This window comes from Pseudomonadota bacterium (assembly GCA_026388255.1).
Taxonomy (GTDB): Bacteria; Desulfobacterota; Syntrophorhabdia; order Syntrophorhabdales; family Syntrophorhabdaceae; genus JAPLKB01.
The window spans coordinates 1-230,686 of record JAPLKC010000089.1 but is presented as its reverse complement, the minus strand read 5'-3'; the positions used below and the strand labels follow the sequence as shown (position 1 = coordinate 230,686).

221 protein-coding genes, 3 tRNA genes, 4 pseudogenes and 1 riboswitch are annotated in these 230,686 nt (G+C 42.3%); of the genes and pseudogenes, 136 read left to right on the top strand and 92 right to left on the bottom strand.

The window, feature by feature from the left end; translation table 11 throughout:
* The first annotated feature begins 32 nt into the window (after positions 1–32).
* The 3 genes from NT178_13500 (at position 33) to NT178_13490 (ending at position 3,051) form a co-directional block, all read left to right on the top strand.
* Complete coding sequence (locus NT178_13500) at positions 33–788, top strand: ABC transporter ATP-binding protein (protein ID MCX5813540.1); 756 nt, start codon at positions 33–35, stop codon at positions 786–788.
* A complete protein-coding gene (locus NT178_13495; GenBank protein ID MCX5813539.1) occupies positions 776–2,002 on the top strand; it encodes a SufD family Fe-S cluster assembly protein in 1,227 nt (408 codons plus the stop codon). The genes NT178_13500 and NT178_13495 overlap by 13 nt, the downstream gene beginning before the upstream one ends.
* 185 nt (positions 2,003–2,187) lie before the next feature.
* The gene (locus tag NT178_13490) at positions 2,188–3,051 is read left to right on the top strand and encodes a carcinine hydrolase/isopenicillin-N N-acyltransferase family protein (GenBank protein ID MCX5813538.1); all 864 of its coding nucleotides are present in this window, start codon (positions 2,188–2,190) and stop codon (positions 3,049–3,051) included.
* Here the strand turns inward: NT178_13490 and NT178_13485 are convergent.
* The 3 genes from NT178_13485 to NT178_13475 all read right to left on the bottom strand — a co-directional run bounded on the left by NT178_13485 (position 2,952) and on the right by NT178_13475 (position 5,872).
* On the bottom strand, positions 2,952–4,031 hold the full coding sequence (locus NT178_13485; GenBank protein MCX5813537.1) for a L,D-transpeptidase family protein: 1,080 nt from the start codon (positions 4,029–4,031) through the stop codon (positions 2,952–2,954). The two genes, NT178_13490 and NT178_13485, sit on opposite strands and share 100 nt — an antisense overlap.
* 193 nt (positions 4,032–4,224) lie before the next feature.
* On the bottom strand, positions 4,225–4,470 hold the full coding sequence (locus NT178_13480; protein ID MCX5813536.1) for a hypothetical protein: 246 nt from the start codon (positions 4,468–4,470) through the stop codon (positions 4,225–4,227).
* Between the two features lie 214 nt (positions 4,471–4,684).
* Positions 4,685–5,872, bottom strand: a complete 1,188-nt coding sequence (locus tag NT178_13475; protein ID MCX5813535.1) for an HDOD domain-containing protein — start codon at positions 5,870–5,872, stop codon at positions 4,685–4,687.
* A gap of 280 nt (positions 5,873–6,152) precedes the next feature.
* Between NT178_13475 and NT178_13470 the strand changes: the two genes are divergently transcribed.
* The 3 genes from NT178_13470 (at position 6,153) to NT178_13460 (ending at position 8,774) form a co-directional block, all read left to right on the top strand.
* A complete protein-coding gene (locus tag NT178_13470) occupies positions 6,153–6,527 on the top strand; it encodes a response regulator (GenBank protein MCX5813534.1) in 375 nt (124 codons plus the stop codon).
* Between the two features lie 21 nt (positions 6,528–6,548).
* On the top strand, positions 6,549–7,031 hold the full coding sequence (locus NT178_13465) for a chemotaxis protein CheX (protein ID MCX5813533.1): 483 nt from the start codon (positions 6,549–6,551) through the stop codon (positions 7,029–7,031).
* Between the two features lie 90 nt (positions 7,032–7,121).
* The gene (locus NT178_13460) at positions 7,122–8,774 is read left to right on the top strand and encodes a PAS domain S-box protein (GenBank protein MCX5813532.1); all 1,653 of its coding nucleotides are present in this window, start codon (positions 7,122–7,124) and stop codon (positions 8,772–8,774) included.
* Between the two features lie 407 nt (positions 8,775–9,181).
* Here the strand turns inward: NT178_13460 and NT178_13455 are convergent, their stop codons facing one another.
* Positions 9,182–9,412 carry a hypothetical protein gene (locus NT178_13455; GenBank protein ID MCX5813531.1) on the bottom strand — a complete coding sequence of 77 codons (231 nt, stop codon included), beginning with the start codon at positions 9,410–9,412 and terminating at the stop codon, positions 9,182–9,184.
* Positions 9,413–9,541: 129 nt separating this feature from the next.
* On the opposite strand from NT178_13455, the gene NT178_13450 reads away from it, so the two are divergent.
* Entirely contained in the window at positions 9,542–11,695 is a 2,154-nt protein-coding gene (locus tag NT178_13450; GenBank protein MCX5813530.1) for a PAS domain S-box protein, read from the top strand.
* A 105-nt stretch (positions 11,696–11,800) separates the two neighbouring features.
* Here NT178_13450 and NT178_13445 read toward each other — a convergent pair whose 3' ends face one another.
* On the bottom strand, positions 11,801–12,520 hold the full coding sequence (locus NT178_13445) for a hypothetical protein (protein ID MCX5813529.1): 720 nt from the start codon (positions 12,518–12,520) through the stop codon (positions 11,801–11,803).
* 316 nt (positions 12,521–12,836) lie between these two features.
* Between NT178_13445 and NT178_13440 the strand changes: the two genes are divergently transcribed.
* The 3 genes from NT178_13440 to NT178_13430 all read left to right on the top strand — a co-directional run bounded on the left by NT178_13440 (position 12,837) and on the right by NT178_13430 (position 14,863).
* Positions 12,837–13,097: a hypothetical protein gene (locus NT178_13440; protein MCX5813528.1), complete on the top strand. Its 261-nt coding sequence runs from the start codon at positions 12,837–12,839 to the stop codon at positions 13,095–13,097.
* Positions 13,090–13,929, top strand: coding sequence for an HDOD domain-containing protein (locus NT178_13435; GenBank protein ID MCX5813527.1), 840 nt, complete (start codon positions 13,090–13,092; stop codon positions 13,927–13,929). Before NT178_13440 ends, NT178_13435 begins: the two co-directional genes overlap by 8 nt.
* Positions 13,930–14,239: 310 nt before the next feature.
* On the top strand, positions 14,240–14,863 hold the full coding sequence (locus tag NT178_13430) for a GGDEF domain-containing protein (protein MCX5813526.1): 624 nt from the start codon (positions 14,240–14,242) through the stop codon (positions 14,861–14,863).
* Positions 14,864–14,885: 22 nt separating this feature from the next.
* Here the strand turns inward: NT178_13430 and NT178_13425 are convergent, their stop codons facing one another.
* Positions 14,886–15,014 (bottom strand): hypothetical protein, encoded by a 129-nt coding sequence (locus NT178_13425; protein MCX5813525.1) that lies wholly within the window; start codon positions 15,012–15,014, stop codon positions 14,886–14,888.
* A 373-nt stretch (positions 15,015–15,387) separates the two neighbouring features.
* Between NT178_13425 and NT178_13420 the strand changes: the two genes are divergently transcribed.
* The 33 genes from NT178_13420 to NT178_13260 all read left to right on the top strand — a co-directional run bounded on the left by NT178_13420 (position 15,388) and on the right by NT178_13260 (position 46,670).
* Positions 15,388–16,530, top strand: a complete 1,143-nt coding sequence (locus NT178_13420) for a sigma-54 dependent transcriptional regulator (protein ID MCX5813524.1) — start codon at positions 15,388–15,390, stop codon at positions 16,528–16,530.
* Positions 16,520–16,822: a hypothetical protein gene (locus NT178_13415; GenBank protein ID MCX5813523.1), complete on the top strand. Its 303-nt coding sequence runs from the start codon at positions 16,520–16,522 to the stop codon at positions 16,820–16,822. Before NT178_13420 ends, NT178_13415 begins: the two co-directional genes overlap by 11 nt.
* A gap of 167 nt (positions 16,823–16,989) precedes the next feature.
* Entirely contained in the window at positions 16,990–18,084 is a 1,095-nt protein-coding gene (locus NT178_13410) for an ATP-binding protein (GenBank protein MCX5813522.1), read from the top strand.
* Positions 18,081–19,367: a sigma-54 dependent transcriptional regulator gene (locus NT178_13405; protein ID MCX5813521.1), complete on the top strand. Its 1,287-nt coding sequence runs from the start codon at positions 18,081–18,083 to the stop codon at positions 19,365–19,367. Before NT178_13410 ends, NT178_13405 begins: the two co-directional genes overlap by 4 nt.
* A 2-nt stretch (positions 19,368–19,369) precedes the next feature.
* On the top strand, positions 19,370–19,708 hold the full coding sequence (flgB, locus tag NT178_13400) for a flagellar basal body rod protein FlgB (protein ID MCX5813520.1): 339 nt from the start codon (positions 19,370–19,372) through the stop codon (positions 19,706–19,708).
* 101 nt (positions 19,709–19,809) lie between these two features.
* Positions 19,810–20,241, top strand: a complete 432-nt coding sequence (gene flgC, locus NT178_13395; GenBank protein ID MCX5813519.1) for a flagellar basal body rod protein FlgC — start codon at positions 19,810–19,812, stop codon at positions 20,239–20,241.
* Between the two features lie 9 nt (positions 20,242–20,250).
* Positions 20,251–20,538, top strand: a complete 288-nt coding sequence (gene fliE / locus NT178_13390) for a flagellar hook-basal body complex protein FliE (protein ID MCX5813518.1) — start codon at positions 20,251–20,253, stop codon at positions 20,536–20,538.
* A 2-nt stretch (positions 20,539–20,540) separates the two neighbouring features.
* Entirely contained in the window at positions 20,541–22,163 is a 1,623-nt protein-coding gene (gene fliF / locus NT178_13385) for a flagellar basal-body MS-ring/collar protein FliF (GenBank protein ID MCX5813517.1), read from the top strand.
* Between the two features lie 2 nt (positions 22,164–22,165).
* On the top strand, positions 22,166–23,161 hold the full coding sequence (gene fliG / locus NT178_13380; protein ID MCX5813516.1) for a flagellar motor switch protein FliG: 996 nt from the start codon (positions 22,166–22,168) through the stop codon (positions 23,159–23,161).
* A gap of 1 nt (position 23,162) precedes the next feature.
* Positions 23,163–23,783 carry a FliH/SctL family protein gene (locus NT178_13375; protein ID MCX5813515.1) on the top strand — a complete coding sequence of 207 codons (621 nt, stop codon included), beginning with the start codon at positions 23,163–23,165 and terminating at the stop codon, positions 23,781–23,783.
* Positions 23,764–25,092 (top strand): FliI/YscN family ATPase, encoded by a 1,329-nt coding sequence (locus tag NT178_13370; GenBank protein ID MCX5813514.1) that lies wholly within the window; start codon positions 23,764–23,766, stop codon positions 25,090–25,092. Before NT178_13375 ends, NT178_13370 begins: the two co-directional genes overlap by 20 nt.
* 140 nt (positions 25,093–25,232) lie before the next feature.
* Positions 25,233–25,610: a flagellar export protein FliJ gene (locus NT178_13365; protein MCX5813513.1), complete on the top strand. Its 378-nt coding sequence runs from the start codon at positions 25,233–25,235 to the stop codon at positions 25,608–25,610.
* A gap of 125 nt (positions 25,611–25,735) precedes the next feature.
* Entirely contained in the window at positions 25,736–27,382 is a 1,647-nt protein-coding gene (locus NT178_13360) for a hypothetical protein (GenBank protein ID MCX5813512.1), read from the top strand.
* Complete coding sequence (locus NT178_13355; GenBank protein MCX5813511.1) at positions 27,382–28,002, top strand: hypothetical protein; 621 nt, start codon at positions 27,382–27,384, stop codon at positions 28,000–28,002. The genes NT178_13360 and NT178_13355 overlap by 1 nt, the downstream gene beginning before the upstream one ends.
* 9 nt (positions 28,003–28,011) lie before the next feature.
* Positions 28,012–29,823, top strand: coding sequence for a flagellar hook protein FlgE (locus NT178_13350; GenBank protein MCX5813510.1), 1,812 nt, complete (start codon positions 28,012–28,014; stop codon positions 29,821–29,823).
* Positions 29,824–30,239: 416 nt separating this feature from the next.
* Positions 30,240–30,755: a flagellar basal body-associated FliL family protein gene (locus NT178_13345; protein ID MCX5813509.1), complete on the top strand. Its 516-nt coding sequence runs from the start codon at positions 30,240–30,242 to the stop codon at positions 30,753–30,755.
* Between the two features lie 9 nt (positions 30,756–30,764).
* Complete coding sequence (fliM, locus tag NT178_13340; protein ID MCX5813508.1) at positions 30,765–31,745, top strand: flagellar motor switch protein FliM; 981 nt, start codon at positions 30,765–30,767, stop codon at positions 31,743–31,745.
* Between the two features lie 103 nt (positions 31,746–31,848).
* Positions 31,849–32,160 (top strand): flagellar motor switch protein FliN, encoded by a 312-nt coding sequence (gene fliN, locus NT178_13335; protein ID MCX5813507.1) that lies wholly within the window; start codon positions 31,849–31,851, stop codon positions 32,158–32,160.
* Positions 32,160–32,432 carry a flagellar biosynthetic protein FliO gene (locus NT178_13330; protein ID MCX5813506.1) on the top strand — a complete coding sequence of 91 codons (273 nt, stop codon included), beginning with the start codon at positions 32,160–32,162 and terminating at the stop codon, positions 32,430–32,432. Before fliN ends, NT178_13330 begins: the two co-directional genes overlap by 1 nt.
* Positions 32,429–33,184, top strand: coding sequence for a flagellar type III secretion system pore protein FliP (fliP, locus tag NT178_13325; protein ID MCX5813505.1), 756 nt, complete (start codon positions 32,429–32,431; stop codon positions 33,182–33,184). The genes NT178_13330 and fliP overlap by 4 nt, the downstream gene beginning before the upstream one ends.
* A gap of 13 nt (positions 33,185–33,197) precedes the next feature.
* A complete protein-coding gene (gene fliQ / locus NT178_13320) occupies positions 33,198–33,467 on the top strand; it encodes a flagellar biosynthesis protein FliQ (protein MCX5813504.1) in 270 nt (89 codons plus the stop codon).
* Positions 33,468–34,238, top strand: coding sequence for a flagellar biosynthetic protein FliR (fliR, locus tag NT178_13315; protein MCX5813503.1), 771 nt, complete (start codon positions 33,468–33,470; stop codon positions 34,236–34,238).
* A gap of 3 nt (positions 34,239–34,241) precedes the next feature.
* The gene (gene flhB / locus NT178_13310) at positions 34,242–35,306 is read left to right on the top strand and encodes a flagellar biosynthesis protein FlhB (GenBank protein MCX5813502.1); all 1,065 of its coding nucleotides are present in this window, start codon (positions 34,242–34,244) and stop codon (positions 35,304–35,306) included.
* Positions 35,306–37,366 (top strand): flagellar biosynthesis protein FlhA, encoded by a 2,061-nt coding sequence (gene flhA, locus NT178_13305; protein MCX5813501.1) that lies wholly within the window; start codon positions 35,306–35,308, stop codon positions 37,364–37,366. Before flhB ends, flhA begins: the two co-directional genes overlap by 1 nt.
* On the top strand, positions 37,356–38,414 hold the full coding sequence (locus NT178_13300; protein ID MCX5813500.1) for a DUF87 domain-containing protein: 1,059 nt from the start codon (positions 37,356–37,358) through the stop codon (positions 38,412–38,414). Before flhA ends, NT178_13300 begins: the two co-directional genes overlap by 11 nt.
* Positions 38,381–39,124 (top strand): MinD/ParA family protein, encoded by a 744-nt coding sequence (locus NT178_13295; GenBank protein MCX5813499.1) that lies wholly within the window; start codon positions 38,381–38,383, stop codon positions 39,122–39,124. The genes NT178_13300 and NT178_13295 overlap by 34 nt, the downstream gene beginning before the upstream one ends.
* Before the next feature lies 1 nt (position 39,125).
* Positions 39,126–39,863, top strand: a complete 738-nt coding sequence (locus NT178_13290) for a FliA/WhiG family RNA polymerase sigma factor (protein ID MCX5813498.1) — start codon at positions 39,126–39,128, stop codon at positions 39,861–39,863.
* A 47-nt stretch (positions 39,864–39,910) separates the two neighbouring features.
* On the top strand, positions 39,911–40,786 hold the full coding sequence (locus NT178_13285) for an HDOD domain-containing protein (GenBank protein MCX5813497.1): 876 nt from the start codon (positions 39,911–39,913) through the stop codon (positions 40,784–40,786).
* A 4-nt stretch (positions 40,787–40,790) separates the two neighbouring features.
* Positions 40,791–41,837, top strand: a complete 1,047-nt coding sequence (locus NT178_13280) for a chemotaxis response regulator protein-glutamate methylesterase (GenBank protein ID MCX5813496.1) — start codon at positions 40,791–40,793, stop codon at positions 41,835–41,837.
* Between the two features lie 7 nt (positions 41,838–41,844).
* Positions 41,845–43,677 carry a HEAT repeat domain-containing protein gene (locus NT178_13275; protein ID MCX5813495.1) on the top strand — a complete coding sequence of 611 codons (1,833 nt, stop codon included), beginning with the start codon at positions 41,845–41,847 and terminating at the stop codon, positions 43,675–43,677.
* 15 nt (positions 43,678–43,692) lie between these two features.
* The gene (locus NT178_13270) at positions 43,693–44,517 is read left to right on the top strand and encodes a protein-glutamate O-methyltransferase CheR (GenBank protein ID MCX5813494.1); all 825 of its coding nucleotides are present in this window, start codon (positions 43,693–43,695) and stop codon (positions 44,515–44,517) included.
* A 3-nt stretch (positions 44,518–44,520) separates the two neighbouring features.
* A complete protein-coding gene (locus NT178_13265) occupies positions 44,521–44,892 on the top strand; it encodes a response regulator (protein MCX5813493.1) in 372 nt (123 codons plus the stop codon).
* Positions 44,892–46,670: a chemotaxis protein CheA gene (locus NT178_13260; protein ID MCX5813492.1), complete on the top strand. Its 1,779-nt coding sequence runs from the start codon at positions 44,892–44,894 to the stop codon at positions 46,668–46,670. The genes NT178_13265 and NT178_13260 overlap by 1 nt, the downstream gene beginning before the upstream one ends.
* A 115-nt stretch (positions 46,671–46,785) precedes the next feature.
* Here the strand turns inward: NT178_13260 and NT178_13255 are convergent, their stop codons facing one another.
* On the bottom strand, positions 46,786–48,006 hold the full coding sequence (locus NT178_13255) for an HDOD domain-containing protein (GenBank protein MCX5813491.1): 1,221 nt from the start codon (positions 48,004–48,006) through the stop codon (positions 46,786–46,788).
* A 216-nt stretch (positions 48,007–48,222) separates the two neighbouring features.
* Here NT178_13255 and NT178_13250 point away from each other — a divergent pair, with 216 nt between their 5' ends.
* The 40 genes from NT178_13250 to NT178_13055 all read left to right on the top strand — a co-directional run bounded on the left by NT178_13250 (position 48,223) and on the right by NT178_13055 (position 91,211).
* The gene (locus tag NT178_13250; protein ID MCX5813490.1) at positions 48,223–48,690 is read left to right on the top strand and encodes a chemotaxis protein CheW; all 468 of its coding nucleotides are present in this window, start codon (positions 48,223–48,225) and stop codon (positions 48,688–48,690) included.
* A 47-nt stretch (positions 48,691–48,737) separates the two neighbouring features.
* Positions 48,738–48,974 (top strand): hypothetical protein, encoded by a 237-nt coding sequence (locus NT178_13245; GenBank protein ID MCX5813489.1) that lies wholly within the window; start codon positions 48,738–48,740, stop codon positions 48,972–48,974.
* 266 nt (positions 48,975–49,240) lie between these two features.
* The gene (locus tag NT178_13240; GenBank protein ID MCX5813488.1) at positions 49,241–49,963 is read left to right on the top strand and encodes a flagellar hook-basal body protein; all 723 of its coding nucleotides are present in this window, start codon (positions 49,241–49,243) and stop codon (positions 49,961–49,963) included.
* 13 nt (positions 49,964–49,976) lie between these two features.
* Positions 49,977–50,765: a flagellar basal-body rod protein FlgG gene (gene flgG / locus NT178_13235; GenBank protein MCX5813487.1), complete on the top strand. Its 789-nt coding sequence runs from the start codon at positions 49,977–49,979 to the stop codon at positions 50,763–50,765.
* Positions 50,766–50,770: 5 nt separating this feature from the next.
* Positions 50,771–51,520, top strand: a complete 750-nt coding sequence (flgA, locus tag NT178_13230; protein MCX5813486.1) for a flagellar basal body P-ring formation chaperone FlgA — start codon at positions 50,771–50,773, stop codon at positions 51,518–51,520.
* 10 nt (positions 51,521–51,530) lie between these two features.
* The gene (locus NT178_13225; protein ID MCX5813485.1) at positions 51,531–52,316 is read left to right on the top strand and encodes a flagellar basal body L-ring protein FlgH; all 786 of its coding nucleotides are present in this window, start codon (positions 51,531–51,533) and stop codon (positions 52,314–52,316) included.
* Positions 52,317–52,325: 9 nt separating this feature from the next.
* Positions 52,326–53,507, top strand: coding sequence for a flagellar basal body P-ring protein FlgI (locus tag NT178_13220; protein MCX5813484.1), 1,182 nt, complete (start codon positions 52,326–52,328; stop codon positions 53,505–53,507).
* Positions 53,508–53,582: 75 nt separating this feature from the next.
* A complete protein-coding gene (locus NT178_13215) occupies positions 53,583–53,933 on the top strand; it encodes a hypothetical protein (protein MCX5813483.1) in 351 nt (116 codons plus the stop codon).
* Between the two features lie 15 nt (positions 53,934–53,948).
* A complete protein-coding gene (gene flgM, locus NT178_13210) occupies positions 53,949–54,254 on the top strand; it encodes a flagellar biosynthesis anti-sigma factor FlgM (protein MCX5813482.1) in 306 nt (101 codons plus the stop codon).
* Between the two features lie 2 nt (positions 54,255–54,256).
* Positions 54,257–54,688, top strand: coding sequence for a flagellar export chaperone FlgN (gene flgN / locus NT178_13205; protein MCX5813481.1), 432 nt, complete (start codon positions 54,257–54,259; stop codon positions 54,686–54,688).
* Positions 54,689–56,098: a flagellar hook-associated protein FlgK gene (gene flgK, locus NT178_13200; protein MCX5813480.1), complete on the top strand. Its 1,410-nt coding sequence runs from the start codon at positions 54,689–54,691 to the stop codon at positions 56,096–56,098. It begins immediately after the preceding gene.
* A gap of 1 nt (position 56,099) precedes the next feature.
* The gene (gene flgL / locus NT178_13195) at positions 56,100–56,993 is read left to right on the top strand and encodes a flagellar hook-associated protein FlgL (protein ID MCX5813479.1); all 894 of its coding nucleotides are present in this window, start codon (positions 56,100–56,102) and stop codon (positions 56,991–56,993) included.
* Positions 56,994–57,004: 11 nt separating this feature from the next.
* Positions 57,005–57,241 carry a carbon storage regulator gene (locus tag NT178_13190; GenBank protein MCX5813478.1) on the top strand — a complete coding sequence of 79 codons (237 nt, stop codon included), beginning with the start codon at positions 57,005–57,007 and terminating at the stop codon, positions 57,239–57,241.
* Entirely contained in the window at positions 57,234–57,620 is a 387-nt protein-coding gene (locus NT178_13185; GenBank protein MCX5813477.1) for a flagellar assembly protein FliW, read from the top strand. The genes NT178_13190 and NT178_13185 overlap by 8 nt, the downstream gene beginning before the upstream one ends.
* Positions 57,621–57,627: 7 nt before the next feature.
* Positions 57,628–59,304: a glycosyltransferase gene (locus NT178_13180; protein MCX5813476.1), complete on the top strand. Its 1,677-nt coding sequence runs from the start codon at positions 57,628–57,630 to the stop codon at positions 59,302–59,304.
* Between the two features lie 156 nt (positions 59,305–59,460).
* Positions 59,461–60,291, top strand: a complete 831-nt coding sequence (locus NT178_13175) for a flagellin (protein MCX5813475.1) — start codon at positions 59,461–59,463, stop codon at positions 60,289–60,291.
* Between the two features lie 61 nt (positions 60,292–60,352).
* Positions 60,353–60,670 carry a flagellar protein FlaG gene (locus tag NT178_13170; protein ID MCX5813474.1) on the top strand — a complete coding sequence of 106 codons (318 nt, stop codon included), beginning with the start codon at positions 60,353–60,355 and terminating at the stop codon, positions 60,668–60,670.
* Positions 60,671–60,674: 4 nt separating this feature from the next.
* Positions 60,675–62,492 (top strand): flagellar filament capping protein FliD, encoded by a 1,818-nt coding sequence (fliD, locus tag NT178_13165; protein MCX5813473.1) that lies wholly within the window; start codon positions 60,675–60,677, stop codon positions 62,490–62,492.
* An 18-nt stretch (positions 62,493–62,510) separates the two neighbouring features.
* Complete coding sequence (locus NT178_13160) at positions 62,511–62,933, top strand: flagellar protein FliS (protein ID MCX5813472.1); 423 nt, start codon at positions 62,511–62,513, stop codon at positions 62,931–62,933.
* A gap of 341 nt (positions 62,934–63,274) precedes the next feature.
* Complete coding sequence (gene rfbF, locus NT178_13155) at positions 63,275–64,051, top strand: glucose-1-phosphate cytidylyltransferase (GenBank protein MCX5813471.1); 777 nt, start codon at positions 63,275–63,277, stop codon at positions 64,049–64,051.
* A 13-nt stretch (positions 64,052–64,064) separates the two neighbouring features.
* The gene (gene rfbG / locus NT178_13150; GenBank protein MCX5813470.1) at positions 64,065–65,156 is read left to right on the top strand and encodes a CDP-glucose 4,6-dehydratase; all 1,092 of its coding nucleotides are present in this window, start codon (positions 64,065–64,067) and stop codon (positions 65,154–65,156) included.
* Entirely contained in the window at positions 65,153–65,689 is a 537-nt protein-coding gene (gene rfbC, locus NT178_13145) for a dTDP-4-dehydrorhamnose 3,5-epimerase (GenBank protein ID MCX5813469.1), read from the top strand. Before rfbG ends, rfbC begins: the two co-directional genes overlap by 4 nt.
* Positions 65,686–66,633, top strand: coding sequence for an NAD(P)-dependent oxidoreductase (locus tag NT178_13140; GenBank protein ID MCX5813468.1), 948 nt, complete (start codon positions 65,686–65,688; stop codon positions 66,631–66,633). The genes rfbC and NT178_13140 overlap by 4 nt, the downstream gene beginning before the upstream one ends.
* A 50-nt stretch (positions 66,634–66,683) precedes the next feature.
* Complete coding sequence (locus NT178_13135) at positions 66,684–67,964, top strand: hypothetical protein (protein ID MCX5813467.1); 1,281 nt, start codon at positions 66,684–66,686, stop codon at positions 67,962–67,964.
* 3 nt (positions 67,965–67,967) lie between these two features.
* On the top strand, positions 67,968–69,209 hold the full coding sequence (locus NT178_13130) for a hypothetical protein (GenBank protein MCX5813466.1): 1,242 nt from the start codon (positions 67,968–67,970) through the stop codon (positions 69,207–69,209).
* Complete coding sequence (locus NT178_13125) at positions 69,206–70,456, top strand: hypothetical protein (protein MCX5813465.1); 1,251 nt, start codon at positions 69,206–69,208, stop codon at positions 70,454–70,456. The genes NT178_13130 and NT178_13125 overlap by 4 nt, the downstream gene beginning before the upstream one ends.
* A complete protein-coding gene (locus tag NT178_13120) occupies positions 70,398–71,777 on the top strand; it encodes a glycosyltransferase family 4 protein (protein MCX5813464.1) in 1,380 nt (459 codons plus the stop codon). The genes NT178_13125 and NT178_13120 overlap by 59 nt, the downstream gene beginning before the upstream one ends.
* 4 nt (positions 71,778–71,781) lie before the next feature.
* Complete coding sequence (locus NT178_13115; GenBank protein ID MCX5813463.1) at positions 71,782–72,933, top strand: methyltransferase domain-containing protein; 1,152 nt, start codon at positions 71,782–71,784, stop codon at positions 72,931–72,933.
* Positions 72,934–72,952: 19 nt separating this feature from the next.
* Positions 72,953–74,278 carry a radical SAM protein gene (locus NT178_13110; GenBank protein MCX5813462.1) on the top strand — a complete coding sequence of 442 codons (1,326 nt, stop codon included), beginning with the start codon at positions 72,953–72,955 and terminating at the stop codon, positions 74,276–74,278.
* A gap of 114 nt (positions 74,279–74,392) precedes the next feature.
* Positions 74,393–76,198, top strand: coding sequence for a radical SAM protein (locus NT178_13105; GenBank protein MCX5813461.1), 1,806 nt, complete (start codon positions 74,393–74,395; stop codon positions 76,196–76,198).
* A gap of 68 nt (positions 76,199–76,266) precedes the next feature.
* On the top strand, positions 76,267–77,295 hold the full coding sequence (locus tag NT178_13100; GenBank protein MCX5813460.1) for a radical SAM protein: 1,029 nt from the start codon (positions 76,267–76,269) through the stop codon (positions 77,293–77,295).
* Between the two features lie 16 nt (positions 77,296–77,311).
* Positions 77,312–79,489 (top strand): haloacid dehalogenase, encoded by a 2,178-nt coding sequence (locus NT178_13095; protein MCX5813459.1) that lies wholly within the window; start codon positions 77,312–77,314, stop codon positions 79,487–79,489.
* A gap of 115 nt (positions 79,490–79,604) precedes the next feature.
* Positions 79,605–86,285 carry a glycosyltransferase gene (locus NT178_13090; GenBank protein ID MCX5813458.1) on the top strand — a complete coding sequence of 2,227 codons (6,681 nt, stop codon included), beginning with the start codon at positions 79,605–79,607 and terminating at the stop codon, positions 86,283–86,285.
* 202 nt (positions 86,286–86,487) lie between these two features.
* Entirely contained in the window at positions 86,488–86,805 is a 318-nt protein-coding gene (locus tag NT178_13085) for a hypothetical protein (GenBank protein ID MCX5813457.1), read from the top strand.
* A 50-nt stretch (positions 86,806–86,855) separates the two neighbouring features.
* Positions 86,856–87,062, top strand: a complete 207-nt coding sequence (locus NT178_13080; protein MCX5813456.1) for a hypothetical protein — start codon at positions 86,856–86,858, stop codon at positions 87,060–87,062.
* Positions 87,055–87,624, top strand: coding sequence for a response regulator (locus tag NT178_13075; protein MCX5813455.1), 570 nt, complete (start codon positions 87,055–87,057; stop codon positions 87,622–87,624). The genes NT178_13080 and NT178_13075 overlap by 8 nt, the downstream gene beginning before the upstream one ends.
* Positions 87,625–87,653: 29 nt before the next feature.
* On the top strand, positions 87,654–89,135 hold the full coding sequence (locus tag NT178_13070; protein ID MCX5813454.1) for a response regulator: 1,482 nt from the start codon (positions 87,654–87,656) through the stop codon (positions 89,133–89,135).
* Complete coding sequence (locus tag NT178_13065; GenBank protein MCX5813453.1) at positions 89,122–89,700, top strand: PilZ domain-containing protein; 579 nt, start codon at positions 89,122–89,124, stop codon at positions 89,698–89,700. Before NT178_13070 ends, NT178_13065 begins: the two co-directional genes overlap by 14 nt.
* A gap of 6 nt (positions 89,701–89,706) precedes the next feature.
* On the top strand, positions 89,707–90,474 hold the full coding sequence (locus NT178_13060) for a flagellar motor protein (GenBank protein MCX5813452.1): 768 nt from the start codon (positions 89,707–89,709) through the stop codon (positions 90,472–90,474).
* Entirely contained in the window at positions 90,471–91,211 is a 741-nt protein-coding gene (locus tag NT178_13055; protein ID MCX5813451.1) for a flagellar motor protein MotB, read from the top strand. The genes NT178_13060 and NT178_13055 overlap by 4 nt, the downstream gene beginning before the upstream one ends.
* A gap of 20 nt (positions 91,212–91,231) precedes the next feature.
* Here the strand turns inward: NT178_13055 and NT178_13050 are convergent, their stop codons facing one another.
* Positions 91,232–91,834: a lytic transglycosylase domain-containing protein gene (locus tag NT178_13050; GenBank protein MCX5813450.1), complete on the bottom strand. Its 603-nt coding sequence runs from the start codon at positions 91,832–91,834 to the stop codon at positions 91,232–91,234.
* A gap of 188 nt (positions 91,835–92,022) precedes the next feature.
* Here NT178_13050 and NT178_13045 point away from each other — a divergent pair, with 188 nt between their 5' ends.
* The 3 genes from NT178_13045 (at position 92,023) to NT178_13035 (ending at position 95,070) form a co-directional block, all read left to right on the top strand.
* On the top strand, positions 92,023–94,209 hold the full coding sequence (locus NT178_13045) for a heavy metal translocating P-type ATPase (GenBank protein ID MCX5813449.1): 2,187 nt from the start codon (positions 92,023–92,025) through the stop codon (positions 94,207–94,209).
* 111 nt (positions 94,210–94,320) lie between these two features.
* The gene (gene trxA, locus NT178_13040) at positions 94,321–94,647 is read left to right on the top strand and encodes a thioredoxin (protein ID MCX5813448.1); all 327 of its coding nucleotides are present in this window, start codon (positions 94,321–94,323) and stop codon (positions 94,645–94,647) included.
* 3 nt (positions 94,648–94,650) lie between these two features.
* The gene (locus NT178_13035; protein ID MCX5813447.1) at positions 94,651–95,070 is read left to right on the top strand and encodes a PaaI family thioesterase; all 420 of its coding nucleotides are present in this window, start codon (positions 94,651–94,653) and stop codon (positions 95,068–95,070) included.
* Between the two features lie 77 nt (positions 95,071–95,147).
* Here NT178_13035 and bamD read toward each other — a convergent pair whose 3' ends face one another.
* Positions 95,148–96,398 (bottom strand): outer membrane protein assembly factor BamD, encoded by a 1,251-nt coding sequence (bamD, locus tag NT178_13030; GenBank protein MCX5813446.1) that lies wholly within the window; start codon positions 96,396–96,398, stop codon positions 95,148–95,150.
* 28 nt (positions 96,399–96,426) lie between these two features.
* Here bamD and rsmG point away from each other — a divergent pair, with 28 nt between their 5' ends.
* Positions 96,427–97,107 (top strand): 16S rRNA (guanine(527)-N(7))-methyltransferase RsmG, encoded by a 681-nt coding sequence (gene rsmG / locus NT178_13025; protein ID MCX5813445.1) that lies wholly within the window; start codon positions 96,427–96,429, stop codon positions 97,105–97,107.
* A gap of 36 nt (positions 97,108–97,143) precedes the next feature.
* Here the strand turns inward: rsmG and NT178_13020 are convergent, their stop codons facing one another.
* A complete protein-coding gene (locus NT178_13020; GenBank protein MCX5813444.1) occupies positions 97,144–97,521 on the bottom strand; it encodes a hypothetical protein in 378 nt (125 codons plus the stop codon).
* A 203-nt stretch (positions 97,522–97,724) separates the two neighbouring features.
* Here NT178_13020 and NT178_13015 point away from each other — a divergent pair, with 203 nt between their 5' ends.
* On the top strand, positions 97,725–98,207 hold the full coding sequence (locus NT178_13015; protein ID MCX5813443.1) for a YfcE family phosphodiesterase: 483 nt from the start codon (positions 97,725–97,727) through the stop codon (positions 98,205–98,207).
* 70 nt (positions 98,208–98,277) lie between these two features.
* Positions 98,278–100,422, top strand: a complete 2,145-nt coding sequence (locus tag NT178_13010) for a glycoside hydrolase family 57 protein (GenBank protein MCX5813442.1) — start codon at positions 98,278–98,280, stop codon at positions 100,420–100,422.
* 88 nt (positions 100,423–100,510) lie between these two features.
* On the opposite strand, the gene NT178_13005 is transcribed toward NT178_13010, so the two are convergent.
* Both NT178_13005 and NT178_13000 read right to left on the bottom strand, forming a co-directional pair.
* A complete protein-coding gene (locus NT178_13005) occupies positions 100,511–101,149 on the bottom strand; it encodes a response regulator (protein ID MCX5813441.1) in 639 nt (212 codons plus the stop codon).
* The gene (locus NT178_13000; GenBank protein MCX5813440.1) at positions 101,146–102,132 is read right to left on the bottom strand and encodes an AAA family ATPase; all 987 of its coding nucleotides are present in this window, start codon (positions 102,130–102,132) and stop codon (positions 101,146–101,148) included. The genes NT178_13005 and NT178_13000 overlap by 4 nt, the downstream gene beginning before the upstream one ends.
* A 93-nt stretch (positions 102,133–102,225) precedes the next feature.
* On the opposite strand from NT178_13000, the gene NT178_12995 reads away from it, so the two are divergent.
* From NT178_12995 to NT178_12950, 10 genes are all read left to right on the top strand, one after another.
* Complete coding sequence (locus NT178_12995; protein ID MCX5813439.1) at positions 102,226–102,975, top strand: glycosyltransferase family 2 protein; 750 nt, start codon at positions 102,226–102,228, stop codon at positions 102,973–102,975.
* Positions 102,976–102,977: 2 nt separating this feature from the next.
* The gene (locus NT178_12990) at positions 102,978–103,529 is read left to right on the top strand and encodes a prepilin-type N-terminal cleavage/methylation domain-containing protein (protein MCX5813438.1); all 552 of its coding nucleotides are present in this window, start codon (positions 102,978–102,980) and stop codon (positions 103,527–103,529) included.
* Between the two features lie 17 nt (positions 103,530–103,546).
* Entirely contained in the window at positions 103,547–103,927 is a 381-nt protein-coding gene (locus NT178_12985; GenBank protein MCX5813437.1) for a hypothetical protein, read from the top strand.
* Complete coding sequence (locus tag NT178_12980; GenBank protein ID MCX5813436.1) at positions 103,884–104,501, top strand: prepilin-type N-terminal cleavage/methylation domain-containing protein; 618 nt, start codon at positions 103,884–103,886, stop codon at positions 104,499–104,501. Before NT178_12985 ends, NT178_12980 begins: the two co-directional genes overlap by 44 nt.
* Positions 104,482–105,399, top strand: coding sequence for a hypothetical protein (locus NT178_12975; GenBank protein ID MCX5813435.1), 918 nt, complete (start codon positions 104,482–104,484; stop codon positions 105,397–105,399). The genes NT178_12980 and NT178_12975 overlap by 20 nt, the downstream gene beginning before the upstream one ends.
* Before the next feature lie 315 nt (positions 105,400–105,714).
* Positions 105,715–106,509, top strand: coding sequence for a flavodoxin family protein (locus NT178_12970; GenBank protein ID MCX5813434.1), 795 nt, complete (start codon positions 105,715–105,717; stop codon positions 106,507–106,509).
* A 214-nt stretch (positions 106,510–106,723) separates the two neighbouring features.
* Positions 106,724–107,278, top strand: a complete 555-nt coding sequence (locus NT178_12965) for a hypothetical protein (protein ID MCX5813433.1) — start codon at positions 106,724–106,726, stop codon at positions 107,276–107,278.
* A gap of 168 nt (positions 107,279–107,446) precedes the next feature.
* Positions 107,447–109,387, top strand: a complete 1,941-nt coding sequence (locus tag NT178_12960; protein MCX5813432.1) for an FAD-dependent oxidoreductase — start codon at positions 107,447–107,449, stop codon at positions 109,385–109,387.
* Between the two features lie 2 nt (positions 109,388–109,389).
* On the top strand, positions 109,390–109,581 hold the full coding sequence (locus NT178_12955; GenBank protein ID MCX5813431.1) for a 4Fe-4S binding protein: 192 nt from the start codon (positions 109,390–109,392) through the stop codon (positions 109,579–109,581).
* A gap of 191 nt (positions 109,582–109,772) precedes the next feature.
* Positions 109,773–112,301 (top strand): ATP-binding protein, encoded by a 2,529-nt coding sequence (locus NT178_12950; GenBank protein ID MCX5813430.1) that lies wholly within the window; start codon positions 109,773–109,775, stop codon positions 112,299–112,301.
* A gap of 50 nt (positions 112,302–112,351) precedes the next feature.
* On the opposite strand, the gene pth is transcribed toward NT178_12950, so the two are convergent.
* The 12 genes and pseudogenes from pth to NT178_12890 all read right to left on the bottom strand — a co-directional run bounded on the left by pth (position 112,352) and on the right by NT178_12890 (position 123,253).
* Positions 112,352–112,909 carry an aminoacyl-tRNA hydrolase gene (pth, locus tag NT178_12945; protein MCX5813429.1) on the bottom strand — a complete coding sequence of 186 codons (558 nt, stop codon included), beginning with the start codon at positions 112,907–112,909 and terminating at the stop codon, positions 112,352–112,354.
* Positions 112,910–112,922: 13 nt separating this feature from the next.
* Positions 112,923–113,534 carry a 50S ribosomal protein L25 gene (locus tag NT178_12940; GenBank protein MCX5813428.1) on the bottom strand — a complete coding sequence of 204 codons (612 nt, stop codon included), beginning with the start codon at positions 113,532–113,534 and terminating at the stop codon, positions 112,923–112,925.
* An 83-nt stretch (positions 113,535–113,617) separates the two neighbouring features.
* On the bottom strand, positions 113,618–114,553 hold the full coding sequence (locus NT178_12935) for a ribose-phosphate pyrophosphokinase (GenBank protein ID MCX5813427.1): 936 nt from the start codon (positions 114,551–114,553) through the stop codon (positions 113,618–113,620).
* Positions 114,554–114,572: 19 nt separating this feature from the next.
* Positions 114,573–114,644: transfer RNA gene (locus tag NT178_12930), tRNA-Gln, on the bottom strand.
* Positions 114,645–114,658: 14 nt separating this feature from the next.
* Positions 114,659–114,928, bottom strand: coding sequence for a septation regulator SpoVG (gene spoVG, locus NT178_12925; GenBank protein ID MCX5813426.1), 270 nt, complete (start codon positions 114,926–114,928; stop codon positions 114,659–114,661).
* Entirely contained in the window at positions 114,879–115,862 is a 984-nt protein-coding gene (ispE, locus tag NT178_12920; protein MCX5813425.1) for a 4-(cytidine 5'-diphospho)-2-C-methyl-D-erythritol kinase, read from the bottom strand. The genes spoVG and ispE overlap by 50 nt, the downstream gene beginning before the upstream one ends.
* Positions 115,863–115,883: 21 nt before the next feature.
* On the bottom strand, positions 115,884–117,368 hold the full coding sequence (locus NT178_12915) for an Rne/Rng family ribonuclease (GenBank protein MCX5813424.1): 1,485 nt from the start codon (positions 117,366–117,368) through the stop codon (positions 115,884–115,886).
* Positions 117,358–119,697 carry a TIGR03960 family B12-binding radical SAM protein gene (locus NT178_12910; protein MCX5813423.1) on the bottom strand — a complete coding sequence of 780 codons (2,340 nt, stop codon included), beginning with the start codon at positions 119,695–119,697 and terminating at the stop codon, positions 117,358–117,360. The genes NT178_12915 and NT178_12910 overlap by 11 nt, the downstream gene beginning before the upstream one ends.
* Before the next feature lie 86 nt (positions 119,698–119,783).
* Entirely contained in the window at positions 119,784–121,139 is a 1,356-nt protein-coding gene (locus tag NT178_12905) for a phosphomannomutase/phosphoglucomutase (protein MCX5813422.1), read from the bottom strand.
* 34 nt (positions 121,140–121,173) lie between these two features.
* Positions 121,174–121,398 (bottom strand): annotated as a pseudogene (locus NT178_12900) (TIGR04076 family protein).
* Positions 121,399–121,496: 98 nt separating this feature from the next.
* Entirely contained in the window at positions 121,497–122,435 is a 939-nt protein-coding gene (locus tag NT178_12895) for an ROK family protein (GenBank protein MCX5813421.1), read from the bottom strand.
* Positions 122,436–122,476: 41 nt separating this feature from the next.
* Entirely contained in the window at positions 122,477–123,253 is a 777-nt protein-coding gene (locus NT178_12890) for a DUF72 domain-containing protein (protein ID MCX5813420.1), read from the bottom strand.
* A 142-nt stretch (positions 123,254–123,395) separates the two neighbouring features.
* On the opposite strand from NT178_12890, the gene NT178_12885 reads away from it, so the two are divergent.
* Both NT178_12885 and NT178_12880 read left to right on the top strand, forming a co-directional pair.
* The gene (locus NT178_12885) at positions 123,396–124,046 is read left to right on the top strand and encodes a TIGR00730 family Rossman fold protein (protein ID MCX5813419.1); all 651 of its coding nucleotides are present in this window, start codon (positions 123,396–123,398) and stop codon (positions 124,044–124,046) included.
* Positions 124,047–124,118: 72 nt separating this feature from the next.
* The gene (locus NT178_12880; protein MCX5813418.1) at positions 124,119–124,844 is read left to right on the top strand and encodes a flavodoxin family protein; all 726 of its coding nucleotides are present in this window, start codon (positions 124,119–124,121) and stop codon (positions 124,842–124,844) included.
* 115 nt (positions 124,845–124,959) lie between these two features.
* Here NT178_12880 and NT178_12875 read toward each other — a convergent pair whose 3' ends face one another.
* The 3 genes from NT178_12875 to NT178_12865 are packed head-to-tail and all read right to left on the bottom strand — an operon-like array spanning position 124,960 to position 127,450.
* Positions 124,960–125,871, bottom strand: a complete 912-nt coding sequence (locus NT178_12875; protein ID MCX5813417.1) for a phosphatidylglycerol lysyltransferase domain-containing protein — start codon at positions 125,869–125,871, stop codon at positions 124,960–124,962.
* Between the two features lies 1 nt (position 125,872).
* Complete coding sequence (locus NT178_12870; protein MCX5813416.1) at positions 125,873–126,151, bottom strand: 4Fe-4S dicluster domain-containing protein; 279 nt, start codon at positions 126,149–126,151, stop codon at positions 125,873–125,875.
* A 9-nt stretch (positions 126,152–126,160) separates the two neighbouring features.
* The gene (locus NT178_12865; protein ID MCX5813415.1) at positions 126,161–127,450 is read right to left on the bottom strand and encodes an FAD-dependent oxidoreductase; all 1,290 of its coding nucleotides are present in this window, start codon (positions 127,448–127,450) and stop codon (positions 126,161–126,163) included.
* A gap of 268 nt (positions 127,451–127,718) precedes the next feature.
* Here NT178_12865 and NT178_12860 point away from each other — a divergent pair, with 268 nt between their 5' ends.
* From NT178_12860 to NT178_12850, 3 genes are all read left to right on the top strand, one after another.
* Entirely contained in the window at positions 127,719–127,913 is a 195-nt protein-coding gene (locus NT178_12860; protein ID MCX5813414.1) for a hypothetical protein, read from the top strand.
* Positions 127,914–127,966: 53 nt separating this feature from the next.
* Positions 127,967–128,125: a hypothetical protein gene (locus tag NT178_12855; protein ID MCX5813413.1), complete on the top strand. Its 159-nt coding sequence runs from the start codon at positions 127,967–127,969 to the stop codon at positions 128,123–128,125.
* A gap of 110 nt (positions 128,126–128,235) precedes the next feature.
* Positions 128,236–128,451, top strand: a complete 216-nt coding sequence (locus tag NT178_12850) for a DUF2283 domain-containing protein (GenBank protein MCX5813412.1) — start codon at positions 128,236–128,238, stop codon at positions 128,449–128,451.
* 427 nt (positions 128,452–128,878) lie between these two features.
* On the opposite strand, the gene NT178_12845 is transcribed toward NT178_12850, so the two are convergent.
* The 9 genes and pseudogenes from NT178_12845 to rpsU all read right to left on the bottom strand — a co-directional run bounded on the left by NT178_12845 (position 128,879) and on the right by rpsU (position 138,263).
* On the bottom strand, positions 128,879–129,859 hold the full coding sequence (locus NT178_12845; protein ID MCX5813411.1) for an electron transfer flavoprotein subunit alpha/FixB family protein: 981 nt from the start codon (positions 129,857–129,859) through the stop codon (positions 128,879–128,881).
* Between the two features lie 13 nt (positions 129,860–129,872).
* A complete protein-coding gene (locus NT178_12840; protein ID MCX5813410.1) occupies positions 129,873–130,664 on the bottom strand; it encodes an electron transfer flavoprotein subunit beta/FixA family protein in 792 nt (263 codons plus the stop codon).
* A gap of 120 nt (positions 130,665–130,784) precedes the next feature.
* Positions 130,785–131,933, bottom strand: coding sequence for an acyl-CoA dehydrogenase family protein (locus tag NT178_12835; GenBank protein ID MCX5813409.1), 1,149 nt, complete (start codon positions 131,931–131,933; stop codon positions 130,785–130,787).
* An 84-nt stretch (positions 131,934–132,017) separates the two neighbouring features.
* Positions 132,018–132,938, bottom strand: a pseudogene (gene rpoD / locus NT178_12830) (RNA polymerase sigma factor RpoD).
* A 327-nt stretch (positions 132,939–133,265) separates the two neighbouring features.
* A pseudogene (locus NT178_12825) lies at positions 133,266–133,460 on the bottom strand (hypothetical protein).
* 122 nt (positions 133,461–133,582) lie between these two features.
* Positions 133,583–135,289: a DNA primase gene (gene dnaG, locus NT178_12820; GenBank protein ID MCX5813408.1), complete on the bottom strand. Its 1,707-nt coding sequence runs from the start codon at positions 135,287–135,289 to the stop codon at positions 133,583–133,585.
* On the bottom strand, positions 135,286–137,586 hold the full coding sequence (locus tag NT178_12815) for a Smr/MutS family protein (GenBank protein MCX5813407.1): 2,301 nt from the start codon (positions 137,584–137,586) through the stop codon (positions 135,286–135,288). The genes dnaG and NT178_12815 overlap by 4 nt, the downstream gene beginning before the upstream one ends.
* Positions 137,587–137,604: 18 nt before the next feature.
* Complete coding sequence (locus NT178_12810) at positions 137,605–138,054, bottom strand: GatB/YqeY domain-containing protein (GenBank protein MCX5813406.1); 450 nt, start codon at positions 138,052–138,054, stop codon at positions 137,605–137,607.
* Positions 138,054–138,263: a 30S ribosomal protein S21 gene (gene rpsU / locus NT178_12805; GenBank protein ID MCX5813405.1), complete on the bottom strand. Its 210-nt coding sequence runs from the start codon at positions 138,261–138,263 to the stop codon at positions 138,054–138,056. Before rpsU ends, NT178_12810 begins: the two co-directional genes overlap by 1 nt.
* 382 nt (positions 138,264–138,645) lie before the next feature.
* Here rpsU and NT178_12800 point away from each other — a divergent pair, with 382 nt between their 5' ends.
* From NT178_12800 to NT178_12775, 6 genes are all read left to right on the top strand, one after another.
* Positions 138,646–139,002, top strand: coding sequence for a DMT family protein (locus NT178_12800; GenBank protein MCX5813404.1), 357 nt, complete (start codon positions 138,646–138,648; stop codon positions 139,000–139,002).
* A gap of 72 nt (positions 139,003–139,074) precedes the next feature.
* The gene (locus NT178_12795; GenBank protein MCX5813403.1) at positions 139,075–139,428 is read left to right on the top strand and encodes a TfoX/Sxy family protein; all 354 of its coding nucleotides are present in this window, start codon (positions 139,075–139,077) and stop codon (positions 139,426–139,428) included.
* Between the two features lie 6 nt (positions 139,429–139,434).
* Positions 139,435–139,719, top strand: a complete 285-nt coding sequence (locus tag NT178_12790) for a hypothetical protein (protein ID MCX5813402.1) — start codon at positions 139,435–139,437, stop codon at positions 139,717–139,719.
* 87 nt (positions 139,720–139,806) lie between these two features.
* On the top strand, positions 139,807–141,027 hold the full coding sequence (locus NT178_12785; GenBank protein MCX5813401.1) for an STAS domain-containing protein: 1,221 nt from the start codon (positions 139,807–139,809) through the stop codon (positions 141,025–141,027).
* Positions 141,028–141,030: 3 nt separating this feature from the next.
* The gene (locus tag NT178_12780; protein MCX5813400.1) at positions 141,031–143,850 is read left to right on the top strand and encodes a substrate-binding domain-containing protein; all 2,820 of its coding nucleotides are present in this window, start codon (positions 141,031–141,033) and stop codon (positions 143,848–143,850) included.
* 3 nt (positions 143,851–143,853) lie between these two features.
* Complete coding sequence (locus NT178_12775; GenBank protein MCX5813399.1) at positions 143,854–144,666, top strand: ATP-binding cassette domain-containing protein; 813 nt, start codon at positions 143,854–143,856, stop codon at positions 144,664–144,666.
* Between the two features lie 13 nt (positions 144,667–144,679).
* On the opposite strand, the gene NT178_12770 is transcribed toward NT178_12775, so the two are convergent.
* The 3 genes from NT178_12770 to NT178_12760 all read right to left on the bottom strand — a co-directional run bounded on the left by NT178_12770 (position 144,680) and on the right by NT178_12760 (position 150,549).
* Entirely contained in the window at positions 144,680–147,244 is a 2,565-nt protein-coding gene (locus NT178_12770; GenBank protein ID MCX5813398.1) for a PAS domain S-box protein, read from the bottom strand.
* Positions 147,245–147,513: 269 nt separating this feature from the next.
* Complete coding sequence (locus NT178_12765; protein ID MCX5813397.1) at positions 147,514–148,341, bottom strand: amidohydrolase family protein; 828 nt, start codon at positions 148,339–148,341, stop codon at positions 147,514–147,516.
* A 66-nt stretch (positions 148,342–148,407) separates the two neighbouring features.
* Positions 148,408–150,549, bottom strand: a complete 2,142-nt coding sequence (locus NT178_12760; protein ID MCX5813396.1) for an acetate--CoA ligase family protein — start codon at positions 150,547–150,549, stop codon at positions 148,408–148,410.
* A 142-nt stretch (positions 150,550–150,691) separates the two neighbouring features.
* Here NT178_12760 and NT178_12755 point away from each other — a divergent pair, with 142 nt between their 5' ends.
* The 7 genes and pseudogenes from NT178_12755 to NT178_12725 all read left to right on the top strand — a co-directional run bounded on the left by NT178_12755 (position 150,692) and on the right by NT178_12725 (position 157,706).
* Positions 150,692–153,868, top strand: coding sequence for a PAS domain S-box protein (locus NT178_12755; GenBank protein MCX5813395.1), 3,177 nt, complete (start codon positions 150,692–150,694; stop codon positions 153,866–153,868).
* A gap of 239 nt (positions 153,869–154,107) precedes the next feature.
* Complete coding sequence (locus NT178_12750) at positions 154,108–154,791, top strand: hypothetical protein (GenBank protein ID MCX5813394.1); 684 nt, start codon at positions 154,108–154,110, stop codon at positions 154,789–154,791.
* Positions 154,769–155,386: an HAD family phosphatase gene (locus NT178_12745; protein MCX5813393.1), complete on the top strand. Its 618-nt coding sequence runs from the start codon at positions 154,769–154,771 to the stop codon at positions 155,384–155,386. The genes NT178_12750 and NT178_12745 overlap by 23 nt, the downstream gene beginning before the upstream one ends.
* Before the next feature lie 73 nt (positions 155,387–155,459).
* A complete protein-coding gene (lgt, locus tag NT178_12740) occupies positions 155,460–156,245 on the top strand; it encodes a prolipoprotein diacylglyceryl transferase (GenBank protein ID MCX5813392.1) in 786 nt (261 codons plus the stop codon).
* A gap of 565 nt (positions 156,246–156,810) precedes the next feature.
* Positions 156,811–157,011, top strand: coding sequence for a type II toxin-antitoxin system HicB family antitoxin (locus NT178_12735; protein MCX5813391.1), 201 nt, complete (start codon positions 156,811–156,813; stop codon positions 157,009–157,011).
* The gene (locus NT178_12730) at positions 157,011–157,232 is read left to right on the top strand and encodes a type II toxin-antitoxin system HicA family toxin (protein ID MCX5813390.1); all 222 of its coding nucleotides are present in this window, start codon (positions 157,011–157,013) and stop codon (positions 157,230–157,232) included. Before NT178_12735 ends, NT178_12730 begins: the two co-directional genes overlap by 1 nt.
* A 24-nt stretch (positions 157,233–157,256) precedes the next feature.
* Positions 157,257–157,706 (top strand): annotated as a pseudogene (locus NT178_12725) (type II toxin-antitoxin system MqsA family antitoxin).
* Positions 157,707–157,844: 138 nt separating this feature from the next.
* Here the strand turns inward: NT178_12725 and NT178_12720 are convergent.
* From NT178_12720 to NT178_12700, 5 genes are all read right to left on the bottom strand, one after another.
* Complete coding sequence (locus tag NT178_12720) at positions 157,845–158,627, bottom strand: type III pantothenate kinase (GenBank protein MCX5813389.1); 783 nt, start codon at positions 158,625–158,627, stop codon at positions 157,845–157,847.
* 74 nt (positions 158,628–158,701) lie between these two features.
* Positions 158,702–159,667, bottom strand: a complete 966-nt coding sequence (locus NT178_12715; GenBank protein MCX5813388.1) for a biotin--[acetyl-CoA-carboxylase] ligase — start codon at positions 159,665–159,667, stop codon at positions 158,702–158,704.
* The gene (gene fusA, locus NT178_12710; GenBank protein MCX5813387.1) at positions 159,660–161,702 is read right to left on the bottom strand and encodes an elongation factor G; all 2,043 of its coding nucleotides are present in this window, start codon (positions 161,700–161,702) and stop codon (positions 159,660–159,662) included. Before fusA ends, NT178_12715 begins: the two co-directional genes overlap by 8 nt.
* Before the next feature lie 428 nt (positions 161,703–162,130).
* Positions 162,131–163,027: a ParB/RepB/Spo0J family partition protein gene (locus tag NT178_12705; protein ID MCX5813386.1), complete on the bottom strand. Its 897-nt coding sequence runs from the start codon at positions 163,025–163,027 to the stop codon at positions 162,131–162,133.
* 312 nt (positions 163,028–163,339) lie between these two features.
* On the bottom strand, positions 163,340–163,933 hold the full coding sequence (locus NT178_12700) for a ParB/RepB/Spo0J family partition protein (GenBank protein ID MCX5813385.1): 594 nt from the start codon (positions 163,931–163,933) through the stop codon (positions 163,340–163,342).
* Between the two features lie 528 nt (positions 163,934–164,461).
* On the opposite strand from NT178_12700, the gene NT178_12695 reads away from it, so the two are divergent.
* Positions 164,462–164,905 carry a pentapeptide repeat-containing protein gene (locus NT178_12695; protein MCX5813384.1) on the top strand — a complete coding sequence of 148 codons (444 nt, stop codon included), beginning with the start codon at positions 164,462–164,464 and terminating at the stop codon, positions 164,903–164,905.
* 41 nt (positions 164,906–164,946) lie between these two features.
* A complete protein-coding gene (locus NT178_12690) occupies positions 164,947–167,400 on the top strand; it encodes a UvrD-helicase domain-containing protein (protein MCX5813383.1) in 2,454 nt (817 codons plus the stop codon).
* Between the two features lie 29 nt (positions 167,401–167,429).
* Here NT178_12690 and NT178_12685 read toward each other — a convergent pair whose 3' ends face one another.
* From NT178_12685 to NT178_12615, 15 genes are all read right to left on the bottom strand, one after another.
* Positions 167,430–167,612 carry a hypothetical protein gene (locus NT178_12685; GenBank protein MCX5813382.1) on the bottom strand — a complete coding sequence of 61 codons (183 nt, stop codon included), beginning with the start codon at positions 167,610–167,612 and terminating at the stop codon, positions 167,430–167,432.
* Positions 167,613–167,723: 111 nt separating this feature from the next.
* Complete coding sequence (locus NT178_12680) at positions 167,724–169,256, bottom strand: HEAT repeat domain-containing protein (protein ID MCX5813381.1); 1,533 nt, start codon at positions 169,254–169,256, stop codon at positions 167,724–167,726.
* A 298-nt stretch (positions 169,257–169,554) separates the two neighbouring features.
* A complete protein-coding gene (locus tag NT178_12675; GenBank protein ID MCX5813380.1) occupies positions 169,555–170,193 on the bottom strand; it encodes a V-type ATP synthase subunit D in 639 nt (212 codons plus the stop codon).
* 42 nt (positions 170,194–170,235) lie between these two features.
* Positions 170,236–171,651 carry a V-type ATP synthase subunit B gene (locus NT178_12670; GenBank protein MCX5813379.1) on the bottom strand — a complete coding sequence of 472 codons (1,416 nt, stop codon included), beginning with the start codon at positions 171,649–171,651 and terminating at the stop codon, positions 170,236–170,238.
* Entirely contained in the window at positions 171,630–173,441 is a 1,812-nt protein-coding gene (locus NT178_12665) for a V-type ATP synthase subunit A (GenBank protein MCX5813378.1), read from the bottom strand. Before NT178_12665 ends, NT178_12670 begins: the two co-directional genes overlap by 22 nt.
* Complete coding sequence (locus NT178_12660) at positions 173,438–173,728, bottom strand: hypothetical protein (GenBank protein ID MCX5813377.1); 291 nt, start codon at positions 173,726–173,728, stop codon at positions 173,438–173,440. The genes NT178_12665 and NT178_12660 overlap by 4 nt, the downstream gene beginning before the upstream one ends.
* A 29-nt stretch (positions 173,729–173,757) precedes the next feature.
* Positions 173,758–174,075 carry a hypothetical protein gene (locus tag NT178_12655; protein ID MCX5813376.1) on the bottom strand — a complete coding sequence of 106 codons (318 nt, stop codon included), beginning with the start codon at positions 174,073–174,075 and terminating at the stop codon, positions 173,758–173,760.
* Positions 174,076–174,087: 12 nt separating this feature from the next.
* Positions 174,088–174,396, bottom strand: coding sequence for a V-type ATP synthase subunit F (locus tag NT178_12650; protein MCX5813375.1), 309 nt, complete (start codon positions 174,394–174,396; stop codon positions 174,088–174,090).
* A gap of 11 nt (positions 174,397–174,407) precedes the next feature.
* Positions 174,408–174,752, bottom strand: a complete 345-nt coding sequence (locus tag NT178_12645) for an ATP synthase subunit C (GenBank protein ID MCX5813374.1) — start codon at positions 174,750–174,752, stop codon at positions 174,408–174,410.
* Positions 174,753–174,948: 196 nt separating this feature from the next.
* Entirely contained in the window at positions 174,949–176,967 is a 2,019-nt protein-coding gene (locus NT178_12640; protein ID MCX5813373.1) for a hypothetical protein, read from the bottom strand.
* Positions 176,960–178,066 (bottom strand): V-type ATPase subunit, encoded by a 1,107-nt coding sequence (locus tag NT178_12635; GenBank protein MCX5813372.1) that lies wholly within the window; start codon positions 178,064–178,066, stop codon positions 176,960–176,962. The genes NT178_12640 and NT178_12635 overlap by 8 nt, the downstream gene beginning before the upstream one ends.
* Complete coding sequence (locus NT178_12630; protein ID MCX5813371.1) at positions 178,051–178,365, bottom strand: hypothetical protein; 315 nt, start codon at positions 178,363–178,365, stop codon at positions 178,051–178,053. The genes NT178_12635 and NT178_12630 overlap by 16 nt, the downstream gene beginning before the upstream one ends.
* Before the next feature lie 31 nt (positions 178,366–178,396).
* A complete protein-coding gene (locus NT178_12625) occupies positions 178,397–179,164 on the bottom strand; it encodes a cytidylate kinase-like family protein (protein MCX5813370.1) in 768 nt (255 codons plus the stop codon).
* 404 nt (positions 179,165–179,568) lie between these two features.
* Positions 179,569–181,299: an MBL fold metallo-hydrolase gene (locus tag NT178_12620; GenBank protein MCX5813369.1), complete on the bottom strand. Its 1,731-nt coding sequence runs from the start codon at positions 181,297–181,299 to the stop codon at positions 179,569–179,571.
* Positions 181,300–181,349: 50 nt separating this feature from the next.
* The gene (locus tag NT178_12615) at positions 181,350–182,771 is read right to left on the bottom strand and encodes an MFS transporter (protein MCX5813368.1); all 1,422 of its coding nucleotides are present in this window, start codon (positions 182,769–182,771) and stop codon (positions 181,350–181,352) included.
* A gap of 166 nt (positions 182,772–182,937) precedes the next feature.
* Here NT178_12615 and NT178_12610 point away from each other — a divergent pair, with 166 nt between their 5' ends.
* Complete coding sequence (locus NT178_12610) at positions 182,938–184,443, top strand: GAF domain-containing protein (GenBank protein MCX5813367.1); 1,506 nt, start codon at positions 182,938–182,940, stop codon at positions 184,441–184,443.
* 46 nt (positions 184,444–184,489) lie between these two features.
* On the opposite strand, the gene NT178_12605 is transcribed toward NT178_12610, so the two are convergent.
* From NT178_12605 to NT178_12460, 30 genes are all read right to left on the bottom strand, one after another.
* Positions 184,490–184,831 carry a hypothetical protein gene (locus NT178_12605; GenBank protein ID MCX5813366.1) on the bottom strand — a complete coding sequence of 114 codons (342 nt, stop codon included), beginning with the start codon at positions 184,829–184,831 and terminating at the stop codon, positions 184,490–184,492.
* Between the two features lie 159 nt (positions 184,832–184,990).
* Positions 184,991–185,254 (bottom strand): hypothetical protein, encoded by a 264-nt coding sequence (locus NT178_12600; protein MCX5813365.1) that lies wholly within the window; start codon positions 185,252–185,254, stop codon positions 184,991–184,993.
* 245 nt (positions 185,255–185,499) lie between these two features.
* Complete coding sequence (locus NT178_12595; GenBank protein MCX5813364.1) at positions 185,500–185,763, bottom strand: type II toxin-antitoxin system RelE/ParE family toxin; 264 nt, start codon at positions 185,761–185,763, stop codon at positions 185,500–185,502.
* A complete protein-coding gene (locus tag NT178_12590; protein MCX5813363.1) occupies positions 185,753–185,962 on the bottom strand; it encodes a type II toxin-antitoxin system prevent-host-death family antitoxin in 210 nt (69 codons plus the stop codon). The genes NT178_12595 and NT178_12590 overlap by 11 nt, the downstream gene beginning before the upstream one ends.
* Before the next feature lie 172 nt (positions 185,963–186,134).
* Positions 186,135–186,206, bottom strand: a tRNA-Thr gene (locus NT178_12585).
* Positions 186,207–186,300: 94 nt separating this feature from the next.
* Entirely contained in the window at positions 186,301–186,921 is a 621-nt protein-coding gene (locus tag NT178_12580; protein MCX5813362.1) for a histidine phosphatase family protein, read from the bottom strand.
* The gene (gene cobD / locus NT178_12575) at positions 186,914–187,984 is read right to left on the bottom strand and encodes a threonine-phosphate decarboxylase CobD (protein MCX5813361.1); all 1,071 of its coding nucleotides are present in this window, start codon (positions 187,982–187,984) and stop codon (positions 186,914–186,916) included. The genes NT178_12580 and cobD overlap by 8 nt, the downstream gene beginning before the upstream one ends.
* A complete protein-coding gene (gene cbiB, locus NT178_12570; GenBank protein ID MCX5813360.1) occupies positions 187,981–188,979 on the bottom strand; it encodes an adenosylcobinamide-phosphate synthase CbiB in 999 nt (332 codons plus the stop codon). The genes cobD and cbiB overlap by 4 nt, the downstream gene beginning before the upstream one ends.
* Positions 188,970–189,785: an adenosylcobinamide-GDP ribazoletransferase gene (locus NT178_12565; protein ID MCX5813359.1), complete on the bottom strand. Its 816-nt coding sequence runs from the start codon at positions 189,783–189,785 to the stop codon at positions 188,970–188,972. Before NT178_12565 ends, cbiB begins: the two co-directional genes overlap by 10 nt.
* The gene (cobT, locus tag NT178_12560) at positions 189,782–190,828 is read right to left on the bottom strand and encodes a nicotinate-nucleotide--dimethylbenzimidazole phosphoribosyltransferase (GenBank protein MCX5813358.1); all 1,047 of its coding nucleotides are present in this window, start codon (positions 190,826–190,828) and stop codon (positions 189,782–189,784) included. The genes NT178_12565 and cobT overlap by 4 nt, the downstream gene beginning before the upstream one ends.
* 348 nt (positions 190,829–191,176) lie before the next feature.
* Positions 191,177–191,695, bottom strand: coding sequence for a bifunctional adenosylcobinamide kinase/adenosylcobinamide-phosphate guanylyltransferase (cobU, locus tag NT178_12555; GenBank protein MCX5813357.1), 519 nt, complete (start codon positions 191,693–191,695; stop codon positions 191,177–191,179).
* The gene (locus NT178_12550; protein ID MCX5813356.1) at positions 191,683–192,480 is read right to left on the bottom strand and encodes an ABC transporter ATP-binding protein; all 798 of its coding nucleotides are present in this window, start codon (positions 192,478–192,480) and stop codon (positions 191,683–191,685) included. Before NT178_12550 ends, cobU begins: the two co-directional genes overlap by 13 nt.
* Positions 192,477–193,481, bottom strand: a complete 1,005-nt coding sequence (locus NT178_12545; GenBank protein MCX5813355.1) for an iron ABC transporter permease — start codon at positions 193,479–193,481, stop codon at positions 192,477–192,479. Before NT178_12545 ends, NT178_12550 begins: the two co-directional genes overlap by 4 nt.
* A 3-nt stretch (positions 193,482–193,484) precedes the next feature.
* Positions 193,485–194,357, bottom strand: coding sequence for a helical backbone metal receptor (locus NT178_12540; protein ID MCX5813354.1), 873 nt, complete (start codon positions 194,355–194,357; stop codon positions 193,485–193,487).
* 11 nt (positions 194,358–194,368) lie between these two features.
* On the bottom strand, positions 194,369–195,028 hold the full coding sequence (locus NT178_12535) for a diphthine--ammonia ligase (GenBank protein MCX5813353.1): 660 nt from the start codon (positions 195,026–195,028) through the stop codon (positions 194,369–194,371).
* A 20-nt stretch (positions 195,029–195,048) separates the two neighbouring features.
* Positions 195,049–196,017: an asparagine synthase-related protein gene (locus NT178_12530; GenBank protein ID MCX5813352.1), complete on the bottom strand. Its 969-nt coding sequence runs from the start codon at positions 196,015–196,017 to the stop codon at positions 195,049–195,051.
* Between the two features lie 42 nt (positions 196,018–196,059).
* Positions 196,060–197,976: a TonB-dependent receptor gene (locus tag NT178_12525; protein ID MCX5813351.1), complete on the bottom strand. Its 1,917-nt coding sequence runs from the start codon at positions 197,974–197,976 to the stop codon at positions 196,060–196,062.
* A 30-nt stretch (positions 197,977–198,006) separates the two neighbouring features.
* Positions 198,007–198,200: riboswitch (cobalamin riboswitch) on the bottom strand.
* Between the two features lie 60 nt (positions 198,201–198,260).
* Positions 198,261–198,836, bottom strand: coding sequence for a rubrerythrin family protein (locus NT178_12520; GenBank protein ID MCX5813350.1), 576 nt, complete (start codon positions 198,834–198,836; stop codon positions 198,261–198,263).
* A gap of 288 nt (positions 198,837–199,124) precedes the next feature.
* Positions 199,125–199,331, bottom strand: a complete 207-nt coding sequence (locus tag NT178_12515) for a DUF2905 domain-containing protein (protein MCX5813349.1) — start codon at positions 199,329–199,331, stop codon at positions 199,125–199,127.
* 7 nt (positions 199,332–199,338) lie between these two features.
* The gene (locus NT178_12510; protein MCX5813348.1) at positions 199,339–199,536 is read right to left on the bottom strand and encodes a DUF3795 domain-containing protein; all 198 of its coding nucleotides are present in this window, start codon (positions 199,534–199,536) and stop codon (positions 199,339–199,341) included.
* A gap of 96 nt (positions 199,537–199,632) precedes the next feature.
* Entirely contained in the window at positions 199,633–199,929 is a 297-nt protein-coding gene (locus NT178_12505) for a type II toxin-antitoxin system RelE/ParE family toxin (GenBank protein MCX5813347.1), read from the bottom strand.
* Entirely contained in the window at positions 199,926–200,207 is a 282-nt protein-coding gene (locus NT178_12500) for a type II toxin-antitoxin system Phd/YefM family antitoxin (protein ID MCX5813346.1), read from the bottom strand. Before NT178_12500 ends, NT178_12505 begins: the two co-directional genes overlap by 4 nt.
* Positions 200,208–200,289: 82 nt before the next feature.
* Positions 200,290–200,652: a helix-turn-helix transcriptional regulator gene (locus NT178_12495; protein ID MCX5813345.1), complete on the bottom strand. Its 363-nt coding sequence runs from the start codon at positions 200,650–200,652 to the stop codon at positions 200,290–200,292.
* Complete coding sequence (locus NT178_12490; protein MCX5813344.1) at positions 200,645–200,971, bottom strand: type II toxin-antitoxin system RelE/ParE family toxin; 327 nt, start codon at positions 200,969–200,971, stop codon at positions 200,645–200,647. The genes NT178_12495 and NT178_12490 overlap by 8 nt, the downstream gene beginning before the upstream one ends.
* A gap of 241 nt (positions 200,972–201,212) precedes the next feature.
* The gene (locus NT178_12485; protein ID MCX5813343.1) at positions 201,213–201,950 is read right to left on the bottom strand and encodes an SDR family NAD(P)-dependent oxidoreductase; all 738 of its coding nucleotides are present in this window, start codon (positions 201,948–201,950) and stop codon (positions 201,213–201,215) included.
* 50 nt (positions 201,951–202,000) lie between these two features.
* Entirely contained in the window at positions 202,001–202,234 is a 234-nt protein-coding gene (locus NT178_12480) for a hypothetical protein (protein ID MCX5813342.1), read from the bottom strand.
* 84 nt (positions 202,235–202,318) lie between these two features.
* The gene (locus NT178_12475) at positions 202,319–202,909 is read right to left on the bottom strand and encodes a Crp/Fnr family transcriptional regulator (GenBank protein MCX5813341.1); all 591 of its coding nucleotides are present in this window, start codon (positions 202,907–202,909) and stop codon (positions 202,319–202,321) included.
* A gap of 520 nt (positions 202,910–203,429) precedes the next feature.
* The gene (locus NT178_12470) at positions 203,430–206,030 is read right to left on the bottom strand and encodes an AAA family ATPase (protein ID MCX5813340.1); all 2,601 of its coding nucleotides are present in this window, start codon (positions 206,028–206,030) and stop codon (positions 203,430–203,432) included.
* Between the two features lie 129 nt (positions 206,031–206,159).
* The gene (locus tag NT178_12465; protein MCX5813339.1) at positions 206,160–207,152 is read right to left on the bottom strand and encodes a hypothetical protein; all 993 of its coding nucleotides are present in this window, start codon (positions 207,150–207,152) and stop codon (positions 206,160–206,162) included.
* 111 nt (positions 207,153–207,263) lie between these two features.
* Positions 207,264–207,458 (bottom strand): hypothetical protein, encoded by a 195-nt coding sequence (locus NT178_12460; protein ID MCX5813338.1) that lies wholly within the window; start codon positions 207,456–207,458, stop codon positions 207,264–207,266.
* A 287-nt stretch (positions 207,459–207,745) separates the two neighbouring features.
* Here NT178_12460 and NT178_12455 point away from each other — a divergent pair, with 287 nt between their 5' ends.
* From NT178_12455 to NT178_12435, 5 genes are all read left to right on the top strand, one after another.
* Positions 207,746–209,083 (top strand): NADP-dependent malic enzyme, encoded by a 1,338-nt coding sequence (locus NT178_12455; GenBank protein MCX5813337.1) that lies wholly within the window; start codon positions 207,746–207,748, stop codon positions 209,081–209,083.
* A gap of 56 nt (positions 209,084–209,139) precedes the next feature.
* Positions 209,140–209,979 carry a fumarate hydratase gene (locus NT178_12450; GenBank protein MCX5813336.1) on the top strand — a complete coding sequence of 280 codons (840 nt, stop codon included), beginning with the start codon at positions 209,140–209,142 and terminating at the stop codon, positions 209,977–209,979.
* Between the two features lie 87 nt (positions 209,980–210,066).
* On the top strand, positions 210,067–210,618 hold the full coding sequence (locus tag NT178_12445) for a Fe-S-containing hydro-lyase (GenBank protein MCX5813335.1): 552 nt from the start codon (positions 210,067–210,069) through the stop codon (positions 210,616–210,618).
* 94 nt (positions 210,619–210,712) lie between these two features.
* Complete coding sequence (locus NT178_12440; protein MCX5813334.1) at positions 210,713–211,804, top strand: inositol-3-phosphate synthase; 1,092 nt, start codon at positions 210,713–210,715, stop codon at positions 211,802–211,804.
* Positions 211,805–211,813: 9 nt separating this feature from the next.
* Positions 211,814–212,389 carry a CDP-alcohol phosphatidyltransferase family protein gene (locus NT178_12435; protein ID MCX5813333.1) on the top strand — a complete coding sequence of 192 codons (576 nt, stop codon included), beginning with the start codon at positions 211,814–211,816 and terminating at the stop codon, positions 212,387–212,389.
* 3 nt (positions 212,390–212,392) lie between these two features.
* On the opposite strand, the gene NT178_12430 is transcribed toward NT178_12435, so the two are convergent.
* On the bottom strand, positions 212,393–213,376 hold the full coding sequence (locus NT178_12430) for a methyltransferase (GenBank protein ID MCX5813332.1): 984 nt from the start codon (positions 213,374–213,376) through the stop codon (positions 212,393–212,395).
* A gap of 308 nt (positions 213,377–213,684) precedes the next feature.
* Between NT178_12430 and NT178_12425 the strand changes: the two genes are divergently transcribed.
* The gene (locus tag NT178_12425) at positions 213,685–213,936 is read left to right on the top strand and encodes a hypothetical protein (protein MCX5813331.1); all 252 of its coding nucleotides are present in this window, start codon (positions 213,685–213,687) and stop codon (positions 213,934–213,936) included.
* A gap of 26 nt (positions 213,937–213,962) precedes the next feature.
* Here NT178_12425 and NT178_12420 read toward each other — a convergent pair.
* Both NT178_12420 and clpB read right to left on the bottom strand, forming a co-directional pair.
* Positions 213,963–214,037, bottom strand: a tRNA-Val gene (locus tag NT178_12420).
* 230 nt (positions 214,038–214,267) lie between these two features.
* Positions 214,268–216,850 carry an ATP-dependent chaperone ClpB gene (gene clpB / locus NT178_12415; GenBank protein MCX5813330.1) on the bottom strand — a complete coding sequence of 861 codons (2,583 nt, stop codon included), beginning with the start codon at positions 216,848–216,850 and terminating at the stop codon, positions 214,268–214,270.
* Positions 216,851–217,048: 198 nt separating this feature from the next.
* On the opposite strand from clpB, the gene NT178_12410 reads away from it, so the two are divergent.
* From NT178_12410 to NT178_12365, 10 genes are all read left to right on the top strand, one after another.
* On the top strand, positions 217,049–217,237 hold the full coding sequence (locus tag NT178_12410; GenBank protein MCX5813329.1) for a thiamine biosynthesis protein ThiS: 189 nt from the start codon (positions 217,049–217,051) through the stop codon (positions 217,235–217,237).
* Positions 217,234–218,304, top strand: coding sequence for a phosphoadenosine phosphosulfate reductase family protein (locus NT178_12405; GenBank protein ID MCX5813328.1), 1,071 nt, complete (start codon positions 217,234–217,236; stop codon positions 218,302–218,304). Before NT178_12410 ends, NT178_12405 begins: the two co-directional genes overlap by 4 nt.
* Positions 218,305–218,319: 15 nt before the next feature.
* The gene (locus NT178_12400) at positions 218,320–219,690 is read left to right on the top strand and encodes a diguanylate cyclase (protein ID MCX5813327.1); all 1,371 of its coding nucleotides are present in this window, start codon (positions 218,320–218,322) and stop codon (positions 219,688–219,690) included.
* Positions 219,691–219,716: 26 nt separating this feature from the next.
* Positions 219,717–220,751: a rod shape-determining protein gene (locus tag NT178_12395; protein MCX5813326.1), complete on the top strand. Its 1,035-nt coding sequence runs from the start codon at positions 219,717–219,719 to the stop codon at positions 220,749–220,751.
* A 53-nt stretch (positions 220,752–220,804) separates the two neighbouring features.
* A complete protein-coding gene (locus NT178_12390; GenBank protein ID MCX5813325.1) occupies positions 220,805–224,752 on the top strand; it encodes a PAS domain S-box protein in 3,948 nt (1,315 codons plus the stop codon).
* Positions 224,749–225,411 (top strand): response regulator transcription factor, encoded by a 663-nt coding sequence (locus tag NT178_12385; GenBank protein MCX5813324.1) that lies wholly within the window; start codon positions 224,749–224,751, stop codon positions 225,409–225,411. Before NT178_12390 ends, NT178_12385 begins: the two co-directional genes overlap by 4 nt.
* A 223-nt stretch (positions 225,412–225,634) precedes the next feature.
* Positions 225,635–227,074 carry an aldehyde dehydrogenase family protein gene (locus NT178_12380; protein MCX5813323.1) on the top strand — a complete coding sequence of 480 codons (1,440 nt, stop codon included), beginning with the start codon at positions 225,635–225,637 and terminating at the stop codon, positions 227,072–227,074.
* Positions 227,075–227,296: 222 nt separating this feature from the next.
* Positions 227,297–229,030 carry an aldehyde ferredoxin oxidoreductase gene (locus tag NT178_12375; GenBank protein MCX5813322.1) on the top strand — a complete coding sequence of 578 codons (1,734 nt, stop codon included), beginning with the start codon at positions 227,297–227,299 and terminating at the stop codon, positions 229,028–229,030.
* 37 nt (positions 229,031–229,067) lie between these two features.
* Positions 229,068–229,331, top strand: coding sequence for a MoaD/ThiS family protein (locus tag NT178_12370; GenBank protein ID MCX5813321.1), 264 nt, complete (start codon positions 229,068–229,070; stop codon positions 229,329–229,331).
* A gap of 143 nt (positions 229,332–229,474) precedes the next feature.
* The gene (locus NT178_12365; protein ID MCX5813320.1) at positions 229,475–230,569 is read left to right on the top strand and encodes an NAD(P)-dependent alcohol dehydrogenase; all 1,095 of its coding nucleotides are present in this window, start codon (positions 229,475–229,477) and stop codon (positions 230,567–230,569) included.
* The last annotated feature ends 117 nt before the right edge of the window (positions 230,570–230,686 follow it).

The following is a 230,686-nucleotide window of genomic DNA, read 5'->3' as shown; positions in this document are numbered from 1 at the left end:
TATGTATTTAAATAATGTAAAGGAGAGATTATATGCTGCTGATTGAAGATCTCCAAGTTGAACTTGGCGGTAAAATACTTTTAAAAGACATTAATCTTGAAATCAAACCAGGGGAGACGCATATCCTTTTTGGGCCGAACGGCTCAGGAAAAACATCTCTTTTGATGACCATCATGGGCTATCCGCAGTATGTGGTCAAGAAGGGCAAGATTGTATTCAAAGGGGTGGACATTACTTATGCGCCCATTAATGAACGTGCAGCACTGGGTATAGGCATGTCTTATCAAAGGCCTCCTACGATAAACGGCTTGAAGACCCGCCAGATGTTGACAATATGCGCCAAAAAAGGGACCGATATTGAAGAACTGGCAAGGTCTGTCAATTTCGAGGCCTTTCTTGAGAGAGATTTAAATGCAGGATTTTCCGGCGGCGAGATAAAACGTTCGGAATTGCTGCAATTGAAGGCTCAAAACCCGGATTTAATGCTGTTTGATGAACCTGAATCCGGTGTGGATATAGAAAATATGGCGCTTATAGGCAAAAATATCGCTGCATTATTGCAAAAAGATTCTACAAGCATTGACAATAAACCTATGGTGCAGACATGGCGGGAACGGACAAAGATGGGTCTTATTATTACCCATACAGGCTATATACTCGATTATGTTCCTGCCGATAAAGGCCAGGTCCTCTACAACGGTGTATTGGCTTGTGCCGGCAATCCCAGAGAAATATTTACTTGTATTGGCAAATCAGGATATGAGGAGTGTGTAAAATGTTCAATATAGAAGAATTAAAGGAAAAAGCCCTTCAGGCAGTTAATAAAAAGGCATTATTCGGTGAAGATGTCGATTTAAATACTTTTGACAGAACTTTTGTCCCCCATAAATATCTTGCTGAAACAGAATTATGCAATCTTCCGGATGATGAACAGTCCCGTCTTCTCATGTCGGGATTGGATGTTACCGGCAAGGGACGGGGGGGCACATACTTTCAGAAAGACACCGCCGTTGTCCACTGTAAAAGCATGGAAACAGGCATTGAGGTTATCCCTGTCAGAGAGGCCCTTGAGAAATATGACTGGGTCCGGGAATATTTCTGGAAGCTTGTCCCTGTGGACCAGGATAAATATACCGCTTCTGCTTTTCTTGATCTCCATGACGGTTATGTAATCAGAGCGCTGCCGGGGAGTAAAAGCGTGTATCCTATTCAGGCATGTCTCTACATTGACAAAGAAGGACTTCAACAGAACGTTCACAACCTGATTATTGCCGAGGAAGGTTCTGAACTCCATATTATTACGGGATGCGCTACATCTCCCGGTCTCAAGAGGGGTGTCCATGTAGGTATTTCCGAATTCTTTGTAAAGAAAAACGCAAAACTCAGCTTCACAATGATACACAACTGGGCGGAAGAAATGGCTGTCCGTCCCCGTTCGGTAGCTCGAGTTGAAGAAGGCGCGGTTTTTATAAATAATTATATCTGCATGAAACCTGTAAGTTCAATACAGATGTACCCGACAACACACCTTGTAGATGAGAATGCAACAGCCATGTTCTATAGTATTATCGTCGGCAGTCCGGGTTCAAATTTCGATATCGGGGGCAGGATTTTTCTTAAAAAGCCCGGTTGCCGTGCAGAGATTGTCCAGAGGGCAATAAGTAACGGCGGCCATATTATCAACAGGGGTCATCTTATCGGCGAAGCCCCGAATATTAAAGCGCACCTTGAATGCAAAGGACTTCTGCTTAAAGGCGGCATCATTGACTCCATACCGCAGCTCGAAGGACATGTTGAAGGTGTGGAAATGTCCCATGAAGCAGCAGTGGGAAAGATAGCGCAGGAAGAAATCTACTATCTTATGTCAAGAGGCTTGAGCGAACAACAGGCAACTTCTACGATTGTTCGCGGTTTTTTGAGTGTAGACATTAAGGGTCTGCCTCCACAATTGAAGGCAGAGATAGACCGTGCCGTTGATACGAGCAATAAGGATGTGATGTAAGAATATTGACAATCATGAGACTGTGTCTCCTGATTGTCAATATAAAAAGATTCTCAGCTTTAGCAAGTACAGCTTGCGAGAAGGAGAGGCTCCAAGTTAGCCTTTTAAACCGTTTGGAGTGGATGGGGCGATCATATACCGGCTTGTGGGTGTCCCGGTAATAGAAATGCAGGAGAATTGATAAATTGTTCAGGATAATTATATGGTGTGCTGCTTTTCTTGTTATTGCCGCCGCAATCCCCGGCCCTGTTGAAGCCTGCACGCTATGGGTCGCAACCGGACCTATAGTTAAAGATAATGGGACTCTTATCGCCAAGAATCGTGACAATAAACAGATCATTACGGAACTTAAGTTTATAACACGTGAAAAAGGATTCCGTTTCATAGGACTTTTTGATATTGAGGCTTATGGTTATGTTGTGTCGGGGATTAATGAAAAGGGGCTTGCAGTGATCAATGCCTCTGCGGTAAGCGTGCCGGAGGAAAAACGCAATGTGGCCAAAGAGGATCTTACCGAGAGGCTCCTGACATACTTCGACTCAGTTGACAGTCTGATAAAAGAGGAGGCAATGTTTGCGGCCAGCCACCCTGCCTTTTATATTATCGCAGATGCAGATAAAGTGGCTTTGGTTGAAGTTGCGCCCGGCAATAAGATTTCTATGAAGGCTTCCCGGGATGGCATTTTCACACATACAAACCATTACACGGAAGAAAAACTCCTTTCAGATAATGAGCTTGCCACCCCTGATAGCCGCAGGAGGCTTGATCGTGTTGATTACCTGATGAGTACAAGTCCTTTACCGTTGACCATTGAACAATTTATCGCTGTCAGCGAGGACAGAGGAAACAGCCCAAACGATAGTATTCTGAAAGTTTGCGACAAGTCAAAAAAGGTATGCACCCTGGCAAGTTGGGTTGTTTATGTGCCAAAGAAGGGTTTTCCGGACCTCTACGTTAAGATCATGAGACCGGAGCAACCGGATACGATATATAGATTTATCCTTGATGAAAGGTTCTGGACAGAGCGATTCAAGGTAAAGTTGCCCTGAAACCCGGAGGACTGTTTTTCACTTTTGGAACTTGGCTTGAAGAAATCAAAAAATCTCTGATATAAGGTTTTCATCATATGTGTAACCGGCCCCTCTTTAGGATAAAAAGTAATGTCTTCAGCAATGCCTGATTGATCCTTAATAATCTGTTCCACCTTGCTCACATCCACCTTGTCTCTGATACCCCGTTCATCAATCAGTTTCCATACCCGATCCTTGAGGGATGAAAATCTTCTATAGGTATCTGTACGGACTTCGAGATAAGACTTCCCCTCCTGGGTCAGCATAATTTTTACAGGCTCATAAATAATCTCACCCTTTGTGCCTTTTCCAACCTCTTCAAAAAAAATTTCCATATTCTCCGGCAGCATCCTGATGCATCCGTGGCTCTGGAATCGGTAAACACTCGCCGGCCAGATAGTTTCATGGATCAACACGCCGGGTATGGATGTCTGGACCGCATATCTCCCTAAGGGATTTTTAGGACCAGGGGGAACTGTCTCTTCCACCTCTTTGCCTTTGAATGCTGTCTCTAATTGGATTGAATCCGGCACAGACCATGTGGGGTTTTTTCTCTTGCCCACTATAACAAATTTGCCGGTGGGGGTGCGCCAGTCACCGAAATCATCTTCCCGGGCCAGGCCGACGCCTACAGGATAAGTTGTCAGTTTGCCCATTTTAAAATAATAGAGAGTCCTGTCTGCGATGTTAATGATTATGCCATCCTCTACAATGCGAGGAACGATCTTTCTTGTGATTACCTTTAGTACCTGACCAGCCACACAGGGTGCTTTTGGATCAAGATTGTTTTCTTTTGCAATATTTTTCCAGAACACCCCGAGTTTTGCGCCGATCAACTCAAGACGGTCGTCTTTCTGAACTGTATACTGTGTTATGCCTCCAATCATTATTTCGGCGCCAAAAACAACCGATGCAATAAAAAGAAAGCAGGAAAATATAAAAGTTATTACAGGTATCATAAGTTTAAGATGAAAAATGGGGGTCAGGCGAAAAATCAGTTTTTTTACCTACCCCCATATCATTTTGTTTAAATATTATCAAACTGTTAAGAGAGAGTCAAGGCATTAATACCCGGAAGGACATATGGCTGGTATAGGTTTATTAAATATAAACAGGGCGCTCGCTTTTTTATTTTTATCGGCAGACGATGAACTATTTCGGTTGAATCCATATGTTCTTATTTTTTAGCATTTCCCATGCATTTGCTTTATCCTCATCCTTTTTTTGATCATCTTTGGAATCTATGGTATAAACGGTTTTTTCTTTATCCCTTCTTACTTCAAGCTCCTCCTTGTCGGATGCTATGGCTGCCGAATGTAAAAAGAGGAGGAGTATAAAATTGATCAAGCATAAATATAAAAGTGAATGCCAACCTATAAATATTTTACTTTTTTGCATTGGAACCTCCTTAAAACCTTGATGTCTCTGTGGCCGCCTTATGTTTATGCAGTGGATGTGTATAGCAGACATGAACAACGGTTGCGAGTTATATATATAATCGTCAAAAAAACTATTTTATTAAATGGAAAAACATAACCGCCATTCTAATAATATATCTGACGGGTTGCTTCCCGACAACTAAAATGGTTTATGCAGAGAAAGAAACAATAAATTATGCCTTAAGGCCTTTTGTGGCTTCCTCCAACGCATGTTCGAGTCTTCTTGTCTCTCCCAGGATTATTTCAATATATTTCCATCCATCCGAAGAGGGGTCCATTGTTTTTGCAAGCCTTCTTGCAAACCCGCCCACTATTGTCAGCGGATTGCGGATTTCATGAGCGACTGCCTGAATGGCATAAGCTATATCCTCGCTCTTATCATCTCTTCCACGCAGGGAATCGAAGGATGGCAAGTCCCCGGTATCCTTTTGTTTCAATAATTGTTCCGAAATATTGCTTAAAGCCCTGTTTGCCTTTTCCATAAGTCCTGACAAGTCTTTATCAGATTCGACTGATACCTGGAGCGCTTTTGAGATTTCGTCAACCTCGTTCAATGCTGAAATGACGACTTCATATACCGTTTCATTGTCTAAGCCATAAGAAGATACAATTGTATGAAATATCTCATTGAAATCAATATGTTTGTAACATATGAGTGCCGACAATTTTCCTGCTATCCTACATATCCTGGGTAGCCCTGATAGTTCGATGTCATCCTCTTCCTGTCCGTAGTAACGCTGGCAGTTAATGATATTGTCAGGAAATTTCCAGTATTGAAGAGCAATTTCACCCATCTCCCTGTGGTTTATCCCATTTTTTTCTTGTTCAAGAATCAGAAGTGATTCTAAGGGGTATATGCCAAGATTGATGCAATCATCCTTACCTTTCAGAAACATATCAAAATATATAAGAAAACCGATCTCAAGCGTGAGTCCGCCAACAAAAGCCTCTTCAGGTTCGCATATCTTAAGCATGTTAGCCAGCGACTTTGCCAGGAGTCCGCGGTACAGAGAAACCCGCCAGAATTGTTCATAATTCATGTTCCCGACTTTGCCCATAGGAAAAGTGTCTTTCAGTGATAATGACAGGGCTAATATTCTCAAATGGTGAAAGCCGATTCTTATTACAGCATGTTTCACGTTTGTTATAGGGTAAATGGGCTTAAAAAAAGCACTGTTTGCAAGCTTAAGGACACGGACAGTCAGGGAAGGGTCTTTTTCTATCAAGTCTGCCAACTCGTCCATAGAGCTATTGTCGTCGGTTGCGAGTTCTATAAGTTTTACAGCAATTATTGAAAGCGACGGTAGGGCATAACCGGATATGAGTTTCTTTAAAATATCTTTTTTATTAATATTTTCCATAGCTGTGACGGTTTATTATAAATTAAAAGATTCAAAGGTTCAATCAATAGCTTCTTCGAAGCTCTGCTTCGGGGCAACCACATTCCCTCGCCCCTTGAGGGAGAAGGCAGGGTGAGGGGGAATAATCATGTTCCCCATTCCTCTGATACCTCGCAGCTCTGCTGCGGGGAGTTTCAATCAGCAAAAAAAATATTAAATAGTCTTAAGTTTATTTATTTTTTAACGATAATGATAGCAGATTGATATTAATATTCAACAAGTTTATTTAAGGAGGTTGCATATGAGGGTTCTTGTCGTTGATGATTTTGCTACAATGAGGAAGATAATAAAGAATGTTTTAAAACAAATAAATATTGACAATGTTATAGAAGCTGAAAACGGAAAACTTGCCCTTGATGTTTTAAAAAAAGAGGAGATTGACCTGATAATCAGTGACTGGATTATGCCTGAGATGACAGGAATAGATTTCCTTAAGGCATGCAAAGGGGATGACGGAATTAAAAACGTGCCCTTTCTTATGGTGACTGCCGAGGCACAGAAAGACTGTATAATGGAAGCCATCAAATCCGGTGTTGACAATTATATTGTAAAACCCTTTACACCTGAAAAGCTCCAGGGAGCAATTGACAAGGCAAGGGCAAGAATTGGAAAATAAACTCAAATTTTGGGGGATAAAATGGAAGTAAAGTATATTAATCCTTTTATATTGGCTACACAGACAGTATTTAAAACAATGCTCGGCATCACTGTAGAGCTTGGTAAGCCTGTTTTAAAAACCGTAAACAGCACATCCGGTGATGTTACGGGTATTATGGGACTTGTGGGCGATAAGAAAGGTATGGTTGCAATAAGTCTAAAGAATAATGGTGCTATATTTGTTTTTAAAACACTCGTAGGCGATGAATGCAACAGTATAAGCCCGGAAGTTGTTGATGCAATTGGCGAACTGACCAATATTATATCAGGTCAGGCGAGAAAAGAATTTGAAAAGGCAGGGATAAACTTAAAGGCCGCAATACCGATGGTTGTGGTAGGTAATGCGGTGGAACTGAATTTTATTACAAAAATCCCGATAATCTCACTCCCATTTTATTTTTCTATTAATAACGGAAACGGAGGGGATAAAGAGGTTATGTTTGTGGATTTTTCATTTGAATAATGGACTGGACGTTAATTCATATTTTATAGTTTAGTCATATTAATATCCTTATCTTGATCGGCATAAAGCTTACCTGTTATAATATGAGATATGCCAATAGAATTACAGCAAGATAAAAGCGAATCCAACCTTTCTGATTGCGAGGCTGACCAATTAATTTCCGAGTCTTTGTACCGGACTGTATTTGAAACCACAAGCACTGCATCCATAATTATCGAAGAAGACACAACAATATCACGTGTAAATAAGAAATTCGAAATCCTATCCGGTTATTCGAAGGAAGAAGCAGAGGGCAAGAAAGGCCTTGTAGATGTTATCGAAAAAGGTTGTCTGGAGAAAATGATGATGTACTACAATGCAGAAAGGACTGCCCCTGATAGTGCACCCGGAAGTTATGAATGTCAGTTTATTGACAGGAACGGTGATGTAAAGGATGTATATGCAACTTTTGCAATGATTCCGGGGACAAAAAAGAGCGTGGCATCATTCCTTGATATTACCGAGTTTTTAAAGGCTCAACATGCGTTACAGGAAAGCGAAACCAAATTCAGATTGTTATTTCAAAAATCTGTTGACCCTATTTTACTGCTTGATGGTAATCGGTTTGTCGACTGTAATGATGCTGCCTGCAAAATAATGCATTGTACTTCAAAAGAACAGTTGTTAGGGCTCCTTCCTTCGCAAATATCCCCCGATACACAGCCTGATGGCCGACTTTCCTGTGACAGGGAAAGAGAGATTCTGGATACGGCAGGAAAGGAGGGGAGTAGTTTTTTTGAATGGGTACACCTTAACCGAGATAATGAATTGTTTTGGGTAGAGGTATCGTTGACAGCGATCCCGATAGGAGGGAAGCATTATCTTTATACAGTGTGGAGAGACATTACAAAGCGCAAAGAGGCTGAGGAAGCATTGCAGGAATCTGAAGAGCGCTACAAAACCGCTATTGAAAATTCCAATGACGGTATTTTAATCGTAAAAGATGGAAGGTATGTTTCTGTCAACCGGAGGCTTGTAGAGATGCTCGGGTATGGCAGTGCCGCAGAGATTGAAGGAAAAGATATCGGGGTAATAATCCATCCGGATTATATCGATAAAGTTATGGACATTCACATAGGACAACACAGTGGAGAGCGCCTCCCTTCCATATATGAAATTAAACATATCAGAAAAGACGGAACATTCCTTGATACTGAAGCTTCGGCAACAAAGACAACATTAAAAGGAGAACCGGTATCTCTTGTATTCTTAAGAGATATTACCAAACGTAAACTTGCCGAAGAAGCGCTGAAAAAAAGAGAAAATGAGTTGGAGATAAAATCTATTAATCTTGAAGATGCCAACATTGCCTTAAAGGTATTACTAAGACACAGGGAGGAGGATAAAAAGGCCCTAAAAGATACAATTCTGGCCAATGTTCAGGAACTGGTGTTTCCATATGTTGAAAAGTTGAAAAACGGACACTTGAGCGACAACCAGATGGCATATCTGGGTATACTTGAAAAAAACTTGAGCGATATCATCTCGCCGTTTATTCAAAAGATGACTTCAAGTTATTCCTTTTTTACGCCAACTGAAATTCGGATTGCCAGTCTGGTCAAGAGTGGTAAAACAAGTAAGGAAATTGCAGAATTTATGAATGTATCCACAGGCACAATTGATACTCACAGAAACAATATCAGAAGCAAGCTTGATTTAAACAACAAAAAGATAAATCTGCGGACCTATTTGATGTCACTGTGAAAATATATAAAACATCTATATAATATATCTATAATAAATCAATAACAAATGATTTAACTTTTCAGGTATAATTTCAAAGTTAAACAATTGTCATGAGAGATAGATTTTATAAATGGTTTGATATTAAAAAAACTTACCAAGGTGAAGCCCCCGAAGGGTTAACTTCATAAAATATTGTTGTTGCATTTAAACGGTTGGCCCATGAAGGAGGGCAGTTTACTCCCCCCCCCCAAACACGTATTCTACCCTTCAGGGGGCTTTGCCTTTCCCCTCCCTTTATCAAAAGGAAATTGGTTACGCATCTTTTTAAGCTGTCGCAGATAATTTTTTCATTATCAAAAACCCTCTCCTGTTCTTAATGAGCTATATCCCTTTGAAATGTAAAAAAGCGATGTTTATTTACGCAGTTATGTTTTTATAAGCGAAGACGGTTCGTACAGCAAAGATATCGGGGTAACCATATTCCCTCGCCACTCGTGGGAGAGGATAGCGTGAGGAGGAACAATCATGATCCTCATTCCGCTGATACATTTCAGCTCTGCTGCGGGGTAGTTCATTAATATGAAGTCAGATATAAACAATATAATAAATGATCCCAGGAAGCTGCTTTCAAGACCGTTAAATGAAGATATTTTCATTAAAAAACGAGACTTTCAGATGTTATGGCAGATATTTTGCATATAGAACAGAAGGCCCTCCATGGCGGAAAGTATTCTTGAAAATTATGACAGATTAAAGGTATATAAGAATTTTTTGATAATTAAATAATGAAAGAAGACCAACGTAAGAAAAAACAACGGACTACCAGCCAATTGGGCGAATTACGCAAAAACATTGCAGAATTAAAACCAGGGCAATATACGGTAAACCAGCAGATTACTGATATTATCGAATTTTTACCTGACGCAACCTTTATTATTAACAATGATAAAAAGGTCATAGCCTGGAACAGGGCGATTGAGAAGATGACAGGTATAAAAAAGGCGGATATTATCGGAAAGGGGGATTATGCATATGCGATCCCTTTCTATGGTGAACGCAGACCGGTATTGGCAGATGTTTTTGGAGTGCTGCATAACGAAGATATTGAATCACGTTATCAAAACATAGAAAGGGATGGAGATGCAATATTTGCAGAAGTGCATATCCCTGTATTAGCTGAAAGGAAGGATGTATTTCTTTGGGTGAAGGCATCGCCGCTTTACAGCTATAGTGGAACACTGGTCGGAGCCATAGAATCGATACGCGATATTACCGCCAGGAGACGATCCCAAGAGATCTTGCAGAAGACTAAAGATGAACTTGAGGAGCGTGTAAACAAAAGGACGGCAGATCTTAAAGCAATCAATGAAGAACTCCGGCATGAGATTGAAGAACGTAAAAAGGCAGAAAAGGAGCTTAATGAATCAGTGAGGCGTTTTAATGATATCATCAATTTTCTTCCTGACGCTACTATGGTTATTGATGGGAAAGGGAAGGTGATAGCCTGGAACCATGCCATGGAGATAACAACCGGGATTAAAGCAGAGAATATGCTGGGCAAAGGAGATTATGAATATGCCATACCGTTTTACGGTGAGAGAAGACCGGTACTTTTAGACATATTCTTTCTTCCTGATCATGAGTTGGAGAGTCAGTATAAAAAACTTAAAAGGAATAAAGAGCAGCTTGCAGTTGAAGCACATGTGGAAAACCTGAACGGTCGTGAGGCGTATTTCATTGCAACAGCTTCGGCGTTTTATGATTCTAATGGAAATATCATAGGGGGTATTGAAACAATACATGATATTACAGACAGGAAAAGAACAGAAGAGGCTTTGAAACAAGCTGAGGCAAAATACAGAAATATCTTTGAGAATGCGGTGGAGGGCATTTTCCAGACAACGTTAGAGGGAACTTTTATTGATGTAAACCCGGCATTTGCCCGTATTTTTGGTTATAGTTCACCTGAAGTACTAATTGAAACGATTACAGATATCGGCAGGCAGATGTATGTTGACCCGGAGGCACGTTTACAGTTTATTGACATGATATTTAGGGAAGATAGAATGATTAATCATGAAGCACAGTGTTACCGGGCAGACGGAAGTGTTATATGGGTGTCGCAGAGCGCACGCGCTTTATGGGATGAAAACGGAACACTCCAGCGCTTAGAAGGTTTCCTTGAGGACATTACGGAGCAGAAAAAGACGGAGGAAGAGTCTTACAGGACTAAGAAGCTTGAATCCATAGGTATTCTTGCGGGAGGTATTGCTCATGATTTCAACAATATGCTCGGGGCAATCCTTGGCTACATGTCCTTTGCAAAGATGTTGATAGATCCTTTGAGTAAGCCGTTTAGTTTGCTCGATAAGGCTGAGATGGTATTAAAAAATGCAAGCGACCTGACGAAAAAATTAATCACCTTTTCAAAAGGTGGTACACCTTTGCTGCAACCCTTGTCTGTCGAAGGGCTTATCAGGAAGACAGCAAAGCATGTTCTGAAGGATTCTCCTGACATACAATGCAAGTATTATGTTCCCGAGGATGTGCCCCTCCTTATGGTGGATGAAAGCCAGATAAAACAGGTAATTTCCAATATCGTTGCCAATGCCAGGGAATCTATGCCTGATGGAGGAGATATTAACATATTTATCGAAAATGTTGCCCTTACATCAAAAGACAATGTCCCTCAGAAAGAGGGTAAGTACGTGAAGATTTCTATAGAGGATCATGGCGTAGGTATTGCAGCAGATGATATATTGAAGGTCTTCGATCCCTATTTTAGCACTAAAGAGATGGGATCGCAGAAGGGGATGGGCCTGGGGTTGGCAGTTTGTTACTCCATTGTAAAAAATCATGGCGGGTTTATAAATGTGGATTCTGAAGTAGGCAACGGCAGCACATTCAATATATTTTTGCCGTTATCTGAACCTGATTAGCATGATTTATTTTTGTGATGTCCGGAGAAACGAAAAGGTTATTATATGGGCAAAGTAACGGGAAAGTGTCTGTAAGAGAATGATCAGGAAGCTAAACATTGAATATTATATTTTTTTACTGATATATTCATTTTGTTTGTTGAAAGAGGTGCTTGCCAGGACCTTCAGATTCTTGACCCGGTTTGTCCATCCATTTAAGTATTTTCCATATCTTTCCGGTCTTAGTTGAGCCAGCCGGTTATAACGTTCAAGTCTCAATCCTAAGTATGCATTTACATTCCCGCCTGATTGTCGAAGAATTTTTCTAGCCATTGACGGGCTGTTTACATAGGTGTCAAAATGCACAACACTTAAGGGGTAAGGCAAAGACCCTGCACCGGACTTATCCCAGATTTTTCTGTAAATTGTTTCAGCGTCTGCCATTGTCATGCTCCTTATATTTCCTTTATAACCGTATTCTTTAGCTGTTGATTCGATAATGCCGTACTTTGAAGATTCTCTCCCTCCCCCATCTTCTTTTACAAGACTTGATCCTTCATGTTTGAAGACAGTTTTCAGGCCTTCTTTGAACTTTGCATTATCATCGAGGGTGAGTGTTTGTAAAGAATCTAAAACAGGTGTTGGTTCATTTGTAGTGCTCTTTGTGAAGTTGATATCTTTACTGTAAAGTTGCCTTAATGATGCAGTTAAGAGCTGTTCAAAATTGATATTATTGTAACTATGATTGTTCGATGTCTTGTTTTCATTATTTCCAATTATAATCGTCTGTAAAGGGAGCAATCCCTGTATGTTTTTAAAATTTGACATGCAATTATTTATATGCATTTCTCATGCCTAAAAATGATGCCGGGTTTTTAGCAGGAAAAGAGCACTGGTGTACCCCGCTTGTGTTGCTCTTGAGGCGGATGCCCAGGGGCAAATCCGTGAGTATATGCTATGTGTCATAAATTTAACATGGAATTTTCCATCAGATATGTGGTGTATTATAATATATTTAATTATATGTTGATTTTCCTTAAATTTTTGTTAGACTTACCGATATATTAATAAGAAGAATTCCACAGTATTGAAGGTTTCTTAAAATAAACATAACAGAGGAGTAAAATTGCCGAAGACCCCCTTAAATGAGCTTGAGCCTGGAATGAAGATTACAAGGCCGGTTCTTAATGAAAGCGGCATGGTTTTATTAAGCGAAGATACTGAGCTAACTGAGGCCACAATAGAGAAATTAAAAAATATGGATGTTGATGGTGTTTATGTGAAAGGCTTGTCAAAACCGGAAAAGCCAAAGGAAGAAGCGCTGTTGGAATTATATAAAAGATTTGAAAAAGTAGAACATGAGCCATATATGGATATGTTGAAAAGAGTGCTGAAGGAGCACATAGAAGGACTTTATGAATGAGCTTGATAAAAAACTGATTCGTTTTAAAGTTGAAAACATTGATACACTGCCGACAATTCCCGGAGCTTTAAAGAATCTTTTAAAAGTGCTTGAGAATCAAAAGGTATCCCTTAATGAGATTGGTAATTTTATATCAAATGACCCGGTTCTCACCACAAAGGTTTTAAAGATGGTAAATTCGCCGATATATGGTTTCCCCGGCAGAATATCGTCTGTAAGCCAGGCAGTAATCCTCCTTGGATTAAATGTCGTAAAGGGTTTATTGCTCGGCGTTTCTGTCTTTGAACTCATGCAGAAATCTATGGTTGGGCTCTGGGAACATTCCATGGGATGTGCTATTGCCTCCAGACTGATAGCAAAGAAAAAAGGCTTAAAAGAACCGGAGGAGGTTTCTATCGCAGGTTTGCTCCATGACATTGGCAAGGTTGTCCTAATCCTGCAATTCTATGAACATTATGAATATGCAACGAAGGAGGCTGAGGACAAGGGCATTGTTATTTCAGAGGCAGAGGAGAATGTTTTTGCCATTACACATGCAGATGCAGGAACCTGGATGACTCAGAAGTGGAGATTTCCAGGAAACCTTATAGAAGTGATTCGGTGCCACCATAAGCCTCATTTGTCAAGAATCGCTCCTGTCGAGACGGCTATAGTTTACCTCTCAGATATACTTGTCCGGGCAAGGGGTTTCGGTTTTGCAGGTGACAATATGGTTCCGGTTATTAACCCTGCTATATGGGAAAGCCTTAGCATGACCGAATCTGACTTGAAGGATATATTTAAAGAAATGGATGATTCAATAGAGGAAGTAGGCACATCAATTCTCGAATGATAATATGAAGATGAAAACGATTATTATAGTTTCCGGAGATACGGTACTGACAAATATTATTATCAAAAATCTGAATCCTTTATATAATGTGATCATATTCAAAGGAATTGCATCTGCGCTTGACTATATATATAATTCCATACCCGCTCTGGCCATTATTGAAATTGGCTCAAGTGATACTACGGCTATTGATATTTTAAGCAATTTGAAGGGGGATCCTATGTTCAGTCAATTACCTATTCTTGCTATTTTACCTGAAAATACAGATATCCCGAAATGGAACTCTTTTTTTGTTGAAGACTATGTAAGAATGTCAGATCTTGAAAGAGAAATCTTGCCGAGGGTTGAGCTTTGCATTATAAGGTCAGAGAGGGTTGTAGAAATCAACCCTTTGACAAGGCTTCCGGGAAATATTTCGATTAATAAGCAGATACAGGACAGGCTTGATGCAAATGAGATCTTCGCCCTTGCCTATCTGGATATTGATCACTTTAAACCTTTTAACGACAAATACGGATTCAGTCGGGGAGATGAGGTTATAAAAGTAGTGGGACGGCTGATCCTGAATATCGTGAAAAATAAACAAGCTCAAAATAGCTTTGTGGGACATATAGGCGGAGATGATTTCATATATATAATGAACGAAGATATTGTTGAAGAAACATCAGCAGAGATCGTTGGTGCCTTTAACAGAATAATTCAGACATTTTATGATCCGGAAGACAGAGAAAAAAGTTGTATCCAATCGAGAGACAGACAGGGCAATATTAAAATATTTTCCTTTATGACGGTTTCTATCGGCAGTGCAAGTAATAAATATGGACATTTTGTCCATTATGGAGAGATTACGGAAATTGCATCAAAGATGAAAACACAGGCAAAACGTTTAAAGGGTGGAGGCTTTAAAATGGATAGGAGAAACATATCCATATAAAGTGCAGGGCACTCAGGGCAATCTAAAAGGAAGGCGCAATATCAGAAAGTAGATATTTTACTAAATCATGTCTTTCTTTCAGATTCAGGGAAAAATAAAACCTGCTCTCCATTAAAGTTTTAACTATTTCTTTAACTATTTTTAAATCCATTTTCATACTCCTTAATTCCTTTATCGGTATTTTTAGAAAAAAGTTAATATGCTCTTGTTTATTAAAATGAAAACAGAGCAAGCGGGTGCCCGGTTGTCCCCTCCGTCAGCCAAGCTCGACCCGCAAGGGGGGTACCCCGGCCTCCACTTCTCCGCACGCTATGCGTGCCGGGCAGATTTCTATGCAGAGTAGCACGTTTGTAAACGCGGGTGAATGTTTCTGTTATTTATACAAACCGTGTGTGTTAACAACACCACGGGCAAGCCCGTGGAATTCTATTTTTTTTCAGGCATAAAAAGGTATATAATAAGAAAGGAAAACCTTATGTTTTAGTTTTTGAAATAAGTTTATTTTGGAAAAGTCAGGAAATAATATGGATAAAGGTAAAATAATTGTTGTAGAGGACGAAGAAAGCATCCTGTTGATGCTGACCGAGTTTTTACGAAGCAGCGATTATACCGTAGACCCTTTTTTAGAAAGTAAACAGGCATTATCTGCCCTGAAGAATAATAATTACCATGTTTTAATTACCGATCTTTCAATGCCTAAGATAGATGGGCTTCAGTTAATAAATTATATTCAGAAGGAATACCTCGATACTCTCGGTATCGTCATGACGGGTTACGGAAGCCTTGAGACTGCTATAAGCGCTATGAGATTAGGAGCTTTTGACTATATCCTGAAACCCTTTAATTTTGAAGATATTCTAACCACAGTCAATTCTGCCATCTATTATTATAAGCTTTTGAAGAATGAGAACATTCCGAAAGGACTGACTTTAAAGGCAAACCTTTTGAGACGATTCTCGGAAAGTAAAATAATACGGGAAAATACAATACTAAGGAGTTGTCTTAAAGACAAATACAAATTTGAAAATATTATAGGGATTAGCTTCGGGATGCAGAAGGTGTTTGAGCTTATAGAAAAAGTTGCAGATACAGGCGCAACCGTTATGGTTACCGGTGAAAGTGGCGTTGGGAAAGAGCTTGTTGCGAAGGCTATACACTATAATTCCTCCAAAAAGGATAACCCTCTTGTTGTTGTAAATTGCGGCGCCATACCGGAGACATTGCTTGAAAGCGAGCTTTTTGGATATGAAAAAGGTGCCTTTACAGGCGCTGTGAATACGAGATACGGGAGGTTTGAGCTTGCCCACGGAGGTTCCATTTTTCTCGATGAGATTGGTGACATGAGCTTCAATCTACAGGTAAAGTTGCTGCGGGTACTTCAGGAAAGAACATTTGAAAGAATAGGCGGTTCAAAAACAATTAAGGTTGATTTAAGGATTATTGCGGCTACCAACAGAAATTTGGAGGAGCTTGTGAAGGAAGGCAAGTTCCGGGAAGATCTGTATTATCGGTTGAGCGTTGTTCCTATACATATACCGCCTTTAAGGGAAAGGAGGCAGGACATACCTCTTTTGCTCAATTATTTTCTTGAAAAATCAAATATTATAAACTGTGCAGGTATTGAAGGATTTTCAGAAGAAGTATATGGATATTTTAATGAATTATGAATATCCCGGAAACGTGCGGGAGCTCCAAAATATCATTGAAAGGATTGTAGTCTTAAAAAAGAAAGGCTGCATAGACATAGAAGATCTACCGGAAAAATTTTGGAACATAAAAGGCGAGACCGTGCAGATGGATATTCAGAAAGGGTATGATACGCTTGTCTCCGAATTTGAGAAGGATATAATTGCGAAGGCACTCCAGGAAACAAAAGGGGTTAAAAGCAGGGCGGCCCAGATGCTCAGCATGAATAGAACCACCCTTATTGAAAAGATGAAACGTCTCAAGATGGAATAATTTTCCCACTTATGTCAAAATAATGACAAAAAGTGGTTCACTGTTCACAACTCATGTTTTAAGGTTAAATGTCCTGAATTAATATCATTTTTGCTATTCAGAATTTACAATACAATATCTACTGCTTATCATCCATCATTGGTACATATCTTGCATTCAAATAAGTCATGCCAGCGTTGGAAACGAACTTACTTCAAAATGCATTTCAAGAATTTTCAAAGGCATCCGATTCAATAATCAATTACTATAGTATGCTTGAAAGCCGGATAGGGCTTTTAAAACAGGAAGTAGAAGAGAAAAACAGGGAGTTGGAAAATGCAAAGGAATATCTCCACAATATCCTCGATTCACTGCCTGTTGGGGTTGTTGTAATTGATAGAAAGTCTGTATCTTTTTCGAACAGGAAAGCAGAAATGCTGGGTTCGGAGAAATTCTTATGTGGTTTGAACAATGGTGACCAAAAGGCCGGTGAAATAAAAAACGGTAAAGGTTATTACAGGTGGAAAAAAGAGGTATTAACGAATGGATTTGAAGGGAAAGAAGTCATTGTATTTGAAGACGTAACGGAGTTTGAAAAGATGAAAGAAAGGCTCGAAAGGGATGAAAGATTGCTGGCTATGGGTGAAATGGCCGCAAGGATTGCCCATGAGATAAAAAACCCTCTCGGAAGCATGGAACTGTTTCTTTCAATGCTCTCAAATGGAAAACTAAAAACAAAAGAAAGGAAGAAATATATAGATTATGTGCAGTTCGGGGTTAAAACGATTGACAGGATCATTAACAACATACTTTCCTATACAAGGCCAAAGACCCTTGTATTAAGGCCGGAAAAAATCAGCGAAATTGTTAAGGATACCCTTGATTTTATGAGTGTTTCCATTATGAGTCGGGATATAGGCGTTCATTTTAACGCATGTTATGAAGGCCTCTCATATTTTGATCCGGACATGATGAAACTCGTGATTATGAATTTTATCAGTAATGCCATAGAAGCTGTTACAGCAAAGGGTTTTATCAGGATAGAGATAAAGGAAGAGGGGAGATACGTTGTAGTCGTAATTAGCGATAACGGTATCGGGATGAGTGAAGAGATAAGAAAAAATATTTTTAACCCCTTTTTTACTACGAAAGATAAAGGCGTCGGTCTGGGATTATATATTGTCTATAACATTATAAAAGCCCATGGTGGTTATATTGAGGTGGAATCCACAGAGGGTTCCGGTGCATCTTTTTATATTTTTATCCCGAAGGATAAGACTTGAAGACGAACGTGCTTATTGTTGATGATGATTATCATATGAGGGTTGCCATGAAGGAATCCCTGTCAAAGGCAGGATATGCTGTTTCTTTTGCGGAAGATGGGATGAGGGCAATTGATGAAATCAAAAAACGCATTTTTGACATTATCATAACAGATGTAAAAATGCCGCATATGAATGGCATCGACCTTTTAAAACATATAAGAGAGGAGCACCCTCTACTGCCGGTGATACTTGTGACAGCATATGGGACGATCCAGGATGCTGTTAGCGTAATAAAAGAAGGCGCTTTTGATTACATCCAAAAGCCTTTTAATACTGAAACACTTTATAGCGTTGTAAAACGTGCGCTTGGCGTGAACGGTGGAAAGATTATATACTCTTCAAGGATAATGCGCGACGTTTTCCTTAAAGCAGAAAGGGTGGCAAAGTCCGATACCACTGTGTTTGTGCTTGGTGAAAGCGGTGTAGGAAAAGAACTTGTTGCCCGGTATATTCATGAAAACAGCGAAAGGTCAAAAAATGTTTTTGTGCCGGTCAATTGTGCGGCATTACCGGAAAACCTACTTGAGAGTGAGCTTTTTGGCTACGAAAAGGGGGCTTTTACCGGTGCTTTTTCAAAAAAAATGGGTAAATTTGAGATTGCGGATAAGGGAACGATATTGCTTGATGAGGTTACAGAAATGGATTTCAGGCTTCAGGCAAAATTATTAAGGGTTTTGCAGGAGAGAGAGATAGAGGTTGTCGGCTCAAAGTATCCCAAAAAAGTTGACGTGAAGGTTATTGCCACAACGAACAGAAATATAAATAAACTGGTCGAGGAAGGTAAGTTCCGGGAAGATCTTTATTACAGGCTTAATGTGTTTCCTATAGTCGTGCCGCCTCTTAGGGAAAGAAAAGAGGACATTCCGGAGCTTGTGGCATATTTCTTGCGTAAATATTCTAAGGGCATGGATATACGAATCAACGAGGAAGCGATGACATTTTTAATGGAGAATAACTGGAAGGGAAACGTGAGAGAGCTGGAAAACAATATTGCCAGGGCATGTATCCTCTCGAATTATTCTGTTATTAAATTGACACATTTGCAGGAAATGGCATTTATAAAAAACACCCCCCAAGGTTCTGTAAAGGAAATGGAGATGAATCTTATTCTTGATGCTCTAAAATCTTATAAAGGCAACAGGACAAAAGCTGCTTTAATGCTTGGTATAACAGTAAGGACATTGAGAAACAAAATAAAAGAGTACAGAGATATGGGATTTAATATCCCTGACAGGGAGTAACCATGGATGTCGTAAATCTTATTGAAAGAGCGCTGACAATCAGGTCTTATTATCACAAAGTTCTTGCAGGGAACATAGCAAATGCTGATACTCCGAATTATAAGGAAAAAGATATTGATTTTTTTGAGGAGATTCAAAAAAAGGCAATCAGCCAGAAAGATATTGAAGTTAAAGAAAAAGCAGGAGACGAAGGCATTAACGGCATGGACGGCAACACGGTGAATTTTGAAAATCAGATGGTAAAGATGACGGAAAACAGCATGATGTACAACTCTCTTGTTCAGGTTATTACAAAAAAGTTTTCAATGATGAGATATATGATTAATGAGGGAAGAAGGTAAAATGAAAACAAGTGTTGAGCTATATACAAGACAATTAACTTACTATACAATAAATCTCAGTTTTATTTTAACTCAGAACTGTCTTAGAGGAAGGGGGTAATATGGGTATTCTTGATATTTTAAAAATCAGTGCTTCAGGTTTGAAAGCCCAGAGGACAAGGATGGAGGTAATTGCTGCAAACCTTGCCAATATACATACAACCAGAACGGAGGAAGGTGGGCCTTATATGAAGAAGGAGGCCATATTCAGGGCAACTGAGGTTTCCGAAGCAAGAGAGTTTGACAAAATACTCTCAGAAAGGGTTAACGGGGTGAAGGTTGATGAAATTGCCACAAGTAATAAACCTTTTGAAAAGGTTTATGATCCCAGTCATCCCGATGCGGATAAAGAAGGGTATGTAACATTTCCCAACGTGAACCTTATGGAAGAAATGGCAGACATGATATCGGCTACGAGGGCATACGAAGCGAATATCAATGTTGTTAACACGACAAAAGAGATGTTCATAAAAACGCTTGAAATAGGTAAGTAGGAGGCATAAATGAAGATTGAAACGTTAAACCTACCCAGCTTTACCGAAAACACCGGTGCTACAAAGGTTAAAGGAACGGCATCATTTGTGGACGTTCTTAAAGATTCTATAAATAAAGTAGGTGAATTGGAAAAAGAAGCAGATAACGAAGTTCAAAAGCTTGCAAAAATGGAAACTCAGGATATTCACAATACAATGATTGCCTTCGAAAAGGCTGACCTGAACTTCCAGATGATGATGCAGATAAGAAATAAGATTATAAGTGCCTATGAAGAGATTATGAGAATGCAGGTTTAATCATGGCGGCGGCAGAGTTGCTTTTAAACAATGCGAAAAATTATATAAAAGCTACCCCGAAAAACAAGCTCTATATCTATTTATTTCTTTTTGTAGCTATGATCGGCGGTTCTGTTCTTGGGCTATCCTTAATTCAGAAAGAAAATTATCAGACCCTATTCTCAGGTCTTTCTACCGAAGATGCATCAATGATCGTAACAAAATTAAAAGAGCAGAAAGTTTCTTATAAACTGGGGCTTGGTGGAACAAGCATATATGTAGCGAAAGATAAGGTGTACGATGTGAGACTCTTGCTTTCATCACAGAATGCGCTGCCCGGAGGCAGCGGAATCGGATTTGAGCTCTTCGATAAGACAAACTACGGAATGACTGAATTTATGCAGAACATTAATTATAAAAGGGCGGTTCAGGGAGAGTTATCGAGAACGATCAATCAGATGCCTGAAGTGAAGGCATCGCGTGTTCACATTGCCATCCCGGAAAAGACGCTTTTTACCGACAGGGAGAAGGATGTTACTGCTTCGGTATTTTTAAAGCTTAAACCCGGAAAAATTCTATCAAAGGATCAAACCATGGGTATTGTTCAGCTTGTTGCAGGCAGTATTGAGAATCTCAAACCTGAAAATATTGCATTGATAGACTCTTCAGGAAAGATCCTTTATAAAGGCGGAGATGCAAGTTCTCCCTTTGTTGTCAGCACACAGCAGTATGAACTGCAAAAAAACCTGGAAAGAAAGGTTGAAGAATCCATACAGTCAATGCTCGACAAATTTTTATCTGCAAGCAAGTCTGTAGTAAGGGCAAGCGTGGAGCTTAACCTGAGAAAGGTGGAAAAGGTTGAAGAAGAGTATAACCCGGAAAAAACTGTTAGAACCGTAGAAAAGAAGAGCAGGGAAAAAATCGCCGGTAAATCGGCGAAGGCTGGTGGGGTGCCGGGGGTTGCATCAAACGTACAGAATTTGACAAAAAAAGACGCAGGCAAGGAAAAACAAGAAGCGCCCGTAAGGGAAAATGAATCGGAAAGAGAAGAGACACATACTACATTTGAAGTGAGTAAAACTATAAGCAAAATTATAGAACCCTTCGGCAATATCAAGAAGATGTCTCTTGCAATAGTGGTTGACGGTAAGTATGAAAGGGTGAAAGGGCAAAAAGGGGAAGAATTGAAATATATCCCCAGGTCACAGAAAGAATTGAATGATATAAAAAATCTTGTTGTTCGGGCAGTCGGTTACGATGAAGCGAGGGGTGATAAGATAGAGGTTTTAAATATGCCTTTTGAGGTAGAAGCCCTTGCCGATGAAAAGGGGCTTCTTGAGAAGGCCGAAAGAAAGGAATTGATGTATAATATAGGCAAATATGTCTTTTATATAGTCATCTTTATATCAATATTCTTTTTTGTGGTAAGGCCGGTTATCGGTTTATTAAGCAGGGGTGGATCAATACCGAAGAAGCAGGTCAAAGGCATAAAAGATGTGTATATAGGAGGCGGCGGAGGTGCAATAGCTGAAAACACGGAAGCAGTATTAGGTGCTGCCAAGCCACACCCTGCCCTTGTCAGCGCACTAAAGGACAAGGACCTTGTCAAATCTATCATTAAGGAATGGGTCAAGGAAGGGGCATAATTATGAACCTTGCCGACATAAACGGATTGAGGAAAGCAGCAATACTGCTTTTAACTATGGATGAAGAACTTTCACAAGAAGTAATTAAAGAACTTGATGAAGAGGAAATTTCAGCGATCGGGCAGGAAATAGCCAAATTGAAGTCTGTCCCGGACGATATTGTAAGACTGGTTCACGATGAGTTTATAAAAAAACTTGATAAAACCAGCGCGGTGGTGGACGGTGGGAAAAAGTTCAAGTCCCTTGTAAAGAAAAGCCTTGGTGATGAAAAAGCAGAAATGTATATTGAGTCCATGGAATCTAAAGGCGGAGTTCCCGGTGAATTTCTAAGAACCTGCGACCCCAGAGTACTTGCAAATACCATAAGAGGGGAGCACCCACAAACAGTTGCCCTTATTTTGTCAATATTGAATTCAAAGAAGGCATGTGAAGCGATAGCCGTACTTCCGGAAAAGATACAGAGCGAAGTTATGATGAGAATGGCACACCTGGAGAGAGTAGACAAGCAGGTTCTGCTTGAAATTGAAAGCGTTTTGCGGGAGCAATTAGAATCTGTGGGATTTGCAGAGGGGAGACAACTCGGTGGAGTAGATGTGGTGGCAAATATCCTCAATCAGATGGACAAGACGCTGGAAAGCGAGCTTCTGGGCAGGATTGAAGAATCGAACCCTGAACTTGCAGATAAAATCAAGCAATTAATGTTTACCTTTGAAGACCTTATTCAGCTTGATGACAAGGGTATTCAGTTTATTTTAAAAGAGATATCGTCGGAAGACCTGTCAATTGCCCTGAAAGGCGCATCCGATAACTTAAAGGAGAAAATATTTGTAAACATGTCTGAGAGGGCTGCCGCCATGCTGAAAGAAGATCTGGAGTCAATGGGGCCCGTAAGACTGTCGGATGTCGAGCAAGCACAAGTAAGGATTGCAATGACAGCTAAAAAGCTTGACGGTGAAGGAAAGATTGCAATATCCAGAGGGAACGAAAGGTTTGTATGAGATGGTTAAACCGTTTACCTTAAATAATTTTGTTGATGAATATGAAAGTAAAGATGGTAGCCACGAGTTCGTATCTTTTTTTAATACTCCTCTGTTATCAGATAATAAGACACGGATGGGTAATAAGGCTGCAGATGTAGAAAACGAGGCAAGGAAGGTGTTCGAAGATGCATATATTCAAGGGGAAAAAGCTGGGCATGAAATGGGTATGAAAAAGGTTGAGCCTCTTATAAAGAGACTTAATGGAGATATTGCTGCGCTGTCAGCGCTTAAGGAAGAGCTTTTTAGAAAAGCCGAAAAGCTGTCAGTTGAGTTGGCGCTTGTGTTTGCAGAGGCAATTGTTTTAAAAGAATGTGAAGAAAATAGGGATATTACTGTGAATATGGCAAAAAAAGCCTTGGAAATTTGTGAAGAAAAGAGTGGGATAACCATTAGAATGAGAAGGGAGGATGTTCAGTATATATCCGAAGATCGTATATATCCTTTAAAAGTTATACCGGATGATTCGTTAAAGGACCCAGGTTTTATTATTGAAACCAATTTTGGTGATATAGATGGAACAATTGCTACTCAAATAGACGAGCTGAAAAAAGAGTTTTGCAATGGATATGCAGATAGATGAAAAAATACTTTCTATTCAAGAAGCGCTCACAGATTTCTACCCTTATAAGGTGTATGGTAAAGTAAATCAGGTTGTGGGGCTTGTAATAGAAGGAAAAGGCCCCATATCATCGGTTGGGGATGCTGCGCTTATTTACCCGGTAGACGGAAACCCGCCTATTGATGCTGAGGTTGTAGGTTTTAAAGACGGGAAGACCCTGCTTATGCCTCTCGGCGACTTAAGAGGCGTAGGCATAGGTTCAAAGATACTTTCAAGGAAGCAGGCTGTAAACACATTGGCAGGCGAAGGGCTCCTCGGAAGGGTTATAGACGGTCTCGGGAACCCGATTGACGGTAAGGGCCCGATAAATTGTTCTGACGTGATTCCGATATACAGGGATACAGTTAACCCCATGAAGAAAAAAAGGATTACTGAACCGCTTGATCTTGGGATACGCAGCATGAACGGGCTTTTAACCTGCGGTAAGGGACAGAGGATTGGTATATTCGCCGGTTCAGGCGTGGGTAAAAGCGTTCTTCTCGGTATGATAGCGAGGCATACGGAGGCGGATGTCAATGTTATAGGGCTTATAGGAGAGCGAGGCAGGGAGGTGAGGGAATTTATAGAGAGAGACCTCGGGGAAGGGATAGAACGCTCTGTTATTATCGTAGCAACCTCAGATCAACCTCCTTTGATCAGGGTGAGAGGTGCCTTTTTAACGATTGCTATTGCGGAATATTTCAGGGATAAAAGTAACGACGTGCTTTTAATGATGGATTCCCTGACACGCTTTAGCATGGCGCAAAGGGAAGTAGGGCTTGCCATTGGTGAACCGCCGACATCAAAGGGCTATACGCCGAGCGTCTTTTCTCTTCTGGCGAAACTCCTTGAAAGAGCGGGAAATGGTGAGGAAGAAGACGGCACCATGACGGCAATATATACAGTTCTTGTTGAAGGCGATGACCTTGATGACCCGATTGCGGATTCATCAAGGGCCATTCTTGATGGCCACGTTGTTCTTTCGAGAAGGCTTTCGGATATAAATCACTATCCGCCTGTTGATATTTTAAAGAGTATCAGCAGAACAATGAAGGACATTGTGTCAAAAGAGCAGATAGAATATTCAAGCAAAATAGTTGAGATATTATCAGAATATGACAGGGCAGAGGATTTAATCAATATTGGAGCATACAACCCCGGAAACAACAAGAAAATTGACTATGCAATATCCATGATAGATAAGGCAAGAGCCTTCCTGACTCAGAGCGTGGATCAAAAAGTTACCCTGGAAGATGCATTTAACAGCATGAAGATATTATTTTATGTATAGAATCTCACAGTTGATCCATGCCTTGCATGACAATAGTCTGCGGCTAATCCCGGCTAAACACTATTCACTATTCACTATCTACCGCAGTTACTATGTCTAAACTCCGAATCGAAAGAATCATAGAAATAAAAGAAAATATAATGGATGATAAGAGAAATGAAATGAAGGTTGCTGCTGCTGAGATAGAAAGAATAACGAATGATATTAATGATATATACGGTAACATTGATATAAATTATAATAAATTAACTGTAAATTCATCAAATAGTAATGATATTTATGTATTAAAGGAATATATAATATTTCTTGAAAATAAAAAACTTGAGATGATCGGGCAAAGGGAAAAGTTAAGAGCTAAGATGGATATTATGAAGGCTGAACTCTTTGAGTTGATAAAAGAAATCAAAATGCTTGAAATACTAAAATCAAAGGAATTAAAAATCATCAAAAAATCACAAAACAGAAAAGAGCAGAAAATGCTGGATGAACTGGCATCAAGAATTGATGAGAGGAAATAGGAAATAATTTCCCTCCCGGGAATAATTTTCCCCCATATTTCCAATAAATAATCACTGCAAAATATACAACTTATCAAAATAATTATATTATTTTTAATGGCACGAAATTTGTTATATATATGGGTATGGAAAATTTACTCATCAATAACACGTTTATGGGATTTACGGGTTCAGTGAATATGTCTGACGAACAATCAGCCTGCCAGGAAGGAGACTCTAAGAATTTTTTGAGCATCCTCCATAACATTATGAATGCCGGTTTTTTAAAGGGTGATGAAATGGGTATGGGAAACGGAGTTGTTACTCAACAGCCTTGCATACAGGATATATACCCGTTAATTCTGGGTTTACTTCAGAATATTTCAAACGCAAATACCCAAAACGGGAAGGATGCGGGTGTTGTCAGCAGCGATCAGTCACAGCAGCAATCGGCCGGAAAAGAAGATAGCAGCACAGAGGATAATAATACTATTAAGATCGATCCTTCAGGAACTGATGCTGCTTCTATCAGTGTCATACTGCATCTTCTTAGCAGCATTTCCGAAGCTTTGAACAATCAGGAGACGGTTAAACTCGATATTACCGGGATTGTCTGTGAACTCGCAGCAAAAAATATGCTTATGGATAGTGATGCAGAGGAAGGTCTTACCGGTGATAAGATTTTGATCTCTATTGAGAACATGACTGAAAACACTAAAGAAGAGGGGAACAGTTATTCTTTGTCTAAGGAATTGACTGAAATAGTGGAAAAAGGAGATACCTTGAAGCCTTTGCCGCTGCAGTCAACGGGAAATGCTGCAGCAATACCGGTTATTAATAATATTTTTTTAAATCTCGAACAGTTTGTCGAGAATGAAACGAAGGGTGATGGCACTAATCCCGGACAGTTTGTCAATAATGAAGCGCAGGGTGATGGCACTAAAAAAGAAAGTCTTCCTACGGAATGTTTTATACCTGGGGCATCGAATAAAGAGAACAATACAAATACATATTCCATGCTATCGGGAAGTGCTCAAAAACAAACTTTGAACGATGTGGATAGTGATATAAACAACAATATTGAAATTTTAGCAAGAAAAATAGCCGATACCATAAAGCAGGGGGGAGGCTACAATAAAGAATCATCCAATACAGAACACCAACAATTTGGTTTGGATAACGAGAACGTTAATAGCAGACGAGGCGGCTTCCAGGTTTTATTCGCTCAGGGAGAAAAGTTGTTTGATGAATCTTTAATGAATCAAAAGAAGGAGGTTGTGGAGCCGCAGAGCAAGGACATAAAAATATCGTTTAAGGATAATGATTTTTTGTCCTATTCAAAACAGGATCATTTTGAAAATGCCCTTGTTCAAGAAACGCAGAGACACAATAGTGTAAAGGAAGCGTCGTTTACATCCGTTATGACGGAGAAAATTGAGAAAATTGTTGAGCAATACTCAGCCAAAGGCGCATCTATGGATATGATTGTCAGATTAAAAATTAATGATAAGGATACATTGCTGGTCGGGCTTAGAAACGAGGGACAAAGGGTTATAGTTGATATCAAGACTGCAAACGGAGGGCTGATAAATATATTGCAAACCAATAAAGACGATATTATGCGTAGCTTGGAGGAAAAGAATGTATATACAAATATTTTTGTTGACCCGGACGGGAATGGTAGTTTCGATAAAAGGGAAGCGAAACGGGAAAATCAGAGAAATCCCAAAGAAACGGCAAAGCAGAAAGATTTTGTAGAGTTCTTAGAAACATCAGTACAAGGAGGTGTGTAATGGCAGTACAGGCTGTGAATAGCGCAACAACAGCAACATCAACAACAGCAACAAATAATTCAACAAACTTTGTCAATAAAGACGCTTTTCTAAAAATTCTTATATCTCAGTTAAAATATCAGGACCCTTTAGACCCGATGAAAGCAGATCAGTTCCTCAGTCAACTTTCTCAGTTGACCCAGGTCGAGCAGTTGCAGAACATAGCAGGCTCACTGGATGCAATGAAAAAAACAGCGGAAAACGGTAATATGACCCAATGGATTTCGACAATCGGCAAGAAGATGAATGTAGACAGCAACGTTCTTTCAAAAGGAGATCAGGTTTATTTGACGCCGTCTGGTGATTTCGATGAGGTAGTCTTGACATTAAAAAGCGCAAGTGACGGGTCCACAAAAGAGGTGAGGATTAAAAAGGGAGAACCATTGGTATATACATATGATGGTGATGATGTTGTAACCATGGCAACTATGGGATTAAAAAACAATAAGCAGGTTGGATGTACGGCGAGTGCGTACAGGGTTGTAAAAGGGGTGGATATGACGACAAGTGGAACGCCACTTCTAATTGCCGGGACCGGGGAAAGTTTTTCTGTAGATAAAATCAGGCAAATTAAAGAATAGGAGGTATGTATGTTAGGTTCTATGTTCTCAGGGATCAGCGGTTTGATGTCAAACAGTCAGGCAATAAATGTGGTTGGAAATAATATTGCCAATGTGAATACCATTGGATTTAAGGGGAGCAGAGCCACCTTTTCGGACCTTTTATATCAATCCATAAACGGAACAGCGGGTGCAAGCCAGGTTGGCCGGGGTTCCACGCTGACTACGGTTGATACCCAGTTTGCCCAGGGTTCTTTTGAAAGCACAAGTGAGCCTACGGATCTTGCCATTGGTGGTAAAGGTTTTTTTGTTGTAAAAGCACCGGAAGGCAATATGACAGAATATTATACAAGGGCAGGACAATTCAGATTCGACAAGGATGGCAACCTTGCTAACCCTACAGGGCTTATTTTACAGGGCAAAGCGATAGACCAGACGACTCAGAAGGCAGTAGGCGTTGATACAGATATAATCATTTCACAAAAGCCGAGTGACCCCAAGATTACAACGGCGATCGATATGACGGTAAACCTACAGTCGAATGCTGAATGGAAGGGGGCTGTAGGCAGCCTTGGTGGAGCCGGGACAAGTGTGGCCACAGTAACCAATACGCTCGGAAAATGGCCGATTGCCGGTAGTTATACAGCCGTAACAGCACTTACAGCAGGATCAGGAGCAGACATATCATTTACCGCAGCAACAAAAACAATAGCCGATGCTCATGCTATTTTCGATGTATTCTCAGTAGGAGATACGTTTACGGTAACAGGGTCAGGGAGCAACAATACAACCTTCACTATCGCTTCAATATCCGCAGATTTTAAATCAATAGTGGTCAAAGAAGCGGTGACGGGTGAAGCAGCGGGTGCTCCGGTTGTTATTAATGCCCCTCTATTGACTGTTACGGTTCAGCGGGTCGGACCTGATGGAACGACCACTATAGGAACTCCAATCGTTGAAAGCAAAGTGATAACGGCAGGAGCCAGCATAGCCAACTTTGAGGGTTTGGGCTTAGATATTATTACCGCCTCAGCCCTTGCTGCTGGTTCCCAGACATTCGATATTTCGGGCTTTAACGTGGATAGCCCGACAGCCACTTCGAATTATTCTTCTTCCATAACTGTGTATGACTCCAATGGCCAGTCTCATGTCGTTACGACATATTTCAGAAAGTCTAATATTGATTCATCATTGAACAGTATATGGGAATGGGCGGCTGTTGTGGGAGCGGGCGATGCGTCTACGGGCGAAAATACTCTGGCTTCATCCGGCGACCTTACATTCAATGATTCGGGCGTACTGCAGGGCGAGGGCTCCAATCATCAGATCATGTTTGATTTTACTACACCTGCCAAGCAGAACCAACCAATTAATCTGTCCTTTGGGACACTTTCTTCTATTTCCGGTGGCACTACGAAAGATCCCATGACGCAATACCCCATAGACTCAGCAACCAATTACCAGGCACAGGACGGGTTCCCGCCTGGAACCCTCACCAGTGTTTCCGTAGATGCTGACGGCATCATCTCAGGCCATTATTCTAACGGACAGATTATTGACCAGTATCAGATAACCCTTGCAAATTTCGGTGACCCGGTGGGGCTCACAAAGGAAGGGAATAACCTTTTTTCTGCAAACAACAAAACAGGAGATGCATATAAGTATGCACCGGGTGTTTCGGGGACCGGGAAGATAAACCCCAATTCCCTTGAACAGTCAAACGTTGATCTTGCAACGGAATTCGTGAAGATGATCGTAGCTCAGAGAGGATTCCAGGCCAATTCCAGGGTTATTACCACATCGGACGAGATACTGCAGGAGCTTATGAACCTGAAGAGATAAGAATAGTTCCTTTAATATTTGTCACATAAAATATGCTATCCTGTGGTAAGCCGCAGGGTAGCATATTTTATGTTTCTTTCCATCAAAAAAATCACGACAGCCAATTCTTGGTCCATTGTTCAAATGCTTAAGCCCATCTTCCGTTGTTTGCCCCAGTTTTTTCTGAAAAATCCTTTAAAATATTATTTATCAAGAACTATCTGTTTTATGTCAATTGGATGACATGGGTGTATTTCTTTCCAACATTAAAACTGTCTCCTGAGATTCAAGGATTCTCAAAACACTATGCAATGCAGATAAAATCAATGGCTACATATCTGTAACATTCTGTTTTTACTCATAACTTATAACACATTACTTTTAAATGTTTCCTTTGGCATATATATTGCTTTTGCATAATGTTGAAGGAGGGGTGTATGGAAGAAGAAGAACAAATAGAGGAAGAAAATATTGAGCAACCGGAAGAAAAAAAGAAGGGAAAATTCAAGCTTATATTATTGATTGTTTTTCTGGCATTGATTATCGGTGCCGGTGGAACTTATTTCTTTTTTGGAGACAAGATAATACAGCAGTTTTCCGGCACACCCGAAGGGACAGTTGAACCTAAAAAAGAAAAGAAGGAAAAAGCAGTTGGTCCCATACTGTCCTTTGAGCCGTTCCTTTTTAATATATCAGGCAATAGCTCAAGATTTGCAAAGGTGTCCATAGGGATTGAACTGAAAGATGTCAAAGTTCTTGAAGAGGCAAAAAAGATGGTGCCCATAGTGAGAGACAGGGTGCTTTCAGTGCTTGGCACTAAAGGACCTGAGATGCTTATGGATGTGAACAATAGAAATGCTATTAAACAGGAATTATATAATGCTCTGAAAAACATGTTTAAAGATCAGGGTGATTTAACGGCAATATATATCACTGATATTATCATCCAGTGAGGGGAGCAAATGGAACAGATACTGTCGCAGGAAGAAATCGATGCTTTGATGAGCGGTTTGTCGGAAGGAGAAATAGAGCCTCAGAAGGAAGTCGAAGCTGAAATTGAGCAGAAAATAGAAGTTCAAACGTTTGATTTTGTTAAATATACAAAAAGCAAAAAAGAGAATTTGCCTGCTTTGCAATTTATATACGACAGATTTGCAAAATCTTTTAGATCAGCGCTCTCCCTTTTTGTTGAGAAAGATGTTGAGATGGAGCAAGGTCCTATGCAGTACATCGAATACAGAGAGTTTATAAAGACGTTGCCGCTTCCGACAAATATGAATATTGTTGTTACAGAAAATTTGAAAGGGTTTTTTATAGTCATTTTTGATGCAAAGCTGATTTTTTCAGTGCTGGAAACTATTTTCGGGAGTTCGAACGCATCGGTCACAAGGATAGAAGGAAGGGAATTTACGAAGATTGAAATAGGCGTAATAAAGAAGATGGTAGACATTGTTTCCGTAGAAATGGAAAAGGCGTGGACGCCTGTTTATGAGATAAAATGCAAATATTCCAGGTCTGAAATGAACCCTAACTATATTACCATGGTGTCTCCGGAAGAAACGGTAAGTCTTTGCGAGATTTCGGTAGAGATCGGTGATATTACGGGTTGGATTAAGATATGCATGCCCTACGGTATACTTGAATCTATCAAGAGTTATCTGATTTCAACCCCTTCCCGTGAGGATATGGATATGAGGGAAAAGTGGCTCAAAAAACTCATGGAAAGAACTTCGGATGTACCGCTTGAGATCAAGGCTGTCCTTGGAAGACGGAAAATGTCTCTCGAAGACTTCTTAAAGGTTACCGAAGACAATATAATAATGGTGGACAGATGTGTGGATGACCCGGTTGATATTTTAATAAACGATAAAATAAAATTTAAAGGTAAGTTGGGTATTTTAAAGGGAAGCAAGGCAGTTATGATAGAGGAAGGGATCAATTGAAAAGACAAGAGAATAAAAGGCAGAGCACAGATTTAAATTTGAATGCTATCAGCCTGCAAGGTGGTATCTTTTATGATACCTGTGAAAAAAAATGGGAGGCAAGATGGAAGAACTTTTAATTGAAAATCAGCAGACAGGTAATTCGAAGAAGTTTGAGTTGAACTTTGATAGCCTTCTGGATATACCGGTTGAAATCTCTGTTGAAATTGGGAGAACGAAGATGGCTATCGGAGAACTTCTTTCGCTTTCAAAAGGATCAATTATTGAATTAAATAAGGTTGCCGGTGAATCTGTCGATATTTATGTTAACGGAAAACTTCTCGGCAAGGGTGAGATAGTTGTTGTGAACGAACGTTTAGGCGTGAGGATTATGGATATTGTTACGCCTAAGGAAAGAGTTCAAAAGCTTGCATAATGGATATATATATTAATGTTATTAAAGTTGTTTTTATTCTTCTGGGGATTGTTTCCGGTATGGCGCTGTTATATAGATACGCCGGAAAATTCAAACGTAACCTGAGACAGGAAAAATCTGATTATAACCTGAAAAAACAGGATTCAATCTATCTGGGATACAAAAAATATGTTTCTGTAATAGAAGTTAATGAGTACGTATTGGTTGTTGGCGTTGGGGAGAAAGACCTGACACTTCTTGCAAAATGGAAAAAGGCGGACAAAGGCTCATGAAAATTTTATTGATCATCACTATTATCGTTTCCCTATTTTTTATACCTGTCCTCGTTCATGCAAAAGCAAATACTCAAGACAAAGCACAGGGGAAAAGCGACTTGTTGGGCATGCTCACCACGAGTGAGGGCAACAAAAATCTTATAAGTATTGTAACGGTTCTCACGATTTTAACCTTTGCCCCGGCAATTCTTTTGCTGATGAGTTCTTTTACCAGAATTGTTATTGTTTTGTCTATTCTGAGGCAGGCAATCGGAATGCCGCAACTCCCTCCGAACCAAATCATTGTGGGACTCTCACTGTTTTTAACCTTTTTTGTTATGGCCCCAACTTACGAAAAGGTGCATATGAATGCGCTATCTCCATATATGAGTAATAAAATAGGCTTTGATGAATTCCTTACGAGTGCATCGAAGGAGATGAGTATTTTTATGCTTAAATATACAAAAGAGAAGGATTTAGCGCTTTTTATAAATATTGCAGGCTTAAATAAGCCGAAAAGCCATAGCGAAATCCCTATGCGGGTGCTTGTGCCTGCATTTGCAATAAGTGAATTGAAAAGGGCTTTTCAGATAGGATTTCTTTTGTATATTCCCTTTCTTGTTATTGATATGGTAGTAGCGAGTGTGCTTCTGGCTGCCGGTATGATGATGCTGCCGCCGATATTTATATCTCTGCCTTTCAAGCTTATGCTCTTTGTGCTTGTAGACGGATGGAATCTACTTGTGGGTTCATTGATCAAAAGTTTTTAAAAGGAGGAAAAGGATGAGCCAGGATCTTATAGTTCAAATCTTCAGAGATGTTCTTAAAACAACGCTTATGGTAATGGCGCCGGCATTACTTGCTTCAATTGTTGTCGGTTTGCTGATCAGCATTTTTCAGGCAGCTACACAAATACATGAAATGACGCTGGTTTTTGTACCTAAGATACTTGTCATAGCGGCGTGTCTGATGGTTTTGTTCCCCTGGATGTTAAACGTTCTCACGACGTATACAATAAATCTTTTTTCAAATATCCCTGTTTATGTGAGATAGATGCCTATTGATATTAATATAAGCGGTCAAAAGTTTATACTGGTTTTTTTCAGGGTAGCCTCTATCCTGTGGCTTTTGCCTTTATTTTCATCAAGGGCCGTATCGGTTTCATTTAAAGCAGGACTATCCTTAGTCATATCCTTTTTGCTTTTTGACCTTGTGAGTGTGAATCAAACCCTTAGCAGCGATACATATTATATGCTGTTACTGATTCTTAAAGAGGTTTTTATTGGGTTGACAATTAGTATTTTTGTGAGGATTTTGTTTTCAACAGTTTATGCAGCCGGAGAGGTTTCAGCCTTTCAGACCGGGTTCGGTTTTGCCCGTTTTATGGATCCCGTCAGCATGACGCAGGTGTCTGTATTGGAGCAATTCATTAATATACTCACTATCATTGTTTTTTTTGCTATTGATGCCCACCATATTTTGATTAAAGGTATATTTCTCAGCTTTAAGGAACTTCCTATCGGTGCAGCTGTTCTGAATAATTCCCTGTTTTATCATATAGGCAACCTTACCAGCAGTATATTTTCAATAGGACTGAGGATAGGCGCACCGTTAATAGTAACACTTTTTATTGTTGATCTGGCATTTGGCTTACTTTCGAGGATGATTCCGCAGATTAATATATTTATCGAAGGGATGCCTATGAAGATATTAATAACATTTGTTGTACTCTCTCTTTCGCTGGGCATTATGACTACCTCTATAGTTAATATTTTCAGGGGTATGGATATGGGAGTTTTAAAAATCATGAGACTTATGGTGTAATGCATGGCTGATTCCTTTCAGGAAAAGACAGAGCAGCCGACCGATAAGCGGCTCGAAGATGCAAGAAACAAGGGCCAGGTTCCCCAGTCAAAGGAGTTGTCTTCATGTTTTGCAATCCTTTTCACTTCTATATTTTTGTACTTTTCGTTGTCCTATGGTTTTGGCGAGATGTTTAAGGTGTATACGAGTTACGTTAAAAATATCGATCTTGATGTAAATATTTCTAATATTTACAGCATATTATCTTTCGGTATATTTAAATGGCTGTGGCTTGTCCTGCCGATCTTTGCACTGCTTAGTGCAATCGCTGTATTGGGAAGCGTTTTGCAGTCCGGTTTTATGTGGAGCTCTGAATCCATAAAATTTGATTTTGAAAAACTTAACCCTGTTGAGGGAATAAAAAAGTTGTTTACAAAGAGATCTGCAGTAGAGATTTTAAAATCTCTTATAAAGATTGTTATACTTGTATATATATCATATTCGCTCATTATTAAGGAATTGCCGGATTTAATCTCTCTGCCTTCCAGGGACATAAAACTGATAATGGAATACCTTGGAAAAACATCTTTCCGTTTAGCCTTAAAGGTCAGTATTGTTTTATTGTTTCTTGCCGGACTGGATTATCTGTTTCAGAGATGGCAGCACAGGAAAGAACTGATGATGACGCAACAGGAGGTAAAGGAGGAATATAAGGACAGGGAGGGTAATCCTCTTATTAAATCGAGGATCAGGAGCCTCCAGAGGGAAATGTCGAGGAGGAGAATGATTGAGGATGTAAAAACCGCCGATGTAATTATTACAAACCCGACAACCTTTGCAGTAGCGCTTAAATATAATCCAAAAGAGATGCCCGCGCCAAAAGTAGTGGCAAAGGGTGCAGGATTTATTGCGCAAAGGATAAAAGAAGTAGCAATACAGCACGGTGTTCCATTGAGAGAAGACAAGCCGCTTGCCCAGGCGCTGTTCTATTCTGTTAAAGTTGGCAATAGCATACCGGAAAAATTTTATCTGATTGTAGCAGAGCTCCTTGCACAGATATATAGAAAGAAAAACAGGATAACACTATAGTGAATAGTAATTTTGTCAAATATGTAAGAGAGAAAAGCGATGTAGTAATAGCGGTAAGTATTGTTTTTGTTATACTTATCATGGTTGTTCCGCTAAACAGTTTTTTTATAGATATATTTTTAACATTAAGCATATCCATATCTTTACTTATTCTTTTTATAGGCATGTATATACACAGGCCGCTTGATTTTTCGGTTTTTCCCTCTATTTTGCTTATTACAACACTTTTCAGACTTTCTCTAAACATAGCATCCACGAGGTTGATTCTTGTTCATGGTGATGAAGGCTCGCATGCCGCAGGCCGTGTTATTCAAGCATTCGGCACGTTCATTGTCGGCGGGAATTATATCGTCGGCGCAGTTGTCTTCCTGATCCTTGTAATCATTAATTTTGTTGTTATAACAAAAGGTGCAGGCAGGGTTGCCGAGGTGGCGGCGCGATTCACACTTGATGCAATGCCGGGTAAGCAGATGAGCATAGATGCAGACCTGAGCGCCGGTCTTATGAATGATACGGAGGCGAGGCAAAGAAGGGAAAGAGTTGAGCTTGAGGCAGATTTTTATGGTGCAATGGACGGTGCAAGTAAATTTGTAAGAGGCGATGCGATTGCCGGCATTATTATAATTTTTGTAAATATAATAGGCGGCTTGCTAATTGGTGTTGCCCAAAAAGGCATGTCTTTTGATGATGCGTTGTCGGTGTATACCATAATGACTATTGGCGATGGTCTGGTTAGCCAGATACCTGCGCTTTTAACTTCAACTGCTGCAGGTATTATTGTCACAAGGGCTGCGAGCGATTCTAATCTTGGCAGGGATGTCTTCAACCAGATGTTGACTCAGCAGAAGGCAATGACCCTTGCATCCATTGTTATATTATCTCTCGGTATGGTTCCAGGAATTCCCCTTATGCCTTTTTTAATACTTTCTTCATGTACTTTCGGTATGGGCTACCTGGTAAAAAAACAGGAACAGGAAGAAGCGGCAGTTATACCGGAAGAGATCCGTGTAGAAGAAGAGAAAATGGAACTTATCCAGCCTCTTGAAATTATTGAATTGGAAATAGGTTATGGACTTATACCGATAGTAGACGCTGAACAAGGCGGAGAGCTCCTTGGTAAGATAAGGGCAATGAGAAAACAAATGGCTTTCGAGCTTGGCATAATGGTTCCGCCGATGAAACTCAGGGATAATCTTCAGTTAAAAGCCAGTGAATACATTATCCTTTTAAAAGGCATAGAAGTCGGCAGGGGAGAATTGCTTCTCGGGCATGTTCTGGCTATGGGATCCGAGGAGAGACAAAATGTTGTGGATGGTATACCCGCAAAGGAGCCGGTATTTAATCTTGATGCAATCTGGATTAAGGAAAAAGACAGGGATAAATGTATTACCGAGGGTTTCACGGTTGTAGATCATCCGACAGTCATTGCAACGCATTTGACGGAAATAGTACGAAATAATGCCCACGACCTTATGACAAGACAGGAGACGCAAAAGCTTGTTGAGACGATATCGTCTACACACCCGAAAGTTGTAGAGGAACTATCTCAAACCCAGATCAATATAGGGGTTATTCAAAAAGTTCTGCAGAATCTTCTCAGAGAACAGGTATCAATAAGAGATCTTGTAACGATACTCGAAGCCGTAGCTGATATATCTTCAAGCGTGAGGGATCCTGATCTGATAACCGAATATGTTAGACAGCGCATTTCCAGGAATATTTTAAAACCATACCTCACGGATGGAATATTGAATATTCTGATTTTTGAAAAGTCTCTTGAAGAAAAGATTATTAACAGTGTGCAGCCCTCTGATCAGGGAGGACTGTTTGCGTTTGACCTTACATTTAGTCAAAGATTGATCGAAAAAATAGGGGATGAGGCAAAAAAGGCGATGCTCCAGAATGTACAGCCGATTTTGCTTGTCCATCCTGTCGCAAGGGGGAAATTAAGAAGGTTTCTTGAAAGGTATATCCATGGTATTACAGTAATTTCACACAACGAAATCCCACCGCAGATCAGAATACAAACAAGCGGGGTCATAAAGATTAATGAAAATTAAAACATATATTTTTGAAGATATAAAGGAAGGAATAGAGAGGATAAAGGAGGAATATGGTGCGGATACCATAATTTTGGACATTAAAAATAACAGCAAAAGCTCAAGGAAAAGTTGTGAAATATCAATCGGGTTGGATGATGATCCTGAATTTGAAGAAGATAATACAGGAGCACTTAGAAAGAAGACAGAAGAAATATGGAGCCAAACCACAAAATTTTTAAGTGAAAAAATCACGGGTTTAGAATTGGAAATAGTAAGGGACAGAGTAAAACAATATCCGTTACCCCTAAAAGTTTTTTTTGAAAAGATGAGGAAAAATGGATTTGATATTCAACTTGCTGTTTCAATGATTTCTGAGATTTACGGCGAGATAGGCGTGCTTGCAAATGACAATGCCAAGGCCAATTTCTTTTTCAGGAATGCAATAGCAAAAAGGATAAAGATATATGATATAGTCAATTCAAATGAACATATTTTAATGCTGGGGCCTACTGGTGCAGGAAAAACACAGACAGCAAAAAAACTTTCCAAGTTGCTTTCAAATATGAAACAGGATGTTTCAGTATTGGTATATGATCCTGCAAGAAAAGGATGTTGGGATGAGCATATAATTTTTTCAGAAAGCAACGGCATACCCTTTTCTTTTGCTTCAAGCGAGGAAGATCTTTTTCTGAAAATTGCAAAAGACAGGACGAGAAAGATTATCGATATTTCAGGATACATTGATTTGCAAAAGAGGGTTGTAACAAGATTGAAAGATGTAAAAAAAATCATTCTTTTACCGGCTGGCGCAAGAGACGAAAAGATAAGGAATTACTGCAACCGGTTCAGCGATTCGAATATTGCCGGACTTATTTTTACAAAACTTGATGAGGAAGAAACTCTTGGCCATATTTGTCACAATCTTATTTTTTTAGAACAACCGGTTTGTTGTCTTACAACAGGTATGGGTATTGGTGATGTTTTAACGCCGAACCACGAAACATTTTATAAAATACTTTTAGAGGGAAACATATGGAAAACAGGCGAAAAAAGATTATTGCAGTAACGAGCGGAAAAGGCGGGGTCGGCAAATCGTCCATAGTTTCAAATATGGCTTATATACTTGGGTCAAATAATGAATCAACATACATCCTTGACGCTGACCTTTCCCTCGGGAATATAGATATCATGTTTGGTTTGGTTCCTAAATTCAATATAAAAGATTTGATTGAAGGGAAAAAGAGTATAGGGGAGATTATAGTTGAAGGTCAGGGCGGCGTCAGGCTTATCCCTGCCACATCCGGTATCAGCGAGTTTTCCAGCCTTACTGCAGAGGAAAAAAACATATTATTTTCTTCTTTCCAGGAATTGCCTGAATACGATTTCCTCATTATCGACACTTCTGCCGGTATATCCTCCAATGTTATCTATTTTAATTCAATCAGCAACGATATTATTATTATTGTTACACCCGACCCGGCAAGTATTACCGATTCCTATGCCGTTATTAAAGTTTTATATAAAAAGACAGGCAGGAGGGATTTTAATATTATAGTGAATATGGCAAAAGACGAGCAGGAGGGTCTTGAGATATACAGAAAACTTCTCTCTGTGACAGATAAATTCCTGGATGTTTACCTTGATTTTATCGGTTATATCCCGATGGATAGAAACATTAATATGGCCACGAAAAAACAGAAATTATGGGTTAAATATTTTCCCGATACGCAGGCAACAAAGGCGCTTTTAAAAATCTGCAACAGGCTGGTATCCTGATATGTGGAAAAGGGCATATGCTCAAAATATAGAGGATGAAAGGGAAAGAATTGTTGAAGAATTTATTCCTATTATTAAAAACCTTGCTTACAAGGTTTCAAAAGGTTTTGAAGAAAAAAATATGATAGAAGACCTTATATCTGCCGGCATTGTAGGGTTGCTTGAAGCGATAGAGAAGTATGATGCAAAAAGGGGAGCAAAATTAAATACATTTGCTTATCTCAGGATAAGGGGCGCAATGATAGATGAACTCCGGTCAAGAGACTGGTTCCCGAGAAGCGCAAGGTCTAAGACAAAAAAGATAGAAGAAGTCATAAGGAAGCTTGAAAACAGGCTCGGCAGATATCCCAAGGAAGAAGAAGTAGCCGAGGAAATGCATATAGACTTTGAAGATTATTTATCATTGATGAAAGACTATAAAAATCTTTCTATTCTGAGCATAGAAGATTTGCATGAAGCAATCGGAGAAGACAGGGAAAAAATCATCAATTATGTAACGGATGAAAACGATAACCCGGAAAAATATGCAGAATTTCACGAGTTGGAGGGGATACTTGCAAAGGAAATTGAAAGGCTTCCTGAAAAACAAAAGATTGTTCTCAGCCTTTATTATCATGAAGATATGAACATGAAAGAAATAGCCAAGGTACTTTCAATTACCGAAGCAAGGGTTTGCCAAATACATTCGCAGGCCATAATTGCTTTAAGGTCAACCATAAAAAAACGCATTCACGGCTAAAGTTTAATCCGGATTATTCGATAACTAACAAAAGAGAAATGGTATACATGGATAATGATTATATCCACAACAAGTTAAAAAAAATTGAGTTATTGCCAACTTTTTCAAATATTGTGGGAGAGGTTTTGGGTATTATTGAAGACCCTATGAGTTCTGCTTCCGATCTTGCAAGACATATGGACCCATCTATGGTGGGGGAGGTATTAAGGATAGCAAATAGCGCTTATTATGGCACACGAAATTTCAGGAATATAGCTACGATAGAACATGCAATAGCGGTAATCGGCTATAAACAACTTTCACAGATTATTCTTCAGATGCCCTTTGTTTCCATGGTGAACGGAAATGATAAGGCATTTGACCGGAATAAATTCATCAGACATTCCATAATCTGTGGCGTATTATCAGACGCTTTAAGCTCGGCAACTTTCCTCGGCAATCCTAATGAGGCTTATATAAGCGGTATAATGCATGATATAGGAATAATTATCATATATAGGTATTTTAAGGATCAATGGGACAGTATAAATTTTTTGATCGAGGATAAGCAATTATCAAGAATTGAGGCGGAACAAAAGGTATTTTCCGTTGACCATGGATATATTGGCGCAATGCTTTTGGAGCTATGGAATGTACCGAAGCAAATAACGGATAGCGTTAAGTTTCACCACAGTCCCGAAAGTGCAGAAGAAAACATAGATAACGTTGCCGTTACATTTCTTGGAAACATATTCTCGAATCAAATTGATTTTAAAAGTGATTTAGTTAATTTTATTGATTTTATGGTAGTCCATAGAGATTTTATCGAGCAAATTGCCAGGTTCAGGGAAAACATTTCTTCAAATGATGAAATGAGAATTTTTAGAAAGATCTATGATGCATTAAAGGGTGTTAATAATTATATCGAAGGGGTAATCGAGTAAGACTATGATCAAAGTTCTTGTAGTTGACGATTCGGCTTTTATGAGGAGTGCAATATCGAGGATGCTTGAAAAAGATGACGATATCCATGTGGTGGGTACGGCAAAAAACGGACAGGAAGCCATTGAAAAAGTAGATGAATTGAAGCCTGATGTAGTCACGCTTGACATAGAGATGCCTGTAATGAACGGTATTGAAGCCCTTAAGCATATTATAGCCAAGCACCATCTGCCTGTTATCATGTTTAGTGCACTTACAAAAGAAGGCGCTGAAATTACGATGGAAGCTTTACACATAGGGGCTTCTGATTTTATTACAAAAGATTTTTCAAATGTTTCGCTTAACATTTCTACCAAAGAGAATGAATTAATCAATAAAGTAAAGAGCGTTGCCATGAATAAAGTTATGGTTCTGCTCAAAAGGCTTGAGCAAATGCGAAAGCCTTTTGTTATGAACATCAATAATGCCAATAAAAACAATAATCATACCAAGCATAAGATACTTGCAATAGGCGCATCTACCGGCGGGCCGCCTGCGCTTCAGCATATTCTTACAAGATTCCCTAAGGATTTCCCTGTGCCTATAATTATTGCCCAGCATATGCCGAAATTGTTTACCCAGTCTTTTGCACAGAGATTGAATACAGCCTCTCAGATTGAGGTGAAGGAGGCAGAAAATGGGGAAATGCTAAGACCTGGAATTGCATTGATTGCACCCGGCGATACCCATATGGGCATCAAACGAAGAGGGAATGATGTGGTTGTCGAGTTTGTGAACGATTCAAAATATATATTCCGTCCATCTGTTGACCTTCTTATGAGTTCTACTGCGAATACATACGGGTCTTATTCTCTTGGCATTATATTGACTGGTATGGGCAATGACGGGCTGGTCGGAATAAAGGAAATAAAGTCAAAGAACGGTTATGTCATTGCGCAGGATGAAGATACGTGCGTTGTGTATGGAATGCCCAGGGCTGTTGTAAATGCAAATATGGCAGATGCAGTGTTGCCGATAGACAAAATACCTGAAGAGATCATTAAAATATTGTGAGGGGAAAATGGTCGAAACAAAAACCACAAAGATAAGCGAAAAAAAATTATCAAAACTGATTGGATTATTGAAAAATGGCGATAGTTTTGAAAAAGAAAAGGCAATGGAGGGTCTGCTGGCTTTCCCAACAAAAAAAGTAGTTGAGCAAACCGCCCAACTGTTGCAGAAAAGTGAAACCAACGTTCGCATGGTCGCTGTGGAGATATTGAAAAAAATTGGATACTGCAGTCTGGAGACCGTTACTGACCTGCTTTATGATGAAAATGAGGATATAAGGGTTTATGCATGTGAAATATTGGGTAGTATTAATGATAAGCGTTCCATACCTTATCTTATTAAAAAGCTTCATGAGGATAACGAAAATGTAAGGAATACCGTATGTATTGCCCTTGGTGAGATTAATGACGAGCAGGCTGTTGATGCGCTTCTTGATGCGCTGAATGATGACGACTGGATAAAATTTTCAGCCATATACAGCCTTGGAAGAATCGGAAGCAAGAGGGCTATCGTACCTCTTCTTGACGTATTTGAGCATGGTGAAGAAGAGGTATCTTTTGTTGCATGTGAGGTATTGGTAGATCTGGGGGGCGAAGAGATACTGGATGAGATTCTTGAAATCTTAAAAAAATGGGACAGGAAGAAGAGGGGGGACTGTATAAAAATTATTCTTGAAAAGGAAAATGAATATATCTTTCAAACTTTAAAAGAAAAAATAGGCGATGAGTTGTTTGAACATTTTTTAAATGTGATAGAATCTGAGGATAAAAAATCATTGAACAACTTGAAATTATTAGCTAATTTCAAGAATAGCATTTCCTGTGAAACGATTCTCAATTCATTTAAAGACGTAGATCCGAATGAAGATGAATATTATGAAAAATTGTTGCTTTTTGCAGAATTGAAAGAGGTATGGGAAGATAATATCGAAGAATTTATGGATAAAGATGAGGAATATGTGTTGCCTTTTATTAAGGTCAGCGGAATAGAAAAAATTAAGATAGCCGAAGATGTGTTACTAAAAAAATATCTTGCATCATCTATAGATGTGAAGAGGGAGATTGTTAAAAACCTCCCTGCTATTATCGATGGCAGAGGGCTTTCAATAATAAGGGAGGCTGTTGCCGACCCGGACGGCCATATAATAGGTGATGCCATGATGGTTATCAGCAGCATGGAAATAATGGAGATGAAGGACGAAATAATAAAGATCGTAAAGAAAGGGTTTTTTGACGTGAGAATAAAGGCGTTGAAAGCCTTGATAAAGCTTGATTTGAATAGTGTGCTCGAAATTATAGATCAATTTGTAAACAACGGCACTAATGAAGATAAAAAACTCTATTTATCTGTTGCCTCTCTTCTGAGCAGCAATCAAAACTTTCCTTTTACTGAAAAGCTTTTACATGACCCGGATGCAACTATAGGAAAGGCTACTGTCAGTGTGATTGGTCAATTTTTAGACAATGAAAGATATATGGATCTCTTTAAGAAACTATTGATGGGTAAAGATATTCCACATGAAGCATTGAAGGTTATAAAGGACAAGAAATTGAGTCTTTTTAAGGATAGGTTGGTAGAAATATTTATTAATGTAAATAGCGGTTTGTGGACAAGATATTATGCTTTATTGGCCCTTGGTGTTTTTGAAATCCCGTCTTTATTTGAAATATTTTTACAAGGTCTTAGTGATAACGCCAGTCTGATAAAGATCGGGAGTCTGAAAGCGCTTTCCGACCTCAACGATAAGAGGGCGCTTCCTTATATAAGACCTTTTGTGCAGAGTCAGGATGAAGATGTAAGATCTACCGCAGAATATGTATTGGAAAGATTTGAAACCTTTTAAAGGGAAAGGTGCATAATGACGAAAGAAGAGTTTCTGCAACTGAGAGATTACATATATGAAAAAACAGGCATCTTTTTCGCGGAGAACAAGATGTATCTTCTTGAAAGCAGGCTTGCAAACAGATTGAGCGAGCTTGGATTCAGCACATTTGAAGATTACTATTATTTTTTAAAGTATGGAGGAGAAAAAGTAAACAGCGAGATGAGTAATCTCTATGATGTAGTTACTACGAATGAGACAAGTTTTTTTCGTAATCCACCACAATTGGATGCATTCAAGGTCATTGTACAGAAGAACTATCTAAACGGAACCCCATTAACATCGCCGTTAAAAATCTGGAGTGCGGCATGTTCAACAGGCGAGGAGCCGTATACGCTGGCAATAATGTTAATGGAAATGATGGATACCACAAAGAAGAACATCCCTTTCCTGATATACGCAACGGATATAAGCGCAAAGGTACTGGAGTCGGCAAAGAAGGCTGTTTTTGGTCCTTATAGTGTAAGAAACATGAATGAGACTATAAGGAAGAAGTATTTTATTGAAGACAAAGGTTCCCAAAGGCTAATGGATAGTGTTAAGAAAAATGTAAGATTTGACCATATGAATTTGGTTGACGCCGACTCTTACCGAAAATATAAGTATTTTGATGTAATTTTTTGCCGTAATGTCCTTATTTACTTTGACGAGAAGGTAAAGAAAAAGGTCATTGATTCTATGTACGAGTCGCTGAAGCCGGGTGGATTTTTAACCATAGGCCATGCCGAATCACTGCACAATCTGTCGAGGGCATTTAAGCCTTTAATGTTCCCCGGATCAATTGCTTATCAGAGAGGATAGATTATGAAAAAAATATTAATTGTTGACGATTCACCAACCATCAGGAAGTTGATCAACTATATTCTTAGGAAAAAGGATTATTTGATAACAGAGGCGGAAGATGGCATAGATGCTATGGAGAAACTGATTGATTCAAAAGTGGATTTAGTCATAGCAGATCTTAACATGCCCAATATGGACGGCATAGAGCTGGTTAAGAGCCTACGGAATAATTATTACCATCTTGATACGCCCATAATAATGCTTACTACTACCAAAGATGAAAAATTAAGGCAAGGTGCTTTTGATGCCGGGGTTAATTTATTTCTCAATAAGCCCATACAGCCCAATATTTTGTTATATAAAGTAAAAAGTCTTTTAGAAGGGGGAGAATAATGGCAGACCAATCGTTAGAAAATGATGAAATGCGTGAAATTATAAACGATTTTATTGTAGAGTCAAGCGAATTAATCGAAAAAGTGATCCAGGATATAGTTACTATTGAAGAAAACCCTGATGATGAAGTTGTCAACGGTATTTTCAGGGCTGTCCATACGGTGAAAGGGACTTCAAGCTTCCTGGGTTTTAACGCACTTACCGGACTTGCTCATAAAGGTGAAGATCTGCTTGGTATGGTGCGAAAAGGAGAGATTAAAATCAACAAAGAAATAGCGGATATTCTGCTTGAAGCTTTAGATCTGATGAGGTCTATGATGGAAAGCATAAAGGAAACAGGCGTTGATGAAGGAGACGCGTCATCGATCATAAAAGAATTGGAACGTCTAAGCAGGGTTGAGACGAAGAAACTTGGTGAGATTCTTGTCGAGGAAAAAGTTCTTACAAAAGGTGAGCTTGAAGAGGTTCTTGAAAAACAGAAGGTTTCGCAGGATAAAAAACTCGGTGAAATGGTCGTTGAAGAAAAGCTTATCACCGAAGGGCAGTTGAACAATATTTTGACAAAGCAGAAGGTACACAGGGATGACCAAACAGTCAGGATAGATGTTAAAAAACTGGATGAATTGATGAATCTGGTCGGTGAGCTTGTTCTCGGGAAAAACAGACTTATCATGGTGAATGGCCTTGCAAAGCGAGGTTCAGAAAATAATGGTGTTATGGATAACCTCGAAGAAGTAACGAATTACATAGAAGTAATTACAAATGACCTGCAGCTTTCCATTATGAAGGCAAGGCTGGTCCCAATGAGCAAAGTATTCAATAAAGTTCCGAGGATGGTAAGGGATCTCTGCAATGAATTTAAAAAAGATATAGGATTGAAGATAAGCGGTGAAGAAACAGAGCTCGACAGGTCATTAATAGAATCATTACACGATCCTTTGATACATATTATCAGAAACTCTGTTGATCATGGTGTTGAAACGCCAGAAGAGCGCAGACATGCCGGCAAGGAAGAAAAGGGACAGCTTTCGATAAGCGCCTACAACGAAGGCAACCATGTAATTATTGATATATTTGACGATGGTAAGGGGATAAATTTGCAGGCTGTAAAGGAAAAGGTAAAAGAAAAAGGGCTTATGGGTGAGACCGAGATAAACAATTTGTCTGATAAAGATGTCATGAATCTTATATTTATTCCAGGCCTCAGCACTGCGAAGAAATTAAGTAAAGTCTCAGGCAGGGGTGTTGGCATGGATGTTGTAAAGACAAATATAGAGAAAATGAATGGTCAGGTATATATAGACTCAGAGCAGGGCAAATGGACAAGACTTATAATTAAACTGCCGCTTACCCTTGCTATCATGAGGGCTTTAATAGTGAAGATAGCAGAAGAATTTTTCGCTATCCCTTTAAGTAACGTCATTGAACTTGTTAAGCTAAAGGAGGGGTTGACAAAATCGGTCGATAAGAATGAGGTATTAATGCTCAGGGACAGTATCGTTCCTATTCTGGATATGTCGAAGGTGTTTTTGTCTGAAAGCAGTAACGGTCGTGGCGGTTATCTTGTAATCTGCAGGATCGGCGATAAGACTATAGGCGTCAAGGTCCAGTCTGTTATCGGACAAGAAGAAGTGGTCATTAAACCCCTCGGGGAATATATGGGAAATGTGAACGGTGTCGGTGGGGCAACGATAAGAGGCGACGGCAAGGTCATTTTAATTCTGGATATACCTGCCATGATAAACAACAACAGCTTGCAGGGTATGCATAGAAAGTAATATAAGCTTTGAGCATAGAGTTTATATTCACCTTATGACCAAGCTTTTTTGAGGGGGCAAAAAGCAGCAATCCCAAGCAGCAATCCAATGGTTATTTCCGGCGGAGGTTATGACTTTATTCTTTATTATCGATTTGTTCAAATTCCATGATAGCTTTGGTTTCGGCCGCCAGTATATCTTTAATATCGAGCTTGTATTTGTTGAGGATATCTTGAATTTTGTTTAATTCCTCTTTTTCGAAAATTTCTGTAATATACAATAAATCTCCTAAAAAGCCCTCCTTTTTTGCCAGTGCATCGTAGATTTCATTTGACAGATTAAGATCGGATATTACGTCGTTTAAGGGTATCCCCAGCAAGACACCAGTTAGAGACAATATGCCTGTAATAAAGGCGCTGTCTCCTTTAGCCCTGCTTTTTGTTATGTTGTTTGCGATAGATTCCATTATCAGCCCGCGTATTGTGGCTCTTTCAAGAAGTGGATTTGATTTTATATCTGCTGACTCCGTGGCAAAAAGCATAAGAGCAACCCACTTTTGCAAATTATGATATCCAAGCATCATGATCGCCTGCCGGATAGAATCTATTTTTTGCATGAGGTAAAAACCGGCGGAGTTCATGAATTTTAACAATTTGATATCTAATTGGGGATTTTTCTTAAACTGCCGTTCAATAATGCCAATGTCTTCTTCCTTTGATAAACCGTTGAATAACTCAAACAGAACCAATTGGGAAGGGGATATTGTTTTTCCCGTCACGATAGTTGGTTTTGCAAAAAAGTATCCTTGAAAAAGTTCAAAGCCGAGGCCGTAGCAGTATTTATAGTCTTCTTTTGTTTCCACCTTTTCAGCTAATAGTCTTACAGGATGTTTTTTTAAGAGCTTGACGATGTTCTCCAGGTCTTTTTTTTCGTACATCAATATATCAAGCTTTACATAGTCTGCTATATTTAGGAGTGGCAAATAGGAATCATTATATATAAAATCATCAAGTGCAAAGCAGTATCCTTTTTTCTTTAGATTACTGCAAAGTTCTATTAATATTGTATTTATTTCAACATGTTCGAGAAGTTCCAGCACGGTATTTTCTTTGGGTAACAATTCGGTAAATCCGCCTGAAAGCATTTCATAATTTACGTTTATAAAACCTTTTTTATTACCTACCAGATTGTTGAATCCGATATTGTTTAAGGCGTTAACCATTACGGACGCGGTTGCCATGGAATGATCCGTGACGTTTGCAACCAGACTTGAGGCATTTCTGAAGAGAAGCTCATAACCGAAAATAGTTTCACTTTTGTTTAATATCGGCTGTCTGCCTATAAAAACCTGTTCCATACCTTAGCTTGTTACACCTTTAAAGAATTTATTTGTTGTACGGTTTATATTATAACAGAATTTTTCCATATTTAATGTATCAATAACCAGTCGTTGCATATATTTTTATCGGAAGATTATAAACAAACTTTAACACAAGAGGAAAAATAAAATATGGAAAATATCTTAAGTTTTGCAAAAATACTCCGATTATATGAAAAAAGGAGGAGGTAACATATGAACGAAGACAGAATATTGCAGCTTGTAACTTTTAAATTGGAAAATGAGGAATTTGGGGTCGATATTTTAAAAGTGCAGGAAATAAACAAGATGATGAATATTACCAAGATACCGAATGCACCTTTTTTTATAGAGGGTGTAATCAATCTCCGCGGGAAAATTATTCCTATTGTTGATCTTAGAAAGAAGCTGGGTTTTGAAAGCAAGACTTATGATAAGGCGACAAGAATTATAGTGATTGAGTTGGACGGACTTGTGCTCGGGTTTATTGTTGATTCTGTATCCGAGGTCTTGAGAATACCAAGTAACACGATAGAACCGGCTCCGTCGGTAATCGGAGGCGTTGAATCAGATTATATTGAAGGTGTAGGCAAACTTGACGACAGGCTATTAATTTTACTTGAACTTAAGAAAATTTTTGTGGGCGCAGAGAGGGCGGAAATTGAAATGGCAAGCTTCAATTAACATAGACAAAGTTAAGCCTGGCATAATTATTGCTTCATGGGTTATTTATGGGCGAAATGTTTGATATTAATCTGCTTTCTCAGGTCCAGGGATTGGATAAAAAATTTTCTATCTCCAAAGAACAGCCCCGTTTGAAAATAAAAGTCACTGATGACAATAAACATAAGGGTAGACACTATAATGACAGAAGGACTATGAAAAATACCGATAATTATATAAATAATGATGATAATTTTTCAGGAGAAGATAAAGACAATCATGCCGGCATAGACATAACTGTATGAAAAATTTGCCTATGTAGGGAAAAATTTTCCTATTTACAATGTTATAATTAGCCGTTAACTGTCAATTTTTATTCATACCAAATAATTTATTACCTAATTTGTAGAGGTTTATATTGCCTCTCCTTTTTTACGACCCGTAGGCTGGCGCCCCTGCCCGTGGTTCCTCACCCTTTTGCTAACTGTGTTTGTCGGACGTATTCCAATGGGCTTAATTGTGGGAATACCTGGTGGCACAGTGTTTGCATCGAAATAATTATGAGGCAAATATGCTAAAAGGAATATTCAGCACACTTTCAGGCAAGTTTTTAACTGAGAGAAGAATGGAAATAGTTTCAAATAATATTGCCAATGCTTTGACACCCGGTTACAAGACATCGCGTCCTGTGTTTAATGTTGAAAAAAGTGAAGGTGCTCTGGGAAACAGCAATGAAATACAAAATACATATATCAATGTTCTTGACTCATATATCCATTTTTCTGACGCCCCGCTTGTTGAAAGCGGGAATAAGCTAGACATTGGAATTGAGGGGGATGGTTTTTTTGTTGTTTCTACAAAGGATGGGCAAATGTACACAAGAAACGGTCAATTTGCCATCAATAAAGAGAAAAAACTTGTCACCCTTGACGGTATGGCTGTTATCGGGCAGTCGGGAGAGATATCCATGGAAGGAACAGACATTAAAATAGAAGGTGACGGTTCAATTTTTATTGACAAGAGATTTGTTGATAAATTGAAAATCGCAGGTTTTAAAGAAAAGAAGGATTTGCGTAATTATGGAAACAGTCTTTTTATTAACAGTAATAAGAACAATATTGAGACTACGCCCGAAGCGTATACGGTTAAGCAAGGTTTTTATGAGACATCAAACGTTAATGTTATGCAAGAAATGATAGAGATGATGTCTACATTGCGTGCATATGAGTCTTACAGTAAGGTGGATCAATTTTTTAGTGACATGATGAGCAAATTGGTAAACATAGGAAGATAATAGGAGGTACAGTATGATAAGAGCTCTTTGGACTGCAGGAACAGGCATGAATGTTCAGCAGGTAAACCTGGATGTTATTTCAAACAACATAGCAAACGTCAACACGAATGGTTACAAGAGGAGCCGGGCTGATTTTCAGGACCTTATGTACCAAACCATGAGATTGCAGGGCACAAAATCTGAGGGAGGCAATCAAATCCCAACAGGTATTCAGATCGGGCATGGCGCAAAACTGGCAGCAGTTCAGAAGGTGTTTATCCAGGGCGACTTTCAGGAAACGCAGAATGAGCTTGATGTAGCAGTTGAAGGTAATGGTTTTTTACAGATTGTTATGCCGTCAGGCGAAAAAGCATACACAAGGGCAGGTTCATTTAAAAGAGATTCTGACGGGAAGATAGTTACATCAGACGGGTATTCATTGGAACCGAACATTACTGTACCTAATAATACGGTTTCAATGTCTATCAAATCGGATGGAACAGTTTCAGCAAAAGTTTCGAATCAATCCGACCCCCAGCAGATTGGAAAGATTGAATTGGCAAATTTTCCAAATCCCACAGGACTGAAATCGATGGGAAAGAGTTTGTTTATGCAAACGGACGCAAGTGGAGCAGCAACTACTTCAAAACCCGGTGAGAACGGGTCTGGCACATTGTTGCAAGGTTTTCTTGAGATGTCAAATGTGAATGTTATGCAGGAGATGATAAACCTTATTGTCGGTCAGAGGGCATACGAAGTAAATTCCAAGGCTATACAGGCAGCCGATGAGATGCTTCAGATGGCAAACAATGTAAGGAGATAACATCAGTGAAAAGTGAAACGCTAAATGTAAAAAGTGAGAAACAGAGGAGAATGAAAATAAAATTTATTCTGTGTTTATTGTTATTCACTATTCACTATTCACTATTCACTGTCTCTGTCGTTTTTGCAACAGAGTCGTCAATGGTGGAATTGAAATTAAAGGATTTCATAAGAAAGTTTTACAGTGAAAGGGAAGATATTTATATAAAATTAAATCCATTACCAAGTTCTTTGCAAGATAAGCATAGGGTTAAGCACATCGATTTCGTTAGAATACCGGATTTAAATGGTGACGGGCTATGTCTGGTAGAGATTGATGAAAAAAACGGCAGGACAAGAAATTTGTATGTCTCATTCAAAGTATCAAACAAAAAGAAAATGTTTATTTTAAAGCAGAACACAAAGAGAGGCGATGTTGTGCGTCCTGACGATATTTCTGTTAAGGAAACATATATGAACGGAAATAGTGGGGCTGACTATCCGTCAAGAATGGAAGATGTAGTCGGCAAAGCATTGAAAAGAGATATGCCTGCAGGCACTGTTATTACATGTCAGTCTTTAGAGGATTCTTTTGTTATCCAGAGAGGTGACACTGTCAACATTGTGGCGGAGAATAAGAAACTTTTGCTTCAGGCAAAGGGAAGAACGCTTGAAAGAGGGAAAATCGGAGATATTATCAGGGTGAAAAATTTGACATCCGATAAAGAAATTGTTGGCAGGGTTGCCGGTAGCAGTACTGTAAAGGTTGACCTATAATGGAGGCAATATGAAATTAAGTAATTTCAAATTTCAAATTGTCCAGTTTTTAGCTGGATTGAACCATACGGATTTCGGATTTATTAATATAAAAATGTTTGGTATGGGCCTGTCGATGTTTTTAGTCTTGTTTGGCTGTGCAGGTACTGAATACACATCACGGATCAGAAATGAACCTTTTAATATTGAAAACGTATTCAGACAGGCACCATCACAGCAAGTTCAGACAGAGAATAAAAGTGGAACCATATGGCCCGGCAGCCGCAGTACGAATACATTTTTTTCAGATGAGAGGGCGATCAGGGTTGGTGATATTATAACTGTAAGCATTATAGAGGTAACTGCATCGAAAGAGCAGGCTACTACTGATCTGAAAAGAACAGGTGCTAATGTGGGTCTTGGCGTACCAAACTTTTTTGGTTTAGAAACAAACAAAATTCCTTCAAGCATCAATCCTGCAAGTATGGTGACTGCGACAGTTAAGAATGATTTTTCAGGTGATGGTGCAACTACCCGTGACGGCAGCATAAAGGCAACTATAGCTGCAAAAGTTGTTGAGGTAATGCCAAACGGTAATCTTGCAATTGAAGGGAAAAGGGAGATTTCGTTAAACAATGAGCGAAAGGAAATATTGTTTCAGGGAATAGTAAGGCCGAAAGACATAGCCGCCAATAATTCAGTCTTATCAACCCAGGTTGCTGATGCCAAAGTTATTCTGACAGGTGTCGGCGTGATTGGAGAGAAACAGTCTCCAGGATGGCTTGCGAGGATTTTTGATGTTGTATGGCCATTCTAAAACGTAGTGATGAGTGAAAAGTTTATGATAACAGAAGACAGGATGAAGAATTCAAAATTCAAAATTCAAAATGCAAAATTGTTTTTAAGCTGCCTTCTGTCTACCACTTGCTGCTTGCTGTTACTCCTTGTATTGACAGTGCAACCGTCCGATGCTGCCCGCATAAAAGAGCTCGGTTATATAAATGGCGTAAGGGCAAATCAGTTGATAGGCTATGGGCTTGTAGTCGGGTTGAATGGAACAGGAGATAAATCGGCTACGATTTTTACAAATCAATCGCTCGCGAATATGCTTGAAAAAATGGGGGTTAAGATAGACCCAACTGCTACCAAAGTTAATAATATCGCTGCTGTAATGGTAATGGCAGACCTGCCGCCGTTCAGCAAGGTCGGCAACAAAGTGGATGCTGTTGTATCCTCTATAGGAGACTCGAAGAGTTTGGAAGGGGGAGTTCTCCTTATTACGCAACTTAAGGGGGCGGACGGTGAGGTCTATGCTGTGGCTCAGGGGCCTATGGTTGTAGGAGGTTTTTCTGCCTCAGGCCAGGGCGCAAGTGTACAAAAAAACCACCCGACAGTGGGAAGGATTGCAAACGGTGTTTCGATAGAAAAGGAGATCGGTTATGAATATGTTAAAACAGAGTCCATTATAATTTCGTTAAAAACTCCCGATTTTACAAATGCAAGGAGAATTGAGGAACGGATAAATACTGTTTTTCAAGATTCTTCATATGCCAAGGATGGCGGCACAATCAACGTAACAATACCTGATAATTTAAAGGCAAATCCCGTAAAATTCCTTTCAATTATAGAAAATCTGGATATAAAACCTGATGCCCTGGCAAAGATTGTAGTTGATGAAAAAACAGGCACGATTGTGATCGGTGAGAATGTGAGAATTTCAACTGTGGCAATATCTCACGGCAATATCAGCATTCAAATAAAAGAGGACGAAAAGGTCAGTCAACCGTTGCCTTTCGCGCCTGTCGGTGCCCAGACTGTTAGAACGCCTGATACAAAAATAAAAGTGGAGGAAGAAAAAGGACGTTTTGTCGTAATGGAGGCGGGCATCTCCATAAAAGAACTGGTTAACGCACTCAATGCCATCGGTGTTTCAACAAGGGATGTAATAGTGATACTTCTGGCCATTAAAGCAGCAGGCGCTTTACATGCAGAGTTGGAAGTAATATGAAAAAAGTGCATAGTTCACGGTTCACAGTTTATGGTTTGAAATCTAAAATCCAAAATCTAAAATGGGGTTAAATTTATGAGTGATGGGATAAAAATGAATTTACCGACTGCTGTGCAAAGTTCTTCATTTACAGGATATGGTTCACGGGTTATCAACCGTGAGTCCCAGAATAAGGAGCTAAATATTGAGAAAGTGGCACAGGATTTTGAATCATTTTTGATTTTTACCATGATGAAAGAGCTCGGAAAAACAACGCAAAGCTCCAAAAAAAGCTATATGGAGCAGACTTATATGTCTATTATGTATGAAAAAATGGGAGATTATCTTTCCAAAAAGGGATTGGGAATTAAAGATATGCTTATTAAATATGCAGAAGACAGAAATATTAAAGTTTTAAAAGAAAAGGGCGATAATGTTGTTAAGTAAAAAAGGAGGTATTTTATGAAAATATTGAACGATAAGAACGTCAGTTTACTTGATAATCTTATCAAAGCTCCTAACAACAGGCCCTTGAAAGAAAACACAACTACCGGAAATGGTAACAGTGATATGTCCGACAAAGTTGAGTTGTCGAGCAGAAAGCAGGAGATTGAGACGATTAAGGAAAAGGTTATGGCATTGCCTGTTATCAGGCAGGAGAAGGTAGATCAGATCAGAGAGGCTATTAAAGCGGAGACATATAATGTAAAGGGCGAGCTTGTGGCAAGAAGTATGCTCAAAAGCCACCTTTTGGATGAGATTTTTTAATTATGGACAGCCACCAGATAGTATTTGAGATAACTCATAAAGAATTGATTATACTAAAGGACTTTTTAAAGGTTCTCAGGGAGGAAAGAGACGCTATAATTTCCTTTTCTCTTGAAGGGATTATCAGAGAAAATAACAGAAAAGAAGAACTGTTGAAAAAGATTGAATACCTCGAAAATGAGAAAGAAAAAATGCTGAAGGAGATCACCGATCAGGACTCGATATTCAATAGTGAAAGATGGACGTCCCTGTCAAGCGATATAAGGCAGACAATGAAAGAAATCAATGTTGCTCTGGGAAAAAATATGAAACTATTGTCGTTTTCGATGGATCATGTGAGGTCATCTATTGAGAACGTTGTGGGTTTTATAAATAAAGCAACTTACGGAAGAAAACAGCAGATAATATCTTTCTTTCCTTCGAGGGAAATATAGATGAGCATATCCTCCATACTCAATATTGCCAAAACCGCTATGATAGCGACGCAGACATCGCTTCAGGTCACGTCGAACAATATAGCAAACGTAGATACCGATGGGTATACAAGACAAGAGGTGATTTTAGGGGAAGCCCGATCCATACTGACGGAGAATGGCGCGCTCGGCAGCGGTGTAAGCGCGAATGGTGTCATTCAGCATTACAATAAGTATTTAGAGAAGGCAATCGCAAGCAAAAACAGCGACCTGGAAGGGCAAAAGACCCTTCAGGGTTATTTTGGGAGGATCGAGGCACTCCTCGAGGAGAGTAGTTCAAATCTTTCCTCAAACATAGATGATTTTTTTAACGGATGGCAGGAGTTATCTACGGACCCTACAAGCGTTTCCGCAAGAACAACTGTTGCTGCGGCAGGGGAGAATCTTTCGCGTGGTATACGGAACCTATATGGCGATTTGAAGGGTTTGCAGATGGAATTGGACAGCACAATAGGCAGCGAAATCAATCATATTAACGGAATGCTGTCTTCCATCGCAGATTTGAACCAGCAGATATTCGAGAGCTCGAGCAACAGCACTGACGGTGCACCGGATCTGCTCGACAAAAGAGCAGAACTGTTCAAAGAACTCTCCGGCGAGATAGATGTCACATCCATTGAGGATAAATACGGAAGGTTGACCGTATCAACAGGTAACGGTGGCAATACCCTCGTTGATGGAAATAAATACTGGAATTTGAAAACAATTGACGATGAGGCTACAGGTTTTAACAGGATAGCCTGGGAAGACCAGTCGGGAAACCTTACCGATATAACCGATAGAATTAAAAGCGGAAAATTGAAGGCATTGGTGGATATGCGGGATAAGCATATAGGGAATGGTTTTTTGAACGATGTAGACGAACTGGCCAAGTCAATAATAACGGAAACAAATACGATTCATGAGACCGGCTATAACTTGAACGGCACCACCGGTATTTCCTTCTTTTCGGATATTACGGGAAACTATGCAAAGAACATAGATGTGAACGATCAGATAAAGGATGATGTGAAAAATATTGCTGCCGCCTCTTCAACCCTTAATTCTACGGATAATGATATAGTTTTGAGCATCGCCGCTCTGGTTGACAAAAAGGTGACAATCAACGGAAGCAGTTCGACCTTTTCCGACTATGTGTCCGCCATGGAGAACAAGATCGGTGAACTTGCGAAGAATGCAAAAGCGCTTTCAGAGTACCAGCAAAGCACTATGGATGCCTTGGTGAGTCAGAGAGAGAGCATTTCTGGAGTTTCGGTAGACGAGGAGATGATGAACCTGCTGAAATTTCAGCACGCCTATCAAGCCGCTGCCAAACTTTACAATGTTGCTGATCAGCTTTTTCAGGCCCTAATAGGGATGGTATCAAGATAATATGAGAGTGACAAACAAACTCAGATCGGATGTTTCCAAAAATCAACTCATCAGCCTGAACGAGAAGATTACCGTTCTTCAGGAACAGATATCTTCATCAAAGAAGATACTGCACCCTTCCGACGATCCGGTCATATATGGGCGGAATGTCCAGATGACCTCGGAAAAGAACATGAATACCCAGTATAAAAGGAACCTTGACCGGCTCAGTACTTTTGCAGGGACCTACGAAACGGTATTCGGCAGTATGAAAGATCTTTTGAGCACGGCAAAACAGTTGGCCGTAACTCAGAGTTCGGACCAGATGGATGCAACCAGCAGAAAGACTGCAGCCGTACAGATAGAAGGCATCATAGAGAATCTTGTAACCCTGGGTAATACAAAGGTGGGAAATACCTATGCATTCGGGGGAAAGAGATCTGATACGGCCGCCTTTGTGCTGGATGAGACAGACTATTCCGTCGCCTTCCATGGGTCCGATAATGTTCCGGAGGTTTATGTTGATGGAAGCACAAAAGAGAAGCTGGGCATGTCAGGGAAGAGCGCTTTTTATGACGGAAATACCGTGAGTGTTTTTGGCGCGTTAAAGGAGCTGAAGGACGCGCTTGAAAATAACGATGGAGACGCAATAAGGACCGCCATGGGTAGTATCAACAAAGCGCTGGATTTGACTGCGAACAATGTGGCCTACATCGGGACTTACTCCAGCACGATAACGACGCTGACAACGCAAAACTCAACAAAGGGAGACCTGTTGACGACTACAATGTCCGATATGGTAGATGCTGACATGATCCAGTTGGTGGTTGAATTTAATACGCTCTCCAACGCTTATCAGGCGGCAACCTCCAGTTTGTCAACAATAATGAAGTTGAGTATTTTAAATTACATGTAATAAGAGGTTGAATGCTTGTTCTTTCAAGAAAGAAGAATGAAAGTATAGTAATCAAAGGCGATGGCGGTGATATCAGAATAGTTGTTGTTGAGATCGATAAGGGAAAAGTCAGGCTTGGCATAGATGCGCCCAGGGGATATCCAATAGTCAGAGAAGAGCTTGTCCGTGAGATCAAAAATGCCAACAGGCTGTCGGCTTTCGATAACCTCGAAACCATAAGGAAACTTATAGAGGATGAAAATGAGTGAGACCCGGCTTAAAGGGAAGATTATCGGATTTGAGGAGCATGAAGAGTATACGATGGAAAGCGTATTCGGGGAGATATCCCCCTTTCGTCTGCTGTCATGTTTGGAGGCTTCACTCTCATTTGTAGTGGTAAGCCCTTATCATATACTTGAAGATTATAGCTTTGAACTGGAAGAAAACGTTTTAAAAACCCTTGAAGTGGACGGAAATGCAATAGAAAATGTAGCGGTCCTTTGTATTGTAAGGCCAGATAATCACATCCTGTATGTAAATCTGAGGTCACCCCTTATTGTCAACACGAAGAGCGGTTTTTTTACGCAGATTATCCTTCAGGATGAATCCTACGCGGTGTCCGTTCCCATCGTTGCAAAAAAAAGATAGATAGCACATGTCAAAATATCCCACCCTCTCTGTCTGTATGATAGTAAAAAATGAGGAGGAGAATCTCCCTGTGGCGCTTGCCTCCGTAAGGGGTGTTGCTGATGAGTTGATTGTTGTTGATACGGGATCAAAAGATAGAACCGTGGAGATAGCCAGGAGGTTTGGGGCAAAGGTATTTCACTTCGACTGGTGTGATGATTTTTCCGCAGCGAGGAACGAATCCCTCAGGCACGCCACTAAGGATTATATTATGTGGCTTGACGGCGATGATGAATTTCAATCGAATCATCCGGGTGAACTGAGAGAAGTCCTGAAAATGCATCGCGGAAAGGCTTTCCATTTTCTGGTGCAACTGCTTTTTGAAAACCGCAAGGATGAGTATTATCAGGTACGTCTGTTCCCCAGGAGAAAGGATATCTTGTTCGAAGGGAGGGTGCATGAGCAGCCCAACTATTCTTTGAGAAGATCCGGCATACCGACCCTCACCACCCAACTCCGAATAGTGCATCATGGTTATAACAGCCCGGATAATATTGTACAGAAGCTTGAGAGAAACCTCAAAATACTGGAGGCGGAACAGGCTGAAAAGAAAGGGGATATTATCGTAAGGTTTTTTCGGGCCAGGACCAATATGGGACTCCACAGGGTCAAAGAGTCTGAGACGCTCTACAAAGAGATTATTGAGGATGCAAAAAAGGACAGGTTCTTCAGAACTACTGAATACTGGCGGATGTCTTATCTGGATCTGATCAATGTGCTGGCTGCCCAATGCAGTTACGGGGACGCAAAAACCTATATAGCGGATTTGAAAAACAACTTCGGCGCAGACTTTTTTAGCTATTATTTTCTGGGCAATGTCCTCATGCGCGAAGGAAATTATCCTGACGCCCTGAAAGAGTTGGCGGCTGCCGAGAGGGCCGACATTGAAATGGGTATCTTCCCTGTAAACAAGCCCCAGATGCTCGCAGAGCTCCACGCTCATGCAGGATTCTGCTGTGCCAAGGAAGGGCAGCGACTCGATGCAATAGAGTATGCCACAAAGGCGCTCAAAGAATGTGGAACCGATCCGCATCTGCTCGATTCAATATCCGATACGTTCATGATACTGAGGGACCCGGAGAGTCTGACCACTGTACTCTCCAAAATGGCGCCTGGAACCGGGAAGTATCACTACAAGAAAGGGATGTATCATATTTACCGGGGGCATATGGCCGATGCCGCCTCCGAGCTTGAGACAGCCTTAATGTTGGGTCAAAAGACGAGAAACTGTCTGTCGGCCCTCATGCTCTGTTATGAAGAGCTTCGCCTCCTCGATAAGGCCACAGCCCTGGCGTCAGAATGGAGGCCTGTTTTTGACAGCGACAGTGAACTTTCAAAACGGCTGCTCACGATCTACATAGATACGTGCCGATACGAAGAGGCATCAGGGTTGCTGGATAGGCTAAATGGTCAGAAAGATATCGAGATGAAGGCTGCTGACATATATATTGCAGCCCTGAAAGAAGATTGGGAAAAGATGCTGGCATGCTCCCTGGACCTTTTTCAGGCCTTGGCGCTGGACAAGGAGCCGTCCCTGGAGGATATCATCAGGTTGGGCCAGGAGCTTCTTCAAAAAAATGAAAAGAAAGCTGCCCTTTATATGCAACAGAGCATAGGTTTATTTGCTGCTAAATCCCCCTCTTGATTAAATTCTTAAAATTTTACTTAAGATTTGAGATCTGTCGCCGATAATATATTCATAAGGGACAGACAACAACAAAGGGAGGTGAAAAGGTTCCTCATCCAAGTCCCTCAAAAAAATATGGCATGATGCCAAAACAAAAAAACAAGGAGGTTTATCATGGCTTTTAGAGTTGCAACAAACACCGCTGCGATCAGTACACAGAAATACTTATCAGCAAATCAGGCTACGCAAGACAAGGCTCTCCAGAGACTCTCTTCAGGTACCAAGGTGGCTTCGTCAAAAGATGACGCTGCCGGCGCGGCAATCTCTTTTAAACTGAACGTGAAAGCTGCATCCCTGGCAAAAGGCATTGATAACGGCAACCAGGATATCGGCATGCTGCAGACTTCAGAAAGTGCTATGAATACAGTGAGCAACATCCTCTTGCGGTTGAAAGAGCTCGCAACCCAGGCTTCATCATCGAATACCGTAGACAGGGACAAGCTCGAAATAGAATCGAACAAACTCGAAACGGCACTCGACAACATCAATACTTCCACCAAGTACGGCGATCAGGATGTCTTCGGCAATTTCGTCTTTACCTTCCAGTTGGGCGACACAAACAGCTCATCTGAGCAGGTAACCTTCAGCCAGAACTATGTTAGTGCGGCATCCGTTGGCTCCACAGCCTTAAACGGCACTGGCATAAGCTTGGCCAACGTTGCCAGCGCCCAGGCATATATCACGGCTGTGGACGTTGCCATTGGGTCGATCAATTCAAATAAGGCAACCATCGGCGCCACCATGAACCAGATCCAGTTCCAGGTCGATAACATGACATCCATGTATGAGAACACAAAATCTGCAAACTCGACCATCACGGATGCCGACTTTGCCGCAGAGATGGCCGATATGACCAAGGGCCAGATACTGCAGCAGTCAGGCATATCGATGTTGTCTCAGGCCAACCAGGCGCCACAGATGATACTATCCCTGTTGAAAGGATAAAGACTGATGATATGCTGCCCCCCTCCCGCAAGGGGGGCAGCCAAAAAAGGTATGTGATGCCATGAATGTAGATATTTCGAAACATATTTCCGGCGTTAAGACGCAAATCACTTCCTCGAGTGACAAGCAGGCAACGAAGGACATCCGGGCGCCACATAGAAACGAAGAGGTTGCAAAGATTGCGGAAAAGGTGAAGCAGGAAGCACTGTCTGCCAAGAATGTAAGGATGAACTATGATTCTGATATTGACAGGGTCGTTATAACGGTTGTTGACAGCCAGAGCCAGGAGGTCGTACGGCAGATCCCGTGGGCCGACTCAATAACTTTTATGAAAAGATTTCAGCAGATCATAGAATGGACAACGAATAAGAGGGTGTAATCATATGGCCGATAGCACAACCATAAGCAGCACTACTACGAGCCCTACCAGCAACACTACGAGTACTACCAGCAACACTAAGAGCGCTACCAGCACCGGCAAAGGCTTTTCCGGCGTCGGGGTGATAAGCGGCATAGACTGGGAGACTCTTGTCGAGAAGACGATTGACGCCAAGAAAACTGCTATGGAGGCCCCTTATACAAGGAGCAAAACAGACTATCAGAACAAGCTTACCGCCTGGCAGTCATTTAATACGTCCCTTTCTGCTATGACCACGCTGATAAACGATAAGGATAAGTTCAACTCCGATGACGGCTACAAGCTTTTTTATTCCTCTCTTTACTGTACGAATTCGGAGGTGAAGACTGCTGATGTGATGAACGTCACTGTAGGAACTGCGGCAGGTCCAGGTACATATTCTGTGGAGGTCTCTGCCCTTGCAAAGGCTGAAAAGATAAACTCCGATGTATTTACCTCAAAAAATACGGCCCTGGGTGTTGCAGGCGATCTCGTGGTAAACAACAAGGCCGTCAGCATACTCGCCACCGACACTCTCGCCGGGGTGATGACCAAGATAAACAGTGTAGGCTCCGGTGTTACAGCGGCAATCATCGGTGTTTCCGATACCGAATACCGGCTTACCCTCCAGTCGGACGCAGAAGGTGCAGCAGGCATGTCACTGAAAAATGGGGACGTTTCGACTGTGCTGGAACAGCTCACACTCCACACAGGCACGGAACAGCTTGCCCATGCCTCCGGTTCTGACGTTTTGAGTGACACATACAGGGACAGTACAAACGAGGCCGACACGCCTGACAAAACGATCAGCACACTCCTTGGCCTCAATAATCCCCAGTCGGGCACGGTGACGATAAAGGGAAAGACCTACACGATCAACCTTTCCACCGCTACGCTCAATTCAATCACCGCTGCCATAAATGCGGATGCTCCTTCGGGGACCGTGGCATCTGTGGTGAGCGTCACTGACAATGACTATGTGACGACCTACAAGCTGAAGCTTACGAACGTGGGCCTGTCGGACCTGACCGATCAGAACAATGTACTGGAGACGCTCGGCATACTTGAGGGGACGAGAAAGAATACAATTACCGTAGGCCAGGATGCCTCCCTGAAAGTAGACGGCTTTGCTATAACATCCCACTCAAATGCGGTGACAAGTGCAATAGAAGGGGTAACTCTCAACCTGGCGGGTACGACCGCCACTGCCACGCCCATACAGGTCAAAATCTTAGCAGACAACGATACGCTAATCGATAAACTTACCACGTATATCGGGGGTATCAGTGATATACTTACTGCCATAAAAAATCAGAATACATACAGCGCCACCGATTCCAAGGCCCTGCTCGGCGATGTAAATCTCTCCGTGATCAAAGACAACATTACCAATGCGCTGTTTGCCGAGACAAGCAGCAATACTCTTTACAAAAACCTTTCCTCTGCGGGCATAACCTTTGCGAGCGACGGCACGATAAGCATGGACACCGATGCCCTCAAAAAAGCCCTCTTAAACAACAGGACGGATGTGGTGAACCTCCTCAAGAATTTCGGCACCTCTCTGAATGACAAGATGAATGTCTATGTAGACCCTTATACGGGGACCCTGAAGGATATTACAGAGTCGATTCAGAACGAGATAACAAGCCTCGATGACAGACTCGCAGAAATGGATCAGCAATTTGAACGACAGGCTGACCTGATGCGAAACAGATACAATGCCCTTGAGTCCCTTATCAGCAAATCGAATAGCTTAAAGACGTTCTTGTCTGATACATCTGATGCCAGGAAACAGACCTGGTAATTATCTAAGAGAGAATAGATGAACCCATACGAAGCCTACCGCAATGTTGAGAGAAGCGTAGATGTGGATGACAAGCCGAAGGTATTGCTCAAGGTTTATCAAATTCTTTTGGAGAAGTTTGAGATTGTAAGACATGCCATAGAAAATCAGAACTATCTGTTGAAGGACCGTGAGCTGTCAAAAATCACGACAGCGATTGAAATCCTTGACAATTCACTTGATAGGTCTTACGGAGAGATACCGAAAAATCTTTCCAGCCTCTATATTTACCTCCTCAGGCGATTGAGAAGCGTACAAATTACCCTTGATATAAAATCGCTTGAAGAGTGTAGATCCTTGCTGACAAAGATTAGTGAAGGGTTTGAAATGGCTTATGAAAACGAGAGACATAAACGGTTTTCCTCGGAGAATAAGATTAAGACAAGTTCCGGAATGATCTGAAAGAAACCGATAGTAGGATATTTTCAAAACTTTTATAGAAGCTGATCGATTCAAAATAATATTGTCAAATTATTGTCATGCCTCGCCGCTTGAGCTGTCATTATTTTCATAATCCACAAGATGTGATACAAAATCAGGGCTGAATTTGCATTTCTGGATCCCGGCTTTCGCCCCCGGATCAGGTCCGGGGAATTACCCGCAGTGATTTAATATACAGCAGGAAGGATTTATTGGCATTTGCAAACAGAATAAGCACCCATGAAGTCTTTGCATAGTATATATTTATATTTTGGCATGATACTTGCTAATTATATTTCATATCCTGATTGTATGGAGGCAGCATGAAAGTGGTTATTCTGGCTGGCGGCATGGGTACGCGCATCAGTGAAGAGTCGCACTTAAAGCCGAAACCCATGATTGAAATTGGTGATCGACCGATTCTCTGGCACATAATGAAGATTTATTCTCACTATGGCTACAATGATTTTATTATATGTCTTGGATACAAGGGCAATGCAGTTAAGGAATTCTTTCTAAATTATCTCGTTTATGAGTCGGATGTAACCTTCAATTTCCGAAACGGGAGAGAGATGTTCACTCACCAGCACTCTGCGGAAAAATGGACCGTCACTTTGGTGGATACTGGTTTATCAACAATGACCGGGGGCAGAGTCAAGCGTGTGCAAAAATATGTGGGTAATGAGCCTTTTATGTTGACTTACGGCGATGGCCTGTCAGATGTGAATATCGATGAATTAATAAAATTCCATAAATCTCACGGGAAGTATGTCACGGTTACCGCGGCTCAGCCGCTCGGCAGGTTTGGGGCATTAAATATCTCCGACTCCGATGTAGTGGAGGGATTCAGGGAAAAACCAAGAGGTGACGACAGTTGGATCAACGGTGGATTTTTTGTGATGCAACCTGAGGTTTTTGATTATCTTAGCGAAGACAGCGTTAATCTCGAACTGGATTCCCTGCAAAGGATATCGGCAGATCAGCAGTTCATGGCCTACCGGCACCGCGGCTTCTGGCAGCCCTTGGATATGATGCGTGATAAGGCGCTATTGGAAGAACTTTGGAGCAAAGACAATGCCCCCTGGAAAATTTGGGATTGAGGCAAGGTAATTGATAGAACATACCTTTTGGAAAAATAAACGGGTTCTTATTACCGGACATTCAGGTTTCAAAGGCTCCTGGCTTGCCTTATGGCTGAAAGAGCTTGGGGCAGATGTCATCGGGTTTTCTCTTGATCCTCCGTCTCAACCAAATCATTTTCAATTGATAAAACTTGATATGCCCTCTATTGAGGGGGATATACGGGATATAAACGCAATACACTCCGCTCTGCACAATCACAAACCGGAGATTGTTTTCCATCTTGCAGCACAAGCCCTGGTAAGATATTCGTACAAAAATCCCACAGAGACATTTGAAACAAATGTGATGGGAACAGCAAACCTGCTTGAGACATGCCGGAAAACAAGCTCCGTGAGGGCAATTGTAAATATCACCAGCGACAAGTGCTACGAGAACAGAGAATGGGTTTGGGGATATCGGGAAAATGATCCTGTGGGCGGCCATGATCCATACAGCGCCTCCAAAGGGTGCGCTGAAATCGTCACCTCAAGTTATCGCAATTCCTTCTTCAATCTCAATGATTATGGCAAAAACCACAATATCCTCTTGGCAAGTGCCCGGGCAGGTAATGTCATCGGCGGCGGCGATTGGGCGGATGATAGACTAATACCGGATATTATGAGGGCTATCAGCAAGAACGAAAAAGTCCCTATAAGAAATCCAAAAGCAACCCGTCCGTGGCAGCACGTCCTTGAGCCCTTGAGCGGATACCTGCTCCTCGGCCAGAAACTAATAGAGGGCCGGAAAGAATTTGCCGAAGCATGGAACTTCGGCCCCTTCGAAGAGGAGAATATAACAGTCGGCGAAATCGTAAAGCAGGTAGAAAGGGTTTGGCCAAAGATTGATTATGAAATAAATCAAACACCCGATCAGCCGCACGAAGCAGGCATGCTCCGGCTCGACTGCTCTAAAGCCCGAGCAAAATTAAAATGGGTGCCGGTCTGGAAGGGAATGGATGCCATTGCGAAAACCACCCTTTGGTATAAAGCCTTTTATGAATCTAACAAAATATTAAGCGACGAACATCTCAATCATTATCTGGAGGACGCGAAAAGCAAGCACATCGCATGGGTTGAAGAATGAAATTCACCGAAACCAGACTCAACGGGGCTTTTATCATCACGCCTGATCTCATTGAAGACGAGCGGGGTTTCTTTACCCGGGTTTTCTGCTGGCGCGAATTTGAAGACCATGGTTTAAATCCCAATATAGTCCAGTGCAACATCTCCTTCAATAAAACAAAAGGCACGTTGCGAGGTATGCATTATCAAGACAATCCCCATGCCGAAGTAAAACTTGTCCGATGTACCATGGGCGCCATTTACGATGTCATTGTCGATCTGCGTCCCCAATCGTCAACGTTCAAGAAATGGTTCTCGGCTGAGCTATCTGAAAAAAATCATCAGTTGCTTTATATCCCGGAAGGTTTCGCCCACGGCTACCAGACCATGGTGCAACAGACAGAGGTCTTATATCAAGTCTCCGCCTTCTATCACCCGGCAAGCGAGCAGGGTGTCCGATGGAATGACCCGGCATTTAAAATTGAATGGCCACTTCCGGTTATGGTCGTCTCTAAGAAGGATGCATCCTATCCGGATTGGGAGGCAAAGCGATGAGAGTATTCGTAACCGGCGCTTCCGGCTTTATCGGCGCTCATATCATAAGAGCCCTGCTGCTCAGAAACCATCAGGTCACCGTCCTATCCATACCGGATGATCCTATGACCAGCTTGCAGCCGATGTATACACAAATTGATACGATCGCCGGAACGCTTGAGGATGCTGCTCTTTTGGAGAAATCCATTAACAGGTTCCAACCGGAAGCCTGCATCCATCTAGCCTGGTATGCCGAACCAGGCAAATATCTCGATTCGATGCAAAATATCCAATCGCTTGCGTCGAGCCTATCTCTCTTCCAAACACTCATCAAAGCAGGATGCCGTCAAATTGTCGCTGCGGGAACCTGCTTTGAATACGATATGAACTTCGGCTATCTTCACGAAGACACACCCGCTCGTCCGACAAGCCTGTATGCGGCAGCAAAACTCTCCTGTTGCCTTTTGGGCAGCCAGTTAGCTACGCAGGCCAAAATTTCTTTTGCCTGGGGTCGGGTATTTTATCCTTACGGGCCGCAGGAGGATCAAAGGCGGCTGGTGCCGGCAGCTATTAAGGCCTTAAAGCAGGGCATCCCTTTCCCGGCCAGCCCCGGAGATCAAGTCCGGGATTACATACATGTTGCTGATGTTGCCACAGCCTTTTGCACTTTAATGGAAAAACAGGCTGACGGCGTATTTAATATTTCAACTGGGTCACCCGTGTCAATCCGTCAATTGCTGGAAATGCTCGGCAAACTGATGAACCGCAGTGATTTAATAAAGTTGGGCGCACTGCCCTACCGTAACTGGGAGCCACCGTTCATTTGCGGGGATAATGCACGGTTGCGGAATTTGGGGTGGAGATATTGTTTTTCACTTGAAGAGGGATTGTTGGAAACCATACAACAGTGTAACTGTTCAATAGATCTCTCGTCAAAATCATCATTTGTGCCTTTAGAAGACTGAGATACTATGCAACATCAGTCAAAATTGACATTGAAAGGGTATTACAAATTATGGACACAAACAATTCACAGAATTCCAAAAACCTCGTAAAACTGATTGGGGGACGTAATGTCTACATTTGGGGCGCGCGCCATGAAGGCTACGCGACCCGCCTCGCATTGACAAGGCATGGTATTCATGCAACCGGATATATCGACAGTTCGCCATCTCTTGCCGGCACTTCCGCTTTTGGTTTATCCATAACAAATCCCGGCATTTTTTTTGCCGGGACATCGCCTCAAAAAGCATTCATTATTGTGGCATCAGGATTCTTCGCTGATGAAATTTCCGAAATATGCATTGCGGAAGGCTGGCAAAAAAACGCGGATTTTGCCGTCTATGGTGAGCTACGACGTTTCAATTACCAGGTTGATGTTGCCGGCATGTGCAACCTTCATTGCATATCCTGCCCTCGCGGCAATTGGCCGCGGCATCGCAAACCGGGCTTCATGTCCGCAAAAACATACGAAAGCCTTGTAGACAAAATACTTCAGGACGATCCCTGGACAGGTATAATAACGCTTTACAACTGGGGCGAGCCTCTTCTCAATCCTGTATTGCCCGACATCATAGAGATCACAAGGGAGAAAGGACTTCTTTCCGCGATATCGAGCAATCTGGCAATGACGAAGAATTTCGAAAATGTTGTAAAGGCTGGCCCCGACTGGTTCCGCATCTCTAATTCAGGCTGGGGAGAAAACTACGAGACCACTCACACCGGTGCACGTTGGGAAACCTTCCACACCAACTGCCGGAAACTTTCCGAATACAGGCAATGTCATCACCCGGATATGATCATCGAATTTTTCTTCCACATCTACGAACATAACCGGCAGGATTTTTTCAAAATCCAATCACTTTGTAACGAACTTGGTTTTATATTGCGATACCGTCATGCTGCGCTGGCACCGCTGGACAATATCGACCTTGTGATCGACGGCAAACCGATCACAGACGCCGCTTCTCAAACCAGAAAACTCCAGTTCCTTGGCGTTGAAGAAGTTATGGGCATTGCACACTCCGAACGTCACCGACCATGCTTCTACATGGACCATTTATGGATTGATTGGGATCTTTCCGTAGCACATTGTATGGAGTGGTACGATCCCGCGCTTAAACTTTTTGACAAGGATTTCATGTCCGCAAGTCTCGATGAAATCGAGACTACCCGTATAAACAGCGAACATTGCCGACTGTGCATGAAAAAGGGTATTCATCGGGCTTATTGCGTCTATGGCGATGAAAAGCTTATTGCTACCAAATCCAGCATTCCGGTGCAAAAGGAAGAATAAACCATGATTAATCTTGAAGAACTACGCCAACTCTGTTTGAACAAAAAGGTCTTTATTTGGGGTGCCATGATCGTCGGTCAGGGAGTATGCCGGTCGTTGGAGCGAAATGGAATTTCCGTAGAATCCTTCATTGATAAATCCCCTTCTTTGCAGGGCAGGAAAGCCCTCGGCTATTCCATCCACAAACCCGATGATGCCTTTGCGAGCGTCCGCGCAGGCAATGGAATCATCATAACGGGCTCGGGACATAATTCTCCGGAAATTGCCGGGCTTTGCGAACAGGCGGGCTTTCCCAAAGGGAAAGACTACATCCTTTGCGAAGACCTCAATGATATTGACCCCAGCGTGGATGTTTCAGGTATGTGTAATCTTAGATGTATATCTTGTCCAAGGGGGAACGACAAGCATCAACCACCTGCCGGTTTCATGTCTGCATCTACTTATAAAAAGGTGCTCGAAAAACTCATCAGAGAAATTCCATTGTTGGGAAGCGTACAGCTTTACACATGGGGAGAACCGCTGCTCAATCCGGAACTGCCCGCAATCGTTACCATCACAAGAGAAGCCAAGGTGCTCTCGGCCATTTCTTCCAATCTGAATTACGCTAAAAATTTAGATGCCGTGGTTGAGGCCCGGCCGGACTGGTTCAAAATCTCCTGTTCAGGATGGGCGGAAAACTATGAAAAGACTCATACTGGAGGAAAATGGAAGGTTTTCCTGTCCAACCTGCACAAGCTGGCCCATCTCCGCGATACCCTCCATCCGGGAATGCAGATTATCCTCAACTATCACCTTTACAAACACAATATCGGCGAGGACTACCGCCGTATAGAATCACTCTGCAAGGACCTGTCGCTGATATTTATCCCTAACAATGCTTATCTCTACCCCCTTGACTCTGTGATGGATTTTGTGGATGGCAAGGAACTCTCGCCGGAGGCAAAAAAAACCCTCCCCATGCTCCTCATGCCCCTGGAGGAAGGTATCGCCAGAGCGCGCAATCTGGCAGAGCTTCCCTGCTGCGAGGAAAGAACCTTTCCCATTAACTGGGATTGCCGGGTACGCGAATGCGGCGTATTCTTTCGCCCGTTTATTGCTGACAATTTCCTCGATACACCGCTTTCAGAGATCATCGAACGGAAGAAAAAGAGACTCTGTGTCGAATGCAGAAAAAGGGCGATACACCAGTTCACGGCTGTCTATCTTGCGGAAATGCATCTCAACAATCTGGAGACCGGTCAATGACGGATAGCATCAAACTATTGACTGGCAAGGTCACCGAAGGCAGAAAAATTCTGATTTATGGCGCCGGAAACCAAGGACGCGGCGTGGCCCATAAGCTCCAGCAACGGGGAATCGAGGCTGCTGGATTTATCGACAGAAACCCGGACTTGCAAGGCCGCTCTTTAGCAGGAATTCCAGTATTGACTCCGGCGGTTTTAAGCGAAGCTGGCGCAGCCGGTTCTCTATTCGTAATCATTGCAACATTTTTCTTCGAACGCGACATAGCCACCTACCTTGAATCACATGGTTTCACCGAAGGTCTTAATTATCTTCCATACAGCTCCCTGAAACCCCGCGACTATGCTGTTGAAGCCTCGGGTGTCTGCAACCTGCATTGCATCTCCTGCCCAAGGGCTGAGCGGCGCCCCACTAACCGCAACTTAACCATGATGGATATGGAATCATTCACAAAGGTTATTGATAAAATAAGCCGCGAAGACCCCTTTGTCGGCAATATTCAGCTTTATCAATGGGGTGAGCCCACTATTAACAAACGCCTCCCCGACATGATACGCTACGCTAGAACAAAGGGCATACTTTGCACAATATCAAGTAATCTGAACTACGCGGCGGACTTTCTTGCCATCATTGAATCGCGCCCGGAGTGCCTGCGTATATCCGTCTCCGGCACAGGTGAAAGTTACGCGATCACGCACACCGGTGGCAACTGGAATTCTTTTGTTTCAAATGTTGAAACCATTGCCAGGTTGCGGCGGGAAATTTATCCTGAAATGAAAGTTGAACTTTACTACCACCGTTATAATCACAGTACGGAGGCTCAACAGGGAGAATTGGCCGCCATGTGTAAAAGGCACGATTTTGAATTCCATCCCGTACCGGCTTACCTGATTTCTCTTGATGATGTATTAGGATACTGTGAAGGCAAACCGCTTCCCGATGCAGCAAAGCGTGCAAGAGAGTTGCTGTTGGTGGATATTGATGAAGGACTGACCATGGCCAAAGCGGAAGCATCCCTGGACTGCGATGCGCTCAGAGTTGTGATGATCAATGCCGATCTCTCCGTATCCACTTGCATGATGTTCTACGATCCCGACGGAAACACTTGCGCAGATAACTTCCTTACGACCCCCATAGAAATCATAACCACCTGCCGGATGGTGTCGCCTCTATGCACCAGATGCAGGAAGTATGGCATTCACCGTTACTGCGGAGTCTACGCAACAATTAGCGAAGAGGAACGATACTGAGATGAGACTTAGATACAACATTCTCCATATCATCCCTCATGCAGGCGGCGGTGTCGGCACGGTGTTACGGGCCATTCTTGCGGCAGAATCCATTCCGGAATGCCCGTACAAACATACGGTAGCCTCCCTGGAATATCTGAACGAAGTCACAAAAATGCACTTCGAGAGAAATCATATTCCCTGGATCGACGAGATAACAACCAAAAAACATGCAGAGTTTCTGACCCTTCTGAATGTGGCCGACATTGTTCTGGCACACTGGTGGAATCATCCTCTGATGATGCAGCTTTTGTTTCAAGGACTTCCGCCTGCAAGGCTCATCATGTGGTCACATGTAAATGGTTTCTTTCCGCCGCAGGCCTTTTTCCCCGCCCTATTCAACATGCCGGACAGATTTGTCTTTACATCCAAAACATCCTTCACAGTGCCTGCTGTTCAAATGTTGCCAGAACAAACCAAAGCAAAGCTTCGTGTCATCCGCAGTTGTTCCGGAATACCCGAGGACACTGAAAATGTCTGTGAAAAAGTAAATCCATTTCAGGCAGGCTATGTCGGCACGGTAGAATCTGTCAAAATGCATCACGACTTCCTTAGTATGTGCGCCAACGCCAACATTCCTACTCCCTGCATTGTGGCAGGCGGTCCCGGGCACGAGGAACTTCGCAAGAAAGCGGTAGCTATGAACCTCACCTCCCGCTTCCATATTCTCGGACCCGTGACCAATCCGAAGGTAATTTACAGACAACTTCATGCTTTTGCCTACCCGCTGTCACCGAGGCACTATGGTACGGGAGAACAGGTGTTGATTGAAGCAATGGCCTATGGAGCAGTCCCTGTGGTCTTGTCCAATCCTCCCGAGGAAGCAATCATCAGTCATGGTGAGACAGGACTTGTTGCAAAGAGCGCCGCTGATTTCTCGGAAGCGCTTCACATGCTGATGGAGAATCCCGCTGAACGTAATGAACTTGCTGTCGCCGGTCACCGCTTTGTAGTGGAAAAGTGCGGCATTGAGCACAGCGTTAGAGCCTTTCACGTCCTGTTTGATGAAATACTCAACCTTCCCAAACAGCCGCGGCAGCTACAACCGCAACCCATAGACGGTGTGAAATACGGTAGCCCTTTACACCTGTTTCTTGCATCGCTGGGAGAATCTGAAGAAAGACAGATTTTTGAAAAAGCAATACACCATGACGGTTCTAATATGTTTCTCGATGACTTCGCATCAAAGACGCGAGGAACACCCTTTCATTATCTCAGCATGCTGGGAGACGATCCCCAGCTCGATGCTTTATGCAACACCGTCATGATGGACAGGAATTGATTTTATGAAACATAACTATACGCCTCTGAGAGCCTGCCCAATCTGTAACAACAAATCAGGCAATATACTGGCCAGACTTAGCTATGCCCTGTTCGACGATCTGAATATTCCCGGCACAAAGACGCTGATATGTTGTGACGAATGCGGAATACTGTATGACGACATCGCTTTTACGGAAAAACAGTTACAGGATTACTACCTCCGGAATGAACATTATGCTGCCTCCAATATCGGAGGAGGCGGAGGCATCTCTGACGATAACAACGAACGCTACGATAGAATTATTGATGCACTGAAGCCGGATACCGATGATTTGATCCTTGATTATGGATGTGGACAGGGCGGATTTATTGCACGCTGTCGCTACCGCGAATTAAAGGCTGTTGGAATAGAACCCTCGGTAAAAAGTTGCGAGGTTGCCCGGAAATCAGGATTTCCGGTGTATGAATCCATGGATGTATTCATCGCCCAAAAACCACTCCAGAGAATTCATGCCATTGTATTTTCACATGTCGTGGAACATCTAATAAACCCTATGCATCTGATCCGTCTGTTCGCACAATATGCCAAGGATGCATTAGTCTATATTGAAGTCCCTGACGCTGATTCATATCTCTCACCGGAAGCTGTCTGTTGGGAAGAAATGCATTTCGAACATCTCTCGCATTTTCGCCAACTTCATCTCGCAGAGCTCGCCAGACGCTCCGGCATTGAAATACTACAAGAAGACGGAATACCCTTTTCAAAATATCTTCATGACATAAGGTGTCGTGTGCTTGTGGGGAGACTATCAGGGTTACTGAAGAAACCTGATGCCATTAGAACGTCAAACTCTTATTTCATGTCTCCACTTCCACCCCTGACCGGGGAAGACATACCTCAAGATGGTCATTCCCTGGCATTATGGGGCGTGTCACAATATGCCATGTTGTTACTCGGAAGTTGCCCCAAACTTGCAGGCCGGGTATCTCGTCTGTTCGACAATTCCCCTGCAAAGATTGGGCGTAGTATCGACGGAATCACCATAGAACCCTCTGATAAATTGAGTACCTTGCCTAACGACTTCAATCTGCTCATCCCGAAATCCAAATTCTTGCCGGAAATGCGCACTCAATTACATAGCACCAACTTCAGAGGAACAGTGCAGATTATTTAGAAGTGAAAGGGGATATCAAATGATTAAAAAAATAATTAAAGATGCATTACTGGAAATATCATCTACAAACCCAAATTTGGATAAGATCAAGCCAATGATAGACGAACTGCTGCAACAATTAAGAAAGAATAAAATAGTTATATATCCAGCCGGCTATCTTGGGCAGTTGCTCGAAAAAACATTGTTAGAACAAGGGATTGCAATAAACTTTTACATTGACAGGGCGGCGGATAAAATCAAACAAATAAACAATATTCCTGTTTTTGAACCGCAGCGATTATGTGAGTTATCCAATGATACGGTTGTTCTCGTATCAGCAAATTTAGACTCTATGACACAGCAACTGTCTGATATTGTAAGGCAATACAACAATCAAATTACGATCCTTAATGGATTTGAAACAAACCGATTGCTGAGATATCCCATATGTTCCAAAAGAATAGTTAATGGAACTTCCCTTGATCTTGTAGAATGTGAAAATTGCGGTTTTGAACGTCATGGTTGCTTGCTTTGTATGACTTATTTAAAAAAAGTAGCTTGCGCAACCACGCTTGAAGATGATTGGAGAAGCAAATCTTTTACATGGTTTGGCTATATTGTCGGGCAGGCCTGTACCCTGAAATGTATCCATTGTTGCGAAGCTGTCCCTTTTCAAAAAGAGCACAAATTTATCCCCAAGGATGTGATTATTGAAGATGTTCAGAAGGTAGCGGCATCCAGCCAATTTCTGACTTTTGTTGAGTTGATTGGAGGAGAGCCCTTTATGCACCCTGATTATAAAAAATTAGTGGAAGAACTTTTAGAGATTGAAAATATAGGTTATATTAAATCTTTTACAAACGGAACCATCGTCCCAAGCGTCGAATTGTGTCAAATCTTAAAGAACCCGAGATTCATGCTGCAAGTATCAAATTATGAAAAACAGGCGACAGGAAAGTTACTTGATAACATATATGCAACAAGGAAAATACTCAAAGAGCAGAATGTCCCTTATATCTTTACTCAGAATTTTGAATGGCAGGATTTTACGCCTTTTGATTTGCACAACACAGAAGAAAGCAGGCTCAAGGCCGTTTTTGACGCCTGCACACTCCGTAATTGCAATCGTTTATATCAGAGTATTTTATATCGGTGCCCACACCAGTATGCAGGTGTCGAGTTAGGAGTATTGGAGAAACATGCGGTCGAATGTGTTGATATTAATGCACACAATGAACGGGGCCTGGCAGATGCTATCGAAGCTTTTGAGAATGTCGGTTATATTGATGCCTGCCGTTATTGTTTAATGCCGTTTGACGCACCGTCTGTGCCTGCGGGAATGCAGTTACATAAAAATAACGGTTGAATGCCACGTATCGTGAATGAATAAATATGCCTTGACATGGAAATTTGATAAAATACAACAATAAAGGACTTCTTATCAATGCAGGTTAAAAACTTTCTACTTGTAGCCCCGCGAATGATCGAGGACGAGCATGACACAGCTCTTTTCCCGCTAGGCATTGCTTACGTCTCCAGCGCCCTTAAAAAGCAGGGCTTCTCGGTTCACACCCTCAACCTGAACTATGTGAAGGGAGAGGTTGCTGAAATCGTGCTCAATCAAGTGAGAGAAAACCGCATTGATGTGGTGATGACAGGCGGTCTTTCCGTTCAATACCGCGTCCTTTACGATATTCTTCGCGCAGCCAAACAAGCAGAAACTCTGACGGTGGTCGGGGGAGGCATTATCACTGCCGAACCGGCGGTGGCGATGGAAGCTTTGCAGCTTGCCGACATCGGAGTTGTCGGCGAAGGAGAAATCACCAGTTGTGAATTGGCCCATGCGCTGCAAAACGGATCCGATTTGCAGCGCATTAATGGTTTGGTCTTCAGGCATGGCGAACATTATGTTGTGACGAATCCACGCAAGGAAATTGATAATCTTAATGGTCTTCCTTGGCCCGACTACGAAGGCTTCGAAATCCGGAAGAACATTGCTGCTGGTTCAAGCATTAATGGAATGCACCACAAAAATACGGTCTCCATGATCTCCAGCCGTTCCTGTCCTTTCAATTGCACTTTTTGCTTCCACACCTCTGGACACAGGTATCGAAAACGATCGTTGGATAGTTTTTTCGAGGAGATGGATTACTTGGTTTCACAGTATTCAGTCGAATGCTTGTTCCTGTTTGACGAACTTTTTTCAAAAAACTTCGAAAGACTAAAGGACTTTTGCACGCGGATCAAACCCTATAATCTGAAATGGTCCGCAGCCTTCCGGGTGGATGACGTCATACCGGAGATGCTTCCCGTGATCAAGGAGAGCGGGTGCATCCAGATGGGATTTGGAATTGAAAGTGCCGACAACCGTGTCTTGAAGAGTATGCGAAAGCACATCACCATTGAACAAACCGAGAAAGCCCTTAAGATGGTGTACGATTTTGGTATGATTTCGCAAGGCAATCTGATCTTCGGAGACCCAGAAGAGACTGTGGAGACAGCAAGAAACAGCCTGAACTGGTGGCAAGCTCACAAAGAATATTCACTGAAGCTTGCACCGATTATCTCTTACCCGGGGACCTTTATCTACAAACAGGCGTGTGAGCGAGGAATCATAAAAGATAAAGTCAAATTTCTCCGCGACGGTTGCCCACAGATCAACTTGTCAAAGATGGCTGATCAGGAATTCGGGAACTTGATGCGGGAGATATATGATGCGCAGATGGATGAGCTACGACCGGTCAATTATCACATCTACCGTGTATATGCCTCTGCCGGGCGAGTCGACATGACCGGTGAATGCGAGCTGTGCGGAGAGAAGAATGATTGGCAAAACGTAAAGCTGTTCACTACGAACCGGGTTAATTGCAGAAAATGCCACCAAAGACTACACATCCCATTTGATTCAAACATTCTGAAGATGATCGAAAAGAATGTAGCGGCTATCCTGGCGCAATACTCCAAAGTTGCCTTATGGGGCATGGCAGCTTACGCAGTGAATGTTATCAAAAAGTTCACTGTTTTGGCCAATGAGAATATTTACCTGATTGATATCAGTGAAAGTGCTCAGCATGCGACCATCCTGGGAAAGAAAATTTTCTCACCCGCTGTCATCAATGCACAGGGCATACAGGCCGTGGTGGCGCTTCCCTCGGATTACTATACCAATATTAAGGCGACCGTGGCGGTTGAACACCCAGGAGTTAAAAGGGTCTTCAACATGGCTAACCTGATTGACCGTCTGGTATTGCCGGAAGCGCCTAATGAGCACCGCCAAGAAGCATAGCGTATGGTTGCTGTCACCCGACATCCTCAGGGGTGAACGGCCAAAAAATTCATATGGAGGTATCATTTATGACAATAAAAAATATTACTGGAGTGTCTGCACCCACAGGCGCAAGAATAAAACTGGCAGACGCCATTCCCCTTGATCACCCCTTAATCGTTCAAATATTTGATATGTATGCCTGCAATCTGTCATGCAAATTCTGTCATTATGGTCTGCCGAAGGAAAAAAGGCCTAAACTTTCAACAAAGAAAATTATGGACCTGGATCTTTTCAGGAAGATCATAGATGATATGAAGGGCTTCAGGAACAAAATAAAGCTGTTACGTTTCTGCGGCGCCGGAGAATCATTATTAGATAAAAATATCGTGAAAATGGTCAGGTATGCCTCAGAAAATCAAATTGCAGAGAAAATTGAACTCATCACTAACGCAATACTTTTAACCCCGGAAATATCAACATCACTGATAAATGCCGGGCTTTCGCAAATCAGGATATCTGTTTATGGTCTTTCATCAGGGAAATACAGGGAAATGTGTGACGCGAATGTTGATTTCGATCAAATTGTAAGCAATGCACGCTTCTTTTATGAAGAAAATATCCGTTTGGGCGGAAAAACAAGAGTGTACATAAAAACCATGAATTGCGTTCTGGATGACAAAGATGATGAAAGAAAGTTTGTTCAGTTGTTTGGGGATTATTGTGACTTATACGCGATAGAATCCGTTGTCCCGAATGTTCAGGGAATCGATTACAGCGTCTGGCTTAAAGATGGAACACCGGATTACAATGCGCTGGGCGTGAAGCTGCCTCCGATTCGAATATGCCCTCAACCTTTTCATTTAATAACCATCTGCCCGGATGGAAGAGTCGTCCCTTGTTCCAACGAATCAATGATGGGCATTGGCGATTGCAACACACAACCCCTGACCGATATATGGCAGAGCAAAGTCCTCCGACAATGCCAGCGTAAAATGCTTGATGGAAGCGTCGCCTTTGGGGGTGTTTGCGAAAAATGTACTATAGTTCAATGCAGACCTTTCCCCGAAGACGTATTGGATCGCGATGTAGAAAGATTGAAGGAAATATATGAATAAACTGATTTGGCGATAAATGAACAGTAGCGACAGGTTTTTTTTAGACGCCTTCAATATAAATTTCAAAATATTCCAGGACGGAGAAACGCCGATAGCCTTGTATGGCATCGGCGAAAAAACCAAACTTCTGCTCGAAAATATCAAAGGATTTAAAGTTGTTGGCCTGATGGATAAAGATTCCGCGAAGGAAAACGTTTATGATCAACCGATGTTGTCTTATGAGGAAGTAATTGAAAAGGCAAAATGCATTATCATTGTAGCCAACATGTCCGTTGCACCGCTCATCTATCGGAGGGTCAAATTCTTAAAAACAGAGCATGGCATTGATATCTCTTATATCAATGGTACCATACCTTCGGAGATTAACGAATCCGTCAAAAATACGCAACCTTGTGGAACCACCATTGAAGACCTGAAAAAAGAAATTGATGAAAACGAGATTATTTCTTTCGATCTTTTTGACACATTAATCATGAGGAAAGTCCTACTACCCACGGATATATTTGATCTAGTAGAAAGGGAATTGAGGGAAAAGCATCATCTTTGTATTGATTTTAAAGGCAAGCGGATCGAGGCGGAACATCATTGCTATAGACATAACGACAAATATTGTACGATTCATGATATTTATAACACACTACGGGAGTTGCTGCACTGCGACAACAAACTCATACAGAAAATAAAACAGATTGAAATTGAAACGGAATTAAAATACTGCACGCTACGAGCAGCAATGGTTCAGTGTTATGAGTATGCAAAGATACAACATAAGATTGTCCTGATCACGACAGATTCTTTTCTAACGAGAAAACATGTTGTCCTGCTGCTGGAAAAGTGCGGGATAAAAGATTTTGACCAACTCCTGATATCCTGCGAGGAGAGGAAGCTGAAATACCTTGGTGACATGTGGCAGCAGGTAAGTCAATCGTATAAAGGCCGCCGGATTTTGCACATCGGAGACAATCAATTGACCGATATCGAAATGGCGCAAAGGTGCCATGTTAACACTTTTAAGATTGAAAGCGCTTATGGTTTGGTTTCAAACCCAGCCCTTAGTTGTTTATGCAAATCTGCAAGGACTATTGACGACAGTGTGTTGCTGGGGCAACTGGCAGCGAAATTTCTTAACGATCCTTTTATACTCAACAAGAACAGAGGTTGTCTGCCTATCGATAATCCGTTCAGTCTGGGGTATCTGTCGTTCGGACCGCTGGTTCTGAGTTATTTGTTGTGGTTAATTAATAAGTCCAGGCAATGCAAAATTGACAAGTTGCTTTTTTTTGCAAGAGACGGATACATACTGAATAAATTATACAAAAAAATGGTTGACTATTTTAGCATTGAATCAGCAGAAGCTGTTTATTTCTTAACGTCAAGAAGGGCTGCAAGCGTAGCGGCAATCAAAAACGAGGGTGATATTGAGTTCATTATCAACAACCTCTGCAAAACAAAAAAAATCAGATATCAGCAACTGTTATCAACAGCGCTATGCGTCTTCCCTGATTCAGGGGATCCCCTTGCGGAAAAACAATGTTATGAAATTAATAACGAAGACCTTATTGCCCATACGATAAGTCTCTATAAAGAAAAGATATTGAAAAACTCAGAGGCGGAATGTCAGAGTTACATTGAATATATACATTCCTTGGGATTGATGCATGGTGATATGATAGGATGTGTCAACTTTGTCGGACGGGGAATTACGCAAAGCTTCATAGCAAATATCATGGAGAAGGAGCTGACCGGTTTCTATTTTGCAAAAGAACTTGATATGCTTGATGTTTGCAGTCCCCTTGATAAATGCTACTCGCTTTATGATGAATATGTGTCACCTCATACAAGCAGAACCAATTTGGCCATGAAATTCTTGTTTGGTGAGATCGTGTTTTCTTCTCCTGATGAGCAATTGGTTAAATTCGAAAAGAATGGCCTGCCTGTTTTTGAAAAAAGAGAATTAAAGAGAGATTTCAGAAAAATTGACGAATGCCACTCCGGGATAGAACAATTTATTAATGACATGATGGTTTTTGATGACCGGCTTTTGCGCCGGGTTTTCAATAATGAAATTGTTGATATGTTATATGGCCTTTTTACGAGCAAAAGCTGCATATGCTCGGAAGAGGTAAGGGAGATGTTTTATTTTGATGACTACTATAACCCAAATGTTGCAAATTTAAGACTGGATATATCATAATTGTCCGCAAGTAGAATAATATTAGGATTTCAGTGAATAACTCAAGGAAGAATGCGGATAGAGGTATATGGGAAAAAACACATTTTTCCCACCAGATGCGCATAGGAGGATTTAAGTGAATGATAACAAAATCGCTTTCATAACCTGGGTCAAGGATGAACAGGTGTATCAAGCGTGCCTTAAGCATCTTGATGAACTTCGCGTACCGGAGGGACTTGAAATTGAGAGAATTGTACTCCAAAATGTCAGCAACCTTGCAGCTTCTTACAATCTGGCGGTAAAAACAACAGAAGCGAAATATAAAGTCTATCTTCATCAGGAAACGATGATCATTCATAAGAACTTTTTGCTTGACCTAATCAAATTGTTTAAAGATCAACCCTGTCTTGGTATGATTGGGGTGCTCGGTTCAAAAACAATTCCAACAAATGGAGTTTGGTGGGATTCGAACTATAAATGCGGGAAAGTTTACGAAAATCAGAAAGATCCGCATGAGTTAAAGATCTTTGCGAAGATTACGGGCGAATACGAGAAAGTACGTGCCCTTGACGGAATGCTTCTGGCAACTCAGCGTGATGTTCCCTGGCGGGAAGATTTGTTTGACTCACAACTTTATGCCGAGCTTGCTCAAGTCCTGGAAATGGAGCGGGCCGGATATACGGTTGCTGTGCCGCAACTAGCAGAACCTTGGTGTTGTTATAATGAAAAGCTCTTTGTCTTAAAAAGCGAAGATGAGGCAGGTCGAAACCAATTTCTTGATGAATATTCAAAAGACCTTTTTCCTCTCGTCAGTATCCTTATTCCAACCCACAATCGCCCCCACTATCTTGAGCTTGCGCTCAATACTGCGCTCAAGCAGACCTATAGGAATACTGAGATCATCGTCAGTGACAACGGAGACGACGAAGCCAGCAGACAAATGATTGAGCCATATTTGGAAAAACACTCTAAGATTAAATACTACAGAAAAAAAGGTATGTCAGTAGGCGAAAACTGGGAAAAATGCCTAGAACTGGAAACCGGTGAATACCGCAGTTATTTATTGGATGACGATCTTTTCCATCCTGATAAAACCGTGAAAATGATGCATTACTTTCTTGAGTATGAGAACATAGGCCTGGTTACCTCTTGCCGACAATTAATTAATGAAACAGGTGCCTATCTCGCTCCTATTGCCGCCACCCAGAAACTCTTCGAGCAAGATACCATCCTGAACGGGAATGACCTGGGGAATTTTGTTTTGAAAAATCAACTCAACTTCATCGGGGAACCAACAACTGTCCTTTTTAAGGTAGAGGATATGTCTCCTGGCCTTGGTTATTACTTAGGTAGAGTTTATACGCATATTGCCGATGTTGCAAGCTGGTTGAGGATAATCGCAAACAGACGATGCGTCTACATCTCTGAAACCCTCAGTTTTTTTCGATTACATCAGGGACAGGAGCAGCAACGAATTCAAACGCAAATCGATGGAACGACCCAATGGTGGCATATCACCAAAGATTCCTATGACAATGGTTTATTCTTAACCAACCGAACAGAATACATGGAAGCAGTGAGCCGTTGGACTAACTGGGCGGTTGTCCTCCTCACGGCACGAAACCATCTGATCAGAAGTCAAGAGTTGGATGCGGACGAATTTTGTCAACGTATGGAGGAGGCCAGAAAGGAATTACCCCGTAATGAGCTACCCTCGGTTAGTATCATTACGGTCACTTGTAATTCGGCGAAAACCCTGAAGGCTTACTTAAACAGCATCTTTGCTTGTACGCGGCAGCCATTTGAGGTGATCGTTGTTGATAATGCATCCATTGATAATACACGAGCCATTCTGGCCGGATATGGAAATCGTATCACAACCATTCTTAATAACAACAACCTGGGTTACTCTGCCGCCTGTAATCAGGGTGTCCGCGCTACCCAATCGGATTATGTGGTTTTGCTCAATCCCGATTCCTTTGTTACCCCTGATTGGTTGAATAAATTGTTGCCTCACTTTACCCCCGCCATTGGCGCGGTTGGCCCCACCTTCGACTACGTAGACGGTTTACAAAAATTCCAACCTTATCTGCCTAAGGACAGCCCAAAAGAATTTGACCTCGCTACCTTGTTAACCCTGCTTGATTGTAACCGGGGTCAAAGCGTAGAGACCAGACTCCTCATGGGTTTTTGCATGGTGCTATCGCGCCAGGCGCTCAACGAAGTGGGGTTACTGGACGAAGACCTCTTACCGGGTAACGACAATCTGGATATTTCCTGGCGGCTGCGCCGGTTTGGCTACAGGTTACTGGTTGCCACCGATACTTTTATCTACCACGAGGGCCAGGTTAGTTTCAAAACTGAAGAATTTGCCAAAACAAACGATCTGGTTCAAGAAAGCACTGATCGCCTCTACGCCAAGTTAGTAGCACACTATGGGCCAGGCAATGTGCCTCCCCCTGAAGAACTGTGGGGCATCACATGGTTCAGTCCAACCCACGCCAGTTTTCGTTCCCAAACAGATAACAACTTTATCGGAGAAAAAACGATGCTTCTGGGGCATAATACGGATCCAGATAATCCTTTGCAGCCGATGCTTCATTGCCAACAAGAAGCAATTGGCGGAATGACTTCAATAATTATCCTGACTTTTAATAAGCTTGAATTCACAAAGAAATGCGTGAAGAGCCTGCAAATGCACACTCCGGAACCTCATGAAATCATCTTTGTGGATAATGGGTCAACAGACAACACAGTTCCGTGGCTGAAAGGACTTGTTGAGGAGAACAAAAACTACAAGTTGCTCGAAAACAAGCAGAATTTTGGTTTTGCTAAAGCTTGTAACCAGGGTGCCGATGCCGCTCAAGGCACTTATCTCCTATTCCTCAACAATGACACTGAAGTTAGAAAAGGATGGCTGGAACCACTTCTGCATGTCGCCGAAAAGGACGCCTCTGTTGCTGCCGTAGGAAGCAAGCTCCTCTATTCCCGCGGAACCATTCAACACGGTGGTGTTATAATTGTTGATGACCGAAAAAATAAAGATCCGCTGCAAGCAAGAAATAATCATGTTAACAAACCGGCAGAGGCACCGGAGGCGAATAAGACCACACAATATCAGGCGCTGACTGCCGCTTGTGTCTTAATCAACAAAGCTGATTTTAAAAAGATAGGCGGGTTTGATGAAAAATACTGGAACGGCTATGAGGATATCGACCTGTGTTTTAAGCTCGGAGAACAAGGAAAAAAACTTGTTTATCAGCCAGCAAGTGTTGTTATCCATTATGAATCTCAAAGCGGACCAGAACGATTTATCAAAGCCCGAGATAATATTGCAAGATTACACAAAAAATGGCTCGGTAAGATCAAGCCCGATATTGTTTTAAATGAAAATGGGTCTATGGTAATGACCGAATCTGGGAAAATACGACCCTACAGCGCCCCATTATTACGAGAAAATCTGCTAATGCCAACAACACCCTACATCCAACCACACCTTGTTTCCATCATCATCCTTACCTTGAATCAGCTCGAGCATACCAAGCACTGCTTGCATAGTATCGAACAGTACACACCGGAAACCCACGAACTGATTCTTGTAGACAATGGTTCTACAGACGGTACACCGGACTATTTAAGAAAATATGCATATGATCACAATAACGTTCGAGTGATTGCCAACAAAGAGAACCTTGGTTTTGCGGCTGGTAATAACCAGGGTCTTGCCGTGGCCAAGGGAGGTTATCTGCTGCTTCTTAACAATGACACCGTTGTGACCAGGGGCTGGCTGGCTCGTATGTTATCGGTGTTTGAACGGTATCCGAAAGTGGGTATCGTCGGTCCGGTTTCTAACTATGTTTCAGGACCACAGCAAGTCAAGGAGGCTTCTTACCGCAGTCTTGAAAAAATGCATCACTTTGCCAAAAAGTGGTCGGCTGCACATAAGGGGCAAACCATGGAGTTTTACAGGGTCGTTGGGTTTTGTTTATTGGCCAAACGAGAAGTGATCGACCGGATCGGCGGATTGGACGAACAATTCGGCAGCGGCAATTTTGAAGATGACGATTTTTGTTTTCGAGCGGCAGCAACCGGCTACAAAGCCCGAATTGCACTGGATGCCTTTGTCCACCATACAGGCAGCCAAACCTTCAAGGGCGCAGGGATTGATTATCGGCAAAGCCTGGAGCGTAATTGGGTGATATTTAAGAGAAAGTGGAAGCTGCCGCAAAGCTTACCCTATGGCGCTACCTATAACGTCAATATAAGCACAAGCGATTTGTCGCAATATTATATTCCGCTGGCCTCTGTTGGAATAATTGAAAAAATGATACAGTCCGAACAAACTACCGGGAATGGGTTGAAACAGCCAATAGCAGGCTTGGTTTCCATCATTCTTTGTACATCCACGGACCTTGAGCCAGCCAAAAAGTGTCTTCAAAACATCAAAGAGTATACTCCTGAGCCCCACGAGATTATACTCATAACTCATGGTTCATCGCCTAAGGTTCTGAAATGGGCAAAAAAGCTTGTGCATGAAGGAAAGATCGCAAAATATGTCGAGAACCCCACGGATCTCGGTTTTGCGAAGGAAAACAATCAGGGCATAAAGGCGGCTAAGGGAGAATATATCCTCCTTTTGAGCGACAATGTGGTAGTGACCGCTGACTGGCTCGCCGGGCTACTCGACTGCTTAAAAAGTGCTCCGGATGCAGGTATTGTTGGGCCCATGACAAACCGCATCGGCGGTCTCCAGGAGGTTATTTCAAGTTATTCCCTTTCTGTGGACCATATTAATGAATATGCAAAAAAGCTCCGCGAGGGCTACCGCAATCAACGGATTCCGATACGACAAATTCCGGGGATGTGCATGTTATTTAAGGGTGCATTAATAGAGAGGATAGGGCTGTTCGATGAAAGCTTCGGCGCCGCCGGTCTTGAATGTGACGATTTTTGTCTGAGGGCGGCACTGGAGGGACACAAAAACTATATCGTAGGCGATGTGTTTGTTTACCATACCGGAAAGGGTAGCCTTGCAGGCAGCGAGCCGGGTTGCAACACAACCTGGGCTGAAAATATGACGAAAATAGAAAATAAGTGGCACCTTGATGCTCAAAGCGTCCTTTGGAAGAAATTGTCAGCCTTTAAGGCGACCGAGGCCGCGGTTCAATTTTACCATGATGGTCTAATAGATAAGGCCGCGGAAGCACTCATTGAGTACATCAAGATTGTGCCGGATGAGAAAGAACTTTATTATGAGCTTGCCCGGATGTTCATCGAGTCAAAAAGATTCTCTGACGCCTTTCGGGTAATTGAGTCTATGCCCGAGCCGATGAAGAATGAGCTGAAGAGCATTGAATATACCGGGTATATCAAAGAAGGTCTTGGTTTGGATAGCGAGGCTGATATATATGTAAACCGGCTTCTTTCGATAGCGCCTGACTATGTCTCTGCAATAAACCTGAATGGCTTACTGGTTTACAAAAGCGGTGACGTTAATGTGGCTGAACAGCTTTTTAAAGAGGCGATCAGACTTGACCCGGGATATGGCGAACCATATAAAAACCTTGGGCTAATAAAATGGAAAGAAGGACGTTCCGAGGAAGCTCTTCAGCTTTTGGAAAGAAGCTTTATCCTTTCGCCAGCGGTCAACGAGATTCTGATTGCTTTTCATTCGGTTGCAAGCAGTCTCAAGGCATTTGAAAGGGCTGAATATGCTTTGCGCAATGCAAGACAACTTTTCCCACATAATAAAAAAATAGCTTTATTTCTCATAGATGTTTTAATGCAACAGTCCAAGCATAAAGAATCGTTAGAAGAGATTAAAACAGTAATGAAGATCTTTGGATTAGACCATGACCTCATTTCTGCAATGCTTCCATTGAGGAAAGAGCCAGATCTGCTCGAAATTCTAGAAAAGTTTGAAAGAGAATCTTCTGTTAACACACAAAAAGCATGTTTGCCGATGGATGAATTAATTGAGCGAGGCAATTTCCAGGATGCGAAAAAAATATGCTTGCATGATCTTGAGGTTAACCCTTCTTCAGTCCAGCCACTCTATAAATTAGCGATTATTGCTGTTAAAGAGTCCCAAATAACTCAGGCAATAGCATATTTAAAACGTATTTTTGAAATAGATAAAGATTTTGCTCCTACTTATGCACTATTGACGAAAATCTGTATATCAATGGGTGCTCTGGAAGAGGCGAGAAATTGTGTTTTGTCAACCCGTCCCGAACAACCAAAAAACCATAAAATTTTAAATATGTTAGATAATCTTCAAGAAAGAAAAGATAAATCAGAAGATTCATCAGAAGATATATTTGAGAGAAAAATAAATGAGAAGAATGATGTAAGTGAAGCTACATGCAATGAGAAAGAAATAATAGAAAACCTTTATAAACAAGCTGTTTTACTACAAGAGAAGGGAAAAACTGATTTGGCAATCAGACAATTTGAAATAATCCTTGAGATAGACAAAGACAATCCAGAAGTCCATAACGATATCGGCGTCCTATATTTCCAGCAGGAGAATATCGAAAAGGCAATTTATCATTTGCAGCAGGCTGTCAAGCTTGACCCTGAGAATATTGACTATAAAAAGAATATTGCCGATGTTTATTTGCAAATGGGAAAAATAGAAGAAGCTGTAGAATACTATCGGAATATACTTGAAAGATACCCTGATGATGTCGAGGTATTGCTTGTTATGGCCCGGTTGTGTTCGCAAGCCGGACTTGAAAAGGATGCACATTTATATTTGAACAAAGTGCTGGAAATAGAACCTGACAATGAATATGCTAAACAAAACATACTTTAGTATGTTTTTGTAAGAAATGTCATATTATATGAATATTACTATTCAGAATATTTTTTATTTTGATGAATTTTTCATAGATAAGAGGAAAGAAATAAGTGCCATGATTTGCAGGGTAATAAAATAGGGATTGCATTTATATTACCCCGGATATTTGCCTTAATAAAACACTAAAAAGTGCGATAAAAGGATCAAGATGAAGCCGATGGATAATGATAAGAGAAAAGCTTTTGTTGAATTGACGGAGAAGGCATTACTTGAAGACAACATAGATAAATTAATTGAAGATCTTCTGGAAAGAAATAGCTCAGTCGAATACTTGATGAAGGACGATGTAAATATTTCAGAAGTAGCCGAGGAATATCTCTCAAAAGAGACTAAAATTCTAAAAATATTGGAAAATGAGCGTAAAAAGCTGTTAATTGAGATGGATAAACTTTCAAAAAATAAAGCAGCAACAAAAAAATACTCACCAAAATTTCCCTTCCCTCCATTACCTGTTTTTTTTGAAAAAAAAGGTTAATTTCCCTTAAGTTTTAAATCCCCTACCCGATAAGCTTAATAGAGAATATTATGACAATATCAAACTACCAGATAAGCAGCGTAATAAAGACTTATATGAGGAATATGAAGGTTAAGGCAAAATGCGTCGAAGAAGAACCCACAAACGGTAGCCCGATACACGAAGATAATGTCATGATATCTGAAGAGGGTATGAAAAAGATGCTGTATGACAGGATAGGTGAGCAAATGACCGAAAGACTGAAAAGATATGAGTAAAAAAGATGATATATTTAGAATACTTATTGTTGATGACAACAATGACCTAAGATCAATCATAAAAGAGTATCTCAGTGACAACGGCGATTTTGTTGAGGTAGCCTGTGACGGCAAAGATGCCCTGAAGAGTCATATAGAAAATCGCTATGATCTCATTATTACGGACTTGAATATGCCTGAGATGACAGGCATTGATCTGATGAAAAAAATAAGAAAAAACAATGATATAACAGAATTTATTATTATTACAGGATATGCTTCTCTGGATACCGCAGTGGAGGCGATTAAGATAGGCGCTTTTGATTATATTTTAAAGCCTTTTAGAATGGAAGAGCTAAAGGTTATTGTTAAAAATGCGAAAGATAAAATATTTCTTGTAAAAACAAATATGGAATTATTTAAAAAATTAAAGAAATTTTACGATGAAATTGAAAGATACAAACAGCATAATAAACCAGATTCAAACGTTGAAATATCTGAATCCGGAAATGACACCGAAAGGATTGTCACTGAGATAAAAAATTTGGAGAAACTTGTAAAAGGGCGTTTAATGATCGAGTAAATGATGAAAAAGCAAAAAGAGGATTCTTCATGATCGAAGGTTCTAAAATATTACTGGTTGATGATAATGTTGACATCGTAGATGCCATTTCTGATTTTTTAACATTAAACGGTTGCAGTGTTCTTGCTGCTTCTACAGGCAAAGAAGCCATGGAGCTTCTTAATAAAAATGATATTGAAGTTGTCATTCTCGATGTAAGGCTGCCTGACACAAACGGTGTTGCCCTTTTAGATACAATAAAGATAAACAATCCAACTGTTGCTGTGGTAATGGTGACAGGCTACTACAACCCTAATTATGTTGTAGAAGCAATGAAAAAAGGCGCCTCCGATTTTCTTATAAAGCCCTTTGAATTTGATAAACTGGTGCTTGTTCTCATAAGAGCGTTAAGGGAAAGGTCGCTGCTGATTGAAAAGGAAAATATTTATCAAACCCTGGAAGATAAAAAGAAAATAGAGTTATTGAACAGAGAATTACAAAAGAAGATTAAAGAATTGACAACCATGTACCAGATTTCGAATCAATTTAACTCACTGACTATCTTTAACGATGTATATGAAAAAATGCTTAACATTGTTTACGATGCTTTGGAGGTAAAATCTTGTGGGTACTATATTTTTGATGGCAAGAATAAAGAATTGATTCTCTATAAGGAAAAAACAAACAATAATGGCAGCATGCTGGAAAGCAGAATTCCAGCATCAGGGGATTTTCTTGAACACCTTCGCTCTCAAAAGAAATATTTATCGAAAAACAATGAGTTGTATCTACCGATTAACATAAAAGGGGAGTGCATAGGATTCATTATGGTGGACAGCAAAAGAAACGGCTTGAGAAAAGATGATCATCTGCTGGACAGCGATATATTCTTTCTGAAGCTTATTGCGGAAAAAGCCTCTACGCAAATTGAAAACAGAATGTTATATGAAAGCCTTTTCGAAAATGTCTTCCAGACCCTTACGTCACTTATTGCTGCTATTAACAAAAGAGATTCGTATACTGAAAGTCACTGCCATAGAGTTACCGATATGACTATGCTTTTAGCAGATAAAATGGACCTGCCTGATTACGAGAAGGATGTGCTAAGATTTGTAGGCCCTGTCCATGATCTTGGCAAGATTGGTGTACCTGATTCCATACTGCTTAAACCCGGCGCACTTTCAGACGAAGAATATAATATTATGAAATCTCATTCAGCTTTTGGCGAAGAGATCCTGAGCAGGTTTGATATTCTTTCTAAAGAAGCAAAAATAATAAGAAGTCATCATGAAAGGTATGACGGAAGAGGTTATCCTGACACATTGGTCAATGACGGAATACCGATCTGTTCACGTGTAATTGCCGTATGTGATACTTATGATGCCATGGTCACAAACAGACCTTACCGTAAAGCCCTTGAAAAGGAATATACATTAAATGAAATCGAGCGATGCAAGGGCAGCCAGTTTGATCCTGATATAGCCGCCTGCTTTATTGAAATGGCAAGAGATGATATGCATGGAAAAGAATGAGAACAGGGGGTATTTCAGAGTTGAGGTCAGGCTTCCCATAGAGTTCAGAATAATAAATCATGACGAGTGTTTAAATCTTGAGAATGCAGTCAAGCACGGTTCTGCCCAGATTGTAGATAAAATAAATGAAATGCATTTTCTAAAGGAAATTGTATCTACAGATAAGAAAGAAAAGGGGCAGATATATTCATATATAAAGATGATAGACAAAAAATTGGATATAATCATTGATCTTTTGAACAGATCAAGGGATGACGGTTTATATATCAGCAGATATATTAATGTGAATATAAGCGGCGCGGGAGTCAGATTCACAACAGATGTTAACCTTAATGAGGGAGAACGTGTAGAATTAAGGGTAATATTACCGTTTCCTCCTTACCCGAAAATTACATCATTGTGTGAGGTTGTAAGAAGTATGGCTGTCAAGGTAAACGGGATTGCCAATTGGGAGATTGCCTTAACTTTTGCAACTATAAACGAAGACGACAGGGACCTCTTAATAAATTTCATATTTGCGAAAGAGAGAGAATTATTGCGTTACAGAAAAGAGCAAGCGGGTTAATGGCGTATGGATATTACAACAATTTTTGGACTTGTTCTTGGTATCGGCGCAGTGCTTGTCTCATTTATAATGGAAGGTGGACATATCTCATCTTTATTGCAGGGGCCGGCAATGCTTCTGGTCATTTGCGGTACCTTCGGTGCTGCAATCATAACAACAACTTCTGTCCAGTTAATGAGTTTACCCAAACTATTCAAGGTTATACTGTTTGAGAAAAAGCTGAATCCGCAGCAGTTGATTGACCTTATCTATGACCTTGCACAGAAATCGAGGAAAAATGGTCTATTGAGCCTTGAAAAAGATTTGTCGAATGTTGGAGATTCATTTTTGAAAAAGGCGATCCAACTTGCCATTGATGGTTTCGAGACCAATAAAATTCGGGAAATCCTTGAGATAGAAATGTCATATATAGAAGAAAGGCATAAGGTGGGCGCAACGTTCTTTCAGAAACTGGGCGGTTTTTCACCAACCCTCGGCATTATAGGGACGGTTCTTGGATTAATTCATGCGCTCGGTAACATGGAAAACAGTTCGAATATGGCTGCATCCATAGCAAGCGCGTTTATAGCTACGCTCTGGGGGGTTGCATTGGCAAACCTTATTTATCTGCCTATATCCGATAAGCTGAAGGTAAAGCATCAGGATGAAGCCCTATATCTTGAAATAATAAGTGAGGGCGTCATTTCATTAGCCATGGGAGATAATCCACGGGTTATCAGGATGAAGCTTTTGTCTTTCCTGCTGCCGAATAATCGTAACGGAGATGACCTGTGAGGAAGAAGAAACACGATGATGGTCACGAAAACGCCGAGAGGTGGCTTCTTACCTATGCAGATCTTATAACCCTTCTGCTTGCTTTTTTTATTATGATGTACACTTTTTCAAAGCAGGATGGACAGAAATACCAGGAGGTTTCGGCGCATCTTAAAACAATTTTTACAGGCGGCGCAGGGATTGTACAGAAAGGAAGTGTTTCCGGCACTGCTCCTTTGGACTTGATGTCCGCCAAAAGTGTATCAAGTAATGAGATAAAAAAACAGATCGAGCAAGAGATTAAAACAATGGCACAGGCAAATGGCTTGAAGGATAATTTTTCTGTTTTTTCTGATGAAAGAGGTATTGTTATAAGAATAATGGATAAGGCCTTCTTTGACGAAGGTAAAGCTGAACTAAAGGACAGCGCAAAGAGGATGCTTGACAAGATTATTCCTGTTATAAAACAGATAAATAACCATATAAGGATAGAAGGACATACAGATAATGTTCCTATTAACACCAATGAGTTTAAATCCAACTGGGAACTTTCTGTTAGAAGGGCTACGGAGGTAGTAAGGCATCTCATCGAAAGAGGTGGTGTTTCCCCCCAGAGGATCTCTGCAACTGGTTATGCCGAATACAGACCGGTAGTGAACAATGATAGTACGATGAACCGGGCTTTAAACAGAAGGATAGAAATCATTGTAGCTAAAAGTCAAGCAGAACAGCCAGAGAATAAATTATTATCTCAGTAAATATGTTGTTATTCTTTCGATTACGGTTCCGGAAGTACAGCAGTGTTTTTCTGATATTCTTTTAATACACGTCTGGTGAACGGAGTATTCGGTTTACTTTCTTTATTAATTCTAACACGCGCCTTTTTGTGACCTACGTTATATGCATAAAGCACGGCATGGATGTTTTCGAAGTCCTCCATAAGTTTTGAAATATGATATGTGCCAAGTTTTATATTATTGTCGGGCTCGTGCAAATCCTTCTTGCTTTTAAATTCTAAACCGGTACTCTTCGAAATAAATTTTGCGAGAGATGGCTTTATCTGCATCAATCCCCATGACCCGTCACGGGATGTCACATTATGCCTGAAGTTGCTCTCCACTTTTATTAATGCGAGCACAAGCCGGTAATCCAGATCGTATAATCTTGATTCTTCATATACAGTGGTTGCCATACTTTCCAACTTGCTATCACTCAATTTTACTTTTTTATCTTTTAGAAACTGTACAATTTCATTAATAATTATTTCTTTTTTGTAATCACTGTTGCAAAAAGCTTTTGTAACAAAAAAATTAGTGTAAATTATTGATGTTATTATAAAAATGGATATCAGGATAACTGTGAATCGTTTATGATTTTCCATAAGATTTACATGGTATTATAGTTCAATGTCCATTGTCAACCTCTATTTGCAGTTTGTGAACTGATGCTATTATCAGGTGTTAATGTTGCTTCCTCCATCTGCAAAGCCGGTACCATGTTTGTTGTGGTATTGTTATTTTATGTTTTGTGCTTTATATTCCATATATTAATTTTGCAAGAGGAGGTTGCATGGCAGAAAAAGTTGAGCTTCCGATTACCGGTATGAACTGCGCGGCATGCGCTGCCCGCATAGAAAGAGAATTAAACAAGCTTGACAATATTAAAGAAGCCCGCGTTAACTTCCCACTGAAGAAAGCAGTGATAATGCCAAAAAACGATATCGAACTCAGGGATATTATTTCCCTTATCCGTGATATCGGATATGATGTAGATATAGAGAGTGATGTGACAGTAAGGGCGCAGAAGGAAGAGTCAGAGCTAAAGAGAGATTTTATTTTATCTGCATGTTTCAGCGTTGTGGTTATGGTCTTTTCCATGTGGATGGTCCTTCCCTATAGCAATTTTATCCTTCTCCTGCTGACATTGCCTGTCCAGTTCTATTTCGGCATGAGGTTTCATATACCTGCCGTTCTTAATCTCAGGCATTTTGCTGCCGATATGAATACCCTCATATCGGTTGGGACATCTGCTGCCTTTTTTTACAGCACTTTTGTTACATTTTTTCCGCATATTATTATATCCGCCGGTATGAAACCAGACACTTACTTTGATTCCAGCGCAACTATTATTACATTGATATTATTTGGAAGATTTCTTGAATCTAAAGCAAAAACAAAGACTTATACTGCCATAAAGATGCTTTACGAACTGTCGCCAAAAGAATGTGCTTTGATAAAAGACGGCAAGGAAACAAGGGTGCCTACTGACACCATTGAAGTTGGTGATCTGGTAATGGTAAGGCCCGGCGAAAAGGTACCAGTAGATGGAGAGGTTGCGGAAGGTAATACATATATTGATGAATCCATGATTACCGGCGAGAGCATACCTGTCCACAAAGACATGGGCGATGAGGTGATTGGGGGAACGATAAACGGTAAGGGCTCAATAATCGTAAAAGTAGTAAGAATAGGGAAAGATACGGTTTTATCAAAGGTTATCCGTCTTGTAGAAGAGGCCCAGTTCACAAAAGCCCCTGTCCAGAGGCTTGCAGATAAGGTGGCAGGCATATTTGTCCCTATTGTGATACTTATCAGTATAGGGGCACTTTTTGTGTGGTATATCTTCGGGCCTGAGCCTAAGTTGACAAACGCCCTTTTATCCTTTGTGAGTGTTCTGATTATTGCATGTCCATGTGCCCTTGGTCTTGCAACGCCGACAGCGATTATGGTTTCATCGGGCGTAGGCGCAAAGAAAGGTATCCTGATTAAAAGTGCTGAGGCCCTGGAGCTTACCAGCAAAGCTAAATATGTACTTTTTGATAAGACAGGGACATTGACACAAGGTGTTATCGTACTTTCCGAGGTATTACCGGTCAACGATTTTTCTGAAGCGCAAATACTCAGTGTTGCCTACAATCTTGAGAAACAGTCCGAACACCCTTTTTCTGAAGCGTTGAGGAAAAAGGCTGAAGAATCAAATATTGATGTAGAAAAAGTTGAGAATTTTCAAGCTGTACCTGGCAAAGGAGTCACAGGGGAGATAAACGGCAAAAACTATTTTATCGGTAATGTCGCCCTTTATGAAGAAGCAGGCAATATGCTTTATGACGCTGCAAAGGTGCTATACCATGAAAAAGAGAAAGAAGGGACATCGCCTGTTCTGATCTGGAATGACGATAACCTTATGGGTATTATTGCATTCAGCGATAAAGTAAGAGATGAATCTTGGGCAGTTATCAATGAGTTAAAGAAGGCCGGTATAGAGTCAATTATGATAACGGGCGATAGCATGGAAGGGGCAAGAACAATAAGCGAAAAAGTCGGCATTGAGAAATATTTCTACAGGGTATTGCCGGATAAAAAGGCAAATATAGTAGAAGAGTATAAGAAAAAGGGTATAACCGTTATGGTCGGTGACGGTATAAACGATGCCCCTTCTTTAGCTACAGCGGATGTCGGTGTAGCAATGGGGAAAGGGACCGATATAGCTATAGAGTCTGCCGGCGTTGTTTTGATGAAGGGGCAGCTTTCGAAACTTGTGAGCCTTATTAAGCTTTCAAAGAAAACCCTCTGGGTCATTAAAGAAAACCTGTTCTGGGCTTTTATATACAATATCCTCGGAATCCCTATAGCTTTCGGCGCACTCTATCCTTTTTTCGGGATACGCTTCGAACCTATGTATGGAGCAATTGCAATGATGATAAGTTCTGTATCTGTTGTTAGCAATTCATTAAGATTAAAAATGTTCAAAGATTGACAAAGACGGACAAAAGGATTATTAAATATAATTGTTTATTGTTGGCAACAACCTGTTCCAGCCTATGTTTGGACTGACCGCTGATAGCTAAAAGTCAAAGAGGAGGTAATTATGAGTAATGCAAAGCCAGTAAGTGATAGTGAGTTTACAGGTGTGGTTCTTGAATCTACCCTGCCGGTTCTTGTTGATTTCTGGGCAACATGGTGCGGACCATGCCAGACCATGGGGCCGATACTGGATACAATTGCAGGAGAATATGAGGGAAAGATAAAGGTTTTTAAGATGAATGTCGATGAAAATCCTGCTACTCCGGCAAAATATGGGATCAGAGGGATACCTACACTTATCCTTTTCAACAAGGGCGAAATTGTTGACAGAATTATCGGCGCCCAACCAAAGGGGAATGTTGATAACCTGATTAAAAAAGTTTTAGGTTGATCTATGGATAGTAAAAAGAAAGAGGTGTATTTTAAAAAAGTCAGAGAAGAACCTCTTGCTAAATTGTTTGATATAAAGTTGAAGGATGTGGAAGAGGGTTATGCCCTGTGCGAGATGATGTATACAGAAAAGATGGATAATATTTATGGAAATGCGCATGGCGGAGCACTGTTTTCGTTGATAGACGAAGCATTTGAAATATCGTCGAACAGTCATGAGAATATTGCTGTTGCCCTGAATATGAATGTTACATATATGAAGGCGCCGAAGAAAAATGCTGTTTTGACGGCTGAATCCAAGGAGATAAACAGAACAAGGAGGACGGCTTCGTACAATATTGTTGTAAGGGATAGTGACAGCCTGATTGCTGTATGCCAAGCACTGGTGTACGTGAAGGATCAGGAAATCCCTTTTTTGAAGTAGACACAGGCTTTACCCTGCTTGAGAGAACTAAGAGCACAGACTCATGCCCCTTCCGGAACCGCACCTGACAAATTTAGCTATTTCGGTGTTACGGTGATACGCGCTTTCTTTTCTTTTTCACCCTGGACGACTACCCGGTCATCATCAACGTAATAGGTGACAACTTCACCTGTCAGTTTATCCAAACCGGAATATACAATTACGTTGCCCTTTAATATGATTTCAGCTTTTGTATTGTTAAATTCTGCTTCATTGCATGTCGCGGTACGTTCTTTCTTAACAATCTTAACATTTCCTTTTGCATATGCCTTTTCTATTTCATTTGTAGCTTCATTCATATGTGCTTCAATAATATCGGAAAAAATAAATAGATCTTCCTGTTTTGCAACAACACTTCCTTTGAAAATTACATATTTTTCTTTGTCAAAACCTTCCATGGTGTCGGAAACTATATCGATCGGCTTAGTTTCATCAAAAAAGGCGAGCTTGCTTTCTTGTTCCTCTGTTTTTGTCTTTATTGGTTGAGGTCCTAATTCAATTTCCTTTTTATTTTTTCCTTCAAGAGACAACAATGTTTTGTCGGTTTTTGCTAATTGAAGACTTCTTCTTTCTCTTATAGTTGTTTTTGCGAATAAACTTTTCGGGTATTCTTTTTTAAGGATATCCGAGTAAAAATCGCTTTTTTGGAAATTTCCAATTGCTCTATATGCCATGCTCAAATAAAATAGTGCCTTATCTACGCCTTTAGCGTAAGAAAATTTTTTCAGGAAATATTCAAGTCTCAATATGGATGCATTATACTGGTCTGTTCTGTAATAGAACTCGCCGATATATAACTCACGGTCGGCAAGCTTCTGGCTTAATACCTTTAATTTTAAATCAATATCTTTTGCATAGCTGCTTGCAGAAAAACGGTTTTTTAAATAAATATACTTTTCAATTGCCTTTAAGGTATATGCCTGGTCCCTGTCAAAAGAAAGGGACAGCTTTTCATAACACTCGCAAAGCCTTGTAAGCACGTAAGGGATATTTTCATCTTCAGGGTGGGTACTAAAGAAATCTTCATATACGCCTGATGCGAGAAAGTACTCTTTTTTTGCGAAGTATACATCGCCAAGCTTAACCGATGCTATGAAAGAAATTGGGTCAAAGGGAAAGTTTTCCCTTATGTAAGAGAAATCTTCTATAGCTTTATCATATTTTTTCATTTTCAAATAATTGACGCCCTCTACGTAAATATCACCAGGGTTTTCAGATTTTTTAGGTGTTTTAGAAGCGCATGAAAACATTAAAAGACATGCTATCAAGAGGATTATCAATTTATGCATGCTTAATTATAACAGAAGAAATTTTTTTATGCTATCCTTAAGTATGATGGAATTAGACAAAATAATACAGAAAGGGCTAAATTTTTTTCATATTCCGTACAATGAAAAGATAGTAAACGACCTATGCTTTTATGCACTTGAACTTAAGAAATGGAATAAGCATATGAACCTTACCGGCCTGAAGGAATTAAATCGTATTGTTAGCGAGCTATTATATGATGCATTTTTTCTATATGGATATATGCATGAAAAGAAATCCGTTCTGGATTTAGGTTCCGGCAGCGGGATTCTTGCAATTCCTATTGCGATATTGAATGAAAATTTTAAAATCATTTCAGTGGATAAAAGTCTGAAAAAGATTCAATTCCAAAGACATATAAAAAGAACCATGCACCTGAAAAATTTTGTAGCATTACACGGCAGGATAGAAACACTGGATCCTATAGAGGCAGATGCGCTTATTGTAAAAGGATTCGGGAGTATAGAAGCGATATTAGAAAAAGGGGGAAGGCATATTCGGACTGGAGGTTGTGCTTTTGTCCTAAAGGGTAAGGGCGAAGACCAGATAATATATCAGGGATTTGAATTGGACTATGTAATGCCTTATGTCCTTCCAGTAAGTAACAGGGAATACCGGCTTTTCGTTTATAGAAAACAATTATCGGGACACCCGTGGACAGGTACCCGGTCGCCTCCTCCAGCAGCATAAGTTGCCGAAACCATCCCTTCTCGCTCACTGTATGAACTAAATAAATTCGTCTATTTCTTCAACTTCTATGGAGTATTTTTGCATATGTTTATTATATACCGGAAGCTTTACATCAAACTCAGCCTTTTGTCCGGCGTCAACTATAATTATATCCGAGTGTTTTTCAAGCGTTTCGTTTTCATTGTTGAACAGCGTTACAGTAATATTTATCATAATTTCTTGCTGAGCTTGGTTTTTTACAGTACCTATTACTCTTGCCCAGAATGGCAGTACGGTTTGCGCACAGCATCCTTGAGGGGACAGAAGGAATATATTTCCTGTGATCTCGATGCCGCCGGCCGCTTTAATCTCTGTAAGCTCCAGCGGTTTAATTGAATAATTGTCTTTACAGGCAGCATCTTCCCTTCCTTCCATGCGAATCTCCTTGATATGCTTATTACACTGCCTGTTCCTAAGCATTTTGTCAATAGTATAGAATTCTGGTGTTTATATAATGTGCATACTTTGTATTGTTGTTGATTTATGGACGTTGGCCGGAGTTCTGCATATTAGTTCATGAGGTTTTATAATGATAGCCCATTGACATGAAAGATTGTTTTATATAGAGTATATAAGGCATGACAAAGATAGGGATTCTTTCTGATACGCACCTTGATACAGCCACGGACAGCTTTAAATCGGCAATAAAAACAATATTTTCAGATATAGACATAATAATTCATGCAGGCGACATGATAGGGATAGGGGTTTATGAATACCTCTGTAATTGGGATCTGAAGGCTGTCAGGGGGAATATGGATTGCCGTGAATTGCAAGCCATACTTCCGTATAAAAGGATAGAAGAAATCAATGGTAAGAAAATAGGGATTATGCATGGCAAGGGCCCGCCGTATTTTGTAGAAACGCTTGTTTCCAATGAATTTCACGAGGTTGACGCCATCATTTTCGGCCATTCCCATATGCCGCTTCATGCAAAAAAGGGCAATATAGTTATGTTTAACCCCGGTTCTTTTAGAAAACCTGTAAATCCTCCTGGCACAGTGGGTATTATGGAAATTAGTAATAATGAAATAATGTTCAGACTTCTTGAAGTTAGATGATATTTATGATACTTGGGATTAAAAAGATTAGTGTGTTAAAGAAATAATAACTTTATGCGAATAATATATTATGGATAATATTTACCTTTCATTCATCTGGCATATGCACCAACCGTACTATAAAAACCTTTACACCGGTGAATACATGCTCCCCTGGGTGCTGCTTCACGGCACGAAAGATTACTATGATATGCCCTTTTTGTTAAAAGAATTTGACGGTATAAGGCAGAATTTTAATTTTGTCCCTTCGCTGTTGCTGCAGCTTATTGATTACGAAGATTTAAATGTAAAAGATACATATCTGGATATATTCAAAAAGACGCCTAAAGATCTGTCCGAAAATGAAAAAATATTTTTATTGGTGAATTTTTTTAATGCAAACTGGGACAATATGATAAGACCTTTCCCGAGATATTATGAACTTTTACGGAAGAGAGGGTTTTATTATCCTAAAGAGCATATTAAAGATATTTTAGGTTATTTTAATGATGAAGACTTCCAGGATATACAGGTTTTATTTTTTCTTTCCTGGATTGATCCGTTGTTTTATGAGCATTATGACGATTTGAAATATTTGAAATCTAAAGGCAAGGGATACGGCGAAGACGATAAGCGTATATTAGAAAATGTTCAGAAAGATATTTTAAAGGGCATTATCCCACTTTGCAAAGAACTTTCATTAAATGGCACAATAGAGCTTTCTACATCACCTTTTTATCACCCCATAATCCCGCTTTTAATTGACAACAGGATTGCAAGGGATGCAATGCCTGATTGCAGTTTGCCCGAGAAACTCTTTGCCAGCCCGAAAGATGCATCAGCCCAAATAAGCAAAGCGAAAGAATTTTTTTATCAGACATTTCAATTTAATTCGAAAGGTATGTGGCCTCCGGAAGGCTCTGTGAGTGATAATGCCCTTCAATTATACATGGAGCATGGTATTGAATGGGTCGCAACAGATGAGGAAATTCTTTATAAAAGTCTGAATCAGGAAGGTAAAAGAGACAACGAAGGTTTTCTTATAAATCCTGAAGTGTTATACAGGCCGTATTGCCTTGAAAAGTCAGGCAAAAAAATCAACATTGTTTTCAGGGATAAATATTTATCCGATCTTATTTCTTTCCATTATTCCAAATCAGACCCTAAAGATGCGGCAATGGATTTAATAAGAAGGGTAAAAAAGATAGGGGAATCCGTAAAAGACAAAATCCAGAAACCTCTGGTTGCAATCGTTATGGATGGAGAAAATGCATGGGAGAGCTACAGGAACGATGGAAGAGATTTTTTTAAATATCTTTATGAGGGTATATTGAAGGAGAAAGATATTGTTTGCCAGACCGTTTCTGAGATACTTAAAGATACAAAAGATATCGGTACGCTGTCACACTGTTTTGCAGGCTCATGGATCAGCAATAATTTTTCCATATGGATTGGTCATGTAGAGGACAATACAAGCTGGACTTTGCTTTCCGAGACGAGAGATTTTTTGGAAGCAAAAGACCCTGATGGGCTGAATCAAAACGCCTGGGAATCCGTGTATATTGCTGAGGGCAGTGACTGGAACTGGTGGTACGGCGACGAGCATTCATCGGAGAGCGACGAAGTATTCGATTTTCTCTTTCGTGAGAATCTCTCAAATGTTTATAGATTTTTAGGTGAAGAGCCTCCCGAAAAATTAAACATTCCTGTAATACTTAAAGATAGGGAAGTAAAACCGACAAGAGAACCTGTGAATTTTATACACCCAAAAATAGATGGAGGGGTATCGAACTATTTTGAATGGATGGGCTCCGGTTTTATAGAAGGGAAGGGGCACGGGGCTGCAATGCATGATTCTGTTTTACTTATGAAAGGGTTCTATTTTGGATTTGATGAACGTTCATTGTATATGAGAGTAGACGTAGATAAATCTTTTATCCAGAATATTAATGATCTTTCTTTTGAGATAAATATTGAAGGAAAGGGAACTTTTGAATCTGTTTACCATGTGAAGGGGGGATTAATTGAAAGTCCTTTGCCTTTAAAAGCAGCCTTCTCTGACATTCTTGAAATTGAGGTTGCTTTTAAGTCCCTTGGTGTTAGCACCGGCGACAAGATCAATATATGGTCTTCCGTGAAGATAAAGGAGATGCCGGTAGATAGAATTCCTGTAAGAGGATATATTACAATCAAGGTGCCTTCCGAGGACTTTGAAATGGAAATGTGGTACGTATAGACAATTACCGGGGCTCACGCATGCCCCGTAAGGGGGTCGCCCACTCATACCATAAGCGGAGTATTGTTTTGTTCGTAGGAATCTATGGTTATTTTCTTGATTCCCTTATTAAGCTCAAAAGCTTATCCATTTCATTCCGTATAACTTTTTCTGCTGCATCGTTTAAAATCTTTTTTGTGTATTCTTCTATATATTGACTGATTATTGGCGTTATTTTATCTACAATGCTCATCTTTATGCTTTCTATTGAATCATAAATAATTTTTTTCAACTCATTTTCGAGTACGGTCATTCTTTCTTTCGGTAAAGCGCTGTATGATTGAGTTCTCTGGATTTCATTATCTTCTATTTTCTTTGTAATTTTTAATTCAGGAAGAACGTCTTCTTTATCTATCATTTGATGGACTCTAAAGAAATTAATAGGTTTTTCAATGACACCCTCAATCTGATAACCGGATAAATCTGATTCTATGCCTTCGTCTTTCATGAAAAAAAACCGTACATTCTGGAGCATATTTTTTTCTTTCAGGTCTTCATAAACATCTGTACCGTTTCTTCTATCCAGGCTGGTGTTAAGAATATATATTTCGGGCCGATATTCTTCTACGATCTTTTCAACTTCTCTGCCGTTTGAAGTGAATAATATTTCGTATTCATCGCTGGGGAACACAACGCGAAAAGCATCCTTTAAACTTTCATCTTTGTCTGCAATAAGTATTTTTTTCATTTGAAGCCCCCCTTATATGTATTAGATGTTAATATATTATGGATAATTTTTTCTATTGGAATCAAATTAAATAAAGATGATAGGAGGAGAATAACTGCGATTAATGCTGCTATAAGGTAGGGAAGCGCAGGAAGCCTTTTTTTAATTTTAATCATTTCCGCCAATGTAGAAATACTCTCCTCTTGAAGCACCATATTTACAATATCTTCATCGACTGTCCTTTCGGATTTTGAATAGAGAAGAATCAGGCATCTGTCGCAGATAACATTAACGATCCTTGGATATCCCTTTGATGCAGAATAAATAAGCTTGATTGCATCGTCTTTAAACTGCAGAAATCCCTTTGAACCTGCTTTGAGCAGCCTATGGGTTATGTAAAGGTTAACCTCTCTCAAGGAAAGAGGCTTCAGCCGGTATATAACGGTTATTCTTTGGGATAAATACCTCATTCGCGGTTCTTTTAACTTTTCTATCAGTTCTTGTTGGCCGAAAAGGATTGTGTGAAGTATCTTTTCCTTTTCTGTTTCCAGATTTGACAGAACCCTGATAAATTCAAGCATATCATCTGAAAGAAGCTGCGCCTCATCAATTATTATTATGGTTTCTTTTCCTTTTTTAAATTCCTCAAGAAGAAACAACTGAAATTTGTCAAACATTTCTTTTTTTGATGGGTTGTCGTGAGAAATATTGAGCTCTTTTAAGGTTTCAAGCAAAAACTCTTTTTCATCCATTATCGGATTTAATATAAGAGCAGTGTTGTATAGTGATTTATCAAGTGAACCTAAAAAAGTACGGGACAATACGGTTTTTCCGGTACCCACATCGCCGTAAATGCAAGCAAACCCTTCCTTTTGGGATAGAAAAAACTTAAGGTGGTCAATGGCTTCCCTGTGCGTTGTGGATTCATAATAAAAAAGTGGGTCAGGCGTCAGCCCAAAGGGTTTTTCATTGAGACTAAAGTATTCCAGATATGGAATGTCCATTTGATTTACTTTTACAGAATATTTGAGTATTATGCAAGAAATATTTGATAATGCTCTCGTTATTTGTATAATTTTATGTATAATATTTTATAAATGCTTATATCAGTGATAATTCCTGCATATAATGAAATCAATACAATTTCCCATGTGCTAAAAAAAGTGGAAGATACGCCCTATAATAAAGAAATTATTATAGTAGACGATGGCTCAAAAGACGGGACAAGGGAATACTTAAGTTCACGGTTCACGGTTCACAGTTCACATTTCACCACCTCTGCCAACCCCATATTGGATGAGGGTAAGGGAGGATTTTTAACCGATGCAAAGGTCATATTTCATGAAAAAAACATGGGAAAAGGCGCAGCTATCCGAAGTGGTATAAAAGCTGCCAAAGGAGATATTATAGTTATACAGGATGCGGATTTGGAGTATGACCCGAAGGACTATCCAACACTATTTGAACCTATTATTGAAGGAAAAGCTGATGTTGTTTATGGATCGAGATTTTTAGGAGGAACGCACAGGGTCTTTTATTTCTGGCACTATGTGGGCAATAAGCTGATCACTTTGTTGTCTAATATGCTTACCGATCTAAACCTCACGGATATGGAAACATGCTATAAGGTATTTAAAAAAGAGATGCTGGAAGGGATACGGATAGAATCTGACAGGTTTGGTTTTGAGCCTGAAATTACAGCAAAAATGGCAAGGAAGGGCTGCAGGATATATGAAGTACCTATTTCTTATTACGGCAGAAGCTATGAGGAAGGAAAGAAGATTACATGGAGGGATGGAGCAAAGGCCGTGTTTACCATCATAAAATATAATCTTTTCAGGAAGTAAATGTGTTCAAGGTTCAAAAGACAGGGGTCAATAGTCAGAACTCAGATGTCGGCGGTAAGGGTTCAGCATTAAGACATAATTCTCTACTGTACGTGATACGCCGCCCGTTCCCAGTAATGTTTTTGCTTTTCAATTCAAAATTCAAAATTCAAAATTCAAAATCTTGTTCACAGGGTTTTACATTACTTGAGACAATCATTGTAATTATTATTATCGGTATACTTGCCATATCCATAGGATACAGATTTTTTTCCACTTCTGAAACAAGCACTGTTGCAGGAGTGGACCAGGCGGCTGCGGATATCCAATATGTTCAAACTCTTGCAATGGGCACTATGTCCCCTAAGAGCATTTTATTTACGAATGGTTCCGGTGCTTATAATATGGCTGGAGAACCCAGGACATTTCCGGGAAACGCTGTTGCAGGCACAACAATAACGTTTACTTTTAACTCCCTTGGAGAACCCACTGCGGGTGGAGACCAGACAATCGCAATAGGGCCGAAGCAGATAAAGGTATGGGCAATTACGGGAAAAGTAGAGGAACTGCCTTGAAGAGAGAAGGATTCACAATGATTGAGCTCATAATGTTTATCGTTATTGCAGGGATATTTGTGCCCCTTGCTTTTATCGGATTTTCAGGGGCGATAAAGAGCGGGACTGCCCCGGAATCAATCACAAAGGCAAGGTTTATAGCAGAGCAGAAGATGGAAGACATAACGCGAAATCCGTTCATCAGCCTTCCTGCAGCACAGGCAACATATATTACAGTGCCCGGGAATACAGGTTATCAATGGAGATGGACGATTAATCAATTGGCCCCGGCTGATATATCTACAATCAGTCCTCCAATAACAGATTATACGAAATATAAAAAAATTGTTGTTTATGTGAAAGAGCCGAACAATTATGAATATACGGTATCTACCATTGTCACGCAAAGACCATTTTAAAGGGTATATAAGCGTTCTCAAACAATGCCATGGCTTTACGCTTATGGAGATGATAATAACCATCGTTATCCTCTCTGTTATTGCTTTATTTACCTTTTCTTTTTTTATTAATCTTACGAAGGTTTATACGTCAATGGAAAGTCAGAGAACTATTCATCAGGAAGCTGCATATATAGCTGAAAGAATCTCCAGGGAAATAAGGGATGCAAAGTCGGTTACTGTTGCAGGCAGCATCATTGCCTTCCAGAGAAGTCATGCCATTGCGACAGACAGCAGCAGTAATATATATGTGAGATTCAGGTTATCAGGCACAGACATTTACAGAGATTCCGGTACTTCAAGCGCAAGCTATACGGTTAACAAGATTATAGGCAGGAATATAACAAATTTTACTGTTACGCCAACAGGGGTATTACCGCAAAACGCTGCTGTACAGGTAGCGGTTTCAGTTTCTCAGGGCGGCCTTACACAGAACTATGTTACAAACATTTGTCCGAAGAATTATACGACAACAGGCAATTGTGTATTTACAGGGAGGGATTTCGGGGGTTGCTATGAAGATAGAATTTACTGATAAAGGCATGACTCTTATTATTCTTATGGGAATTATCGTTGCTGTCGGCATTATCGGCGCCGGTATTGTTTCCTTTATGGATGTTAAACAGAGAAGCTACCCTGTTGCGGTTAAGACTTATCAGGCACTGAACCTCGCAAATGCCGGGGTTGAATTTGCTATTCGATATAAAACAGAAAATCCGGGGGCTTTTTTAAATCCTGCAAACCCGTTATCGCCTGGAAATGCAATAACGATTAATTTTGGGGAGGGCAGGTTCACAGTTCAATATCTTGGCAATCCGCCGACTTCAAATTATGCCCTTAAATCAACTGGCGAATGCGGTGTCGGAAAGAGAGAAGTAAGAATTGAGAAATTTGCAGGTTATTCACAGGGGAGTGGCTTGGTTATTACTCCGATTGTGGATGCTACCTGTCAGCAACCGGTACAGGGATGTTTAGACGCCAACTGCAACACTATTTCGTGCCCCGGAGGAGAATTGGCTAGCAGAAGTGTTTCAATACCCATGACAAACCTTTTCGATAACTCGATTTATATAAAATATATTGAACTGAACAGAGATGGGGGTAGTACAAGTAATCGTTTGCGGAATATTTATCTTGGGGGAATTTTAGGATATTCATATACATCTGATGGGACGAATCCAAATCTTAGCGGTTCCGGAGTAGATAGAGGAATTTGTATACCGACATTCAGCGGGGCAGGCTGTACCGGTCTATCGAGCGCAAAAGTACCTTATGGATATGACTGGGGTTTTCAGGTACAACCGGGCGCATTAACGGATATATTAAATTTCAATTCAAATAGTATCCCCGGTCAATATAAGTTGAAAATATATTTTGATTTTGATACTAACTACCTAAATTTACAGTCAGTCACAATAAATTTTACCATATAGCAAAGAACATTAAGAAGTTGTCTTTATTGCTTGTTCAATCTCCCTGAAACTATATATATGCTGCAAGCCTGGAATCCCACTCCTCTTTGGGGTTATTAGTGCTATCACGTGGTTGCCCTAACCAATTCTATGCCGGAACACTTTTTGCTCCCTTATAAACTGTATGATTCCAATAACCGCCCGCGGGAACGCACAGCAGCAGATATTTTACGACGACAGACATTTATAATACTTTCTTGACTTCCCCGGGAACATTTTGGTATCCATTATTTGACGGTAAGCGAAGGTAGTTGAGAAGTCAGAGGATGAAATAATATGAAAATAGTTGCTATCAATGGAAGTCATCGTGGAAAGAACGGATATACACAATTTCTCATTGACAAACTTTTTGAAGGTGCCGTAAATGCCGGCGCCCAATGTGAGTCAATAGTTCTTGCCGAACAAAGAATCAATCATTGTCTGGGCTGCCGGGTATGTCATACTCAAAAAAGTTATCTGAAATGTGTTTATGATGAAAAAGACGATGTCGGCAAGCTGTTTGATATTATGAGAACCGCTGATATACTTGTTTATGCGACGCCGATATATATATTCAATATGACCGGATTGATGAAAGTCTTCCTGGATAGAGTAACGTCAACCGGTGATTCATCAATACTTGCATTGTCAGATTCAGGACTGTTTTTTCATCATATAGAAAGAAAATTGATTTCCAAACCTTTTGTTCTTCTGACCTGTCAGGATAATTTTGAATCTGAAACATCAAAAAATGTTATCTCGTATTTTAAAACCTTTTCGAAATTTCTTGATGCTCCTTTAGTAGGCATTTTAGTAAGAAAATCAGGCTTGCTGGTAGGACACGGTAAAGATAAGGAAAAAGAAACCAAATACCCAAAAATTAGGTTTGTCTATGAAGCATTTATTAAGGCAGGGGAAGAACTGGTAAAATATGGGAAATGTTCAAATAAAACTCAAAAAATAGTAAATCAAAATATTATTGACATGCCAAAACCGGTTGAATTTATATTAAAATTCAGTTTTATCAGAAAAAACAAAATGATTATGGAAAAGATATTCCAAAAAGCTGCTATGCACATGTCTGACCATTAAGCAGTCATACGGAGTATCTGTAAGGCTTCGATATTAATAAAAAAAAGGGCGATATGGCAACGAAGAAGACATGTGTAAACCCTGAGTTTCTGTACATTCCCGGCAACTCGGACTTGAATCCGTACCAATACGGGTTATAGAAGCAGGCAGGGAAATAGATGAGATCATAGCCCTTCAACTTACAGAGAATCTCCAGCGTGAAGACTTTAATCCCATGGATCAGGCGAAAGGCATAATTTTATATATCCAGGCAAAACATCCTGATAAGGGGTATGATGTGGCCGGGGCGATGAGCGAGTTAGTAAGGTATAATTTTAAGCCTGAAACCCTCCCGGAGGAAATTGTTCTCACTGTGAGAACAATTTCTAAAATCTCTGCAAAATCAATACAGACGATGCATCGCACAATTTCACTTTTAAAACTGCATCCTGAAATTCAGGCAGCAATTCAGGCAGGAAATCTCTCTGTTTCCCAGGGGTATATTTTTGCTGCAAAACTCGAATGCCCTGATCGTATAAAAATATTCGATGCTGTCATGAAGACGCCTGTAACTAATACCATACTGGGAAGAATGTTCATCGCATACAAAAATGTCAAACCTGACCCTGCTAATAAGAAGCCCATGCCCGCTAAAAAACAGGTTAAAGGTCTTGTATCCATGAAGGCAACTTTTGAAAAAGGCCTTGGAACATACATAAGAGAAGACATTGAAAAACTCCTTGATGAACTACAGTTTTTTTGTGTTTTGTACAACAACAGGTGCCTATGATCCTATATGGCAAGAAAAGACCCCCTCAGGTGTGAGAAACGCTATTCACTAACGACTATTCACTGCAGTTAAGATACGATACGAGTTTCTGTGAGCTGCTTGACTTCCAGATGCTCACTATGATAAAGCAATATTCAGAAAGCCGGAATAAAATAAAAAGGAAAACACATGGAGAAATACCCCCATATTTTTTCATTGGGACGCATCGGGCCCCTTATAATAAAGAACCGTATTAAATATGCTGCAACCGAGACAAATTTCAATTACGGCGACGGTTATGTCTCCGATAGGGAAGTGGCATACATGGAGGCGCAGGCAAAAGGCGGAGCAGGGATTGTAACTACCCAGGGCGCATATCCGGACTCAAAAGGAGAGGGTAAGGGCTTTAAGGGTATGATGAGCATTGACGATGACCGTTTTATACCAGGACTTGCACGGATTGCCGAAGTTATTAAGGACAACGGGGCATTATCCTGCATTCAGATTTTGCATTGCGGAAGGGAAGGGGGCGTAGACCTTGATTATTGTCTCATGCCGTCAATTGTGCCTCAGAAACTGTCATATTTTAAAGCTCCGAGAGAAATTACGGCAAAAGAGATAAAAGAATCGGTAAATGACCATATAAAGGCTGCACGAAGGGCAGTGAAAGCAGGCTACGACATAATAGAGCTGTCTGGTATAGTGGGCTACCTCATCTCTACATTTATTTCACGCTACACAAATAAACGACAGGACGAGTACTGTGGTGATATACGGGCCAGATGCCGCCTTATGATGGAAATTATACAGGGTGTCAAAGCGGAAGTGGGCAGTGCCGTGCCTGTAGGCATCCGTTTATGTGGTCTTGAGCTTCTTGATGACCGGGGAGGGAATGCCGTCGAAGAGAGCATAGAGAGCTTTCGCCTTGCAGCAGAGGCCGGGGCGGATTACCTGAGTGTAACTATAGGCTGGCACGAGTCTTCCCAATCGGTAATCACAAGGGATGTGCCTATGGGGCATTGGCTCTATGTGGCTGAGACAATAAAGAAGGTGGTAAATGTCCCGGTCATGATGGCTTTCCGCCAGTTTCTGCCGGAGATACCGGAGCGGGCAATTGCTGAAGGCAAAATTGACTTCTGGGAGGCGTGCCGTCCCATGATCGCCGACCCCGAAATCACCCGGAAGGCTGAAGAGGGCAGGGAGGATGAGATTATTCCCTGTATTGCCTGCAATGTCTGCTTTTCACGCCTTTATTTTCACCAGCCCATTATGTGCTCTGTAAGACCGTCCTTGGGTCATGAAAATGAAGACAAATGGGGATACTACGGTTTTGCCTCTGTAGAAAAGAGGAAGAATATCATTATTATCGGAGGAGGGCCGGCAGGATTGCAGTGCGCTGCTGTGGCGGCAAAAAGAGGTCATAAAGTTACGCTCTACGAGAAGGGCGATTACTTGGGCGGGAGTATAATACTTGCATCAAAGGTTGATGAAGGAGCAATAGAATTGATGAGGCCGGTCAGATATCTTGAAGGCGAATGCCGGCGTAACGGTGTTGATATAAGGCTTGGTGTTGAATTTACCTCTCGAATGTTTGATGAAAGCGATGCAGACACAGTCATAATTGCTGCAGGCGCTGATATTAACATACCTGCCGCATTGTTTTCGATAAAAACATTAACCCCGAATGACATTATGGAAAAAGGGATAATGCCTGGGAGACGCGTAGCAATTATTGGCGGCGAAGGTGCGGGGCTTGGCACGGCAATTTATCTTTTAAAAAACGGGGAATACAATATTACGATTGTAGAAAGCAGCGGCAAGCTTGGTCGTGATGTGAATCCCTTTTATCTGTGGCAGTACATACAATTATTAAAAAAGAAAAAGGCGAATATCATGTTGAACTCAAAAGTCACGGCAGTAAACGAGAATGAATTGAGTATTACAGTTAAGGGAGAAGTCAAGACGATAGGGTTTGACAGCATTGTTATAGCGCAGAGGAATATTGCATCAGGCTGGAGCAATATTCTGGATAAAGGTAAAAAAGAGGTCTATTTTATCGGTGATGCAAAAAAGCCGAGAAGGCTGCTCAACGCTATACACGATGGTTATCGTCTTGGAATGGAGATATAGTTATGATACCGGTTATTGAAAAAACTTCATGTACGGGTTGCGGCGCATGCGTAGAAGTTTGTCCGCCGCTGGCCCTTTTTTTAGAAGATGAAAAAGTTCGAATTCAGGAAGAGCTATGCGAAGAGTGCGGCTTCTGTGCTGCCGAATGTCCTGTTGAGGCAATCAGAATAATCTTTCCCGATTCTGTTGAATAAGAGTTGTTTGCGGTATGCAAATATTGCAACCGCATCTCCCAAAAGTTATCAACATGTGATATAATTATGTATGAGCAGGTCGGTACGCCCGCTCTGCGGATATTGCCGTAAGGATGTACAGTCAACACCCTTTTTGCGGGTACCCGGCTACTTCGGACATAGGGTTTAAAAACAGCAAGGAGATGCGAGGAGTGAAGGAAAGGGCAGCAGGCAATATTATTATAAGTTACGTAAAATATATTGTCATTTTAGTTATTTTCATAGTTGTCAGCAATATTCTGCTATATGTGACATATGAGAACGTCAAGCGGGAAATGCTCAAGAATCTCAATGCCAGGCAAATGGTCCACGCTAAGCAGGCTGCCAAGGGGATTGAGATTTTCTTCAATGACCATATTGCAATGTTGCAATATCTGGCGAAAAATAGACATATTATTGACTTTGATGAGACCGGGAAAAGGATGATGCGCGAGTATTATTCGTTACACTCGGAGCATATAAGCATTATCACTCGAATCGACAGCCAGGGACGGATTCTCCACTCAGAGCCTTACGACCCTAAAGTGATCCATAAGTCTGTGACCAGGATTGAGGATTTCCAGGAAGTTAAACGTACCCAGCAAATCGTAGTGAGCGACGTTTTTACCAATAGGCGGGGTTTCAAGACGATAATCGTTCATGTCCCTGTTTTCAAAAAAGGTTCCTTTGATGGCTCTATATCACTGCTCCTTCCATCCTATTTCTTAGCTAAGCGTTATGTTGAGGATATTCGTATCGGCCAGGATGGTTATGCCTGGGTTATCGACAAGAGCGGCATTGAGCTTTCCTGCCCGGTTCCGGGTCATGTCGGCAACTCTGTTTTTGACAATTGCCGGGATTTCCCCGACATCCTTGCCATGGCGGAAAAAATGATACGGGGCGAACAGGGTGTAGCGACCTACCGGTTTGATCGAATACGGGGAGATGTCGTCAGTAAAATAACAAAACAGGCTGTGTTCATGCCCATCCGCTTGGGAAATAACTTCTGGTCCATTGTAGTTGCTACGCCTGAAGATGAATTTTTGGGCGCTCTACAGGGTTTAAGGAACAAGTTTATGCTGATCGCTGTCTTTTTAATGATTGGTATGGGGTTTTTATTCTACATATTGTTAAGAACCCGGATTCTGGTTCAGGAAGTTGAACGGAGACGAAAGACAGAGGAAGCTCTGAGAAAGAGTGAAGAGAGATACCGCAATATCTTTGAGAATGCTGTTATGGGGATTTTTCAGACTTCTCCGGATGGGCATTATTTAAGTATCAATCCTACCGGCGCCAGGATGTACGGTTATGCATCGCCTGAGGAAATGAAAGCCTTGGTTACCGACATATCACATCAAATATATGTTAACCCGGAGGACCGTGAACTATTTAAAGAAATTTTGGACGCCCATGGATTTGTTCAAGGCTTTGAAGCAGAGCATCTCCGCAAAGATGGAAGCAAACTGTGGTCCTCCATGAATGCCAGGGCAATCCTTGATAACATGGGTACAACACTTTATTACGAAACAACAGCCGAAAATATCACTGAACGTAAACACCTTGAAAATCAGCTCCGCCAAGGCCAGAAGATGGAAGCCATAGGTACCCTTGCAGGCGGCATAGCCCATGATTTCAATAACATCCTCACAACAATAATTGGCTACGGAAGTCTCTTGAAGATGAAAATGGGAGATGATAACCCGGAGAAACTATATGTAGAGCAGATCCTCGTATCTTCACAAAAGGCAGCCAACCTTACTCAGAGTCTTCTTGCCTTCAGCAGGAAACAGGTAATTGCACTTAAACCCCATACACTTAATAATATTTTAAAAGGGATGGAGAAACTTCTGAGAAGACTCGTTACAGAAGACATAGAATTCCATGTTGTCCTTGCCGATCCAGATCTTACCATTATGGCAGACGTAACACAAATAGACCAGGTATTAATGAACCTTGCTGCAAATGCACGTGATGCCATGCCAAAAGGTGGGAGACTTGTTATAGAGGCAAGCGGAGTTGAATTGGATAATGAATTTGTAAAAATTTACCGGTTTGCTGAACCTGGTAAATATGCCTTGATCTCTGTAACCGATACGGGTTGCGGGATGGATGAAAAGACGAGAGAAAAGATCTTTGAGCCCTTCTTTACCACCAAAGAAGTGGGGAAGGGAACGGGTCTTGGCCTCTCTATGGTTTATGGCATCGTCAAACAGCACAACGGGTATATAAATGCATACAGTGAACTAAATAAAGGAACAACCTTCCAGATATACCTTCCAAGAATAAAGAATGGAGCTGAAGAAATAGAACGTGCTCCCTTGGATGTAAAAGGCGGGACAGAGACAATCCTTATTGCAGAAGATAATCTTGACATAAGGGTGCTCATAAGAAAAATATTACATAGCAAAGGATATACAGTTATTGAATCTATAGACGGGGAGGATGCCATAAAGACTTTTATGGAACATAAAGATTCGGTAGTCCTCCTCATCCTCGATGTAGTTATGCCCAGGAAGAATGGGAAAGAGGTATATGAGGAGATAAGGAAGATTAAATCACATATCAAAGTTCTTTTTACCAGCGGGTATACCGGTGATGTTGTCCTCGAAAAAGGTATTCATGATGAAGCAGTTGACTTCATTTCAAAGCCGTTATCACCTGATGAGCTATTGCTGAAGGTCAGGGAAGTGTTGGATAGATGATCATTATTCCAATTACAAATCAAAGATGGGCAAATGTAGGCAACATGATATTACAATGTATCTTTCTTGTTATACATACTCATCGCCTTTTCTTTACTTTCAAAGATAAACGTATGTATTGCATCTGCCGCTCTATCTAAAGATTCTATCAGTATTTCCCTTTCTTCTTTCCTGAAAACGGAAAGCACATAGTCTTCCGGCTCCATAAGCGGATTTCTGCCGATCCCGATTTTTACCCTGTAAAAAAGTTTTGATTGCAGGGCATCGGCAACGGATCTGACGCCTCTGTGTCCACCGTCTCCCCCGTTCAGTTTTATCCTGATTTTACCGAATTCCATATCAAGGTCGTCGTGAATGAGGATGAGATCCTCAGGCGTTATACCCATTTTCCCTGCAAGAGATGAAACAGGTGCGCCTGAGATATTCATAAAAGTGTCCGGTTTTGCGATGACCACATTTTCATGCATGCCTATCCTGCAACCACAGACTTTCTTTTTTACCGGGATGTGGAATTTTTCCGAAAACCGGTCTATTACAAGATAGCCGATATTATGCCTTGTATATTGATATTCAGAGCCTTTGTTTCCAAGACCGCACAATAAAAACAAAAAACCCTTGCCCCTACTTCTTTTCTTCGGCTACCACAGTTTCCTCGGTCAGAGCCTTTTCCTCGCCTGCGGTATGGATAATCGTTACTATTGCAACATCAGGGTTTTCAAGGAACTTTACCCCCGGTACAACTATCTCGTGTAAATGAACGGAATCCCCTATGCCGAGGTTTGTTATGTCAACATCCACCCTTTCCGGTATCTGAGATGGAAGACACTCGGCCATAACTGTCCTTAAATGCTGCTCAACAATTCCATTATCTTTCAAACCTATTGCTATACCGGTCAAGTATATGGGTATCTCCACCTCGATCTTTCTTTTCATGGAAACCTGCAAAAAATCAATATGACAAATGGTATCGCCGATTACGGTCCTTTGCACTTTCTTCACCATGACAGGTCTGTCTAAAGTACCGGTGCTCTCAGGCAGCTTCATCGTAAGGATTGTATTCCTTTTCAATTGCTTGCGGAGCTTTTCCCACTCTCTTAACGAGATTGTAATAGGTAAGGATTCAATATCCTTGCCGTATAAAATTGCAGGGATGCCTCCTTCTTTTCTTATCTTCTTTGCAAGGGACTTACCCTTACCCTTTCTGGTATCTGCATTAATTAATATCTCTTCCATTCAAACCTCCAGCGTTTTATTACAAAATGAAGAATTAAAAGTTGACCCGCCGACGGCTGAAGCCGATGTGGGGTCAACTGCTTCTATATAAACAAAGAGCTTACAGATTCGTCTCTATGTATCCTCTTGATTGCTTCACCAAGTATTGAAGAGACATCAAGCACCTTGATTTTCTCAACTTTTTTTGCCTCTTCCGACAGGGGGATTGTGTTTGTCGCAATGAGTTCTTTTATTGGCGAGTTATTTATTCTTTCAACTGCATTCCCTGAAAGTACCGCATGAGTACAGCAAGCATAAACAGTCTTTGCGCCGTTTTCAATAAGTGCTTCGGCTGCTTGAACAATGCTGCCGCCGGTATCAATCATATCATCCAGAAGTATTGCTGTTTTATCTCTTACATTACCGACAATGTTCATAACCCTTGAGACATTCGCTTGTTCTCTTCTCTTATCTATAATGGCAATTGATGCATTTATACGCTTTGCAAGCTCCCTTACACGTTCTACCCCGCCTGCATCAGGCGACACGATAATGATTTCCCCTTCAATCTTTTTCAAATATTCAAACTGTGCAGGTAAAGCATAAAGGTGATCAACAGGGATGTCAAAAAAACCTTGAATCTGTCCGGCATGCAAATCCATGGCGAGTATCCTTGAAGCGCCTGCCAAAGTAATCAGGTTGGCGACAAGCCTTGCCGATATGGATGTTCTTGGCACCACCTTCCTGTCCTGTCTTGCATAACCGTAGTATGGTATTACTACAGTTATCCTTTTTGCTGAAGCCCTCTTAACTGCATCAAGCATGATCAGGAGTTCCATAAGATTATCGCTTACGGGAGGACAGGTGGGCTGAACGAGGAAGGTATCCATCCCTCTTACATTTTCCACAATTTCTACCTGAATTTCACCGTCGCTGAACCTGCCTACTTTTGCTTTACCCGGTTGAATGTCCAGGTACTTACATATCTTATCTGCAAGCTCAACGTTAGCATTTCCTGTAAATACCCTTAATTTATCCACTTAACGCTCCTTCAAAATTCTGGGGCGGGAGGATTCGAACCTCCGAATCCAGGCTCCAAAGGCCTGTGTCTTACCGCTTGACGACACCCCAATAGTTTTTATGATTTATTCATGTTGTTTTTTATGGGCCTCTTTTTCGTATGCTTCAATCACACTCAATTCAATTTTCTGCCTGGTAGCATTGTTTAAAGGATGGACTGTGTCTCTATAAGAACCATCTTTCATTTTCTTGCTCGGCATTGCAACAAAAAGCTTGCTGTCTCCGTGTATCACCTTTAAATCTCTCACAATGAAACAATCGTCAAATACAATTGATGCGTATGCCTTAACCCTCTTCTCTGCTACCGGAAAAATCTTGATATCTGTTATGTCCATATAACTCCCCCTTATGTATGCTATGTGCAATAAATGCACTTTTCATATCACCGAAAGATATCAATGTTTTTTTTGCTTGCTCCTCATTTTCGAATATACCGAAAACGGAAGAGCCACTGCCACTCATCAGCGCACCAAAAGCGCCTGCTTCGATCAACCTCTCTTTTAATGTCTTAATTTTTGGACACATTAATATAGCGACCTTCTCAAGATCGTTTTCCAGGATGCCTGCAACTTCTTGAACAGATTCAAAATTTTTCCTCAATTTAATATCATTTTTGCCTTTTGTCAATACGATTTTTATGCCTCCGTATACATCAGGGGTCTTTAACGCCACATCAGGATAGACGATAAGATACCATAAACGGGGCAATTCGATAGGCGATACCTTCTCGCCTATCCCCCTTATTATGCATGGTCCGTCGTTAAGAAATAAAGGAACATCAGCGCCTATTTCCTTTCCCATCTCCACAAGATCTGTATGATCTATGGTTAGCCCCCATAATTTCGGGAGTTCCCTTAAAACGGCAGCGGCATTACTGCTTGGACCGCCGAGGCCGCTGCCTATCGGTATATGTTTTTCCACATATATCTTTAGCCCTTTGTTGACTCCATATCTTTCTTTCAACAGCATAACTGCTTTATATATTGTATTTGCCTGTCCTTCGGGAAGACAATTTTTGTTATCCTTTACGATTACACTTCCATCGTCCCGATTTTCAAAATATATCACATCATAGAGAGAAACAGGTGATACGATGCTTACAATATTGTGATAACCATCATCCCTTTTTGAAAGGACTTTTAAAAAAAGATTGACCTTTGCAGGGGACAAACAGATATGTTGTATGTCGGTTTTATTACGGATATTAAAATCACTTTTATCTCCGGATTCCGAATCTTGCATATACTGCTTTATCTTTTCACTATTCACTTTTCACTATTCACTGTTTTATTATGCTTTTACTACCTGGAACCTGTCAATGCTGAAATCAGGATTGGCTATGAGATTAACCTTTGTTTTAAGGGTATTTTCTATGTACTCTATTGAGCTTTTCTCTTCCTCATAAATAAAGCTTGCTGCTTCGGGAGATAGATAGACGTTCAAACTATCGACCTCTTCGTTCCTGCAGAAGCTTCTGATCTCTCTTAACACTTCATAGCAAACTGTGTATCTTGATTTTATATACCCTGAGCCGTCGCAGTTCGGGCAAGTCTCCGTAAGCATGTTGACTATATTGTGCCTTGTCCTTTTCCGCGTAATCTGGACGAGGCCGATTTCGCTGATGGGATATACGAAAGTTTTTATCCTGTCCCTTTTTAGAGCTTCCATGAGCGCTTGAAAGACCATATCTCTCGATTCTTTCCTCTCCATATCTATAAAATCTACAACAATGATTCCACCGATGTTCCTTAATCTTATCTGGTATGCAATCTCTTTCACGGCCTCAAGGTTTGTTCGCAAGATTGTGTCCTCAAGACCTTTTTTCCCGAGATACCTGCCGGTATTGACATCAATAACCGTCAAAGCCTCGGTATAATCTATTACGATATACCCCCCGGATTTTAACCATATTTTCTTCTGTGCAAGTTTGGCAACATCAATTTCAATCCCGTATGCTTCAAATATCGGGTCTTTTTCATCAAAGTAAATTGCTTCACATTTTTCTTCCGGAAGGTATTCCTTTAAGAACTCCTCAATCTTTTTAAAAAGCAGTTCATCATCAATGACTATCTTTTTCAGGTTATGTGAATGGAGATCTCTGATAACCCGTAAAATCAATCCCAGGTCCTGATGTAATATGGAAGGCGCCCTTGTGGTTTTTGCCCTTTCATGGATGTTCTCCCATATCCTCATTAAAAAATTAAGGTCACCTGACAGTTCTTCTGTTGTTTTATTTTCGGAAGCGGTCCTTGCAATGAGGCCGAACCCTTTCGGGCATATCTCCTTGAGCATATCAGCCAGCCTTTTTCTTTCTTCTTCCTGGTCTATCCGTCTTGATACGCCGAAATGCTGAGTTGACGGCATGAGAACAAGCAGTCTTCCGGGCAGCGTTATTTTTGAAGTGACTTTAGTTCCTTTTTGGCCTATAGGTTCTCTCGAAACCTGTACGATCAATTCCTGTCCCTCTTCCAATACGCCTTCTATTCTCTCATTCATCTCAACGGGGAATACAAGGTCTGCATCTTCATATTCTTCGTACATAGCTTTGTCCAGCATTATATCGCCGACATATAAAAAAGCTGATTTTTCAAGCCCTATATCAACAAAGGCAGCGTCCATTCCAGGTACAATCCTCGCTACTTTGCCTTTGAAAATATTTCCCACCATATTTTTATCGTTTTTCCTTTCAATAAAAAACTCCACAGGTATGCTGTTTTCCAGAAAGGCCATACGAATTTCATTGAAGGTTACATTGATGATCAGTTCAGGTCCCATGTATCTTCCTATCCTCTACTTTTATTATCCTGTTGAATACTCCTTTTTGCCACAGCGTTTTAATCCCCTTGCCCTTCCAAATATAAAAACCGTTTTTGATGTTGGTTCTCCATTTTTTTAATTCTTCCAGCTCTTGATTTTCACCGGAGATTAAAATGTATGTATATTCTTTTACCATATCTTTCAGGTTACTCTCAACAATTTCAAAAATCTTCATACCCGTGGGCAATATCCTGTTCATTTCTATCAACACCTTGTTATCCGAAAAAGTGTCGACCTCTGTTTCTATCTCCATCAATTCACAGAAGCTCTCAATCCCGACAGGCAGTGCATCGGATAGGGCAATATTCGGCATTGGATGGTATTTTCCGTGCATTTTTATCCAAACCCCGGAAACCCGAAGTGCCCGGAGCAGGATATCCATGGCGTCAATATGACCGATATACCTTGCATTACCGTATTTTCCATAGCGAATGGTATATTTCTTTGCAATCCCGTATCTCGTATTTTGTATTTCGTATTTCCCGGTTTGAATGGGTGTTTTAATGGGCAATGGGCAATGGGCAATGGGCAATTCTTCCATTCCGACCTCCAGCCTCTGCTCTCTTGCTCCTGGTCCCTGGCCCCTAACCCCTGTTTCACATCCTATCCCGCATTCTGCGCAGCCTGAATAACAGTCCGTAGTGAGTTTGCCAAGCTCAGCATTTTTTGTTTCCTCAATGAGGAAAGACTTATCGACTCCTGTATCAACAAATGCCCAGGGCAGCGGTTCGTCAAATCCCCTTTTCCCGAGGTACCTCTCCATGTCTATTCCATTCTCATTGAACCATTCATGGTAAATCCCGGGTTTAAAAAATTCTCTCCATGCTTCAAGTCTTACGCCTTTGCTTGCAAGGTATTCAAAAAGCGGCGACAGTGATGCATCGCCTCTTGAGATGATGCCCTCAAGCATGCTTGTTGCAACATCCCTGTATTTTACTGCTTTACCCTTTTTCCGCAGCAGCATTCTTATCATGGACATCTTCTCTCTCAGGACATCACCATCTTCCATGGGCAGCCACTGGAAAGGCGTCTGCGGCTTTGGGATAAAGGGAGAAATTGCCAGATTTATATCCATGCCAGCCTGTTCAAATCTCCGGACAATTTCTTTGATTATCGATATGTCTTCTTCCTTTTCCCAGGGGAAGCCTATCATGAGGTACATCTTCAGTTTTCTCCATCCGCATCTTTTAAGAAGGGGTAATTGATTGAAAAGCACGTCAACATCGATGTTTTTATTAATCATACATCTTATGCCGGGAGACGCGGATTCAAGGGCAAAGGTAAACCCGGTCCTTGCGATACCGGCTATTGCTCCGATTTCGTCTTCGCTTATGCTGCCTATTTTCAAGGAAGGCAACGAAACAGATATCCCTTTGTGACGCTCTTTTATATAGGAGATGGTTTGAAACAGGGAGCTGTAGTCGCCGGAGCTCAATGAAAGCAGGGATATTTCTTCATATCCCGTGTTTTTTATGGAGATATCTATGATCTCCTTAATCCTCTCAAAGGATCTTTCCCTGTATGGCCTGTATCCGAATCCTGCCATACAGAAGCGGCAACCGTTTCCACAGCCTCTCGATATCTCGACATTCAGCCTGTTATGGATGCTTCCGGACACGGGTATAGGGGGTTTTAACGCGTGATATGAGGTGTCAAGGTCTTTGATATATGACCTTTTCACGGATTCTTTCGGATATAAAGGGGAATAGACGCCTTCGAGCTTTGCCAGTTCCCTGATAGTGTTTGCCCTGTTACCTCCCTTTAAACTTTTAAAAACATTCAGCATTTCAACCAGTGTTTCCTCTGCTTCGCCAATAACAATCAGATCAAAGAACTTTTCAAAGGGTCTCGGGTTCAGCATAAGAGGGCCGCCGCCAATGATAATAGGGCCTTTCTCCCTGTCTTCAGATCTTAATGGTATTTTGCCGAGTTTAAGCATGTTGAGCACATTTGTTATATTCAACTCGTAGGAAAGGGAGAAACCGACCAGATCCATCAGACTCAACGGTGTTCCGGACTCTATAGTGCATAACGGCATGTCCTTAGACTTCATATAATCATCCATGTCATACCAGGGCGCGAAGCACCTTTCACACCATACGCTTTCTATGGTATTCGCAAGCTCGTATAGAAGAAAATATCCGTAATAGGACATCCCAATTTCGTATATATCCGGGTAACAAAGGGCAAAACGTACAGAGACTTCCTCAGGATTTTTCATGATCCTGTTTGGTTCAATGCCTGTGTAACGGGCAGGTTTCATAATATTGCCGGGTATGGTTTTCATAATATAATTTTAATCAATGAAGAATGGGGCATTAAGAACAGAGAAGGGATAATTGAAATTCTTAATTAATGATTCTTGATTGAATTTTATCTCTCCTTTATTATCCGGTCAAGGTCTACATTGACCATTTTCTGGATTCTCTCCAGCGCTTCTTCAGTCTGCGCTTCAAACCGCAGAACAAGGATAGGCCCTGTGTTCGAAGCCCTTACAAGCCCCCAACCGTCATCAAGGACTATTCTTACACCATCTATATCGATAATGTTAAACTTGCTTCGATAATATTCGGTAAGTTTTTTAACTACATCGAACTTTATTTCGTCAGGACAACTTACCCGTATCTCAGGAGTTGAGTACAGCTTCGGGATGTCTTTAAGAAACTCGGAGACAGGCCTGCCATCTCTTTCCATGATCTCAAGGAGCCGCAAAGATGCGTATATGGCATCATCATATCCGAAAAATCTGTCTGCGAAAAACATATGACCGCTCATCTCGCCGCCGAGTACGGCGTTGACTTCCTTCATCTTCTGCTTTATCAGTGAATGACCTGCTTTCCACATAATAGGAATGCCGCCGTGCTTTTCAATATCTTCATAGAGATTTTGCGAGCATTTTACCTCAGACACAAAATAGGCGCCTTTTTTATCTTTAAAGATATCCCTCGCAAAGATTATCATGAGATAGTCGCCCCAGATAATGTTTCCCTCATTATCAATTACGCCGATCCTGTCAGCATCGCCGTCATAACCTATTCCTACATCGGCCTTTGTTTCAATGACTGTTTTTCTCAGGGCAACAAGATTTTTTTCAACTGTCGGATCTGCAAAATGGTTCGGGAAACGCCCGTCCACATCACAATAAAGGTCTATTATTTCCTGCCCCATTTCCTTCATAATAGGGAGAGCAACCACGCCTCCAACACCGTTTCCGGCATCTATTACAACCTTAAATTTCTTATTCAGTTTAATGTTCCCACGCAAGAACGTATAATAATCCTCAACGATATTTTTATATTCTCTGAAGGAGCCTGTTCCCTTTACAAATCTCTCGCCCTCTATTATTTTTCTCAAATCCTGTATCTCATCTCCGAAAAGTGTAGTTTTTCCGAAAGCTACCTTGAAACCGTTGAACTCAGGCGGGTTGTGGCTTCCCGTTACCATAATACCGCCCTCCATCCCGAGATTGAAAAGGGATAAGTAAAATAAAGGGGTGGGCACTTGTCCGAGATCAACGACACTGAGGCCGCTCTCAACCATGCCTTCAACAATCAGATTTTTAAAATGTTCCGAACTGAGCCTTCCGTCCCTTGCCACAGACGCATTTGTTTTGCCTTGATCAGACATATAGGTCGCCAGAGCCCTGCCGATATTCTTCACAACATCATCGGTCAGGTCATGTTCCACCGTACCCCGGATGTCATACTCCCTGAAAATCTCTTTATTCATTTATGCCTCCCTTGTTAAATGCAAAGAAGTTACATTATTCTTTTATACGTCTTAACTCTATCTTGACAGTGTTCTTCATATCAATACACTGAAGCTCAATAACGTCAGGGTCTCTCCACTCGACAGGGAAACCGCCGCCAAACTGTAGCATAATAACATAGGGAAAGAGTTGATGATAGAAAAAACAGCACATATTGCCGGAATTGCTCCCGCTCAGTTCTATTTTATCTCCTACCCTATGTCCTGTGCTGCATTCCCCTTTGCTTCTTTTATCGTACCGATTACCCGATAGCCGATCCTCATTTCTTCAGCCATGATTTTTACCTCCTTAAAGTTCAGCGGGAAATCCCCCGTAGTTTACTCAACAAAGACTGCGCCCACAATACCGGCATCTTCGCCGAGCTGCGCCTTCTCTATCTTTAAACCGGCAAGGGATGCTTTCATTGCCCTTTTCTCCATGACAGCTTTTACATCCTCTATAAAATATCTTGACCCGTATATAACCCCGCCGCCAAGTATTACAACCTCAGGGTTTAATAGATTTACCAGGCTTGCCAGGGCAACACCCGCGTATTCAATAACTTCTCCCCATATTCTTATGCACAGCATATCTCCCAGCAGATATGCTTCTTCGATATGGCCTGTATGGAGTGAACCGATGTTGCCTTCTATTATGTCCCATATTTTCCCTCGATATCCCTCCTCAATTTCAGTCCTTACTCTTTCTATTATATGTGAGCCCCCGCAGTATGCCTCAAAACAGCCTGTGTTGCCGCAGCCGCATTTATACCCGTGAGGATTTAACGTAATATGCCCCACCTCGCCTCCGACATATGAAAACCCCCTGTACAGCCTCCTGTTTATAATAAGACCGCCCCCGATTCCGGTGCCAAAAGACACCCCGATTACATCATCGGGAACTTCTTTCAATCCGAATTTCCATTCACCGTATACTGCTGCATTTACATCATTCTCAATAAAAGTGTCTATGCCGCACATTTTTTCAATGTCGCCCCTTAAGGGCACATTATGCCAATCAAGATTCGGCGAAAACAGTATATTTTTAGTTGTTTTATCAATTTGCCCGGCACAGGCTATGCCGACCCTTTCTATCTCTTCTGTTTTAATATTGCCTTCCTTAACAATTGTCCTTATTAATCCGGCAATGTTGTCCCTTACCCCTGTGTAACCCTTTTCCTTTTCAGTAGGGATTTTCTTTTTGAAGGTCACCAGGCCTGATTTATCAACCAGACCGGCTATAATTTTTGTGCCGCCAATATCAATACCTATACGCATATGTCGTACCCCTTTAGCCATTTGCCATTTGCCATTTGCCTTTATTTATTGCCGAGCATTTCCTTCAGCATCTGTGCATTTTTCACTGCCTTACCCAGATGACAGTTGTTGAAGAATACAAAGGTATTCCCTGCCTTATTTGCAATATCCCTTATCGGTTCAACGAATTTTTCAAGCTCCTTCTCCGAGTAAAGATAATCATATCTCACATTTACCGGTTCATTAAACCATGCCTTGTTCCTTCCATGGAACCGGAAATACCCTGTATCTGACGTCAGGGCAGGGTGAAAAGGCAACAAGCCCTTCAGTTTCGGTTCATCAACGATGCAATAACCGAAAGACAGATCTCTGAGAATATCAATATATCCATCATCAGACCATTTTGCGTTCCTGAATTCTACTACTGATACAAAATCTTCAAACTCCTGCCGCAGTGTCTTTAGATAATCTATATTTTTGCTGTCAGGCAAAAATGTATAGGGAAACTGAAAAAGAAGCGCCTTAAGGCTGTCGCCCAGAGGGTTTATCCCGTCCTTAAAGAGTCTGCATTGTTCTTTGAGATTGCCGGCCCTCTCATGGGTCATGCCCTTGTGGGCTTTTACCACAAATGAAAAATCCCTTGATGTTCTCATCGAAAAAGACTCCATAGTTTTCCTTGAAGGCATCGAGTAGTATGTATAGTTTACTTCAAGTGCCCTGAATCCGAATGTCTTTTCATAATAGGGCAGCATTTCATGCTTTTTTATATGTGCAGGATATACCTCGCCTACCCAGTCATCAAAGGAAAAACCGCTTGTACCTATAAGTATATCTCCCATAATAAAGCCTTGTTCACAGCTTACAGTCTTTGACTCTTTAATTTTTATATTTTCATAATTCTAAGTTTTAATTTGACATATTTTGCCAATATCTAAATAATATATGCGAATATTTTAAATCTCAAGGCAAAAAGGAGCGTCCATGGAAAAACAGTATGTAATCGATGAATTCACATTAAAAGATACATGGAGGCTGTTCCATATTATGTCTGAATTTGTTGAAGGATTTGAAAACCTTTCCGATATAAATCCTGCTATCAGTATATTCGGCAGTGCGCGGTGTCAAAAAGGCGAAGCCCTTTATGAAAAGGCATTTAAGCTGTCAAAGATGCTTGGTAAAAACGGTTTTAATATCATTACCGGCGGGGGCGGCGGCGTAATGGAAGCTGCGAACAGAGGCGCAAAAGAAGCTGGAGTAAAATCGGTGGGGATAAATATTGAACTTCCCTTTGAGCAGAAACCGAATCCATATTCAACACTCAAGTTAAGTTACCGGTATTTTTTTATACGGAAGGTTATGTTTATAAAATATGCCATGGCTTTCATTATTATGCCCGGCGGATTCGGAACGCTGGATGAGTGTTTTGAAGCTATCACTCTTATCCAGACAAAAAAAGTAAGACCTTTCCCTGTTATTCTTGTAGATTCCACATACTGGAGTGGACTCATGGAATGGATTAACGAAACCCTTCTGTCTCAGGGCAAGGTTTCCAAAGAAGACCTGAACATATTCAAGATTATGGATGACCCGGAAGAGATTACCGAATACATAAAGAAATTCGTTATCCTGTAATTCCGTTCACGATCACTTTGTTTTGACAAGACATCGTAGATTGCAAATTATACCTGGATAAAGGAGGGTGCTATGAAGGTTTTGATTTTGAACGGCAGTGCAAGGGGACAGAAAGGGGTAACAGGAAGACTGCTCAAGGGTTTCGTCGAGGGGTTGATTGACGGCAACGCAGAAGTGACAGAATTTAATGTTGCCGGCTTAAATATATCTCCATGTTCGGCCTGTCTTTCCTGTATGCATAAAATATTAGGGGAATGTGCAATTAAAGACGATATGGAAGAAATATACAAAGAAATGAAGAGATCGGACATCATGGTGCTTGCGACCCCTGTGTACACGGATAACATGTCCGCACAGTTAAAGAGAGTTATGGACCGCTCTATTTGCTGTTTGCAGGGTTTTTTAACTAAAGACCGTTTTGGCAGAGTAAGGCACTCCTATTCATGGCGCTTGCCGGCAAAATTCATACTCATATCAACGGCAGGTTTTCCAGAGATGGAGACATTTGAACCACTTATTGCCACATATCGCGGGCAGGCGATGAATTTTGGCTCCGAGGCCATTGCCGAGATATGTGTATCCGGCTCTATTGCCATTCAGATGGAACCGGAAAGATTAGATGGACACGTATCCCTTATTAAAGAGGCAGGGAAAGAGCTTGCCTTAAAAGGATCAATAAACCCTGACATATTGAAAAAACTTAATGTACCCCCTTATACAGTGGATGAGTATCTTGTTGCGGCAGCTAAATATGAATCCTGGTTACAGAAAAAATTAGGCGAGACCGTTAAGCAATAAAAAATCCTCCGATCATTAACTGTAAGGGATAATGGTGCCTGCTGGGTCAGAGCCTGTAGGAACCTGGCAGGCGAAGATGAAATAAACCCTTTGTATCGCCTATATCAGATATTTTTCATGCCTTGAGGATAACCCTGTATTTCTCGACAAAATGGTGGGGGTAATAGGAAAGCTTGGCCTCACGCAGGCCCGGTAGACCCAGATCCTGCTCACGATTGATATAGAGCACATTCTCCCATACCTTTTCACAGAACTGCTGATTTACAATCTGATACAATCCCGGCATATCCGGATCGGCCTTTTCGATATGCACGACCGCCGTCTCGTCATTGAGTAATTCGCCTATTGTGAAGGCCATAACTTTGTTTTCAACTGTAACCACCCCGCCCTTCAGTTCAAGGACGCTGTAATGGTGCAACACTTCACGGACAGCCTCCCATTCGCTGGAAAGGCTCAGGTCTTCCTCGCAACGCTTTAACAGGCACCACTTTTCCTGAAGCTTCAAGCATTCATCTATATGATGTTGATCCAGAGTCTCATATTCAAATTTGTATGAACGAAATAACTGGTTAATATGGTTTCTTTTTGAACGGTATCTGTTCCCGGCAAGGGTTACAAGATCATCTCGCAGGTAGACATAATCAAAATGCTCCCTGACAGGCTCAACTGCAAGGTGTTTCAAGCCGTCAAGCTCTGAGGCAAGGAATTTATCCGCCCGCTCGATACGGGGATCTGTACCGTTCTTTTCCTGTGAAAGCCATTCAAGGAGGACAACGGCAGCTTCACGTCTCGATGACGGTCCGATGGGCTCCATAGCATAGACGCCATCCTTAGCATCCCGGCAGATTACCATTAACCAGTCTTTATATAATGACCACTGAAAACCATAAAGGGCCCGCCATATGAAAAGATTGGTAAATGTCCACTCGGAAATACCGGGTTGATACTGTTTTAATATCTCACGGAATATGTCACGGTCTTGTAACTCAATAGGTTTGAAATCGGGGAATTCCGGTATTTTTGACATGTTAACCGAACCTGTACTGAATCCCGAACTCCCCCCTTGGATATGTCCAGTCAATTGCGCCTTCAATACACGCTACTCTGCATGTCCCGCATTCGAGGCATCCTGCGTATTCTACCGTTATTTCGTCCATATCTTCGTTGTATGTGTAAAGATGACCAGGACAGACATACAGGCAGTACTTTGATTTACATTTAGTCCTGCATATATCGTGGCGTATTTGAATATGGCTGTCTTTATCTGTTTTGAATGCATCAAGGGCAAGTTTTTCATCAACTTTCATGTGACTCACCTATATTTTTTTCATTCCGTAGAGTGTTTTTAACCTTTTCATGCTCAGTGCTCCTGAATTTTTCAGTCCTTCCCATATAGTCTTGCTCAACCTTTCCTTGGGCTCCCTGCCGAACCACATTATTTTTTCAACAAGGGCAGGGAAAAGGTTCGGATAATATGAGAAAAAATCACTGTTATCAAGAAATTCAGGCATCTCTCTGCAATTATACAGGTCTTTCAATACAAAACTTTCTTTCAGCCTGTTTTCATAATAGGAAAGTGTCTGTGCCGAATAGTCATTAGATGCTTTTGCTCTTATAATAGCCTCTGCTGCAATCACACCTGAAGCTATGGCAAACTCCATACCCCTTACCGTTACGCCCATATTCAAGGCGAAGCCCGCTGCATCACCGGTTACCAGTATGCCGTTCCCGTAAAGTTTCGATATGCCGTTATAGCCTGATTCCGGGATTATATGGGCAGCGTATTCTGCAAGCGTCCCCCCTTCAATAAGACGTTTAACCTCATATCTTTCTTTAAAGGCGTCTATTAACGTATGTGCTTCTATGGTCGGGGACTTTTCCATAAGCGCCCTTATTCCAACCACTATGCCGAGAGAGATCGTTTCTCTGTTGGTGTACAGGAACCCGCCGCCAAACATACCTTTTGTCACATCCCCCACAAAAAGTTGCGCAACACCCTCGCCCCTATCCACATTAAATCTGTCGTTTATCTTCTCTTCAGAAAGCTCAATAACTTCTTTAATGCCGACAGCATAGGCCTTCGGCTTCATTTTCGGCTTAAGTCCGGCCTGTTCAGCCATAAAGGAAAGGGCGCCGTCTGCTGCAACTGTTACGTTTGCGTATATTTCCTCTTCACCTGCCTTTATGCCTGCCACGTTTCCGCCCTCCCACAACAGAGAATCCACCCTGTATTTGGGTATGACAAAAACACCTTTCTCCATCAGTCTGTCCGCCAGCCATCTGTCAAAATGTGCCCTGAGTATCGTATGGCTATGTGCTGCATGTCTGAATTTTTCCCCGGTAAAGTCTATTCCGACGGAGTTTCCTTCTCCCAGCAGGCTCCACCTTTCCCTTACGACCGTTCTTTCAAATGGGGCGCCGTCAAGCATGGTTCCGGCAAGTTCCCGTATGGGTTCGATGTATAGCCGCCCGCCAGTTACGTTTTTGCTGCCGGGGAAATCTCCCCTCTCGACGACAATTACCTGCATATCCTGTTCTGCAAGCATATACGCACATGAAAGCCCTGAAAGCCCTCCCCCGACGATGACTACATCAATCTTTTCCATAATTAATTCATATTTAAACTATTTTTCTTGAATAATCAACTTTAGATTTGATTGGGGTTCCGGACTTTATTACCGGATGCAGCCGGAACACTGTTTTTGTTTTCCACCAGCAAACAGATACCGGGCTATGCACGTTTTGCTCGTTACAATTGAAGACTTGAGGACGTGTCAGAGAAAATCGTTGACACAGTGTCAACGATTTCTGAAATATCCGGAAAGTCAACACTGAAGATACTTCCCCGACGAGATCAAAACCGCCGAATGCGAAGTGCTCAAACACCTTAACGACCTCCCCGAACTCAAAGGCCTGCCTGCCGAAGGTTCGGCGCAGGCAAGCGACTGGAACGGCAAGCAGAAGCTTACCGCCATCGAAAAAGTCTATCTTGAACTTTCCGACCCGACCCATCCCGTCAGCATCAAAATGGCAAAGATGCAGGACATCCCCGGAGATACGCATTATTGAGGGCAATGGAACACCATGAAATTTAATACACCGATAGAACAAGGGAGTAACATATGAAGCCAATAAGACTTTCGGCCCATGCCGCAGAACAGCTTGTTCCAAGAGGGGCAACAAAGGAAGAGGTTGTTGAAACAATTACTTCGTCTGAATGGCAGCCTGCTGAATCGGGACGCCTGGAATGCAAAAGGGAATATATATATGAAGCAATGTAGAATAAGAAATATTACCAGATAAAACAGGTGAAGCCTGTCTTTGTTGAAGAAGAGAATAAAATTGTTGTGATTACGGTATATACTTATCATTGCTCACAGGAGGGAAAGTCATTAGAATTTCTTACGATTCGAAAGTGGATGCACTATATATTCGCTTTATTGAAACTACAGTCACAACAAAGCATGTTGCCGAAGGAATCGTCGTTGATTATGATCCTGACGGGAAGATTGCTGGTATAGAGATACTTGATGCAGTAAAGAGATTCGGCAGCAAGGATGTCTTCAAAAAAGTAACGCTTGAAGACATTGCTCTCATGGCCTCGTAAAGAAACAGTAAAGTATGTCTCAGTTTCAGACGGAGGGGACAGTCGGGACATCATTCACTTATTTCACTTACCATAACGCCTTATTCACGGCAACGGGTTCCGGAACTGCAAATCGTGAGAAGGTGTTCTAAAACATTTTCAGAAACTGTTGCTGAAAATACCGAAACCTCCCCAAAGCCAATAGAGACAGAGAAATGCAGGGGGCAGGCCAGAAAGTCTATGCCGGGTGATGGGCGCAATGAGGTACGTTTCTAAAACAGTTTTAGAAAACTCTTTAATCCTTATAAACCGAATACAGTCCTTGTCTTACTGACTCTCAGCACCGTTTGCTGAGAGTTTGAAGATAGCCGAAAAAGGACCGCTTTTTAGACTTGCCCACCGGACTCTGGATTATACAGGTAATCCGGTTCCGGTCCTTGCCTTCTGCTTATAATTCTTCTTTTGTCTTCTTCAGTTCTTCTTTCAGAATAGGCAATATATTAAAAAGGTCATCAACTATGCCGTAATCGGCATACTGGAATATAGGGGCATTCGGATCCTTGTTGATTGCAACAATAACCTTCGATGTATCCATCCCCATTGTATGATGAAGGGCCCCTGATATGCCGCAGCCTATATAAAGCTTTGGAGATATGGTCTTACCGCTTTTCCCTATCTGGTCGTCATAGTCTCTCCATTTGGCGTCGACAACAGCACGGGAAGCTCCTGCCCTTCCTCCCATGATATCTGCGACTTCTTCAAGTGCCAGGAAGTTTTCAGGGCCTTTCATGCCCCTGCCGCCGCAAATAATAAAATCCGCTTCCTGTAAATCAATTTTTTTTGTGCCGGCCTTATTTACGCCAAGGACATTCACCCTCGTGTCTTTTTGTACATCCACCGTTTCTTCAATAACCTCACCGTTCAGCATCTTCTTTTCAATTGAGAAAGTATTGGGTCTGAATGTTACAAATGCAGTTTTACCACCTTTGAATGCAACCCATGAAATGATCTTCCCTCCAAAAAGCGGTTTTTTAATCTTTGCATCTTCGCCTTCAAAGTCTATGCCGATTGCATCAGAGACTATCGGTGCATCCAGTCTTGCGGCAAGCCTTGGGAAAAGGTCTTTACCGGTTATAGTGGAGGCCCCGAAAACCATATGGGGATTATATTTTTTTATAAGACGTTCCATTACATGCGTATAGGTATCCCACCTGTATTCCTGTAGAATATCATTATCCACAATGATAATCTTATCGGCATGAGCCTTTAATTCTTCTGCTGTATGCCTGAGATTACTACCTATAAGCACTGCATATGAATTGGAGGAAGTATTTTCAGTAATCTCTTTTGACTTTGACAGAAGTTCGAATGATACCTTCCGCACTGCACCATCTTTACATTCTATAAATACAAATATATCCTTTGACATATCCGCTCCTCTTTTATAATGCTTTAGCTTCTTCTTTTAAAACCTTTATCAGGCCTTTTACCTTTTCCTCCGGCGTTGTTCCTTCAATAATCTTAACAGGAGGCCTGCTTTGCGGAGTTTCATAAAAAAGCACATTTGTTTTCGCTGCGCCTGAATCTAATATCTCCCGTGCAAAACCCAGGGAGCAGGGGTCTATCGCCGGTATATTTGCCTTCATTGCCTTCATAACACCGGTAATGAGCGGGACTCTCGGCTCATTTAACCCTTTTTGGGTAGTAAAAAGCGCAGGCAATTGCACTTCTATGGTTCCCCTGCCGCCTTCTATCTCGCTTTCCACTAATGCCTTGTTTCCATCTACAATATCCAGTTTCATAATCGCACTCACATGGGGTATCCCCAAAAATTCAGCCGCCATCGCACCTATATTTGAACTTTCATCATCAATTGCCTGTCTGCCGCACAAAACAAGATCAAAGCCTTCCTGTTTTGCAAAAGCAGCCAGAATCTTTGCTGTAATCAACGGGTCATCGCTATCCAGACCGGTATTATCCAGTAAAAACGCCTGGTCAGCGCCCATTGCGATGGCTGTCCGTAATGCTTCAATGGCCCTTTTGGAGCCATACGTACAAACTGCAATCCAGGTTCCTTCTGTTTTTTCTTTGATGCTTACGGCCTCTTCAACAGCAAACTCATCAAAAAAATTCATATTATACTTGTTTTCAATCTCAAGCGATTTTTTATCGCTTTTTATTAAAATTCTTGCCTCTGTATCTGCAACCTGCTTGATAAATACCAGAATTTTCAACTTACCAGCCTCCTTATTCCAATCTGATATTACGGATTTTAGATTCAGGATTTACAAATAAAAACCGATTAGTTTTATATGGATTTTTAAATTTGCAATTCTAAATTCTATATTCGCAATTTACAATTTTCCTATTATAACTTTTCCAATAAAATCCTTCAAGACTTCATGCGTTCCTCCGCCGTAAAGGAGGAATCGCGCATCCCTGAAATATCTCTGGGACTTGTATTCATAGGCAAAGGCATTAGCACCATAAATTCTTGTCAATTCATCAACTACTTTAAGACATACTTCAGTTGCGTACATCTTTGCTTCAGCGGCAACAACCCTGCTTTCCATGTTGTTCTCCAGCAACCACGAGCCATAGTAAATCATCAGCCTTGCTGCATTCATCATGGTATCCATATCGGCAAATTTCTCTCTTATCAACTGATAATTACCTATAGGTTGTCCGAAGGCTACCCTTTTTCTTGCAAATTCCAATGCTTCACGATATGCCCCCCCTGCGATGCCAAGGGCCATTGCGCCCGTCATTAACCGTACTTCGTCCAGGATATCGCTTACATAGGATACGCCTTTTCCAGGTTCGTCGCCGAGTAGGTTTTCATATGGCACCCATACGTTATCGAATACAAGTTCCCCGGTAACAGTGCCCCTGCATCCAAGCTTGTGGATAATCTGACCGCTTGAAAAACCGGGCGTTCCCTTTTCTACTAAATAAAAGTTCAGCCCCTTCAAACCTTTTGACGGATCTGTTGTGGCCAGGACAGTACAGAAATCACATATGGGTCCGTTTGTAATCCACATTTTCGTTCCGTTTATCCGCCAGCCGTCTCCGTCCCGAACAGCCAGCGTTCTTGTGGCGCCGAGGTCGGAGCCTGACTGATCTTCCGTGAAGCACATTGTTGTAATCTTTTCCCCTTTCATTGCAGGATACAGGCACCGCTCCTTGATTGCGTCACTCCCAAAACGGTATATGAAATATGTTCCCATAAGAATATTCATTATGACACTCTGGGCGAAGCCTACAGAGCCGCGAGCAATCTCTTCATAAAAAGTCATGCACATGATCTTATCTGCATTTAAACCGCCTATTTCTTCAGGATAACGCAATCCAAGATAGCCCAGCTTCGCAAATTCCTTCCATAGTTCCCATGGAAACTCATCCTTCTCATCTATTTCCTGAGCCCTGGGGGCAACTATTTTGTCTATTGTGTCGGCAACAGTTTTTTTAAAAAACCCTTGTTCTTCTGTTAATTGAAAATCCATAATATTCCCCCATTGAAAAATATATTACTGCTAATTTGTATACAATATTTAAAATAGATCCGACTTGTCAAGCAAAAATGTTAACTATGCTTCAACAAAACCTATCAATTTATTTGCCCTCATAGGGTGCTTCAGTTTTCTTAATGCCGTTGCTTCTATCTGTCTCACCCGCTCTCTTGTTACGTCAAAGACCTGCCCGACCTCCTCCAGGGTATGATCATATTTTTCTCCCAGACCAAACCTCATGCGTACCACTTTTTCTTCTCTCGGCGTCAGAGTGGCGAGCACCTTGTTTAACTGTTCCATAAGATCAAAGGATATGACAGTATCCTGCGGTGTTTGTGCCTGTTTATCTTCAATAAAATCAGCAAGGTGAGTCTCGTCATCGTCGCTCATCGGCGCTTCAAGAGAAATCGGTTCTTTTGTTATCCTTAAAACTTTCCTTACCTTATCTGCAGAAAACCCGATCAAATCTGCTATTTCGTCGGGAAGAGGCTCCCTGCCGAGATCCTGCACAAGCTCTTTCGATGCTTTTAAAATTTTATTAATAGTCTCAATCATATGGACTGGGATCCTGATCGTTCTTGCCTGATCGGCTATCGCCCTTGTAATTGACTGTCGTATCCACCATGTGGCGTAAGTGCTGAATTTATAACCTCGCTTATGTTCAAACCTGTCTACAGCTTTCATTAATCCGATGTTGCCTTCCTGGATTATATCCAAAAGGGAAAGCCCTCTGTTTATATACCTTTTTGCTATGCTTACCACTAATCTGAGATTGGCCTTCACCAATTCGTTTTTTGCGCAGAGGCATCTCCTTTCGGCATCTTCAATCCTATTTAGATAAAACTTGAGTTCCTTCGCAGAAGCCCCGGCCTCCTTTTCAATCTTTTCCAGTCTTTTATTGAGTGTAGATAATTGCATCTCCCTTTCCTTACTGCTGCCTTTGCAACATCTTTCCATATCAACTTCAATCCTGCAAATCCTTTCAACATACTTTTTTATCCTGCAGGTAATATTTTCGGTAATTTTTTTACCCAAATTAATTTCGCCGATTATTGCCTTTATTTTTGCCCTGTATTTTGCCCTGTTGCCGTTGCCGTTATCTTTAAATTGCAGATAGACGCATTTCAGTTCTTCCAGAAGCTCAATTATCTTTTCTTTCTGTAATTCTATGTCGCTTTCTGTTTCATCATCTTCTTCGTCATCGCCGAAAATTATGTCTTTCATACTTGCATTTGATGTTTTCAGGGATGACAGGGCATTCAATAATTCTTTAACAGTGCCTGGAAAAGAAAGAATAACTTTTCTGATTTCTTCTTTGGCCTGTTCCATTCGAATGGCAATATCTTTTTCACCTTCACGTGTGAGCAATGCAAGATCAGCCATCTCTTTGATATAATGTCTGATGGGATTAGCCAGTTCATCAACATATACTTCTTCAAGATCAGCGTTAAAAACCTCTTCAAATTTTTCAGTATCTGCAAGATTTGTTTCGGTTTCCCCTTCCAGATCGAAAAGCTCCATATCATCGAATATGCTCTCGGGTTTATCACTGCCTTTTACGATAAGATACATTTCTTTATTTTCCTGATTTTCATCAGTAGAAAAAAATATCTTCGCTTTATCGGCCATTTTTACCTCACTTTTTATTGGTTGGTTTTAAAAAATGCCAGCACCTTTTGTTTCTCATTAAGAAGCTCCATGATCTCCTTTTCATCTCCCCTTTTTTCTGCTTCTAATAACCTTTCCGTAATTTTTTTTGCTTTAACTTTTATGGATTTATTTTCTACATGCCTGAAATAATCCAGCAAAACCTTCTCTAATTCATTCTCCTCATACCCCGCTACATCAAAAACAGCATTTGTTACCAAATCTCTCAAACTATCCTTTCCCAGGACGTTAATAAAATTGTTTACCTCCATGTCTCCTTTTTCATCAAAAAACTCACACATATTCAACAATATCTCTTTTATTTCGGCATCTTTTATGTAATTTATCACCTCCTTTTCTTTGAATATCCCGAGCATACCCGGTTTGCCTATCAAAGCCCCGATAACCCTTCTTTCGATAATACTCGATGAAATATGGTTGCCGGAGAGTTGTTCTGTTGCCTTCTCCTTTAATCCTTCCCCGAAATGATATTCTTCCACCCCGGTTAATTCCGACAATCTCTTTATATAGAGCCTTTTTTTCACACCGCTTCTTATGCCTTCAATGTAAGGCAGAACAGATTTTATAAATTGGTTCTTGTTTTCCAGCGTTCCTACTCCCCACTTTGCCATGCAGTAGTCAAAGTAATAATCCAGTATGGGCTTTTTTGTGTCGATGACCTTGTTCAGGCCGTCTATCCCTTCTTTCTTTATAAAGCTATCCGGGTCATTGCCATCGGGTAATACAACCATACTGCCGTTAATCTCCATATCAGAAAGCCGGCCTATCAACTTTAAGGCGCTTTTTATGCCTGCTTCGTCACCGTCAAGCATAAGGGTTATATTTTCGGTATAATTTCTTAATCTTGTGAGCTGCACCTCCGTTACCGATGTACCAAGCGTGGAAACAACGTTCTTCAGACCTGCTGTATATAAGGCAATAAAATCGAAGTATCCTTCGACAATGAATACTTCGTTCTTTTCGGTTATGTATTTTCTTGTTTTGTCAATACCGAACAATGATGCGCCCTTTGAAAAGATAGGGGATTCAGGTGAATTTATATACTTGGGGAACCCGTCTTTTTCAATTGTTCTTCCACCAAAGCCTATAACCTTTTTGTTTACATCAAAAATCGGGATTACAATCCTGCCCATGAATATATCGTATATATCATTATCCTTAATCCTTAAAATCCCTGTATTCAAAAGGATATCTCTTGGTATACCGGCATTTTTTATAAATGTCTGGATTACATGTCTTGACCTGTCACTGTAACCGATCTTAAATTCATCAATAACATCAGAGGTTATTCCTCTCCCGGCGAGATACTCGCGGGGAGACCTGGTGTTTTTAATGTTATGATGGTAAAAATCAGCCAGTTTCAACATTGCATCAAATGAATTTGACCTTTTTGTGCCTCCCTTCTTAATCTCAACCCCGTATTCATGCGCAAGGTTTTCAAGGGTTTCCTGAAAGGTCATATTTTCGAATTTCATCATAAAATTGATTAAATTGCCCCCTTCATGACATCCGAAGCAATAATATATCTGCTTTTCAATGCTCACCGTAAAGGATGGTGTTTTTTCGCTGTGGAATGGACATAAGCCGATAAAATCTTTACCACTTTTCCTTAATTTAACATGCTGAGAAACAACATCCACGATGTTTACTCTGTTAAGTAGTTCTTCCAAAGTTGATCTCATAAAAGTTCTACCAATGTTATCCCTGCGTTCCTTTCGTCTCTTTCAATATTTTTTATGTATTTTGTTTCAAGCAGACGGTTTTTTACTGCATTCATCAGCCTGCCCGTTCCTATTCCGTGAATAATCTTGGCTTTTGATGTGCCCCGGACAACGGCTTTGTCTATAAATCTGTCAAGCTCTTCCAATGCATCCTCGACTCTCAATCCCATGAGGTTCAACTCAGATATTTCAATGTCCTGAACGTTTATGATAACCTCAGCTTCTTTCCTGACCGGTTTGAATGTTTTTGTTTTTAAGGTTTTACTGACAAGAAATTTGTTGACTTTTGTTCTGAGGTTCCCTATCACAACCTCATACATATCCCCCCCCTTATCAATATCTGTAACATAACCGCTTCCCCCCATACTATTAACAAATACGTAATCACCGATCTTAATATCATCAGGTTTTTTTATCGGATTTTTAACATATTTGTTTCTTAAAGCTGTTAATCTTTCCTTACTTATCTTTATAGACATTTTTTCATTTTTTGCAATCTCTTTTTTTATCTCTTCCAATTCTATTTCCAATTCCAATAACCTGAGGTTGTATTTTTCTTCAAATGTTTTAATAATTTCATCTTTCTTCCCCCTTACCAGGGCAAGTCTCTTTTTTAATTCTTCTTTTGTGTTTTTAAGTTCCGCAAGTTCCTCATCTGCCTTTTTCCTCGCATTTTCCAATGCGCTTACAAGCTCATTGAGCATATGCTCCTGTGTTCCCAGATATTCATAGCTTTTCTCGATGATCCTTTCCGGGACATTAATATTTATTGCGACACTGATTGCATTGCTGTAGCCTGCCATTCCATAGGTTAATTTGTAGAGTGGTTTCATCTTTTCCATATCAAAAGCCGTAGCCGCATTGATGGCAAAGGGGTTTGTATAGCCATAGGCCTTTAGAAGATTCAGGTGAGTTGTTACGACTACCCTGCACCCTTTTTCAACAAAGGCATCGATGACGCCCATTGAAAGGGCAGAGGCCTCCTGAGGCTCTGTATTGCCTCCGATTTCATCAATCAGGATAAGCTCTCCTCCAACGGCATGCTCGTATATTTCTTTTATGGTCGTCATATGGGCAGTAAAGCTGGAAAGCTCCATCGAGATATCCTGCTCATCCCCGATAATCGCAAAAACATTTTTAAAAACAGGGATCCTTGGCCTTCCGGATGCCGGGATGAATAAACCCGTCTGTGCCATGAGGGATAAAAGCCCGATTGTTTTTAAAGCAACTGTTTTTCCTCCGGCGTTTGGACCGCTTATCACCATTGCTTTCTTGCCCGTATCCATAAATATGTCTATAGGAATCGTCCGGTCTTTTTTTGATATTGCTATGAAGGGGTTCATAGCGTTTTTTATATCGATGTATTCATCGGGACCAACTTCCGGTTTTATGCAGTCAAACTTCATACTGAATAAAGCAATGGAATGGTAAAGGTCGAGTTCTGCAACGGCGTCGAGGTCTGTTTTCAGCTCACCGGCATAGTTTCGGATATATTCGGTCAGCTCTTTTAAAACCCTTTTTTCCTCTTCCTTTTCCTCTTTCTCAAGCATATTTATGCTGTTGTTTATCTCTACACATTCAACGGGCTCAACAAAGGATGTCTTCAATGTATGGGAATAGTCATGGACTATGCCTTGCAGAAACTGATTGAAATTGGGTTTTAAGGGTATAATATATCTCCCGTTTCGAATGGACACATAAAAATCCTGAAGTACGGGATTTACCGTTTCTCTTTCCATGATTCTTTCGAGCTGCTTTTTTATTTTTCCCCTGAATAAGAACAGGTCTGCTCTAATCTTGGATAATTCATAGGTCGCAGTGTCTTCAATAAATCCGTCAGGGTTGATGGTTTTTAGTATTTTAGAAAGGATGTGAGGAAATGGATTAACATTTTCCAGAATTGTTTCTATATATTGCCCTTTAACGTGCGCCTTTTTTAAAAACCTGGCAATGTTGTCGCAAGCCCTCAAAAAGGTTGACATCATCAAAAATTCGCCTGTATCAAGGATTGAGTCTTTTATAAAAGTCCTCTTCAAAACATCCCTGATATCGGGAATATCGGACAAGGGGACATTCCCGTCCCACTTTATAACCTCAATAATGTCTTCAATCCTGCTCTGTCTGAGTTTTATTTCTTCGATGGCGCCAAGAGGTCTTAGCGATGATATTAAATCGGCAGCATAGGGTGTTGCCGAATATTGTTTAAATAAATCAAGGAGTTTTAGATAATCGAGGTATGATAGTGTTTTATCAACCATAGGGGGGCTTTGACTGTCTTATAGTGAAGACAGTCTTTTAAGCACCATTCCGCTTAACGCCTTTCCGTCGATTCTTCCAGGATACTTTTCCATAAGGTGTCTTATAACCTTTCCCATATCCTTCTGGTTTTTTGCTTCCACGATCTTTATTGCTTCCTCAATCTCTGTTGAAAGTTCTTCGTCTGACAAGGCAGCAGGCAGAAACCCTTTCAAAATCTCAAGCTCTTTTTCTTCTTTATCTATGAGATCCTGCCTGTTCCCTTTTCTGAAGCTTTCTATTGATTCAATGTGTTGCTTTACCGATGTTTTTACAATACCGTAGAATTCGTCTTCTGTCAGAGCCCTAAGCTTTTCAACTTCTTTGTTCTTGATGGCAGCAAGAAGCATACGGTAAATCGATAGTCTTACAGTGTCTCTTTGCTTTAAGAATTGCTTAAGACCATCTTCAATTTTTGCTCTGAATTCCATTAATAAAGACCTTTGTCCATTACTCTCTTAAGCTTTTTTAATGCTCTTTTCTTTGCAGCAAGCATTTTCTTCTTCTTTCTTACGCTTGGTTTTTCGTAATGTTCTCTTTTCTTTATTTCAGATAATATCCCTGTTTTTTCACACTGTTTTTTAAATCTCTTAAGGGCGCTTTCGAAAGACTCTCCTTCTCTTACAATAACTGCTGGCATTCATCTTTCCCTCCTTTCATACATGAAATCTATAATATGTAAATTAAATTAGCTAATTAAACCCGAAATAACGACCAAAGTCAACAGAATTGTACCGTTTGACAGCACAAGCCATCAGCCGCAAGGGTCAGCCGGATAACTGTTTGCGGACGGGAAAGCGAAATAGTGTTCCGGCCTTGTATCAAAAAAGTCAGGACACTCCTGATACTAATTAGCCTTCAATCATATAACTTTGTTACCTCGTTGCCCGGGCGCCCTATGGGTGCTATCTCTGAATCCGAATTGGCATGAGACGTTGTTCTTGACAACCTGCATCGTTAATCATAATATTTGAGAAATTTAGCTTGCAGTATAATATCAGCTACATTGTAATGGAGCAAAAATGAGCCCTGTATTTAAAGCCGTTATTTTATTGGTATGTAGCAATGTCTTTATGACATTTGCCTGGTATGCGCATTTAAGGGAACTTAATGGAAAACCCTGGTTAATTGCAGCAATAGTCAGTTGGGGTATCGCACTCTTTGAGTATCTCCTTCAAGTTCCTGCCAACAGGATAGGGTACCAGGAGATGAACATAGGCCAGTTAAAAATATTGCAGGAAGTCATAACGCTTAGTGTTTTTGTCCCATTCTCTGTTTTCTACATGAAAGAACCGCTTAAATTAGATTATTTGTGGGCTACGCTATGTATACTGGGCGCTGTTTTCTTTATATTTCGAAGCAAATTGATCAGCGCATAAAATAATATCCGGCCAACTACATGCAGTGGCGGCTGGATTTTGTGTATTGACAGCAACAAAAAAGGTGATAACGTGGCATACGATAAAGGTTTAGCTCAGAGAGTCCGTGAAATTTTGGAAGAAGAACCCGGATTTAATGAAAAGAAAATGTTCGGGGGGATAGGCATTTTATTTAACGGAAACATGGCCTGTGGCATATTGAATGATGATATCATTATACGCGTGGGTCCTGATAATTATGAAGAATCAATGAAAAGACCCCACGCAAGAGAGTTTGACATTACCGGAAGACCTATGAAGGGCTGGGTAATGATTTCATCCGAAGGCTATGAATCAGATGAAGATCTGATAGAATGGTTACATAAAGGGGCTGAATATGCCCGATCATTACCCTCTAAGATGAAAGGCAATGCAGGAGTAGGGTAGGGCATCATGTCATCAGCAGATAAACCGTCGCAGGAGTTTCATCTAACGCCGGGAGGGTGGATTTCAGGAACATCCTGGAATTTTGACTCTATCCAGGGCGAGCCCGTGGATCGTACGATAGACGCCATAGAAACTTGGCTGGAGGAAATGGTGCAGTCAAACCTCTTTTGTTCTGACATTTATTCCTGGACCTTGATTTGGTTTGATCCATCCATCACTGATTCAGAGAGGAGGAAGGTAAGAAAACAATTTCCAAAACCTGCAGAGGAATTTCCGGACCGGTTATTTTGAAAGAATTATTGACTCTAAAACAATTCATAGACACTATATATAACAAACAGGCACTAAGCAATATTGCAGGGAAAATAAGAAAGAATAATGTTTGAATATACAATAACAGAAGATAGCTCCATCAAATGTATTACTGCAAAAGGTCGTATTGACTCACTCAGTTCATCTGATATCCAGAAGGTATTTGATGACCTCATACTCTCCGGCGAGCGCATTTTTCTTGTTGATATGGCGGCAGTCAATTATGTCAGCAGCGCAGGCCTCCGTGTATTTATCAGCACGCAAAAATCATTGAAAAAGGCCGGAGGAGAAATCATCCTCTCAGGTGTCACAGAAACTGTTTTTGAAATCTTTAAAATGAGCGGTATTATACCGCTATTCCGCATAGTAACAAGCAAAGATGAGATACCCGGACTGATCCGGAAGGATTCCGGAGGAATTGAAGTCATTACCCGTGAAATTGACGGGATAGTCTTAGAGTATATTGAGATGGAACAAAGGAAAAGTTCTCCTCTCTTTGTTGTGGGAAAACTGGATAAAACAGCGGATTCTTCATTTACAGAAGAGGACGTTGTGACAGTAAAGCCGTCAGAAATGCGGTTTGGATGCGGCCTTGCAACGTTGGGAGATGACTACGATGAATACAAGCTCCTTTTCGGGGAGTCTATGATAGCGAATAATACATTCTTTTTTTATCCTGCCGTAAAACGCTCCTGTGTTGATTTCCTGATAAATGCTAATAAAAATTCCGTTGTTACATATAAATTTTTCCACGGTTTCGGCTTTAACGGGGACTACCGGTATGTCCTCTCGTTTCAGGGGAAAAACGGTCCTGTTGACTTGTCGTCCATTATACTAAGCTTTTTTGCGATATCTCATGCCAATGTCATCGGCATTTGTATGATCGCAGAGACCAAAGGTCTCTGGGGCATGCACATTAAGCAGGTTCCTATTTTTGAACAAAAACCGGCAAATGGAAAAAGCATCTTTGACAGCGACAATTTTTCCGATTGGATAGATTATCCGGTTGAGCCGTCATACATGAATAATATTATTGTAGCAACAGGCATTGCAATGAGAGATCGGAGCTGTCTCGGCTCTGAAAGGGTATTTCTCATTCCTGAAGGGAGCAATTTCCATATCCACGGAGGCATCTTCGATAAGGCCACTATCGGCAGCAATATGGCTGATTTTGACAAAGAACTGATGCGTGTATTTAATGAATGTCAGGTATATAAAATCCAGCATATTCTTGGTCTTTCAAAGTTTTCAGCCGGCATGGCCGCTATCGTGGAGCTTGAGGCCTAAACCGTGGAACTTTGGGTCGGCGCCATAAATCTCGGATTTTTGTATGCCTTCATGGCCATGGGCGTCTTTATTACTTTCCGCATCCATGATTTTCCTGATATTACAGTTGACGGGAGCTTTGTTACCGGGGCGGCTGTAACGGCTGTGCTTACCGTTGCCGGGGTGAACCCGTTTATAGCCCTGTTGCTTTCCTTCCTTGCCGCAGCACTGGCTGGCGCCTTTACAGCCTTCATTCATACCAGGTTTAATATCAACGGACTTCTCGCCGGGATACTTGTAATGACAGGTCTGTATTCTGTCAATCTCCATATTATGGGGAGGTCTAATATTCCCCTGCTCAACCAGCCGGGCATTATCAACTATTTAAAAACAATAAATCCCGGATTGGCCTATGAAGGCTGGCTTTGTATTGTCTTCTGCGCTGTTATCTTTGTCTTCTGGGCGCTCACCTCCATTTTTTTCAAAACTGATTTCGGGATCACCATGCGGGCAACAGGCAACAATCCTGCAATGGCCGCTGCATCAGGCGTTAATGTAAACATAGTCAAAACTATCGGGATTGCCCTTGCAAACGGCCTTGTCGGCATATCAGGCAGTCTTGTGGCTCAGTATCAGGGTTTTGCCGATATCGGCATGGGTATAGGCTCTATTGTTTTCGGCCTTGCTGCGGTCATTATCGGTGAATCGGTCATAAAAATCAGGTCGGTTTACGGCAAGGCACTGAGTGTCATCATCGGGTCCATTGTTTTCAGGTTCATGGTGGCACTTGCACTTTACGCAGGATTAAACCCTATAGATTTAAAACTCACCACGGCACTTTTCGTGCTTGCCATCCTTATTGCCCCGAAAATGCTGGCAGGAAGAGGCTCAAAAATTGTCGATTCAACGGAAACAATTGCAAGAAAAATCAATGTCAAAAAGCTGGCCGCAGGCATTATTGCTGTTGTTTTAATTACGGCCGCAGGTATTCTCGGCTATAAACTGTTCAGCACGAATGTATATACTCCTTCAAAAAAAGTTCGCATAGGCGTCGTTCAGTTGACTGACCATGCCCTTCTCAACATTACCCGCGACAGTTTTATTGAAGAGATGAAAAAGCTTGGATATGAAGACAGGAAAAATGTGAGCTACTATATCGAAAATGCAAACGGGGATATGACCACCGTTAATTCAATAATTGATAAGTTCCTCTATGAAAAGGTTAATATTGTTGTTCCCATATCCACAGGTTGCACCCAGGCTGCCATTAACAAAATAAAAGACCGCCCTATAGTTTTTGCTACTGTTGCAAATCCTTTTATTCTGGGAGCAGGCAAGTCGGAAACAGATCATCTGCCTAATGTGACAGGAACCTATGGTGCAGCGCCTTCAGATAAATTGATGGAAATGGTTGCGGAAATATTACCGAAGAAAATTAAAGTCGGCTGCATTTGGGACCCATCCCAGGAAAACGCTGTATATAATGTAAAAAAACTGAAAGAAACCATAGCGCAGTATAAGAATGTTACATTCATAGGCGCAACTGTTGCAGGCTCGTCTGAGGTTTATCAGGCGGCAACATCGCTTGTCACCAAAGGCATAGATGCATTTGTTTTAACTTCGGATAATATCGTTTTTTCAGCTTTCGAATCGATTGTAAAAGCATCGGAGACGAAAAAAATTCCGATTTTCATAAGCGATGTTGAAAGACTCAAAGACGGGGCGCTCGGGGCTTGCGGATATGATTATTCTTTGAGCGGCATTCAGGCTGCCCGCATTGCCGATCGTATTATAAAAGGCGAAAAACCTGTTGACATACCATTCGAAAAATACAGTAAAATCACCAAAGGGATTAATCTTGATATATCAAAAAAACTCGGCATAACCATACCACAGAAAATACTCTCTGAAGCAACCATGGTTGGCGACAAAATAAAAAACGATATAAGGCCGAAACGGCTTGCCCTTTTTGTCTTCTCTGACAGCTATGTTTTAAAGATCTCCATTGACGGCATCATGGATGAGTTTAAAAAAAGCGGTATATTAAAAGAATACAACTTAACCGTTGATCTGAAGAATGCCCAGAATGATTATGCTACTGCCCAGGCCATAGTCCAGGATATTGTCCGCCAGAATTATGATTATATCCTGACTGTATCGTCCCTTGCCCTTCAGGTGGCGGCAAATGGAAATTCAAAAATACCCCATATATTCGGCACGGTTACAGACCCTTATCGAATGGGTATTGCAAAAAACCAAAAAGAACATCTCCCCAATATCACCGGCATTGCCACGTTTCAACCTGTTGAATCAACGTTCAAAGCAATAAAGGCTATACTTCCCAGGGCAAGGCGCATCGGGATTATATGGAATCCGGCTGAGGCAAACTCTGAGGCGTGTACTCTGAAAGCCCGGGAAGCAGCAAAAAAATATGGCTACGAACTTATTGAAAGGACAATAAGCACAACCGACGAAGTAAAAGATGCCCTGTCTGCTCTTATCAATAAGGATATTGACATCTTTTTTACGTCAGGCGACAACACGGTAATACTTGCACTTGCAACCATGGCAACCATACTGAGTGAGCATAAAATACCCTACTTTACAAATGATCCCACTGATATCGAACGCGGGACATTTTTCTCAATAGGCGCAGACTATTTCGAGGTCGGCGTAGAAACAGCCAAGATAGCGGAAAGGGTAATCAAGGGCGAAGATACGAAAAATATTCCTATCAGGGATTTTGTACCGGAGAAGATCGGCATCAATGCCGGGCTTGCAAAACTATACGGAGTGACTGTCCCCGATGCTTTCCTGAAAAAGGCCGCCATTATTAAAAGGTAAGAGATGATACAACTGAGCCGGATCCATAAAAAATTCAACGCGCATACGGTAAATGAAGTTTATGCGTTGAGGGATGTGAGCCTTGAAATCAGTGAAGGCGAGTTTGTCACCGTTATCGGCACCAACGGATCAGGGAAATCTACGCTCCTCAATATGGTGGCAGGCACAACGTTCCCCGATTCAGGAACTATTATGCTTGCAGGAAAAGATATTACAAAAAAGAAAGAGTTTGAGAGGGCGCACACTATCTCACGGGTCTTCCAGAATCCTTTCATGGGAACTGCCCCGGATATGACCATAGCTGAAAACCTCCTTCTCGCATTTCTCAGGGGCAAGCGGCATTATCCAAAAATGGGACTCAACACAGAACGCTTGGAATCCTTCAGAAAACAAGTGGCAGAGCTTGAGATGCAGCTTGAAGAAAGACTTGATACAATCATCGGAACGCTTTCCGGTGGACAGCGTCAGGCAGTGAGTCTGCTTATGGCTGTGATCCGGGAACCGAAGGTACTTCTTCTTGATGAACATACGGCAGCCCTTGATCCGAAATCAGCGTCTCAAATAATAAGATTGACAAGAAAATTTATTGAGCGGGGAAATCTTACAACCCTTATGGTAACGCACAGCATGCGGCAGGCTCTCGAACTGGGAACCCGTACGATCATGATGCATCAGGGCAGGATCATCGATGATATCGACGAAAAGGAAAAGACACGACTTACAACGGATGACCTTCTCGATAAGTTTACAGAGCTGAGAAAATCGGAAATGCTGACCGATGATATTATTGAACAGTTGAGAAGGGAATATCTATAAATACGATCCGGTATTAACTCTGTCTGTCAAGAATTTCCCGTACTTTATTCAGGAATTTATCGGGTAACAAAGGCTTTGTGATAAAATCGTATTCGTTTTCATCAACGCCTTTGTCGTAGACCATGTCGAATGTATATCCGCTCATAAATAGCGCTTTAATGCCAGGCACGAACATCTTTGTTGCATTATAAACATCTATACCGTTCTTGTGCGGCATAATAGAATCGAGAACCAGGAGCGATATACCTTTGTGCTCTCTGAATCTTTCAATTGCTTCCTTTCCGTTTACTGCCTCGATGACTGTATAGCCGTGCTCACCGAGAATGTCTTTGACAAAAAGCCTCACGTCTTCATCGTCCTCTGCAACAAGAATTATCTCTTTCCCCCCTTTTATAAGTTCAACCGAAGGCCGTATATTATCGGCAGTGCTTTTGACTACAGGAAGATAGATGTTGAAGGTAGTCCCCTGATTGGGCCAACTGTCGGTGGTGATATAGCCTCCGTGTTGTTTTACAATCCCGTAGACAGTGGATAGACCGAGTCCTGTACCCTTTCCGATAGCTTTAGTTGTAAAAAAGGGATCGAAGATGTTTTCTTTTGTCTTTGCGTCCATGCCTATACCAGTATCAGATACTGCAACGAGTGCATATTGTCCTATTTCGCCAAACCCGTGACCCAACACGAACTCTCTGTCCAGTTCAAAGGCTTTTGTTGTAATGCTTAAATTCCCTCCTTTTGGCATTGCATCTCTCGCATTGGAAACGAGATTGAAAAGGATTTGATCAATCTGGCTTGGATCTGCCATAATTGCAATATCCTCCGCGCTCAGGTCGGTTGTAAATGCAATATCCTCGGTAATGAGACGTTTCAGAAGCTTCTCAGCTCCCCTGACGGCATTATTGATGTTTAATGGTTTTAAAGCGATGGGTTGCTGTCTGCTGAAGGCCAGGAGACTTTGCGTCAGGCTTACTGCCTTACGGGAGGCCGACAGTATTTGTTCCACATATATCCTTAAGGGATCTGCTTCATCCATTTTCATTTGAAGAAGGGTGCCGAATCCTATTAGAACGGTAATGATATTGTTGAAATCGTGGGCTATGCCGCCTGCCAGTGTGCCTATGGCCTCCATCTTCTGGGCCTGACGGAGCTGTGATTCGAGTACTACCTCCTTTGTGATGTCAATCAGCGTTCCAAAGGAAGCCGGTTTTCCATTGTACATGATAAAATTTCCCAGAATTTTTATTGTAATAACCTTCCCGTCCTTTCTTACTGCCTTCAGTTCATATTCGCTTTGACATGTATCGCCATTCATACGTTTTTCAAGGTTCTTTCGTACTTTTTCCCGTTCGTCGGGAAGGACAATATCCAGGGGGCTCATTTTATCGATGATTTCCTTATAGGTGTATCCGGATATCTTACAGAACAGGGGATTGACAAATCTGAAGAGGTTGTCCTGAATAATAAAAGACCCTACAAGGGAATTTTCCACCACGGTGCGGTATTTTTCCTCTGACTCACGGAGGGCGATCTCGGCGGACTTCCGTTTTGTTATATCTTCTATGGTTCCTTCAAGATATATGCAACGGCCTCCCCCGTCACAAACAGCGCGAGCATTCATGGAGACCAATACGATACTTCTGTCTTGCCTGTACAACTGTACCTCAAAACCTTCAGCGTATCCCTGCTCACTGATAAGTTTTCTCAAACGGGTTCTGTCTTCAGGATTGACATAAAATTGGCCGATGTCTTTGATACATTCAATCATATCCTGCGGAGAGGTAAAACCGGCCATCCGTGCCAGGGAGGGGTTTACATTTAACACCTCACCATCCGGTGTGGCCTGAAAAATACCTTCTATTGCATTCTCGAAGATATTACGGTATTTTTTTTCGCTTTCCTGTAATTCTTCTACAGCCCTTTTCCTTACCAATATTTCAGCCTGAAGCTTTTTGTTTGTTTCCTTCGATTCATTCAGAGACCTGACCATTTTTTGTTGTATGCTGTTTATTGCAAGAATGAGCGGCATTACATACACAACAAAACATGCGATCTGTATAATCCATCCAGCAGGCGCCGATATATGGCTGATAATATCGGGCTTCATGGTGATCATACCTGTGCAAATACCTGTACCGATTAATGATGCAGTCAGGACGCCGGCGCACATAGCAATGATTCCAGCCCTTACGCCGAGAAAAACCCCTGCGAAGATACAAAGTACGGTGAGGCTCGCAAAACCTGCGCTCGCAAGCCCCATGTGGATAAGAGAATACAGAACATCTATATAGATAAGACCAAGCAATGCTGAAAATATGAAAATGACAGATATCCGTCGGCGAAAAAAAAGAATAATCATGGCAGAGAGATACATGCCCGTATGTAAAAATACTGCGAGATACCAGCCGTATTGTATTGACCGGTAGATTGAAAAAATGAGCGCAATACCCCCAAAAACTCCGCCCACCAGAAACATTATATCGAAAAGCCGGGTCAGGACTATGCGCAACTCTTCCTGTACATTTTCGGTTTTACAGGAATTTTTACAGGCATTCAGTACATGTTTTACAACTGTTCTCATTAATACCCCCTAATACCCCCATTTTTTGATGATGAACATGCTGTTTTTACATTGTTGAACCTCTTAATACCTGTCGGCATTGTTTAAATTTATTAATATTTTTTTATTCTATATTGTTTGTAAAGAAATGTGTACAAAAAATTTATATCTGTGAAAATATTGTCTTTATTTGGATGACAGTTTATGGGAAACTTATTTCTTTTGCCGGGGCACCTACCTGGCAGGTGGGTCGTGCGGGCAACTTACCCTGGCTAGAATGCAAATTGGAATTACTTCCAGAAACCTAAGAGTTCATAAGCGTTTTGAAAGCCGATCAACTCCATAGCATTGTCATCCTGTATGAGTTTCCTAATAACTTCATAGTTCTTTTTTATTCCGGGAACACCGGGGAAATCAGAACCGAAAAGGTATTTATGGCTAAATCTTTTCATGGAAGGGAAGTATTCTAAAAGATTCTTTGGCGGAAGCCCCGATACATCGATATAGACATTTTTATAACTTTTTATCATAAACTCCGCAATCTGATACCAGAATCCCCTGCCGCCATGGCAAAGGATTACCTTCATATCCGGGAAATCACTTATGACATCATCGAAGGTGTAGGGGTCGGCATGTCTCATCTTTGCGCCCTTAAAAAGGGTTGTGCCTGCATGGAACATAACAGGCAAGCCTTCTCTCTGGCATTTTTCATACACAGGGTAGAGTTTACTGTCATTTGCATAAAAAGAGCCGTGGATAGAGTGGATTTTTAATCCTTTTGCCCCGTGTTTAAGCTGATTCTCGAATTCATGCATAAGATCAGTGTGATAATTCGGGTTCAGATTTGCAATAGGAATTAACTCCGGGTGATATGCATGGATCTCCTGGGCGCGCTCGATGGGCATTACCCCTGCGGTGAGAGGCGAATATTCGGGGATCAGAATGCCCCCTATAACCCCTTCGCCTTTAATAACGTCACCATACTCCTGCGGCAGTTGCCGCCCGTTTTTATCAAATATTTCCGGCACGTATGGGCCAATGTCCATCCATACCTCTTTTGCCCGTTCCGTCCATTCAAATCTGTGTCCTACGTGGAGGTGCACGTCAATTATCTTCATAATGTTTTTATCCTTGTTTCCGACGTTTATTTTACTTGAAGCCAATTCAGCTACCAGATAAATTTATCAGCATCTTTCTCGCCCGGAGTTCTCAGGATTACCACATCCTTTATCAATAACCATACGCGCATCGAGGGCACAGACGCCTGATCCGTTTTTAAAGAGTCGTAATGGATTGATGTCCATTTCCTTTATTTCCGGGAATTCCGCAAGTATCCACGATACTCTTACAATGGAATCGACGTATCCGTCAATATCTGCAGGCCCCATGCCCCTGACTCCCTTCAGGATAGCATAAGATTTAAGTGATTCGATTTTCTTCCTTACAAAGAATGCATCGGCAGGACACAGGCAGGTACTGATATCTTTAAAAGCCTCCACGTATATGCCCCCGAAACCGAAAACAACTACAGGACCAAAGGATTTATCGGATTTACCTCCGATGAACATATCGTAACCCTCGTCAGCCATTGTCTGTATCCGTACCCCTTCAAAACGGGCGTCCTTCTTGTATCCCCCAAGATTCCGGCGTATCTGTGAAAAACATCTCCTGACCCCATCCTCATCTCTGACCCCTATAAAAACCCCGCCGGCATCGGTTTTGTGAAGAGCATCAGGTGATATAACCTTCATCACTACCGGATATCCCGTCTTTTTTGCCAGTTTGACTGCATCTTTCTCATTCCCTGCAATACCAGAGGCTACTACCGGGACGCCGGACATGCGAAGCAACTCAAGAGAATCTTCACCGGTCACCTCTCCATGAGCATTGATCCATTTTCGAAAATCGTCTTTATTAAAATATGAGTTCTTTGGAAGCGCCTCTTGACCGGTATACTTTCTTGCATGCCAGTTTTTCTGAAAGGAGAGTGCCCGTACCATCTCCTCCGGATTATTGAATATCGGATAATTCGAATGTTCCTTTATTGTGTGCAGGTACCCGGAAAGTCCATAGAGGCAAACACCCAGAGGTTTCCCTGCTGAAAGAATAGAGCCGTAGGTCTCCTTTGACAGGTCCGTTAAGAACAGACCGGTAAAAACGTTATCCCCCGCAGGCATCTTTGGCTTTTGACCGATATAAATTGCACCGTCAACATTATCATTGTGCATTACCTCGTAAGTTACGTGGGCTACCATATGCGGATCGTAAATATCTCCCATATCGAGAGGATTGGAGAACTTTATCACTCCTGCATTGGCAAAATTGTTCAAACTCTTATAGAATTCTTCACCGGGATCGGCAAACGCAAAGCCTGCTTTTTCACACAAATCCGCACCAATAACAGCAAACCCGCCTGCCGGACTCATGACCATAATCCGGTTCCCGCGCATGGGAGGAAGCACAAAAGCTTTGGCAACAGCCACAAGATCCCCGTAATTGTGGATTCGAATGATTCCCGCTTCCTCAAAAGCCGCATCTATAACATCCTCATCATTACTGAGCGCGCTGGTATGGCTTAACGCAGCCCTTTCTCCGGCTGATGTGGTGTTCGATTTATACACTACTATAGGTTTTCTGACCTTCCTGGCGACCTGGATAAGGCGGTTGCCGTTGCCGATACTTTCAAGGTACATACAAATAATATCCGTTTCAGGGTCCTGGTCCAGATACTCAAGAAAATCGGCTTCATCAAGGTCAAGCTTGTTTCCAATGCTGATAAACTTTGCCATCCCTACATTTTCGTCGGCGAGCAGGTTGAAGAGCATTAGACCGACGCCGCCGCTCTGGGTTATAACGGACATTCCTCCCCTTGTGGGCGGGTAAATTGGAACGAAAGGAAGGCAGAGGCCATTGCCCGTATTGGCCACGGCAATACAGTTCGGGCCCATGAATCGGATATTGTATTTCCTTGCAGCCATTAAAAGAAGAACAGACAGTCTCTCTCCTTCTTCTCCGAATTCAGAAAACCCTCCGGACAGAATGGCCATTCGCGTGATTCCGAGTTTTCCGCATTTTTCAACCGATTCAGGGACAAAGCGGGCAGGTATAAGGCATACCGCAAAATCAGGAACTTCCGGCAGGTCTTCAACCTCCTTATACATCTTTATCCCGCTGACGTTCAACTCGTCGTTCTTCGGATTCACTCCAAAAATGCGTCCCCTGTACCCCCATCGCAGGAGATTTTCCAGAATCAGCTTGGGGATATTATTGGCCTTGGCCGATAGTCCGATAATGACTATTGATTGCGGGTAGAAGATCTTTTCCATAATACAAGCACCTCACTCAGGTCGTCGATAAACATTATTCTAACATGGCAGCCCAAAATACTCCAGTGGTTGATAGATGTATAATTCCCTGCAATGTTGTATACTATATTTGAAATCAATAGTTGTGTACAGGCAACTGACTATGAAAGATAAGGATAAAACAAAAACACAACTCATTAATGAACTTGCAGTGATGCACCAGAGAATTACCGAACTGGAAAAATCGGAAACTGAGCTCAAGCAAGAAAAAGAGATACCGTGGAAGAGTGAAGAAAAATACCGTGCTTTAATAGAACATGCAAGTGACGCAATAATTGTTGCTGACTCTAAGGGAAACTTCCTGGAGGTGAACAAAAAGGCAGAAGACCTTCTGGGTTATTCGAGGAAAGAATTAGTGGGTATGAATCCAAGACATATTCACCCAAAGGAAGAGCTTAAAAAAGTAATACATGATTTCTCAAGGATGGCGGCAGGAGAAATCCATTTCTGTTACGACACAAAAGTATTAAGAAAAGATGGCAGGCTGGTACCTGTTGATATAACAGGAACTCCCGTTGAGTATAATGGAAGAACTTTAGTCCAGGGGATTTTCAGGGATATCACAGAGCACAAGCAGATTGAAGAGGAACTCAAGAAAGCTACAGAGAAATACCGTGATATATTTGAAAATGCCATGGATGGCATATTTCATACGACCCCTGAAGGACAATCTATCATTGTAAACCCCGCTACCGCTAAATTATTGGGGTATGCGTCGCCAGAGGATTTGATCAGGTCTGTCAAGGACATGGGTACCCAAATTTATGCATATCCTGAGGATCGTGATAAAGCACTCAGATTGATGGAAGATCATGGCTTCATCGAGAATTTTGAAGCTCAGTTCCGCCGTAAGGATGGAAGTATTGTCTGGGGATTATTAAATGCCCACCCCATCTGTGATCAAAAAGGCAATATTCTTTACATTCAAGGTACGGTTCAGGATATAAACAAACGCAAGTTAGCCGAAGAGGCACTACGGGGGGAAGAAGCACGATACCGGGACCTGGCTGATTCGTTGCCGCAGACCGTTGTAGAATGCGATGACAAGGGGCACATTACATTCGCAAATTTTAACAGCTTCAAGATCTTTGGCTATACAAAAGAAGACTTTAAGAAGGGTTTGAATATCTTCCAGATGATTGTCCCCGAGGATCACGATAGGGCGAGAAAAAATATCCTACGAGTATCCCTTGGAAAACAACAAGTCGGTAACGATTATACCGCTGTAAAGAAAGATGGTAGTACATTCCCTGTTCTTATTTATACAAGCGCTATTATTCGTGAAAAGAAGCCTGTTGATTTGAGGATTATTTTGATAGATATCACCGAGCGCAAGCGAGCGGAGGAGGCGCTGCGGGAGAGTGAAGAAAAATACCGCTCCATCTTCGAAAATGCCATTGAGGGTATGTACCAGGCCTCACCTGGAGGACGATACATAAGTGTCAATCCTGCCCTTGCCAGAATGCACGGTTTTGAATCGCCCCAGGAGATGATAACAACCGTTACAGATATTGGAAGCCAGATATTCATAAGCCCCGAAGCTCGGAAACAATACAGGGAAATACTTGAAAAAAAAGGCACTGTCGTTAACTTCGAATTTGAACTCTATCGTAAGGATAGAAGCAAAATATGGGTTTCCACAAACGCTCGTGTTGTTCGTAACAAGGACGGTGAGACGCTCTATTATGAAGGCAAGGTTGAAGACATCACTGAGCGCAAACGGGTGGAGGAGGCGCTGAAACGATCGGAGAGCCGCCTTTCCAGCATTATCGAATTTCTTCCTGACGCCACCTTTGTGATAAATCTTGAAGGGAAAATTATTTCATGGAACAGGGCTATCGAAGAGATGACCGGTTTTTCTGTGGAAATGATGCTCGGCAAGGGCGACTATGAATACGCCATACCTTTTTATGGAGAGAGACGCCCCATCCTCGTGAACTTCCTATTTTTGTGGGATGATGATATTGCAAAGAAATATTCATTCATAAGAAAGGACGGCGATACGCTCTATACCGAAACAGATGTACCCTACGTACGCGGTCAGAACAGGACGCTATGGGCCAAGGCGAGCCCTCTTTATGACGCCAAGGGGAATGTCATCGGGGCGATTGAATCCATCCGTGATATTACTGAGCGGAAAAGGCTGGAAACAGAACTCATGCACGCCCAGAAGATGGAAGCAATCGGCACCCTTTCAGGAGGTATTGCCCATGACTTTAACAACATTCTTATGGGCATTCAGGGTTATGCATCGCTCATGATGCTGGACATCAGTACAGAGCATCCTCACTACGAGCGGCTAAAACGTATCGAAGAGCAGGTAAAAAACGCATCAGACCTTACCGGGCAACTGCTTGGTTTTGCAAGGGGCGGGAAATATGTGGTCAAACCGGTCAATATGAATGAACTGATTGAAAAGACCTCCAACATGTTCGGCAGAACCAAAAAGGAGATTGCCATTCATCGAAAATACGAAAGGGACATATGGGCTGTAGAGGCAGACATGGGCCAGATCGAACAGGTACTGCTCAACCTTTACCTCAATGCCTGGCAGGCTATGCCTGCAGGAGGAGACCTTTCCATTGAGACTAAGAATATTGTCGTTGGCGAGAATTATACAATACCTTATTCGACGACGTTCGGAAGGTATGTACGGATATCCATAAGCGACACCGGTGTAGGCATGAATGAGAAAACGAAAGAAAGAATTTTCGAACCCTTCTTTACCACAAAAGAGCTTGGCAGGGGTACCGGATTGGGTCTTGCAATGGTTTATGGCATTATAAAAAACCATAACGGTTTCATCGACGTAATTAGTGAGCCTGACAAGGGAACTACATTTGCACTCTACTTCCCCGCATCAGAGAAGGATATAGCGAAAGAGACATCCGGAGTTCCGGAAATTATGAGAGGCACAGAGACAATCCTTGTAGTCGATGATGAGCCCGATGTCCTTGCGGTGAGCAAAAATATTCTTGAGTCCCTCGGGTACAACGTATACGGAGTTAAGAACGGAGAGGAAGCAATTATACTCTATAAAGAAAAGAAAGACGTAATCGACCTTATTGTTCTCGATATGATCATGCCGGGACTCTCGGGAAGTGAAACCTTTGACCGTATCAGGGAATTGAACTCTTCAGCGAGGATAATCCTCTGCAGCGGCTACAGCTTAAACGATCAGGCACAGCAGATTATGGATAAAGGATGCCACGGGTTTATCCAAAAACCCTTCAATATAGCCAATATTTCCATGAATATCCGGAAGGTATTGGAAAAGTAGGCGGTAAAATAAGGTTGCCCCGATCTCTTCCTTCCTCTGTCTCGTAAAAAATAATCATTTCTCACAGTAAAACATGCCAGGTGGTAATAATCATTTGTTGACTTTGGCTGAGCTTGCAGGTGGGATGTTCGTATTCAAAAAATATGACCGACTATCATAGCTGCCATGGGACATAAATTACAACTGTCACAATACAGTTTTTCTTGAAACTTATACCGGAGAATATGTTAATTTAAGGCATGTCCAGGGCATATCCCGAAGATATTCAAGGCAGACTTTTTATCCTTGGTGTGATACACCGGGATGACAGAGGCGCTGAGCTGCTCCAGAAATGGCTTTCAAGCATCACTCCTGAAGTGATTACGCTGGAGTTCTCCAATTATGGCCTGACATTCAGAAAAGAGAGGGGCATGGAATACAAAAAAAGACTTGAGGCAGTCCTGAACAAGATGAAGGACGATAATGAGCCCTACAATAGAGACGCACTCTCCCAGCTTTTTGCTTATATCAACATGCCTTATGAGTATGAGGTTACATCCCGATATGCTGAAGAGCACAATGCGTCGTTGCATCTTATAGACATGGACGATTTCTCTTATCTCAAGCTTCAGAAGACAGATGAACTGTTTGAAGAAAAGAATATAAGGCAACTCCTTTACGGGGAAACCGGGACCGGAGGCAGCAAAGAGAAGGCTGCTGCAAGACTTTTTTTTGAAAAGGGGGTAAGGGTTTTTCCCTATACCGATGAGATGTATATCAGGGACAAGTATGTAAGCAGCAGGATATCGGTATTGATGAAACATCATAAACATAAACAATTTCTCCATATCTGCGGATGGCAGCATTTGCAGGACCCTTACGGGTTGTATGCCCCATTTAATCCTGGAAAGGCGTTTTTCTATGATAAAACTTTTTGTGTTTGACCTCGGAAATGTAATCCTGCCCTTTGAGCACAGGCAGATTGCGGCAAAACTCTATGAGAAATCGGAGAAAAAAACGGCAATATCGCCTGATGATATTTTTAAGTTCCTCTTTGACAGGGGAAAGGGGGTTGTAAATATCTATGAAACAGGCCAGATATCTTCCATTGAATTTTTTTCCCAATTAAGGGAACATTACCGCCTTGCTATGGATTTTGAGGAGTTCAAGGGTATATGGAATCCTATTTTCAGTGAGAACCTTCAGGTGAGTGATGCAATATCTTATTTAAAGTCAAAAGGTTACCCTGTTTTTTTACTCAGTGACACAAACGAGCTTCACTTCACTTATGTTACCGAAACATACCCCATTGTTCATAAGATGGATGAATGGATTCTCTCTTACAAGGTGGGTGTTAAGAAACCTGTGAAAAGGATCTACGATGTGATATTCGAGAAGACGGATGTGGACAGGGATGAAGTCTTTTATATTGACGACATTGAGAGATATGTAGAGGCTGCAAAGGGTTTTGGCATTAACGGGATGGTCTTTCGGGATGCAGACGGATTGTGGCAGATGTTAAAAGAAAATGGAATATAGGCAATAAAAAAGATTGTTCAGTGTTCAAGGTTTAAAAACATTGAACATAGGACACAGGACAGGAGCTTATGCAATGATTCAATACCCCGATATAGATCCGGTACTCATAAAATTTGGTCCGCTTGCAGTGCGATGGTACGGCCTTATGTATATTTTCGGTTTTGTTTCTTCATATCTGCTTGTTATGTACCAGATAAAAAAGAGGGCATTGAAAATAGAGAGGACACAGGTTGATGACCTCTATTTTTACCTGATACTGGGTCTTATTATCGGGGCACGGCTGGGGTATATATGCTTCTATAATCTAAGTTTTTATCTGGAGAATCCCCTTGAGATATTTGTTCTATGGCATGGGGGGATGTCGTTTCACGGAGGGCTGATAGGAACATTCATTACCGGTTATATAGTTATCAAGAAAAAAGGTCTTAAATTTTTTACAATGCTGGACCTTATTGTGCCGACTGGTCCTGTGGGCATAGGACTGGGAAGGCTGGGCAACTTTATCAACGGCGAGCTTTTCGGAAAGCCTTCGGATATGCCATGGGCGATGATATTCCCTCAGGGCGGTAACATCCCGAGGCATCCTTCGCAACTGTATGAGGCATTTTTTGAGGGACTTGTCCTGTTTGTTATTCTCTGGTTGTATAAAGACAGAAAAAAAAGAGAAGGCGATGTCTTTGCGCTTTTTCTGATGCTCTATGGTATTTTCAGATTTGTTTGTGAATTTTTCCGGGAGCCTGATTTGCAGATCGGCTACATACTGGGCATGGTAACCATGGGGCAGATATTGAGCGGCATGATGCTGTTTACAGGTCTTTTCCTCAAGTATTTCTATCTCCCAAAATACAGTAAAAAATGAAAGCAGAAAGAGTAGCAAAGGGTCAAATCTTTACTCCTGGGCGTTCTGTCAAGAGATAAAGATTTTTTTAATATCCAACAACTGGCTTACTACGATCACAAAAGAACGGGCGGTTTTAACGGTTCCACGACTTTTAGAGGCGTTGCTGCAGGAACAATCGATACAGGGGCAAAAACCTTCTCAGGCACAGCAGTAAGTGTGGCAAAATGAAACACGGAAGTTACCGTCTGCTCAGGATTACTGCCCGCTTTACTCTACCACCGAAAGCCGGTGCTGTTAATTGTACAAGCAATATACAGTAAAACTAATTACTTCCTAATATTGATTCGTATCCTTGGATTCAGATACTCCAAGGCAGGTTTAATGAGTTTTTTTTAGAATTTTGCAAAATTTAATAGAAACCTAATAATTCTCCAGTCCCTCACACTATCTTCCAATTTGTATTTGATGCTGTCGGCATAAGGGCTCCCCGCTCCGTCTTTTGACAGAATATTAGTTATGTGGTAGAATTTATTAACAAAATCATCAATACTTATTTATATAGACTTTTAAGAAAGGAGGCACAATGAAATTGCATATTATAGTTGAGCAGGATGAAGCCGGTTATTATGTTGCCGAAGTACCTGCTCTTCCTGGTTGTCTTTCTCAGGGGAAAACATATAAAGAAGCTGTTGCAAACATTGCTGAAGCTGTTGAAGGATGGCTGGAAGTAATGGAGTCCAAAAACACTTACGACCCCTCCAGGTATATTGAAGTTGCTGTCTGATGGGAAAGACATTAAGACTTTGCTCGGGTGCTGATGCTGTCCGTAAATTTCAGAGGGCTGGCTGGACAGCAGTCCGTCAAAAAGGTTCTCATTTAATGATGACAAAACCAGCATATCAGTGGACATTATCCATTCCTCAACATGATGAACTCGGCCCTGGCCTTTTGCGTAAATTGATAAACCAGGCTGGTATAACTGAAGAAGAGTTTAATAAGCTTTAGCGTTTGGGGATATAATAAAAAACGATGAATAATCCTTTTTGTCCAAAAACCGGTGTACCGATGCATCGGGACAAAAGACCCATGACTCTCACCTATAAGGGTGAAAGTATTACATTTGATATGCCCGGTTGGTATTGCGATGCTTCAGATGAGAGCATCCACACGGAGCAGGATATGAAAGTTTCTGATCGAATGCTAAACTACCTCAAGGCACGAGTTGAGGGCTTGCTTGAGCCGGAGGAAATACGCCGTATCCGAAGATAACTTGCCGTAAATCAGACAGAAGCCGGCCATATAATAGGCGGCGGTCCGCGTGCTTTTCAGAAATATGAATCCGGAGATTTGCTACCAAGCCGAGCGATAAGTAGCGTTCTTACACTTCTCGATCATGATCCCAAGGGATTGATGGTTCTTAAAAAATGGCAGGGCAAATCACCTTCTCGTGGAAATGAGAAAAGGCCACTGGAAAGATAAACAGCATGGAACACAAACAGAAAAAGCATTTCCCAGTAATTTAACAATTTGGATGATATACATGGTCTGTTTTTGGTAGTAGGGCCTATGTTTTATTGGTAAACCGCCCTGCCGCAAAATCATGCGGCAGGGCTCTCATTATTTGAATTTATGAAAGTCCTTGTTTCTCTCGTAAAGAATTTTAAGACCATCCAGGGTGAGGAACTCGTCCACTTCATCGATTGAGCCTGAATTCTTAAATATGAGGTTGGCAAGCCCTCCGGTAGCTATTACGTAGGGATTAGTTTTAACCTCTTCCTGTATCTTCTTTACTATTCCATCCACAAGACTTACATATCCGTACGATATGCCTGATTGCATGGCGTTTACGGTATTTTTCCCGATGACATTCTTCGGTCTTATCAGTTCTATCCTCGGGAGTTTTGCTGCCCTCTCAAAAAGGGCTTCAAGGGAAATCATAATTCCCGGCGCAATAGCGCCGCCAACATACTCGCCCTTAGGGGTTATATAATCAAAGGTTGTTGCAGTTCCGAAATCTACAATAATAAGGGCGGTTTTATGCTTATCGTAGCCTGCAACGGCGTTTACAATCCTATCCGCGCCCACTTCCTGAGGATTTTCGTAGAGTATGGGCATCCCGGTTTTGATGCCGGGACCTATTACAATAGGCTTGATCCCCATATATCTTCCGCAGAAAATCTCAAAGGGAATTAAAAGCGGCGGGACTACGCAGGATATAATGGCGCTGTCTATCTCGCTGAGCTTTATTTTATCTATGTAGAGCAGGCTGTTAATAAGTATGGCATATTCGTCAACGGTCTTGTGGACGATGGTGCTTAATCTCCAGTGGTTTACCAGCTTGTCGCCCTTGTACACTCCGAAAACTATATTAGTATTCCCGATATCAATAACTAAAAGCATTGTTTATACCTCGTATTTTATTCATGGTTCACAGCTCACGGTTCACGGTTTTTAAAATCCAAATTAAAAAAATCCTAAAAAATTACATCCCCTGCTATTATTCTATTTATCTCCCCGTCTATATTGAGGAGCAGTGCACCTTTATTATCTATACCTTCGGAGATGCCTTTGTATATCTGGCCCATCTGGTTTATCTCCAGATATTTACCTTTTATGCATGACCTGTCTTCCCAGATACGACAAACCTCATTTTCACCATTCTGTTTGAAAATAAGGTAATATTTCTCCAGATTTGAGAGCAGAATACCACATACACGAGCTCTTTCAAATAGAATTTTTGTTTCAATGAAGAGGGATGTAGCCTTCTGTTCAATCTCTTCGCTTATTTCCTTTTCCTTCATATTTATGTCCAACCCGATACCCACGACAACAAATCTTACCATGTCGGTCTCAGTGGAAAGTTCAAGCAGCGTGCCGCACATCTTCCTCCCGTTGATAAGCAAATCATTGGGCCATTTAAGTGTCGGTTTTATGCCTGTTATTGTCTCAACAGTGTCATAAACGGCAAGAGAGGAAATAAATGTTATGGCGTATACGTTTGAAGGATGAACATGCGGTTTAAGTATTATTGACAGGTACAGGTTTTCTCCAGCCGGTGAAAACCAGATTCTGTTCAATCTCCCTCTGCCGGCCTTCTGTGCATCGGCAAGAACACATGTTCCTTCAGGAGCGCCATCAAGAGCAAGTTTGAATGCGTATGAATTTGTTGAATCGACAATTTCTTTATATACTATCTCTTTCCCTATAAAGTCTGTATTCAAATGCCGGTCTATTTCCCAGGTATACAGTTTATCGGGGGTTTTAATGAGTTTGTATCCTCTTCCTTTCAATTTTGCAATATTATACCCGAGCCGCTCAAGATGATGTATATACTTCCATATGGCTGTCCTTGATATGCCCAGCTCTGTGGAAATGAAATCTCCGGAAACGTAGTCCGGTTTTTCTCTTAAAAAAGTCAATATATCTCTGATTCTATCCATTTTCTACCCTGTCGTAATGCGAAAAATACATAGTAAAAGATGCTCTTCCTTGTGAAAGGGACCTTACATCTGTGGAATAACCGAACATCTTTGTCAGAGGTGCATATGCCTGAACCACAGTAACCTTATCTTTTGTTAACAAGTTCGCAATCTGGCATTTTCTTGCATTTAAATCACCTATAACCTCACCAAGGAATTCATTCGGCACTGTTATGCCAAGAGACATAATGGGAAGGAGAAGTTCAGGGCTTGCATCGTTACATGCTTTTTTGAACCCTTCGTATGCCGACATCTTAAGGGTAAGGCGGGCAAAATCCGGGTTGTTGAATGATGCATCCTTTATGTCCACTTTGATATCCGTCAAAGGAAAGCCCTTGACAATGCCAACATTGGATGATTCGGCAATGCCTTCTTCGATAGCAGCGATGTATGGAAAGGCGGGATGTTCCTCGGTAATATGACAGACAGTAGCAATACCTTTTCCTCGTCCGTTCGGGGTTACGCTCAATGATACCCATCCTTTACAGAGGATGTTGTTTATCGTTTTTTCAAATGTATGCTCAATAGACGCAGAAGCTTCAATAGTTTCCTTATACACAACCTGCGGTTTGCCTACCTGGAGATCAATGCCGAACTCTTCCTTGATTCTCCTTACAACAACATCGAGATGGAGTTCTCCCATGCCGGAAACAATCGTCTGATATGCATTTTCATCAGTCTTAAGAATAAATGTAGGATCTTCTTCGGATATTCTTTGGAGCACCTGATTAAGTTTGTCCTGGTCTATATTCCGTCGCGGCTCGACAGCTATGGAGATGACAGGCTGATATATCTCAATGGATTCGAGCAGAATCGGCTTTGTTTTGGTCAGGGTGTGACCGGTGGATGTTTCCTTCAGACCGACAATGCCGACTATTGCACCGGCCTTTGCTTCGTTTACCCTGTCTTTATGATTCGCATGAATTTTATATATTCTTGAAATCTTTTCTTTCTTTCCGATATTTACATTGAAGACATCCTCTCCGACCTTTATCTCCCCGGAGTATATCCGTATATAGGTAAGCTTTCTGCCCTCTTCCATGACAACCTTGAATGCAAGAGCTGATAAATCCTCATCGCTTCTTACCTGCCTTGTCTCAAGCTCGCCGGTTTCGGGATTCTTGCCCTGAATAGGCGGGACATCAAGCGGGGAGGGGAGATAACGGATTATCCCGTCTAAAAGAGGTTGAATGCCTTTATTCCTTAGCGCTGCGCCGCACATAACAGGCACGCATTTCAAGGAGATGGCAGCCTTCCGTATCGTATCGTGTATTACAGACTCTTCAATTTCATGCCCTTCCAGATAGAGTTCCATGAACTCATCATCAAGAAGCGACAATTTTTCAAAGAGTTTTTCACGATATTCCATGGATATATTTATATATGCTTCAGGGATTTTGATAAACCTGTAAGTTGCCCCCAGATCTTCTTCGTCCCAGACAACAGCTTTCATTGCGATCAGATCAACAATACCAAAAAAACCGTCTTCTTTGCCGAGAGGGATTTGCAATGGAATTGGATTTGTTCCGAACTTGTCTATCATCATATCTATGACATTAAAATAGTCGGCGCCGATTCTGTCGAGTTTATTGATAAAGGCGATCCTTGGAACCCTGTATCTGTCTGCCTGGTGCCAGACGGTTTCCGACTGTGCCTCAACTCCGCCAACCCCGCAAAAAACAGCAATCATGCCGTCCAGCACCCGGAGAGACCGCTCGACTTCAATAGTAAAATCAACATGGCCCGGCGTGTCTATAATCTGAATCTCGTGGCTGTCCCAGTAACACGTTGTGACGGCAGAAGTAATGGTGATGCCTCTCTCCTGCTCCTGAGGGAGGTAGTCCATTGTCGCTGTTCCTTCATGGACTTCCCCTATTTTGTAGGTTTTGCCGGTATAATAGAGGATGCGCTCCGATACGGTGGTTTTCCCAGCATCTATGTGCGCTGCAATCCCTATGTTGCGTATTTTTTTCAGTCTCTGGACTTCTTTTTTCATCAGGCTAAAATATCGCCTATCTAAGGAGGAAAAGTCAATACTGAGAAGATGTTGAAAGGGGGGATAAGCTTATTTTAGATACGCCTGTCCTCGCTTGGCGGGGGCTACACGGCTTTTAAAACTCCTTAACCGCAGTGAATAGTCGTTAGTGAATAGTGAATAGTTAAAGGCATTTTATTAAACCAGTGCTCATTTTTATTGGTTTCATTAATGAAGGTATGGATATCCATACCTTCAGCTTTCTTCAACTCTTTGAAATTCTTTATCTTGTCTTCCATAACTATTCACTATTCACTGTTTTACCCGCTTCACAAGTTCTCCCATCCCTTCAACTATGTCCCGCATTAAGCGGGATTAAACCGTATACTATATACTATTCACTACCTTTTCATATTTCCTTTTTTTAACTTTTCACTATTCACTATCTACTATTCACTATTCACTGTCCGCGGCCTTTTCTTACCGTATGGGATGTTAGGCATCTGCTGCTGTACATGGTCACAGAAAACCTGCAGATCATAGAGATATTTTTCAACGTCTTCTCTTATATATGTTCCAAGACCCTTATCAAAGGTTGTCTTTATGGATATAAGGCCTTTCACCTGTTTTTTCACGGATACTGGTTTTGTATTATTCGGGTCAGGTTTGACTTCTTTGTATGCGGTGAGCATCCTTTCCAATGTGGCATTGGTTACCGGTGTCTTTATGACAGCATCGAATATGTTTTCTAGGTCAGGACATTCGAGGTTTGCGGCGAAGAGATACCCCTGGGAAACGAGGAGGTTTCCTGCCTGGATTGATGCCTGAATTTCAGGAGAAAGTTTTAAAAGTGAAATCGTGCGGAACAAGGATGTATAAGCTTTCCCAGAGATTTGCATGATTGCATCCACAGTGGATGCAAAAGATGCCGACACATCCTCAAGCCTCCTCTTGTAGCTCACCAACTCGCTCATTACCCCGTTCACATCGTACCCGTTATCGGGATGTTTTGCCTGAATAAAAGAGAGTATCCCCTTTGCCTGATCCATAGGATTCAAGTCTTCTCTCTGGAGATTTTCTGTCAGTTGAAGGGCTATGGTCTCACCTAATCCTTTGCCTGCTTCAATAATTCTTATTGGTACGGATTCAAATCCAAGTTGCCGGGCTGCCACAAGACGCCTCTCTCCACATATGAGTATATATGTCCCGTCATCCTGTGCGGTTACAATAAGCGGTTCTAAAATACCCTTATCTTTGATTGACTGTATAAGAGATTTAAATGATTCTGTTTCAATATTAATGCTTGACCGAACCTGTTCCAACACCACGATGTTTGCTACGGGAATGTATAAAAAACTCAGGATTTACACTCGTCTTCTTTGTTACTATAATTACCCCCTTTATTATTTTAGTGAATAGTCGTCAGTATATAGTGAATAGTTAAAAAATTCAGTGCCAACCGTTGCCATTCTATTCACTATCTACTATTCACTATTCACTGCTTTTAATCTCACTTGATGGTGCTTTTTATTGTAGATATATAGAAACAATGTGTCAAGATGTTTCCGAGCTTTCTGCGGGGAATACCGGCGACCTTGTATCCTTTGTGTCGAACATTTTAGATCGGGATGTATTTTATGAAAAATTATTAGATGCACCTACAAGTCAAGCATTGACCGGATTTCAGCCTGAATTTCTGAAGAAAGTTTTAAAAGTGATATCGTGCGATGCACCGTCATTATTGACTTTCCGGCGATTTCAGAAATCGTTAACACAGTGTTAACGATTTCTTCCGAGAGGGTTTCGGGCTTACGGGTGTATCTAACCAGTTCACTCATAACCCCGTCCACATCATACCCCTTATCGGGGTGTCTTGCCTGAATATATGAAAGAATCCCTTTCGCCTGATCTATGGGATTTAAGTCTTCCCGTTGTAGGTTCTCTGTCAGTTGAAGGGCTATGGTATCACCTAATTCCTTACCTGCTTCAATAACCCTTACCGGCACTGATTCAAATCCCAATTGCCGTGCTGCCACAATACGTCTCTCTCCGCAGATAAGTAGATATGTCCCGTCATCCTGTCCTGTTACAATAAGTGGTTCTAAGATACCTTTATTTCTGATCGATTGTATGAGAGATTTAAATGATTCTGTTTCAGTACTAATGTTTGACCTAACCTGTTCCGATACTACAATCTTGTCTACGGGAATGTACAAAAACTCAGGATTTACACTTGTCTTTCTTGTTGCCATATTCCCCCCTTATTATTTCAGTGAATCCCCCGTCAAGCGAGGACAAGCTCCCGTCAAGCGAGAGCAGGCGTCGTCAGTCGATAGTGAATAGTCGCAACCTATTAACTACCATCATCATTATTATTATTCACTGTTCACTATCAACTATTCACTATTTACTGCCTTTAATCCCCCGTGATGATGTTATTTATTGTAGTAATTTATAAACAATGTGTCAAGACATTTTAGAGCATTCTGCAGGGATGACAGGCGTTATGCATTCTCTATGTGTCGAGTAAATCAGTTGGGAATGTATTTTATGAAAAATTGGGTAGTACACCTACAATTCGTGTCTAAAGCCTTTTAACTTTGATCATGAATTATGGAATGAAATGTTGATTTTATAAAAAGTGCCGTTGGTGCAAAAAACAAGACCTGGCCCCCAGCCTGCCTTTATAAGAAAATGAACACTGCGTTAACAAACGCTTGACATCAGATGGGCTTGAGGTATATACAGCTAATATAATCTTACGAAAAAATGAGGTGCACATGGCCAACGAAGAGCATCTTGGATTAATAACAAAAGGTCCGAAAACTTGGAACAAATGGAGACACACTAACCCCCGTGTTACACCTAACTTGGCAGTTGCTGATTTACAAGGAATGAATCTTAATGGCGTGAACCTTGTTCGAGCCAATCTAAGAGGAACAAACCTCAGCGATACCAATCTTAAATGGGCAAATCTTGCTTTGTCGGATTTATCTGGAGCAGACCTTAACAGGGCAAATCTTTCTGGTGCCTGCCTTAAAAACACTGTTTTTTTTGAAACTAATCTTATTAACACATATCTGGTGGGTGCAGATTTAGATACAACCGATTTGAAAGAGGCAGATACAAGCAATGCAGATTTTGGCGATATTCAGTTATTTCTGGGGCGTATAAAAAGACTTGTAATATACTATTGGGGGCGTATCATAAGGCTCTGCATGTAATTGATCTTCATATTAGAATACTGCTATAAATAGTCATTACTATGAATTTTAACTCTGAACAATTAAGCGTAATCGATAAAATTGATGGTCCGTTACTTGTTCTCGCGCCTGCAGGAACCGGTAAAACCACTATTCTTGCAGAGCGTATACGAAAAGCTATTAATAAAGGAATCTCTCCGGAAAAAATGTTGTGCTTAACATTTACTAATCTTGCAGCAAAGCAATTAAGAGACCGTGTTGCACAGTATGAACCTGACGCAGCAAGGCAAATATGGATGGGGACATTTCATGGTTTTTGTGCCCTGGTGCTCTACAAAGAGGCAAAGAAGGTTGGCTTGCCATCTGATTATGTTATTTACGATGAAGAAGATAGTAAAGAATTACTTAAAAAAATAATGGATTCTGATTTAAATGACAACATTTTTATGGGTTCCGATTTAAATGACGATGCTCTTGCTGTTTTTGGTAAAGCTAAATCCAATGCCATTGATTCAGAATTAACTATGTCTGGTTATTCCGGGTATGGATTGCAACCTCCATACAGATTGATTTATCAACAGTATGCAAAAGAATTACGCAAAAGACATGCTATGGATTTTTCCGATCTTATTTACTATGTACGTGCTATCTTTGCCAATTTTAATGCGATTAAACAGAAATGGATGCAGCGGTTTAGTTTTATTCAAATTGATGAGATTCAAGATACTCACATGGCGGAGTATGATGTAATTAAAACATTGTCGCAAAATAACAACGTTGCCTTCTTTGGTGATCTTGACCAGTCAATATATGGGTGGCGTGGGGCTATGCCCGTAAAAGTAAAAGATAAATTTATCTCAGATTTTAAGCCAAAAATAATTAATCTGCATAAAAACTACCGTGCTACAAAAAAACTCCTGCTTGCTGCCGATAGCTTCAGTAAATCATCATTTCGGCATCGATTTACAAACCTTATACCCGATGAGAGTTGCGAAGAGGGCAACAATATAAAAGTCCATCTCGCCGATACAGGGGAAGAAGAAGCTGACTGGATTTGCAGTCAAATAGAAGACCTTACAAACGGTAATACACGCTGCAATTTTAAAGATATAGCAATTCTCTGCCGAACCAATAATTTAAGCCGTAATATTGGCAAGGTGCTTGAAGACTGGGGAATCCCATGTTTAACCGTTGACCAGTATCAGTTTTTCAAAAGACAAGAAATTAAAGATGCCCTTTCCTTCATGAAGCTTATTCTTAACCCTTATGATATTTCCGCAGCACACCGAATTGCTTTGCGTTTCGTGAAAGGTTTTGGTAAAGAGTCTCCTCTCCAGTCCATTTTGTCAAAGACTGAAGATTCAGGACTTTTCTTGTCTGATTTTTTTAATATTGAAACGCTCCGTTATGATGATCCATTTGGTCGATTGGTCGACTACTATTACAAAAAAGATTCCATCATGGTATTAGATACGGAAACCACCGGACTTACTCCATCCCAAGATAATATTATTCAAATAGCTTATCAAATATTGCATAAAGGCAAACCGGAAGAAATATTCAACAAGTACCTGAAATCAACAAAATCGGTTGGTAGCTCTTTTAATGTGCACAAAATATCTGACGATTATTTGCTTAAATATGGTGAAGAGCCAAATGATATTTTCGAGACATTACGAAAAGAATGCAAAAACCGCCTGATAGTTGGACACAATATTAAGTATGACATAAGCATGATCAATTCTCATGCTCATCGTTGCGGTATAGACTTGGGGCATTTATTGTTTGAAGATACTTATGAGATTGCAAGGCGGCTAATAAAAAGTGAGTCATACCGACTTGAAGATATCTGCCGAGAGTTAGAATTGAATGTACAATCTACGCATAATGCCCTGGATGACGTTTTGGCTACCGTTGAACTTGTTCATCGACTTATCCCAAGGATTGATAAGAAATGCGAACAACGAAAAACAATTATCAACAAATACAAATACATATTTGAAGATTATGCAAATAAATTAGAAGACTTGAGGCGATGCTCTCACGAGATGCGCCCAGTGGCACTATTACAATACATTATGGAAGAGTTTAATTTTAAAGAATATTACCGTACTGAAAAAAATCGTCTTGATAATCTGGATCAATTATTGAAGATTTTTGAAGAACATGACCGTATCGATCTTATTCCTTTTGATGCTCTTCATATGTTGGTGCAATATGTAAGCTTGGCACAGAATTTGGATCACTTGGTCGATAGGTCCAACAACATACTGGTTGCTCCAATACATCAGAGCAAGGGTCTCGAATTTAAATCTGTTTTTATTGCAGGAGCAGTAGATGGTTTTATACCCATTTTTCGTGGAGATAATCTGGAAGAAGAGAAACGACTTTTTTATGTGGCGATAACAAGAGCAAAAAGAAATCTATTTATAACAGGATTTAGACAATACAAAAATTTTAATAAGAAAATGACCCCTTTCTTGGACTATATTGATAGAGAGTTAATAGAATATTAATATTTTCTCAAGTTTCTATGTGGAAAAGCCTATGAACCAAATAAAATGTCGTCTGTAATCGCTGACAGAAAACACTTATCCTCGAAATCATCCTCCCCCACAACCTCATAGGCATCAGTCTTTTGGATACCTGCCTTTCGCAAAGCATCTTCAAGGTCAAAAGCTTCTGCTGTCACGTATTCATCATTAATCTTGAATGTATATTGCGGCATAATACACCCCCATAAATTTAGTTTTGCTAATTTAAATCTCATGCGCTGATCACAACGGTATGCCACCGGCAAGATTATCTACCCGATAAGTCCTGCAATAATCTGGTTCGCCTACCAGAGCTTTGCCTCCTGTGAATCTCTCCAGTCAGGATTTATCTCACTCAATGCATATTCAGCGTAATAACAGACATCTTTATCTTCATCTTTCAACGCAGCAATAAGGGGTTCTATAGCACGTTGGTCTTTAATTTCACCCAGTGCCCATGCAGCGGCAGAGCGGACATCTTTATCTTCATCTTTCAAGGCAGCAATAAGTGCTTCAACTGCTCGTGGGTCTTTGATTTCACCCAATGCACGTGCAGCGGCAGAGCGGACCACACTATTCCTGTCACCCAGTGCAGCAATAAGTGGTTCTACTGCTCGTGGGTCTTTGATTTTACCCAATGCTTCTACGGTCGCAGAACGGAAATATAAATAAATATGTTTTTTATTTTTCAAGGCAGCAATAAGTGCTTCAACTGCTCGTGGGTCTTTGATTTCACCCAATGCTTCTATGGCATACCCGAGGAGCCCCGGATCCTTATCTTTATTTTTCAAGACGGCAATAAGTGGTTCTACTGCTCGCGAATCTTTTATTTTAGCCAGTGCGGTTGCAGTGACCCAGCGGACCACACCATTCTTGTCACCCAGTGCAGCAATAAGTGGTTCTACTGCTCGTGGGTCTTTGATTTCACCCAATGCCATTACAGACGCAGTACGGACATTCCTACTTTTATCTTTCAAAGCGTCAAGAAGGAGGTCTACTGCTCGTGAATCTTTGATTTTAGACAGAGCATATATGGCAGCGTGGACATCTCTATTGCCTTCTGCAGAGTTGTGATCCCTTTTACCTTTTATTACAACAACAAGGGGTTCAACTGCTCGTGGGTCTTTGATTTCACCCAGTGCATATGCAGCTACAGAGCGGAAATATAGATGTTTATTTACATCCAACAAAATTGAAATTAATTCTAATACTTGACGTTTTGCTTCGTTTGAATCTCTCCAGTCAGGATTGATTGTATTGAGTGTATCAACAACTGCGGAGCGGAGATCTTCATCCGTATCTTTTAATTCAGCAATAAGGAATTCTACTGTCCGGGGGTCATTGATAAGGCCCAGTGCCTGTGTAGCTGCCAATCGGACATTTTTACTTCTACGCCTCAAAGCAGCAACGAGGGGTTCTACTGCTCGTGGGTCCTTGATTTTACACAATGCACTTGCACTTGCAGAGCGAACATCTTCATTTTTATCTCCCAAAGCTGCCATAAGGGGTTCTACTGCCCTTGGGTCTTTGATTTCACCCAAGGCAAATGCAGCATTCTTTTGGGCCGTGGGAGTTTCATTATTATCTATAAGACAGGCAATTAACTCAGAAATTTGATTTTTAGCTTCGTTTGAATCTCTCCAGTCAGGATATATTTTATCGAGGGTTTCCTTAACAACAGATAATAATTCCTCAGCGTCATTGCCCAGCATGGCAATAAGTGGTTTAACTGCGCGTGGATCGCCAATTATTCCGAGTTTTCGTGCAGCTTTATATCTTGATTTTACAGAATCGCTTTTGTCCTGCAATTGATTAATAAGGATTTCGAACCTATTCATTGTTCTAACCTCTCGACAGCATCGTTAAGAATTGGGGGCCAGATCTTTCTTTTTGCAGACATACCAAACTCAACCCTGTACTCAACCCCCTCCGCATAAAATCAATTGTGTTCCAATTCCCTTAAGATTTCAAGCAAAAACTTCTCAACTGCACCATTGAATACCACTTGCAATGAAGTATGCTGCTAATGAATGCCATAGGCGCCATTTCAGGAAGCTATACGTGCTTCAGGCAAAAACCACGCCGTATGCATCTAAGGCAAAGACCGCGCAGCCTGAATTTCAGGAAGGGCACACTTCAGGCGTTATCAGAGGGTGATTGCCCGAGGCGATCACGAATCATTTTCAGGATAACGAAGGACTCGCGTTCCCGTTCCTCCAGTGAACCCGTGATATAGTTGATCGTTTCACGGTAGTCCGGCATAAAGATCTTGGAGAGCGCGTTGCAGCGGCGTTGGGTTTTGCGAAGTTCCCGCGCCAGCCGCATTACGGCATTTTCCAGCTCCGCCAATTCCGCAAGCAGAGGAAGCACTTCAACAAAACGGCTCATGGCAATATCGGCATTTACCGAAGTTCCACTTATTCCAAACTGAACGCTGACCGGCTCCGTTTGCACCGTCACATGGGGAATCTTCATGCCCATAAGATGCTGATCCGAAATATCTACCTGGTGATCCATCTTTACGGCAAGAGCAGCACTGTCCAGAGCCTCGGACCCCCTGTCCAACTGGGCATAGCGAAGAGCTTCAAAAGCCCGACTGAGTGCTTTATCAACAGCTTGTTCGGCATCACGGGCACGACTGAGGCGGCTCATAAGTTCAAAGATAAGGATCTGTCGTTTTTGTTCGAGAAGATCGTAGCCTTCCTCGGCGAAGGCAAGTTGTTTTTTCAGCACGAGCAAATTCGATTTAGTCGGTGCAATATTCAGTTTTCCCATAGAGTCATTCTACCCGTTTATGTCCCCCTGAAGCAGCGTCACTCAGACACAGGCATCCACTTTCTCATGATAGTATTCCTTCAACAGAGCGTCGCTCACACGGTGCAACTCATCCTTGGGTAATGTGGATAACACATCCCAGCCAAGTTCGAGCGTTGTCTCGATAGTCCGGTTCTCATATTCGCCCTGGTTCAGGAAACGCATTTCAAAGGCTTCACCAAACTTCAGGTATTGTTTATCGATTGTACTCAACTCCTCTTCGCCGATGACATCGGCCAGTCCCCGTACCCGTTTCACGTAGGCGTAGCAGGCGAATAACTGGCTTGCGAGAATCGGATGATCTTCCCTGGTGTAACCTTTGCCAACGCCGTCCTTCATCAGACGTGACAGACTTGGAAGACCGGCAATGGGCGGGTAAACGCCACGCTGAAACAGATCTCGATCCAGCACTATCTGCCCTTCAGTGATATAGCCGGTGAGATCAGGGACAGGATGGCTGATATCGTCTGCGGGCATGGTCAAAATGGGTATCTGGGTGATCGAACCCGGCGAGTCTTCAATACGCCCGGCCCGCTCGTAGATGCTGGCGAGGTCCGAGTAAAGGTAACCCGGATAACCTTTGCGGCCTGGGATTTCACCCCTTGCTGTGCCCACTTCGCGCAGACTCTCGCAGTAGTTTGTCATATCCGTCAGCAGTACCAGCACGTGTTGGCCGCAATCAAAGGCCAGGTGCTCTGCCAGGGTCAGGGCGACACGCGGGGTAAGAAGGCGCTCCACGCTCGGCGCGTCGGCCAGAGAAAAGAACATGACAGCCCGGGCAAGGGCACCGGAATCCCGGAAGTTACGGATGAAAAACTCGGCCACATCATGCTTCACGCCCATGGCGGCAAAGACAATCGAAAACTCGACCTCTTCTTCCAGCAGGCGAGCCTGCCGCACGATCTGAGCGGACACACGGTCATGGGGCAGACCGTTTCCGGAAAAAACAGGCAGCTTCTGGCCGCGGACCAATGCGTTCATCCCGTCAATGGCCGACACACCTGTTTGTATGAATTCGCGTGGATAGCGCCTGGCATACGGGTTTATGGGCATTCCATTCACATCGCGCAGCTCCGCCGATAGTGCAGGCGGACCGCCGTCAGCCGGGCGGCCGAGACCATCGAATACGCGACCCAGCATCTGCCTTGATACGGGCAGACGAAAGCTTTCCCCCAGGAAGCGGGCGCGCAGGGTTTGATTCGAGAGGCCTGTTGTTCCTTCGAGGACCTGCACCACGGCCTGGGTTTCGGAAATATCAAGGACGCGGCCGATACGGGGACGACCGGCGGCATCGATAATCTCAACAATTTCATCATAGCCAACATCACGAATCCGTTCCACCACAACCAGCGGCCCCTCGATTCGCCAAGAGCCGACGTACTGTAATCCCCGGTCTTCTATTTCGAAGGTGGTGTGCATATTAAGGTAGCCTCCTTGGTATATTCTTTTGCCAGTGCTTCCGTTTCCTCCATGACCCTTTGTTCCAGCTCTGTAAGCTTATCGAGATCACTGTTGCCGAAATCAGCCTTTGCCCGAAGTAAATAGGGCACACAGCCTAAAGATCGGATTCGCGTCAGCGGGACACCCCCTTGAATTAAGTCACGGCCCCTGCGATACAGAGTAAGGATAATGCGCAGGAGTGCAACTTGTCGTTCAGGTGTGCAGTACATATCGTTTTCGTTAAAAGCGCTTTGGGCAAGAAAACCGTCTTTAATAATCTCGGCGACAAACAGGATCAAGCGTTGACTGTCGGGCAGGACATCGGGACCTACCAGTTTAACGATTTGCTGGAGACGATCTTCCCGTTGAAGGAGAGTCAGGGCTTCTGTGCGCAGTTCGATCCAGTCGGGAGCCTCTTTTTTCCACCAGGGGCCGACATCCTCCACATACTCCGAATACGAGTGCAGCCAGTGGATTGAAGGATAATGCCGGGCATTGGCCAGTTCAGTATCAAGAGCCCAAAAACAACGGATAAAACGTCGTGTATGCTGGGTGACTGGTTCGGAAAAGTCGCCTCCGGGTGGGCTGACAGCGCCCACGATACTTACGGAAGCCGGTTCGCCTGCAAGCGTAGTTACGGCTCCGCCGCGCTCATAAAACTGCGCCAGTCTGGTAGGCAACGACGCCGGAAAACCTTCTTCCGCCGGCATCTCTTCCAAACGCGCGGCCAGTTCACGCAGGGCCTCTGCCCAGCGGCTGGTCGAGTCGGCAAAAACCGCCACGCTGAAGCCCATGTCCCTGTAATATTCGGCCAGGGTGATACCGGTGTAGATGGACACTTCCCGCGCCGCCACAGGCATATTCGAGGTATTGGCGATAAGAATGGTCCGTTCCATCAGAGGCCGCCCGGAACGGGGGTCTTTAAGTTCCGGAAACTCACGGAGCACATCAGTCATTTCATTGCCCCGTTCCCCGCAACCGATGAAGACAATGATTTCGGCATCTGACCATTTTGCGAGCTGGTGCTGGGTGATCGTCTTTCCTGTGCCGAATCCGCCCGGGATAGCCGCGGCGCCACCCTTGCCGATGGGGAAGAAGGTATCAATGATGCGCTGTCCTGTAATCAGCGGCTCAGTGATACGCAATCGTTCAGAAATGGGACGCGGCACCCGTACAGGCCATTGCTGAAGCATAGTGACCTCACGCGGGCCCGTTGCGGTTTCGATAACAGCCAGTGGATCGAGGAGCCTATAATCACCTTTATCGACAATGGACTTCACAGTACCGCTAATATCCGGGGGAGTCATAATCCGATGATTGACCAGCGGTGTCTCTACAACATGGCCTATAGCCTGACCGGCTGTTACAACCTCACCGGGCGTAACTTGCGGCTCAAAGGTCCAGTATCTCTTGGTGTCAAGAGGGTCCACCTTTTCGCCGCGACGGATCCAGGCGCCGCTATGAGCTTGAATGCCCGGCAACGGACGTTGAATACCGTCGTAGATGTTGCCAACCAGCCCGGGGCCGAGCCACACAGACAAGGGCGCGCCCGTACATTTAACCGGCGCTCCAGGCTTCAACATGGTGGTGTCCTCGTACACCTGAATGGTGGCATGATCGCCAACCAGTCGTACTACTTCTCCCACCAGGCCCAGACTGCCTACCTGCACGACTTCGTACATCTGTGCTGCGTACATACCCACAGCGGTTACGATGGGACCGCTGATGCGGGTAGCCATCGGTTCAGTAGTATTGGTAACGATAGTCATGGGCTATCTCCTTCTGATCCCGTTTTAGGGACGAATGCCGCCTGCACGGCTATCTGTCGCCTCAGTTCCGGCCACAGTCGTTCCAGCCTCTTCACAAAGCGGTTATCCCACACCTGGCGAACTTCCGCATCCTCAACAATAACACCGCCTTCCTTAAAGTCCGGTCCGCACGAAACAGTGATGTTTACCGGCCGTCCGACGTGGCGAGCAATCTCATCGGCCAGACCGTCGCTAAGCATGGTAAAGTCCGCCTCCGGCAGCTTTGCCACAAATGCAGAACCTGCCATCTGGTTTATGGCATGAGATGCAAGGGCGATCACTCAAAACCTTCCCGGGCCATCAATCGCCGGCACACTTCCTCGTACACAGACTCAAGCAGTGCTTCAATGCGTGCCGCCCGTAGCCGCCCGGTTTCGACGGAAACCGTAGCCAGAATCAATTCACTCCTGCGGGCAGCCTCTCGACGAGCATGGTCAAGCCGCCCTCGTCGTTCCTGTTCAGCTTCGGCAACGGCGCCGGTTAAGAAACTTTCCGCCTCCTGCTTCGCGCGAATGATCATTTCCTCGCCCTCTCCCCGAGCGTCTACGAGGATTTCTTCGCGCAATATTTCTGTAGAGTTTTGATCTGTTGTCATCCACAAGCCTCCTTAACCAACACTAACGCCCACAGCTTCCTGTACTAATTCGCGCAGACTTTTACGTCCTGACAGCGGTCCTTCCGGCCCGGGTATCTCGACAATTAGCGGGTATTCACGCTCCAGTCGAATCATCTCTACTTGTGGCCGGATCCAGCCTGCTACCTTTTCGGTGATGATAATGATTCCACAGTCAGGGTGTGCAGTAATATTCTCGATGGCAATCCGGGCTTCTTCCACCGTCGCTGCAACCTGCACACCGATACCTGCCAAACGGAACCCGCGCGCCGTGTCCTCGTCGGCAATGCAATAGAACTTCACAAGTCGATCTCTTATATTTTCTGTATCAACATCATGGCAATAGCGAAGCCGAGCACACCAAGCCCCTCTGCTAATGCCACGAATAAGATACTGCGGGTCAACAACTCAGGTTTTTCAGCTGCTGCACCGAGTGCTGCCGACCCGATCCGTCCTACGGCATGGCCTGCACCAAGCACACTCATGGCAATGGCAAAGGCGGCTGACAAACCCAGGCCGATGGTTTTGTACGCCGATACCATATCTGTCGGTGCGCCCCCGCGTGAGGCTTCCTCTGCCATTACTATCGTAGTGGGCAGGATTATACCCGCCAGAACCGCTCCGATTGGTCCAATTCGCCAGAATGAAAACTTCATCATTTAACACCTCCGTTTTCTGGGGCTTGCGTCGCCCCCTCCAGTGATTTTTCAGAATAGGTCATATACGTCAAATAGGGCCTATATAAAGCTGGGACGTAAATACCTTTCTCGTCCTACGCCCGAATGATTGTAGAGACTGTAGTCCTACGTCCCACGGCATGATTCGTAAGCAGGTTTCCCGGCCACCCCTTCTTACTCATGTCAACGAATTCTTATCATTCGGGGCCAAACTAAAGGGTTCAAATGGTTGGCCGGTGCCTGAAAAAAACTTCCCGAAGAACTCATAATATTCGAGACGCAATGCCTGTACTGAAGCGATGATTCCTTCCAGGACAATTGCAACGAAATTGCCGAGAATGATGATCAAAAGACTCCACAGGCTGCCCCCGAAAGGAACATCTTTGACCTCCGCAGCTACCATAAAAGCGGCAAAGAGCAATGCCGCGTGACTCATAGCGTAGGCTGCAAGACGGACAAAACTTATGGTGTTTGCAAGGTAGCTGAGAAGCGCTTCAAAAGCCCCGACGCATGATTCCATTATAGCGCCGCCTATCCCGCCGCTCGCCTTATTATGCTCGCCTTTTCCATGGCTCATAAAATGTTCTATGGGTTCCTTGAGAGACCAACCGACAATGGGCACTATGAGAAACAGAATGACCGATATTCCCATGAGCCCCCGCGACCGGATAGCAGCGCCGTTCATTATCAGAACCAACACTCCCCAGTAGAACAGAAGGCCGATGAGGCCGAACTTATCGAGGATAGCACCGATGACATCGCCCTGTCGAAAACGATTGATGACATTCAATATAAGGCCGATACTGATCATAACGACGCCGATCCCGATAGCACCGTACATGAGACTCATAGGATCACCCTCAAGCGGATCATGCCAGAGTGCGTACTTCTTGAGTACTTCAATACCGAAGTAGCTGCCATACACCACGCCAAAAATGATACTGGACAAACCCCCGAAAAGAAGGAGCAGGCCGACGTCCCGCACCTTTTCGGATCGACCGGCAAGCAGAGCTATGAGCCCGCACGCGGCAAGTACAGCTCCGTGTCCGGCGTCACCGAACATCATGCCGAACATCACGAGATAACTCAGGGCCACAAACAGCGTAGGCTCCAGTTCCCGATAGTTCGGGAGGCCATAAGTTGAAACCAGCATCTCGAAGGGCCGCAGCAACCGCGAGTGCCTGAGCAGGACAGGGATCTCTTCCTCTGTTGAATAGTCCGGAAGGGCAGCCTCAATAACATACCGTCCGCCGGTGATTTCTCCCATACGCTGCTCCAAAGCCGCTACATCGCTGGCTGGAACCCATCCCGCGATCAGAACCGCAGCCTCCGTGCGCGGAAACTTCTGACTTGCCTCCAGGAGTCGGCACTCCATATCTACAAACCCTTCAATCTCAGCCAGGGGCAGCGTGAACTCGGCCGCAATCGTCTTGATCCTGCCATTCAATTGCTCCAATTCCGCTAATAACTGTTCCTGTTCTCTCTGGCCTTCTTCGGACAGTCTATCCACTGTGCCGCCTTCGACTACAGGAAGCATCTCGCGTTGAAAGCCCGCCTGTTGCAACGCCCTTTCCAGGGCGGGTCGGCCCTGACGGGTGGTGATCGCGAAAAGCGACTGCTGCCCTTTTTGTTGGGCTAAGGGAAGGAGAGCAACGTTATCGCCAATTTCTTTTCCAAGACTCTCAAGGTTCTCCGACGGTAAACTCCCTGTAATAAAATGGAGGAATGAAAATTGATCAAGACCGTCCAAGGGAATCTCGAGCCCGCGATAACGTGATACCCGTTCGCTAATGGCGACCAACTCCTTCTGGCGTTGTATGAGACGCTGGCGATGCCCCAATAAGTCTGTGCTCCGTTGTTCCATGGGAAGGAGATTTTCTTCAGCCTGATTCAAGGTCATTGACGGCAATTGTTCGTTGGACAAAAAGGGGATTACTCCCCTGGTGCTTACCTCATAGCTTGCTGCGGGATAGTTCATTTCCAATGATTGGCGAAGCTCCTGAACACGAGCCCGGATATGATCATATCGTGCCATTTCCCCGGTGTGGTCGGTAGGGGCCAGTGGCGCCGTATCGGGCCCGGACAGCGTACGCGTCAGGTGCACCGCTCCCAACCAACCCAAACCCTTGATTACGGAACGCTCATCCTGAGCGAGCACGACTGCATGCAGCCGCATCATAGGCACAGCCCTAAACATAGGCTCCCTCCACATTAGTCCGTGGGATTAATCGTCCACGGATTGCCTCGGCAGCCACGCCGGTACGAATTCCCTCGGAAATCGTGATGAGGTTGGCCACTTCCACACGCCGGAGACCTACGAAACCTATAATTGCCCCCAATCCCATGTGGCTCTGACGAAAGGCCTGGTTGGATAAACGAAAGAATTGTTTCCACGCGAGACCCTCCAGAACTGGAGCATCAACAGTCATCGATTCATCATTCGATCCGTGTTTTGAAGGCGCTGTATTGAGAATATGCTCCGCAACGCGGTCCACCGATGTATAGAGGTCCAGGTCATTAAGCATAGCAGCAAAAAGCGCGCGCCGGATCAGTGTTCCTTCGATATGAAACTGCCGTAACATTTCCGGCGTCATGTTATAGTGGAATTTTCCCCGAACGACCAACATGAGATGGAAGATGTCCACCTCTTGATAAACTATCGGTCTTACGATTTCCCGGTCTTCCCGAGGCAGTTTTTCCATCCTGGAGATCAACCCCTGAAAATAGACTTGGTCCAGCGCTGCCTCAAAGAAGAATGTTCGGGGATAATTACGATAGATCTCAAGAGCCTTCTCCAGGTTCTCTCGAAGGAGTCCCTTTGGGACCAACCGGGCAAAATCTTCCGGAGATTCCGCTGAAGCCAGCCTTTGGGTATTCAAGGTTAACTCCTTGGGAAGGGAGACAAGATAACCGTGTAGCTCTTCGATGGGTATCTTTGTCAAACATGCCCGGAACAATACCTTCAAGTTTTCCATTTGAAACCGAACTAGCATCCAATCGAGCAGATTGACACCCGGGCCGGGCACATAGGCACGGAAGCCGGATATTTCGCTAATCAGTGTATGGACCAATAGGTGCTGGAAATCAACAGCTTCCTTTAAATCAGAATCCGGAAAGATTGTGCGAAAAAATTCCGGAAGATTCTTGATATGGCACAGGCCATCGAGCCGCTCCGCCTCGGCCATGCGGCTGCGGCGGGCATGAAGACGGGCCGCGAGATAATCCAGGTCGATAGCTGTTTGTCTTGTTGAAGTAATGGCTGAAGCATTGCCGGAGTCAGCTACGGTTGTCTGCACACGCACCGTATGACCCCTTCAACGGCCAATCTACTATTGGCAGGCTCAAGCTGGATCTGACTTTCGATTTCTGCGGCAGCGTCAGTCAAACGATGCTGTTTTTCCCGTTCGGCTGCTTCTACTGCGGCCTCCACGATTCTATCGGCCTCGATGAGCGTTTCCTGATGGGCCTGCTCAACAACATCGTGCCCCTTCTTCTGAGCGTCTGACAAGATGCGATCTGCTTCAGTCCTGGCCGATTCAACTATAACCCTTGCTTCACCCTCTGTCGCAATGATCTTTTGGATTACATCACGCATGACAGCCTCCCCTGAAAATGAGCTCCTGCTGTTACGTTAAACGGTTACCAATTCTAGTAGCTTTCACAGGTTTGTCCAGATTAAAACGTTTAATTACTTCGTCGCCGATCAACCGGGCGGCTTCGTCGTGCCGAACCAGATCCGTATTAATGATTATGTGGTAGAGCAATGGATCATTGATGTCTTTGTCGAAGTTGTCCCTCAGATAGCGCCTGCGTCCCTCATCCTTTTTCTTGATATAATTGACGGCTGATTTTCGATCTAAACCGAAGGTCTTCTCCGCCCGTTCGATCCTGTTTTCAAGCGCCCCAACCAGATACACATGAAAAACAGTCTGAAGCTCGCTGGTGACTACATTGGCTCCTCGGCCCACCAGAATAACATTCCCTATTTGCGCAAGGCGTAATATGGTTGCGTTAGTCTGTTCCACGAGCGTCCAGGTGGAGGGGTGTAAACCCAGCAACTCCTCAAGTGCATTGGTCAGCATGCCCTTGTGGCCTTCCTTCATAAAATCGCCGATGTGCTTGTGAAGGTTGTGCTCCTCCAGAACTTTTGCAACGAGATGCTGAGAGAAAACGGTCCACACATCGTGGGAAGGAACGTGTACTTGCAGGTACTCGGCCAGATTTGAGGCGACCGTAAGCCCGCCCGCGCCTTCTGCACGTGAAATTGTTATTGCCGGTTTTATAGATGTTCCAATAGAAGTTTCAATAGAAGTTTCAGAAGTATCTTTGCTCTTCGGGTGAAAATTGCTCTTAATAAAAGACTCACATTTTTCTATTTTAATATTCTCCCACATGTCTCGGCCCTCCTATTTCTTCAGTGCTCACAGTTGCCCACCTACTTGCGAACTCATTTTATAACAGGTGTGGGAATTGTATATTTCCGGTCATATGTCCGCCAAACCTTTCTTGCACCATCTGTGTTGGCCTGTCACACATGCCCGTTTTGCATCACCTCCGGACTCAAAGATTCAAATAAAAAACGTCCTACTGGTTCTTTCCTGCACCATTACAACTTTCTCTTCATTATACTATATTCTATATATAGCCGACATTTTGCGTTTGTCAACTTACTATTTTAAGTGCCCCTGAAGGGAGCATTTTTGCTCAAAACTGTTGATAACAGGAAAAAATGTTGTGATTTATGTAAAAATCGCGAAGCGTTACTTTCGGAGAAAATATTACCATCCCCTCCTTGTTGTTAAGATATAGAAAGATCTGACCCCAATGAAAAAACATAATGATAAGCTTCTACCCCCTGGGATACAATTCTTCTGAAATCCCCTCCGGCAAGCCTCATAGAATGCTGCTGATAGAGCAGTTTTGATTCCCTCATGGTAAAGGGATTGTTATTGTGCATGGGCGTAACTGACAGGCTAATATCTTGATGATTGCGATATGTTTTCAAAAGGGCTTGAGGAACCTCTGAGATAGCAAGCTGTTCCAGGAAGGCCGTTAGAACATCTTGGAACATGAACTTGTCGGCAGTTATAAGAAGGTCCTCCTGCATTGGATCGAATGCCATCTGGATTGAAGAGAAGAGAGGGGTATAGGCAATCCTTCTCGTAAGTTCATCAACAAATTTTCTGTCATCATCGAGGGAATCAAATATTCTTTCATCTTGAGATAAAATATTCATGATTGAGTCAAGTGTCTCTGAAACAGCTTCGTTGAGGTCAAAGAGGGTCTCCTGGTCTTTGAAATGGATCCCATAGACTACATTTACAAAATCTGACAGCAGACTTCTGATCCTGCGAAGAAAGTGGGGATCAAAGAGTCCGGAAAGCTTTTCGGGCTCAAATATCTTATTAACTTTTCTCGAAAAATGGACAGCCTTCGAAATGAGCGGTGCACCGCGTTTCCCCTTGAGTTCGTCGAAAAAACTTTGAAACTCGTTTACGATATTGTCAATTTCATCAAAGTCGATAGCGCCTAAGATTTCCACCGCTCTTTCCTCTTCTTCCAATATCTCGAGGTAGTAGGAAGTTTTCAGTAGGCGTGCGGCAATAATAGAGAATATATTGCTCGCTTCCTCCAGGAGAATGGTAGCGTATTCCGACAAATACAAAGATCGTTCCCGGTCAAAATGAGAAATATTTTTGAGCTTCAACGTATCTTTGTAAGCATCTTCGAATATCTTCTCTGCTTTGGCAAAGCTGAGTATGCTGCCGTGGCCCGGAAGAACAAGAGATATACCTTCTTTCTTCCCTTTTTCTATCATTGCCCTTAAAGATACGGCCAGCTTCTCGTTATCCCACCCTGATTTTCCGGCAATTCCCGGTGTTGTGGCCAAGTGCAGGTCGCCAGTGCAGAGAAGTGCTCCCAGCCGATAACTGACACTGTCCGGGCTGTGCCCCGGGGTATGGAAAATCACCATTTTGTCGTTCTCGCTGACTGCAAAGGTCTGACAAGGTATAGTCTGACCATTCTCAAGTTCTATAATGCCATCCTCAATGGTCAACGGGTTTTCTTCGGTTGTATGAGTTTCGCTGTGGTTTTCAAAAAAATGGGCCCTTACCTTGCATTCAGGTAGCACTGAACCATTCATGTTTGCAAGCGTGATGCTTTCATCTCGAGTCTCAATGGCTCTTGCCGCCTCGAAATGGCAAATAATCTCACCACCTGGTTCATTTTGCATGAGATGGGGTACAGCGAGGAAATGGTCTATGTGGCAATGTGTAAAAAAGATAAAAACAGGGCGGTATTTTTCTTTTTGAATCGGCAATACCATCCGCCTTATATATTCTGCCTGTTCAAGTTCGGCACCTGGATCGATAATGATAATATACCAATCAGATTTCAGAATAAACGTATTGGAACAGGTAACACAGGGCTTCCGGATTAAGGGGTATATTTCAACGCTATTGGAACCGGGAACGGCTGCCCATTTGTTTGGTTCCAGAATGGGTTCTCTTGAAAGTATTGTTTCCATAAAATATCCTCTAAATTATAATATGATAACATATCCATCCCCTGGATAAGTTACCGTTTTTTTGCAAAAAATGAAAAAACCATAGCAGAAAGACACATCAACCCCCCGGCCACGTAAGTATGGCTGAATCCATCCAGCAATATCGATTCGGGAATATTCAATTGGCGGAGGTTTACACCGTGTGGGGCAAAATTTCCAAGCGAACCAATGAAAACATTTTCAAATATGGCAACACCGAAGACCATACTCAAATTAATGGCTGTGTTAAGAAGACCGGATGTCATACCTTCCTTCCCCTTTGAAGCGTAGCTCATGGCCATGTTATTAATGGGCGACAGGAAAAATACATAGGAGAAACCTAACAATGCAAGGAAAATTATTACAGAAATCAGACCTTCGTTTTTTATACTGAAGGAGAAGGCAAGGGTGTTTATTGTTGCCACTGCCATGGCTATGACACAGAGAATGGCCGGGTTTCTTTTGTCTGAAAGCTTGCCTGCATAAGGAGATACGAACACATAAATAAGGGAGTAAACAAGGACAACCATTCCTGTTCCTGAAGGGTTGAGCCCTTTTATGAGTTCAAGATAGAAAGGAAGGAGGAAGGAATTTCCTGCAACAAGCATGTATGCCGTCATTGTTGCGGATAATACAAATGTGAATTTAGAGTTCTTCAGAGCGCCGAGGTCCAGAAGAGGGTCTTCATGCCTCTTTTCATGCGTGACAAAGAAGAAGAGGGCCATGAGAAAAACACCTATTGATGCAAAGGTTTTAAATGAAATCCAACCATCTTTATTTCCAACAACGTTGAAGTAAAAGAGTGAAGAAAGAGCAATAAAACTAAGAATTGCGCCAGGAAAATCAAATTTGTGTATAAAACCGGCAAATGGTGTATCATGCTTGCGAACCGATGAGGGGATGAACCTGTATGCGCAGATCATGGCGGCTGCTCCAAGAGGGACATTAATAAGGAACACTCCTCTCCATGATAAATATTCGGCTATAATACCGCCTAATGGCGCGCCAGCAGCAACTCCGAGGGCTGTTGCGGATGCATTAATGCCGAAGGCCCATCCCAATTTATGTTCAGGGACAACTCGCGCCATGATTGCAAAACTTGCAGCCAGAAGCATTGAACTTCCCAGGCCATGAATTGCCCGGGCAATGGTCAGCGTAGTAATCCCTATGGATATGCCGCAGAAAAGCGACCCCAGTATAAAAACTCCATATCCGGCAATGAACATGTTTTTTTGCCCTGCCCTGTCGCCAAGTTTTCCAAAGAACATGAGAAAACATGTGATAACAAGGAGGTATACAGTGACAATGCGGGAAGCCTCACCGGTTCCGATGTTAAAGGTTCGGGAGATTGTAGGCAGGGAAATATTGACAGTGTACATATTCAGGCGGCTGAGAAATGAGGCGAAGGCTATACTCAGAACAATTAAATATAATTTTTTATCATCTCCTGTCATAATGTGCAAACAATCTACACTATCCTTACTGTTTTACAATAGTAAAATGAAAAATGTTTATTCTTGACAGTATTTTTCCTCCGTGCTAATTTTCCCCTAAAGCACATTCTTTTTGCATCCGGTTGAAAAACGTTTATTTACATATTTACTTGCAGAAAGGGGTAAAATGACCGTTTCGCTTGAGAACGAATTAATGACAAGAAGTATGGGGAGGCGGAATGAAGACTGGTTTGTAAGGGACAGGATTAAAAGACAGAGCCAGCTTTTCAGGGTCGGTCAGATCATTATCTCTGAAATGAATTTGAGCGCTCTTTTTGATATCATCATGGAACAGACCAATCAAATCCTTGATACAGAGAGAAGCACCGCATTTCTGCATGACGTTAAAAATAACGAGCTCTGGTCTTTTGTGGCAACAGGCATGAAAGATGAACAGATCAAAATTCCTGTAGACCATGGGGTGGCGGGTTGGGTTTTTCAGCACCAGGAACCTCTGGTAATCAATGATTGCTACAATGACTCCCGTTTTTATGGAGAAGTGGACAAAAAAACCGGTTTTCTAACCAGAAACATTCTTTGCATTCCCTTGATTAACAGGTCCCATGAGTGTATCGGGATACTTCAGGCGTTGAATAAAAAAACCGGGGATTTCGCAAAGGAAGATATCGAGCTTCTCACGCCGGTTTCTCACTATATTGCCATTGCCCTTGAAAACTCGAAACTCTACGAAGACCTCAAACTGCTTGACAAAGCCAAAGAACGGGTTATCAACCACCTCTCTCATGAACTAAGAACACCTCTGGCTATCATTTCAGGGGTACTCGACCGGGTATCAAAAAAGGTAAGAGAGGCAAATATTACAATGCTGGAGCGGACCATTGCCATCGGGCAACGCAATGTTACCCGGCTGCGGGAGCTGCAGACCAAAATAGATGATGTGCTGCACCAGAAACCTTCAGAGGAGAAACAAAAGGTATTGAACATTATTCAGGATGCCGTCTATTTTGTGGAAGAGCTCAAAGAGAAGGAAAATATATCCGGAGCAGAGATTTTCAACCTCATAAACAACCGTATTGAGTCTTTATACAAGATGGAAGATGTAAAGGCAGAACGTATTATGCTTGATTCTTTTATGAACAATCTCTGTGATGAGGCAACTATATCCATAAAAGAAAGGGAACTTGAGATTGAACGAACATTTGAAAAGGGGATTGCCATAGATGTGGACCTGAGTATCTTAAAAAAGGTATGCGGCGGTCTGCTGAAAAATGCTATTGAGAATACGCCTGATGAGGGCAGGATTGAAGTAAGCACCTATTCCATAAGTGATGGGGTACAGATAGACTTCCGTGATTTTGGCGTCGGAATCTCCCAGGAAAACAAGAAGATGATCTTCGGAGGTTTTTTCCATACCCAGGATACGGAGATGTATTCATCAAAAGAACCATACATGTTCAATGCAGGGGGCTCCGGTTCCGACCTTCTCAGGATGAAGGTTTTTTCCGAACAACACGGATTTAGCCTTGGTTTTAAGAGTTCACGCTGTGTTTTTATCCCTGCGGATACGGACACCTGCCCGGGCAGGACTTCCATCTGTCAAAACATTAAATCAAAATCGGAGTGCTTTGCCTCCGGGGGAAGTATTTTTTCAATAATCTTTCCGAGAGTATGAGACAGGATAGGGCACGACAGGCTGATTTTCCACCCACTTTTCTCTGTTAAGGTGCAGGAATATCTTTTCCCTCGTGGCTTATCACGTTTTTGCGGTCGAACTCATAAGGCGATGAAGGCAATTCGCCTGTAAAAATACTTTTCAGCTTGATTATTAATTCATGATTTTCTCCGAGTACAGTTATGAGAGACTGTATAGTTCGTCCGATAGTACCGTTGCATAAATCCTGAAATTCCCGTCTTACTTCCTCGGGAAGCATGTTGTAACCATCCACAATATGGCCTATCCAGGCTGCCAGGTAAGAAGTCTCCATCTCCTTCGGGAACACGTAACCCTCAAGCGATCCGGCCTTGGCGGCAAAATCATAAATATCCCTGTTAAATCCCATGTATTCCTCCTCGTTGTTTCATTTTTAATTTATATTTATATCATCGGCAAACTTGAAGTGCAATAAGTACAATATCTCTCATTTAAGCGTAAAAAGCATTGTTTGCGGAAACAGCCGCTGCTCAGGCTTTTTCAACGGCAAGTGCAACGGCTGCAATATTTACACATTGCGGGAATATGACCCGATATACAGCATATCAAACTCTTCACATATTTTCAGACATTTCGGAAGTTCCTCGTGAAGCCGTTTTTGATACGGCATATTATGAAACATCTCACCACAGACCCAGGCATCCTTCAGATCATTTCCAAAACGTCTCAGTGAATAGTAATAGGGTCTCATCCAGCGATGGGGGCCGTCAATATCATGGACGGTCTTGCCGATTATCCAGCCGATGTCCTGTTCTGCACACCTCCTAAGCACCCTTTCATGACCGCCGAAGGTGTAGGGATGATAGGGATGTTCTTAAATATTTCGATAACCCCCTCTGATTGAAAATCATATGTTGATTACGCTGATAGATCATCCCTCCGCCTGCTGCTGTGCTAATGAAGAATGAAAAATATAAGATTGAATTGTATTCTTTATTTTCCTAATTTTATTATTTTATTGCAAACACTTTTTACCTCAACGTCAACCTATGCTTTGCAAATGAAAAATGAAAAGGTTTATAAATCACGATATGCTTCAAGACGATGTTTGATGCGCATTATTGTTATTTTATTTGTTGCACTGTCAATCTCGTAAAGAACGCGATAATCGCCAACGCGCAGCCTCCAGTCCTTTAGTGAACCTTTTATTTTTTTACTTTCCCGTGGGTGAGGATCGGAAGCAAGTTTTTTGATCTTTGCAGCAATTTGTGAAAATAATGTTGGCGGGAGTTTATTGAGGTCTTTTTCAGCGTGTCGTTCTATATAAAGTTCATAGGACATTATCACGTTCCGTCAGGAAATCCTCAAATTTTCTTATCTTCATACCACCCACGCGTATTTTTTCGAGGTCTGCAAGATCTTCTTTGTCTTCAAGCTTTTCAAGCAATTCACGATAGTCGTTGATATCGATTATTACGGCACTTGGTCTGCCGTCTTTCATTACCACCTGAGGTTTGGTCTTCAAAATGCTTTTTGTCATTGAATATCTCCTTATCTTTTAGATAATATTGAGTAATTCTATTATAGCTTCTTTTTAACGTCTTGGCAATGGCATCAGACAAATGTGTGTCTACAATATAATTATGTCACCCCTTAAGTTCAAAATGAATTGGTTGTTTTTCTGGTAGATTTGTAAACTGTTGAAATATCAAAGCCGACGATGGGATTCGAACCCGCGGCCTGCTCATTACGAGTGAGCTGCTCTACCCCTGAGCTACGTCGGCATGATTATTTTATATATCACAGGCATTTACTTACAGACAACACAATTTTCACTAAAGGCGACCGGGCAAACGCTTGCGGGTGTCCCGGTAATAATCAATACATAGTAAAATTGAGAAGCTTTATTACAGCAATATCATCCTTGTAAATGTCTATTATGTTAATACAGCCGTAATCCTGGCCAATCCTGAATATCGCGGATATTTTCATGTCAAGGATCGAAGCAAGTATCAATCTCAGTATGCCTGCGTGAGTGACTATGACGGTATTCTGTCCTCTGTGCCTGTTTATCATCTCGTGAAAGATGGCGACGCTTCTTTGTTGGGCATCTATAAGCGGTTCGCCCTGAGGGGGTGTATGAATGTCCGGGTTTTTTACCCATCTCCGGAATTCTGTCGGATTTTCCTCATCTATTTCTTCAAAGCTTCTCCCCTCCCAGATGCCGAAATGGATTTCATTAAAGGCTTCGGCAATCTCTGTATCAAGATTGTGTGGCTCGGCAATAATTTTACCGCTTTCAATACACCGTGAAAGGGCGGATGTATATATGTGATCAAAATTATAGCGTGTGAGAAATTGAGAAGCCTTTTGCAGCTTTGTCCTGCCTTTTTCGGACAATGGTATGTCGCTGGTTCCCTTAAAGACTTTTTTTGTTTCTTCGTCGATTGTATCGCCGTGTCTTATGAGAAATAATCGTGTACGGTTGGTTCTATTCAATGCATTCCTCCATATGTTTTAAGAGAAGCCTGTTCTCTTTTTGTGATTTTACCGCAATTCGTAAATATCTGTGATCAAGCCCTTTGAAGTTCGAGCAATCCCTTACCATAATGCCTCTGCGCGAGAGACCTTCGGCAATCCTTTGAGCATGAGGGGTGCACAAAAGATAATAATTTGCATGGGAAGGGACATAATCTATGCCGAGATTCCTGAAACCTTTTTCTAAAATCCTTTTTTGCCTGCTTATGATCTTCATTGTCCTTTCTTTAAGAGAGCTTTCATTCAATGCGGCTATACCGGCAGCCTGTGCAAGGGCATTTACGCTCCAGGGTTCTTTGTATTTCTTCAGCATCCCGGCAATGATGGGCGGAAAGATGCCATAACCCAGCCGTAAACCGGCCAGAGCATAAAACTTTGTCATTGACCTCAACACAATAAGATAGGGGTTGTTTTTGACTTCACCGGCAACAGTCCCGTCCTGACAGAAATCAATGAAGGATTCGTCTACGATGAGATAGATTTGTTGATTTTGTGTTGCTTCGACTATTTCCAGAAGCCCCTCTTTTGCAACGAGTCTTCCTGTCGGGTTATTCGGGTTGCATATAAACACGGCTCCAACTTTTTTGTCCAGGGCGTAATTTATCAATTTTTGAGGTTCTATGTCAAAATCGTTGCTGCGCTCAAGTAAATAATCTGTTACAACGCATTGGGGGTATGCTATCCTGCAAGCCCTTTCATAATCGCTGAATGTGGGTTGAACAAGAAGTACCTTCTTGAATCCTATTACCCTTGGGATAAGATATATCAGTTCTGTAGACCCGTTTCCGCAGAAAACATATTCCGGGTCAATGTTGAGCGTTTCTGCAATCTTATCGGTCAGTTTTTTTACCCTGTTATCGGGGTAGTGGATAAGGTGCCTGAGATTTTTTTTTATCTCAAGAATAACGTTTCTGGACGTTCCGAGAGGATTTATGGAGGCGCTGAAATCTATAACATTAATTTGAGACAAGGAATCCATTCTTTTCTCAGCAAAACCGTAGATATCGCCGCCGTGACCTGTCATAAAATTGCCCGCAGACATAGTACACCAATTGATATAAAAAAGCCAAAGAATGAAGCCATCTTTACGATCCTTATGGTATCGAGAGAAGCAGAAAGATATTCTTCCGTCCTTTCGGAGCCGATGTACGGTTTATCGAAAAGAACCCCACCGTACGTTGACGGTCCTCCGAGTTTGACCCCGAGGGCGCCTGCCATCGCGGCTTCAGGATAACCGCTGTTCGGGCTCGCATGCTTCCTTCCGTCACGGTACATGGTTATGAAGGCATAACGCATGATTTGCCGGGATCGAAAGAGTACACCTGATGACAATACAATGAGAAGACCGGATATACGTGCCGGTATGTAGTTGGCAAGATCGTCAAGGCGCGCCGAGGCCCAGCCTAAACGTATATATTTTTCGTTTTTATACCCGACCATAGAGTCGAGCGTGTTTATCGCCTTATAAACAAGCCCGAGTGGCATTCCCCCTATCGCAAGGTAAAAGAGGGGGGCGATAACGCCGTCGGATAAGTTTTCGGAAATGGTTTCCATCGTTGCCTTCAATATGTCTTTTTTATCGAGGCTGTCCACATCGCGACCCACGATCATGCTTAAATGTCTTCTGGCAAGGAATATATTATCTTCTTTAAGAGCCTCTATAACGTTAAACCCCGCCCTTAAAAGCTCTTTTGTCGCAAGGGTTGTTGATGTGAGATATACGAGAAAAACTATGCCGGCTAATTTGATTATACCCTGTGTGCCGAAAAGGATCCATTTCTCTGTTATATAGGCTATAAGGAATGTTGAAAGAACGATCATCACTGCCAGAAGAATCCCGGCCAGCTTTTCCTGTGCTTTCATTGAAGCGGATTTTGTCAGCAGATATTCAAGTACGGTGATACCTTTTCCGATGATCCTTACAGGATGCGGAAGCCACGGGGGGTCGCCCATTACCAGATCGAGCAGGAATGCAAGGATAAATACAACAATGAGAATATGGTTGTTAATTATTTCCATAACAATGCAACGAACAGAAATGCAATTTCTGATATTTCATGGATTGCACCAAAATTATCCCCTGTGAGTCCTCCGAATTTATTTATGAAAGTTTGTCTTAAAAAAAGGCAAAAGAGATAAATTACAGCTATTTCACAGATAAGAAACAAGATAAGCGTGCCTGCTCCCCATTGAGAAGAAGATGTGCAATATACACATGCATAGAATGCCGTTATGCCCATAATAACCATAAGGAGGGTAGAGAATGCAACGTGTTTGAAACCTCCATGTTCGAGAAAAATCCTGCCGATGCCGTCTGAACGCGCGCTTCTTGAACGATACATGACTGATACCATAGCCCATTTTGAATAAATAGGCATTAAAAAAAGGATAAGATACGCATTCCCCTCTATTTGCAGAATTGCCTTCATTAAAAGATATTTGAAAAGCAATGAAAAGACAATGGCAGTCACCCCTATTGGCCCTGTTGTACTATCTTTCATTACCGCAAGCCTCTTTTGTATATCTTGTGCCCGATTTCCTGTAGATTTTACAGAAATGCCGTCAAATGTGTCGGAAAGGCCGTCCTGATGAAAACCTCCATTTGTTAGAAGGTATCCAAGCAAAATAATAGCAGCCGTTATTTCCGGAGAAAAAACCTTCATAAGTAAAAAAGATAAGACAACAAGTATAAGCCCTTGAAAAGCCCCTACAACAGGAAAAAATATCGAAGAATCGGCTATATCTTTTTCTGAAACCTCACCGGTTGTTTTTATCGGTATGATGGTGAGAAACTGAAAGGCGAGGGCAATGTTTCGTAATTTCACGACAGTTCCTTTGAAACGCCTGCTTCATCGAATGTAGCCATTTCACAATATATTTTAAGACCCCCTTCAATTATGAACATAGCCAGGGCTGCCCCGGTGCCTTCACCGAGCCTTAAGTCCAGATTAAGGATGGGTTGTAAGCCCATTGCATCAAGGATAATCTTATGACCTGTTTCCACTGAGTTATGTGCTGCGAATATATAGTCTGTTACTGCCGGTTCTATAGTATAGGCTATTAGTGCCCCTGCAGTAGAAATGAAGCCGTCTACTACCACCGGTATCTTCCGGTATGCAGCCCCGAGAATAATCCCTGCAATCCCACCTATCTCTGCGCCGCCCACCTTGGAGAGCACATCAATCGGGTCTTTTGGATCCGGTCTATTGAAGGCTATTGCATCTTCGATAACCTTGATCTTGTGTGCCAAGGCTTCGTCGGATATACCTGTTCCTCTGCCTGTTACCCCGGCAACAGGCTTCCCTGAAATGACCGCTGCAATGGCGCTGGATGCGGTGGTATTGCCTATCCCCATATCCCCTGTTCCGAACATGCAATAGCCTTTGTCGGCATATTCCATAGCGAGCGCAATACCTGTGTCGATACATTGTTCTGCCTCTTCACGGGTCATGGCAGGTCCCTTTCGCATATTTTTTGTTCCTCTGACGACTTTCTTTATGAGGAGACCAGCCTGTCCGGTAAAATCACAGTCTACGCCGATGTCCACAACAACAACATCCGCCCCGGCATGTCTTGCAAGTACGTTTATGCCTGCACCGCCTCTGAGAAAATTATATACCATCTGTTCCGTTACTTCTTTCGGATAAAGCGATATCCCTTCCTCTGTAACTCCATGGTCTCCTGCAAAAGTGAAGATCGCCTTTTTTGAAAAAGGAGGCGGGATCTCCTGACCTGTTATGCCGACAAGTCTTCTCGCAAATTCTTCAAGCCTGCCAAGGCTGCCTATCGGTTTTGTAAGGCTGTCGAGTCGTGTCTGTGCCAATTCAAGCAATGATGTCTTTATCGGTTCAATCGTGAGTTTCTTCATTTATACCTCCTGTTTTTCCACGCAGTATTGTCAATTTTGTTTTATAGACATACGTTTTTTCTGTTTTTACCCTAGTAGGTCAGCGGCATGATTGGAATGTTTATCTTCGGCGCTCTGCTTCACCTTGCGATCCTCCATCGTACATTCAGTACGATTACGGCCTGCAAGGCTCACAGCCCATACGAATCTAAAACATCCCTGCCATGCCGCTGACCACCCAAGCCGGATTGACATATACGCTTATGTGAATCCGGCGGAAATGAAGAAATCCTTCTTCATTTCCCATACTTTACCCTTCCTCCCCCTGGTTTATCATTATTAAATTTTCGTAGTCATTTCAAAAACATTTTATGATGACTTTATTTTTAATGGAATGCCTGCAAACATAAAGATTACATCTGACGCCGCCTGCGCAACCTGCCGGTTCACATGCCCCAGATTGTCTCTGTACGCCCTTCCGAGAGGCGATTCCGGGACAAGTCCCAGCCCTACTTCATTTGAAATAATATATAGAGGGGTAGGGGAGTAGGTTGAGATAACGGAAACGAGTTTCCCTGCCTCTTCAACAATGTCAAAACCGGCATGCATGATATTCGAAACCCATAAGGTAAGACAGTCTATGAGGATAACGTCGTATTTTCCTTTGATCCTGCTTATTAGAGGGGCTATGTGAATCGGTTCTTCGTAGGTATCCCAGTCGTTGCCTCTTTCCTTCTTATGATTTTCTATACGGATATGCATCTCGTCGTCGAGGGGCTCTGCTGTCGCAATAAAGGCCTTTTTCCCTTTTATAAGAGATGTTTCTGCCAATGCATAATGACTTTTTCCGCTCCTTGCGCCTCCAAGTATAATAATTATCTTTTGCATCGTTTCTTTACCTCCTCAGGCACGACAAGCACGAATGGCTTAGAAGACAGAGGGTTTGTTTCCACAACAACAACCGTCTTATAAACCTCTTCAATATCACTGTAATTCAGTACGTCTTCCGGTTTTCCCGTTCTTTTGATGGCGCCTTTGTCCATGAGGACGAGGCGGTCGCAGTATTCTGCGGCAAGGTTGAGATCGTGAAGCACGATGATAATGGTAAGGGCATATTCCCTGTTTAATCTTTTGATAAGATCGAGGATTCCCACCTGATGAGTAATATCCAGATGGGCAGTAGGTTCATCAAGCAGCAGTAGCAACGGTTCCTGAGTGAGTGCACGCGCAATGAGCGCGAGCTGTACCTCTCCGCTGCTTAACATAGAGATATACCTGTCTTTAAATCTTATTGTATCGGTAATCTCCATACAATGTTCGGCAAGTTCAATATCCTTTCCGGTTTCGAACAACTGGAATGTGCTGTAATGGGGTATTCTGCCGAGGAGGACATATTCTTCAACAGTCATTATTGTTGAAGGAATGCCCTGGGATACTACAGCTATCTTTTGTGCAATTTCTCTGAAGCCCATCCCCCTTATATCTTTCCCGCCGAAACGGATCATACCTCCAAAGGGCTTGACTAACCGTGTAATACCGCGAAGCAGAGTGGTTTTACCTGATCCGTTAGGGCCGATGATGCCCACAAACTCCCCCTTTTCTACCCGGAGATCGATATTGTTGAGTATGACCTTTGAGCCATATCCGCATGAAAAATTATTTATTTCAATCATTTCAAAAACCTTCTGCTTAAGGCATAGACAAAAAGGCTACCTCCGAGTATGCCAGTTATAACCCCTACAGGAAGTTCGACGGGTGAAATGATTGTCCGCGCCAGGGTATCGCAGAATATGAGAAAGCCTGCGCCTGTAAGGAATGACATGACAAGAAGTACCCTGTGGTCATACCCTGCAAGCATCCTTACAAAGTGAGGCACAACAAGCCCGACAAAACCGATTATGCCTGCAATGGATACGCTGACACCTGTCAAAACTGATGCAATGAGAAAGAGCATCTTCTTTGCCCTTTCCACGTTTACGCCGAGATGAACGGCCTCTTCCTCGCCCAGGGCAAGGGCGTTCAGATCTAAAGAGAAGATGTAAGACAAGACAAGGCAGGTCAAAGAAATAAACAGGACAATGGAGATGAGCAACCAGCTTGGTTCTTCTAATGAGCCCATTATCCAGAATATGATGCCCTGGAGGTCTTCAGTGCGCGATATGGCCAATATAAGGGTAACTATGGAAGAAGAGATATAGCTTATCATTACGCCTGTAAGAAGGAGACCCTCTGTTTTAACCGTACCTTTCCTTATATTTATAAGGGAGATGGGAAGGGCCACAGCAAAGGCGCCTATGAATCCGAAAAGCGGCATGGCAAGGTCCGGGAATATTCTGTGCAGTCCCAGAATAATACAGAGGGCTACGCCGAGGGCAGCGCCTCCTGAAATGCCAAGCGTATAAGGCTCAACAAGGGGGTTCCGGAACATGCCCTGGAGGATAACCCCGGCAAGGCTTAAAGAACCGCCGACAGCAAAGCCCAGCAGAATCCTGGGTATGCGGATATCAAAAAGAATGCTGAACTCAGGGGTTCCGCTGCCTCTTAAGAGCGTCGGTATAACATCTTTCAGGGTTATGTCGGATGAGCCACTGCTCAGCGAATAGAGGCTTGCGGCAAGAAGGAACCCCACTGAAAGAAGTATGGAGTACCGCCAGTTCAATATAGTTTTTTTCATTCCCTATCCTTCAAATGCCTCTGGATGCAGTATCTTTACGATATCTTCAAGCAATTCTACAAAGCTGACCGGTGTGGGGCTGCACATCCTGTCGGAATCTACGAGGTATATATTCTTGTTTTTCACGGCATTAATGGTTCTGTATTGTTGCCATGTTTTTTGCTCTTTTTCGCCTGTAATGCCCATGGTTGTGATAATAACTATATCGGGATTGCGCCGTACCACTTCTTCCCTGCTTACGAGACCGGATTGTGCATCTTTAAAAATATTTACCCCGCCGGCAAATTCTATAAGATCGTTGATAAAGTAATCTCTGGTGACTGCAAAAAGTGGTTTGGAGCCGAGCTGGACAAAGACCTTTTTACGGGACAGGCCTTCCACCTTTTTTTGTGTTTTTACTATCCTTTTCTTCGATTCAGCTATCATAGTCCTTGCCTGTTCTTCTTTTCCCACCAATTTGCCGAGTTCAATGAAAATGTGACAGAGCCAATCAAAGTCCTTTGATATATCAAAAGTTACCACATTTATCCCGAGGTTTTTTAATTTCTTGGTATCTTTTGAATTTGTAAGCCCTGTGCCGATAACAAGGTCGGGTTTTAGGCTGATCACCTTTTCCGTATTGATTTCCAATATTGTACCGATTTTTTCTTTTTTTGCTGCATCAGGGGGTTTCTGGCAATATGTAGTGACGCCGATGATTCTGTCTTCAACACCGAGCAGATATAGGGCTTCTGTGATGGCAGGACTCAAGGAAATGATTCTTTGATACGGTGTTGGCTTCGCTGTAGGCTCACCTGCGTAAGAATTGGTCAGGATAAAAATGCCGGCATAAGCAAAAACAACAATAAAAAGCGTAGTTATAACGTGTTTTTTCATTGTTATTTTGGTCACATCTGTTTATTTGCTGTAAGTTCCAGAAAACAATATGAGTCCGTTAATACCTTTCGTATAATGCTGAACTCTACGGGTTTTACAAAGATGGGGCCATCATAAACAAAGGTATGGTACTCTCCTTTTTCACCACAGAGATCGACACGGTCAAATGCCTTTAGATCATCCATAAATGCCCTGTTTATTTCCCTGCCAAGCCATTCTTCGCCTAAATATTGTTTATCCGTTGCAACGACGATGGCCTTAAAGCCTGCGTCGATAAAAGAGTTGAGGAGTTCCTCTCTTTCTCTCAACCAAAGAGGAAGCATGGGTTCTACCCCCGACTCCAGGCATACCCGCTCCACCCAGTTCCTGTGTTCTATCATATCGATATCCCCGAAGACTCCTCTGAGTGCGTTACCCTCTTTGATGCCTGCAACGGCTTTCTTGAATTCATTTTCATAGGTGTCCCAGGATGCCCCCTGTTGTACAAGACTGATGTTGAGCGCTTCAGCCTGAGAGACGAGAAGCTCTGATGTAAGGCCGTGAGTACGTGAATGCTTGCCGTTTTCCGTTGCCATATTGAGTAAGTGGGTGATTGCTATGCCGGACCTGGCTGCCTCATAGAATGCCAGGGCGCTGTCCTTTCCTCCGCTCCATGAACAAAATGTCTTCATAGTAACCTCCTTGTAATAATTTATAACTTCCATTCAAGTACGTGCCCGCACACACGGCAGTGAAAGGAATTGACTGACATGCCGGCGCCGCAGGCCGGACATGCCTTTTCTCCTTCTTTCGGTGCCGGGATCGTGTTGCCAACTTCACAGAACACCTTGTAATAATAGAAATGTTCTTTATTAAAAAACCTGACAGGATAAGGATTATTTCGAAACTCCTCGTCACTGACCATCGAAGATATGATCTCCCTGAGTCTTGTCATGCCGGAACCGTATTCAAGGGGTCTTTTCCCCTGCCAGATGAACCTGACCGGGAGAAGGTCTTCAAAGGCCTTTCTAAGTATCCATTTGCCGTGGATCACCCCGTGCTCTGCCCGAATCCTGAATTTATCCGGTATTTCCAGAGCGAATTTGATTACCTCTTTTTCGAGAAAGGGCTGTCTTACATCCATTGCCAGGAAATCTGCAAGCACATTTGAACTGAAAGACATGTGCGAGGTTATCCTTCTTATATAATTGGATAAATCATCAATTTCTTTCATAAAATCATAGCCGCCAAAAAGTTCGTCTGCACCGTCCCCTGTCATGAATGAAGAGATGCCCATGCCGGAGAGGGTCTTTAAACCGTAGTAGGCGGTAATATCATTCGGTATTGCAGGGTCAAAGCTTCCAAGCGCTTTGATTACAACGGGAATAGCTTGCAGCGCCTCATCAATGCTGATTGATCTCTGGATATGATGGAATTGCAGGGCCTGTGCAAGCTCTTTTGAATATTGGAGATCATCGCCTTCAGACAAAAGGTTTATCGTAACTGCTTGAACTTCAGAGGGCGGATAGATGTGGCATGCAATAGCTGCAATGATGCTTGTATCAAGTCCGCCGGAGAAAAGAATGTTGGGCACGGCCATTTTTTCAACAGCACCGGTAAAAATATTATTTAATCTGGATGATAGTTCTTTCATTGTATTAAGCTCTTTATCCCCGTACATTATATACCTCCTTCGTGCATATATCTTACCGCTTAGCCCCGGTCAAAAGGCAACTTTAAAACCTCCGTACATGGAAAAGCCGGGCGTCCCATATCCCCGGACTTCCTGATATTGCCTGTTCAGGAGGTTCTCAATCCTTGCGAAAAGCTGAATTTGTTTGGTTATATTATATTTGGTTGCAATATTTACCAGAGTATGTCCTCCGACTATACCGCTTGAAGGATATGGCATCCAGTCCCTCCTTTGACCTGTATATAGAACCCTGAGATGAATGCTCCCTTTTTCTGAAAAACTATAGCTTGTATCAGCGCTGAACTTATTCTTCGGTCTTCTCAATAAAGATTCGCCGGTATCCTGGTTTTCAGTGTCCATACAGGTATAGCTGAAATCGAATGTAAGATCATCTCTTGCCTTAATCCTTGTTGAGAACTCCACTCCGTCAGTTTGTGCCTTTCCGATATTTACGTAACCGAGGGTGTTATCGTAATCTATGAGATTTTTAAATTTGTTACTGAAATAGGTGATTCCGAGGGTGACTTTTTCATTAAAAAAATCCTGATCTATCCCGAAATCCCAGCCTTTGCTTTCCTCCGGCTTTAAATTGACATTACCCACAGCCCCCCATACCGTTGCAGGCGCATAGAGCTGGTACAAGGAGGGAGCCCTCTCTCCGGTGCCGTATGTCCCTCGTATCTTTGTTCCTGTCTTTTTTATGAAGTAAGCAGGGGCAATCCTGTATGTGATTTTCGATCCTATTTCGCTGTGATCATCCAGGCGCAAGCCTATGGTTCCGAAAAACTGTTCCCCAAGCTTAACCTGATCCTGTATGTAATAGCCTGTATTATGTGCCGACTTTTCGGGAAAGAGGGTTGTCCCTGTGCCCCAGGCATTTATCCAGCGGTAATCGGATTTTCCCGTTTCTTCCTTATATTCCACACCAAAGGTGAGCGTATTTGTTTTATGAGCCTCAACAACATGCTGCCATCCTATTTTGTTAAGTCTTCCGTTGTAGCTCGATTTTTCTGCATCATCAGGGTGCTGGAAATCTCTGGGGTTAAAGTATGTTCTGTCATTGGTGTTGGTAGCGAACTCTATGGACTGTATCCATTTTCCTTCAAATAGGGCGATATCCACCTTTCCCTTTAAAAGAAGCTGGGCAGCTCTGTATATGTTATTTACATCATCGCCCCCTCGCCCCCCTCCATTGTCGATGTCTGATCTTGTTTTGGTGTAATGGACAATAAAATCGGTATTGACGTGTTTTCCAAGGGTAAATCCGAACCTTGATGAAAAGGACGCATTATCATATCCGTCGGTTTCAATATTACTGTCTTTTCTGTAGGCCGATGAGATACCTTTGGAATTTATGTGTGAGATACCCAAAGAATAGTAAAAGTTTTTCAAAGAGCCCTCTAATCCGGCTGATTCCCTGAATGTATTATAGGAACCGCCCTCTCCGGATACAAAGAATTTCGGTTTTCCAGCCCCCTTTTTTGTAATTATGTTGATAACGCCGCCTATGGCGCCTGAACCGTAAAGAGTGCTCTGAGGCCCCCGTAAAACCTCAATGCGTTCAACATTATCAATCGTAAGGTCTGAAAAATCATAGAGCCTGCCGAAGTGCATTACATCATTTACTTCCATCCCATCGATCATTACAAGGGTATGCTCCGGATTGGCGCCCCTGATATATATTGATGATGACCTGCCGAGCCCTCCGGTTTGCGTCACATCGACCCCGGGCAATCCCCGGAGGACATCCAGCACCATAGGTTCTTTTTTATCCTCAATCTCTTTTGATGTTACTATGCTGATCGAGCTTGCCACCTCTTCTACCGGTGTTTCGACCCTTGTTGCAGTAACAACGATTTCGTCTAAACTGTGGAGTTGCTGGCATTTTGCCACATGGGGAAAGATAAAAATCAAAAACAAGAGAAATAATGATATTGGATGCTTCACGAGTAACCTCCTTATGCCTCGTAAGGACAGTATCTTCAGACATCCAATCCAAGGTTTCCTGACTTCCGGGAATTAAGCCCACGCACCTTCCCATCCATTTTTCCGGACAGTGGCCGGCATATGCCATGCGTTGCCTTTAACCCTTCACAGTTGCGGGACAGTGGAAGATTTTCACTTCACTTCCCTTGCAAATCGGACGAATATTGCTTAGCTGAAATCTTTATCATGTATTAAATTAAATTTCAACATCTATAAATCTTTCCTGGAATTTTCCCGATCCAATCCTAATAATTTTCTGCTGATAACTCAAAAAAGGCACGGCCATAAGAACATACAGGACACTTATCAGGGGCATCCTTATCTTCATTTACATATCCGCATACGCGGCATTTCCATTTAACAACCGTATCCTTTTTGAAAACTTTCCCTTCTTTTATATTATTTAAAAGGGCAAGATACCGTTTTTCATGCAGAGCTTCTATAGAGGCAATGTGCCGCAACATTCGGGCAATTTCAAAAAAACCTTCTTCATCGGCTGTGTCGGCAAACTCAGGATACATTATACTCTGCTCGTAGTGTTCACCGGCAACGGCTGTTTCCAGATTGGGAACAGTCTTGCCAAATCCTTTAACAGGATAAATACCGGCAGGGAGTTCTACATCACTTGTCTGAATAAAGTTTAACTCTTGTTTGGCATGTTCTTGTTCATTGTCGGCTGTTTCCAAAAAAATTGCGGCAATCTGTTCATATCCTTCTTCTTTTGCCTGTGATGCAAAATAGGAATATAAGTTCCTGTTGTTAGACTCGCCGGTATACGCTAAGAGCAAATTCTTTTCGGTTTTTGTTCCCTTTAAATCCATATGTGAATCCTCCTTCTACAATTAACGTGCTGAAACTTTAATCCTACAAAATAGGAAAGTGGCTGTCAAGCCGGGTAGAACATGATATTTTGCAGTCTGTATTCACTGTGAATACAAAAAAGGTTCCGTGCTCTAAAGCTAAGCCTGTATTGGGTTTGCAGGGCATAGGGCTTTCTCCGAAAACGTTTCGGAGAAAACTGCGGCCAAAGCGTCCGAATGTCTTTGAGACAGGCCGACGCGCCTTCTCAAGCATTGTGTTATGTAGCCGTGGCCGGTTGCGTTGTCAGCCTATCGTTTAAATAAGTTTATTAGCACTGTCAGAATAATGCTAAGTATCACCATGGATGTAATAGGAATAAATATTTTGCTCCGCTCAGTCTCAATACGTATATCACCTGGCAATTTATCGAACCAATTCACAAGCCAGGGAGCGAAGTGCAGTATTATCCCTATTACAACTAATATTAATCCTGCTATTATTATCCAACGTCCCATTGTTCTCCTAAGGTACTCTCTTGGTCGACCGACATCCGTAACACTTGACCGCTTCCTCTGAAATCTGAAATCGTGTTGCCAGTCCCTTGAGCCTTGCCGGGTCTTCCTTCGTGGCAATGAAAAAAGTGCATGCCTCACAGTAAAGCCCGCACACAGCGGCTAACTTTTTGTCTAACTCTCCAGAGTGATCTTCTTCTTTTTGCATGACAAGTCCCTTCTGTTTTTAGTGATACCTATCATTCGTCTTTTGTTGCGTAACACGAAGTTGGGCCGGAGCGTAAGCGATAGCCTCCACGGCTGATTATACCACGATTTCATCCACCGGCAATATCTGCTTCCCGTGACGAACGGTAAGCACGGAAATCCTCTTTTCTTCCAACCGGTAGATTATTCGGTAGTTGCCATATATCAGTTCTCTTATAGTTTCACTGTCGGTTTCCGGCACAACGCGACCGCTCTCAGGAAATACTTTCAGTTCACCCACTCTTTGAAAAACTGTTTCTATCCAACTTTTTGCAGCAACCGGATTTTCCTGTGCTATGTACCCTGCTATCTCTGAGACTCTGTCCATTGCAACGGGAGACCAGATGATTTTCATTCTCTGATCTGTTTCAATAAGGTGGTCTTGGCATTTTCATGGTCAATTCCCTGACCAGCTTCTATCTGACCAATAGATGTCTGTATGTCTTGAAGTAATTCAATTCTCTCTTGCATAGCTTCATATTCGCCTGCGTCGAGCAAAACAGCCACACCTTTCCCATGCTGTGTGATGATGAGTGGGCGCTTTGTATCGTGTATCTGTTTGAGGAAGGATGCAATGCCAGTGCGAAACTCCGACATTGGCCGGATATCTTCATTGACTCTGAGTCTTTTCATATAGCACCTCACATAAATAACGTACATTATAACGTACTTTAAATGTGGTAGTCAATGCCCTTTTCATGGCATAACACAAAGCTCACCCAGAGGCAACGTCTTTTGTTGCCGATTGGGTGGAGCGCCTTGTTGGGCTGTTTTTAGGAACTAACTTGATTTGCAGATCACAACCAACGGCTTTCGCATACCTCTTGAGCGTTGTAATTGACGGAGCATGTTTGCCCGCTGATTCCAGACGTGATACTGCACTCTTAGTGGTACCCATCAGTTCTGCAACAGCTTCTTGTGTGAGACCGGACTCTGAGCGGGCAGACAGCATCTCACGAACAAGCATATATTCTTCCTCTAAGTTGTCATACGCTTCGCGAAAACCTTGACGCTTCCTGGCCTTATTCAAGAATGCCTCATGGTCGTGAGACACAGGATCGTATTTAATGTCAGTCATTTTTAACCTCCTTCATTCTTTTACGGGCCAGCTTTAATTCTCTTTTTGGGGTTTCTCGTGTCTTTTTGATAAATGCATGAAGTATCACGATGCGTTGATTTATCATGAAACAATAGAATACTCTTCCAATACCTTCAGAACTTCGAGGCCTCAATTCAAATAACCCATCCCCCATAGCTCGTGAATGTGGCATACGTAAATGTGGCCCGAACTCCATGAGCAACTCTACAATTCGCGCATAGTCGGCCAGAACGTCGGCGGGCCAATCCTCAATTTCTTCTCTTACATACGGATTAAAGTACTCAATGGTATATCTCATTAAACCAGGTTAGCATAATTGAGAACTTTTGTCAACGAGCTTCTCAATGCCTTATGTAACCCTGTACCAGGATTTCTCGTTGGCAAACTGACATGGGGAATAATCCGGTCGTCCTCATACCATAACGTCTCTTGTCTGGGCCCAACACCATGATCAGCCGCGACTGTAAGGAATCGCCTGCATCAGATTGTTGGTTGATCATATTATGTATTATTCATCTTATTGTATCACTTCAAAAACATTATCCATATAACTTTTTCATTTTCATAAGAAAAAGCATCCATTTGTGCACGTAAACCTTTTTCTTCCTTCGATGAATGACTCTCTCAAGTTTTGCAGCTACTTTCTGGGGATCGAGGATCATAAATGAGGGAGTTTTTATCTTACGTTCCCTATCGTTTTGAAACGAGGTGCTCATAAGCCCTGGTAAAAATAATCCTACTCTAATATTAGACTTTACCATTTCACTGCGAAGGCCATCAGAAAAACACGATAGCGCGGATTTCGTCGCCGCATAAATACTGTTATCCGCAAACGATATTTCACCGACCAAGGAACCAATGTTCAATATGTAGGGGGAATCACTGAGCTTAAGCAGCGGAAGCAAGGCCTTTATACAATAAACAGGACCGTAGAAATTTACTTCAAACTGTTTCCTCATTTCTTCACTTGACATGTCTTCCGAAATCTTATGAATCCCAATCCCGGCATTGTTTATCAAGACATCGACATGATGAAAGTTGGTTTTAATTATTCCCGACATACGCTCTACGTCCGATTCGTTTGAAACGTCGCAAGGAATAATCAATGGCGATCTGCCTGTCAGATTATCAATTTCTTTTTGCGTCTGTTTCAGTAGGTTTTCGGTGCGCGCTACAAGAACTAGATTTGTATTCTGACGACATAAACGGAGTGCAGTCTCCTTGCCAAGACCTTTTGATGCTCCTGTAATCACAATAGTTTTGTTTGATAACTCCATATTTCACCTCCAATATTCAGTCTAATCCTTAACAATCAAGGTAATGTCAATCATTCTAATTTAGACCTACTTTTATTGTCAGTGTGAAACTTTATATACATCAATACTCCAATGAGACCCGCAAAAAAGCCAGAAAAAAAGCCGCCGATACTATGACCCATTACATTATCCATTATGCTTTTGGGGAAAGGGAAGATAAAATAATTGAGTAATCCTGCAATAATGCTACATATTATACCATTAATCAAACCGCTCTTTAATGCTTCACCAATTTTGTGATTCATGACATATCCCTCCTGAATTTAGTTAGTTTTAAAATTCTATTACAACAAAATACAGGAGGTTAGATTTGCAGTCATTGATGTATGTTAATTTTGCTTTAAATTTGTGCGAATTCTACTCAGTGATTCGGGGGTAATTCCAAGATATGATGCAATATGATAATTGTTTAATCTCTCTTTAATATTCGGATAGTCTTCCAGAAATTGTAAATATCTTTCTTGCGCGCTATTCATTAAAAATTCGTGTTCTCTTTTTTCTTTGATGATATACAACAGTTCAGCAAACTTTCTTAATACTGTCTGCCAACATGCATGGCTGTCCAGGATTTCGCAGTAGGTTTCGTAATTTATGGTAAGGAGTTTTGTATCTTCTATTGCCTGGATATATAATTTTGATTCTTCTCTCAGTAAAAATGCGCTGTACGAGATAGCTAGGGTGTTTTCAATGCAAAAATGCTTTATGCGTTCTGTCCCGTTACTGTCAATATAGAAAAGGCGCATTAAGCCAGACACATTAAAACCTATTCTTTGGGGGACTTCTCCGGCCCTCAAAAAATACTCGTCTTTCCTGATAGTGATTGAATTTAACCGCTTCAATAGTTTATCCTGTTCCTCTTGAGGGATACCAGCAGCAAAATTCATTGAATCACCTAATTTTATGAGATAGTCTGATTTCATAATTATTCTTTCAATCTATTTCTCATAGGCCAGCGTTGTCTCTGTCTTAATCCTGGACCTAACACTGGCGTCAGCGAGAGGCCTGATTTCAGGCCGATTGGCTGCACGCATTTGTTGGAACGCTTCTATGCGTTTTGTCTTCGATTCTTTACCTTTTAATGTCTTTGTATTTCATTATATTTTTTATTTCGTTTTTTGTCTCTATGTTTTTATTGGTAGACATTAAATTAATAATTCATAGTAGTTATTATTTTTTGCGTCCAAATTGGACGCAAAAAAGGTTTCATAGCTCAAAGCAAAGCCAGTCCTTGGTCTACAGAATATTTACTTTTTGTTACAACTGTTGTAACAAATGTTGCAAACACAGTATCCATAGTTGCCGGAAATAATCAGAAAATGAATTTATTTCCTATAATATGGTTCCAACAGCAGCATGAGCGGAAGGCAGGTGCCGTTTCCTGCCGATCCGCTCCATGCATTTGTTAGCTCTCCTCTATAAAACACATAGAGATGACGAGCTTCAACCTTTTCGACGTTTCGCGGTGTCCTTGCTTCTTTTCTCAATATCATTCCGCCAAGTTTCCAGTGCCATAATGTCAGCGAATAACTCCTCAGGTTCAGGCACCGCTACTCCCCCCAAGAGGGCCTTGTCGTGCGCGTAGTTTGAGCACTTCTTCATACCGGCGTCAACCTGTGCATAGTCACCATCATCAACAATGACCTCGGCCAGTCGTTGCGTTTCGATACCCTTGCGAAAGCGTAAAACCACCTTGCGCAGCAGCACTTCTTCGACGGCCCGCTCCCAAGCCATGCGCAGATGAACGTAGGCATCCATAGTCTGCTTCCGATACTCCTGTTCTTCGCCGTTTTTGTACAACTTAGCAATGAGCTGGTGCTGGGCTTTTAGCGCACCGATCCGCTTGCTGGCGTTTTTGCCTTCGAATGGGAGTTCCGGGTCAGCTATACCGAACCCTTCCGCGCGGCGGGTCAGACTCTGGGTTGAAACCGGAACACCTGCTGCCTCTGCTTCCTCCACGAGGACGCAGAGAAAGTAGATCTCATGAGTGAAGACGATCACCTGGCGCTGAGCGGCCTCCACCGCCAAACGCTTCGCTACGCGCTCGCGTATTCGATGATCCAGCGAAGAGACCGGATCATCGAATACGATACCGCCCTTGCCGCCAGTTAGACCAATTTCGGCGAGAAAGGACCCGATGGCTATGGCCCGCTGCTCTCCCTCGCTTAAGATTTCACCGGGGCTACGACTTTGTGGCAGTTCTAGCTTGAGCTTGTGCAACGCCTTGCCTTTGTCTGAACGGCTTTGCAATGAGACACTGAGCGTGCCGACGCCCAGTGTCTTGAACTCCCCGTTGAGTGCCCGGGCTAGCTCCTTTGACACGACTTTCTCGGCTAACTCCGATGCCTTTAAGGAAATGGCATTCGTCTTGACCGCTGACAGGCATTGCGTGAGCTTGGCTTTGTGCTTGAGACCGTCCACGGCCGTGATGACAGCGTTCTTGACCTGACGTAACCGCACCCTCGCATCAAGCTCACTCAGTTGTTTTTGCATTGCGGCACGGGCATTTTCGTCCGCAGCCTTCTCAAAGGTTTCGGCTTCGCCATTCAGCTTGTCAGCGAGTGTCTGAAGCCGGGCTGCTGGACTAATCAAAGCCTGGTTGGCGTCATCCCACTGATGGGAGGCCACAGACCGTTTGATGGCTTCATGGCGGGCAGTCAACGCCTGTTCAAAGGTGCGTACGTCAACAGCAAGCTGTGGATCGATGGCCTCAATTTCACCATAGGTCACATCGTCAAGGCTTAGTGTTAAGACGTACGCGGCAAAAGGCTCGTACTCGGTAGACAGAGCGTTGCGACGTTCCTGAGTGGTTTTCTCTGCATCCTGTTGGATGAATTCTTCGAAGCGCACCAAACGCGCCGCACCCTCAGCGAGCGGTTGCTGACAGAGTGGGCAAGCAGCATCCGCTCCTAGTTCCGGGAACCTCTTTTCCGGGTGGGATTCGAGCGCAAACTTACGGGCGGCATCAAACAGCTCACGCCACGCTTCGCCACCGGTGCCCGCAAGGAGATTTTCACTTTCCTTGAATTGCTTTGCGGCAAGCACCGATGCTGCTTGTGCAGCGTGATAGCCGTCCGATAGGTCTCGCAGCTTAGCAATCACTGTCTGATCCATCAGGGTGCCTTGCTTGGTAGCATTCGTGGCTATGGTGGCGATCCGACGTGCTTGTAAGCGTAACTGATTAGCTTTCTCTTTCGGGTTGTTTTCCTTCAGACTCTTGTCCAATTCGGCATGCTGGGTCAGTTCTTCAGGTGTCAGCGAAGCCAACGTCTCAATCTGGGCCGCCGTTGTCTTGGCGGACAGGGCTGCAATCAGTTTGCCGACCGCTGTGTCGCCGTGTAGCGATACGAATGCAGTAAGATCGACATTTGAGTGCGCCTGCTCCGTCTCGATCATGGTTTTTAGTTGTCGGCAGACTTTCGCCAGCCCCTCAAAAACATCGAGCCCGTAAGGTACGTATGAGAAGTCATCTTCGCTGTCCAGGTAAGCACGGGCACAACGGGAATCGAAGATCGCAAGTGATGATAGTTCGGAAGGCGCTGGCTTCCCATTGGTCCAGAGCACATCCCGCGTAGCACCGTTGACGGCGATCTCAAACACCGCTTCGGCAACGGTCGCGGTGCCAGTGGGGGCGTTGGCGTTTGGGTGAATCACTTCCATTTGGTCGCGTGCACGACAAGCACGCTTAAGCACGCGGGAATATCCTGACTTGCCCGAACCGTTGTCGCCGTAAATGACGGTAAGTCCGGAAGCGCCAAATGGCAGAACCTGCTTCTCAGCAATTGCATTTACATGTCGCAAGTTCTTCATGGCACGCAACTCGACGTGCGTCGAAACCTCGAGCGGCGCAGGAATCTGGTCAGCAGTAAGCCGGTTCGGCTTGCGACCCTTCGGGTCAGGGACGCCATGTTCTGCTTTTAGCAGCGCGAACAAATCGTCAACATCGCCTGGCACGAGAGCCTGCCTTGCAAGCAGTCGGGCTATAGCATCGCTCTGCCATTCCGGAAGCCCTTCCGACCATCTTAGTATTTCTTGAAGTATCATCAGAGGACCTTCTCCTTCGACCACAAGCTGGGTCGTTTGGTTTGAGATCAGTGAAAGCTAACACCGGGCATCAGCGAGAGGCCTGATTTCAGGCCGATTAGCTGCATGCCTTGGTTATGAATCCCTTTACTAATCATTTATCTTTTGTAGGTCAGCTAAGTATTTTCTTGTGAACCTCTTTGGCTGTGTCTTTTTCCATGCATTCCTTAATGAAATTAATGATCCGACAGATAGGGTGGTGCCAGCAGCAACGACCTCTTTCAAATATTTCGCAGTCGTGATTTCGGGAGAACTAATAGCAATCCAGATACCCAAACCCAAAGTAACAATACCTGTCCCAAGTTGGACTAATTCATCAGAAAAATCGGACCAAACTTGCTCATAAGATTCAATAAAATCAAATGCAGTATTACCCACTTCGATGTTCGACAAGAAATTGTTTAGCTCCTGATGAAACGAATTTAACTTTATTTTGAACTGAGGTCTATTTCTGAATTTAATAATTTTGTCTACAGCAACGTCTCGCAGGTTAGCAGGTAGTTTCAAATTTATTATACTTTTTGCAGTACTCATCTTTTTTAAAGGATCGGTGGTACGACGAATAAGTATTGATAAATTATCTAAGGCCTTATAATCAGTTATAGATGATATGCCTCGCGATTCAGAGATAGCATTTGCAAGAATTGTCATGTATATTAAGCCTAATTCTTTCGGAAGCATTATCCCAAGATCTGACTGGGTTGACAATTTCGCATTTCTACAAAACTGTTCCCATTCGTAAGTATATTTGTCTTCAAAGAGTGTATAGTTATGATTTTCTGGCTGCTGCCATTTCTCGATGATTTTGCTTGTGCCGAATAATCGCAAATAGCGTGATGGGTTTCTAATAATCTTTTCAACAATATCGAGGGCATCAAAGGTTGCGTTCATTCCCTCTTCATAGTTCGGCCTGTGCGGTTTAATCAGGTCGGTCTCTTCTGTAAGTTTGCGGTGTAACTCAGTGAGGAAAATATCACCAGCGGTAGGAATGATGGGATTAAGTTCATCGATATATAGGAGCGCAAATTTGAGCCAGTCGTGATCTTTTATTTCAAAGCCTGGGTAGTAGATCAATTGTTCCATATTTATCTCGCATATTCTTTATTCATAACAATTAATATACCAATATACTTTTTCTTAAACTTAACAAAATACTCAACACAAAAAACTCTCAAAATATTGCTTTATTGAAGATTAATCATTTATCTTAATGGTATTTGCTGATATTACATAGAAAAATGGAACATAATTTTTTATATGATATTTGGCAAAGGTGGTTTTAAAGGATGTCATGACAGGATTTTTTGATTTGTTTTTTGACTTTATGAATGAAAAGAAATCTGCTTCCAATAACATCAGCCCCCTGCCCATAAATTCATTATCTTCCAATTATGTTTCCATTGCAAGCCGAAAATTGTTGTATTGATTTATGTCGTTATATGATGAGAAAATAAGTAAACAATTATTCTGGAGGGAATTGTTCGGAGGAAGCATAGATGATTATCGGTATATTGGCTCACAGCGTGTTTGCAGAATCCTTATATACCCCGTATGATATGATTTAATATAAAAGATATTTTTCTTTGTAATTTTTATAATTAGCTATACAATATTCACTGCAAATTGAATTGATCAGGATTTAAATAATACCTTACGGAGGAGTGGACGTGGAAGATGTGAAGATAACAAAGGAAGAACTTATAGAAAAGGCTAAAAAACCGGCCCGGGATGCAATGAAGATGCACCCCTTTTACAAGGGTAAAATAGAGGTGGTACCGAAATGTGTTATCAGAGACGTAAATGATTTTGCCATATGGTATACGCCAGGAGTAGCTGAGCCATGCAAGGAGATTCACAAAAACCCGGATATGGTATTTGAATATACAAACAAGGCGAATATGGTTGGAATAGTTACAGACGGTACAAGGGTGCTCGGTCTTGGAGATATAGGGCCAATGGCAGGCCTTCCGGTTATGGAGGGAAAGGCGTTGCTCTTCAAATATCTGGGCGGTGTTGATGCCTTCCCCATATGCCTTGATACGAAAGACCCTGATGAAATCATAAAAACCGTAAAATATATATCCCCTTCTTTTGGGGGAATAAACCTCGAAGATATAGAGAACCCGAAATGTTTTTATATCCTTGAAAGACTGAGGGCTGAAGCGCCGATACCCGTATGGCACGATGACCAGCAGGGGACGGCAGCAGTTACCCTTGCCGCGCTTGTTAATGCCTTAAAGATCGTAAAGAAGAAGATCCAGGATGTAAAGATCACCATGATAGGCATAGGCGCTGCCAATGTTTGTATAACAAAGATGATCATAAAGGCAGGCGCTGACCCAAACAAATTCATTGTTGTTGATAGTAAAGGCATACTTAACAGGAAAAGGGATGATATAAAACCAACCCATAAAGAAAAAATGGAGTTCTGCCGGATAACAAATGCTGAAAATAGAGATGGGGATATGGAAGAAGCAATAAAGGGTCAGGATGTTTTAATAGCCCTTTCACAGCCAGGACCTGATACGATCAAGAAGGAATGGATTGCGAAAATGGCAGATAATGCCATTGTTTTCGTATGCGCAAACCCTATCCCGGAGATATGGCCATGGGAAGCAAAAGAGGCTGGCGCAAGGATTGTTGCTACCGGCAGGAGCGATTTCCCGAATCAGGTAAACAATTCCGTCGGTTTCCCTGCCATATTCAGAGGTACACTGGATGTGATGGCAAGAACAATCACCGATGAAATGTGTATTGCCGCTGCCTATGAACTTGCCAAATGTGCGGAAGATAAAGGATTACACGAAGATTACCTTCTGCCCACCATGGATGAATGGGAAGTGTTCCCGAGAGAAGCAGTGGCAGTGGCAAAAAAGGCAATAGAGCAGGGTGTGGCAAGATTGAAATTAAGCGAAAAGGAATTGTTTAACATGGCTGAAACAAAGATAAGAAGGGCTCGTGAGCAAGTCGGACTGATGATGGAGAAAGGAATAATCGCACCATATGTAGAATAGTGAATAACGGACAGACCCTTTAAAGAATGGTAAACAATAGAACAAATGGAGCATAAATGAGAGAGATTCATGTCGATGATATTATATCTGCCTTGGAAAGGTTGTTTATCGATGCAAATATAAATTTGCCGGATGATGTCTGCAAGGCCCTTGAAAAGGCGATAGAAAAGGAAGAATCTCCTGTTGGAAGAGAAGTTATCAGGGAACTGATGGCTAATGCCGATCTTGCAAGAAGCGAAGGAATACCGATATGTCAGGATACAGGGCTGGCGATAACATTTATTGAAATAGGACAGGATGTGCATATAACAGGGGGCATGCTTGCTTATGCAGTTGATGAAGGAGTGAGAAGGGCCTATAAAAATGGATATTTGCGAAAATCCTGCTGTGACCCGATTACTAGGAAAAATACCGGCGATAACACCCCGGCTATCCTGCATGTAAAGATTGTGCCTGGAGACCGCGTAAAGATTGTTGTACTCCCGAAGGGTGGCGGCAGTGAAAACTACGGGGAAGTGAGAATGCTCGTTCCGTCGGAAGGTAAAGAGGGTGTGAAGTCCTTTGTCCTTCAGATGGTAAATAAAGGAGGGCCGAATCCATGCCCGCCGATTATTGTAGGCATCGGAATAGGCGGCAACTTCGAGACGTCCGCCCTTCTTTCAAAGGAAGCCCTGATGGTTCCCATTGGCGTGCGGAACGACGATCCGTCCCTTGCGTCCTTTGAGGCAGAAATCCTTGAGGAGATCAATAAAACCGGCATAGGACCTCAGGGCTACGGAGGGACGGTGACAGCCCTTGACGTCCATATAAAGATGCTGCCCTGCCATATTGCCTCTTTCCCTGTGGCGGTGAACATCCAGTGTCATGCACACCGGATCAAAGAGGTTGTAATTTAAAATGCAGAGATTAAGAAGCCGGGAAGTTTGTTTGTATCTTCTCAATTTCAATATTTCTTATTTTTGGCAGTAATTAAGAGGAATAAAATGGAGATAAAACGTATCATAACACCGTTAACGGAAGATGTGATTGAACAACTTAAGGCAGGCGAAAAGGTTTTTTTAAACGGGTATATATATACTGCACGTGACGCTGCCCACAAGAGATTTATTGAATCCTTAAATAAAGGCGAAAACCTGCCGGTTGAGATAAAGGATCAGGTTATCTATTATTGTGGACCTTCCCCTGCATCTCCGGGAAAAGTAATAGGTGCTTGTGGTCCGACTACAAGTTCAAGGATGGATGCCTATGCGCCGACGCTCATATCAATGGGACTAAAAGGAATGATCGGAAAGGGAAAGAGGTCACAGCCGGTGAAAGATGCTATGAGACGATACAAAAGCATATATTTTGGAGTAACAGGCGGCGCAGGCGCCCTGCTTTCCAAATGTGTTGTATCTTCCGAGGTCATAGCTTATGAAGAGCTTGGGCCTGAAGCCGTCAGGAAACTTGAGGTTAAGGATTTGCCGTTATTTGTAATAAACGATATATACGGAAATGATTTATATGATGCCGGGATGCAGAAGTATAAAAAATAGATTCCCATAGTTGATACCCTTGGGAATTTAATTTACTTTGACTTTTGGATGCAAATGTTTTAAAAGAAAAAAAATCGCAAAAAGAGGTTAATGGATGGGTAAGATACGCATCGGAATTGTTGGGATTGGCAATTGTGCGAGTGCTCTTATACAGGGTTTAAGTTATTACTCAAAGAAAAGAGATGAACTTATAGGACTTATGCATTTTGAGATCTGCGGTTACAAACCTGAAGATATAGAAGTCGTTGCAGCTTTCGACATTGATAAGCGGAAAGTCGGTAAATCCATTAAAGACGCGATTTTTGCCCTGCCGAATTGTACGAAGCTTATTGATAAGGATGTAATCCAACCTGATATAACCGTTTCTATGGGACACATACTGGATGGTGTTTCTCCGCATATGAAAGATTATCCTGAAGAAAGAATTTTTCTGGTGTCCGATGAAAAACCTGTGGATATTGTAAAGGTATTGAAGGATAGAAACGTGGAGATCCTGGTAAATTACCTTCCAGTCGGTTCTGAAAAAGCGGCAAGGTTTTATGCGGAATGCTGTCTTGAAAGCGGGACAAGTCTGATTAATTGCATACCTGTATTTATTGCTTCCGATGAAGGCTGGGCGGAAAGGTTTAAACAAAAAGGCATACCTGTAGTAGGTGATGATGTAAAATCTCAAATCGGCGCAACAATCATACACAGAGCCCTTATTAAGCTCTTTGACGACAGGGGCGTTAAAATTGACAGGACATATCAATTAAATACCGGCGGCAACACGGACTTTTTGAATATGCTCAATCAGGACAGGCTTGTATCAAAAAGGATATCAAAAACCGAAGCGGTTCAATCATTGCTGGATGTGCCAATGCCTACGGAAAACATCCATATCGGTCCCTCTGATTATGTACCCTGGCAGAACGACAATAAGGTCTGTTTTATGAGGATAGAGGGCAGAATCTTTGGCGACATTCCCATTAATATGGAGCTCAGGCTGTCCGTTGAGGATTCGCCGAACAGCGGTGGCTGTATCATAGACGCAATAAGATGCTGCAAGGTAGCGAGGGACAGAAAGGCGGCCGGTGTGCTTGAGTCAATTTCGGCCTATACCATGAAGCATCCGATCAAACAATTTCCCGATAGTATCGCAAAAAACATGGTCGAAGAATTCATAAGGGGTGAAAGGGAGAGGTAGGAACCGCCTTTGATCAGTTCTAAAATAGGACATGCCCTTGATCCTGTAATTCTTGGGACTTATCGTTTCTTTTTTAAAAACAGGTCAGTAAATCCTAATATATTAACGATTTGCGGGATTCCCTTCGGCTTTGCCGCATCTGCCTTTATAGCCTTTGATTATATGCTGACAGGGGGGATATTGCTTGCGATTTCCGGCTTTTTCGACCTTATGGACGGAGCAGTTGCAAGGCATATGAACAGAGTAACACGTTTCGGCGGGTTCCTCGACTCTGTCCTTGACAGGTATGTAGACCTTCTTATCATGCTTGGCATATTTATTCATTTTTTGCGGCATGGTGAGTCCTTTTATTCGATTATCGTTTTTATTGCTTCTATCGGCGCTGCAATTATCCCTTATGCAAAGGCAAGGGCTGAAGCCGCATCCCTTGACTGCAATACGGGCATCCTCGAGAGGCCGGAGCGGTTGGTAATACTTTTTATCGGCCTTTGTTTTAATGTATTGGAATATGCTGTTCTCATCCTTGCAGTATTAACCCATGTTACTGTAATCCAGCGAATAGTATTTGTGAAAAAGAACAGTTGATATCTATGCCGGTTTTCGAGCTTCCACCAGACAATCCATTTTTTCCCCGGTTCTTATTAGCTTTACATCAACGAAACCGGCCTTTTCTAACGTTTCTTTTATTTCCTGGAAAGTATAGGTGTCGCCGCCACGGGTCTGTACAAGCATGTTAATTGCAAATAAAGTCCCTGCAGGAGGGTATATGCGGGATTCATCCATAACATGGTCACGGATAAGCACTGTACCCCCGGGTTCAAGGGCACGGAAAACCCTCTGATAGAGACGAAAATTATCTTCCTCGCTGTTCTGGTGAATGATCGCTGAAAGTAGTGTCAGGCCGCATCCCTTCGGCAGTTCATCCTGATAGAAATCTCCTGCTATCAATTCCGTACGTTTTGAAAGACCTTCCGTCTTGAGCCTTTCCTGAGCCAGAGGGATAACATCCTCCAATTCAAAAATTATAGCCTTCATGCGTGGATTTTTCTTGAGGAATGCTGTCGTATAGGTACCCGATGCTCCCCCGATGTCAAGAAGACGCTTGTATGGTTTGAGATCGTAGACACCTGCTATTTCACGGGAGAGATTGTGCGCAATTACATGCATTGCACCGACAAAGGCCTTCATCTCTGTATCGCTGAATTTGACGCCGGCACTTGATTTTTTGTCGGTCCCTTTTTTTACAATATCGGTAAGTTCGCTCCAGCTTGTCCAGAGGTGATTCCAATGGATAATCACAGGCAGGACAGTTTCGGGATGATGAGCCGAAAAGTATGACCCCATTTCTGTATTTCCATAAAGATCGGAATTTTTTTGCAGCAGCCCTAAAGCAATAAGACAATCCAGGACTCTGGTTGTGGCCCGCAAATCAAGGCCGCGCTGTTTTACTATCTCTTTCGCAGTGGCAGGCTTTTTATCAAGAAAAGTAAAAAAGTCAAGCTCTGCTGCTGTGAGAATTACCCGGCTTTTCATAAAACTTCTTGCTTCTGCCATAATAGCTTCATTCAGCATTGACACTCTCCTTTCTTATGGTTAAGTAGACCGTTGCCCATAACTATCTGGATATAGAATAATAATAACAATACAATATACATTCGTCCAGAATTATTATCACCAGAGTTTTTGAGCCCCTGAAGCTACGTCTAAAATGATCTTCTCCCCGTATCTTTACATATCCATTTTTGCCGCTATAATTATAGTAGTAAATATAGGGGGTGTACATAATCCTCATCCTTGTTGGCATGTTTACGCCGCTGTATTTGTTGATCTTTGTAACAGGATATGATGCAGATGCATCTTTATCGTGGAACCTCAATCATATGGAAATTGTAATAAGAGATAAAAATTGGACTAAACCATCAGAATTTGATGAAATGCTTGATAATTTAAATCTTGCCCTAAAAAAAGAAAGGAGGTATTTCAGGTTCGGCAGCATGATACTTAAGCCCAGGATTGCAGTCCGCTACAAGTATATTATTCTTTTTGATCTATTTTTGATTTTTATTGGAACAGGGTTTCTGCCGTTATCACGCAATGGAGAGGGGCACCATTATAATGAATTTCATCACTGATGGGCAAGGTAATTTATAGATTTTAATGGTAGGCGCACGGGGTTTTGAACCCCGGACTTCTACCGTGTCAGGGTAGCGCTCTCCCACTGAGCTATGCGCCTATTATATGAATGGATTTATATATCAGCAACTCCATGATATTGTCAAGCGAAACTTGCTAATGCCAATTCGCCTTCAATGATATAACTTCGTTACCTCCTCCTCACTTTCCTCGATGTACTGTGCTGTACATCTGCGTCGGCTCGTCGTCGTTGCCTCGTTCTATCAATGAATTCTAATTGGCATGAAAAACAGGCTGGGGGCTGGATTATCCAGCCCACCGGACGCTATTTTATTGTTTGAATACCACTTCTCCTTTTGCATTTACATCTGCTTTAACCGTATCACCTTCTTTTATTTCGCCTTTTAAAACCATCATGGCAAGTGCATCCTGCAGTTTCTTCTGGATAAGCCGTTTTAAGGGCCTTGCGCCGTAAATGGGGTCGTATCCTTCCTTTGAAATCATGTTTTTCAGCTTATCGGTGAATATGAGCTCTATCTTTCTTTCTTCAACCCTCTTTGCCAGTATGGTGAGCTGCAAACCGGCAATATGTTTTATGTCCTCGGCGGAAAGCGACCTGAATATAATAATCTCGTCAATCCTGTTGAGAAACTCGGGTTTGAAGTGGAGCTTGATTGCTTCCGACACCTGTTTTCTCATCTCTTCATAATCCTTGCCGCCGAAATCCGTTATAAACTGGCTTCCGATGTTGGATGTCATGATTATCACGGTATTCTTGAAATCCACTGTTCTGCCCTGTCCGTCGGTAAGCCTGCCGTCATCAAGTACCTGCAAAAGCACATTGAATACTTCAGGATGTGCCTTTTCCACTTCGTCCATGAGGATGATAGAATAGGGTCTTCTCCTTACAGCTTCAGTAAGGTAGCCGCCTTCCTCGTATCCTACGTATCCGGGAGGCGCGCCTATCAGCCTTGATACGGAGTGCTTTTCCATAAATTCGCTCATATCGATCCTCACAATTGCCTGTTCATCGTCGAAAAGGAATTCCGCGAGCGCTTTTGCAAGCTCTGTCTTGCCGACTCCGGTGGGTCCCAGAAACAGAAAGGAGCCAAGGGGCCTGTTCGGGTCCTGAAGACCGGCGCGAGCCCTTCTGATTGTGCTGGATACGGCGTCCACAGCCTCGTGCTGGCCGATAACCCTCTTATGTATCCTGTCCTCCATGTTGACAAGCTTTTCCATGTCGCCTTCAAGCATCTTTGAAACAGGTATGCCTGTCCATTTGGAGACAACTCTTGCGATGTCTTCCTCGTCAACTTCTTCTTTCAGCATCTTATTGCCCTTCTGAAATTCCGCAAGTTCTTTATTTTTCTCTTTCTGTTCCGTCTCCAGTGCTATAATTGTGCCATACCTGATTTCTGCGACCCTGCCAAAATCTCCCCTGCGCTCCGCTTCCTCGGCCTCGGTCTTTGCTCTGTCGATCTTTTCCTTTATCTCTCCTATGGCCTTTATCAGTTCTTTTTCCCTTCCCCAGTGCTTTCTTTTTTCACCGGCATCTGTCTTTAATTCAAGCAAATCTTCTTCAAGTTTCTTCTTCCGTTCTTTTGAGGCTTCGTCTTTTTCCTTCTTTAATGCTTCAATCTCTATCTGAACCTGGATGATCTTTCTTTCTATCTCGTCAATCTCCGTCGGTACGCTGTCAATTTCCATCCTTAATCTGGAAGATGATTCATCAATTAAGTCAATTGCCTTATCAGGCAAAAATCTGTCCGTTATATACCGGTGTGAAAGCGTTGCCGCGGCAATCAACGCCGAATCCTTGATCCTCACGCCGTGATGAAGCTCATATTTCTCCTTTAATCCCCGTAATATTGCTATAGTTTCTTCAATAGATGGTTCTCCAACAAAAACTGGCTGGAACCTTCTTTCAAGGGCAGCATCCTTTTCGATATACTTTCTGTATTCATCAAGTGTTGTCGCCCCGATACAACGCAGTTCGCCCCTTGCAAGGGCGGGCTTCAACATGTTTGATGCGTCTATCGCTCCCTGAGCATTGCCGGCTCCGACAATCGTGTGGAGTTCATCTATGAAAAGGATTATTGTGCCGGCAGCTTCATCAATCTCTTTTAAGACAGCCTTGAGCCTGTCCTCAAATTCACCCCTGAATTTTGCTCCTGCCAGCATGGCCCCGAGGTCAAGGGAAAGCACTTTTTTGTTTTTTAATGTTTCCGGTATATCGCCGCTTATAATCCTCTGGGCCAACCCTTCAACAATGGCAGTTTTCCCGACCCCTGGTTCGCCGATAACGACGGGATTGTTCTTTGTTCTGCGTGAGAGCACCTGCATTACCCTTCTTACTTCCTCGTCTCTGCCGATGACAGGATCGAGTTTGCCCTTCCTTGCCTCTTCTGTTAAATCCCTGCAGTATCTTTGCAAAGACTGGTATTTTTCTTCCGGTGACTGGTCCGTTACCCTTTGGGAGCCTCTCATATCTTTCAGTACGGCAAAAATCTTGTCTTTTGTAACACCGTAGCTTTTCAGTATATCTGAAGCAGCCCCTTCGTGAACCTCTGTTATACCGATAAGTAGATGTTCAACGCTTACATAATCATCTTTCAATCGTTCTGCTTCATCAAATGCCGTGTCTATTGCCTGTTTCAGTTGCGGCGATATGTAAACCTGCACAGCGCCTTCTACATGCGAAAACTTCTTTAATGCTTTTTCCAGGTCATTTATAATGTAGCTCGTGTTTGCCCCCAGTTTATCGAGCATCGGTTTTACAACACCTTCTTTTTGAGATATAAGGCTGTAAAGAAGATGTTCGTTTTCAATCATTTGATTTCTGTTTTTCTCTGCCCTTTTCTGGGCGTCGGCTATAGCTTCCTGGGCTTTTATCGTTAACTTGTCAAAGTTCATATTTTCACCTCGTAATGGATTTACTTTTTGTTGCTATTTACTGCTGTATTCCTGTAATTATTTTGTCAGCCGAGTGTCGAATGCTGACTGATGAATTTAATATAATCACCATTTTTATAAAATCAATTGCAGTATTCATTATACAGAGCAGGCAGCTACTCTTTGACAACACTACCTCGTTGTGTTATCTAATAAACGATGAAAGTCGAATGGGAAAACAAAGTATACGAATTTGAAAAACCGATGTTTGTTTCAAAGCTTCTTGAGGAATTTTCTCTCAGCAGGGAAGCCCATCTTGTCATCGCGAACGGCAGTCTGATGACGGAAGACTGCAAGCTGGGAGCGGACGACAACGTCAAACTTATAAGGGTAATCTCCGGCGGATGAAATGCAGGGTATGCGGTAAACCGGCAAACATCAGCTTAAGCGCTTATCACACTGCCTTGTGCGCGGAGGATTTTACCGATTTTATTGAAAAAAGGGTTTTAACAACAATCAACAAATATTCCCTGATAAAAGACGGAGATACTCCGGTAGTTGCAGTATCAGGCGGGAAAGACAGCCTTGCCCTCTGGCATATTATGAATAAACTCGGATTCCCTGCTGATGGCATTTATATTGATCTCGGCATTGAGAACTATTCTGACATATCTCTTTTAAAAATAAAGAAAATGGCTGACGACTTAAAAAGAAAGGTTTTTATTTTCCATTTCCGGGATATGTTCGGAAAAGGTATTGAAGAATTGGCGAAGACCTTAAGGAGAGTGCCTTGCTCCGCATGTGGCATGGTCAAGCGGTATGTTATGAATAAGGTATGTATGGATTACGGCTATTCTGTTCTTATGACAGGTCATAATCTTGACGATGAGGCATCTGCTCTGCTGGGAAATGTCCTCTACTGGAAGGATGAATATTTGTGGAAAAAAGATGTTTTGCTGGAAGGCAGGGAAGGGCGCTTATCCAGTAAGGCAAAGCCGTTATTTTTATGTTCGGAACGGGAGATGGCAGCTTATGCAATCATAAACGGGATAGACTATATATATGAAGAATGCCCCTTTTCAACCGGCGCCAAGTCATTACTGTATAAAGGAATCCTTAACAAATTAGAGGAATTATCACCGGCGACGAAAATTGGTTTTATTAAGGGCTATCTGAGAATGACAAAAAAGATTAAGTCCATTGATCGGGATATGGCCAATATGCAAGGTTCTGTCGATGGAGCCAGGGAAGACAATGCAACAGATATTCAACTCTTTCCTGGAAGCCAAACCCTTGAGGATTCGGCTCATGATGATGTAAAAAGGGGCAGAGAGGATGGCCACTGTGCAGTTTGCGGATACCCTGCTTTTGGTGAGAAATGCAGTATGTGCAGGATACTGGAAAAATTTGGGATAGAGGAACCTGTTTTTTTTGAAGAATATTCTCCATCCAGCCTTGACAGCCCCGGGGGATAATGACATAATGCTGTTATGAGCATCCTGCTGGACGGTTTTTCAAACCTTATATTCAACATATACGAGGCTTTTACAGTGGCATTGTTTTTTAAAGAACATTCCAGTTTGAAATGTCTTTCATCAATAACGTTCGCTAACAGTTTTGATAAAAACAAGGATATACTCATCGAAGGGACACTCCCCGGGTGGGTGATCAAGCATAATGAGCCTCTTATCATCCCCAATTTTGACAAAGATGAGGATACCCTCGGATATTATAACTCGGCAGAAGGCATCAAATCTTTTATGGGATACCCTCTTGAAGGTAAAGGAGTTATTGTTGTTGACAGCAAGAAAAAATGGGTCTTTACCGATAAGGAAAAGAAGATACTCGGTGCTTTTGCTTCCATGCTCCATAAAGAGATCGAAAGGGAAAAGAGAACTCTCGATATGGAAGAAAGTATTGAAGAATTATATGCAGAAAGAAGAATTGTAAACCTCTTCAACGAGCTGAATCTTTCAAGGATTTCTTTAAATGAATTGTTTACGGAGTGCCTGGACCTTTCCGGAGCCGATTTATGTTTTATCTGTATTGAAAAAAGCGGCAAGATGTTTATCCATGATTTTTTTGGAATTGATTCAGACGGATATATAAAAAAAGAATGTACCCTGGGCGCCAGTATCGCCTCTATGGTTATGGAAGGTGGAAGAGAACTCCTGCTTCCTTATAATAGTAGGCTTTTGAGGGAAAAACCGTTATTTTTTTCCGGAGAGTCTTTAAAGGCAAAGCAGTTTTTCGGTTTTCCATTGATTACGGATGATATTACAATAGGCATTACAGGGTATGTTTCTGTTTCAGATAAGAATTTAAGTGAGCGATCAATAGGCATTTTAAGAAATGTTTCAGCACTTCTGTCTCTGTATTGTTCTTCTTTGTGGATGAAGGAAAACCTGGAAAGATTAAGGGATTTTGAACCGATAACAGATTCCATCCAATTCCCGGTTTTTCTTGAAATACTTGAAAATATGACGAAAAAAGGAGACAAATTTTCTTTGCTTTCCCTTAAGCTGCAAAATATGCGTTTGTTTAATAAACATATGGGTTTAAGCTATACGAATGATCTTTTAAAAAAGGTTTTTAAAATTATAAGGTATTGCGTCGGAGGGCAAGCGTTTATCACAAGAAAAGGCGGCGGTCATTTTTATGTGTTATTAAAAAGCGATGAGAGGGTGGATTTACAAAATATTATGAGGATTTTGGGCTATACTATTAAAAAAAGTGTTGCAGAGGAAAATATCCCGGATATTTCAGGTGGTATAGAAACAGGAATAGCAAAGTTCCCCGAAGATGGCATAGTAAGTATCTGGGAACTTCTCAATAGAGCTGAAGGAAGAAATGATCGTTAATTCTGATGGCATAAAAAGGAGGGGGCATGATTGATTATTTTAGTAAATTATTTGGTTTTTTCTCCACACATCTTGCGATGGATCTCGGTACGGCAAATACGCTCATTTATATGAAAGAAGAAGGTGTTGTGCTTAATGAACCTTCGGTAGTAGCAATGGACAACGTTAATGGAAAGGTCATTGCTGTCGGCAGGGATGCCAAGGAATATATCGGGAGAACGCCCCCTAATATCAGTGCAATAAGGCCCTTGAAGGATGGGGTAATTGCGGATTTCGACGTTACAAAGGCCATGATAAAGTATTTTCTTATGGTCGTCAGAAAGGACAGAAAGATTTCAAAACCGAAAATGGTGGTTGGAGTACCTTCCGGGATTACACAGGTGGAAAAGAAAGCTGTCGTAGACGCCTGTTTTCATGTTGGAATCAGGGATGTATTCCTTATTGAGGAGCCGATGGCTGCTGCAATCGGTTCGCAACTGCCCATTGAGAAACCAATGGGGAATATGGTTGTCGACATAGGAGGAGGAACAACAGAGGTGGCCATTATAAGCCTTTCTGCTACAGCGTATAGCGAATCTCTGAGGGTTGCCGGGGATGAGCTTGATGAATCGATTGTGAGATATCTTCAGAAAAAACACCAGTTATCCATTGGTTTAATTGCCGCTGAAAAGATTAAGATGGAGGCAGCCTCAATATATCCGATGAATTACAGAAATATTCCTGTGAGTATTGTTGGAAAAGATATGCTGACCGGAATACCAAAAATCTTAAAGATATCAGAGGAAGAGATAAGGGAAGCCATTGAAGAACCCGTTGCCGCAATTGTTGATGCAGTAAGGAGGGCTCTGGAAAAATTACCGCCGGAATTTGTTTCTGATTTAAATGAGACGGGTATGATATTAACCGGCGGAGGGGCCTTGCTGAAAGGACTTGACCAGAGAATTGAGGCAGAGACAGGGATAAGAGTAAAAATAAACGATGAACCGTTGCTGTCTGTAGTTATGGGTGCCGGACAGGCCCTGGAGGATATGAAAAGATACAAAAGAGTATTTATTAATTGACCCACCACCGGCTAAAGCCTGTGGATTCCTGACATTTAGATCAAGGTCTATCAATGTTTAAAAGGAAAGAAGATATATCCCGACCAATGCAGCAGGGATTGCAGGATTTACATAGAAAGCAAGACAAAGCAGTGGAAGGGAAATCAGGTTGTAAACCCACCCATGAGATGATGCAGGTATCAGAGACCGACTATCGGGCTATCTTTAATGCCCTATATGATGCGGTCTTCGTCCATGATCTTGAAGGTAAGATCGTAGACGTCAACGATAAGATGCTCGAGATCTATCGGTGCACCCGTGAAGAGACCATCGGACTTTCCATTGTTCCCGATTTTACAGCTCCCGACAATACCATGGGGGACTATCAACCTGTTCTTTGGCAAAAGGTTATGGCAGGAGAAGATCAGTTCTTTGAATGGAAAGCAAGGCGTCCAAGTGACGGCTCCACCCTTGATGTAGAAGTGGCGCTAACGAAACTTCCGCTGCCCGATGGGGATTTTATCCTTGCAAGCATACACGATATTACGGAGCGTAAACGGGTCCAAGGGGAACTGACTGTTACCAGGAACTATCTTAATACGGTCTTCAACAAGATCCATGATGCGGTCTTTGTCCATGATCTTATGGGGAAGATCGTGGACGTCAACGACAAGATGCTTGAGATCTATCGGTGTACCCGTGAAGAGGCCGTCGGCCTTTCCATCGTCCCGGATTTTGCAGCCCCCGATAATACCATGGGAGACTATCAGCCTGTTCTCTGGCAAAAGGTGATGGTCGGAGAAGACCAGTTCTTTGAGTGGAAAGCAAGGCGTCCAAGCGACGGTTCCACCCTTGACGTGGAGGTGGCGCTAACGAAACTTCCGCTGCCTGAGGGGGATTTTATCCTTGCAAGCGTACACGATATTACAGAAAGAAAACGGTTTGAACGGGAACTCACGGACACCAAATGTTATCTGGATACGGTCTTCAATAATATACACGATGCGGTCTTTGTTAATGATGTTAACGGAAAGGTCTTAGACGTTAATGACAAAATGCTTGAAATGTATCAGTTCACCACCCGCGCCGAGGCATTAAAATATATGATCATCCCGGACTATACTACCCCGGATGGGCGTCCGGATTTTCCCGCAATCTGGAAGAGAGTTCTGGAAGGGGAAGACGGGACTTTCGAATGCAGGGGTAGACGGCCGAAGGATGGCTATGAGTTCGACGTGGAGGTGTTTTTAACGAAGCTGCCGCTACCTGACGGCAATTCGATTCTTGCGAGCGTCCGTGACATTAGCGCCCGTAAAAAGGTCGAGCGAGAGCTCACGGCCACCAAAGATTATCTGAATACGGTATTCAACAATATACACGATGCGGTCTTTATTCATGATGTTGACGGTAAAGTGATAGATGTCAACGATAAAATGCTGGATATGTATAAAAGCACCCGGGAAGAAGCCATAGGGCGTTTGATTACTGTGGACTACACTTCGCCCGATGGGCGTCCGGATATGCCTGCTATCTGGAAGAAAGTCATGTCAGGCGAAGACCAGTTCCTTGAGTGCAAAGGCAGACGACCAAAGGACGGTTATGTATTTGATGTGGAGGTATTCTTAAATAAGTTGTCTCTCCCTGAGGGAGATTTTGTCCTTGCAGTTATCCGTGAAATCACAGAACGTAAAAGGGTGGAAAAAGAACTTCTTGCCACCAAAGATTATCTGAAAACTGTCTTTAATAATATACATGATGCTGTTTTTATTCATGATATTAATGGAAAGGTGATTGATGTAAACAAAACAATGCTGGATAGATATAGATGCACCCGCGAAGAAGCAATAGGTCGTTTGATTACTGTGGACTACACTGTGCCCGATGGGCGTCCGGATTTTTCTGTCATCTGGAAGAAGGTTATGTCCGGTGAAGACCAGTTCCTTGAGTGTAAAGGCAGACGACCAAAGGACGGCTATGTATTTGATGTGGAGGTATTCTTAAATAAGTTGTCTCTCCCTGAGGGAGATTTTATCCTTGCCAGCACCCGTGATATCACGGAACGTAAACGTATGGAAGAACTCGTTTTCAAGGAAAGAGAAGTCTTCTTCTCTGTAATGAAGAACAATCCCCATGGCATTGCTTTATTTGATGATAATGACAGGTTTGCATATTTCAACCCTGAATTTACGAGGATTACCGGATATACTATCGAGGACCTTCCAACAATTAGAGATTGGGCTCGAATGGCCTATCGTGACCCGGAATACAGAGAGAGGGTTGCAAAGTTCTGGAAGGCCGACAGATTACAGGAAGGGCGCGGTAAAGATGTAGAATTCAGGATAGATTGCAAGGACGGACAATATAAGGATATAGAGTTCCGGATAACCTATCTGGGCGACAGGAACCTTATTGTTCTCACTGATGTTACAGCACGTAAAAAGGCAGAAGAAGAACTAAGGGCGGAAAAACAGAGATTTCAAACCATTTCGGAGAGTTCACCTGTAGGCATGGTAATGATAGGTGCTGATGATACATTCAAATACGTGAATCCAAAATTTAAAGAAATATTCGGTTACGATCTTATTGATATACCCAATTTAAGAGATTGGGTTACGCTGGCGTATCCTGATCCATTTTATCGTGACGAGGTTGTGTCGGAATGGATTGCTTTGAAATCAATAGAGCCTGGTGAAGGAAGGCCGTATACGAGGAAGGTGATGTGCAAGGACGGCATGATGAAACACATCAATTTCATTCCTGTGCAACTGGGGGCCGGTGAAATATTAATGACCTGTGAGGATATTACGAAGAGTAAGGAAGCTGAAGACCGAATCAGAGAAAGAAACCTGGAGCTGGAGGTTTTAAACGATATTATTACATCTGTCAGTAGCTCTCTCCACCTGCCCGAAATTCTGGAGACCCTAAAGAATGTATTTATTGATAAATTGCATATTAAAACAGGCGGTATTTTCTTCTACAATGAAGTTACCCACAGGATCAGCATGGAAATGTCCTGGGGGGTGCCTTTTGCCATGCTCCATGATTTCGAAACCTTTGCAGTAGACTCCTATGGCACTGGAATGGTTATGCAGAAAAGTGAAAGCACCGTTGTGAAAAGTCACGTCTATCCTATACAATCGAATGATTCGCTTAGCAATGAATTCCGCCGTATATGGCAAAGTTCTTTCTGCATTCCCCTTGAGGCAAAGAACGAAATCCAGGGCATGATATTCCTTATAGATAAAGAATTCGGCAAATTTCAAGCCAGCCAGATAGCCTTTTTCAGAACCCTCGGAAAACAAATCGGAGTTGCTACACAGAACGCACGTCTTTTTGAACAGGTAAAGCAATCTCATGCGCAGATGAAAGCGCTTTCTTTAAAACTGGTTGAAGTGCAGGAGGCTGAACGTAGATATCTTGCACGGGAACTGCACGATGAAATAGGTCAGCAATTGACCGGCCTTAAATTTGCTCTCGAAATGAATGCTCTGCAATCAGCAGGAGAAACAAAGGCAGGTTTGATGAATGCCCAATCAATGGTGAATAAGCTGGTGGCTATTGTTCGTGAGTTGTCACTAAATTTGAGGCCATCGATGCTTGATGATCTCGGTCTTCTCCTCACACTGCCCTGGCACTTTGAACGCTTTACCAGCCGGATGAATATTCATGTGGTATTCGAGCACATGGGTCTCAGCGACAAGAAGTTCCCCCTTGAAATGGAGACGGCAGTTTTTAGAATTATACAGGAGGCATTGACCAATGTTGCCCGTCATGCTAAGGTAAACGAGGCCACAGTGCGTTTGTGGTCTGACGAGGCAGTGTTGGGGGTACAGATCGAAGACCATGGTGTTGGTTTTAACCCTGAGGCCGTATTGAAAACAGGCAACACAAGCGGCTTGAATGGGATGCGTGAACGGGCAGTATTATTGGGAGGCCACTTTACTATTGAAGCTCACCCTGGTGCCGGTACCCGTCTTTCGGCTGAGTTTCCGATAAGCTCACTACAAAGCGGAGAATCATGAGCATAATCAGTATTATCCTTGCCGATGATCACCATATTGTACGACAAGGAGTAAAAGCATTACTTGAAAATGATGCAGATTTTTCGGTGATTGGCGAAGCCAGTGATGGTTTAAAAGCAGTAGACCTTACCGTGCGTCTGAAACCAAATGTATTAGTAGTAGATTTAATGATGCCCGGTTTGAACGGACTCGAGGTAACACGTCAAGTTTCAAAGCTTTCCCCAAAAACAAAGATTCTCGTTCTGTCCATGTATATGAATGAGCCTTACGTTATTGAGGCATTACGAAATGGTGCATATGGTTATGTTCTTAAGGAATCCAACATATCTGATCTGGTCCATGCTATCCGTGAGGTTATGGCAGGTCGCCATTATCTCAGTCCCCCGCTCTCAGAGCGTGCCATAGGCACCTATCTGGAGCAGACAAAAGACACTGTTCTCGATCCCTATAATACGTTGAGTACCCGTGAGAGAGAAGTTCTCCACCTTGCCATAGAAGGTTATAGCAACGCCGATATTGCTGCTAAGCTTTTCATAAGTTCCCGAACAGCGGAAACACACAGGGCAAATATGATGCGGAAGCTTAGCCTTCACACCCAGACTGACCTTATCAAATACGCCCTGAAAAAGGGCATGCTTCCAACCGAAGATTTGGTATAATTTAAACAATTTCTTTGCCTGCTACAATGTGACAATAAAACCTTATACAAACCAAATTACGTATATTATAACAATAAATTACGTATTACTACGGATAGACACAGTCAATTTCCTATGCAATACTGAATCGGATACTTAGGATACATTCAGGAATAGTAAAAGCGCACCTCATTCAAATGAAATGCATTGAATATGAGGAACGATAGTAAGAAAGGAGATTTATATGAAAAACTATCAGATGTTTATTGGTGGTCAGTGGGTGGATGCCTTGTCCGGGGCAACCTTTGATGACATGAACCCTTACACAGGGGATGTATATGCACACGTGCCAAAAGGGGATGCCAGGGATGCGGACCGTGTTATGGCTGCGGCCTATGCTGCCCGTAAACAATGGGCGGCAACACCTCCCTTGACGCGCTCACAGATTCTCTATAAGGCAGCTCAACTGCTCGAAGCTGGCAGGCAGGAGTTTGCAGATGTCCTAACTCAGGAAGGGGGTGGGGTTTTCGGCAAGGTCATGTTCGAGATTTCCCAAACAGTAGATCTCCTTGAGACTGCTGCTGCGGACAGCAAACGTATACTTGGCGAGACGTTCCATAACGACCTCGGTAAGCTTTCCATGACGCTCCGCAAGCCCAGAGGCACGGTGCTTGCCATTTCACCCTGGAATTTTCCGCTGATTCTCTCAATGTATAAAGTGGCCTACTCCATAGCGACGGGAAATACCGTTGTTTTGAAACCGGCAAGCGAAACGCCGGTTATCGGTCTTAAGATCGGGGAACTCTTCGAGAAGGCCGGACTTCCCCCCGGTGTCCTTAACGTCATAACAGGACCAGGAAGTATTCTCGGTGATGCGCTCATTGACGATGACCGCTGTTCCTTTGTTGCAATTACAGGCGAGACCGTTACAGGCCGCCATGTTGCCATGAGGGCTGCGGCAAAATTGAAGCAATATACCCTTGAGCTTGGTGGAAAAAACCCTCTTATTATTCTTGCCGACGCAGATATGGAATATGCCGTGAAGTCTGCAGCATTCAGCGCATTCCTGCACCAGGGTGAAATATGTATGTCCGTTGATCGTGTCATTGTGGAAAAATCTATAGTGGAGGAATTTTCAGCAGGATTGGCGGGATTGGCTGCACATCTGCCTGTCGGCGACCCCAGTCTCCCCACCACATTTATCGGCCCCGTGATCAGTGACAATCAGATTCAAAGTATTGATGCCCATGTGAAGGATGCAGTTGCCAAAGGTGCGACCCTTCTCACCGGAGGTACGTATGAAGGACGACTTTACAATCCCACAGTACTTATAAATATCACTCCCGATATGCGCATATATCATGAGGAGACCTTTGGCCCGGTTACCTCGATTATCCCGGTTAATGATGAAAAAGAAGCCCTTGAGGTTGCGAATAACACGATGTATGGACTCTCAGCAGGTGTCATAACCAGAGATCTGGAGAAGGCCATCTTTCTTGCAGAAGGCCTGGAAGCAGGCATGGTCCATGTCAACGACGGTTCTATTGATGCCGATGCATGCTGCCCCTTCGGCGGCTGCAAGGCAAGTGGTCAGGGTCGTGAAGGCGGCCGTTATTCGTTGGAGGAACTCACTGAACTGAAGTGGGTAACAATCCAGAAGTCAAAAAGGATGTTGCCGTTCTGAAAGGAGGATAACCACATGCGATAATAAGCACATGAAGGGGTGTCGTCTTTATTCACGGCGGCAATCCCGGATAACGGAGACAGGGTGAAGGGCAAAAATTACGGAAGATTCCGGAACAAAATACGTATGTCTACGGATAGACTGTTATGATGGCAAAATGTAATATCTTACCTGTTAAGAAAATAAACAAAGAAAATCAATCCTTAACAGGGAGGCAGAACCATGAAAAATATTTTGCGTGTAAACATGTCGGAAGTAAAAACTTTTATGCAGGGAATTCCAACAGAATATATGGGTTTAGCTGGCAGAGGCCTTACATCCACGATTGTTGCAAGGGAAGTTCCACCGACCTGCGAGCCCCTGGGAAGTCACAATAAACTGGTAATAGCCCCGGGTGCATTTGCCGGAACGAATGCGCCGAATTCAGGAAGACTTTCAATCGGGGTAAAGAGTCCTCTAACCGGCGGGATTAAGGAGAGTAACGTTGGCGGTACGGCTGCATATCGGCTGGGCAGGCTCGGTGTAGGCGCTATAATAGTCGAGGGGTTTCCTGAAAAAGGCAAGCTCTATGTTCTCCGTGTGACAAAGAGCGGTGGTGAGCTGATTGCCGCAGATGAATACCGCTCCATGCGAAACTATGAACTTGCCGAGAAGCTTCAAGAAAAGTATGGGAAGAAAATAGCCGTTCTTTCAATTGGCCCTGTCGGTGAAATGAGACTTCCTGTTTCTACTATTGCCAGCACGGACACTTCCGGATTTCCATGCAGGCATGCAGGACGGGGAGGAACAGGCGCTGTAATGGGGTCGAAGGGTCTCAAGGCAATTGTTATTGATGATGAGGGCGGCGAAAGCGCTTTTGTGGCTAACCCTGAAAGATTCAAAGAAGGAATGAAGGTTTTTGTAAAGGCGATTCAGGATCACCCTGAAACAGGCCAGAATCTGAAACTATATGGTACAAATGGTATTGCCAGCCTCCTTAACGTTGCAGGTGCATATCCCACAAGAAACTTTAGCGCAGGGACATTCGAAGGGATAGATAAGGTGAACGGTGAATACATGTATGAATTGATAACCAAACGAGGCGGGAAACCGTCTCATGCCGGGTGCTCGATGTGTATTATACAGTGTTCCAATGTGTATGTTGATGAAAAAGGAGACTACATAACATCTGCCCTTGAATATGAAACAATTGGTCTTTTTGGTGCAAATTGCGGTATTTCAGACCTCGACATCATTGCGAGGGCAGACAGGCTTTGCGATGACTGCGGTATGGATACAATGGAAATGGGCGGAACAATAGGTGTTGCTATGGAAGCAGATGTGAAAGCTTTTGGTGACGGAAATGGGCTGTTGGAACTTCTGGAAGAAGTGGGCAAGGGCACACCACTGGGGAGAATCCTGGGTTCAGGCGCCTGGTCCACAGGAAGGGCATTTGGCGCAAGACGGGTACCGGTAGTAAAGAAACAGAGCATATCAATGTATGAGCCCAGAGGGATTCACGGAATGGGGGTAACCTATGCCACTACTCCTATGGGTGCAGATCATACTGCCGGCTGGGTTCTCAATTTCAATCTTGAAGTTATGGGAGGGACTCTGGACCCGCATAAGCCTGACGGTCAGGTGGATATCTCCAAGCAGATACAGGTTGTAACAGCCGCAATGGATTGCACAGGGCTTTGTATGTTTGTGAACATGGTGGTTGGGGGCACCCCCGAAGGAGGGCAGGGGTTTCTTGAAATGATGAGCGGTCTTTACGGAGCGGATTTGACTCTTGATGATGCAATAAAACTCGGGATTCAGGTTATCAAAACCGAAAGGGATTTCAATAAGGCAGCCGGTTTGACCAACCTTGACGACCGTTTGCCGGAATTTATGAAAGAGGAGAAGCTTCCTCCTCATAATGTAACCTTTACTGTTCCGGACGAGGAGCTGGACCGTATGTGGGGTGACCTTTAGTAGGCAGGTACATTGTAGTATCTGTTAATTGTAATTTATGAATAGGCCGTTGCATAAATCATTTTCGGTGAATGTGAAACTATTCGGGACACTCAGAAATTATGTACCCGAATACGATCACAGCAAAGGCATAGCAATAATTTTGGAAGAAGGACAGACAATCAGGGACCTGCTGAATGTACTCGGCATACCCGAAAATGAGGCGCATGTTTTCTTTGTGAGAGGTTTATCAAAAAGACTCACAGATACGCTTCAAGAGTCCGATGAGGTCAGCATCTTCGTTCAGGTATCGGGTGGGTAGCGACTCTGGAAATGATAATGTACAACAGCAAAGAGGGGCAACGGTGAGATGTGTGAGCAAACCGGAAGTGTTGGATGGATAGTGTGCGAACGACCTCGCAAGCCATTGGAATATAAAAGTACAAACCTTAAAGGAGGCATAATATGAAAATTAAAGCTGCTGTGGTTCGTGAGAAGTCAGGCCCCTTTCTCATCGAAGATATTGAACTCGATGATCCAAGGGAAAACGAAGTAGTTATACGCATTGTAGGCTCAGGGCTATGCCACACGGATCTGGTGGCGCGAGAGCAATATCTCCCCTTTCCGCTTCCTGCTGTCCTCGGGCATGAAGGTGCAGGTGTTGTAGAAAAGGTCGGGTCGAGGGTTAAAAAAGTTGCTCCAGGCGACCACGTGGTACTTAGTTATCTTACGTGCGGGACGTGCCCTTCCTGCGTAAAGGGTGTGCCTGCACATTGTTTAAATTTTCTCGGGTCGAATTTCGCAGGTGTACGTTTCGACGGTACGTCTACGATGCACAAAGACGGAGAAACCATCAACGGCGCTTTCTTCGGCCAGTCGTCCTTCGCTTCGCATGTTCTTGCAAATGAACGAAATGTGGTCAAAGTTCGTAAGGATGTTCCTCTTGATATACTTGGTCCATTGGGTTGCGGTTTCCAGACCGGTGCAGGAGGAGTCTTGAATTCTCTACGCGCCAGGGCAGGTTCATCTATTGCTGTTTTCGGGATAGGTTCTGTGGGGTTGAGCGCAATCATGGCTGCATTTGCCTGTGGATGCACCACGATTATTGCAGTTGATGTCAATGAAGATCGGCTCAAAATTGCCAGGGAGTTTGGAGCAACACATGCTATCAACCCCGATCAGGTGGATCCTGTTGCAGAAATCCAAAAGATTACCGGTCCCGGTGCTGACTATTCCCTTGAGTGTACCGGCATTCCAAAGGTCTTTCGTCAGTCGGTTGATGCCATAGCAATAGGCGGTACATGTGGGCTTATCGGTGTTGCGCCTTTCGGCGCCGAAGCAATCCTGGACATGCAAAACATCCTGAACGGGCGCACGATCCTGGGTATTGTGGAAGGCGATTCAAACCCCGATATTTTTATTCCTCAACTGATAGAACTTCATATGCGTGGCCGTTTTCCTTTTGACCGGATGATTAAATTCTATACCTTGGATCAGATTAACCAGGCCGCCAAAGACTCTGAGAAAGGAATAACATTAAAAGCTATTCTGCGTCCTTAGTCTAAAACGTAGAATTTTAGTCTATTGAATGAAGTCAGGCTATTTTCTGATTATTTAAAGGAGGTACATGATGTCACAGCGAGAAGGTGAAACTAATTATAAGTATGAGGATTATGC

What these genes read in the sequence shown, in the direction of transcription:
- NT178_13500 (MCX5813540.1), top strand. Translation starts at nt 33, where the DNA reads ATGCTGCTGATTGAAGATCTCCAAGTTGAACTTGGCGGTAAAATACTT.
- NT178_13495 (MCX5813539.1), top strand. Translation starts at nt 776, where the DNA reads ATGTTCAATATAGAAGAATTAAAGGAAAAAGCCCTTCAGGCAGTTAAT.
- NT178_13485 (MCX5813537.1), bottom strand. Translation starts at nt 4,031, where the DNA reads ATGATACCTGTAATAACTTTTATATTTTCCTGCTTTCTTTTTATTGCA.
- NT178_13480 (MCX5813536.1), bottom strand. Translation starts at nt 4,470, where the DNA reads ATGCAAAAAAGTAAAATATTTATAGGTTGGCATTCACTTTTATATTTA.
- NT178_13475 (MCX5813535.1), bottom strand. Translation starts at nt 5,872, where the DNA reads ATGGAAAATATTAATAAAAAAGATATTTTAAAGAAACTCATATCCGGT.
- NT178_13470 (MCX5813534.1), top strand. Translation starts at nt 6,153, where the DNA reads ATGAGGGTTCTTGTCGTTGATGATTTTGCTACAATGAGGAAGATAATA.
- NT178_13465 (MCX5813533.1), top strand. Translation starts at nt 6,549, where the DNA reads ATGGAAGTAAAGTATATTAATCCTTTTATATTGGCTACACAGACAGTA.
- NT178_13460 (MCX5813532.1), top strand. Translation starts at nt 7,122, where the DNA reads ATGCCAATAGAATTACAGCAAGATAAAAGCGAATCCAACCTTTCTGAT.
- NT178_13455 (MCX5813531.1), bottom strand. Translation starts at nt 9,412, where the DNA reads ATGAAAATATCTTCATTTAACGGTCTTGAAAGCAGCTTCCTGGGATCA.
- NT178_13450 (MCX5813530.1), top strand. Translation starts at nt 9,542, where the DNA reads ATGAAAGAAGACCAACGTAAGAAAAAACAACGGACTACCAGCCAATTG.
- NT178_13445 (MCX5813529.1), bottom strand. Translation starts at nt 12,520, where the DNA reads ATGCATATAAATAATTGCATGTCAAATTTTAAAAACATACAGGGATTG.
- NT178_13440 (MCX5813528.1), top strand. Translation starts at nt 12,837, where the DNA reads ATGAAGATTACAAGGCCGGTTCTTAATGAAAGCGGCATGGTTTTATTA.
- NT178_13435 (MCX5813527.1), top strand. Translation starts at nt 13,090, where the DNA reads ATGAATGAGCTTGATAAAAAACTGATTCGTTTTAAAGTTGAAAACATT.
- NT178_13430 (MCX5813526.1), top strand. Translation starts at nt 14,240, where the DNA reads ATGTCAGATCTTGAAAGAGAAATCTTGCCGAGGGTTGAGCTTTGCATT.
- NT178_13425 (MCX5813525.1), bottom strand. Translation starts at nt 15,014, where the DNA reads ATGGATTTAAAAATAGTTAAAGAAATAGTTAAAACTTTAATGGAGAGC.
- NT178_13420 (MCX5813524.1), top strand. Translation starts at nt 15,388, where the DNA reads ATGGATAAAGGTAAAATAATTGTTGTAGAGGACGAAGAAAGCATCCTG.
- NT178_13415 (MCX5813523.1), top strand. Translation starts at nt 16,520, where the DNA reads ATGAATTATGAATATCCCGGAAACGTGCGGGAGCTCCAAAATATCATT.
- NT178_13410 (MCX5813522.1), top strand. Translation starts at nt 16,990, where the DNA reads ATGCCAGCGTTGGAAACGAACTTACTTCAAAATGCATTTCAAGAATTT.
- flgB (MCX5813520.1), top strand. Translation starts at nt 19,370, where the DNA reads ATGGATGTCGTAAATCTTATTGAAAGAGCGCTGACAATCAGGTCTTAT.
- flgC (MCX5813519.1), top strand. Translation starts at nt 19,810, where the DNA reads ATGGGTATTCTTGATATTTTAAAAATCAGTGCTTCAGGTTTGAAAGCC.
- fliE (MCX5813518.1), top strand. Translation starts at nt 20,251, where the DNA reads ATGAAGATTGAAACGTTAAACCTACCCAGCTTTACCGAAAACACCGGT.
- fliF (MCX5813517.1), top strand. Translation starts at nt 20,541, where the DNA reads ATGGCGGCGGCAGAGTTGCTTTTAAACAATGCGAAAAATTATATAAAA.
- fliG (MCX5813516.1), top strand. Translation starts at nt 22,166, where the DNA reads ATGAACCTTGCCGACATAAACGGATTGAGGAAAGCAGCAATACTGCTT.
- NT178_13375 (MCX5813515.1), top strand. Translation starts at nt 23,163, where the DNA reads ATGGTTAAACCGTTTACCTTAAATAATTTTGTTGATGAATATGAAAGT.
- NT178_13370 (MCX5813514.1), top strand. Translation starts at nt 23,764, where the DNA reads ATGGATATGCAGATAGATGAAAAAATACTTTCTATTCAAGAAGCGCTC.
- NT178_13365 (MCX5813513.1), top strand. Translation starts at nt 25,233, where the DNA reads ATGGATGATAAGAGAAATGAAATGAAGGTTGCTGCTGCTGAGATAGAA.
- NT178_13360 (MCX5813512.1), top strand. Translation starts at nt 25,736, where the DNA reads ATGGAAAATTTACTCATCAATAACACGTTTATGGGATTTACGGGTTCA.
- NT178_13355 (MCX5813511.1), top strand. Translation starts at nt 27,382, where the DNA reads ATGGCAGTACAGGCTGTGAATAGCGCAACAACAGCAACATCAACAACA.
- NT178_13350 (MCX5813510.1), top strand. Translation starts at nt 28,012, where the DNA reads ATGTTAGGTTCTATGTTCTCAGGGATCAGCGGTTTGATGTCAAACAGT.
- NT178_13345 (MCX5813509.1), top strand. Translation starts at nt 30,240, where the DNA reads ATGGAAGAAGAAGAACAAATAGAGGAAGAAAATATTGAGCAACCGGAA.
- fliM (MCX5813508.1), top strand. Translation starts at nt 30,765, where the DNA reads ATGGAACAGATACTGTCGCAGGAAGAAATCGATGCTTTGATGAGCGGT.
- fliN (MCX5813507.1), top strand. Translation starts at nt 31,849, where the DNA reads ATGGAAGAACTTTTAATTGAAAATCAGCAGACAGGTAATTCGAAGAAG.
- NT178_13330 (MCX5813506.1), top strand. Translation starts at nt 32,160, where the DNA reads ATGGATATATATATTAATGTTATTAAAGTTGTTTTTATTCTTCTGGGG.
- fliP (MCX5813505.1), top strand. Translation starts at nt 32,429, where the DNA reads ATGAAAATTTTATTGATCATCACTATTATCGTTTCCCTATTTTTTATA.
- fliQ (MCX5813504.1), top strand. Translation starts at nt 33,198, where the DNA reads ATGAGCCAGGATCTTATAGTTCAAATCTTCAGAGATGTTCTTAAAACA.
- fliR (MCX5813503.1), top strand. Translation starts at nt 33,468, where the DNA reads ATGCCTATTGATATTAATATAAGCGGTCAAAAGTTTATACTGGTTTTT.
- flhB (MCX5813502.1), top strand. Translation starts at nt 34,242, where the DNA reads ATGGCTGATTCCTTTCAGGAAAAGACAGAGCAGCCGACCGATAAGCGG.
- NT178_13300 (MCX5813500.1), top strand. Translation starts at nt 37,356, where the DNA reads ATGAAAATTAAAACATATATTTTTGAAGATATAAAGGAAGGAATAGAG.
- NT178_13295 (MCX5813499.1), top strand. Translation starts at nt 38,381, where the DNA reads ATGGAAAACAGGCGAAAAAAGATTATTGCAGTAACGAGCGGAAAAGGC.
- NT178_13290 (MCX5813498.1), top strand. Translation starts at nt 39,126, where the DNA reads ATGTGGAAAAGGGCATATGCTCAAAATATAGAGGATGAAAGGGAAAGA.
- NT178_13285 (MCX5813497.1), top strand. Translation starts at nt 39,911, where the DNA reads ATGGATAATGATTATATCCACAACAAGTTAAAAAAAATTGAGTTATTG.
- NT178_13280 (MCX5813496.1), top strand. Translation starts at nt 40,791, where the DNA reads ATGATCAAAGTTCTTGTAGTTGACGATTCGGCTTTTATGAGGAGTGCA.
- NT178_13275 (MCX5813495.1), top strand. Translation starts at nt 41,845, where the DNA reads ATGGTCGAAACAAAAACCACAAAGATAAGCGAAAAAAAATTATCAAAA.
- NT178_13270 (MCX5813494.1), top strand. Translation starts at nt 43,693, where the DNA reads ATGACGAAAGAAGAGTTTCTGCAACTGAGAGATTACATATATGAAAAA.
- NT178_13265 (MCX5813493.1), top strand. Translation starts at nt 44,521, where the DNA reads ATGAAAAAAATATTAATTGTTGACGATTCACCAACCATCAGGAAGTTG.
- NT178_13260 (MCX5813492.1), top strand. Translation starts at nt 44,892, where the DNA reads ATGGCAGACCAATCGTTAGAAAATGATGAAATGCGTGAAATTATAAAC.
- NT178_13255 (MCX5813491.1), bottom strand. Translation starts at nt 48,006, where the DNA reads ATGGAACAGGTTTTTATAGGCAGACAGCCGATATTAAACAAAAGTGAA.
- NT178_13250 (MCX5813490.1), top strand. Translation starts at nt 48,223, where the DNA reads ATGAACGAAGACAGAATATTGCAGCTTGTAACTTTTAAATTGGAAAAT.
- NT178_13245 (MCX5813489.1), top strand. Translation starts at nt 48,738, where the DNA reads ATGGGCGAAATGTTTGATATTAATCTGCTTTCTCAGGTCCAGGGATTG.
- NT178_13240 (MCX5813488.1), top strand. Translation starts at nt 49,241, where the DNA reads ATGCTAAAAGGAATATTCAGCACACTTTCAGGCAAGTTTTTAACTGAG.
- flgG (MCX5813487.1), top strand. Translation starts at nt 49,977, where the DNA reads ATGATAAGAGCTCTTTGGACTGCAGGAACAGGCATGAATGTTCAGCAG.
- NT178_13225 (MCX5813485.1), top strand. Translation starts at nt 51,531, where the DNA reads ATGAAATTAAGTAATTTCAAATTTCAAATTGTCCAGTTTTTAGCTGGA.
- NT178_13220 (MCX5813484.1), top strand. Translation starts at nt 52,326, where the DNA reads ATGAGTGAAAAGTTTATGATAACAGAAGACAGGATGAAGAATTCAAAA.
- NT178_13215 (MCX5813483.1), top strand. Translation starts at nt 53,583, where the DNA reads ATGAGTGATGGGATAAAAATGAATTTACCGACTGCTGTGCAAAGTTCT.
- flgM (MCX5813482.1), top strand. Translation starts at nt 53,949, where the DNA reads ATGAAAATATTGAACGATAAGAACGTCAGTTTACTTGATAATCTTATC.
- flgN (MCX5813481.1), top strand. Translation starts at nt 54,257, where the DNA reads ATGGACAGCCACCAGATAGTATTTGAGATAACTCATAAAGAATTGATT.
- flgK (MCX5813480.1), top strand. Translation starts at nt 54,689, where the DNA reads ATGAGCATATCCTCCATACTCAATATTGCCAAAACCGCTATGATAGCG.
- flgL (MCX5813479.1), top strand. Translation starts at nt 56,100, where the DNA reads ATGAGAGTGACAAACAAACTCAGATCGGATGTTTCCAAAAATCAACTC.
- NT178_13190 (MCX5813478.1), top strand. Translation starts at nt 57,005, where the DNA reads ATGCTTGTTCTTTCAAGAAAGAAGAATGAAAGTATAGTAATCAAAGGC.
- NT178_13185 (MCX5813477.1), top strand. Translation starts at nt 57,234, where the DNA reads ATGAGTGAGACCCGGCTTAAAGGGAAGATTATCGGATTTGAGGAGCAT.
- NT178_13180 (MCX5813476.1), top strand. Translation starts at nt 57,628, where the DNA reads ATGTCAAAATATCCCACCCTCTCTGTCTGTATGATAGTAAAAAATGAG.
- NT178_13175 (MCX5813475.1), top strand. Translation starts at nt 59,461, where the DNA reads ATGGCTTTTAGAGTTGCAACAAACACCGCTGCGATCAGTACACAGAAA.
- NT178_13170 (MCX5813474.1), top strand. Translation starts at nt 60,353, where the DNA reads ATGAATGTAGATATTTCGAAACATATTTCCGGCGTTAAGACGCAAATC.
- fliD (MCX5813473.1), top strand. Translation starts at nt 60,675, where the DNA reads ATGGCCGATAGCACAACCATAAGCAGCACTACTACGAGCCCTACCAGC.
- NT178_13160 (MCX5813472.1), top strand. Translation starts at nt 62,511, where the DNA reads ATGAACCCATACGAAGCCTACCGCAATGTTGAGAGAAGCGTAGATGTG.
- rfbF (MCX5813471.1), top strand. Translation starts at nt 63,275, where the DNA reads ATGAAAGTGGTTATTCTGGCTGGCGGCATGGGTACGCGCATCAGTGAA.
- rfbC (MCX5813469.1), top strand. Translation starts at nt 65,153, where the DNA reads ATGAAATTCACCGAAACCAGACTCAACGGGGCTTTTATCATCACGCCT.
- NT178_13140 (MCX5813468.1), top strand. Translation starts at nt 65,686, where the DNA reads ATGAGAGTATTCGTAACCGGCGCTTCCGGCTTTATCGGCGCTCATATC.
- NT178_13135 (MCX5813467.1), top strand. Translation starts at nt 66,684, where the DNA reads ATGGACACAAACAATTCACAGAATTCCAAAAACCTCGTAAAACTGATT.
- NT178_13130 (MCX5813466.1), top strand. Translation starts at nt 67,968, where the DNA reads ATGATTAATCTTGAAGAACTACGCCAACTCTGTTTGAACAAAAAGGTC.
- NT178_13125 (MCX5813465.1), top strand. Translation starts at nt 69,206, where the DNA reads ATGACGGATAGCATCAAACTATTGACTGGCAAGGTCACCGAAGGCAGA.
- NT178_13120 (MCX5813464.1), top strand. Translation starts at nt 70,398, where the DNA reads ATGGCATTCACCGTTACTGCGGAGTCTACGCAACAATTAGCGAAGAGG.
- NT178_13115 (MCX5813463.1), top strand. Translation starts at nt 71,782, where the DNA reads ATGAAACATAACTATACGCCTCTGAGAGCCTGCCCAATCTGTAACAAC.
- NT178_13110 (MCX5813462.1), top strand. Translation starts at nt 72,953, where the DNA reads ATGATTAAAAAAATAATTAAAGATGCATTACTGGAAATATCATCTACA.
- NT178_13105 (MCX5813461.1), top strand. Translation starts at nt 74,393, where the DNA reads ATGATCGAGGACGAGCATGACACAGCTCTTTTCCCGCTAGGCATTGCT.
- NT178_13100 (MCX5813460.1), top strand. Translation starts at nt 76,267, where the DNA reads ATGACAATAAAAAATATTACTGGAGTGTCTGCACCCACAGGCGCAAGA.
- NT178_13095 (MCX5813459.1), top strand. Translation starts at nt 77,312, where the DNA reads ATGAACAGTAGCGACAGGTTTTTTTTAGACGCCTTCAATATAAATTTC.
- NT178_13085 (MCX5813457.1), top strand. Translation starts at nt 86,488, where the DNA reads ATGGATAATGATAAGAGAAAAGCTTTTGTTGAATTGACGGAGAAGGCA.
- NT178_13080 (MCX5813456.1), top strand. Translation starts at nt 86,856, where the DNA reads ATGACAATATCAAACTACCAGATAAGCAGCGTAATAAAGACTTATATG.
- NT178_13075 (MCX5813455.1), top strand. Translation starts at nt 87,055, where the DNA reads ATGAGTAAAAAAGATGATATATTTAGAATACTTATTGTTGATGACAAC.
- NT178_13070 (MCX5813454.1), top strand. Translation starts at nt 87,654, where the DNA reads ATGATCGAAGGTTCTAAAATATTACTGGTTGATGATAATGTTGACATC.
- NT178_13065 (MCX5813453.1), top strand. Translation starts at nt 89,122, where the DNA reads ATGGAAAAGAATGAGAACAGGGGGTATTTCAGAGTTGAGGTCAGGCTT.
- NT178_13060 (MCX5813452.1), top strand. Translation starts at nt 89,707, where the DNA reads ATGGATATTACAACAATTTTTGGACTTGTTCTTGGTATCGGCGCAGTG.
- NT178_13050 (MCX5813450.1), bottom strand. Translation starts at nt 91,834, where the DNA reads ATGGAAAATCATAAACGATTCACAGTTATCCTGATATCCATTTTTATA.
- NT178_13045 (MCX5813449.1), top strand. Translation starts at nt 92,023, where the DNA reads ATGGCAGAAAAAGTTGAGCTTCCGATTACCGGTATGAACTGCGCGGCA.
- trxA (MCX5813448.1), top strand. Translation starts at nt 94,321, where the DNA reads ATGAGTAATGCAAAGCCAGTAAGTGATAGTGAGTTTACAGGTGTGGTT.
- NT178_13035 (MCX5813447.1), top strand. Translation starts at nt 94,651, where the DNA reads ATGGATAGTAAAAAGAAAGAGGTGTATTTTAAAAAAGTCAGAGAAGAA.
- bamD (MCX5813446.1), bottom strand. Translation starts at nt 96,398, where the DNA reads ATGCATAAATTGATAATCCTCTTGATAGCATGTCTTTTAATGTTTTCA.
- rsmG (MCX5813445.1), top strand. Translation starts at nt 96,427, where the DNA reads ATGCTATCCTTAAGTATGATGGAATTAGACAAAATAATACAGAAAGGG.
- NT178_13020 (MCX5813444.1), bottom strand. Translation starts at nt 97,521, where the DNA reads ATGGAAGGAAGGGAAGATGCTGCCTGTAAAGACAATTATTCAATTAAA.
- NT178_13015 (MCX5813443.1), top strand. Translation starts at nt 97,725, where the DNA reads ATGACAAAGATAGGGATTCTTTCTGATACGCACCTTGATACAGCCACG.
- NT178_13010 (MCX5813442.1), top strand. Translation starts at nt 98,278, where the DNA reads ATGGATAATATTTACCTTTCATTCATCTGGCATATGCACCAACCGTAC.
- NT178_13005 (MCX5813441.1), bottom strand. Translation starts at nt 101,149, where the DNA reads ATGAAAAAAATACTTATTGCAGACAAAGATGAAAGTTTAAAGGATGCT.
- NT178_13000 (MCX5813440.1), bottom strand. Translation starts at nt 102,132, where the DNA reads ATGGACATTCCATATCTGGAATACTTTAGTCTCAATGAAAAACCCTTT.
- NT178_12995 (MCX5813439.1), top strand. Translation starts at nt 102,226, where the DNA reads ATGCTTATATCAGTGATAATTCCTGCATATAATGAAATCAATACAATT.
- NT178_12985 (MCX5813437.1), top strand. Translation starts at nt 103,547, where the DNA reads ATGATTGAGCTCATAATGTTTATCGTTATTGCAGGGATATTTGTGCCC.
- NT178_12980 (MCX5813436.1), top strand. Translation starts at nt 103,884, where the DNA reads ATGAATATACGGTATCTACCATTGTCACGCAAAGACCATTTTAAAGGG.
- NT178_12975 (MCX5813435.1), top strand. Translation starts at nt 104,482, where the DNA reads ATGAAGATAGAATTTACTGATAAAGGCATGACTCTTATTATTCTTATG.
- NT178_12970 (MCX5813434.1), top strand. Translation starts at nt 105,715, where the DNA reads ATGAAAATAGTTGCTATCAATGGAAGTCATCGTGGAAAGAACGGATAT.
- NT178_12965 (MCX5813433.1), top strand. Translation starts at nt 106,724, where the DNA reads ATGGATCAGGCGAAAGGCATAATTTTATATATCCAGGCAAAACATCCT.
- NT178_12960 (MCX5813432.1), top strand. Translation starts at nt 107,447, where the DNA reads ATGGAGAAATACCCCCATATTTTTTCATTGGGACGCATCGGGCCCCTT.
- NT178_12955 (MCX5813431.1), top strand. Translation starts at nt 109,390, where the DNA reads ATGATACCGGTTATTGAAAAAACTTCATGTACGGGTTGCGGCGCATGC.
- NT178_12940 (MCX5813428.1), bottom strand. Translation starts at nt 113,534, where the DNA reads ATGGAAGAGATATTAATTAATGCAGATACCAGAAAGGGTAAGGGTAAG.
- spoVG (MCX5813426.1), bottom strand. Translation starts at nt 114,928, where the DNA reads ATGGACATAACAGATATCAAGATTTTTCCGGTAGCAGAGAAGAGGGTT.
- NT178_12915 (MCX5813424.1), bottom strand. Translation starts at nt 117,368, where the DNA reads ATGGGACCTGAACTGATCATCAATGTAACCTTCAATGAAATTCGTATG.
- NT178_12910 (MCX5813423.1), bottom strand. Translation starts at nt 119,697, where the DNA reads ATGAAAACCATACCCGGCAATATTATGAAACCTGCCCGTTACACAGGC.
- NT178_12905 (MCX5813422.1), bottom strand. Translation starts at nt 121,139, where the DNA reads ATGAATAAAGAGATTTTCAGGGAGTATGACATCCGGGGTACGGTGGAA.
- NT178_12895 (MCX5813421.1), bottom strand. Translation starts at nt 122,435, where the DNA reads ATGCGTATAGGTATTGATATTGGCGGCACAAAAATTATAGCCGGTCTG.
- NT178_12890 (MCX5813420.1), bottom strand. Translation starts at nt 123,253, where the DNA reads ATGGGAGATATACTTATAGGTACAAGCGGTTTTTCCTTTGATGACTGG.
- NT178_12885 (MCX5813419.1), top strand. Translation starts at nt 123,396, where the DNA reads ATGGAAAAACAGTATGTAATCGATGAATTCACATTAAAAGATACATGG.
- NT178_12880 (MCX5813418.1), top strand. Translation starts at nt 124,119, where the DNA reads ATGAAGGTTTTGATTTTGAACGGCAGTGCAAGGGGACAGAAAGGGGTA.
- NT178_12875 (MCX5813417.1), bottom strand. Translation starts at nt 125,871, where the DNA reads ATGTCAAAAATACCGGAATTCCCCGATTTCAAACCTATTGAGTTACAA.
- NT178_12870 (MCX5813416.1), bottom strand. Translation starts at nt 126,151, where the DNA reads ATGAAAGTTGATGAAAAACTTGCCCTTGATGCATTCAAAACAGATAAA.
- NT178_12865 (MCX5813415.1), bottom strand. Translation starts at nt 127,450, where the DNA reads ATGGAAAAGATTGATGTAGTCATCGTCGGGGGAGGGCTTTCAGGGCTT.
- NT178_12855 (MCX5813413.1), top strand. Translation starts at nt 127,967, where the DNA reads ATGAAGCCAATAAGACTTTCGGCCCATGCCGCAGAACAGCTTGTTCCA.
- NT178_12845 (MCX5813411.1), bottom strand. Translation starts at nt 129,859, where the DNA reads ATGTCAAAGGATATATTTGTATTTATAGAATGTAAAGATGGTGCAGTG.
- NT178_12835 (MCX5813409.1), bottom strand. Translation starts at nt 131,933, where the DNA reads ATGGATTTTCAATTAACAGAAGAACAAGGGTTTTTTAAAAAAACTGTT.
- dnaG (MCX5813408.1), bottom strand. Translation starts at nt 135,289, where the DNA reads ATGAGATCAACTTTGGAAGAACTACTTAACAGAGTAAACATCGTGGAT.
- NT178_12815 (MCX5813407.1), bottom strand. Translation starts at nt 137,586, where the DNA reads ATGGTTGATAAAACACTATCATACCTCGATTATCTAAAACTCCTTGAT.
- NT178_12810 (MCX5813406.1), bottom strand. Translation starts at nt 138,054, where the DNA reads ATGGAATTCAGAGCAAAAATTGAAGATGGTCTTAAGCAATTCTTAAAG.
- rpsU (MCX5813405.1), bottom strand. Translation starts at nt 138,263, where the DNA reads ATGCCAGCAGTTATTGTAAGAGAAGGAGAGTCTTTCGAAAGCGCCCTT.
- NT178_12800 (MCX5813404.1), top strand. Translation starts at nt 138,646, where the DNA reads ATGAGCCCTGTATTTAAAGCCGTTATTTTATTGGTATGTAGCAATGTC.
- NT178_12790 (MCX5813402.1), top strand. Translation starts at nt 139,435, where the DNA reads ATGTCATCAGCAGATAAACCGTCGCAGGAGTTTCATCTAACGCCGGGA.
- NT178_12785 (MCX5813401.1), top strand. Translation starts at nt 139,807, where the DNA reads ATGTTTGAATATACAATAACAGAAGATAGCTCCATCAAATGTATTACT.
- NT178_12775 (MCX5813399.1), top strand. Translation starts at nt 143,854, where the DNA reads ATGATACAACTGAGCCGGATCCATAAAAAATTCAACGCGCATACGGTA.
- NT178_12770 (MCX5813398.1), bottom strand. Translation starts at nt 147,244, where the DNA reads ATGAGAACAGTTGTAAAACATGTACTGAATGCCTGTAAAAATTCCTGT.
- NT178_12765 (MCX5813397.1), bottom strand. Translation starts at nt 148,341, where the DNA reads ATGAAGATAATTGACGTGCACCTCCACGTAGGACACAGATTTGAATGG.
- NT178_12760 (MCX5813396.1), bottom strand. Translation starts at nt 150,549, where the DNA reads ATGGAAAAGATCTTCTACCCGCAATCAATAGTCATTATCGGACTATCG.
- NT178_12755 (MCX5813395.1), top strand. Translation starts at nt 150,692, where the DNA reads ATGAAAGATAAGGATAAAACAAAAACACAACTCATTAATGAACTTGCA.
- NT178_12750 (MCX5813394.1), top strand. Translation starts at nt 154,108, where the DNA reads ATGTCCAGGGCATATCCCGAAGATATTCAAGGCAGACTTTTTATCCTT.
- NT178_12745 (MCX5813393.1), top strand. Translation starts at nt 154,769, where the DNA reads ATGATAAAACTTTTTGTGTTTGACCTCGGAAATGTAATCCTGCCCTTT.
- lgt (MCX5813392.1), top strand. Translation starts at nt 155,460, where the DNA reads ATGATTCAATACCCCGATATAGATCCGGTACTCATAAAATTTGGTCCG.
- NT178_12735 (MCX5813391.1), top strand. Translation starts at nt 156,811, where the DNA reads ATGAAATTGCATATTATAGTTGAGCAGGATGAAGCCGGTTATTATGTT.
- NT178_12730 (MCX5813390.1), top strand. Translation starts at nt 157,011, where the DNA reads ATGGGAAAGACATTAAGACTTTGCTCGGGTGCTGATGCTGTCCGTAAA.
- NT178_12720 (MCX5813389.1), bottom strand. Translation starts at nt 158,627, where the DNA reads ATGCTTTTAGTTATTGATATCGGGAATACTAATATAGTTTTCGGAGTG.
- NT178_12715 (MCX5813388.1), bottom strand. Translation starts at nt 159,667, where the DNA reads ATGGATAGAATCAGAGATATATTGACTTTTTTAAGAGAAAAACCGGAC.
- fusA (MCX5813387.1), bottom strand. Translation starts at nt 161,702, where the DNA reads ATGAAAAAAGAAGTCCAGAGACTGAAAAAAATACGCAACATAGGGATT.
- NT178_12700 (MCX5813385.1), bottom strand. Translation starts at nt 163,933, where the DNA reads ATGGCAACAAGAAAGACAAGTGTAAATCCTGAGTTTTTGTACATTCCC.
- NT178_12695 (MCX5813384.1), top strand. Translation starts at nt 164,462, where the DNA reads ATGGCCAACGAAGAGCATCTTGGATTAATAACAAAAGGTCCGAAAACT.
- NT178_12690 (MCX5813383.1), top strand. Translation starts at nt 164,947, where the DNA reads ATGAATTTTAACTCTGAACAATTAAGCGTAATCGATAAAATTGATGGT.
- NT178_12685 (MCX5813382.1), bottom strand. Translation starts at nt 167,612, where the DNA reads ATGCCGCAATATACATTCAAGATTAATGATGAATACGTGACAGCAGAA.
- NT178_12680 (MCX5813381.1), bottom strand. Translation starts at nt 169,256, where the DNA reads ATGAATAGGTTCGAAATCCTTATTAATCAATTGCAGGACAAAAGCGAT.
- NT178_12675 (MCX5813380.1), bottom strand. Translation starts at nt 170,193, where the DNA reads ATGGGAAAACTGAATATTGCACCGACTAAATCGAATTTGCTCGTGCTG.
- NT178_12670 (MCX5813379.1), bottom strand. Translation starts at nt 171,651, where the DNA reads ATGCACACCACCTTCGAAATAGAAGACCGGGGATTACAGTACGTCGGC.
- NT178_12665 (MCX5813378.1), bottom strand. Translation starts at nt 173,441, where the DNA reads ATGACTATCGTTACCAATACTACTGAACCGATGGCTACCCGCATCAGC.
- NT178_12660 (MCX5813377.1), bottom strand. Translation starts at nt 173,728, where the DNA reads ATGGCAGGTTCTGCATTTGTGGCAAAGCTGCCGGAGGCGGACTTTACC.
- NT178_12655 (MCX5813376.1), bottom strand. Translation starts at nt 174,075, where the DNA reads ATGACAACAGATCAAAACTCTACAGAAATATTGCGCGAAGAAATCCTC.
- NT178_12645 (MCX5813374.1), bottom strand. Translation starts at nt 174,752, where the DNA reads ATGATGAAGTTTTCATTCTGGCGAATTGGACCAATCGGAGCGGTTCTG.
- NT178_12640 (MCX5813373.1), bottom strand. Translation starts at nt 176,967, where the DNA reads ATGTTTAGGGCTGTGCCTATGATGCGGCTGCATGCAGTCGTGCTCGCT.
- NT178_12630 (MCX5813371.1), bottom strand. Translation starts at nt 178,365, where the DNA reads ATGCGTGATGTAATCCAAAAGATCATTGCGACAGAGGGTGAAGCAAGG.
- NT178_12625 (MCX5813370.1), bottom strand. Translation starts at nt 179,164, where the DNA reads ATGTGGGAGAATATTAAAATAGAAAAATGTGAGTCTTTTATTAAGAGC.
- NT178_12620 (MCX5813369.1), bottom strand. Translation starts at nt 181,299, where the DNA reads ATGGAAACAATACTTTCAAGAGAACCCATTCTGGAACCAAACAAATGG.
- NT178_12615 (MCX5813368.1), bottom strand. Translation starts at nt 182,771, where the DNA reads ATGACAGGAGATGATAAAAAATTATATTTAATTGTTCTGAGTATAGCC.
- NT178_12610 (MCX5813367.1), top strand. Translation starts at nt 182,938, where the DNA reads ATGACCGTTTCGCTTGAGAACGAATTAATGACAAGAAGTATGGGGAGG.
- NT178_12605 (MCX5813366.1), bottom strand. Translation starts at nt 184,831, where the DNA reads ATGGGATTTAACAGGGATATTTATGATTTTGCCGCCAAGGCCGGATCG.
- NT178_12595 (MCX5813364.1), bottom strand. Translation starts at nt 185,763, where the DNA reads ATGTCCTATGAACTTTATATAGAACGACACGCTGAAAAAGACCTCAAT.
- NT178_12590 (MCX5813363.1), bottom strand. Translation starts at nt 185,962, where the DNA reads ATGACAAAAAGCATTTTGAAGACCAAACCTCAGGTGGTAATGAAAGAC.
- cobD (MCX5813361.1), bottom strand. Translation starts at nt 187,984, where the DNA reads ATGACAGGTCACGGCGGCGATATCTACGGTTTTGCTGAGAAAAGAATG.
- cbiB (MCX5813360.1), bottom strand. Translation starts at nt 188,979, where the DNA reads ATGGAAATAATTAACAACCATATTCTCATTGTTGTATTTATCCTTGCA.
- cobT (MCX5813358.1), bottom strand. Translation starts at nt 190,828, where the DNA reads ATGAAGAAACTCACGATTGAACCGATAAAGACATCATTGCTTGAATTG.
- cobU (MCX5813357.1), bottom strand. Translation starts at nt 191,695, where the DNA reads ATGCAAAAGATAATTATTATACTTGGAGGCGCAAGGAGCGGAAAAAGT.
- NT178_12550 (MCX5813356.1), bottom strand. Translation starts at nt 192,480, where the DNA reads ATGATTGAAATAAATAATTTTTCATGCGGATATGGCTCAAAGGTCATA.
- NT178_12545 (MCX5813355.1), bottom strand. Translation starts at nt 193,481, where the DNA reads ATGAAAAAAACTATATTGAACTGGCGGTACTCCATACTTCTTTCAGTG.
- NT178_12540 (MCX5813354.1), bottom strand. Translation starts at nt 194,357, where the DNA reads ATGAAAAAACACGTTATAACTACGCTTTTTATTGTTGTTTTTGCTTAT.
- NT178_12535 (MCX5813353.1), bottom strand. Translation starts at nt 195,028, where the DNA reads ATGAAGACATTTTGTTCATGGAGCGGAGGAAAGGACAGCGCCCTGGCA.
- NT178_12530 (MCX5813352.1), bottom strand. Translation starts at nt 196,017, where the DNA reads ATGTACGGGGATAAAGAGCTTAATACAATGAAAGAACTATCATCCAGA.
- NT178_12520 (MCX5813350.1), bottom strand. Translation starts at nt 198,836, where the DNA reads ATGGATTTAAAGGGAACAAAAACCGAAAAGAATTTGCTCTTAGCGTAT.
- NT178_12515 (MCX5813349.1), bottom strand. Translation starts at nt 199,331, where the DNA reads ATGGGACGTTGGATAATAATAGCAGGATTAATATTAGTTGTAATAGGG.
- NT178_12510 (MCX5813348.1), bottom strand. Translation starts at nt 199,536, where the DNA reads ATGCAAAAAGAAGAAGATCACTCTGGAGAGTTAGACAAAAAGTTAGCC.
- NT178_12505 (MCX5813347.1), bottom strand. Translation starts at nt 199,929, where the DNA reads ATGAAAATCATCTGGTCTCCCGTTGCAATGGACAGAGTCTCAGAGATA.
- NT178_12500 (MCX5813346.1), bottom strand. Translation starts at nt 200,207, where the DNA reads ATGAAAAGACTCAGAGTCAATGAAGATATCCGGCCAATGTCGGAGTTT.
- NT178_12495 (MCX5813345.1), bottom strand. Translation starts at nt 200,652, where the DNA reads ATGACTGACATTAAATACGATCCTGTGTCTCACGACCATGAGGCATTC.
- NT178_12490 (MCX5813344.1), bottom strand. Translation starts at nt 200,971, where the DNA reads ATGAGATATACCATTGAGTACTTTAATCCGTATGTAAGAGAAGAAATT.
- NT178_12485 (MCX5813343.1), bottom strand. Translation starts at nt 201,950, where the DNA reads ATGGAGTTATCAAACAAAACTATTGTGATTACAGGAGCATCAAAAGGT.
- NT178_12480 (MCX5813342.1), bottom strand. Translation starts at nt 202,234, where the DNA reads ATGAATCACAAAATTGGTGAAGCATTAAAGAGCGGTTTGATTAATGGT.
- NT178_12475 (MCX5813341.1), bottom strand. Translation starts at nt 202,909, where the DNA reads ATGAAATCAGACTATCTCATAAAATTAGGTGATTCAATGAATTTTGCT.
- NT178_12470 (MCX5813340.1), bottom strand. Translation starts at nt 206,030, where the DNA reads ATGATACTTCAAGAAATACTAAGATGGTCGGAAGGGCTTCCGGAATGG.
- NT178_12465 (MCX5813339.1), bottom strand. Translation starts at nt 207,152, where the DNA reads ATGGAACAATTGATCTACTACCCAGGCTTTGAAATAAAAGATCACGAC.
- NT178_12450 (MCX5813336.1), top strand. Translation starts at nt 209,140, where the DNA reads ATGAGAGAGATTCATGTCGATGATATTATATCTGCCTTGGAAAGGTTG.
- NT178_12445 (MCX5813335.1), top strand. Translation starts at nt 210,067, where the DNA reads ATGGAGATAAAACGTATCATAACACCGTTAACGGAAGATGTGATTGAA.
- NT178_12440 (MCX5813334.1), top strand. Translation starts at nt 210,713, where the DNA reads ATGGGTAAGATACGCATCGGAATTGTTGGGATTGGCAATTGTGCGAGT.
- NT178_12430 (MCX5813332.1), bottom strand. Translation starts at nt 213,376, where the DNA reads ATGCTGAATGAAGCTATTATGGCAGAAGCAAGAAGTTTTATGAAAAGC.
- NT178_12425 (MCX5813331.1), top strand. Translation starts at nt 213,685, where the DNA reads ATGGAAATTGTAATAAGAGATAAAAATTGGACTAAACCATCAGAATTT.
- clpB (MCX5813330.1), bottom strand. Translation starts at nt 216,850, where the DNA reads ATGAACTTTGACAAGTTAACGATAAAAGCCCAGGAAGCTATAGCCGAC.
- NT178_12410 (MCX5813329.1), top strand. Translation starts at nt 217,049, where the DNA reads ATGAAAGTCGAATGGGAAAACAAAGTATACGAATTTGAAAAACCGATG.
- NT178_12405 (MCX5813328.1), top strand. Translation starts at nt 217,234, where the DNA reads ATGAAATGCAGGGTATGCGGTAAACCGGCAAACATCAGCTTAAGCGCT.
- NT178_12400 (MCX5813327.1), top strand. Translation starts at nt 218,320, where the DNA reads ATGAGCATCCTGCTGGACGGTTTTTCAAACCTTATATTCAACATATAC.
- NT178_12395 (MCX5813326.1), top strand. Translation starts at nt 219,717, where the DNA reads ATGATTGATTATTTTAGTAAATTATTTGGTTTTTTCTCCACACATCTT.
- NT178_12390 (MCX5813325.1), top strand. Translation starts at nt 220,805, where the DNA reads ATGTTTAAAAGGAAAGAAGATATATCCCGACCAATGCAGCAGGGATTG.
- NT178_12385 (MCX5813324.1), top strand. Translation starts at nt 224,749, where the DNA reads ATGAGCATAATCAGTATTATCCTTGCCGATGATCACCATATTGTACGA.
- NT178_12380 (MCX5813323.1), top strand. Translation starts at nt 225,635, where the DNA reads ATGAAAAACTATCAGATGTTTATTGGTGGTCAGTGGGTGGATGCCTTG.
- NT178_12375 (MCX5813322.1), top strand. Translation starts at nt 227,297, where the DNA reads ATGAAAAATATTTTGCGTGTAAACATGTCGGAAGTAAAAACTTTTATG.
- NT178_12370 (MCX5813321.1), top strand. Translation starts at nt 229,068, where the DNA reads ATGAATAGGCCGTTGCATAAATCATTTTCGGTGAATGTGAAACTATTC.
- NT178_12365 (MCX5813320.1), top strand. Translation starts at nt 229,475, where the DNA reads ATGAAAATTAAAGCTGCTGTGGTTCGTGAGAAGTCAGGCCCCTTTCTC.